General features: G+C 65.7%; 205 protein-coding genes, 2 tRNA genes, 1 pseudogene and 3 riboswitches. Of the genes and pseudogenes, 85 read left to right on the top strand and 123 right to left on the bottom strand.

Going from position 1 to position 226,015, the window contains the following annotated elements; translation table 11 throughout:
• Positions 1 to 20 precede the first annotated feature (20 nt).
• Together ASE00_RS21735 and ASE00_RS21730 are read left to right on the top strand one after the other, a co-directional pair.
• A tRNA-Met gene (locus ASE00_RS21735) sits at positions 21 to 97 on the top strand.
• 110 nt (positions 98 to 207) lie between these two features.
• Entirely contained in the window at positions 208 to 561 is a 354-nt protein-coding gene (locus tag ASE00_RS21730; protein WP_056383822.1) for a hypothetical protein, read from the top strand.
• On the opposite strand, the gene cobA is transcribed toward ASE00_RS21730, so the two are convergent.
• The 11 genes from cobA to ASE00_RS21675 form a co-directional block, all read right to left on the bottom strand.
• Positions 524 to 1,324 carry a uroporphyrinogen-III C-methyltransferase gene (gene cobA / locus ASE00_RS21725; RefSeq protein ID WP_056383821.1) on the bottom strand — a complete coding sequence of 267 codons (801 nt, stop codon included), beginning with the start codon at positions 1,322 to 1,324 and terminating at the stop codon, positions 524 to 526. The two genes, ASE00_RS21730 and cobA, sit on opposite strands and share 38 nt — an antisense overlap.
• Complete coding sequence (locus ASE00_RS21720) at positions 1,311 to 3,932, bottom strand: nitrate reductase (protein ID WP_056383820.1); 2,622 nt, start codon at positions 3,930 to 3,932, stop codon at positions 1,311 to 1,313. The genes cobA and ASE00_RS21720 overlap by 14 nt, the downstream gene beginning before the upstream one ends.
• Before the next feature lie 139 nt (positions 3,933 to 4,071).
• Positions 4,072 to 4,425, bottom strand: coding sequence for a nitrite reductase small subunit NirD (gene nirD, locus ASE00_RS21715; RefSeq protein ID WP_200957986.1), 354 nt, complete (start codon positions 4,423 to 4,425; stop codon positions 4,072 to 4,074).
• Entirely contained in the window at positions 4,422 to 6,890 is a 2,469-nt protein-coding gene (nirB, locus tag ASE00_RS21710; protein ID WP_056383864.1) for a nitrite reductase large subunit NirB, read from the bottom strand. The genes nirD and nirB overlap by 4 nt, the downstream gene beginning before the upstream one ends.
• 49 nt (positions 6,891 to 6,939) lie before the next feature.
• A complete protein-coding gene (locus ASE00_RS21705) occupies positions 6,940 to 8,148 on the bottom strand; it encodes an MFS transporter (protein WP_056383819.1) in 1,209 nt (402 codons plus the stop codon).
• A gap of 350 nt (positions 8,149 to 8,498) precedes the next feature.
• Positions 8,499 to 9,764: an alginate export family protein gene (locus tag ASE00_RS21700; RefSeq protein WP_056383818.1), complete on the bottom strand. Its 1,266-nt coding sequence runs from the start codon at positions 9,762 to 9,764 to the stop codon at positions 8,499 to 8,501.
• 103 nt (positions 9,765 to 9,867) lie between these two features.
• Positions 9,868 to 10,671, bottom strand: a complete 804-nt coding sequence (locus ASE00_RS21695) for an ABC transporter ATP-binding protein (protein ID WP_056383817.1) — start codon at positions 10,669 to 10,671, stop codon at positions 9,868 to 9,870.
• 163 nt (positions 10,672 to 10,834) lie between these two features.
• The gene (gene ntrB / locus ASE00_RS21690; protein WP_056383816.1) at positions 10,835 to 11,788 is read right to left on the bottom strand and encodes a nitrate ABC transporter permease; all 954 of its coding nucleotides are present in this window, start codon (positions 11,786 to 11,788) and stop codon (positions 10,835 to 10,837) included.
• A gap of 24 nt (positions 11,789 to 11,812) precedes the next feature.
• Positions 11,813 to 13,117: a CmpA/NrtA family ABC transporter substrate-binding protein gene (locus ASE00_RS21685; RefSeq protein WP_082594895.1), complete on the bottom strand. Its 1,305-nt coding sequence runs from the start codon at positions 13,115 to 13,117 to the stop codon at positions 11,813 to 11,815.
• Between the two features lie 227 nt (positions 13,118 to 13,344).
• Positions 13,345 to 14,547 carry a CmpA/NrtA family ABC transporter substrate-binding protein gene (locus ASE00_RS21680; protein WP_056383815.1) on the bottom strand — a complete coding sequence of 401 codons (1,203 nt, stop codon included), beginning with the start codon at positions 14,545 to 14,547 and terminating at the stop codon, positions 13,345 to 13,347.
• Positions 14,544 to 15,125: an ANTAR domain-containing response regulator gene (locus ASE00_RS21675; protein WP_056383860.1), complete on the bottom strand. Its 582-nt coding sequence runs from the start codon at positions 15,123 to 15,125 to the stop codon at positions 14,544 to 14,546. The genes ASE00_RS21680 and ASE00_RS21675 overlap by 4 nt, the downstream gene beginning before the upstream one ends.
• A 149-nt stretch (positions 15,126 to 15,274) precedes the next feature.
• Between ASE00_RS21675 and ASE00_RS21670 the strand changes: the two genes are divergently transcribed.
• Positions 15,275 to 16,783, top strand: coding sequence for a malonate--CoA ligase (locus ASE00_RS21670; protein WP_056383814.1), 1,509 nt, complete (start codon positions 15,275 to 15,277; stop codon positions 16,781 to 16,783).
• A gap of 16 nt (positions 16,784 to 16,799) precedes the next feature.
• On the opposite strand, the gene ASE00_RS21665 is transcribed toward ASE00_RS21670, so the two are convergent.
• Genes ASE00_RS21665 through ASE00_RS21650 form a run of 4 tightly spaced genes read right to left on the bottom strand, consistent with a single transcriptional unit; the run spans position 16,800 to position 19,789 of the window.
• Positions 16,800 to 17,159 (bottom strand): ribonuclease E inhibitor RraB, encoded by a 360-nt coding sequence (locus ASE00_RS21665; RefSeq protein WP_056383813.1) that lies wholly within the window; start codon positions 17,157 to 17,159, stop codon positions 16,800 to 16,802.
• 38 nt (positions 17,160 to 17,197) lie between these two features.
• A complete protein-coding gene (locus ASE00_RS21660; RefSeq protein WP_056383812.1) occupies positions 17,198 to 17,863 on the bottom strand; it encodes a peptidylprolyl isomerase in 666 nt (221 codons plus the stop codon).
• Between the two features lie 28 nt (positions 17,864 to 17,891).
• Positions 17,892 to 18,338: a hypothetical protein gene (locus tag ASE00_RS21655; protein WP_056383811.1), complete on the bottom strand. Its 447-nt coding sequence runs from the start codon at positions 18,336 to 18,338 to the stop codon at positions 17,892 to 17,894.
• 14 nt (positions 18,339 to 18,352) lie between these two features.
• Positions 18,353 to 19,789 (bottom strand): GMC oxidoreductase, encoded by a 1,437-nt coding sequence (locus tag ASE00_RS21650; protein WP_056383810.1) that lies wholly within the window; start codon positions 19,787 to 19,789, stop codon positions 18,353 to 18,355.
• Positions 19,790 to 19,957: 168 nt separating this feature from the next.
• Here ASE00_RS21650 and ASE00_RS21645 point away from each other — a divergent pair, with 168 nt between their 5' ends.
• A complete protein-coding gene (locus ASE00_RS21645; protein ID WP_082594894.1) occupies positions 19,958 to 21,112 on the top strand; it encodes an acyltransferase family protein in 1,155 nt (384 codons plus the stop codon).
• On the opposite strand, the gene ASE00_RS21640 is transcribed toward ASE00_RS21645, so the two are convergent.
• The gene (locus ASE00_RS21640) at positions 21,113 to 21,625 is read right to left on the bottom strand and encodes a phosphoribosyltransferase (RefSeq protein ID WP_056383808.1); all 513 of its coding nucleotides are present in this window, start codon (positions 21,623 to 21,625) and stop codon (positions 21,113 to 21,115) included.
• A 10-nt stretch (positions 21,626 to 21,635) separates the two neighbouring features.
• Positions 21,636 to 22,655 (bottom strand): adenosine deaminase, encoded by a 1,020-nt coding sequence (locus tag ASE00_RS21635; RefSeq protein WP_056383807.1) that lies wholly within the window; start codon positions 22,653 to 22,655, stop codon positions 21,636 to 21,638.
• 222 nt (positions 22,656 to 22,877) lie between these two features.
• Between ASE00_RS21635 and ASE00_RS21630 the strand changes: the two genes are divergently transcribed.
• Positions 22,878 to 23,225, top strand: a complete 348-nt coding sequence (locus ASE00_RS21630; RefSeq protein ID WP_056383858.1) for a response regulator — start codon at positions 22,878 to 22,880, stop codon at positions 23,223 to 23,225.
• Positions 23,226 to 23,457: 232 nt separating this feature from the next.
• On the top strand, positions 23,458 to 24,324 hold the full coding sequence (locus tag ASE00_RS21625; protein ID WP_056383806.1) for an alpha/beta fold hydrolase: 867 nt from the start codon (positions 23,458 to 23,460) through the stop codon (positions 24,322 to 24,324).
• On the opposite strand, the gene ASE00_RS21620 is transcribed toward ASE00_RS21625, so the two are convergent.
• The 5 genes from ASE00_RS21620 to ftsE all read right to left on the bottom strand — a co-directional run bounded on the left by ASE00_RS21620 (position 24,321) and on the right by ftsE (position 27,578).
• Entirely contained in the window at positions 24,321 to 24,635 is a 315-nt protein-coding gene (locus tag ASE00_RS21620) for a DUF1905 domain-containing protein (RefSeq protein WP_056383805.1), read from the bottom strand. The two genes, ASE00_RS21625 and ASE00_RS21620, sit on opposite strands and share 4 nt — an antisense overlap.
• Before the next feature lie 99 nt (positions 24,636 to 24,734).
• The gene (locus ASE00_RS21615; protein ID WP_056383856.1) at positions 24,735 to 25,427 is read right to left on the bottom strand and encodes a lysophospholipid acyltransferase family protein; all 693 of its coding nucleotides are present in this window, start codon (positions 25,425 to 25,427) and stop codon (positions 24,735 to 24,737) included.
• Complete coding sequence (locus tag ASE00_RS21610) at positions 25,427 to 25,960, bottom strand: YdcF family protein (RefSeq protein ID WP_056383804.1); 534 nt, start codon at positions 25,958 to 25,960, stop codon at positions 25,427 to 25,429. Before ASE00_RS21610 ends, ASE00_RS21615 begins: the two co-directional genes overlap by 1 nt.
• Positions 25,957 to 26,868, bottom strand: a complete 912-nt coding sequence (locus ASE00_RS21605) for a cell division protein FtsX (RefSeq protein WP_056383803.1) — start codon at positions 26,866 to 26,868, stop codon at positions 25,957 to 25,959. Before ASE00_RS21605 ends, ASE00_RS21610 begins: the two co-directional genes overlap by 4 nt.
• Positions 26,868 to 27,578, bottom strand: coding sequence for a cell division ATP-binding protein FtsE (gene ftsE / locus ASE00_RS21600; protein ID WP_056383802.1), 711 nt, complete (start codon positions 27,576 to 27,578; stop codon positions 26,868 to 26,870). Before ftsE ends, ASE00_RS21605 begins: the two co-directional genes overlap by 1 nt.
• Before the next feature lie 137 nt (positions 27,579 to 27,715).
• Between ftsE and ASE00_RS21595 the strand changes: the two genes are divergently transcribed.
• The 3 genes from ASE00_RS21595 (at position 27,716) to ASE00_RS21585 (ending at position 29,800) form a co-directional block, all read left to right on the top strand.
• Positions 27,716 to 28,450, top strand: a complete 735-nt coding sequence (locus ASE00_RS21595) for a zinc-ribbon domain-containing protein (protein WP_056383801.1) — start codon at positions 27,716 to 27,718, stop codon at positions 28,448 to 28,450.
• A gap of 46 nt (positions 28,451 to 28,496) precedes the next feature.
• Complete coding sequence (locus ASE00_RS21590; RefSeq protein ID WP_056383800.1) at positions 28,497 to 29,597, top strand: 6-phosphofructokinase; 1,101 nt, start codon at positions 28,497 to 28,499, stop codon at positions 29,595 to 29,597.
• Between the two features lie 116 nt (positions 29,598 to 29,713).
• Positions 29,714 to 29,800 (top strand) — tRNA-Leu (locus ASE00_RS21585).
• Positions 29,801 to 30,159: 359 nt separating this feature from the next.
• Here the strand turns inward: ASE00_RS21585 and ASE00_RS21580 are convergent.
• The 4 genes from ASE00_RS21580 to ASE00_RS21565 form a co-directional block, all read right to left on the bottom strand.
• Positions 30,160 to 31,527, bottom strand: a complete 1,368-nt coding sequence (locus tag ASE00_RS21580; RefSeq protein WP_056383799.1) for an MFS transporter — start codon at positions 31,525 to 31,527, stop codon at positions 30,160 to 30,162.
• Between the two features lie 136 nt (positions 31,528 to 31,663).
• Positions 31,664 to 33,916 carry a TonB-dependent receptor gene (locus tag ASE00_RS21575; RefSeq protein WP_056383798.1) on the bottom strand — a complete coding sequence of 751 codons (2,253 nt, stop codon included), beginning with the start codon at positions 33,914 to 33,916 and terminating at the stop codon, positions 31,664 to 31,666.
• 299 nt (positions 33,917 to 34,215) lie between these two features.
• On the bottom strand, positions 34,216 to 35,022 hold the full coding sequence (locus ASE00_RS21570; RefSeq protein WP_056383797.1) for an alpha/beta fold hydrolase: 807 nt from the start codon (positions 35,020 to 35,022) through the stop codon (positions 34,216 to 34,218).
• A 32-nt stretch (positions 35,023 to 35,054) separates the two neighbouring features.
• On the bottom strand, positions 35,055 to 36,683 hold the full coding sequence (locus ASE00_RS21565) for an FAD-dependent monooxygenase (protein ID WP_056383796.1): 1,629 nt from the start codon (positions 36,681 to 36,683) through the stop codon (positions 35,055 to 35,057).
• A 248-nt stretch (positions 36,684 to 36,931) separates the two neighbouring features.
• Between ASE00_RS21565 and ASE00_RS21560 the strand changes: the two genes are divergently transcribed.
• From ASE00_RS21560 to ASE00_RS21550, 3 genes are all read left to right on the top strand, one after another.
• A complete protein-coding gene (locus tag ASE00_RS21560) occupies positions 36,932 to 37,834 on the top strand; it encodes a LysR family transcriptional regulator (RefSeq protein ID WP_156405537.1) in 903 nt (300 codons plus the stop codon).
• A 427-nt stretch (positions 37,835 to 38,261) separates the two neighbouring features.
• Complete coding sequence (locus tag ASE00_RS21555) at positions 38,262 to 40,598, top strand: TonB-dependent receptor (protein WP_082594893.1); 2,337 nt, start codon at positions 38,262 to 38,264, stop codon at positions 40,596 to 40,598.
• 247 nt (positions 40,599 to 40,845) lie between these two features.
• Entirely contained in the window at positions 40,846 to 41,706 is an 861-nt protein-coding gene (locus tag ASE00_RS21550) for an SDR family oxidoreductase (protein ID WP_056383793.1), read from the top strand.
• A gap of 44 nt (positions 41,707 to 41,750) precedes the next feature.
• Here ASE00_RS21550 and ASE00_RS21545 read toward each other — a convergent pair whose 3' ends face one another.
• Positions 41,751 to 42,533 (bottom strand): glutathione S-transferase family protein, encoded by a 783-nt coding sequence (locus ASE00_RS21545; protein ID WP_056383792.1) that lies wholly within the window; start codon positions 42,531 to 42,533, stop codon positions 41,751 to 41,753.
• A 246-nt stretch (positions 42,534 to 42,779) separates the two neighbouring features.
• Here ASE00_RS21545 and ASE00_RS21540 point away from each other — a divergent pair, with 246 nt between their 5' ends.
• Positions 42,780 to 43,547, top strand: coding sequence for an SDR family oxidoreductase (locus tag ASE00_RS21540; protein WP_056383791.1), 768 nt, complete (start codon positions 42,780 to 42,782; stop codon positions 43,545 to 43,547).
• Between the two features lie 78 nt (positions 43,548 to 43,625).
• Here ASE00_RS21540 and ASE00_RS21535 read toward each other — a convergent pair whose 3' ends face one another.
• Positions 43,626 to 44,903: an MFS transporter gene (locus ASE00_RS21535; protein WP_056383790.1), complete on the bottom strand. Its 1,278-nt coding sequence runs from the start codon at positions 44,901 to 44,903 to the stop codon at positions 43,626 to 43,628.
• A gap of 85 nt (positions 44,904 to 44,988) precedes the next feature.
• On the opposite strand from ASE00_RS21535, the gene ASE00_RS21530 reads away from it, so the two are divergent.
• From ASE00_RS21530 to ASE00_RS21520, 3 genes are all read left to right on the top strand, one after another.
• On the top strand, positions 44,989 to 46,359 hold the full coding sequence (locus ASE00_RS21530; protein WP_200957985.1) for an amidohydrolase family protein: 1,371 nt from the start codon (positions 44,989 to 44,991) through the stop codon (positions 46,357 to 46,359).
• 2 nt (positions 46,360 to 46,361) lie between these two features.
• Positions 46,362 to 47,354: a CobW family GTP-binding protein gene (locus ASE00_RS21525; protein ID WP_056383788.1), complete on the top strand. Its 993-nt coding sequence runs from the start codon at positions 46,362 to 46,364 to the stop codon at positions 47,352 to 47,354.
• Positions 47,355 to 47,532: 178 nt separating this feature from the next.
• Entirely contained in the window at positions 47,533 to 48,363 is an 831-nt protein-coding gene (locus ASE00_RS21520; protein ID WP_162256512.1) for an MBL fold metallo-hydrolase, read from the top strand.
• 125 nt (positions 48,364 to 48,488) lie between these two features.
• Here the strand turns inward: ASE00_RS21520 and ASE00_RS21515 are convergent, their stop codons facing one another.
• Positions 48,489 to 50,120: an FAD-dependent monooxygenase gene (locus ASE00_RS21515; protein WP_056383786.1), complete on the bottom strand. Its 1,632-nt coding sequence runs from the start codon at positions 50,118 to 50,120 to the stop codon at positions 48,489 to 48,491.
• Positions 50,121 to 50,353: 233 nt separating this feature from the next.
• Between ASE00_RS21515 and ASE00_RS21510 the strand changes: the two genes are divergently transcribed.
• From ASE00_RS21510 to ASE00_RS21485, 6 genes are all read left to right on the top strand, one after another.
• Complete coding sequence (locus tag ASE00_RS21510; protein ID WP_156405536.1) at positions 50,354 to 51,271, top strand: LysR substrate-binding domain-containing protein; 918 nt, start codon at positions 50,354 to 50,356, stop codon at positions 51,269 to 51,271.
• Positions 51,272 to 51,432: 161 nt separating this feature from the next.
• A complete protein-coding gene (locus ASE00_RS21505; RefSeq protein WP_082594890.1) occupies positions 51,433 to 52,356 on the top strand; it encodes a fumarylacetoacetate hydrolase family protein in 924 nt (307 codons plus the stop codon).
• Positions 52,357 to 52,398: 42 nt separating this feature from the next.
• Positions 52,399 to 53,358 carry a fumarylacetoacetate hydrolase family protein gene (locus ASE00_RS21500; RefSeq protein ID WP_056383784.1) on the top strand — a complete coding sequence of 320 codons (960 nt, stop codon included), beginning with the start codon at positions 52,399 to 52,401 and terminating at the stop codon, positions 53,356 to 53,358.
• Positions 53,359 to 53,378: 20 nt separating this feature from the next.
• Positions 53,379 to 54,311 carry a VOC family protein gene (locus tag ASE00_RS21495; protein ID WP_056383783.1) on the top strand — a complete coding sequence of 311 codons (933 nt, stop codon included), beginning with the start codon at positions 53,379 to 53,381 and terminating at the stop codon, positions 54,309 to 54,311.
• A 135-nt stretch (positions 54,312 to 54,446) separates the two neighbouring features.
• Positions 54,447 to 54,899 (top strand): carboxymuconolactone decarboxylase family protein, encoded by a 453-nt coding sequence (locus ASE00_RS21490; protein ID WP_162256511.1) that lies wholly within the window; start codon positions 54,447 to 54,449, stop codon positions 54,897 to 54,899.
• A gap of 2 nt (positions 54,900 to 54,901) precedes the next feature.
• Positions 54,902 to 55,819: a LysR substrate-binding domain-containing protein gene (locus ASE00_RS21485; protein WP_056383781.1), complete on the top strand. Its 918-nt coding sequence runs from the start codon at positions 54,902 to 54,904 to the stop codon at positions 55,817 to 55,819.
• 5 nt (positions 55,820 to 55,824) lie between these two features.
• Here ASE00_RS21485 and ASE00_RS21480 read toward each other — a convergent pair whose 3' ends face one another.
• The gene (locus ASE00_RS21480) at positions 55,825 to 57,498 is read right to left on the bottom strand and encodes an FAD-dependent monooxygenase (RefSeq protein ID WP_056383780.1); all 1,674 of its coding nucleotides are present in this window, start codon (positions 57,496 to 57,498) and stop codon (positions 55,825 to 55,827) included.
• Between the two features lie 205 nt (positions 57,499 to 57,703).
• On the opposite strand from ASE00_RS21480, the gene ASE00_RS21475 reads away from it, so the two are divergent.
• Together ASE00_RS21475 and ASE00_RS21470 are read left to right on the top strand one after the other, a co-directional pair.
• The gene (locus tag ASE00_RS21475; protein WP_200957984.1) at positions 57,704 to 58,723 is read left to right on the top strand and encodes a zinc-dependent alcohol dehydrogenase family protein; all 1,020 of its coding nucleotides are present in this window, start codon (positions 57,704 to 57,706) and stop codon (positions 58,721 to 58,723) included.
• 110 nt (positions 58,724 to 58,833) lie between these two features.
• A complete protein-coding gene (locus tag ASE00_RS21470; protein WP_056383779.1) occupies positions 58,834 to 59,127 on the top strand; it encodes a putative quinol monooxygenase in 294 nt (97 codons plus the stop codon).
• A gap of 101 nt (positions 59,128 to 59,228) precedes the next feature.
• On the opposite strand, the gene ASE00_RS21465 is transcribed toward ASE00_RS21470, so the two are convergent.
• The gene (locus ASE00_RS21465; RefSeq protein WP_056383778.1) at positions 59,229 to 60,983 is read right to left on the bottom strand and encodes a sigma-54-dependent Fis family transcriptional regulator; all 1,755 of its coding nucleotides are present in this window, start codon (positions 60,981 to 60,983) and stop codon (positions 59,229 to 59,231) included.
• 177 nt (positions 60,984 to 61,160) lie between these two features.
• Here ASE00_RS21465 and ASE00_RS21460 point away from each other — a divergent pair, with 177 nt between their 5' ends.
• From ASE00_RS21460 to ASE00_RS21445, 4 genes are read left to right on the top strand one after another with little or no spacing between them, the layout of a single operon-like run.
• Positions 61,161 to 63,752 carry a TonB-dependent receptor gene (locus ASE00_RS21460; protein ID WP_056383777.1) on the top strand — a complete coding sequence of 864 codons (2,592 nt, stop codon included), beginning with the start codon at positions 61,161 to 61,163 and terminating at the stop codon, positions 63,750 to 63,752.
• A gap of 17 nt (positions 63,753 to 63,769) precedes the next feature.
• Complete coding sequence (locus tag ASE00_RS21455; protein WP_056383776.1) at positions 63,770 to 64,840, top strand: aromatic ring-hydroxylating dioxygenase subunit alpha; 1,071 nt, start codon at positions 63,770 to 63,772, stop codon at positions 64,838 to 64,840.
• Positions 64,837 to 65,796 (top strand): PDR/VanB family oxidoreductase, encoded by a 960-nt coding sequence (locus tag ASE00_RS21450; protein WP_056383775.1) that lies wholly within the window; start codon positions 64,837 to 64,839, stop codon positions 65,794 to 65,796. The genes ASE00_RS21455 and ASE00_RS21450 overlap by 4 nt, the downstream gene beginning before the upstream one ends.
• A 19-nt stretch (positions 65,797 to 65,815) precedes the next feature.
• Positions 65,816 to 66,856 (top strand): aromatic ring-hydroxylating dioxygenase subunit alpha, encoded by a 1,041-nt coding sequence (locus ASE00_RS21445; protein WP_056383774.1) that lies wholly within the window; start codon positions 65,816 to 65,818, stop codon positions 66,854 to 66,856.
• 150 nt (positions 66,857 to 67,006) lie between these two features.
• Here ASE00_RS21445 and ASE00_RS21440 read toward each other — a convergent pair whose 3' ends face one another.
• Positions 67,007 to 67,780, bottom strand: coding sequence for a sulfotransferase (locus tag ASE00_RS21440; RefSeq protein WP_056383773.1), 774 nt, complete (start codon positions 67,778 to 67,780; stop codon positions 67,007 to 67,009).
• Between the two features lie 230 nt (positions 67,781 to 68,010).
• On the bottom strand, positions 68,011 to 68,946 hold the full coding sequence (locus tag ASE00_RS21435; protein ID WP_056383772.1) for an SH3 domain-containing protein: 936 nt from the start codon (positions 68,944 to 68,946) through the stop codon (positions 68,011 to 68,013).
• 324 nt (positions 68,947 to 69,270) lie between these two features.
• Here ASE00_RS21435 and lepA point away from each other — a divergent pair, with 324 nt between their 5' ends.
• Positions 69,271 to 71,094: a translation elongation factor 4 gene (lepA, locus tag ASE00_RS21430; protein WP_056383771.1), complete on the top strand. Its 1,824-nt coding sequence runs from the start codon at positions 69,271 to 69,273 to the stop codon at positions 71,092 to 71,094.
• A 4-nt stretch (positions 71,095 to 71,098) separates the two neighbouring features.
• On the opposite strand, the gene ASE00_RS21425 is transcribed toward lepA, so the two are convergent.
• The 6 genes from ASE00_RS21425 to ASE00_RS21395 form a co-directional block, all read right to left on the bottom strand.
• Complete coding sequence (locus ASE00_RS21425; RefSeq protein WP_056383770.1) at positions 71,099 to 72,094, bottom strand: glycosyl transferase family 90; 996 nt, start codon at positions 72,092 to 72,094, stop codon at positions 71,099 to 71,101.
• Positions 72,095 to 72,367: 273 nt separating this feature from the next.
• Entirely contained in the window at positions 72,368 to 72,556 is a 189-nt protein-coding gene (locus ASE00_RS21420) for a DUF6961 family protein (RefSeq protein WP_156405535.1), read from the bottom strand.
• A 51-nt stretch (positions 72,557 to 72,607) separates the two neighbouring features.
• On the bottom strand, positions 72,608 to 73,300 hold the full coding sequence (locus ASE00_RS23155; RefSeq protein WP_082594888.1) for a JAB domain-containing protein: 693 nt from the start codon (positions 73,298 to 73,300) through the stop codon (positions 72,608 to 72,610).
• Positions 73,189 to 73,635, bottom strand: coding sequence for a hypothetical protein (locus ASE00_RS21405; protein WP_056383766.1), 447 nt, complete (start codon positions 73,633 to 73,635; stop codon positions 73,189 to 73,191). The genes ASE00_RS23155 and ASE00_RS21405 overlap by 112 nt, the downstream gene beginning before the upstream one ends.
• 71 nt (positions 73,636 to 73,706) lie before the next feature.
• Positions 73,707 to 74,051 (bottom strand): hypothetical protein, encoded by a 345-nt coding sequence (locus ASE00_RS21400; protein ID WP_056383765.1) that lies wholly within the window; start codon positions 74,049 to 74,051, stop codon positions 73,707 to 73,709.
• 78 nt (positions 74,052 to 74,129) lie between these two features.
• Positions 74,130 to 74,672, bottom strand: a complete 543-nt coding sequence (locus ASE00_RS21395; protein ID WP_235538783.1) for a helix-turn-helix domain-containing protein — start codon at positions 74,670 to 74,672, stop codon at positions 74,130 to 74,132.
• 206 nt (positions 74,673 to 74,878) lie between these two features.
• Between ASE00_RS21395 and ASE00_RS21390 the strand changes: the two genes are divergently transcribed.
• From ASE00_RS21390 to ASE00_RS21380, 3 genes are read left to right on the top strand one after another with little or no spacing between them, the layout of a single operon-like run.
• On the top strand, positions 74,879 to 76,015 hold the full coding sequence (locus tag ASE00_RS21390) for a Gfo/Idh/MocA family protein (RefSeq protein WP_056383763.1): 1,137 nt from the start codon (positions 74,879 to 74,881) through the stop codon (positions 76,013 to 76,015).
• On the top strand, positions 76,012 to 76,917 hold the full coding sequence (locus tag ASE00_RS21385) for a Gfo/Idh/MocA family protein (RefSeq protein WP_056383762.1): 906 nt from the start codon (positions 76,012 to 76,014) through the stop codon (positions 76,915 to 76,917). The genes ASE00_RS21390 and ASE00_RS21385 overlap by 4 nt, the downstream gene beginning before the upstream one ends.
• The gene (locus ASE00_RS21380) at positions 76,914 to 78,110 is read left to right on the top strand and encodes a glycosyltransferase family 4 protein (RefSeq protein ID WP_056383761.1); all 1,197 of its coding nucleotides are present in this window, start codon (positions 76,914 to 76,916) and stop codon (positions 78,108 to 78,110) included. Before ASE00_RS21385 ends, ASE00_RS21380 begins: the two co-directional genes overlap by 4 nt.
• Positions 78,111 to 78,113: 3 nt before the next feature.
• Here ASE00_RS21380 and ASE00_RS21375 read toward each other — a convergent pair whose 3' ends face one another.
• From ASE00_RS21375 to ffh, 14 genes are all read right to left on the bottom strand, one after another.
• Positions 78,114 to 79,283, bottom strand: a complete 1,170-nt coding sequence (locus ASE00_RS21375) for a sensor domain-containing diguanylate cyclase (protein WP_056383760.1) — start codon at positions 79,281 to 79,283, stop codon at positions 78,114 to 78,116.
• A 301-nt stretch (positions 79,284 to 79,584) separates the two neighbouring features.
• A complete protein-coding gene (locus ASE00_RS21370; protein ID WP_082594886.1) occupies positions 79,585 to 81,432 on the bottom strand; it encodes a M2 family metallopeptidase in 1,848 nt (615 codons plus the stop codon).
• A 91-nt stretch (positions 81,433 to 81,523) separates the two neighbouring features.
• Positions 81,524 to 82,297 (bottom strand): alpha/beta fold hydrolase, encoded by a 774-nt coding sequence (locus ASE00_RS21365; RefSeq protein WP_056383759.1) that lies wholly within the window; start codon positions 82,295 to 82,297, stop codon positions 81,524 to 81,526.
• Positions 82,278 to 82,724, bottom strand: a complete 447-nt coding sequence (locus ASE00_RS21360; protein ID WP_056383849.1) for a GFA family protein — start codon at positions 82,722 to 82,724, stop codon at positions 82,278 to 82,280. Before ASE00_RS21360 ends, ASE00_RS21365 begins: the two co-directional genes overlap by 20 nt.
• A 59-nt stretch (positions 82,725 to 82,783) precedes the next feature.
• Entirely contained in the window at positions 82,784 to 83,410 is a 627-nt protein-coding gene (locus ASE00_RS21355; protein WP_056383758.1) for a DUF2238 domain-containing protein, read from the bottom strand.
• A 104-nt stretch (positions 83,411 to 83,514) separates the two neighbouring features.
• Complete coding sequence (locus ASE00_RS21350; RefSeq protein WP_056383757.1) at positions 83,515 to 84,540, bottom strand: aspartate-semialdehyde dehydrogenase; 1,026 nt, start codon at positions 84,538 to 84,540, stop codon at positions 83,515 to 83,517.
• A gap of 138 nt (positions 84,541 to 84,678) precedes the next feature.
• Positions 84,679 to 85,068 carry a 50S ribosomal protein L19 gene (gene rplS / locus ASE00_RS21345; RefSeq protein ID WP_056383756.1) on the bottom strand — a complete coding sequence of 130 codons (390 nt, stop codon included), beginning with the start codon at positions 85,066 to 85,068 and terminating at the stop codon, positions 84,679 to 84,681.
• Between the two features lie 4 nt (positions 85,069 to 85,072).
• On the bottom strand, positions 85,073 to 85,810 hold the full coding sequence (trmD, locus tag ASE00_RS21340; RefSeq protein WP_056383755.1) for a tRNA (guanosine(37)-N1)-methyltransferase TrmD: 738 nt from the start codon (positions 85,808 to 85,810) through the stop codon (positions 85,073 to 85,075).
• A complete protein-coding gene (locus ASE00_RS21335; RefSeq protein ID WP_056383754.1) occupies positions 85,807 to 86,196 on the bottom strand; it encodes a type II toxin-antitoxin system VapC family toxin in 390 nt (129 codons plus the stop codon). Before ASE00_RS21335 ends, trmD begins: the two co-directional genes overlap by 4 nt.
• On the bottom strand, positions 86,189 to 86,461 hold the full coding sequence (locus tag ASE00_RS21330; RefSeq protein ID WP_056383753.1) for an AbrB/MazE/SpoVT family DNA-binding domain-containing protein: 273 nt from the start codon (positions 86,459 to 86,461) through the stop codon (positions 86,189 to 86,191). Before ASE00_RS21330 ends, ASE00_RS21335 begins: the two co-directional genes overlap by 8 nt.
• Before the next feature lie 45 nt (positions 86,462 to 86,506).
• Positions 86,507 to 86,782 carry a hypothetical protein gene (locus ASE00_RS21325; protein WP_056383752.1) on the bottom strand — a complete coding sequence of 92 codons (276 nt, stop codon included), beginning with the start codon at positions 86,780 to 86,782 and terminating at the stop codon, positions 86,507 to 86,509.
• Positions 86,779 to 87,252, bottom strand: coding sequence for a ribosome maturation factor RimM (rimM, locus tag ASE00_RS21320; protein ID WP_056383751.1), 474 nt, complete (start codon positions 87,250 to 87,252; stop codon positions 86,779 to 86,781). The genes ASE00_RS21325 and rimM overlap by 4 nt, the downstream gene beginning before the upstream one ends.
• A gap of 8 nt (positions 87,253 to 87,260) precedes the next feature.
• Positions 87,261 to 87,770 carry a 30S ribosomal protein S16 gene (rpsP, locus tag ASE00_RS21315; protein WP_056383750.1) on the bottom strand — a complete coding sequence of 170 codons (510 nt, stop codon included), beginning with the start codon at positions 87,768 to 87,770 and terminating at the stop codon, positions 87,261 to 87,263.
• 45 nt (positions 87,771 to 87,815) lie between these two features.
• Positions 87,816 to 89,294, bottom strand: a complete 1,479-nt coding sequence (gene ffh, locus ASE00_RS21310; protein WP_056383749.1) for a signal recognition particle protein — start codon at positions 89,292 to 89,294, stop codon at positions 87,816 to 87,818.
• A gap of 304 nt (positions 89,295 to 89,598) precedes the next feature.
• Between ffh and ASE00_RS21305 the strand changes: the two genes are divergently transcribed.
• The gene (locus ASE00_RS21305; RefSeq protein ID WP_056383748.1) at positions 89,599 to 92,364 is read left to right on the top strand and encodes a bifunctional aconitate hydratase 2/2-methylisocitrate dehydratase; all 2,766 of its coding nucleotides are present in this window, start codon (positions 89,599 to 89,601) and stop codon (positions 92,362 to 92,364) included.
• 106 nt (positions 92,365 to 92,470) lie between these two features.
• Here ASE00_RS21305 and ASE00_RS21300 read toward each other — a convergent pair whose 3' ends face one another.
• From ASE00_RS21300 to ASE00_RS21265, 8 genes are all read right to left on the bottom strand, one after another.
• A complete protein-coding gene (locus ASE00_RS21300; protein ID WP_056383747.1) occupies positions 92,471 to 94,222 on the bottom strand; it encodes an HAD-IIIC family phosphatase in 1,752 nt (583 codons plus the stop codon).
• Between the two features lie 122 nt (positions 94,223 to 94,344).
• Positions 94,345 to 97,029, bottom strand: a complete 2,685-nt coding sequence (gene acnA, locus ASE00_RS21295; RefSeq protein ID WP_056383746.1) for an aconitate hydratase AcnA — start codon at positions 97,027 to 97,029, stop codon at positions 94,345 to 94,347.
• A 161-nt stretch (positions 97,030 to 97,190) separates the two neighbouring features.
• Positions 97,191 to 97,625: a DUF6628 family protein gene (locus tag ASE00_RS21290; protein ID WP_056383745.1), complete on the bottom strand. Its 435-nt coding sequence runs from the start codon at positions 97,623 to 97,625 to the stop codon at positions 97,191 to 97,193.
• Between the two features lie 492 nt (positions 97,626 to 98,117).
• Positions 98,118 to 99,443 (bottom strand): bifunctional folylpolyglutamate synthase/dihydrofolate synthase, encoded by a 1,326-nt coding sequence (locus tag ASE00_RS21285; protein ID WP_056383744.1) that lies wholly within the window; start codon positions 99,441 to 99,443, stop codon positions 98,118 to 98,120.
• A gap of 187 nt (positions 99,444 to 99,630) precedes the next feature.
• Entirely contained in the window at positions 99,631 to 100,485 is an 855-nt protein-coding gene (accD, locus tag ASE00_RS21280) for an acetyl-CoA carboxylase, carboxyltransferase subunit beta (RefSeq protein ID WP_056383743.1), read from the bottom strand.
• Positions 100,482 to 101,297, bottom strand: coding sequence for a tryptophan synthase subunit alpha (gene trpA, locus ASE00_RS21275; protein ID WP_056383742.1), 816 nt, complete (start codon positions 101,295 to 101,297; stop codon positions 100,482 to 100,484). The genes accD and trpA overlap by 4 nt, the downstream gene beginning before the upstream one ends.
• The gene (gene trpB / locus ASE00_RS21270; protein ID WP_056383741.1) at positions 101,294 to 102,511 is read right to left on the bottom strand and encodes a tryptophan synthase subunit beta; all 1,218 of its coding nucleotides are present in this window, start codon (positions 102,509 to 102,511) and stop codon (positions 101,294 to 101,296) included. The genes trpA and trpB overlap by 4 nt, the downstream gene beginning before the upstream one ends.
• Complete coding sequence (locus tag ASE00_RS21265; RefSeq protein ID WP_056383740.1) at positions 102,508 to 103,152, bottom strand: phosphoribosylanthranilate isomerase; 645 nt, start codon at positions 103,150 to 103,152, stop codon at positions 102,508 to 102,510. Before ASE00_RS21265 ends, trpB begins: the two co-directional genes overlap by 4 nt.
• Positions 103,153 to 103,308: 156 nt before the next feature.
• Here ASE00_RS21265 and gor point away from each other — a divergent pair, with 156 nt between their 5' ends.
• Complete coding sequence (gene gor, locus ASE00_RS21260; RefSeq protein WP_056383739.1) at positions 103,309 to 104,655, top strand: glutathione-disulfide reductase; 1,347 nt, start codon at positions 103,309 to 103,311, stop codon at positions 104,653 to 104,655.
• Between the two features lie 31 nt (positions 104,656 to 104,686).
• Here the strand turns inward: gor and hisF are convergent, their stop codons facing one another.
• Genes hisF through hisB form a run of 4 tightly spaced genes read right to left on the bottom strand, consistent with a single transcriptional unit; the run spans position 104,687 to position 107,380 of the window.
• Entirely contained in the window at positions 104,687 to 105,448 is a 762-nt protein-coding gene (gene hisF, locus ASE00_RS21255; RefSeq protein ID WP_056383738.1) for an imidazole glycerol phosphate synthase subunit HisF, read from the bottom strand.
• Entirely contained in the window at positions 105,445 to 106,176 is a 732-nt protein-coding gene (gene hisA, locus ASE00_RS21250) for a 1-(5-phosphoribosyl)-5-[(5-phosphoribosylamino)methylideneamino]imidazole-4-carboxamide isomerase (protein WP_056383737.1), read from the bottom strand. The genes hisF and hisA overlap by 4 nt, the downstream gene beginning before the upstream one ends.
• Positions 106,177 to 106,791 (bottom strand): imidazole glycerol phosphate synthase subunit HisH, encoded by a 615-nt coding sequence (gene hisH / locus ASE00_RS21245; protein ID WP_056383736.1) that lies wholly within the window; start codon positions 106,789 to 106,791, stop codon positions 106,177 to 106,179.
• On the bottom strand, positions 106,784 to 107,380 hold the full coding sequence (gene hisB, locus ASE00_RS21240) for an imidazoleglycerol-phosphate dehydratase HisB (protein ID WP_056383735.1): 597 nt from the start codon (positions 107,378 to 107,380) through the stop codon (positions 106,784 to 106,786). Before hisB ends, hisH begins: the two co-directional genes overlap by 8 nt.
• Positions 107,381 to 107,501: 121 nt before the next feature.
• Between hisB and ASE00_RS21235 the strand changes: the two genes are divergently transcribed.
• From ASE00_RS21235 to ASE00_RS21215, 5 genes are all read left to right on the top strand, one after another.
• The gene (locus ASE00_RS21235) at positions 107,502 to 107,996 is read left to right on the top strand and encodes an SspB family protein (RefSeq protein WP_056383734.1); all 495 of its coding nucleotides are present in this window, start codon (positions 107,502 to 107,504) and stop codon (positions 107,994 to 107,996) included.
• 172 nt (positions 107,997 to 108,168) lie between these two features.
• Positions 108,169 to 109,560, top strand: a complete 1,392-nt coding sequence (fumC, locus tag ASE00_RS21230; protein WP_056383733.1) for a class II fumarate hydratase — start codon at positions 108,169 to 108,171, stop codon at positions 109,558 to 109,560.
• Between the two features lie 58 nt (positions 109,561 to 109,618).
• Positions 109,619 to 109,852: a hypothetical protein gene (locus ASE00_RS21225; protein WP_056383732.1), complete on the top strand. Its 234-nt coding sequence runs from the start codon at positions 109,619 to 109,621 to the stop codon at positions 109,850 to 109,852.
• 85 nt (positions 109,853 to 109,937) lie between these two features.
• A complete protein-coding gene (gmk, locus tag ASE00_RS21220; RefSeq protein ID WP_056383731.1) occupies positions 109,938 to 110,579 on the top strand; it encodes a guanylate kinase in 642 nt (213 codons plus the stop codon).
• A gap of 113 nt (positions 110,580 to 110,692) precedes the next feature.
• The gene (locus ASE00_RS21215) at positions 110,693 to 111,256 is read left to right on the top strand and encodes a hypothetical protein (RefSeq protein ID WP_056383730.1); all 564 of its coding nucleotides are present in this window, start codon (positions 110,693 to 110,695) and stop codon (positions 111,254 to 111,256) included.
• A 115-nt stretch (positions 111,257 to 111,371) separates the two neighbouring features.
• Here ASE00_RS21215 and ASE00_RS21210 read toward each other — a convergent pair whose 3' ends face one another.
• The 5 genes from ASE00_RS21210 to ASE00_RS21190 form a co-directional block, all read right to left on the bottom strand.
• The gene (locus ASE00_RS21210; protein WP_056383729.1) at positions 111,372 to 112,064 is read right to left on the bottom strand and encodes an ATP12 family chaperone protein; all 693 of its coding nucleotides are present in this window, start codon (positions 112,062 to 112,064) and stop codon (positions 111,372 to 111,374) included.
• A gap of 135 nt (positions 112,065 to 112,199) precedes the next feature.
• Positions 112,200 to 112,871, bottom strand: a complete 672-nt coding sequence (locus ASE00_RS21205) for an HAD-IA family hydrolase (protein WP_056383728.1) — start codon at positions 112,869 to 112,871, stop codon at positions 112,200 to 112,202.
• Positions 112,868 to 114,004, bottom strand: a complete 1,137-nt coding sequence (locus ASE00_RS21200) for an RluA family pseudouridine synthase (RefSeq protein ID WP_056383727.1) — start codon at positions 114,002 to 114,004, stop codon at positions 112,868 to 112,870. Before ASE00_RS21200 ends, ASE00_RS21205 begins: the two co-directional genes overlap by 4 nt.
• On the bottom strand, positions 114,001 to 114,378 hold the full coding sequence (gene crcB / locus ASE00_RS21195; RefSeq protein ID WP_056383726.1) for a fluoride efflux transporter CrcB: 378 nt from the start codon (positions 114,376 to 114,378) through the stop codon (positions 114,001 to 114,003). Before crcB ends, ASE00_RS21200 begins: the two co-directional genes overlap by 4 nt.
• A gap of 50 nt (positions 114,379 to 114,428) precedes the next feature.
• On the bottom strand, positions 114,429 to 114,968 hold the full coding sequence (locus tag ASE00_RS21190; RefSeq protein WP_056383725.1) for a hypothetical protein: 540 nt from the start codon (positions 114,966 to 114,968) through the stop codon (positions 114,429 to 114,431).
• An 87-nt stretch (positions 114,969 to 115,055) separates the two neighbouring features.
• On the opposite strand from ASE00_RS21190, the gene ASE00_RS21185 reads away from it, so the two are divergent.
• The 3 genes from ASE00_RS21185 to ASE00_RS21175 all read left to right on the top strand — a co-directional run bounded on the left by ASE00_RS21185 (position 115,056) and on the right by ASE00_RS21175 (position 116,485).
• Positions 115,056 to 115,277 carry a hypothetical protein gene (locus tag ASE00_RS21185; protein WP_056383724.1) on the top strand — a complete coding sequence of 74 codons (222 nt, stop codon included), beginning with the start codon at positions 115,056 to 115,058 and terminating at the stop codon, positions 115,275 to 115,277.
• The gene (locus ASE00_RS21180; protein ID WP_056383723.1) at positions 115,274 to 115,696 is read left to right on the top strand and encodes a cupin domain-containing protein; all 423 of its coding nucleotides are present in this window, start codon (positions 115,274 to 115,276) and stop codon (positions 115,694 to 115,696) included. The genes ASE00_RS21185 and ASE00_RS21180 overlap by 4 nt, the downstream gene beginning before the upstream one ends.
• A gap of 102 nt (positions 115,697 to 115,798) precedes the next feature.
• Entirely contained in the window at positions 115,799 to 116,485 is a 687-nt protein-coding gene (locus ASE00_RS21175) for a Crp/Fnr family transcriptional regulator (protein ID WP_056383722.1), read from the top strand.
• Between the two features lie 133 nt (positions 116,486 to 116,618).
• Here ASE00_RS21175 and msrB read toward each other — a convergent pair whose 3' ends face one another.
• Positions 116,619 to 117,104 carry a peptide-methionine (R)-S-oxide reductase MsrB gene (gene msrB / locus ASE00_RS21170; protein ID WP_200957983.1) on the bottom strand — a complete coding sequence of 162 codons (486 nt, stop codon included), beginning with the start codon at positions 117,102 to 117,104 and terminating at the stop codon, positions 116,619 to 116,621.
• 127 nt (positions 117,105 to 117,231) lie between these two features.
• On the opposite strand from msrB, the gene queG reads away from it, so the two are divergent.
• Together queG and ASE00_RS21160 are read left to right on the top strand one after the other, a co-directional pair.
• Positions 117,232 to 118,380: a tRNA epoxyqueuosine(34) reductase QueG gene (gene queG / locus ASE00_RS21165; protein WP_056383721.1), complete on the top strand. Its 1,149-nt coding sequence runs from the start codon at positions 117,232 to 117,234 to the stop codon at positions 118,378 to 118,380.
• Between the two features lie 32 nt (positions 118,381 to 118,412).
• Positions 118,413 to 119,282, top strand: coding sequence for a 3-hydroxyacyl-CoA dehydrogenase family protein (locus ASE00_RS21160; protein WP_056383720.1), 870 nt, complete (start codon positions 118,413 to 118,415; stop codon positions 119,280 to 119,282).
• Positions 119,283 to 119,287: 5 nt separating this feature from the next.
• Here the strand turns inward: ASE00_RS21160 and ASE00_RS21155 are convergent, their stop codons facing one another.
• Positions 119,288 to 120,706, bottom strand: coding sequence for a helix-turn-helix domain-containing protein (locus ASE00_RS21155; protein ID WP_056383719.1), 1,419 nt, complete (start codon positions 120,704 to 120,706; stop codon positions 119,288 to 119,290).
• 257 nt (positions 120,707 to 120,963) lie between these two features.
• On the opposite strand from ASE00_RS21155, the gene ASE00_RS21150 reads away from it, so the two are divergent.
• From ASE00_RS21150 to ASE00_RS21115, 8 genes are all read left to right on the top strand, one after another.
• Entirely contained in the window at positions 120,964 to 122,496 is a 1,533-nt protein-coding gene (locus tag ASE00_RS21150) for an acyl-CoA carboxylase subunit beta (RefSeq protein ID WP_056383718.1), read from the top strand.
• Between the two features lie 102 nt (positions 122,497 to 122,598).
• Complete coding sequence (gene bktB, locus ASE00_RS21145) at positions 122,599 to 123,777, top strand: beta-ketothiolase BktB (RefSeq protein ID WP_056383717.1); 1,179 nt, start codon at positions 122,599 to 122,601, stop codon at positions 123,775 to 123,777.
• Positions 123,778 to 123,779: 2 nt separating this feature from the next.
• Positions 123,780 to 124,205, top strand: coding sequence for a methylmalonyl-CoA epimerase (gene mce / locus ASE00_RS21140; protein ID WP_056383716.1), 426 nt, complete (start codon positions 123,780 to 123,782; stop codon positions 124,203 to 124,205).
• Entirely contained in the window at positions 124,202 to 124,987 is a 786-nt protein-coding gene (locus tag ASE00_RS21135) for an enoyl-CoA hydratase-related protein (RefSeq protein ID WP_056383715.1), read from the top strand. The genes mce and ASE00_RS21135 overlap by 4 nt, the downstream gene beginning before the upstream one ends.
• Before the next feature lies 1 nt (position 124,988).
• On the top strand, positions 124,989 to 127,130 hold the full coding sequence (gene scpA / locus ASE00_RS21130) for a methylmalonyl-CoA mutase (RefSeq protein ID WP_056383714.1): 2,142 nt from the start codon (positions 124,989 to 124,991) through the stop codon (positions 127,128 to 127,130).
• A complete protein-coding gene (gene bioB / locus ASE00_RS21125; protein ID WP_056383713.1) occupies positions 127,127 to 128,143 on the top strand; it encodes a biotin synthase BioB in 1,017 nt (338 codons plus the stop codon). The genes scpA and bioB overlap by 4 nt, the downstream gene beginning before the upstream one ends.
• Complete coding sequence (locus ASE00_RS21120; protein WP_056383712.1) at positions 128,140 to 128,703, top strand: hypothetical protein; 564 nt, start codon at positions 128,140 to 128,142, stop codon at positions 128,701 to 128,703. The genes bioB and ASE00_RS21120 overlap by 4 nt, the downstream gene beginning before the upstream one ends.
• A gap of 1 nt (position 128,704) precedes the next feature.
• Positions 128,705 to 130,693 (top strand): acetyl/propionyl/methylcrotonyl-CoA carboxylase subunit alpha, encoded by a 1,989-nt coding sequence (locus tag ASE00_RS21115; protein WP_056383711.1) that lies wholly within the window; start codon positions 128,705 to 128,707, stop codon positions 130,691 to 130,693.
• 170 nt (positions 130,694 to 130,863) lie between these two features.
• On the opposite strand, the gene ASE00_RS21110 is transcribed toward ASE00_RS21115, so the two are convergent.
• Positions 130,864 to 131,454 carry an EF-hand domain-containing protein gene (locus tag ASE00_RS21110; protein ID WP_056383845.1) on the bottom strand — a complete coding sequence of 197 codons (591 nt, stop codon included), beginning with the start codon at positions 131,452 to 131,454 and terminating at the stop codon, positions 130,864 to 130,866.
• Between the two features lie 144 nt (positions 131,455 to 131,598).
• Positions 131,599 to 132,075, bottom strand: a complete 477-nt coding sequence (locus ASE00_RS21105) for a hypothetical protein (protein WP_056383710.1) — start codon at positions 132,073 to 132,075, stop codon at positions 131,599 to 131,601.
• 95 nt (positions 132,076 to 132,170) lie between these two features.
• Between ASE00_RS21105 and ASE00_RS21100 the strand changes: the two genes are divergently transcribed.
• Positions 132,171 to 133,388, top strand: coding sequence for an argininosuccinate synthase (locus ASE00_RS21100; RefSeq protein ID WP_056383842.1), 1,218 nt, complete (start codon positions 132,171 to 132,173; stop codon positions 133,386 to 133,388).
• A gap of 70 nt (positions 133,389 to 133,458) precedes the next feature.
• Here ASE00_RS21100 and ASE00_RS21095 read toward each other — a convergent pair whose 3' ends face one another.
• Positions 133,459 to 135,057, bottom strand: coding sequence for a glycosyltransferase family 39 protein (locus ASE00_RS21095; RefSeq protein ID WP_056383709.1), 1,599 nt, complete (start codon positions 135,055 to 135,057; stop codon positions 133,459 to 133,461).
• Positions 135,058 to 135,297: 240 nt separating this feature from the next.
• Between ASE00_RS21095 and ASE00_RS21090 the strand changes: the two genes are divergently transcribed.
• The 4 genes from ASE00_RS21090 (at position 135,298) to ASE00_RS21075 (ending at position 141,742) form a co-directional block, all read left to right on the top strand.
• Complete coding sequence (locus ASE00_RS21090) at positions 135,298 to 136,656, top strand: PAS domain-containing sensor histidine kinase (protein WP_056383708.1); 1,359 nt, start codon at positions 135,298 to 135,300, stop codon at positions 136,654 to 136,656.
• Between the two features lie 74 nt (positions 136,657 to 136,730).
• Positions 136,731 to 138,266 (top strand): NAD(P)/FAD-dependent oxidoreductase, encoded by a 1,536-nt coding sequence (locus tag ASE00_RS21085; protein ID WP_056383707.1) that lies wholly within the window; start codon positions 136,731 to 136,733, stop codon positions 138,264 to 138,266.
• Between the two features lie 19 nt (positions 138,267 to 138,285).
• Positions 138,286 to 140,046 (top strand): hypothetical protein, encoded by a 1,761-nt coding sequence (locus tag ASE00_RS21080; RefSeq protein ID WP_056383706.1) that lies wholly within the window; start codon positions 138,286 to 138,288, stop codon positions 140,044 to 140,046.
• A gap of 79 nt (positions 140,047 to 140,125) precedes the next feature.
• Positions 140,126 to 141,742, top strand: coding sequence for a hypothetical protein (locus ASE00_RS21075; protein WP_056383840.1), 1,617 nt, complete (start codon positions 140,126 to 140,128; stop codon positions 141,740 to 141,742).
• On the opposite strand, the gene ASE00_RS21070 is transcribed toward ASE00_RS21075, so the two are convergent.
• The 4 genes from ASE00_RS21070 to ASE00_RS21055 form a co-directional block, all read right to left on the bottom strand.
• Entirely contained in the window at positions 141,670 to 142,401 is a 732-nt protein-coding gene (locus ASE00_RS21070; RefSeq protein ID WP_056383705.1) for a class I SAM-dependent methyltransferase, read from the bottom strand. The genes ASE00_RS21075 and ASE00_RS21070 overlap by 73 nt on opposite strands.
• Positions 142,401 to 143,369: a glycosyltransferase family 2 protein gene (locus ASE00_RS21065; protein ID WP_056383704.1), complete on the bottom strand. Its 969-nt coding sequence runs from the start codon at positions 143,367 to 143,369 to the stop codon at positions 142,401 to 142,403. Before ASE00_RS21065 ends, ASE00_RS21070 begins: the two co-directional genes overlap by 1 nt.
• Positions 143,366 to 143,773 carry a GtrA family protein gene (locus tag ASE00_RS21060; protein WP_235538782.1) on the bottom strand — a complete coding sequence of 136 codons (408 nt, stop codon included), beginning with the start codon at positions 143,771 to 143,773 and terminating at the stop codon, positions 143,366 to 143,368. Before ASE00_RS21060 ends, ASE00_RS21065 begins: the two co-directional genes overlap by 4 nt.
• Before the next feature lie 120 nt (positions 143,774 to 143,893).
• A complete protein-coding gene (locus tag ASE00_RS21055) occupies positions 143,894 to 144,181 on the bottom strand; it encodes an endonuclease domain-containing protein (protein ID WP_235538781.1) in 288 nt (95 codons plus the stop codon).
• 336 nt (positions 144,182 to 144,517) lie between these two features.
• Here ASE00_RS21055 and ASE00_RS21050 point away from each other — a divergent pair, with 336 nt between their 5' ends.
• The 3 genes from ASE00_RS21050 to ybaL all read left to right on the top strand — a co-directional run bounded on the left by ASE00_RS21050 (position 144,518) and on the right by ybaL (position 148,731).
• A complete protein-coding gene (locus ASE00_RS21050; protein ID WP_056383701.1) occupies positions 144,518 to 146,338 on the top strand; it encodes a hypothetical protein in 1,821 nt (606 codons plus the stop codon).
• A 103-nt stretch (positions 146,339 to 146,441) separates the two neighbouring features.
• Complete coding sequence (locus ASE00_RS21045) at positions 146,442 to 146,843, top strand: hypothetical protein (RefSeq protein WP_082594885.1); 402 nt, start codon at positions 146,442 to 146,444, stop codon at positions 146,841 to 146,843.
• A 232-nt stretch (positions 146,844 to 147,075) separates the two neighbouring features.
• The gene (ybaL, locus tag ASE00_RS21040) at positions 147,076 to 148,731 is read left to right on the top strand and encodes a YbaL family putative K(+) efflux transporter (RefSeq protein ID WP_056383700.1); all 1,656 of its coding nucleotides are present in this window, start codon (positions 147,076 to 147,078) and stop codon (positions 148,729 to 148,731) included.
• On the opposite strand, the gene ASE00_RS21035 is transcribed toward ybaL, so the two are convergent.
• The 7 genes from ASE00_RS21035 to ASE00_RS21005 all read right to left on the bottom strand — a co-directional run bounded on the left by ASE00_RS21035 (position 148,718) and on the right by ASE00_RS21005 (position 153,438).
• The gene (locus ASE00_RS21035) at positions 148,718 to 149,359 is read right to left on the bottom strand and encodes a MarC family protein (RefSeq protein WP_056383699.1); all 642 of its coding nucleotides are present in this window, start codon (positions 149,357 to 149,359) and stop codon (positions 148,718 to 148,720) included. The two genes, ybaL and ASE00_RS21035, sit on opposite strands and share 14 nt — an antisense overlap.
• A complete protein-coding gene (locus ASE00_RS21030) occupies positions 149,356 to 150,075 on the bottom strand; it encodes a hypothetical protein (RefSeq protein ID WP_056383698.1) in 720 nt (239 codons plus the stop codon). Before ASE00_RS21030 ends, ASE00_RS21035 begins: the two co-directional genes overlap by 4 nt.
• Positions 150,075 to 150,968, bottom strand: coding sequence for a bifunctional methylenetetrahydrofolate dehydrogenase/methenyltetrahydrofolate cyclohydrolase FolD (gene folD, locus ASE00_RS21025; RefSeq protein ID WP_056383697.1), 894 nt, complete (start codon positions 150,966 to 150,968; stop codon positions 150,075 to 150,077). Before folD ends, ASE00_RS21030 begins: the two co-directional genes overlap by 1 nt.
• Entirely contained in the window at positions 150,965 to 151,282 is a 318-nt protein-coding gene (locus tag ASE00_RS21020; RefSeq protein WP_056383836.1) for a DUF167 family protein, read from the bottom strand. The genes folD and ASE00_RS21020 overlap by 4 nt, the downstream gene beginning before the upstream one ends.
• Positions 151,279 to 151,581: a YggT family protein gene (locus tag ASE00_RS21015; protein WP_056383696.1), complete on the bottom strand. Its 303-nt coding sequence runs from the start codon at positions 151,579 to 151,581 to the stop codon at positions 151,279 to 151,281. Before ASE00_RS21015 ends, ASE00_RS21020 begins: the two co-directional genes overlap by 4 nt.
• Positions 151,582 to 151,813: 232 nt before the next feature.
• A complete protein-coding gene (gene argB, locus ASE00_RS21010) occupies positions 151,814 to 152,719 on the bottom strand; it encodes an acetylglutamate kinase (RefSeq protein ID WP_056383695.1) in 906 nt (301 codons plus the stop codon).
• Positions 152,720 to 152,775: 56 nt separating this feature from the next.
• The gene (locus ASE00_RS21005) at positions 152,776 to 153,438 is read right to left on the bottom strand and encodes a queuosine precursor transporter (protein WP_056383694.1); all 663 of its coding nucleotides are present in this window, start codon (positions 153,436 to 153,438) and stop codon (positions 152,776 to 152,778) included.
• A 104-nt stretch (positions 153,439 to 153,542) separates the two neighbouring features.
• On the opposite strand from ASE00_RS21005, the gene ASE00_RS21000 reads away from it, so the two are divergent.
• The 3 genes from ASE00_RS21000 to ASE00_RS20990 all read left to right on the top strand — a co-directional run bounded on the left by ASE00_RS21000 (position 153,543) and on the right by ASE00_RS20990 (position 155,571).
• Positions 153,543 to 154,808, top strand: a complete 1,266-nt coding sequence (locus ASE00_RS21000) for a NupC/NupG family nucleoside CNT transporter (protein ID WP_056383693.1) — start codon at positions 153,543 to 153,545, stop codon at positions 154,806 to 154,808.
• Between the two features lie 64 nt (positions 154,809 to 154,872).
• Positions 154,873 to 155,337 (top strand): hypothetical protein, encoded by a 465-nt coding sequence (locus ASE00_RS20995; protein WP_056383692.1) that lies wholly within the window; start codon positions 154,873 to 154,875, stop codon positions 155,335 to 155,337.
• Positions 155,338 to 155,358: 21 nt separating this feature from the next.
• Positions 155,359 to 155,571 carry a hypothetical protein gene (locus ASE00_RS20990; RefSeq protein ID WP_056383691.1) on the top strand — a complete coding sequence of 71 codons (213 nt, stop codon included), beginning with the start codon at positions 155,359 to 155,361 and terminating at the stop codon, positions 155,569 to 155,571.
• Here ASE00_RS20990 and rpoN read toward each other — a convergent pair.
• The gene (gene rpoN, locus ASE00_RS20985) at positions 155,568 to 157,082 is read right to left on the bottom strand and encodes an RNA polymerase factor sigma-54 (RefSeq protein WP_056383690.1); all 1,515 of its coding nucleotides are present in this window, start codon (positions 157,080 to 157,082) and stop codon (positions 155,568 to 155,570) included. The genes ASE00_RS20990 and rpoN overlap by 4 nt on opposite strands.
• A gap of 32 nt (positions 157,083 to 157,114) precedes the next feature.
• On the opposite strand from rpoN, the gene ASE00_RS24285 reads away from it, so the two are divergent.
• The gene (locus ASE00_RS24285) at positions 157,115 to 157,246 is read left to right on the top strand and encodes a hypothetical protein (RefSeq protein ID WP_268801368.1); all 132 of its coding nucleotides are present in this window, start codon (positions 157,115 to 157,117) and stop codon (positions 157,244 to 157,246) included.
• 20 nt (positions 157,247 to 157,266) lie between these two features.
• On the opposite strand, the gene lptB is transcribed toward ASE00_RS24285, so the two are convergent.
• From lptB to ASE00_RS20960, 5 genes are all read right to left on the bottom strand, one after another.
• Positions 157,267 to 158,043 (bottom strand): LPS export ABC transporter ATP-binding protein, encoded by a 777-nt coding sequence (gene lptB / locus ASE00_RS20980; RefSeq protein ID WP_056383689.1) that lies wholly within the window; start codon positions 158,041 to 158,043, stop codon positions 157,267 to 157,269.
• Between the two features lie 148 nt (positions 158,044 to 158,191).
• On the bottom strand, positions 158,192 to 158,740 hold the full coding sequence (locus tag ASE00_RS20975) for an LptA/OstA family protein (protein ID WP_056383688.1): 549 nt from the start codon (positions 158,738 to 158,740) through the stop codon (positions 158,192 to 158,194).
• A 1-nt stretch (position 158,741) separates the two neighbouring features.
• Positions 158,742 to 159,410: an LPS export ABC transporter periplasmic protein LptC gene (lptC, locus tag ASE00_RS20970; RefSeq protein WP_056383687.1), complete on the bottom strand. Its 669-nt coding sequence runs from the start codon at positions 159,408 to 159,410 to the stop codon at positions 158,742 to 158,744.
• A 128-nt stretch (positions 159,411 to 159,538) separates the two neighbouring features.
• Entirely contained in the window at positions 159,539 to 160,156 is a 618-nt protein-coding gene (locus ASE00_RS20965) for a ribonuclease D (RefSeq protein WP_056383686.1), read from the bottom strand.
• 70 nt (positions 160,157 to 160,226) lie between these two features.
• Complete coding sequence (locus tag ASE00_RS20960; protein ID WP_056383685.1) at positions 160,227 to 160,967, bottom strand: TerC family protein; 741 nt, start codon at positions 160,965 to 160,967, stop codon at positions 160,227 to 160,229.
• Between the two features lie 322 nt (positions 160,968 to 161,289).
• Here ASE00_RS20960 and ASE00_RS24345 point away from each other — a divergent pair, with 322 nt between their 5' ends.
• Entirely contained in the window at positions 161,290 to 162,093 is an 804-nt protein-coding gene (locus tag ASE00_RS24345; RefSeq protein WP_056383684.1) for a cold-shock protein, read from the top strand.
• An 86-nt stretch (positions 162,094 to 162,179) separates the two neighbouring features.
• Here the strand turns inward: ASE00_RS24345 and pgi are convergent, their stop codons facing one another.
• On the bottom strand, positions 162,180 to 163,682 hold the full coding sequence (gene pgi, locus ASE00_RS20950; protein ID WP_056383833.1) for a glucose-6-phosphate isomerase: 1,503 nt from the start codon (positions 163,680 to 163,682) through the stop codon (positions 162,180 to 162,182).
• A 172-nt stretch (positions 163,683 to 163,854) separates the two neighbouring features.
• Between pgi and ASE00_RS24280 the strand changes: the two genes are divergently transcribed.
• From ASE00_RS24280 to rsmD, 3 genes are all read left to right on the top strand, one after another.
• A complete protein-coding gene (locus ASE00_RS24280) occupies positions 163,855 to 164,880 on the top strand; it encodes a cache domain-containing protein (RefSeq protein ID WP_056383683.1) in 1,026 nt (341 codons plus the stop codon).
• Positions 164,881 to 165,058: 178 nt separating this feature from the next.
• Positions 165,059 to 165,877, top strand: a complete 819-nt coding sequence (locus ASE00_RS20940) for a pseudouridine synthase (protein WP_414819871.1) — start codon at positions 165,059 to 165,061, stop codon at positions 165,875 to 165,877.
• A 1-nt stretch (position 165,878) separates the two neighbouring features.
• Positions 165,879 to 166,403, top strand: a complete 525-nt coding sequence (gene rsmD / locus ASE00_RS20935) for a 16S rRNA (guanine(966)-N(2))-methyltransferase RsmD (RefSeq protein ID WP_056383681.1) — start codon at positions 165,879 to 165,881, stop codon at positions 166,401 to 166,403.
• Here rsmD and ASE00_RS20930 read toward each other — a convergent pair.
• From ASE00_RS20930 to ASE00_RS20900, 7 genes are all read right to left on the bottom strand, one after another.
• Entirely contained in the window at positions 166,400 to 166,951 is a 552-nt protein-coding gene (locus ASE00_RS20930; protein WP_056383680.1) for a TetR family transcriptional regulator, read from the bottom strand. The genes rsmD and ASE00_RS20930 overlap by 4 nt on opposite strands.
• 80 nt (positions 166,952 to 167,031) lie before the next feature.
• Entirely contained in the window at positions 167,032 to 167,658 is a 627-nt protein-coding gene (locus tag ASE00_RS20925; protein ID WP_056383679.1) for a DUF938 domain-containing protein, read from the bottom strand.
• 102 nt (positions 167,659 to 167,760) lie between these two features.
• Positions 167,761 to 169,329, bottom strand: a complete 1,569-nt coding sequence (gene gcvPB / locus ASE00_RS20920) for an aminomethyl-transferring glycine dehydrogenase subunit GcvPB (RefSeq protein WP_056383678.1) — start codon at positions 169,327 to 169,329, stop codon at positions 167,761 to 167,763.
• Positions 169,326 to 170,696: an aminomethyl-transferring glycine dehydrogenase subunit GcvPA gene (gcvPA, locus tag ASE00_RS20915; protein ID WP_056383677.1), complete on the bottom strand. Its 1,371-nt coding sequence runs from the start codon at positions 170,694 to 170,696 to the stop codon at positions 169,326 to 169,328. Before gcvPA ends, gcvPB begins: the two co-directional genes overlap by 4 nt.
• A 121-nt stretch (positions 170,697 to 170,817) precedes the next feature.
• The gene (gene gcvH / locus ASE00_RS20910; RefSeq protein ID WP_056383676.1) at positions 170,818 to 171,189 is read right to left on the bottom strand and encodes a glycine cleavage system protein GcvH; all 372 of its coding nucleotides are present in this window, start codon (positions 171,187 to 171,189) and stop codon (positions 170,818 to 170,820) included.
• 3 nt (positions 171,190 to 171,192) lie between these two features.
• A complete protein-coding gene (gene gcvT / locus ASE00_RS20905) occupies positions 171,193 to 172,323 on the bottom strand; it encodes a glycine cleavage system aminomethyltransferase GcvT (protein WP_056383675.1) in 1,131 nt (376 codons plus the stop codon).
• 51 nt (positions 172,324 to 172,374) lie between these two features.
• Positions 172,375 to 172,494: riboswitch (glycine riboswitch) on the bottom strand.
• A 2-nt stretch (positions 172,495 to 172,496) separates the two neighbouring features.
• A riboswitch (glycine riboswitch) is annotated at positions 172,497 to 172,592 on the bottom strand.
• A 234-nt stretch (positions 172,593 to 172,826) separates the two neighbouring features.
• On the bottom strand, positions 172,827 to 173,468 hold the full coding sequence (locus ASE00_RS20900; RefSeq protein ID WP_235538780.1) for a hypothetical protein: 642 nt from the start codon (positions 173,466 to 173,468) through the stop codon (positions 172,827 to 172,829).
• A gap of 111 nt (positions 173,469 to 173,579) precedes the next feature.
• On the opposite strand from ASE00_RS20900, the gene ispH reads away from it, so the two are divergent.
• The 3 genes from ispH to rnhA are packed head-to-tail and all read left to right on the top strand — an operon-like array spanning position 173,580 to position 175,926.
• The gene (ispH, locus tag ASE00_RS20895; RefSeq protein ID WP_056383674.1) at positions 173,580 to 174,530 is read left to right on the top strand and encodes a 4-hydroxy-3-methylbut-2-enyl diphosphate reductase; all 951 of its coding nucleotides are present in this window, start codon (positions 173,580 to 173,582) and stop codon (positions 174,528 to 174,530) included.
• Positions 174,530 to 175,489, top strand: a complete 960-nt coding sequence (gene thrB, locus ASE00_RS20890) for a homoserine kinase (RefSeq protein ID WP_056383673.1) — start codon at positions 174,530 to 174,532, stop codon at positions 175,487 to 175,489. The genes ispH and thrB overlap by 1 nt, the downstream gene beginning before the upstream one ends.
• A complete protein-coding gene (gene rnhA / locus ASE00_RS20885) occupies positions 175,486 to 175,926 on the top strand; it encodes a ribonuclease HI (RefSeq protein ID WP_056383672.1) in 441 nt (146 codons plus the stop codon). Before thrB ends, rnhA begins: the two co-directional genes overlap by 4 nt.
• Positions 175,927 to 176,060: 134 nt before the next feature.
• On the opposite strand, the gene ASE00_RS20880 is transcribed toward rnhA, so the two are convergent.
• Together ASE00_RS20880 and ASE00_RS20875 are read right to left on the bottom strand one after the other, a co-directional pair.
• Positions 176,061 to 177,899 (bottom strand): PAS domain-containing hybrid sensor histidine kinase/response regulator, encoded by a 1,839-nt coding sequence (locus ASE00_RS20880; RefSeq protein ID WP_268801369.1) that lies wholly within the window; start codon positions 177,897 to 177,899, stop codon positions 176,061 to 176,063.
• Positions 177,900 to 178,204: 305 nt separating this feature from the next.
• Positions 178,205 to 178,570: a winged helix-turn-helix transcriptional regulator gene (locus tag ASE00_RS20875; RefSeq protein WP_056383670.1), complete on the bottom strand. Its 366-nt coding sequence runs from the start codon at positions 178,568 to 178,570 to the stop codon at positions 178,205 to 178,207.
• Positions 178,571 to 178,668: 98 nt separating this feature from the next.
• On the opposite strand from ASE00_RS20875, the gene ASE00_RS20870 reads away from it, so the two are divergent.
• Positions 178,669 to 179,784, top strand: a complete 1,116-nt coding sequence (locus ASE00_RS20870) for an NADH:flavin oxidoreductase (protein WP_056383669.1) — start codon at positions 178,669 to 178,671, stop codon at positions 179,782 to 179,784.
• A gap of 38 nt (positions 179,785 to 179,822) precedes the next feature.
• Here ASE00_RS20870 and ASE00_RS20865 read toward each other — a convergent pair whose 3' ends face one another.
• Together ASE00_RS20865 and secA are read right to left on the bottom strand one after the other, a co-directional pair.
• The gene (locus tag ASE00_RS20865; RefSeq protein ID WP_056383668.1) at positions 179,823 to 180,194 is read right to left on the bottom strand and encodes a YbaN family protein; all 372 of its coding nucleotides are present in this window, start codon (positions 180,192 to 180,194) and stop codon (positions 179,823 to 179,825) included.
• A gap of 96 nt (positions 180,195 to 180,290) precedes the next feature.
• Positions 180,291 to 183,026: a preprotein translocase subunit SecA gene (gene secA, locus ASE00_RS20860; protein ID WP_056383667.1), complete on the bottom strand. Its 2,736-nt coding sequence runs from the start codon at positions 183,024 to 183,026 to the stop codon at positions 180,291 to 180,293.
• 205 nt (positions 183,027 to 183,231) lie between these two features.
• On the opposite strand from secA, the gene argJ reads away from it, so the two are divergent.
• The 3 genes from argJ to ASE00_RS20845 are packed head-to-tail and all read left to right on the top strand — an operon-like array spanning position 183,232 to position 185,888.
• Positions 183,232 to 184,455: a bifunctional glutamate N-acetyltransferase/amino-acid acetyltransferase ArgJ gene (gene argJ / locus ASE00_RS20855; protein WP_056383666.1), complete on the top strand. Its 1,224-nt coding sequence runs from the start codon at positions 183,232 to 183,234 to the stop codon at positions 184,453 to 184,455.
• Between the two features lie 27 nt (positions 184,456 to 184,482).
• Positions 184,483 to 185,094, top strand: coding sequence for a glutathione S-transferase family protein (locus tag ASE00_RS20850; RefSeq protein ID WP_056383665.1), 612 nt, complete (start codon positions 184,483 to 184,485; stop codon positions 185,092 to 185,094).
• Positions 185,091 to 185,888 carry an inositol monophosphatase family protein gene (locus tag ASE00_RS20845; protein WP_056383664.1) on the top strand — a complete coding sequence of 266 codons (798 nt, stop codon included), beginning with the start codon at positions 185,091 to 185,093 and terminating at the stop codon, positions 185,886 to 185,888. Before ASE00_RS20850 ends, ASE00_RS20845 begins: the two co-directional genes overlap by 4 nt.
• Positions 185,889 to 185,927: 39 nt before the next feature.
• On the opposite strand, the gene trxA is transcribed toward ASE00_RS20845, so the two are convergent.
• The 10 genes from trxA to ASE00_RS20795 form a co-directional block, all read right to left on the bottom strand.
• Positions 185,928 to 186,248, bottom strand: a complete 321-nt coding sequence (gene trxA / locus ASE00_RS20840; protein ID WP_056383663.1) for a thioredoxin TrxA — start codon at positions 186,246 to 186,248, stop codon at positions 185,928 to 185,930.
• 51 nt (positions 186,249 to 186,299) lie between these two features.
• Positions 186,300 to 189,731 carry a double-strand break repair helicase AddA gene (addA, locus tag ASE00_RS20835; RefSeq protein WP_056383662.1) on the bottom strand — a complete coding sequence of 1,144 codons (3,432 nt, stop codon included), beginning with the start codon at positions 189,729 to 189,731 and terminating at the stop codon, positions 186,300 to 186,302.
• Positions 189,728 to 192,700: a double-strand break repair protein AddB gene (gene addB, locus ASE00_RS20830; RefSeq protein WP_056383661.1), complete on the bottom strand. Its 2,973-nt coding sequence runs from the start codon at positions 192,698 to 192,700 to the stop codon at positions 189,728 to 189,730. Before addB ends, addA begins: the two co-directional genes overlap by 4 nt.
• A gap of 46 nt (positions 192,701 to 192,746) precedes the next feature.
• Positions 192,747 to 193,463 (bottom strand): nucleotidyltransferase family protein, encoded by a 717-nt coding sequence (locus tag ASE00_RS20825; protein WP_056383660.1) that lies wholly within the window; start codon positions 193,461 to 193,463, stop codon positions 192,747 to 192,749.
• Entirely contained in the window at positions 193,460 to 194,413 is a 954-nt protein-coding gene (locus ASE00_RS20820; protein ID WP_056383830.1) for an aminoglycoside phosphotransferase family protein, read from the bottom strand. Before ASE00_RS20820 ends, ASE00_RS20825 begins: the two co-directional genes overlap by 4 nt.
• Entirely contained in the window at positions 194,410 to 194,856 is a 447-nt protein-coding gene (gene tsaE, locus ASE00_RS20815) for a tRNA (adenosine(37)-N6)-threonylcarbamoyltransferase complex ATPase subunit type 1 TsaE (RefSeq protein ID WP_056383659.1), read from the bottom strand. The genes ASE00_RS20820 and tsaE overlap by 4 nt, the downstream gene beginning before the upstream one ends.
• Before the next feature lie 165 nt (positions 194,857 to 195,021).
• On the bottom strand, positions 195,022 to 197,400 hold the full coding sequence (locus ASE00_RS20810) for a sensor histidine kinase (protein WP_056383658.1): 2,379 nt from the start codon (positions 197,398 to 197,400) through the stop codon (positions 195,022 to 195,024).
• A 239-nt stretch (positions 197,401 to 197,639) separates the two neighbouring features.
• On the bottom strand, positions 197,640 to 199,061 hold the full coding sequence (gene ahcY, locus ASE00_RS20805; RefSeq protein ID WP_056383657.1) for an adenosylhomocysteinase: 1,422 nt from the start codon (positions 199,059 to 199,061) through the stop codon (positions 197,640 to 197,642).
• 141 nt (positions 199,062 to 199,202) lie between these two features.
• The gene (locus tag ASE00_RS20800; RefSeq protein ID WP_156405533.1) at positions 199,203 to 199,691 is read right to left on the bottom strand and encodes a hypothetical protein; all 489 of its coding nucleotides are present in this window, start codon (positions 199,689 to 199,691) and stop codon (positions 199,203 to 199,205) included.
• A 175-nt stretch (positions 199,692 to 199,866) separates the two neighbouring features.
• On the bottom strand, positions 199,867 to 200,427 hold the full coding sequence (locus ASE00_RS20795) for a YqgE/AlgH family protein (protein ID WP_056383655.1): 561 nt from the start codon (positions 200,425 to 200,427) through the stop codon (positions 199,867 to 199,869).
• Positions 200,428 to 200,451: 24 nt separating this feature from the next.
• Between ASE00_RS20795 and ASE00_RS20790 the strand changes: the two genes are divergently transcribed.
• From ASE00_RS20790 to ASE00_RS20780, 3 genes are all read left to right on the top strand, one after another.
• Positions 200,452 to 201,426, top strand: coding sequence for a glycosyltransferase family 2 protein (locus ASE00_RS20790; protein WP_056383654.1), 975 nt, complete (start codon positions 200,452 to 200,454; stop codon positions 201,424 to 201,426).
• Positions 201,427 to 201,534: 108 nt separating this feature from the next.
• Complete coding sequence (locus tag ASE00_RS20785; protein ID WP_056383653.1) at positions 201,535 to 202,017, top strand: peroxiredoxin; 483 nt, start codon at positions 201,535 to 201,537, stop codon at positions 202,015 to 202,017.
• Between the two features lie 20 nt (positions 202,018 to 202,037).
• On the top strand, positions 202,038 to 203,486 hold the full coding sequence (locus ASE00_RS20780; RefSeq protein ID WP_056383652.1) for an AMP nucleosidase: 1,449 nt from the start codon (positions 202,038 to 202,040) through the stop codon (positions 203,484 to 203,486).
• Positions 203,487 to 203,603: 117 nt separating this feature from the next.
• Here the strand turns inward: ASE00_RS20780 and ASE00_RS20775 are convergent, their stop codons facing one another.
• The 3 genes from ASE00_RS20775 to ASE00_RS20765 are packed head-to-tail and all read right to left on the bottom strand — an operon-like array spanning position 203,604 to position 205,366.
• The gene (locus ASE00_RS20775; RefSeq protein ID WP_056383828.1) at positions 203,604 to 203,879 is read right to left on the bottom strand and encodes a hypothetical protein; all 276 of its coding nucleotides are present in this window, start codon (positions 203,877 to 203,879) and stop codon (positions 203,604 to 203,606) included.
• A gap of 28 nt (positions 203,880 to 203,907) precedes the next feature.
• Complete coding sequence (cheB, locus tag ASE00_RS20770; protein ID WP_235538779.1) at positions 203,908 to 204,975, bottom strand: chemotaxis-specific protein-glutamate methyltransferase CheB; 1,068 nt, start codon at positions 204,973 to 204,975, stop codon at positions 203,908 to 203,910.
• A gap of 13 nt (positions 204,976 to 204,988) precedes the next feature.
• Complete coding sequence (locus tag ASE00_RS20765) at positions 204,989 to 205,366, bottom strand: response regulator (RefSeq protein WP_082594882.1); 378 nt, start codon at positions 205,364 to 205,366, stop codon at positions 204,989 to 204,991.
• A gap of 617 nt (positions 205,367 to 205,983) precedes the next feature.
• Between ASE00_RS20765 and ASE00_RS20760 the strand changes: the two genes are divergently transcribed.
• Positions 205,984 to 206,619, top strand: coding sequence for a response regulator transcription factor (locus ASE00_RS20760; protein ID WP_056383650.1), 636 nt, complete (start codon positions 205,984 to 205,986; stop codon positions 206,617 to 206,619).
• Positions 206,620 to 206,871: 252 nt separating this feature from the next.
• Here the strand turns inward: ASE00_RS20760 and ASE00_RS20755 are convergent, their stop codons facing one another.
• Complete coding sequence (locus ASE00_RS20755) at positions 206,872 to 208,776, bottom strand: TonB-dependent receptor plug domain-containing protein (protein ID WP_056383649.1); 1,905 nt, start codon at positions 208,774 to 208,776, stop codon at positions 206,872 to 206,874.
• 126 nt (positions 208,777 to 208,902) lie between these two features.
• Positions 208,903 to 209,104: riboswitch (cobalamin riboswitch) on the bottom strand.
• Between the two features lie 292 nt (positions 209,105 to 209,396).
• On the opposite strand from ASE00_RS20755, the gene ASE00_RS20750 reads away from it, so the two are divergent.
• The 5 genes from ASE00_RS20750 (at position 209,397) to ASE00_RS20730 (ending at position 222,159) form a co-directional block, all read left to right on the top strand.
• Positions 209,397 to 211,127, top strand: coding sequence for a ShlB/FhaC/HecB family hemolysin secretion/activation protein (locus tag ASE00_RS20750; RefSeq protein ID WP_235538778.1), 1,731 nt, complete (start codon positions 209,397 to 209,399; stop codon positions 211,125 to 211,127).
• Between the two features lies 1 nt (position 211,128).
• Positions 211,129 to 216,297 (top strand): beta strand repeat-containing protein, encoded by a 5,169-nt coding sequence (locus ASE00_RS20745; RefSeq protein ID WP_056383647.1) that lies wholly within the window; start codon positions 211,129 to 211,131, stop codon positions 216,295 to 216,297.
• Positions 216,297 to 219,407: a CHAT domain-containing protein gene (locus ASE00_RS20740; RefSeq protein WP_082594880.1), complete on the top strand. Its 3,111-nt coding sequence runs from the start codon at positions 216,297 to 216,299 to the stop codon at positions 219,405 to 219,407. The genes ASE00_RS20745 and ASE00_RS20740 overlap by 1 nt, the downstream gene beginning before the upstream one ends.
• A 122-nt stretch (positions 219,408 to 219,529) precedes the next feature.
• Positions 219,530 to 220,765, top strand: coding sequence for a putative DNA modification/repair radical SAM protein (locus ASE00_RS20735; RefSeq protein ID WP_056383646.1), 1,236 nt, complete (start codon positions 219,530 to 219,532; stop codon positions 220,763 to 220,765).
• A gap of 17 nt (positions 220,766 to 220,782) precedes the next feature.
• Positions 220,783 to 222,159, top strand: coding sequence for a UdgX family uracil-DNA binding protein (locus ASE00_RS20730; RefSeq protein ID WP_056383645.1), 1,377 nt, complete (start codon positions 220,783 to 220,785; stop codon positions 222,157 to 222,159).
• Positions 222,160 to 222,226: 67 nt separating this feature from the next.
• Here the strand turns inward: ASE00_RS20730 and ASE00_RS23920 are convergent, their stop codons facing one another.
• Positions 222,227 to 222,400, bottom strand: coding sequence for a Thivi_2564 family membrane protein (locus ASE00_RS23920; RefSeq protein ID WP_200957981.1), 174 nt, complete (start codon positions 222,398 to 222,400; stop codon positions 222,227 to 222,229).
• Positions 222,401 to 222,546: 146 nt separating this feature from the next.
• Here ASE00_RS23920 and ASE00_RS20725 point away from each other — a divergent pair, with 146 nt between their 5' ends.
• Positions 222,547 to 223,725, top strand: a complete 1,179-nt coding sequence (locus ASE00_RS20725; protein WP_056383644.1) for an FAD-dependent oxidoreductase — start codon at positions 222,547 to 222,549, stop codon at positions 223,723 to 223,725.
• Positions 223,726 to 223,729: 4 nt separating this feature from the next.
• On the opposite strand, the gene ASE00_RS20720 is transcribed toward ASE00_RS20725, so the two are convergent.
• The 4 genes and pseudogenes from ASE00_RS20720 to ASE00_RS20710 form a co-directional block, all read right to left on the bottom strand.
• Positions 223,730 to 224,221 carry a GAF domain-containing protein gene (locus ASE00_RS20720; protein WP_056383643.1) on the bottom strand — a complete coding sequence of 164 codons (492 nt, stop codon included), beginning with the start codon at positions 224,219 to 224,221 and terminating at the stop codon, positions 223,730 to 223,732.
• 144 nt (positions 224,222 to 224,365) lie between these two features.
• Positions 224,366 to 224,752: pseudogene (locus ASE00_RS24530) on the bottom strand (electron transfer flavoprotein subunit alpha/FixB family protein); the annotation flags it as partial.
• A gap of 1 nt (position 224,753) precedes the next feature.
• On the bottom strand, positions 224,754 to 225,439 hold a 686-nt coding region (locus ASE00_RS23645; RefSeq protein WP_156405538.1), incomplete at its 3' end, for an electron transfer flavoprotein subunit alpha/FixB family protein.
• Positions 225,436 to 226,015, bottom strand: a 580-nt coding sequence (locus ASE00_RS20710; RefSeq protein ID WP_056383641.1) for an electron transfer flavoprotein subunit beta/FixA family protein, incomplete at its 5' end; no start/stop codon positions are given. The genes ASE00_RS20710 and ASE00_RS23645, both read right to left, overlap by 4 nt.

The following is a 226,015-nucleotide window of genomic DNA, read 5'->3' as shown; positions in this document are numbered from 1 at the left end:
GCCTGAGGCAACAATCTCATCGCGGGGTGGAGCAGCCCGGTAGCTCGTCAGGCTCATAACCTGAAGGTCACAGGTTCAAATCCTGTCCCCGCAACCAACACCAAAAAAACACATATTCGCACAGCCTCGTCGCATCCGCGCCGGGGCTTTCTGTCGTTCAATCCGCGATGTCCTTTCCTCTGCCGCGCATCGCGGTAAAGAAGGATCATGAGCCGCCGCACCCCTGACCGCCCGACGCCTCGGCTGCGGCCCTGGACGATCCATCAGCTGGCGGGCGCGGGCAGCATCGCCGGGCTGGCCGCCTTGCTGCTGTGGCCGGCCTTCGTCGCCTGGCCCGATCAGCTCCGGCTGCCCTTCGTCCTGCTTCTGGCTGTCGCAGGTTTCTGCGGGGTGGCGATGCTGCTGATCACGCTGCGCGACATTGCGCGGCGGCCGGTGCGCGGCAGCCGCCTGCGACCGATCCGCGCTTTCGATGTCTTGCTAGGGCTGGCGCTGACCGTTCCGGCGCTGATCGAGCTGCGCGCTATCGTGCCCGACAGCTTGGCGCAGCTCGGTCTGTGATGCTTGCTTCGGCCACCTGAACCGCCGCCGCGCGGGTCGCCTCCCCGATCAGCAACAGCGTCGGATCATCGTCGCTGATCGCGGCGGTCAGGAAGGGCAGCGCTGATAGCTGGCCGCGGATCAGCCTTTCGGTCGGCAGCGAGACATTAACCGCGATCATCACCGGCGTGTCGGGCGCACGGCCTGCCGCTAGCAGGTTGCGGACGATCTCGGGCGCGGCGGCGCGGCCCATATAGACCGCCAGCGTCGTGTTGTGCGCGGCGAGCGCGTCCCAGTCGAGATCGATCGCCTCACCGGCGCGGGCGTGGGCGGTGACGAAGGTCAGCCGCCGGGCGAGCCCGCGCAGAGTGAGCGAGGCGAGCCCGCTGGCGGCGGCGGCGCTCGCGGCAGTGATGCCGGGGCAGATCCGTACCGGCACCCCGGCGGCGGCGAGATGGTCGAGTTCCTCGGTCGAACGGCCGAAGATCGAGGGATCGCCGCCCTTCAGCCGGACGACGCGCTTCCCCGCCCGCGCGGCGGCGAGCAGCAGGTCGTTGATCGAGCCCTGATCCTTAGAATGGCGGCCCGACCGCTTGCCGACGCTGACCAGCTCGACGCCCGGCGCGGCGAGATCGAGGATATCGAGGCCGACCAGCGCGTCATGGAAGATGATCTCGGCGGCGGCGATCAGCCGTTCGGCCTTGCGGGTCAACAGGTCGGGATCGCCCGGCCCCGCGCCGACCAGCCAGACGATCCCCGGCGGGATAAGCTCATTCGGCTGCATGGACGGTCTCCTTGGGGGCGAGGGTTTCGGCGAGGATCCGGGCGAGCGCCGGGCGGCACGATCCGCAATTGGTGCCCGCGCCCAGCGCCTTGCCGATCGCGGCGACATCGGTGAGCCGCTGCTCGCCGATCGCCGAGACGATCGTCTTCAGCCCGACATCGAAACAGGAGCAGATCAGCGCGCCGCGATCGGGCTGCGCCCCCGGTGCGCGCCCGGCGAGCAGGGTCGGCGCGACCTGTGGCGCGGAGAGCTGCGTGATCAGCCAGTCGCGGCTCGGCAGCTCGCCGGTGCGGGTGACGAACAGCACCGCCGACAACCGGTCGTCGTCGAGGATCGCGACCCGGCGCGATCCGCGCGCGGCATCGGCGGCCTCGATCCGCGAACCGGAAGGCAGGCAGGCGTCGAGCATGGCGTCGGCGCCGGTTCCGGCCAGTTCGAACAGCGCCCCGCCGGGCACGGTGATCCGCGTGGCCCACAGCGCCTGCGGCCAGTGTTTCGGCTCGCCGCGGACGATCAGGAAGCCGCGCCATTCGATCGCGACCTTGTCCACCTTCGCGGGTGTGGACTTGAATCCAGGCTGGCCCGAGTGCGGATCGGTCAGCGGGCGGGGCAGCAGACCGGTGCGCCCGCCGGTCGACTGGCGATCGGTCCAGTGGATCGGCGTGAAGATCTCGCCGCGGCGCTGTCCTGCGCTGGCGAGGACGCGGAACAGGCTGCTCCCCTGCGGGGTCGCGACCCGGGCGATTCCGCCATCTTCGAGACCGAGGCGGTCGATATCCTCGGGGTTCATCTCGACCAGCGGTTCTTCGCGATGGCGCGCGAGCCTGGGCGACAGGCCGGTGCGAGTCATCGTGTGCCACTGGTCGCGGTAGCGGCCGGTGTTGAGGGTCAGCGGCCAGTCGCGCAGCGGTTCGGCGAGATTGGCCTGGACGGTGGTGATCAACCGGGCCTTGCCGTCGGGCGTGGAAAAGCGCCCGTTCGCGAAGGGGAGTTCACCCCAGCGCCACGGCTCCATCGCGTCATAGGCAGGGTTGCCGATCGCGGCGTCGCGGCGCAGGTCGAACAGCCGCGCGCCGCGATTGTCATAGGCCGACAGCCTGGCATGCTCGCGATAGATGTCGGCGGGGCTTTCATAGCTGAAGGCGCTGCCCCAGCCCATGCGGCGCGCCACTTCGGTGATGATCCACCAGTCGGGCTGCGCTTCACCGGCATAGGGCAGCACCTGCCGCTGGCGGCTGATCCGCCGCTCGCTGTTGGTGACGGTGCCGTCCTTTTCGGCCCAGCCGGCCGCGGGCAGGCGGACATGGGCGAAGCGCCCCGTGTCGGTATCCGCGATACAATCGGAGACGACGACAAACGGGCAGGCGGCCAGCGCGTCGCGGACACGGTTCGCGTCGGGCATGCTGACCGCCGGATTGGTAGCCATCACCCAGATCGCCTTGATCCGGCCCTCTTCGACCGCGCGGAACATGTCGACCGCCTTGAGGCCGGGCTTGGTGGCCATGTTCGGTGCGGCCCAGAAGCGGCCGACCCGTGCGACATTCTCCGGCGCGAAATCCATATGCGCGGCGAGCGTCGAGGCGAGTCCGCCGACCTCGCGGCCGCCCATCGCATTGGGCTGGCCGGTGATCGAGAAGGGCGCCGATCCCGGCTTGCCGATCCGCCCGGTGGCGAGGTGGACGTTGATGATCGCGTTGACCTGATCGGTGCCGCGCAGCGCCTGGTTGATACCCTGGCTGAACATCGTGACGGTGCGCTTGTTGGCGGCGAACATTTCGAAGAAGCGGTGCAGCTGGTCGGGCGCGACGTCGCAGGTTTTCGCGACGCTCCACAGATCGCTGTCGTGCTCGATATTCGTCCAGAAGTCCGCCGACGCCGTAACGTTCTCGGCCAGATAATTGTCGTCGAGCAACCCTTCGCGCGCCATATAAGCGAGTAGGCCGTTCATCAGCGCGACGTCGCTGCCGGGGCGGATGGCGAGGTGGAGATCGGCATCCTCGCAGGTCTCGGTGCGGCGCGGATCGATCACGACCAGCTTCGCGCCGCGCACCGCACGAGTCGCCTGGATGCGCTGATAGACGATCGGGTGGCACCAGGCGGTGTTCGACCCGACCAGCACGAACAGGTCGGCCTCGTCGAGATCGTCATAGCTGGCGGAGACGATGTCTTCGCCGAAGGCGCGGACATGACCCGCCACCGCGCTCGACATGCACAGCCGCGAATTGGTGTCGATGTTCGACGTGCCGATGAAACCCTTCATCAGCTTGTTGGCGACATAATAATCTTCGGTCAGCAGCTGGCCCGAGACATAGAAGGCGACGCTGTCGGGACCATGTCTGGCGATCGTCTCCTGGAAGCGGCGTGCGACGAGGTCGAGCGCCTTGTCCCAGCTGGCCCGCTTCGCGCCGATCATCGGGTGGAGCAGCCGCCCTTCCATCCCGACCGTCTCGCCGAGATGCGTGCCCTTCGAGCAGAGCCGGCCCCGGTTGGCGGGATGATCCGGGTCGCCCGCGATCCGCAGTGCGCGGCCGCCGAGCGGGGTGGCGAGCACCCCGCAGCCGACCCCGCAATAGGCGCAGGTCGTACGGATCGGCGCGCCCTCAGTCATCCAGCGAACGCCATTGCGGCAAATATATCGTCATCCCGCACTTGATCCGGGATCCCGCTTTTCCGGGCCGAGCTGGAAGAAGAAGCGGGATCCCGGGTCAAGCCCGGGATGACGGGTTTTATATACGATCCGTAACGCATCATGCCGCCGCCGCGGTTGCCAGCAGCGCCACGCGCGAGATCAGGATGCGCCCCGCGTCGACCCGCACCGGGATGGTCGGCACGCAACCCTTGTCCTCGCCCAGCGCCTCGCCGGTCGCCAGCGATATCCGCCAGTTGTGCAGCGGGCAGGCGACCGCGTCGCCATGGACGATGCCCTGGCTGAGCGGGCCATGTTTGTGCGGGCAGCGGTTGACCAGCGCGAAGACCTTCTCGCTGCTCGTGCGAAACAGGGCGACCTCCTCGCCATCGGCCCGCTTGATCGTCCGCGCCCCGCGCAGCGGGATTTCGGTGATCGAGCCGACGTCGATCCAGTCTCCGATGAAAGCGTTCATTCGGCGGCCTCCAGCACGAGCGGGCGGAACTCCCCGAGATGGGCATGCTGCTCGCGTTCGGCGCCCGCCGCGCGCGCGGCCCAGGGATCGTCCTGCGAGAAGCTCTGCGAATAGAGGAAACGGCCGGTCAGCGCTTCACGGCCGACCTCGTCGTCGACGATCCGCTGACGGATATAATCGATGCCGACCCGCTCGACCCAGGGCGCGGTGCGTTCGAGATACCAGGCTTCCTCGCGGTAGAGCTGAGTGAAGGCCGCGCAATAGTCCTTGGCCTGCTGCTCGGTCGCGACCTTGCAGAGCAGGTCGGTGCCGCGCAGCTTGATGCCGCCATTGCCCGCGACATGCAGCTCATAGCCCGAATCGACGCAGATCACGCCGAAGTCCTTGATCGTCGCCTCGGCGCAGTTGCGCGGACAGCCCGATACCGCGATCTTGAACTTGTGCGGCATCCACGAGCCCCAGGTCATCTGCTCGAGCTGGACGCCGAGGCCGGTCGAATCCTGGGTGCCGAAGCGGCACCATTCGGAACCGACGCAGGTCTTCACCGTGCGTAGCGACTTGCCATAGGCGTGACCCGAGACCATTCCCGCCGCGTTGAGATCGGCCCAGACCGCGGGCAGATCCTCCTTCTTGATCCCGAAGATGTCGAGCCGCTGGCCGCCGGTCACCTTGACCATCGGCGCGTTATACTTCTCGACGACGTCGGCAATCGCGCGCAACTCGCGCGGATTGGTGAGGCCGCCCCACATCCGCGGCACCACCGAATAGGTGCCGTCCTTCTGGATGTTGGCGTGGAGGCGCTCGTTGACGAAGCGGCTCTGCTGATCGTCGATATAGACGCCGGGCTGGGCGCAGAGCAGATAATAGTTGAGCGCCGGGCGGCAGGAGGAGCAGCCGTCGGGCGTCGACCAGCTGAGCTTCTGCATTACCTCGGGGATCGAGGTCATATCCTGGGCGACGATTTCGCGGCGGACATCGTCATGGGTGAAGCTGCTGCATTTGCAGATCGTCTTGGCGACCCGTTCGCCGTCATAATCGTCGAGCGTCAGCGCGAGCAGCTGTTCGACGATGTTGGTGCACGATCCACACGACGCCGACGCCTTGCAGGTCGCGCGGACCGCGTCGAGCGTGCACGCGCCCCCCTCGATCGTGGCGACCACCTTGCCCTTCGACACGCCGTTGCAGCCGCAGATCTCGGCATCGTCCGAGAGCGCCGCAACGGCCGCCTTAGGGTCCGCCTGCCCACCTCCGGAGGCGAAGGCCTGGCCGAAGATCAGCACGTCGCGGATCGGGGCGATATCCTCGCCCTTCTTGAGCAGGTCGAAATACCAGCTCCCGTCAGCGGTATCGCCGTAGAGCACCGCGCCGACGATCCGGTCGTCGCGGACCACGACGCGCTTGTAGACCCCGCGTGAGGCGTCGCGCAGGACGATGTCCTCCGCGCCGTCGCCGCCCGAGAAGTCGCCCGCCGAGAAGACGTCGATCCCCGATACCTTGAGCTTGGTCGAGGTGACCGAGCCGCGATAGCCGGTCGGCTGTTCGACGAGTCCGTCGGCCAGCGCGCGGCACATGTCCCACAGCGGCGCGACCAGACCATAGACGTTGCCGTCATGCTCGACGCATTCGCCGACCGCGAGGATGGCGGGATCGCTGGTCACCATATGGTCGTCGACCTGGATGCCACGGCCGACGGCGAGGCCGGCGTCACGGGCCAGCGACACCGACGGCTTGATGCCGACCGCCATGACGACCAAGCTGGCCGGAATCTCGCGGCCATCCTTCAGGCGGACGGCCTCGACCTTGCCGTCGCCGACGATCTCGGCGGTGTCGGCGCCGGTCAGGATCGTCTGGCCGCGGCTCTCGAGTTCGGTCTTGAGCAGCCAGCCCGCGGCCTCGTCGAGCTGGCGCTCCATCAGCGTCGACATCAGGTGGAGCACGGTCACCTTCATGCCGCGCAGCGACAGGCCATGCGCGGCTTCGAGGCCGAGCAGGCCGCCGCCGATCACCACTGCATCGCCGCCCTGATCCGCCGCGGCGAGCATCGCGTCGACATCCTTCATGTCGCGGAAGCTGATGACGCCGGGCAGGTCCTTGCCGGGCACCGGGATGATGAAGGGATCCGAGCCGGTCGCGATCAGCAGCCGGTCGTAGCCGACCGAACGGCCGCTCTGCGCGGTCACCGTCTTTGCCATGCGGTCGATCGCCGTCACCGGATCGCCGCTGATCAGTTCGATGCCATTGTCCCGATACCAGGCGGCGTCGTTGATGATGATGTCGTCGAAGCTCTTCTCGCCCGCCAGCACCGGCGACAGCATGATCCGGTTGTAGTTCACATAGGGCTCGGCGCCGAAGATGGTGACGCGGAAGCGGGCGGGATCGCGGGCGAGCAGTTCTTCGACGGCGCGGCAGCCGGCCATGCCGTTGCCGATGACCACCAGATGTTCGCGGGGCGTGGGGGAGAGCATGATGCTGTCCTTCAATTGGCTATAGCGGAGAGGGCGGGGTGGACACGCATCAGATGCGCGCGCCGGCGAGCGCGGTCGCCCAGGTCGCCCGCCAGCGGCCCTTGACCAGGGTGATGCCGCCCAGCGCCAGCATGGCGAGCCCGGCGAAGATCAGGAAGCCGAGCTGCGGCGAACCGGTGAGCTGCTTGGCGACGCCCAGCGACGAGGCGAGGTAGAAGCCGCCGACCCCGCCCGCGAAACCGACCAGGCCGGTCATCACGCCGATCTCGGCCTGGAAGCGCTGCGGGACCAGCTGGAACACCGCGCCGTTGCCGAAGCCGAGCGCCAGCATCGCGACGAGGAACAGGCCGAGGGCGAGAAAGACGTGCGATGGGCCGGTGCTGATCGCGCTGAGCGTGATCGCGGCGAGCAGATAGGCGACGGTCAGCGCCTTGGTGCCGCCGATCCGGTCGGCCACCGCGCCGCCGAACGGGCGGATCATCGATCCCGCGAAGACGCAGGCGGCGGTGAAATAGCCGGCCATCACCGGGGTCACGTGGAACTGATCGGTGAAGTAGATCGACAGCGAGGAGCTGAGGCCGACGAAGCCGCCGAAGCTGACCCCGTAAAAGGCCATGAACCACCAGGCGTCGGCCTTCTTGAGCGGCTCGAGATAGGCGGTGACCGGCTTGGGCGCGGGCGGGTTCGGCGCGTTCTGCGCGAAGATCATGTAGATGACGAAGACGATGCTAAGCGGGATCACCGCGAGCCCCAGCACCGCATTCCAGCCGAACAGCTTGGCGAGCGTCGGCGCGAACAGCGCGGCGAAGACGGTACCGCTGTTGCCCATGCCGGCGATGCCGAGCGCGGTGCCCTGATGCTCCGCCGGATACCAGCGGCTGGCGAGCGGCAGCGCGACCGCGAAGCTCGCGCCCGCGAAACCAAGGATGATGCCGACCGCGACGGTGCCGGTGAAGCTGTGGACGCCGCTGGCCCAGGCGATGAGCAGGCCGGCCATGACGATGATCTGGCCGATCGCGCCGGTCAGCTTGGGACCGATCCGGTCGACCAGCACGCCGTTGACGAGGCGCAGGACCGCGCCGGCGAGGGTCGGCACCGCGACCATGAAGCCCTTTTGCGCGGGGCTGAGGCCGAGGTCCGCCGAGATCGCCGGCGCCAGCGGGCCGAGCAGCACCCATACCATGAAGGCGAGGTCGAAATAGAGGAAGGCGGCGATCAGCGTGGGCCGGTGGCCCGCTGCCCAGAAACCCTTGTTCATCGCGCACCCTCATTCACAACCAGCGACATTTCAATCCTTTCGGGCATGAAAAAAGCCGCCTCGAAGCACGATCTTTCGATCGGTTCGGGCGGCGTCATTGCCTGTGCCTCGGCCCTATGGGCCTCAGCCGCATTCCGGGTCCAGCGTCGGACCGGTCTGCTATGGAATCGAGGCGACCTTGCCTCGTGATCCGGAATTCTCATGTCTCGCGCGTCAAGGCAAGAGCCTATTTTGCGCGGTGCAGCATTTTTCCCGGCATATGCGGACACCCCGCCCGGAAAGCTCCGGACGGGGCGCCATCCTCTACCCTTCAGATCCTCTCCGCCGTGCAGTGACGGGAGAATCGCTCCTCAGAACACCCAGTCGACCGACAGCCAGAACTTCTTGCTGTCGGCGTCGCCCGCAAAACTGGCGATGCCCTTGCGCTGATAATCGGCATATTTGGCGGTGAAGGTGTATTTCTTGACCTTGGCCACCAGCTGAAGATTGATCTCGTCGCCATAGACGATGCTGCCGACGTCGCTGGTGTAGCGATGATAGACGGCGGTCGCCGTGATCGTGTCGAACGGACCGACCTTCTTCAGCCCATAGCCCGCCGATCCATAATAATCGGTGATGCCGGCCGCCGGGGTGGTCAGAAACTTGTCCGCCCAACCCTGGAATTTGTGCAGCGTCGCGAAGGGCGTCTGGAAGGCAAAGCCGCCCGCGAAGGCCGCGCCGGTGGCCTTGGTGGTGACCGATGCGTCGCCGCCCAGCTGTTCGACGCCCGCGCCCAACTTGAACGCCGCGATATCGAGCCCGCCTTCGGCGAGGAAATAGTCGGCGCTATAGTCGAGCGGGTTGGTGCCGTTGTCCTGCTGGCGCGCATAGCTGAGCGTATAGCTCCACTTGATCGCCTTGCTGAGCGCCCGGCTGCCCGCGAAGCGCGCGCCGAAGCTGTTCGAGCTGTTGCGCTGGAGCGCCACCACTGCCTCGTCCTCGTCGATGCGGTAGAAGAAGCCGGTCAGCGTGCCATAGGGCGTCTTGTAGCTGGCATTGGCGAAGATATTGTCGCCGTTGATCGCCTGCGGGCGATTGACGAAGCCGCGCTTGCCGCCGTCGACGCCCCAGATGGTGCGGTCTGACCAGCTATAGGCGAGGTCGATCTTGAGGTTCTTCACCCCGCTATATTCGATCCGCACCGCATCGAAGGTCTGTTCGTTCTGGCGCCAGCCGACCGAGCCGACGAAGCGCTGGTCGTCGAGGTTGATGCGCTGGCGGCCAGCGGTGACGACCGTGCCGGGGATGCCCTTATATTGGACCTGGATGCGGTTTAGCTCGACATTCTCCGGATCGGCGACGGTCGGATAGGTCGTCTTGCGGTTGACCCCGCTGAAATAGGACTCCTTGATCGCGAAGCTACTCTCGGCCTCGACGAGGAAAGAGAAGGGCCCCTGCACCGCTTCGACGCCGAGCCGCGCTCGCGCGGTGATCGCGTCGGCATCCTTGGCGAAGCCGGCCTGGTCGACGCTCTCGTAGCGCAGGCGGGTATCGATGAGCGGTTTCAGTTTCACCGCCTGTGCGGTGGCCGGAATCAACGCTGCCGTGGACATGAGGCAGCACGTCAGGAATCGCATGGATTTCCCCCCAACTATCTAATTGAATGGTACGCTCGTTACCGATGCCGGGTCGGCATCCTCTCCCTGCCGGGTCGTTGCCCGGCCCCCTTTGACGATATGTTCAGGCGGCCTTGTCGACCGGATTCGAAAAGCGCTGGTGCAGGAAATGCAGGATTTCGTGCCGGGCATGGTTATAGTCGGGCGTGTCAGCCATTTCGATCCGGTTGCGCGGACGCGGCAACCTGACCGCCAGATCCTCGCCGATCGTCGCCGCCGGCCCGTTTGTCATCATCACCACGCGATCGGCGAGCAGCACGGCTTCGTCGACATCATGGGTGATCATCACCACGGTGTTGTTGAGCTTGGCCTGGATCGCCATGACGGCGTCCTGCAGGCTGGCGCGGGTCAGCGCATCGAGCGCGCCGAAGGGCTCGTCCATCAGCAGCACGCGCGGGCTCATCGCGATCGCGCGGGCGATACCGACGCGCTGTTTCATGCCGCCCGACAATTCGCCCGGGCGCTTCGCGGCGGCGTGCGCCATCTGCACGAGGTCGAGATTGTGCATCACCCAGTCGCGTCGCTCGGCGCGCGGCTTGCCGGACATCACCTTGTCGACCGCGAGCCGGACATTTTCCTCGACGGTCATCCAGGGGAGCAGCGAATGATCCTGGAAGATCACCGCGCGGTCGGGCCCCGGCTGGTCGATCACGTCGCCGTCGAGGAAGACAACGCCTCGGCTCGGGCGGGTCAGCCCGGCGATGATGTTGAGCAGGGTCGACTTGCCGCAGCCCGAATGGCCGATCAGCGCGACGAACTCACCCTTCTCGATCGACAGGTCGATGTCGCGGAGTGCGGTGAACGGACCCTTACGCGTGGGAAAGGTGACCCCGATGCCTTCGAGGGCGAGATAGCTGCGATGCTTCATGGTTGGTCCTCTGAGTAGGAGGAGATCAATTTTATCCGCTCTTCCTGAGGAGGGGCTGAGCGAAGACGACGACCCGTCTCGAAGGATCCTTCGAGACGCCACTTCGCCAAGCTCAGTGGCTCCTCAGGATGAGCGGTTATGGGTTTTGGCAACGGCACGATGCTTAAGCCTGGCGGGCGACGCGGCGGCCGATCCAGCCGACGATGCGATCGAGGGTAAAGCCGATCAGACCGATCCAGACGAGGGCGACGATCGTGTCGGTGAGCAGCGAGCTGTTGTAGCTGTCCCAGATGAAGAAGCCGATGCCGGTGCCGCCCTGCACCATTTCCGCCGCGACGATCGCCAGCCAGCTCATGCCGACGCCGATCCGCAGGCCGGTGAACATGTGCGGCACGGTCGCCGGCAGCATGATCTTGGTGAAATATTCAAATGGGTTGAGCGACAGGACGCGGCCGACATTGCGATAGGTGGCCGGGATGTTCTGCACGCCCGCGGCGGTGTTCAGGATCACCGGCCAGATCGCGGTGATGAAGATCAGGAAGATCGCCGATGGCTGGGCCTGCTGGAAGATGGCAAGACTGATCGGCAGCCAGGCGAGCGGCGGCACCGTGCGCAGAATCTGGAACAGCGGATCGAGCGCGCGATAGGCGAACTTGCTCTGGCCGATCAGGATGCCCAGCGCGATGCCGAAGATCGCCGACAGGCTGAAGCCCACGCCGACCCGGGTGAGGCTGGTCAGGATATGCCCCGCGATGCCGACATCGCCGCCGTCCTGGATCTTGAAGCCCATCCCGTCGCGCTCGACGCCCTTGAGCGGGTGCATGATCACGTCATGGCTTTCGCTCCACACCTTCGACGGGGCGGGCAAGGAGGACCCCTCGCCGCTACAGGCGATTTCCCACACCATCAGCAGCGCGATGACCATCAGGACCATCGGCAGGATGGCGATTGCCGCCGCCCGGAGACGATCGGCGATCGGGCTGAAATCGAAACCCTTTTTCGGCATCTCCGACGCGGCGGGATGCGCGCCGGGATAGGGAATGATCTCCGCCTGGGGCCGCTCGCCGGGTTCGGGCGACGGCTGGTCGGGAGACGCTAAGCGAACCGAGGAGGACATGGGTTAAGCTCCCTTGGCGAAGGATCAGACCTTTTTGATCTTCAGGCTGGCGAGATAGGCAGCGGGATTGGCCGGGTCGAAGACCTTGCCGTCGAAGAAGCGCTCGACGCCGCGGCTGTCCGACTTGGGGATCTGCGCGGCGGGCACCTTCGCCAGCGCCGCGGCCTTGCGCCAGATGTCCGCGCGGTTGACCTTGGCGATCACCGCCTTGGTGTTGAGATTGGCGGGCAGCTTGCCCCAGCGCTGGTCCTCGGTGAGGAACCAGAGGTCGTGGCTCTTGTAGGGGAAGGAGGCGTTCGACGCCCAGAACTTCATCTTGAACGGCGCGTTCTTGAACACGCGGCCGTCGCCCATGTTGAAATTGCCGAGCAGCCGGTCCTGGATGTCGGTGACGGGCACCTTGAGCCAGTCGCGCCCACCGACGATCTCGGCCAGCTTGGCGTTGTTCGCGGGCACGTCGCACCAGCGCTGCGCCTCGATCACAGCCGCGGTCAGCGCGATCGCGGCGTTGGGATGGGCCGCAACCCAGTCGGAGCGCATCGCGAAGGCTTTTTCGGGGTGGTTCATCCACAGCTGGCCGGTCGACACCGCTGTATAACCGAGCTTCTGTGCGACCAGCTGGTCGTTCCACGGTTCGCCGACGCAGAAGGCCTCCATCGTGTTCGCCTTCATGTTGGCGACCATCTGGGCGGGCGGGATGGTGATCAGTTCGACGTCGACATCAGGGTTGATGCCCTGCGCGGCGAGCCAGTAGCGGATCCACAGGTCATGGGTGCCGCCAGGGAAGGTCATCGCCATTGTGATCTTGCGGCCGGCGGCCTTGCGTTGCGCGATCAGCGGCTTCATCCGCGCCGAATTGATGTCGGCGCGCGCGCCGAGATACTCTTTTTCGACCGAAATGCCCTGACCGTTGACGTTGAGCCGGGCGAGAATGCTCATCGGCGTCGCCTTGCCGATCGTGCCGAGCGTCAGCAGATAGGGCATGGGCGACAGGATATGCGCACCGTCGATGCCGCCTGCGGCCGCGCCGAGGACCAGATTGTCGCGGGTGCCGGCCCAGCTCGCCTGCTTGGCGACGACGACGTCGGGCATGCCATATTTGGCGAACAGGCCGAGTTCCTTCGCGACGATCAGCGGCGCGGCGTCGGTCAGCGCAATGAAGCCGAGCTTCGCGCCCGTAACCTCGGGCTTGCCGCCAGCGGCAAGGGCAGGACTGCTGCCGAGCCCTGCGGCGGCGAGCCCCGCCGCTGCGGTCGCGCCGGTCTTCAGGAAGGCGCGGCGACCCATGGTGGTGATCAAGCCGCCTTCATCGTCGATTCTGTCCGTCATCTTTCCCCCGAGAGCCAAAAACGAAAAAAAGCCGCGATCGAGCCCTCGACAGATCGAGGCCCGACAGCGGCTTTGCTGTTAAACGAAGGCGCCTCATCCCCATCGTTGGGGAGGCAACCGGATGTGCGCTACGTCATTGTGCGCTGCACACATAACGCGCGAATCGGCAGGAACGAGCAAGTTAAATTTTTGCAATCGCACCCCGTTCGAGTGCAATCGTCTACCAACTATTTGAATCCGGCTAGATATTCGTCAATCCGCGAGGGGTCGAAAACGCGGCCATCGAAGAAACGGTCGGGTCCGAGGGTCAGCGTCCCGCTGCTCGAACCGACCGGCAGCGGAGTCGAAAGCGATCCTTCGACCTTCATGCTGGCGCCGGGCATCGGCAGACCGCTGGCGCCGAGCGCGCGGCGGTATACGTCCGGGCGGAAGACGTTGCCGGCCCGTTGCTCATCGTCGGGACTGGCCTTGATGAAGCCCCAGCGGACGAACTGCGAATAGATCCACAGCGCCTGGCTCCGCCACGGGAATGCGGCCGCTTCGCGATGGAAGATCATGGCGTCGGGCACATCGGCCATCGGCATGCCGGCGCGCACCGGGAAGTGGCCGCTCAGGCTGGGGAGAATGATCCTGGGATCGAGATTGATATATTCGGGTGCGGACAACAGCGTGGCCAGTTCTTCACGATTCGCGGGTTCATCGCACCAGGCGGCGGCGGCGGTCAGCGCCACCAGCAGGCGATCCACCGTGTCCGGATTAGCCTCCATCCACTCTTCGCGGAAGGCCAGCACCTTTTCGACGCCGCGCTGCCAGATGCGGGCGCTCACCATCACCGTCTCGGCGAGACCCTGGTCGACGGCGACCAGTCCCCAGGGCGAACCGGCGATATAGCCGTCGATTTCGCCCGCGCGCAGCGCATCCGCCATGAAGGAGGGCGGCAGAACCGGCATGGCGATGTCGCGATCGGGGTCGATCCCCGCCGAGGCGAGCCAGTAACGCAGGGCGAGCGCGTGGCTCGACAGGCGATGGACCATGCCGATGATCGGCTTGCGGCGATACAGCCCGATCGCGGCGGCGAAATCATGCGCGGTGGCCAGCGGATCGTCGAGCCGCCGTGCCGGATCCGGGTCGAGCGCCTGGGCGAACTCGGTGCCCATCACGAAGATGTTGCCGTTGACGTTGAGCTTGAACGGCGCCGCCAGCGCGCAGCGATGCTGGCTGATCCCCAGCGAAACGCCTACCGTCAACGGTGCGAGCAGATGTGCCGCCTCCGTTTGCCCATAAACGAGCCGGTCGCGCGTCTCCGCCCAGGATGTCGTGCGGATCAGGCGCAGGTCGAAGCCGGCTTCGGCGGCGAAGCCCTTTTCGCGTGCGGCGACGAGCACCGCGCAATCGGTCAGCGGCAGGAAGGCGATCGAGATCGGGGTCAAGCTTTTCCTCCCAACAGGTCGCTGGCGGTGATCAGGGCCTCGGCGACCTCGATGATGCGGCGGCTCTGGTTCATTGCCGTGCTGCGGAGCAGCGCATAGGCATCGGCTTCGGAAAGATTGCGGCTTTCCATCAATATCGCCTTGGCGCGGTCGATGGTCTTGCGGTCGGCCAGTTCCGAACGCGCCGCATCGAGCTCGCTCTGCATCCTGGCGAAGGCGCTGAAGCGGCGGATGGCGAGGTCGAGGATCGGCTTCACCCGCTCCTTGCGCAGCCCGTCGACGACATAGGCCGACACGCCGGCGTCGATCGCCGCGCCGATCATCTGGTCGTCCGACTGATCGACGAACATCGCGATCGGGCGGGCGAGCGCGCGGCTGACCGCGAGCATCTCCTCAAGCGTGTCGCGGCTCGGGCTGCCCAGGTCCATCAGCACGACGTCGGGCGCCATCCGCTCGAGCTTGGCGACCCAGGCCCCGTGCGGCGGCACGACATGGATGTCGTCATAGCCGGCCTCCCGCAGCCCGTCCTCTAGGACGGTCGCGCGCAGGCCGCTGTCGTCGACAATCACGATTCGCAAGGCGGTCGCCCCCATTTTACGAGCCAACGCGAAACCAAGGCGCGTGCCTATGCGGCAATGCAGCGGTACAATGCAACCGTCCGCCGTCCGTCATCGCTCGAAGTGCGGCTGATTGATGGCGCGGCCCCGCGCTTGTAGGGAGGCGTTCCATGACCAATCTCTATACGCGCCTCGCCGAACGCTTCCCGACCGGCGACACCGTCTTCGCCCATCTGACCGATGGCAGCGTCGTTCGCTATGCCGATGTCGAGGCGCGCTCGGCGCGGTTCGCCAATGTGTTGCGCGATCTGGGCGTGCAGACCGGCGATCGGGTCGCGGTGCAGGCCGAGAAGAGCATCGACATGCTGATGGCCTATCTGGGCTGTCTGCGCGCGGGGGCGGTCTTCCTGCCGCTCAACACCGCCTATACCGCAGGCGAACTCGACTATTTCATGCGCGATGCCGAACCCGCGCTGTTCCTGTGCGATCCGAAAGCGCTGGCGGCGGTCGCGCCGCTCGCCGCGGCGGCTGGCGTGCCGCGGGTCGAGACGCTGGGTGCGCAAGGCGAGGGCAGCCTGTCCAAACTCGCCGATGCTGCACCCTCCAGCTTCGAAAATGTCGCGCGCGATGACGATGATCTTGCAGCAATTCTCTACACGTCGGGTACCACCGGCCGCTCCAAGGGGGCGATGCTCAGCCATGACAATCTCGCCTCCAATGCCTTCATGCTGAAGGACTTCTGGCGCTTTACCGCGGACGACATACTGCTCCATGCACTGCCGATCTTCCACACCCATGGCCTCTTCGTCGCGACCAACATCGTCCTCGCGGCGGGCGCGTCGATGATCTTCCTGCCGCGCTTCGATGCTGCGGAAATGCTGCGGCAGTTGCCGCGCGCGACGACGATGATGGGGGTGCCGACCTTCTATATCAGGCTGCTCGACGAGCCCGCATTCACCCGCGATCTGGTGCAGCATATGCGTCTGTTCGTATCGGGCAGCGCGCCGCTCTCCGCCGACATCCATCGCGAGTTCCGCGCGCGCACCGGCCATGCCATCCTCGAACGCTACGGCATGACCGAGACCAATATGAACACGTCCAACCCCTATGACGGCGACCGCATCGCCGGGACGGTGGGGCAGCCTTTGCCGGGGGTGTCGATCCGTATCGCCGATCCCGAGAGCGGGCGCGAACTGCCGCAGGGTGAGGTGGGGGTGATCGAGATCGCGGGCCCGAATGTCTTCAAGGGCTATTGGCGGATGCCCGAAAAGACCGCGGCCGAGGTCCGCGACGGCTGGTTCATCTCGGGCGATCTCGGCTTCATCGACCCGCAAGGCTATGTGTCGATCGTCGGACGCGCCAAGGACCTGATCATCTCGGGCGGCTACAATGTCTATCCCGCCGAGGTCGAGACCGCGATCGACGAACTGCCGGAGGTGCACGAGTCGGCGGTGATCGGCGTACCGCACCGCGATCTGGGCGAAGGCGTGGTTGCCGTGATCGTGCCGCGCGAACCGGGTTTCGCGGACGCGGATGCCATCCAGGCCGGGCTTGCCGACAAGCTTGCCCGCTTCAAGCAGCCCAAGGCGATCCTGTTCGTCGATGCGTTGCCCAAAAATGCTATGGGCAAGGTGCAGAAGGCCGCGCTGCGCGAGGTGCACAAGGGCTTGCTGGGGTAGGCCGGCCTTGGCGCCGTCAGGTGGCGCTGCTTACCGCGACGGTGCCCCAGCCATCATAGCTGACGCCATAGGCCGCCTCGACCCGGAGCGCGTCTTCGGTCAGGGTGCGCAGCGCTGCGTCGGTGGTGGTCTGTTCGCGCTGTACCGAAAGGGTGACATAGCCGTCGTCGTCGAGTTCGACCTCGACGACCGTCCAGCCTAGCGCTTCGATCTCGCCCTCCAGCCGCGCGATCGTCGCTGCTTCGCCGACGAAATGGACATCGACGGGCCGAACGATGTCGGGCGCGTCGCCGCTGTCGCGTAGGTCGCGTACGACGTCGGCGTCGGCGGCGAGTTCTTCCGCCAGGCGGTCGGGATCGAAGGGGAGATCGGACATGGTCTTCCCATGCCATGTAATCGCGCCGGTGGCGCGCCCTATTTGGGCTTCGGCGCGGGCGTGGCGCGACGGACGGTGATGATCTTCACCGGCGCAGCGATCATCTGGCCCTTCATCACGCCTTCGCCGAGGGTGGGCGAGCGCGGCGCGGCGAGGATCTTCTTCACGACGTCCATCCCCTCGACGACATGGCCGAAGGCGGCGTAGCCCGCATTGTCGCCCGGCGCGGACGGATCGGCGTTCATATAGTCCATCTTGCCGATAGTGATGAAGAAGTCGCCCGCAGCGGTCCCGGGTGCGTTGCGGCCCATCGATATCGTGCCGTCGGTATGGAGCACGCCGGTCTTGCTGGTCGGTTCATGCGCAATGGCGGGAAACATCTTGCGCGGATCGAACTTCACACCGCCCTGAACCAGCCCGAGCTCGGGCATGCCGGGCACGTTCACCCCGCGATAAAAGGTCGTGTTGTCGAAGCGCTTCGCATCGACATAGCGCAGGAAATTATTGGTCGTGACCGGCGCGCGCTCTTTCTCCAGCTCGATCAGGATCGGGCCTTCGCTCGTCATCATGTTGACCATCACGGTCGCGGGTTTTGGCGCGGGCGCGGCGGCGGGCGCCGCGGGCAGTGGCGGGGCGGCTTCCTGCGCAGTGGCGGGGACCGCTGACAGCAACAGGGCGGCAAGGGCGAGTCGAAGGATCATCATGCCGTCAGCCTAGCGCAAATCACGCGCCTCATGTCATCTCGAAGTTCGCGAAGGGGCTCGAACAGGGGTGGCGGCCCAGATAGAGGATCTGGTCGTGCGCCTTGTCCTGAACGTCCAGATAATTGGTCTGGATGACGAATTCGGTGAGCGCGGCGCGTTCGATCATCTCGCGGCGATCGCGGATCGATCGGGGTGCGCGGTCGAGCAGATCGGCCGACCAGCCCGACTTCTCGAGCGTCGCCATCATGCGCAGCTTGGGGCCCCTGGGCAGCCCTGCCCTGTGGTCGATCGCCTTGACCATCTTGTCGAAATCCTCCTGCGTCATGGCGAAGGGCCCCACCAGCCGGTTGAGGATCGAACGGATCAGGCCATCGGTATCGGATCCGGCGACGAGGAGCGCGCCGCCGGTCGCGGCGATCGCCGCGCCCGCGCCGGCGCCAGCGAGCATGGTGCGGCGGGTGATGTTGAACGCCATCGTGGCCCCTCCTTCTACAGCAGCGATGCCGCGCGCAGCGACAGCGCGGCCACGGTCAGGCTCGGGTTGGAGGCCGAACAGGTGGTGAAGGCCGAACTGCCCACCACCGCCAGATTGCGCCAGCGATGGTGGATCATCTTCGAATCGATCACCGAACTGGCCGGGTCGTCGCCCATGCGCAGCGTGCCCTGCAGATGCGATTCGGTGTCGCGGTCCGAACGGAAGATGATGTCCTCGACGGGCAGCGGCGACAGCAGCTTGGGCAGCTTGGCGAAGGCCTCCTTCTGCCCGCGCCGGGCATAATCCGATGGCCCGATCCAGCTGACGACGGGCATGCCATGCTCATCAATGGTGACGTTGTTGCCGTCCTGCGGCAGATCCTCGGTCATGATGATCAGCGGCAGCGTCTGCTTCCACCGGCCGGGCTCGGTGCGCAGGCCGTGGACCCAGCGATTCTCGAAGCTGACCAGCGCGGCGGCATAGTCCTTGCGGAACGGGCCATCGTACAGGCCATAGTTGAGGCCGGTGGTGATCGTGCTGCCGTCGAGCGAATCGAGCCCGTCGAGCAGGACTTCGACATGGGTGCCGAGGCTTTCGTGGAGGCCCTTGCCGGTCAACCCGCCACCCATCGACGAACGCTGCAATATGGCCGGGCTCTGGATGGCGTTCGCGCCGAGCACGAACAGGTCGCTGGTGACGCGATATTGCTTGCCCGCGCTCTCGATCACCAACGCGCTGACGCTGTCGCCCGCGCTGTCGAAGCGGATCGCCTTGGTGCTGAGCGCCACCGTGACCCGCGGGTGCTCGAGCACCGATTTCATGCCGTTGAGCGCGGTGAACTTGGCGTCGGCGGGGCAGCGGTGGCAGGTGAAGGAGGCGCAGCAGGCCGCCCGCTGTTCGGTCGCGACGCGCGCCCGCGCGGTCGGGATGGCGAAGTGCCAGTCCCGCTGCGCCTTCTTCAGAAGGTGCTCCGGCGTCGTCATGCGATGCGCGGGCTGCGGGAAGGGGGTCGATCGCGGCAGGACCTTCGCCATGTCCGGGTCGCCCGAAATCGACATGATCGTCTCGGCCTGGCCGTAAAAGGGCTCGAGCGCGTCATAATCGATCGGCCAATCCGCGCCGACGCCATAGAGGCTCTTCAACCGGAAGTCGGTGGGGTGCAGCCGAGGGGTCTGACCGTACCAGCAATTCGTGCCGCCGCCGAGCGCGACGGTATAGTGCCAGGGCTTGTCGCTTTCGGACCTATAGGTGGTCGCGCCGTCGATCGCCGAATTCTTCCACTTCTCGATCTGCCAGCCATGCGGATGATGCTCGCCCCATTCGACGATCAGCACCCTGCCGGGACGCGTCTCCAGCAATTTATGAACGAAGAAGGTCGAACCGAAGCCCGAGCCGATCACGACATAATCGAAATGTTCGTCGGCCAGCGCGGCCGGGTCTGCGAGATTCATCGGGCCTTTTACTCCCCGCCCCCGCAAGATCGAAAGCTAACCGCTTTGCGGAGTGAAGAGAACTGCTGCGCTGCGGCATTCACGGCTTTTTCCGCCCGGTTCGTCGGGTGACGGTGGCGCGCCCCACCCCGCACTGCGAGCAGAGCGCATCACGATGATGGAGCGGACATGGCCGCAAGCCCCCCGTCCAAATTGCGCGACGTCGATGCGTTGCGCGGCTATGCCGCGCTCGCGGTGGCGCTCTACCATTTCCTCCTGGCCTATGTTCCGGCGGCGTCGGCGCCCCGCGCCCTGACGGCGCTGGGCCTCGTCGCCCAGCGTCCTTTCCTGGTCGCGCCGCTCAACGGTCATTTCATGGTCACGGTCTTCTTCGTGCTGTCGAGCTTCGTGCTGACCCGCGGGCTGGTGAGCGGCGGAGAGCGAAGCCGGGGCATCGCCGCGATCGCCAAGCGCTTCCCCCGGTTGCTGCCGCTGACGCTGGTCGGGGTGCTGCTGCCCGCCACGCTCTACCTGTCCGGCTGGCTGCCGACGCGCGCGGTGGCGGCGATAACCCATTCGGAGTGGCTCGATCGCAGCGGCGGGATCAAATATTGGGCGCCCTGGCCCGCCGTCTCGCTGTGGAGCGCCGCGCGCGACGGCGTGCTGCTGTTCGCGCATGGCGTCAGCCAGTTCAACTCGGCGCTGTGGACGATGAAATATGAACTGTTCGGCAGTATGCTGGCGCTGGCCGGCGCGACGCTGATCGGATCGCGGCCACGCCCGATCGTCGATGCGCTGCTCCTCACCCTGATCGCCATCGCCGCGCTGCGCATCCACCCGCTTTGCGCGATCTGCGTCGCCACCGTCTATATCGCCAAATATGTGCTGGCGCGGCCGGTGGACCTGAAGCTGCCGGTGGCGCTGGGCCTGATCGGGATCGGTCTCGTCCTGGGGTCGGCCTATAAGGCGACTCAGGTCATGCGGATCGACTGGCTGCTGCTCGGCGCGGGGGCGACCGCGCTGCTGGTGGGGATGCGCGGTATCGCCAGGCTGCGCGAGATCGATAGCCGGGTCGGCCGCCAGCTCGGCCGCCTGTCCTTCGCGGTCTATGTGATCCACATCCCGATCCAGTCGGCGGTGGCGGGGGCAATCATCCTGACTTTCGGCTATTGCCCGATCGCCGTGGCCGGCGCGCTGATCCTGTCGACGACGCTTATCTTCCTGCTCGCCTGGCCGCTGTCGCGGCTCGACGAGCAATGGATGGCGCAGCTCAGCCGCTGGCTCGGTGGCCCGAAGGCGCCGACATCGGGCGAGCGCGCGGCGCGCCGCAATCCGGCGCCCTGATCAGGCCAATCTTTCCGGCACCACCACGGAATCCTCGAGCAGTTTCTCGGTCGGCGCGACCTGCTCCCACGGGAAGACGAACCAGTCCTTGTTGGAACTGCGGTCGATCGTGCGGAAGCGATAATGGACGCGCTCGGTCGAGACGACATTGTCGATCAGCGTCGCGAAGCGGACATTGTCGAGATTGCCGCCCGCGGCGGTCAGCGCCGCCTTCACATGGGCGATGGTGCCGCCGCTGTCGTTGATGTCGTCGACGAACAACAGCCGGTCGGTCATGCTGTGCACCGCCAGCTTGACGAGCAATTCTGCCGCGAAGTCGGGCAGGTGCGAGCTATGGTCGACCGACAGCATCGGTACCCCGGTCGCATGGCTCAGATAGACCGCCGGGGTGAGCCCGCCCCGCCCGAGGCCGATGATGAAGGCGGGCGACCAGCCGCTCTCCTTCACCCGCGCCGCGACATATTGAACCGCCATCAGGAACTCGGGATGGTCGACATTGGTCAGGGTCGGCATGGGCGGTTCCTTATGACAGCGAGGCGTCGACATAGGCGTCGAGCGCGGCGAGATGCCGGGCGACATCCTCATCGTCGAGGAAGGAGCCCAGGAAGCTGTTGCGCGCCAGCGTGGCGAAATCCCCCGCGTCGAGCATGCCGCCGGGGATCAGCGCGCGATAATTGTCGTTCACATAGCCGCCGAAATAGGCGGGATCGTCCGAATTGACTGTCGCGCGCAGCCCCAGGCGCAGCATGCGGGCGATCGGATGCGCGTCGATATCGTCGACGACGCACAGTTTCAGGTTCGACAGCGGGCAGACGGTGAGGGTCATCCCGGACCGCGCCAGCCGGGTGGTCAGCGCCGCATCCTCGAGCGAGCGGTTGCCATGGTCGAGCCGGTCGATGTGGAGCAGGTTGAGCGCCTCGTGGACATAGGCGGGAGGGCCTTCCTCCCCGGCATGCGCGACGCGCCGCAGCCCCATCTCTCCCGCGCGGGCGAAGACACGCGCGAATTTGGCGGGCGGATGGCCGAGCTCGGACGAATCGAGGCCGACCCCGGCGATCCGGTCGAGCCAGGGTTCGGCGGCGGCGAGCGTCGCGAAGGCGGCGTCCTCGTCGAGATGGCGCAGGAAGCAGAGGATCAGTTTCGAGGTCAGTCCATGTTTCGCCCGCGCTCCGGCCATACCCGCGAGCAATCCGTCGACGACGACCTGGAACGGGATGCCGCGATCGGTGTGGGTCTGGGGATCGAAGAAGATCTCGGCATGGCGGACATGGTCGGCGGCGGCGCGATCGAAATAGGCGGCGGCGAGGTCGTGGAAATCCTCTTCGGTCCGCAGAACGTCGGCGCCCTGATAATAGATGTCGAGAAAGTCCTGCAGCCGCGAGAAGCTATAGGCCCCGCGCAATTCCTCCACGCTCCGAAAGGGGATGGCGATGCGGTTGCGCGCGGCGAGCGCAAACATCTGCTCGGGCTCCAGACTGCCTTCGATGTGCAGATGAAGCTCGGCCTTGGGCAGGCCGGCGACGAAGGTTGCGAGATCGGTCATGCGGATATCTTCCCCATCGCATCGACATCCTCTCACCGCCGATCCTAACAGGCGATCGCCGGGGCGCAAGCGGCCCGGATGCAATGACGGTGTGATGATGTTTTTGTGACGGCTGCGGCCAATGCCATTGTTTTCATGCCGAAAATCTTGGTGCGATTACGTAACGACGGGAACGATCGAAGCCGCGGGCCGATTATTCGTGCGATGCCGATGGAGCGCGAAATGAGCCAAGCCTCGGGCCGTGCGCTGATTGTCGAGGACAATGTCCTGCTCAACTGCCTATTGCAGGAGATGGTGCGCGCGCTGGGATTTTCGGTGGCGGGCGCCGCCACCTCCGCCGAGGCGCGCGATGCGATAAGCCGTGGCGGCTTCGACCTCATGGTCGCCGATCTCAACCTCGACCATGGGAGCTCGGGCCTTTCGTTGGCGCGAGAGGCGATGCTGACCAATCGCGCGATGCGGGTGGTGATCGCCTCGGGGCTTCCGGCGCCTGCGGAACTCGAAGCGAGCATAGCCTTCCTGCAGAAACCGTTCACTGTAGGCCAGCTCCAGAGCGCGATCCGGATCTGAGGTTGCCCGACTGCTATTGCCGCATTGTCGACGAAGCGTGCCATCGCTTCGACCGGAGGGTTATACTGACGGAACCTTGCCGCGCGGCGGCTGTTCCGATGCGGGAGTCGGCACAACACCCCCCGTGGGTCGGCTTGCAAACGGGGGACCCATCAGTCTCTCCCCCCTGGCTGATGGGTCCTTATCCCCCTCGGACCTCGACTCGCGCCGGCATCATGCCTAGGCAGCCGTCATGTCGCCGCGCACCCGCACCATCATGTCTGCCCGTCTCCCGCTCAACATCTTCGAATGGGGCGATCCCGCCGCGCCACCGCTGATCCTCCAGCATGGCGGGCGCGACCACGCCCGCAGCTGGGATGCGGTCGCCGCCGCCTTCGCCGATGATCATCGTGTGATTGTCCCCGATCTGCGCGGTCATGGCGATAGCGGCTGGGCCAATGATGGCCATTATGTCCTGATGGACATGGTTGCCGACTTCGACATCGTGATCCGTGCGCTCGATCTGCCGCCCTGCGCTATCGTCGGCCATTCGCTTGGCGGCAACATCGTCACGCGCTTTGCCGGGCTCTATCCCGAACGCGTCACGCGCCTGGTCAATGTCGAGGGGCTGGGCGATGCGCCGGCGGTGGTCGCCCAGCAACGCGAGCGTGACCCAGTCGAGCAGTGGCGCAACTGGTTGGACCGCCGCCCCGAGGCACTGGCGCGCACGCCGCGGCGTTACCCCGATCTCGCTACCCTCGCCGCCCGGATGGAAAAGGTCGACCATCGCCTCGCGCCGGGCCAGGCGGAGCACCTCGCCCGCCACGCCGCCCGCGACAATCCCGATGGGACGGTCAGCGTGAAACATGACCCGGCGCTATCGCTGTTGTCGGTGTTCGACATCAGCGACGCCACCAAGCGGCGGCTGTGGGAAAAGATCAGCTGCCCGGTGCTGTTGATCTATGGCGCGCAGAGCTGGGCATCGGACCCGGTTGCGGACGGTCGCGCCGCGCATTTCCAGGATGCCCGGCTCGAGATGTTCGAGAATGCCGGCCATTGGGTCCATCACGACCGGCGCGACGATTTCATCGCCGTCGTGCGCGATTTCCTTGAATCCTAGACGCCCAGCTCGACGGTCACCTCGTCGCCTTCGCCGATACCCTCGGCCTTGCGCACCTCAGCCTTGATCGGGAGGATGAAGCCTCCGCTGTCGCGCTGCGGGAAAATCGACGTCGTCCAGCGCGTGTCGCCGATGCGCGCCGCGACCTTGATCGATCCGAAGCCCCCGGTCCGTCCCAACGCGGCGAAGCGGATCTCGGCGGCGGTCTGGCCGTCGATGGTCAGGAAATGCCAGCCCGACGCCTGGGGCTTCGCCGCCGGTTTCCATAGCCAGATGCGCGCGGTCAGTTCGAAATATTCGCGATGGTCCATGCGGCACCATGCTGCGCGTCTTCGCGCCCCGTCAATGGCCGGAGCGTCCGCTCAAGCCCGGGGAGAATGAGCGGGTCGCCTGCCTGACCAGAAGGCTGGTTAGCGGGGCCGGTCGAGCGCGTTGATCGCCGCGTGGACGCGCGCCTCTATCTCCTCGCGCGGCAGGCCGGGGGGGATCGGTTCCCCGAAGCGCATCGTGACGACGCCGGGCCGCTTGCGGAAGCTGTTGCGCGGCCACAACCGCCCGCTGTCGAGGGCGATCGGCACGACCGGGATCTTGAGCTGTTTGTAGAGCCCGGCGAAGCCCGGCTGGAGCGGCGGCTGGTCGCCCGGGGCGACGCGCGTGCCCTCTGGGAAGATCAGGATAGAGCGGCCGTCCTCGCGCGCGGCGATCGCGGCGCGCATCATCCGGCGCAACGCGCTGGCCGATCCCGAGCGGTCGACCGGGATCACCCCGGCGCGGCGCGCGACCTGACCGAACAGCGGCATGTCGGCCAGCTCGCGTTTCAGCACCACCGCCGGATCGTCGATGATCACCAGCACGTCGAGCGTCTCGTACATCGACTGATGCTTGCCCGCGAACAGATAGGGGCCCGAGGGGACATGGCCTTCGACCCGGGTCCGGATGCCGAGGATGTAGCGACAGCACAGTCGGTGGAAGCCCGCCCACAGCATCGCATGGCGGCGCAGCACCCGGGGCCCCGCGGGGACCAGCGGAAAGGCGCTGAGTACCGCAAGCACCGTGCCCGCATAAAAGACCAGCGCGAACAGCGTCGACCGTAACAGGGTCATCATATTCCGATCAGCCCCGCGATCCGCCGCAGCAGATATTTGTTATATTCACGCACCAGATCGACCAGCCCAGGCTCGGTAGGCACCGCGTCGGCGACGATGGTCAGGTCGTCCGGCGTCATCGCCTCGAGGTCGTAGCGGCCCCGTACCATGTGCCAGTCGGAGGTGACGAGGCGGATCGACCTGTAGCGGTTGCGCGCGATCCAGCCCGCCGCTTCCTCGGCATTGGAGCGGGTGTCGACCGACTCATGGCCGAGGTCGACGCAGCAGTCGATCAGCTTGCGGTCGGCTTTGAACTGGGCGGCCAGTTCGTGCGGTTTCACCCGGCGGTCGGCCCCCGAGATCAGCAGCCGCTTCGCGCGCTTGTCGGCGAGCATCGCCAGGCCCCGTTCGACACGCCCGCGGCCGCCGGTCATCACGACGATGCCGTCGGTGGTGATGCCGTCGGCGGCGGGTTGTGGCAGGAACAGCGCGAAGGCCATGAAGCCCGCGATCCACAGCAGCAGCGCGGCGGCAATGGTGCGGATGATCATAGCCGTCTCCGCAGCGCGAGGATGATCGTCAGCCGGGCGGCGAGCATCGCCAGCAGCGTGCCTGCGAGCGGCAGCAGTGCGAGCATGGCCCAGGCGAGCGGGGGCAGGTCGACCGAACCCAGCAGGTCCGAGCCGACGTCGGCGATCCGGTCGCCGACCGCGAAAATGACGAGGCTGGCGAGGAGCAGGCCGACCAGCCCGCCGAACAGCGCGTCAGTGGCGATGCGGCGCTGGAACAGCCGGGCGATCTGTGCGTCGCTCGAGCCGAGATGGTGCATCACGTCGATCGTCGCCTGATGGGTGTTGAGCGCCGCGCGGGCCGCGAGGACGACGGTGAAGGCCGCCGCCGCCGCCATCAGCAGGACGAGCACCGCCGCCAGCCAGCGCAGCGAGCCGATCAGCCCCGCGAGCGGGGTGAGCCACTGGCCATGGGCGTCGACCCGGGCGCGCGGGCTGATCGCGCGCACCGTCGCCTCGGCCGCCTTGATCCCGCTTTCTGCCCCGGGCGCGAAGGCGACGTCGATCATCGCGGGCACCGGCAGGTCGTTGTCGGCGAGGCCCGCGCCCAGCCAGGGCTGGAGGAGCTGGGTGATCTCGGCGTCGCCGATCCGCCGCACGCTTTCGACCCCGGACAGCTTGCCCATCGCCGTCGCGATCCGGCGTGCGGCGTCGTCACGCCGGACCTGGTTGGCATCGACGATCTGAATGGTGATCTGGCCCGACATATGCGCGTCGAGCCCGCGCGCCGCGAAGCCGAGGGCGAGCCCCGCGGCGGCGGCGAGCACCATCAGGAACATCATGATCGCGATGACCCAGGGCATCGGCCCGGACAGCCAACCTTCGGGCAGCAGGCGGCGTCCTGCCGCGCTGGTCAGCCAAGTGCCCGATCCGCGTCCGAACAGCGCCATCAGCTCAGCCTCAGCACTTCGGCGCGGGGCGCGGGGTTCGACAGGCGGCCATTGTCGAGCCGGATGATCTGCGCATTGGGGACGCGCGGCACGAGCTGGAGATCGTGGGTGGCGACGAGGATCGTCGTGCCCAACTTGTTGAGCGCGACGAACAGGTAGAGCAGCCGCTCGGCCATTTCGGCATCGACGTTGCCGGTCGGTTCGTCGGCGACGAGGATTTCGGGCCGGCCGATCACGGCCCGCGCGATTGCGACGCGCTGCTGCTCGCCGCCCGACAAGGTCGCGGGCTTGGCATAGGCGCGGCCCGACAGCCCGACCCAGTCGAGCATCTCGCGCACCGGGGTGTCGATGTCCGCTTCCGCTACCCCGTTCACGCGCAACGGCAGCGCGATATTTTCATAGGCGGAGAGGTGCGGGATCAGGCGGAAGTCCTGGAACACTGTGCCGATCCGGCGGCGGAAGCCCGGCATGCGGGCCCGCGGCAGGGTGACGACATCCTCGCCGAACATGCGGATCAGGCCGCGGCTCGGCCGCTGGGCAAGATAGATCAGCCGCAGCAGCGAACTCTTGCCCGCGCCGGAGGGGCCGGTGAGGAAGTAGAAGGCGCCCGCCTCCAGCCCGAAGCTGATGTCGCTCAGCGTCTCCGGCCCGCCGCCGTAGCGCAGCCCGACATTCTCGAACTGGACGATGTTGGCGGCCCCCGGCCTCATCGGAACCCCGTATTGAGCATGGCCCCGCCATGGCACAGCCGGTCCGCCGCCGCAAATGGCGGATGGACGGTTAACGACCCAGAAGGCCACCGCAAATGCTTGCAGCGCGAGTCCGGTCGTGGTTAGTGATGGGGCCCATGATTTTATCCTGCCCCGCCTGCAATACCCGCTATCTCGTCCCGGACACCGCAGTCGGGCCTTCGGGCCGGCAGGTGCGCTGCGCCAGCTGCGGGCATAGCTGGTTCCAGGCGCCGCCGCCGTCCGATCCGGCCCAGGCCCAGGTTGCGCCCAATCCAATTCCGCCTGCCGCTCCGGCCCCGCCGCCCGAACCTGCGCCGCCGCCCGCAGCCGCGGCAGGCGAGGTGCCCGAGGACGAGGTGCAGTCGCGCTATGACGGCCCGGACGAGGCCGCGCCGATCCACGACATCGTCGTCGCGCGCCCGCGCCGCAATATCGGCAAGCTTCTGACCATCACGGCGGTGATCGTAGCGCTGCTGCTGCTCGCCGCGATCGGCGCGGTCGTCGCGGTGGGGCCCGACAAGCTGGCGGAGCGGCTGGGCGTCGTGCCCGCGCCGGTGCCGCTGGTGATCGAGATGACCAGCAAGCCCGACCGGCGCGAGACGGCGAGCGGCAACGAGCTGCTCGCGGTGACCGGCAAGATCGTCAACCCGACCGACCGACCGCAGAGCGTCCGTGACATCCGCGCCGAGCTGCGCGACACCCAGGGGCGCACCGTCTACAGCTGGACAATCACCCGCCCGGTGCCCCAGCTGGCCCCCGGCGCGTCGGCCGAGTTCGACAGCGCCGCCGTGGACATTCCGCGTGGTGCGAAGAATCTTCACCTGAGCTTCATCGGCCCGACGGGCAACTGATCCGTTTCTCGAGCGTCATTCCGGTAACGGAGGTGAGGAGAAGCACATGCGCATAGGCGTGTTGACGGGCGGCGGCGACGTGCCGGGGCTGAACCCCTGCATCCGGTCGATCACGCTCTCGGCGATAGACCGCGGCTGGGAGGCGATCGGCTTTCGCCGGGGCTGGCAGGGGTTTCTGGAGATCGATCCGGCCGATCCCGGCAGCGTCGCCGCGCACAGCATCGCGCTCGATCGCGAGGTGGTGCGCGGCATCGACCGGATCGGGGGCACGATGCTCCATACCTCGCGCACCGATCCGCGCACGGTGGATGGCGGCGATCGCACGGCGCATGTCCTTCATGTCCTCGACAAACTCGGCGTCGACGCGCTGATCACGCTGGGCGGCGACGGGACGCTGCGCTTCTCGGCGCATCTGTCGGCGCAGGGCTTTCCGGTGGTGTCCATTCCCAAGACGATGGACAACGACGTCTTCGGCACCGACTATTGCATCGGCTTTTCGACCGCCATCACCCGGTCGGTCGACGCGATCAACGCGCTGCGCACGACCGCCGAGAGCCATGAGCGCATCGCGATCGTCGAACTGTTCGGCCGGCGAAGCGGCGAAACAGCCTTGCTCGCGGGCTTTCTGGCGCAGGTCGACCGCACCGTCATCGCCGAGGTGCCCGCCGATCCGGATATCCTGCTGCCGCTGCTCGCCGCCGACCGGCGCAGCCGCCCCGGTGGCTATGCGATGTGCGTGATCTCCGAAGGGGCAACGCTCAGCGGCGATGCGGCGGGCGATGCCCAGCGCAAGCTGTCGGCCACCCAGCGCAGCGAACAGGCGGTCAGCCGGCGGCTGGCGCTGCTGATCGAGGAGCAGGCGAAGCAGGGCACGATCGTCCAGCAACTCGCCTATCTGATGCGCTCGGGTGATCCCGATGCGCTCGATCGGATGGTGGGGTTCGCCTTTGGCGGCCTCGCGGTCCGCAAGATCGAAACCGGGCAGACCGGCTGCATGCTGGCGCTGCGTGACGGCAATTATTGCAGCGTGCCGATCGATACGCTGCTCGGCGGGACCAAGACCGTAGACGTTGCCGCGCTCTATGACGCGACCACCTACCGGCCGAAACTCACGCATGTCGAAGGCATGCCGATGTTCCTGTATTGAAAGCTCGAGCCGCTGAAACGACGAAGCGTGCGCGAATCCCCATTGCGCCCCCTCTAGGGCTTTGCTAGGGGCACGCGCCTACCAGCATCCCGGCCCGCCGGGATCCTACTCGGTGTGCGGTCGTGGCGGAACTGGTAGACGCGCAACGTTGAGGTCGTTGTGGCCGAAAGGCCGTGGAAGTTCGAGTCTTCTCGACCGCACCAATATCCTTTGAAAACAAAGGATAATTTCGGGGGCTGGCACAATCGTGCACAGTGCCGCTCCCGACACGCTGTAAAGCGTTCGACTACGGGATGGATGAGGCCGCTTCCTGCTTGATCGATGCCCGGATGACGCGGGAGCGGGCACTGGCGCTCACCGGCCAATTGATGCTGGTTCCCGCCCCTCTCGAGCGCCTTCAAGAAGCCATCTGGAGCCGGGGCCGCGACGCGAGGCGGCGTATTTATTCCCCTCCTGTCAGCCGATGTTCGGGCTGACCCGGCAGAAATCGGCTCCAGGCCCCTAATTTTGAAGGCCCTGGGTCAACCGCCTTTTGGAGCGCCCGCATCTACGGGCAGCCGCATCATCTGCGATGACTCCGCTCTTTTGCGGGAACGTGCCGATCTGCCAGCATCGCACTGGTGATGATCAGGAGAATGCTTCCCGACAGAATGGCGAAAAACGCGGAGGGCGACGCGAGCGACAGGATCGCACCGCCACCGAAGCTGCTCGCAATGCCGCCCATCCGGCCCACCGCCGAGCTGGCGCCGACGCCTGTCGAGCGGCATTCAAGCGGATAGCTGTTCGCGGCGAGCACGAACAGCAGCGCCTGGATGCCACCGATCAGCCCGCCCGCCATAACATAGAGGGTGGCCATCCCAATGAGTGACGGTGCGCCGCCCGCGCCAAGAGCAGCGCTCGACGCTAGAACCACCGCGGTGGCGGCTGCGAGCGCCGTCATGACAGCCCGCGTACCGTGACGCGCGGCGACGACCGACGCGCCTATGGTGCATATGAGCGAGGCGATATTATACGGCACGGCAAGGCCGATCGCGACGGCCAGCGGAACGCCCATCGACGTCAGCGCGGTCGTTCCCCATGCCAGCAGGGCGGTGGCGACGAACGTATTGACGAAGAAGCCGAGCCAGACGGCGATATTGGTTCGCGCATGGTCCGGCGTGAGAATAATCGTCTTCTCGGCGGGGGGAGGCGACGTGGCGTCACTTCGGACAGGTCGCCAGATCGGTTTTTCCTCGGGCCATGCCCGGGCCAACAGCGCGTCAAGCCTGGCGCTGCCGCCCCGGCGTGACAGCCATCCGGGCGACTCCGGCATCCACAAGGCGATCGCTGCTGCGAGCCCCAGCGACAGCAGACCGCCAACGATGAAGCTGCCTTCCCAGCCCCATCGATCGAGAACGAGCACAGCGACGACCGCTCCCACCATCCCACCGACCGGGATACCCACCGTCATGATGCCGACCGCCTGGCTGATCGCGCGGCGCGGTGTCCATTCCGCCACAAGGGCGGCCGCATTGGGAAAGCAGGCCCCGAAGCCCAGGCCGCTGATGAAGCGCATCACCGTAAGGGTCTGAACATTGTCCGCGGCGGCACAGCCTATATCGGCGAGCCCGAAGAGGAGCACGGTCCCGACCAGCACGGGCTTGCGTCCCCAGCGGTCGCCCAACTTACCGCCCGCCAGGGTGCCGATCGCCATGCCGATCGCCGTGATTCCGACGGCGGGCGAAAGCTGGAGCTTGGTGACGTTCCAGTCGGCCAATATGCTGGGCGTGGCATAGCCCAGGATCTGCAGGCTCAGCCCGTCGAACACCATGATCGCGGTGACCAGTCCGACGACGACAAGCTGCAGAGCCGAAAGACGACGCGCATCAATGAGGCCGGCGATCGTGCCGTCGTCAGGAGGCGATATACCGGCAAGGGTTTGATGGGACATTGCGCTCTCACAGGGAATCGGCTGGCACCGCCAGAAAGGAAACAAGGCGGGCGGCGCAGTAGCGATCCGCTGCGTGATGTGGCCGGAGGCGCTGGGCCTCCGGCCAGGGAAGAGCGCTGCCCGATGGCTCGATGCTCTAGAATTTCGCGCCGAGCGTCAGCGTATATTCGCGCGGCGCCGTGCCATAGGACACCAACCGCCCGAGGCCATGGTTTCCGCCATTCGCCGATGCTGCGGTGGAGCCTGCGGGAGCATTGGCGCCAATCGTCGCGTTTCGGGAGAGGATAGCGGTGTCGAGCGCATTGGTGACGCCGAACCGTAGGCTGACGCGATCACCTTCGCTCGCCCATTTCACGCTGGCGTTCAGCATGGTGTAGGCCGGCTGGGACACCACGCTATCCGGTTCGAAGGTATAGCTTCCACCCCGAGTGGCCGTAACGTTGAACCCCAGGGTGCCCCCGAACGCCGGAACCGCGTAATCCACAGCGCCTGTCACCATATAATCGCGTGCATAAGGCAAGCGGGTGTCCGATGCGTCGAAACCGCCCGCAGGGATAAGCACGCCTCCCGCCGTCCGATCGATGCCCAGCTGAGCGCCCGGAAATTTCGTGAAATAAGGGTGGAGCAGTTCCAGCCCGCCGGAGAAGGTCAGGCCCGCCACGGGTTTCACCGTCAGATCGATATCGACGCCGTAGATTTCGGCCGCGGCGCCGTTGGTGACGGTTTGCGCCGGGGGGTTGCCGCCGAACTGCGTGACCTGCACATTCTTGTATCGGTAATAGAAGCCGGTCGCGTTGAACGTGATCTTGCGGTCCCACAGCTGGCTCTTCAGGCCAATTTCCCAATCATCCAGTTTTTCAGGCAAATAGCCGGCAGCCGCCGGATTGGCGATGTTGTATCCGCCGCTCTTGAAGCCTCTGCTGTAAGACGCGAAAACCATCACGTCATCGGCCAGTTTCTGGTTGATTGCTGCGCGCCAGGTCAGCACCTTGGCGGTGAGTGAGGGCATGGAAACGGGTGTGACGGGCCCGACCACGCCTGCGACCGTCGTGCGTTGCGTGGCCCCGGTAAGCGACCGCTTTTCGTAGGTATAGCGAAGACCGCCAGTGAGCGTTGTCCCTGTCGACAGCTCCAGGTCGGCCTGGGCGAATGGCGCGATCGATTCCGACTTCTCGAACGTGTTCAAGGTCGCATTGCGGCTCAGCGCCGCGTTGAAGCGGTAGGGTGTCACGCCGTCCGGTGCAATACCCGTCCCGAAATCGCGGTTGAAGTAATCATATCCTTGGCGAAAGTTGAAATAATAGGCCCCCAGGACCCATTTCAATGGCCCCGGCCCGCTGGAGATCAGCTGGAGTTCCTGCGAATACATCCGGCTGCGCCCTTCGGCGTCGCTGATCAACAGCGGCAACAGCACGCTCGAAAGATCATATTTGAAGGCGAAGCTGGTTTTCCGATACGCGCTGATCGAAACCAGATCGGCAAAGCCCAGGTCGCTGTTGACGGTCGCGGCAACACCGCCCCCCTCAAATGCGGTACGGCCAGCTGTTCCGTTATAGCTGTCATAGCGATTGTCGAGTGGACCAAAGCCGCTATAGGCCAGCGTCGTGCCCTTATATGGCTGAAACGTCGCGCCGCTATCCCGCCGGTTGAGATAGTCGCCCGCGATCAGCACGGACGATCTTTCTCCCAGCTCGAACAGCATTTTGCCGCGCAGGGAATAGGAATGATCGACCTTGTTCTCTTCGCGGCCGGTGGACAGGCTTTTACCCCACCCGTCGCCCTGCGTGTGATAGGCGGCCGAGAGGCTGACGGCTATTTTGCCGGATAGGCCGGTGGTCAAAAAGCTGTTGGCGCGGATCGTGTCATAGCTGCCATAGCTCAGGTTGAACTGGCCACTGGTATCGAATGACGGCCCGAGCGTCTCGATCTGCAGAACGCCCGCTGTCGCGTTGCGGCCGAACAAAGTCCCTTGCGGTCCCTTGAGGACCGTAATCTGCTTGGTATCGGCAAGATCGCGCAGCCCCTCCTGCTGCTGGGGCAGATACACACCGTCTATGTACAGAGAGACCGGATTCTCGACGATGTTGCTGGCCGTGGCGACCCCGCGCATCGACAACTGGAACGAACCGTTGGCGACGCTGACATTCAGGCCGGGAATGATCGACTGGAGCTGCGGCAGATCCTTCACGCCCGCGCTTTCCAGCTGCCCTGCGTCCGCGACGCTTACGGAGATCGGCACATCCTGCAGCCGCTCGGCCCGCTTCTGCGCGGTAACGACGATATCTCCTGCGCCAGCTTCGCTGTCCGCACCGACCTGCGCCTGCGCCTGCGCCAACGGGATCGACAGCGCGCCCAGCGAAATGCCGATCAAGTAAAGCCTCATGTTCATCCATCACTCCCCTGCTTGCCAGCCCGACATCACCCCGACCATGCGGCGCGTTCGAGCTTGTGTTGTTTCCGTCTGCCAGGGCTGTGCGATCCGCAGTGCGCCATGGCACAGCCCGGCGCACCTGTGTTAGTCCGCGGCAGAACGGCGCAGAGATGCGAACTTTCCCCCACTGATACCTAGAAAGGAGCACCCGCCCCGGCCCGGAGTCAGCCGGGCCGACGGACAGATCCTGCCCATCGGCCCCTGATTTGCCGACCAGCGCCCAAGTGGCCGCCGCTCAGGCCGGAAGCTGGATGTGCTCAGGCAAGCGAAGTCGCGAACGTCCTGATCGCGGCGGATGTCTCGGCCGGGGCGTCGACGTTCACATGATGGCCGGCATTTGCAATGGTCACCAATTGAGCGCCCGGTATGGCGGCTGCCAATTGCCCGCCCAGCGCGGGCCTGCTGTCAAAAGGGGCCCAGACGATCAGTGTCGGACAGTGTATATCGCCCAGGCTCGGGCTGATGTCGACGTAGCTTTTCGGGACGTCGAACAGCATCTGGATGGTTTCGCGCGGGTGCGAGAGCAACACGTCAATCTCCGTCTCGAAGCGCTGCGGCTCACGGTCTGGAAAATCCGGTGCGTGGAGATAGCCCTTTGAGAAATCGATGGCCGCCCGGCGGCGCTCTTCGTCGGTGCCCTTCGCCATCACCGACGTGAACTTATCGAGTTTTTCCAGCGCCGCCGGCGCAGGGCCGCCAGGCCCGCCGCACATATTGATCAGCGCCCGCACCCGATCGGAATATTTGAGCGCCACGCGCATTCCGATGGCGCCGCCCTGCGACACGCCGGCCAGGATGGCGCGTTCCTCGCCTAGGGCGGCAATGATCGCCACGACATCCTCGACGAGGTCGTCTGCGGTCCAGCCGGCGGGATCGTGGCCCGACTCCGCGTGTCCCGGCCAGTCGAACGCTACGCAGCGGAAGGAGTCCGACAGCGCCTCGAGTTGGGGCAGCATCAGCTGCTTGCCGCCCGTCGTGCCGTGCATCAGCATCAGCAGCGGCCCCTCCCCATCCTCGACACAGGCATAGGAGGTGCCATGCACATCCAGCATATATTTTTTCATTTCACTCCTCCTATGTAAGGATGATCGTCAGGCTATTGGTAGGAAGCGGCCCCGCGCACGACGTCGAGCAGCCAGCGGCAATCCTCGGGCGGCATATCCCCGCGCCACGCTACATGCTGGTCCGGGCGGATCAGCGCGAGTTTGCGCTCGTAAAGTGCGCGGGCGGGATCGCTGTCGAGCGGGAAGACCGTCAGCGGCATGCCGACCTCTGTGGCCGCCGCCTCGAGCGCGCTGGTATCCACCGTTGGGTCGAGTTTCAGCAGGCAGAAGCCGGTGCCGAAATGGTCGTAGATCGATACGCCTTCACCCAGCCACAGATGGGGCGCGCGGCAACCCGCCACCGATGACGGCGTATATTCTCCATATTGAAGCGGCGGCAGGTCGGTCCCGTCGCCCACCACGATGGGCGAGGACGTATAGCGATAGCCGAATTGCGCGCCGAAGCTGCGGGATTGTTGAGTTTTCTCGCGGATGATGAATTCCCGGACTTCCCTCCGCGCCTGTTCACCTCTTTCGGAATCCTCTTCCATGAAGGGGCGCGTCAGCGCCTTGCCGGACATCTTGTTGTTATGCGCCGCACCCTCGATGATGTACTTGCATACGTCCCGCCGCTCGAGGGTATAGGTTTCGAGCAGCCTTGGGCCGCCCCAACCCTGCAGGATCGCCGCGATCTTCCATCCGACGTCGACTGCGTCTCCGATGCCCATGTTCATGCCGAAGCCGCCAAAGGGCGACGTCAGATGCGCCGCGTCGCCGACCAGCACCGCACGCCCGAAGTTGAAGGTGGCGGCAAGCCGGACCTGACTGCCGAAATAGCGGCCTTCCGGCTCGAAAATGTCGAACTCGGCGCCGATGCTGCGGTAGAGCATGGCGCGAAAAGCGGGCCAGTCGTCTGCCTCGACTCCCTCGGGCATCGGTGTGACGTGATAGAGCCAGTGCCCCTCGGCACTTTGCGGAATGAGGATGTCGCCATAACCGTCTTCGTTCAGGAAGAAGGTCATCGAAGAAAGCTGCGTCCCGGCAAATAGCTTGGCCAGATCCGGCGCGCGAAAATACCACGCCTGATTGTAGAATAAGGTTTCTCCCTCCATCCGGAGGTTGAGCTTTCTACGGAACTCGGACTGGGCTCCATCGGCGATGACGATATAGTCGGCGCGTATCGTGTTTGTGCCGGCCGGGTCCTCGTACGTTACGGTCACCCCGCCGTCATCTTGAGTGAAATCGCCGACGGTTGCGAACGGGGCGAAGGTCGCAGCGGGAAGGGACAGCAGCTTTTCGCGCAACGTCCGCTCGATCGCCTGGTGCGGCGCCCACTCGGGAACCTCCGCCGCAAAGGATGGCTGCTCGCGCCATTCATAGGCTCCCTCGACATTGAGGATGATCCGGCCGTTGGCGCGGGTGACATAGGTCAGGTCGCGAACCACATCCGGCGGCACGGGATCGTTGGCGCGAAGCCGGTTCGCTATGCCCCAACGCCGGAAATGCTCCATCGAGCGGGCGTTGGTCAGGTTGATACGGGCGACATTATAGTCGTCGGCCGCGCGCGGATCGCAGATCAGGGTCCGAATACCGCGTGACACCAGTTCGATCGCGGTCGCCATGCCCACCGGCCCCGCCCCAGCGACGACGACCTGATGATCCTTGCGATTTTCACTGGCCATGAAACACCCCTCCCTGCGCACGTTCAGAAGTCTTGAGCCGTCGCGAGCTGCGTTTTTCGGATTCACGCATGGTCGGCCGGTTCCAAAAGGATCAGCCGTCCGGGACTATGTTCCAAACTGTTTATTGCGATCCAGAGCACAAACCGCAATTGTGACGAAGAGCAGGAAGGGCTATCGACGATGGAGTCCAGGGATCGGAGACGCCGTCCGTGCGAACTTATGATATCGGCAGGTTCGACTTTAACCTCTTGCGCGCGCTCGATGCGCTTCTGCGGGAGCGCAATGTGACGCGTGCCGCGGATGAACTGAACGTCACCCAACAGGCGATGAGCGGATCGCTGAAGCGACTGCGGGAATATTTTGACGATCCGATTTTCGTACGGGTTGGCCAGCATCTGGAGCCGACCCCGATGGCTCTCGCCCTGGTAGAGCCGGTGCGCGATACGATGCAGCAGATCGCACTGACGCTGGAAACCACGCCCACCTTCGCTCCGGAGATAACGAAGCGCCATTTTCGCATCGCGATGTCCGATCACGCTTCGCTGACGTTGCTCCCCCATCTGGTCGCGCATCTGACCAATGTCGCGCCCGGCATCAGCTACGAAATCCAGCCCGTGACGAAAGACACGCTGTACGACCTCGATTTGGGCGAACTCGACTTCTCGATCATGCCGCAGAACCTGCGAGTCCACCAATCGAACCTGTCGAGCCTGTCGAACAAGATTCGCACGATGCCGCTATTCACCGACAATTTCGTGTGCGTCATCGATGAAAACAACCCGCAGGTCGGCGAGACCCTGACTCTGGAACAATATGTGCGCATGGATCATGCCGCGCTGAAAATGGGCGACGGTTCGCAGACGTTGGTGGAAGTTTCCTGGATCAATGCCGGCATATCTCCCCATGTGACGGCGACGGCCAGCAACTTCACGACATTGATCTGCATGGTACCCGGCACGCCGCTGATCGCAACGGTGCACGGCCGCCTCGCTATAAAGTTCAAGGCGATGGCTTCAGTGCGCGTTGTCGCCTGCCCGGTGCGGACCGACGTCACGCACCAGCAGCTCAATTGGCATTATCGGCACGATAGCGACCCTACGCACAGCTTTGTCCGCGACGCCTTCCTGGCGGCGAGCGAGATTATGCGGTGATCGAGCGGCCAAAATAGCGGGTGGGGCAGTCGGGCTGAAACCGCTACAAATTAGATTTGTGACGATCATCCATCTAAACAGTTTGCGTAAAATGCCTGCCTCCGTTCATCCTTCGGTCCATGTCGCGCACAAGAGCGACCGAAGAGGAGGGACTGCATAAAGCCAGGCGCTTCGCCGAATGGCGTCGTTGTGGCGGGCCGGCTGGTACTCACGGCAATCCGAACGACTTACGATAATTGCATTCGGCGTTGCCTCACTAATCAGCTTCGCCGTCAACATTCGCGTGCTGCGATCACAGGTATCATACTTCAAGAAATCACATCTGCTCATCCTTAACGAGGAGAGACAGAGGATTGTGAAGCCACCACCAATGCTGAGCGCGATATGGCTGATCATCATGACAAATCGAACATAAGGGGAGAGAACAATGAGACGCTTTCTGTTATCGACGGCAGGATTTATTTGCATCATGCCATTTTCGGCGATGGTGCAGGCTCAGTCGGCAGATCCTGCCGCGACCAACATGGCGTCGGACGACACGCAGACGGGCATCGCCGATATCGTCGTAACGGCCGAACGCCGCGCCACTTCGGCCCAGTCAACGCCAATCGCCCTTTCTGCTGTCAGCGGTGAGGCGATGCGCGAAAAGAACATCGTCGACGTCGAGAGCCTCGCAACGAACATTCCCAACCTCAATTTCAGCCGCATCGCGGCCGACGCGAAAATCTCCATTCGCGGCATCGGCTACAATGCGCTCGGCCCGGGCGGCGAAACGCGCGTGGCGCTGTACCTGGATGGCATATATCAATCGCGTAACCAGGCAGGATTGCTGGGTTTTTACGACGTCGATCGTGTGGAGGTCCTGCGCGGTCCGCAGGGTACGCTCTATGGACGGAACGCCATTGCGGGCACGATCAACCTGCTTACCCGCGAGCCGGGTGACGTCCTTAATGGCTATTTTACCGGAACCGTCGGCGATTATGGCCTGATCGGCACCGAAGGAGCCATCGGCGGCCCCCTCTCCTCTACGGTGGAGGCGCGATTGTCGTTTCGCACCGTGGACCGCAAGGGTTACGGCACGAACATCTCGAACGGCGAAGACGTGAACGACGAGCATTCCCGAAGCGTCCGCGGCAAATTGAGGTTCGAACCGAGTTCCTCCTTGGCCGTCAGCCTGTCCGGCGACTATTCCAATGTGGACGACCATTCGAGCGGCTATCGCCCTGCTGGGCGGGGGAACAACGCAATCCCTACGCTGGTGGAAACCGGCGGGTTCACCGTCCCGACGGATCCGCAGGACACCGCCGGGTTCGGGCCGCGCCGCTTTATCAAAACCTACGGATTTTCCGGGCAGGCGGATTTCGATATCTCATCCGAGACCAAGCTCACTTTCCTCACAGGCTATCGGCATTTCGTGTCCCGGCAGCGCGGAAACCTGGACGGGTCCACGGCGGAGTTGAGCAAGCAGTATATCGACGAGACATCGGACGTATATTCGACCGAACTTCGTCTATCCCAGAAATTGGGTAGCATCGGCGAGATCATCGTCGGGGGATATTATTTCCACGAGAATAACAGCGCCAGCAACCAGCTCGGCTTCAAGGGTCTCGTGTTTTCCGACTTCTTCGCCAATAGCCCCTTCTCGCCATATAATAATCCTGCACTGGCGGGCATCCCCGGCATCGGCGCCGCGCGGGCGGCCATCGCGGCGAACGACCCCAATGCGATGTACGAGTTCTATGCGGCCTTTGGGCGGGTAAAGACCAATGCCTATGCGGTATTCGCGCAGGCGCATTTCGATCTTTCGGATCAGTTGGCGCTCGATCTCGGCGCCCGTTACAGCCATGAAAAGAAGGCGATCTTCGAGCAGCATCAGACCGACCTGCTCTCTCCCTTCGTGCCGTTCGATGCGCTTCATATCGGCTTCTTTCCCGCCCAAGGCCTGATCGGTCTCGGCCAGAGGTCGGACGATAAGACGTGGAACTCCTTCGATCCGAAGATAACGGTCAGCTACAAGCCGGCATCCGGCATATATCTCTATGCCACCTATTCGCGCGGATTTAAGGCGGGCGGCTACAATGTCGGCGGTCTGCAGGCGCCATTCCGGCCAGAAAAGCTCACCAACTACGAAGTTGGCATCAAGAGCGACCTTTTCGATCGCCGGCTGCGCGTAAACCTCACTGCCTTCAACTATGATTATAAGGATTTGCAGGAAAGCAAGATCGTCGGAAACACGCTGGTCGTGGTGAACGCCGACAAGGCCCGTATACGCGGCCTGGAAGCGGAGATCACGGCGCGGCCTACCGAGGCGCTGATGATCCAGCTCAACGCGGCTCACCTCGACGGGAAGTTCAAGACGTTCCTGGACAGTGACCAATCCTTTCCGGCCCTCGGCGTCCAGAATCTCGCGGGTAACCAAGTCCCCGACGCGCCGAAATACACCGTTGGTGGTGAAGTGGGCTACACGATATCCACCGGCTTCGGCGACATCACGCCCCGCGTCAACGTCACATGGATGGACAGGGTATATTTCAACCATTTCAATACGATCGAGCGGTCGCAGCCCTCGCGCACCATGGTCAATCTGTTCCTGGGCTGGACGTCTCTGGACAAAAGCCTGACGGCGTCCGCCTATATCAAGAACCTGACGAACGACACTTACTTCGTCGGCACCAATACCAACGCCCCGTTGCTCGGTTCGCAAAGGACCGCCTCTTTGGGGGCGCCCCGAACCGTCGGTCTGAGCGTCACCAAGACGTTCTGATCGTTCAACGCACCTAGTCTGGCCGGCCGGAGCAAATTCTGGTCGGCCAGCTTGTCGTCAGACACATATTGCGGTCCGTATCGCGCGGAGCATGATTTTGCGGAGGGCGCGCGTAATCCTTCGACCAGGATAATGCAGTGAAACCCGGCATCGCTCGCCGAGGTCACGAATGCCCATGTCGACGGCTTGCTCGCACTGCCTGACGGCGAGCCGGCTCCGCCGGCGTCATTAACAAGGAGACCCTGTCATGAAGAATTGGCTGATCACGGGCATCAGCAGCGGCTTCGGGCGTATCATGGCAGAAAAGCTGCTGGAGGCCGGCGAACGTGTCGCCGGCACGCTGCGCACGCTTTCCGCCGTCGATGATCTCAAGGCGCAATATGGCGACCGGCTCTGGCTCGCCACGCTCGACCTCACCGATACCGCAGCCATCCGGCCGGCGGTCGACGCCGCCTGGAATGCGCTCGGCCGGATCGATGTCCTGGTCAGCAATGCGGGCTACGGATTGATGGGCGCGGCCGAGGAAGCCACCGACGAACAGGTCGAGCATCAGCTCGACACCAATTTGCTGGGTTCGATCCAGATCATCAGGGCGAACTTGCCCCATATGCGCGCGCAGGGAAGCGGCCGGATCCTGCAGATATCGAGCGCCGGCGGACAGGCGGCGGTACCGGGCAGCTCGCTCTATGTCGCGACCAAATGGGGAATCGAAGGCTTTGTGGAGACGGTCGCTCAGGAGATAGCGGTGTTCGGCATCGGCTGCACGATCATCGAGCCGGGAAGCGCGCGCACCGGCTTCCGCCACGGCAGCGCGATCGTCGCCCCACGCATCGATGCCTATGATGCGTCGCCGTCCCGCCGCATCAACCACATCGTGGAGGACAAGTCCGCGCTCGCGACCGGCGATCCGGTAAAGATGGTCGACGCCATGATCGCCTGCGCGGGCGAGAATCCGGGCCCTCTCCGGCTGGCGCTCGGCAGCGACACATATCGACTGATCTCCAGCTCGCTGTCTGCCCGCCTCGCGCATATCGAGGGGCAGCGTGACCTGGCGCTCTCGACCGATTGCGCGGACGCGGACCCGAGCCACGGGGTTTTGCAGCACTGAGATATTCACGCGATCATGGCGGCAGGCGATTCCCGCCGCTATGATCATTCCACCATGATGGCGTCCAGCGCCTCTCCCACCCGATCGCGCGACCGGCCATAGGACGCCAGTTCTTCCGGCGACTGCCAATCCAGTATCGCCGATTTGAAACTGGGCCGATCCTGCATATGCGCATACCAATCGGCAAGCCGGGGCTTATCGGCCCACAAGGCTGCCATGCCCAGGTTGGTCAGTCTGTTGATATAAGCCGTATAATCGGCATCCGCGAGACTATAGTGCTTTCCGGCGAGAGCAGCGGATCCGGCCAGCCCTGCTTCCATATCGTCCGCCAGACGGCGGAACCGCTTCACCGCCATGCCCATCCATGGCGAGGCAAATCCCTGTTCGAGCAGATCGCTCGATATCTGCCGCTTGATCGGATCGCGCAGGCCCGGCAACATTGCCCCGCGCACGTCGGCGGGCATGGCCAGATATATGTCTCGGCCCACGGCCGCGAATGTCAGGATGAAGACATTGAGATGCAGGCCATCGTCGATCTGCTTCGACCAGAGGCGCGCACGGTGCCGGTCCGCCGGATCGGACGGCATGAGCGCGGGGCCGTCGAACGCCTCTTCGATATATTCGCTGATGATCCGGCTTTCGGTCAGCACGGTCCGGTCATGAACGAGCGTGGGCACGACGCCGCTCGGGTTGAGGCGGAGATAGTCGGGATCGCGTAGCGCTTCGCCGGCACATTCCCGGCTCTCCCATTCCACCCCCTTCTCGGCCAGGGCCAGCCGGACCTTCTGCGCGCAGATGGCGCCGCCAAAATGGAAGAGTGTCAGCATGTCGTGTCCCTCCTCCAGCGGCCTTACCCGGCAGCGTTCTTGGCGAGGCGATGTGAAATAGCGCCGCGCGATACCCGTGCGCGGGTTCACGGAGCCGTGCCCGCGCTATCGCCACTCCGGCGCTCACAGGTATCGCCGGCGCCGTCTTTTCATCTGACGGGCCTGTGGCCGCCGATTAGGGTTGCGGCGTGACCAGGCCGTCGAAGGCCAGACCGCCGGAAGCCAGACCGCCGTAGGAGAGTGCCCATGAAGTTTCTCGATAACAGCATCGCGCTCGTCACCGGCGCCCAGCGTGGCATCGGCGCCGCCACCGTCACAGCGCTTCGTGAGGCCGGCGCATATGTCATCGCGACGGACCTTACCGCACCGACCTGCGGCGACGATAACCGCGTGCAGGACGTTACGGACGAGGCCGGCTGGTCCACCCTTGCCGCCTCCATCGCCGAGACGCACGGCCGCCTCGACATTCTGGTGAACTGCGCCGGGATCGCCGTCATCGCCCCGATCGAACAGGAGACGCTGGAAAGCTGGCGAAGGCTGCAGGCCGTCAACGTGGAGAGCCTTTTGCTAAGTCACAAGATATTGCTGCCGTTGCTGAAAAAGGGCGGGGAGGCGCGGTCGAGCGGCGCTTCGGTTATAAACCTCTCATCGATCGGCGGCCTTGTCGGCTTGCCGCTCAACGCGAGCTATTGCGCCAGCAAGGGTGCCGTGACCCTGTTCAGCAAGAGCGCGGCATGCGAGTTTTCCGCTTTGAAATATAATATCCGGGTCAACTCCGTGCATCCCGGAGCTATCGAAACGCCGATGATGGAGATGATCACGCATAAATTCGCCGAATTCGGCGTTGCGCCCGACGCAGCGTCGGCGCGCGCGAGCATCGAAGCTCAGAATCTGGCCGGCCGGTGGGGCAAGCCGGAAGAAATAGCGAATGGCATAGTCTATCTTGCCTCGCCCGCCGCCAGCTTCATGACCGGGAGCGAACTGGTGATCGATGGGGGATTTACGGCGCACTGAGGCGCATCTCGCCGACGCCTGACCCAGGTCTGTCCGCTGCCGGTCGCTCGAAAATATCCGCGGCCATCGCGCCTTTGTTTACCGGGTGATTGCGCCGTGGTGGCCTCGCTCTGCCAATGCTGCCAGGAATACCAGCAGCCCGCTTCCCATTCCGATGAGCGCGACGGCGGACCACCCGGCGCCGTAATAGACGGACACGCCGAGAACCGATCCAACCGCGCCGGACAAGAATATCGACGTCATGTAGGAAGCATTGATCCTGCCGCGCACGTCTGCCGGGACATCCAGCACCACGATCCGGCTCAGCACCTGCGATACCTGAATCGAGCCATCGATGACGAAGGAAGCTAGGACGAGCCCGATCGGCGCCGCCCAGTGATAGGACAGGAACGAGCATATGAAGGCCCCGGCGACGAACAGGCTTGCGATGACCGTGCCGGTTCGAACCGCTCCCCGGTCTGCCAATCGGCCGGCCAGCGGTGCCGCCAGGACACCCCCCGCACCGACTAGGGCGAACAAGCCAACTTCCCGCATGCCAAAGCCGAAATGCTCCTCGAGCAGAATAGGCATGGCGGCCCAGAACATCGTGAAGCAGCCAAATAAGACGGCCTGATATATCGTCCGCCGCCTGACATGCGCAGCCGACGCGAACAGGCGGAACATCGAACGGATGGCGCGCCAATATCCTATGCGCTCCGGCGGCCGGCGCGGAAGCATCATTTGCCAAAGCGCCAGGCCGAGCGACGCCGTCGCAGCAGCGGAAAGAATATAGACGGAGCGCCAACCCCATTCCGCCGCAATGAAAAGTGCGAAAGGCCTCGCGAGCATCACGGACGTCAATATCCCGGCCATGATGCCGCCCAGGGCCCGGCCGCGCCGCTCGTCCGGGATCATATGGGAAAGATAGGGGATAAGGATCTGTGCACCGCTCGAAAAGATTCCGATCATGAGGGCGAAGCACAAAAAGGCGGCGGCGGATTGCGCGAGCACCATACCCACTATGCCGACAAGCGTCAGAGCGCTGCATGTCAACACGAGCCGTCTGTTCTCGACGATGTCGGACAAGGGCACGAGCAGGAACAGTCCCAGCCCATAGCCAAGCTGGCTCACGCTCACCACGCTGCCCGCGAATTGGTGGGCAAGACCCAGGTCTTTGGCGATCGTCGTCAGCAAAGGCTGGGCATAGTAAAGATTGGCGACGAACAACGCCGCACTCGCACCCGCGACGACCAGCAGCATCGGCGAGGCTGTCGGGTCCTGCTTACTGGTGGTGACCTCCGTCATCGACTGCTGGTTCACTCCCGCGCCTGCTCGATTGCGATCCTTAGGCGCACGGGCCATGGCGAGGGCGATCATAAATCGTCGCCGGGGATACCCGGGACACGCAGCGAATCTCATATGGCGCCGTGATGAGGAACTTCGGCGCTCACAATTCAGAATTGTGAGCGTCATCGTCAAATGCGATTACCGCTCGTCCGCTCCGCAACCTAAATCGCCAGAAGCTGTCAGCCGGTCATCGCCATGTGCCGGGTCCGTTTCCTTGAAGCGCCATAGGGGAGTGTTTATGAGCTTCGAACCCGCGATTACCAAAGCAGAAGCGGGTGATCCCAGCCGTTACGATCTTGTCATCCGGCGCGCCCACATCTTCGACGGTCATAAGGCGCTCGAAGGTCTTCATGACATCGCGGTCAAGGGCGGCGAGATCGCCGCCGTCTCAGCCGAGCCTTTGGGCGGCGAACATAAGCAGATGGTCGACGCGTCTGGAAAATGGATCATGCCGGGTCTGATCGACGCGCATATCCACTTCTACAATGTCTTCGCGGTTTCCGATCCTGCATCGATGGACGCGTTCGAGGAACATGAGCTGCCGGGAAGGCTCGACTCGTTCCTTCAATATGGCGTGACGACGATTAAGTCGGTCGGCGATCCCACCAGCGGCATTCTGCGCACCCGCGCCCGGATTGCTTCGGGCGAGCTGCGCGGCCCAAGGCTGCTGGCGACCGGATGCGGCGTCACCGGCCGCGAGGGGCACCCAGCGTCCACCATTTTCAGCAAGAACCCATGGGCTCGTGCGCGCTTCGCGGGCGAAGTAGGCACTGTGCAGGAAATGCGTGACCTCATCCACTATCTGGCGGATATGAAGGTGGACGCCATCAAGATCCTGTCCGAAGGCGCGTGCGCCTGCCACAGCGACGAGAAATATGTTTGGCAGATCCCTGGTTTTCTCGGACCAATCGAGCTGATGCGACTGCCCCTCGACATGCTTCGGGCGGGTATCGAGACATCGCACGAACGCGGCCTGCGCGCCACGGTGCATACGACTCAGCAGACGGTCGCACGCGAGGCGGTCGAAGCCGGTGCAGACGCTTTGGAGCACGGCGTGATGAACGAGCTCATCACCGATGAGGCCCTGGTCCAGCTCATGATCGATCGCGATGTGATGTTCGTTCCCACGCTTTGGGCGCATGGTGCGGCGCACCCCGAACTTGCGGCCAACGTCAAGAAAGTGTCCGACGCGGGTGTGGGTATTGCGCTGGGCACGGATACATTCTCAGGCAAGGGCACCTATGGCGAAAACACGCTGGAGGAGGCCGAACTCATGGTGGCGGCTGGCATGAGCCCGCTCCAGTCGCTCGTCGCCGGCACCAGCGCCGCCGCCAGGCAATGCGTCCGCCCGGATATCGGCATGGTGGCGCCAGGCAAACGGGCCGATTTGCTGCTGCTCGGCGCGGATCCCATCGCCGACATCAGCAATATCCGCGCACTCAAGAAGGTGATCCTGAATGGCGAGATCGTCGTCGAGAGGGACTGATCATGATTGATGCACGTCTGCCCGTCACGGTTCTTACCGGTTATCTAGGGGCCGGCAAGACGACACTTCTCAACCACATCCTGTCGGAAGATCACGGCCGGCGCTATGCCGTTATAGTGAATGAGTTCGGTGCGCTGGGGATCGATGGCGATCTGGTGGTCAACGGCGAAGATCAGATAGTGACCATGAACAATGGTTGCCTGTGCTGCACTGTTCGCGGCGATCTGATCGCTATCATCAACGATATTCTGGATCGCGCGCCGGGGCTCGATGGTATCCTGATTGAGACCACTGGCCTCGCCCATCCCGCGCCTATCGCACAGACCTTCTTCATGGACCCGGGCATCGTAAGCCGCACGCGCCTCGATGCATTCGTGACCGTCGTCGATGCGCGGCATATCGAGCAGCAACTTGCGAAGACCGCGGAGGCGCAGGCACAGATCGCCTGCGCTGATCTCATCCTGCTCAACAAGATCGACTTGGTGGAACCGGACAGGCTCGCTGCCTGCGAAGGACATATCCGGGCGATCAATCCAGAAGCAGAGATCCGACGCAGCATCCGTTCCGCCATTCCGGTCTCCGCAGTGATGGACCGGCACGCGTTCGACTTCGCGCGCGGCAATGCCGATCCCGAACGACTGCTGGATCACGGGAATGGAGATCATCACGGACATCATCACAGCAATGACGTCACGAGCGTCAGCATGGAGCTCGACCAGCCACTAGACCTCGAACGCTTCCTCCCCTGGATCGAGAAGCTGATCGCCAAGGATGGAGACGACCTCTTCCGCATAAAAGGCGTCCTCGCTTTCGCGGGCGAGGACCACCGCTTCGTGTTCCAGGCCGTTCACCGCGTGGCGGAAGGCGATTTCGCAGGACCATGGCCCTCCTATGTACGCCGTTCGAAACTGGTGTTCATCGGCCGTAATCTCGATCGTGACAGCCTGCGCCGCAATTTCGAGGCATGCCGGATCAAGGTTGCGGCAGACGCCTGACACAGGGAGCAGGATCAGCATGAAGATTGCGCTTATCAGCGCATTGGCGGCCGCTAATCTGGCGCTGTCCCCCGCCGCCGCCGGAGCCGAACGGGCGAAACCAGTGTGGGTAACGCTCGGCACCGGCGGAGGGCCGGTCGTACAGGCCCGACGGTCGCAGCCGGCCAATGCCCTGATCGTGGGCGACGACATCTATGTGTTCGATATCGGGGAAGGCTTCCAACGGCAGCTGAAGGCGGCGGGCCTCTCCCCATCCAATGTCCGCGCGATATTCCTGTCGCATCACCACATTGATCATGTGGGTGGCTTGATGCCGTTCATAGTCTCGCGCTGGGCCATCGGAATTCACAAGAATATCCCGGTAATCGGGCCCCCGGGCACCAATGCCATGGTGGACGGTATTCTTGCCGGCTCCGTACCGATCGAGCAGGCACCCCTGGCGGCGGGGAACGGCCCCGGCCGGACCATCGCATCCACGGTCACAAGGTCGGAGCTGCCCGCCGGGCCGTCTGCTCCCGTCGAAATCTATGCTGATGAAAATATCAGGGTGACGACGATCGGGGTCGACCACTTCCACGATACCGATGGCAAACTGTCATCCACCGTGTTTTCCTATGCCTTCCGCGCCCAGATTGGCACCCATTCGGTCGTCTACAGCGGGGATACCGGCCCATCGGCTAACCTGGCGACCTTGGCGAAAGGCTCCGATCTTCTCGTCAGCGAGGTCATGGATCGCGGCGCGACCAAGCAGGCGCTCGAACACATGCCCCTGCCTGCTGCGTATCGCGAAGGTCTGATGCGGCATATGGATATAGAGCATATGACGCCGCAGCACGTCGCGCGCATCGCCCGCGCGGCGGGCGTGAAGCAGCTGGTTCTTACCCATCTCGTACCCGGCCGCGACGATGAACAAGGCGGCCAGGGCTATATCGACGATATCCAGACGAATTATCGAGGGCCGGTGGTCGTCGCGCGTGACGGGCAACGCTTCGCGATACCAGCCGACTGAGCATGGATTGGCTGGCGATGGCGGCCTCGGTTTTGACCGCCTCCAGCACCTGCGCATGGTCGTAGCGGGCGGCCGCATCGGCAGATAATGAGATACTCCGCATCGTGGCACGGCGGCCGCCACCGCTATTGGCGATATTGAGCGGCCCCGCGCACCACATCGACAAGATGCCGGCAATCCTCCGGCAGCGTATCGCCGCGCCACGCGACATGCTGATCGGGTCGGATCAGGGTAAGGGCGCGGTCGTAGTGCGCACGCACATCGGCATGATCGAGCCGCCAGATTTTGAGCGGCAATCCGACCGCCGACGCCGCGGCTTCCAGCCGCCCGGTGTCGGCATCCGCATCCAGGACCAGCAGGCAGAAACCCGTCCCGAAATGGTCATAAAGCGAGTCGCCTTCGCTGAGCCACACATGCGGTGCCCGGTAACCGGGGATCGAGGTCGGCGTATACTCGCCATAATGGAGCGGAGGCAGTTCGGTCTCGTCACCGACGATGATCGGCGAACCGGTATAGCGATAGCCGAACTGCGCCCCCAGGCTTTTGAACTGCTGGGTCTTTTCCTTGACGATGAAGTCCCGCACCTCCGCGCGAACGCGTTCGCCGCGTTCCGAATCCTCCTCCATATGCTCGCGAACCAGCGCCTTGCCCCACAGCTTGTTATTGTGGACGGACCCCTCGATGATGAACTTGCACACGTCGCGGCGCTCAAGCGTATAGGTGTCCGGGAGCCGCGGGCCGCCCCATCCGGCCAACATCGCCGCGATTTTCCATCCCAGGTCGGCGGCATCGCCGACACCCATGTTCATTCCAAAACCGCCAAAGGGCGGCGTGAGATGGGCGGCGTCGCCCGCAAGAAACGCCCGCCCAAAGTTGAAGGTGCGCGTCATCCGGGAATGGCTGCCCCACTCCCAGCCCTGCTCCTCCGACGTTTCGAACTCCTGGCCCACCGCTCGAAAAAGCATCGAGCGCACTGTGCTCCAGTCCTTCGGATCGACCCCCTCGGGGGTTGGCGACACCATGTAGATCCAGTGATCATTCTCGCTCTGGGGCGCGAGAAGATCGCCATAGCCGTCTTCGTTGAGGAAGAAGGTGTGGGAGGACAACTGAGTCTTCGCGAACAGCTTGGCGAGGTCCGGCGCACGGAAATACCAGGAGAAATTCCGAAAGATCGTCTCGCCCTCAAGCCGCAGGTTTATCTTCCGGCGCAGCGCGGAATAGGGCCCGTCGGCGATGATCAGATAGCGCCCGCCAACCGTCACGGTTTGGCCGCCGCTCTCATAGCTGAGCTCGACGCCCTGATCATCCTGAACGAAATCGACGGCGGAGGCGAAAGGGACGAACGTCACGTTCGGAAGCTCGAGCAGGCGCTCGCGAAGGGTCTTCTCGATGGCCTGGAACGGCGCCCATTCCGGTCGCTCCGAGGCGATGGGAAGGGGCTCGCGCCACTCGTTTCCGCCTACCGCGTTGAAAATGATGTGGCCATTCGCGCGCGTGGACATCGTCAGGTCGCGAATGACGGTGGATGGGATAGGATCATTTTCCCGCAAACGGTCCGCGATACCCCACCGGCGAAAATGCTCCATCGAGCGGGCGTTGGTCAGGTTTACCTTTCCGATGCCATATTCGTCCGGTGCCCGGCGCTCGCATATGAACACGCGCACGCCCCGCAAGGCAAGGTCGATCGCCGCGCACATGCCGACCGGCCCGGCCCCCGCCACCAGGACCTGATATTCGTCAATTCCAACCGAACCCATCGTCGATCCTTCACAATTTCCGTCTGCCCGGCTTAGCGCCCGCGGCACTGGCCGCCGGTGACCCCAACCCACGGGGCCCGGTCCGGTCAGGGATAGCGGCGAGACGCTAGTGCCGAGGTCCTCAAGCAGCCAGATGACAAGGCGATGCCATAGATACCTGAAATGACGATAATTGCCTGTGAATATCGCCCTGCTACTATATTACGGTATCATTCCCGCCCTTGGATCAGACGATGAAACTCACGCATTTCAGAGACCTGCTCGCGGTCGTCCGCACGGGCAGCCTACGCTCTGCCAGCCGGCATCTGGGCATCGCGCAGCCGGTCATCACCCGCAGCATCCGGGAGTTGGAGCGCGAGCTGGGGCAGACCCTGCTCGAACGGCATTCGAAGGGCGTGACGCTGACCCCGGTGGGCGAGCGCTTCGTGCGCCGCATCCAGGGCATCGAGGCGGAGGTCAGGCGCGCGAAGGAAGAGGTCGAGCAATGGAGCGGCGAGCACAGCGGGGAGGTCGCTGTCGGACTGTCGCCGGCCTGCGTCATGACGCTGCTTCCCTCTGCGATCGCGACCTTCAGCAAACGCTATCCGAAGGTGGTGACCAAGGTCACGCAGGCGCTTTTCCAACCGATCGAGACGAAACTGGCCGCCGGGCTTCTCGATTTCTGGATCGGCCCTCTGTCGAAGAAGCATGCATCGCAGCGGTTCGCGATCGAGCAGTTCATGCCCAATAGCCGTCGGATAGCGGCTCGGCCCAATCACCCGCTGCTGCGCGCGCAAAGTCTCGAAGAACTCGCGGGAGCGCGCTGGGTTCGTCCGCCGCTGAGCGACAGATATGCAGATAGCGACCTGGAGGCGATCTTCGAACGGCGGGCCTTGCCGACGCCCGAGATGACGGTCGAATCCTCCTCCATGCTCATCACCCTGGTGACCGTGGCCAACACCGACATGCTGACGGTGCTTCCCGAACAGATGTTCAAACTCATGCCGGTGACGCGCTTTTGCGCGCCGTTGGAAAATATCCCGGCGCTGACGTCCGATCCCATCTGCATGGTAACGAGACAGGGACTTCCTCTCACGCCCCTGGCGGAGAAGCTCAGCGACCTGATGCGAAAGGCGGCGCACAATCACGCGCGGGCCGAACTCACGGCGTAAGGCTCTTTTTCCTGACTGCAATCTTGCGTTCGAGCTCCAGCCGGACGTCCGCGCTACCCATGCGGGTATCGCAGATCGAATTTTCTGATCGCCTCAGCATCGCTGATCGCTTGCTACGATCCGGCATCAGCGACAGCACCTGCCCGATCGGGAGATAAAAGATGAAGCTCGTACGTTACGAAGTCGATGGCAAGCCGGTGATCGGCGTCGTGTCCGGAGACGGGATCATCCGGATCGCGGATCTTCTGCCCGAGTTCACCGAAATGCGTCAGTTGGCCGCCGCCGGTCCGGAAGCGCTCGACCGGCTCCGCGACAAGATGGAGTCGGCGCAGCCCAGCGTGGCGCTCGAAGGCGTCAAGCTCCTTGCTCCGATCGAGCGGCCGCGCAATTTCCTTGCGATCGGCATGAACTATCGCGAGCATTGCAAGGAGGGCGTTCGCCTGGGCGTCATCCCACCTGCGCACCAGGTCTGGTTCAACAAGGCGACGATCAGCCTTTCAGGCCCCTATGACGATATCGATCCGGGCGTGACGAAGCAGCTCGACTATGAGGTCGAACTGGGCGTCGCGATCGGGCGGACGGCGCGGTATGTTTCACGCGAAGAAGCGCCTGCGCACGTCTTCGGCTATTTCGTCGCGAACGATGTGTCTGCACGCGACTGGCAGAATTACGCCCAGACGTGGACGATCGGGAAGTCGTTCGAGACGCATGGTCCCATCGGTCCCTGGATCGTAACGCCGGACGAGGTCGGCGATCCGCACGCGCTGAACCTGCGCACCTATGTGAACGGCGAACTGCGTCAGGAATCGAACACCGAACAGCTGATCTACAGCATCTGGGAACAGATCGAATATGTATCGACCGCGTTCCGGCTGGAACCGGGCGATCTCCTGCTGACCGGCACGCCCGAGGGTGTCGGCCATGCCATGGTGCCGCAAAAGCATCTGCAAGTGGGCGATGTCGTCCGCTGCGAAGTGGACAAGCTCGGGGCCACCGAGAACAGGGTGATCGCGAGCTCTGCCCAGCGCTTCCCGGAATTGGAGTTCAACAAGATCGCCCGCGTGCTGGCGGAAGCCGATGCCTGACCCATTCGGGACGTCGCCGCTTCGGAACGAGGATAGACCAGCATGAGATTCGTCACGTTCAAAGGCGTCAAAGGACCTACGCTCGGAGCGATCGTGGGGGAAGCGGTTCTGGATCTTCCTCTAGCCGCCACCATGGCCGGGGTAGGCGATTTTCCGGACAGCATGCAGTCCCTTATCGAAGCGGGCGAACCGGCGGTCGCCATCGCTCGATCGCTTGCCGAGACAGCAGAAGGGGGGGCGCTGGTGCGTTCGCCCCGACTGCTCGCGCCCTTGCCCCGCCCCGTCCGGTTCCGCGACTGCTGCCTCTTCCTGGAGCATATGGAAGTATCCGCCGGCAAAATCGCGAAAGCGCAGGCGAAGGCGGCTGGAAAACCCGAGCCCACGCCGGAAGGCCCCAACGGGAACTGGCTAAACGCGCAGTTCTACAATCAGGTGATCTACTACAATGCCGATCATCTGCATGTATATGGCCCGGAAGACGATATTCCCTGGCCGGTGCAGCCTGGATGGGCTGATTATGAGCTGGAATGGGCGTGCGTTGTCGGCAAGACGGCCAGCAACATAGAGCGGTCCGTCGCCCATGAGCATATCTTCGGGTTCACCATCTTCAATGACTGGTCTGCGCGCGATCTGCAGTTCCCGTTCATGGAAGCCAAGCTCGGTCCAGGGGAAGCGAAGGACTTCGCCAACAGCTTCGGTCCCTGCATCGCCACGCCAGACGAGTTCGCCGATCCGTACGACCTCCAGATGACCGCCAGGATCAATGGGGAAATCTGGTCTTCGGGTTCGACCGGCACGATGCATCATCGTTGGGAGGACGCGCTGGTTCAGTTCAGCCGGGGCAAGGCGCTCTTCGCCGGTGAGGTGATCGGCTCGGGGACGGTGCTCGGCGGCTGCGGGTTGGAGCTGGATAAACAGCTGAATCATGGCGACGTCGTCGAATTGGAGATCGAAGGCATCGGCGTGCTGCGCAACCGCGTGCTGTTCCCGCACAGCGCATGACACAGGATGGAGCGACGAAAATGACAGGTGTGACCGGCATCCGCTACGTTCGCTACGAGGCGCCCGATCTTGATCTGATGGAGCGTTTTCTGACCGACTTCGGTCTGATCCGATCCGTCAGGACCGAGACGGCGCTGTACATGCGCGGCACGGGGAGCGAGCATCATATCCATGTCACGGAATGGGGCGAGAATGCGCGGGCCGTGGGTGTGGGCCTGAGGCTCGACGATCGGGAGGATCTCGAGAGGATTGCAGCTCGAGCCGGGGCGGCCGTCGAGCCATCGAACGAACCGGGCGGCGGCATGCGTGCCGTTCTGACGGATCCTAATGGCATCCGCGTGGACTTGTTGTGGGGACAGGCGACGCTGGAGCCGCTGCCGGTGCGCGAACCTTTGATACTCAATGATTCGAAAAAGGCCCGCCGGCTTGGTTCGCTCCAAAGGCCCGCGCGCGGCCCTTCGCATGTCGCCAGAATCGAGCATGCCGTGCTGGAAGGACCCGAGTTCTCAGCAGCGGTCGGCTTTTACTGCGACCTGCTCGGCATGCAGGTGTCGGATCGGATGTATGCCGACGATCCCGCGGAGTCCGTGGTCGCGTTTCTTCACTGCAACAGCGGCGCTGCCTATACCGATCACCATACCATCGCGGTCGCGAAGGGTGGCACGTCCGGAATCCATCACAGCGCGTTCGTCACGCTCGACTGGGATGACCTGATGCTGGGGCATTACCACCTCAAGAGCTGCGGCCACACCCACGACTGGGGCATCGGCCGTCATATCCTCGGCAGCGAAGTGTTCGACTATTGGCGCGATCCATTCGGCAATCAGCTGGAGCATTGCATCGACGGTGACATGGTCAACGACCAACACCGACCCGGCAACATCGCACTCGTGGACGAGACGCTTTCGATCTGGTCTCCGCCGCCAAATCCCGCTCAGGCACCGACCGCCTGATTGCCAAGCCCAAACGGACCGGCCGGATTTACGGAGCAAGAGATGAGCAGGATTGCGCTGCGCACGGAAAACGAGCTGGCGCTCGATCCCTTGGCATCGGCAGTCCGGCAAAGGCGTGGCGGGCATCTGCTCCGGATGGACCGGCTGATGCTGCACAGTCCGATTTTCACCAGGGGGTGGAATGATTTCAGCCGGATGCTGACGGGCGGCCTTTCCCTCCCCGACAGGCTCAGCCAGTTCGTCATGTGCGTCGTCGGGGCGGCGAATGGCGTTGATTACCAGTTGTTGAGCCACGCGCCTCGCTTTCTCGCGGCCGGCGGATCCCGGGCGCAACTCGACGCGCTGGCGGATATGCCGGCGGTGCTGGAAGACCAGCGCCTGTTCGATCGACAGGAGCGCGCGGCGGCTAGGCTGGCGTTGGAGATGACCCACGACATCCATGTGTCGGACGGCGTCTTCGCTGCGGCACATGATGCTTTCCCCAGCGCGGAAACCCTGGTCGACCTCGTCGGGCTCATCGCCGCCTATAACATGGTGTCGCGCTTCGTGGCTGCGTTCGGAATCAGCGCCGAAAATGGGCGGCTGTAGACGTGAAGCTCCATCATTTCCGCGACCTCCTCGCCGTCGTCGAAACGGGGAGCCTCAGGGCAGCTGCGCGGCATCTTGGCCTGGCCCAACCCGTTATTACGCGCAGCATACAGCAGCTCGAGCATGAACTCGGCGTCGCCTTGTTCGAGCGGCATGCCAAGGGCGTGGTCCTCACGGAGAAAGGTGCGCTCTTCACCCAGCGGGTCGAGGCTATCCAGGCCGAACTCCAACGGGCTCAGGACGAGATTGCGCAAAGCAAGCAGGAGTTGACCGGCGAAATCGCGGTCGTTTTTTCCCCCGTCATCTGCATGACGCTCATGCCGCGCATCCTGTCAGCATTCAACCGGCGCTATCCGAACGTCGTCCTGCGCATTTCCGAAGGCTTGTTCCAGACGGCCGAACCTCATCTGGAAAATGGGGTGGTCGACTTCTGGGTTGGGCCGCTGGAACTCTCGATCGCGCATCCACGCTTCTCGGTCGAGCGGCTTTTTGACGCCAGCCGGAGAGTGGTGGGGCGGACCGGGCACCCCCTTGCCGGCGCGACCAGCCTCGCCGATCTAGCCCGCTGCGGGTGGGTCAGGCCGGCCACCGCGAAGTCGACGACCGAAACCGACTTCACCCCCTTGTTCGCGGAGGCCGGTCTGCCGCCGCCGAAGGTGCTGATCCACTCCGGATCCCCTCTGATAACGATATTGTCGGTCGCGAGTTCGGACTTCCTCACCATGCTGCCCGAGCATGTCTTCGGATTTTCATCCTTGTCGAAACTCGTGACGAAATTCGAAGGGGTGGGCCCCTTCCACTCGCCACCGATCTGCAGCGCCCGTCGGCACGGTCTCCGCCTCACGCCCGCGGCGGAGCATCTGTGCGATCTTATCCGCAAGGCGGCCCATAATTTCCTCCTGGAGGAAGCGCTGGTTTAGCGAGGTCAGATTTCACCGCTTCCGCCCGACGCTGGACATTCGCCGCCGCCTCGAGACAGATGGTGCCCTGTCACTCGTGTCAGGAGATCGGCGGGTGGGGCACTGCCACGCCACGCCACATGCTGATCGGGGCGGATCAACGCCAACGGCGTTTCATAAAGATCGAGCAGTGCGGGCTCGTTCAACTCGACGATATCGAGCGGAATGCCCATTGCGTCCGCCTTGGCCTTCATCTCGCCGGCCTGCGCTTTGCTCCGTGTGTCGAGCAGGAGCAGCGTGAAGCCCTGGCCGAATCGGTCGTACAGTGAACATCCATCGTCAAGCCAGCGGTGCGGGGCCAGGTTGCCCGGCCGTGCCGACGGAATATAATCGGGCGTGGGCAACCATCGGTCGACGCCGTCTTCCTCATTCTTGATCAGCGGCGAACCGGCATAGCTGTACCCAAGTACGATGTTCAGGCTGTGGAACTCCCTGCCCTTGGTCTGATGGATGAATTCCGCCACCTGTCTGCGCACCTCTTCACCCTTTGCCGACAAATCCTCTATTCCGTCCCGGGCCAGCTTGTTGGCCGCGGTGCTGTGATTGATCTCGGTTTCCTCCAGCACGCGCTCGTGCACGGGCCTTCGCTCGATCTCATAGCTCTTCAACAGAGAAGCATGGCCCCACCCTTGCAGCACGGCTGCCAGCTTCCAGCCGAGATCCACGGCATCGCCGATCCCCATGTTCATGCCATGACCTCCGAAGGGCGGGTGGAGGTGGCAGGCGTCTCCGATCAGGAAGACCCGGCCCGAGGAATAGCGTTCGGCCAGCAGCCGGCTGGCCACCCATGAGTCCGAGCTCAATATCCTGTACGGAAGATCCAGGCCGGTCGCGCGGCGAAGAATGTCGGGCATGTCGTGATCCGAAAAGCGCTCCCCTTCCCTCAGTCCCATCGGGATGAAGTACCAACGGTCTCCCACGTCCATCGGCCCGATCGTGCTCGGGACGTCCGCGTTGAGTTGCCAATAGTGGATGCCGGGACCGTGGCCGTGCGCCTGGGCGATCCCCGGCGCCTCGAAGATGGTGTTGTAGTTGTACGACAGTCCGTAGCGTCCCCGCATCTCGATGCCGCACCGTTCTCGAACGGTGCTGCGCGCTCCGTCGGCGCCGACCAGATATGGGCCGCGTACGGTCCGTTCGACGCCGGTGGCGGCATCGCGGATGCGCGCGCGGACCCGATCGCCTTCCTGCTCGAAGTCGACAAGTTCGTGACCCATCGCCACCTGCACCGAAGGCAGCTTGGCGACGTGATCCAACAGTGCCGCCTCGAGCTTATATTGCGGGATCCATTGCGCATGCTCCGAATAGCGGTGGTCACGCTCGGGCTTGCAAGCAAAGGCGTCTTCGATCCGGGTCACGAGCGGACCAGCAAGCCTGGTCACGAACACGATGTGCGATGGATAGTCCACCCCGAGTGGCGCCGCCTTGGCGAGCGCGTCGGCGATACCCCAGCGCCGCAGATGCTCTCGTGTTCTAACGTTCGTCAGCTTGGCGCGCGGCGCGGCGCCGGTGCGATCGTTCCGTTCGACGATAAGGCACGGCACCGAGCGGTTGCCCAGTTCGATCGCCAGCGCAAGCCCCGCCGGACCGGCGCCCGTGATGATGACAGGGTCGGCCTGCGGCCGGATCTCGATTGCCATTGCTGCTCTCCCTATGGTCGCGCAGGGCTAGCAAAGGCGTTGATGTGGAGAAGGATGGAGGAATTGACCGTCCGATACCTGGAGCACATCGGCAAGGATCGTCGCGGTTGCACTCGCCCAGGTATCAGGGAGATATTGCTGGCATCCCCCATCCCGCGCTCGGAGCGCTAATGTCTCGCTTCAAGGACCTGCGGAGGTGGAAGACATGTCGATGCGCGCGCTGACGGTATCGGCACCATGGGGCATCGACAGCATCCGGCTTGCCGACGCTCCCATCCCGGTTCCCGGACCCGGCGAAATCCTCCTTCGCATGAGGGCGATCTCACTCAATTTTCGCGACCTGCTGATCGCCAATGGACGCCACGTGCGCGGCAGCCTCTCGGAATCGGCCGTCATTCCGTTCGGCGACGGCTGTGGAATTGTCGAAAGCGTCGGCGAGGGCGTGAGCCGTGCGGCCGTGGGCGATCGGGTCATTCCCACCCTGATCCCCGGATGGATCACGGGTCCGCCAACGCCGGGACGGGTCGCGCGTGCGCTAGGGATGAACATGCCCGGGCTGGGCCGCGAATATGTCGTGATCAGCGAAGAGGCGGCCGTCCGTGCACCGGACTTCCTGACTGACGCAGAAGCCGCCTGCCTGGCGTGCGCCGGACTCACCGCATGGGCAGCGCTGTTCGACGGGCCGCCGCTGCTGCCGGGCGACGTCGCGCTTCTGCAAGGAACCGGCAGCGTCTCGCTCTTCGCCCTGCAATTCGCCAAGGCCGCCGGACTGGAAACGGTCATCACCTCATCATCGGATGAAAAGATCGATCGCGCCCGCCGGCACGGCGCGGACCATGCGATCAATTACCGCACCGACAGCGAATGGGCGGGGGCGGCGCGTCGGCTGACCAGTGACCGCGGCTGCGATTTCATCCTCGATATGGGAGCCCGGGGCACGCTGGCGGAAAGCCTTCGGGCGGTGAGGATGAACGGGTGGATCTCGGTCGTCGGCATGCTGGAAGCAGGTTCTCCCCTCGATCCCGCGACGCTTCTGGCGAGCGCCGCCACGGTGAAAGCTGTTCTCGTCGGCTCCCGCGACATGTTCGAAGCGATGTGCCGGGCAATCGATCACCATCGCATACGACCCATTATAAGCGAGGTCATGCCCTGGACCGAAGCATGCCGCGCATTGGCTTGTCTCCAGTCGGGGTCCCCTTTTGGCAAGGTCGTGCTCGAGCTTTGAACCGGCAGAATACGCCCGCTTCGCCCGGCCACCGCTATGGATATCGGGATGTGCCGCAGGATCGATCGAAAGAAATTCGTTGCCGCAAGGCTGTATCGGGAGAGTGAACCATGATCTTCGAAGTCGCGGAATTTCGGGTAAAGGAAGGCATGGAGGAGAGCTTCATCAGAGGGACCGAAGCCTCAAAGCTGCTTTTTCGACAAGTGCCCGGCTTCAAGGGACTGGAATTGCATCAGGAAGTCGATGACCCGCGCAATTTCATGGTCATCGCGAGCTGGGAAACCGCGGACCATCGCCTGGATATGCGGAAGACGGAGCTATATCCTCAGATCCGCGCACAGGTCGAGCATTGCTTTTCCGTCCCCCCCACGGCTCGTCACACACATAAACTGGTGGGATATTGAGCAGACAGACGTGCGCTCGACCTGCTCGATGCCCACGCGAGACCGCCGGAACCAATCGCAGGCGAAAACCGCTACGCATCGTTTACGCTGCCTGCCAAAGGTCAGCCGGTCTGGCGGAGGCCGAGTTTCTTGATTCGATAGGCAATCTGGTTGCGGGTCATGCCGATCATGCGTCCGGCCTCGATTTGATTGCCGCCGCACTGGTCCAGCGCGCTGCGGACCATCTGATCGATCACCTCGTCGTGGGACAGGCCGCTTTCGACGAGCGTCGTCCCGATCCGCAACGGCTGCGGGCGCTTGGACGTCTCGATGATGAAGTCGGCGAGCGGATCGTGCGACAGGCCGTCATCGGGGCGCAGGGCGTCGCCTGACATCATCAGGTGATGGACGCCGATCAGCTCTCCATCGGCCGCCAGGATCACGCCGCGCTCGATGGTATTCTCCATCTCGCGGATGTTGCCCGGCCAGGGATAGTCGTGGAATAGGCGAATGACCCGGTCATCGAAACCGATGCCGCGCTTATGGTGGCGGGTGGCGAATTTGCGAAGGAAATAGTTGGCGAGAAGCGGTATGTCCGCGCGCCGGTCCCGCAACGGCGGGATCCAGATCGGGAACGTGTTGAGCCGATAAAACAGGTCGGCGCGGAACCGCCCGGCCTCGACGTCGCCGCGCAGATTCGCATTGGTCGCGGCGACGGTCCGCACGTCGCACCGGATCGAACGGGTGCCGCCGACCCGCTCATATTCGCCCTCCTGCAGGACGCGCAGCAGCTTGCCCTGCGCAGCGAGCGACAAGGTGCCGATCTCGTCCAGGAACAGCGTGCCGCCGCTGGCCCGTTCGAAACGGCCGGGGCGGGAGGCATCGGCGCCGGTATAGGCGCCCTTCTCGACGCCGAACAGTTCGGCCTCGATCAGCGTATCGGGAATGGCGGCGCAGTTGACGGCGACGAGGTCCTTGTCGGCGCGGCGGCTTCGACGGTGGAGTTCGCGGGCGAATACCTCCTTGCCGACGCCGCTTTCGCCCAGGAACAGCACGGGGGCTTCCGACCCGGCGACCTTGTCGACCAGATGCAGCGTCACGTTGAAGCCGGGCGATGCCCCGACCATCGGTCGGGTGGCAAGCGCATCGTCGTCGACGTTCTTGACCGCGACGCTGGTCTTGCGGGGTCTGGCCGGGCGATCCGGATAGCCTTCCGCGCGGAACCAGCGCAGTTCGCCGTCAGGATCGTCCCAGTCCTCCGCCGGCTTGCCGACGAGAAAGCAGTGCTTGTGGCCCATCGCCACGCAGTTCAGTTCGCGGAAGATGATAGGCCGGCCGAAAAAGGCGGACGAATAGCCGGATGCATAGCCCACCTGCTGCCAGCCGCCGGGATGCGGGCCGACCCCGATCTCCTTTAGATGGGCATGGCATTCGGCGGAATTGTGCCATTCATATTCGCTGTAGAAATAGCCGGTCTTGCGGTCGGCCTCGAATATCTTGGGAACGACGCGAACCGATCCCTTCAGCGAGTGGAGCTGGGGCCCGACGGTGAAGCCTTCGAACAGCGTGCCGTCCTTGCGCAGCTCCAGCGCCAGCGTGGCGTCGCCGGATCCGATGCTGTAGCCGATACGGGACATCACCCCGCGGGCGCGATCGTAGCCGAGCGCGGAAATCAGCTCACGCCGCATGATGGCGAGGCCTGCATTGTCGGTCAGCACCATACGTTGACCGTTCAGGAATATCTCCGCCCGATCAGGATCGAAATGAAAGGTTTCGAGCAAGTCGGCAAGCGACGGATCGGCGGCCTGACGGAAACGGTCCGCCAGCGAGGGCCGTTCCGACCGCGTGCTCTGATCCCCAATAGCCTTGGTGCCCATCGGCCTCTCCCTGGGAAATCTGAATTTTCAGTTGTTATGCGTTAGAGGCTGCTGACTTTTCCGCAAAAACACAAGGGGAGGTTAGGCCGCTCACGAACGGTTCGGCGGATTTGCGCCATTTCGCCGGGTTGGCACGCTTCCTGCTCCTAACGTCGGCAGAACCAGAGGAGGGGAAATATGTCGTACCGTGAGATTCTCGCTGTCTCCAGCTCACTGCTCGCGCTGATGCCGGCGGCGTCGTGGGCCCAGACCGCAACGCCGGCGGAAAATGTCTCCGACGGTGCCAGCGGAATCGAGGAGATCGTCGTCACCGCGCAGAAGCGCGCCCAGAATGTCCAGGATGTGCCGATCGCCATTTCGGCGTTCACGGCCAACGCGCTGAAGGAGCGCGCGGTCGCCGACGTGGCCAGCCTGTCGAACATCGCGCCGAACGTGACGCTGGACGCCGGCACGCCCTTTTCGGGATCGAGTTCGGTGCTGTCGGCCTATATTCGCGGCATCGGCCAGAACGACTTCGCAGCGAACCTCGATCCCGGTGTCGGGGTCTATCTGGACGGCATCTATCTGGCCCGCACCGTCGGTGCCAATCTGGACCTGCCCGATGTCGAGCGGATCGAGGTGCTGAAGGGGCCGCAGGGCACGCTGTTCGGCCGCAACACGATCGGCGGTGCCATCTCGGTCGTCACCCGCGATCCGGGCAAGGAATTCTCCTTCCGGGGCGACATCACCACCGGCCGCTTCAACCGGCTGGACATCAACGCCAGCGTCGACCTGCCGATCACCGACACGCTGGGCGTCTCGCTGACGGGATCGTCGCGCAAGCGCGACGGCTATCTGAAGCGGATCGAATATCCGGGATCGGGCAATTTCGCGACCGACCCCGACGCCGCCTTCCGCGCCAATGGCTATGACAGCTCCTCCACGGAGGGCGGGCAGATCGAATGGTCGCTGCGCGGCAAGCTGAAATGGGAAGCGACCGACCGGCTGACCGTCCGCATCTCGGGCGACTATCTGCATCAGAACCAGCAGGGCACCGCCAACAAGCTGCTGGCGACGACCGAGAGCCAGCCCTTCGTCTTCGCGCCGACCGCCGACCGCGCACTGGTGATCCCGGGATTGGGCGCGACGGCGCTGTACGACGGAGCGTCGGGCCTGGCACCGAACGGCTTCAACTTCGCCGGCCTCTATAATTTCTGCATCGGATCGACCACGGCGGAGATCGCGGCGCGCAACGCGACGGCGCTGTGCGGCGCGCGGGGCACCCCGCTCAATCCCGGGCAGGTGATCGGCGGGCTCGCCAGCGTCAATGTCGACGCCGATCCCAGCAACGACCGGCTGCCCTATGACAGCCGTTACATCCTTGCCGACAAGGACAAGAGCTATGCGACCGGGCTGAACTTCTCGCGCATGCGGGTCTGGGGCCTGTCGATGACGCTCGACTATACGCTGTCGGACGCGTTGGCCGTCAAGTCGATCACCGGTTACCGCCGGTTGAAATGGGCGACCGGTCTCGACGCCGACGGATCGCCGCTCCGCGCGCTCGAATTCTCCTTCTCGCTGAGGAACTGGCAGTTCAGCCAGGAACTGCAGCTGACGGGCCATGCGCTCAACGACAAGCTCAAATATGTCGTGGGCGGCTATTACTTCAAGGAACGCAGCTTCCTGAACGATTATGTGACCTTCGATCAGGGCCTGCTCCAGATCTTCGGTCCGAACCTGCTCCACACCGAGAACTACGCCTTTTTCGGGCAGGCCGATTACGAGCTGTCGGAGCTGATCAGCCTCACCGCCGGCGCGCGCTACACAAAGGAGAAGAAGGATTTCAACGGCGGGCAGAGCGACCTGAACGGCTTCAATTACAAGCTGTTCAACTGCCCGGTCTATGGTGATCCCTGCACCACCGCGCTGGGCTTCCCGTCACCGACCGAGCCGTTGCGTTATTATGTGCCCGACACCCAGCATGCGACGTTCGACAATTTCGCGCCGAAGCTGGGCGTGCAGGTGCATCCCAGCCGCGACATCATGGTCTATGGCTCCTGGTCGCGCGGCTACAAGACCGGCGGTTGGACGACGCGCCTGTCGAACCCGCTGCCCAATGCCGCGAGCTTTACGCCTGAAAAGGCCGAGAGCTTCGAACTGGGTGTGAAGTCGGAATTCTTTTCCCGCCGGCTGCTAGTCAACGCGGCGGTGTTCACCACCAAATATGACGGCATTCAGCTGAACTTCCAGCAGGGCGTCTCCCCGACCATCCAGAATGCGGGCGATGCGCGCATCAAGGGCTTCGAGATCGAGCTGGTCGCCGCACCCGCCGACGGCCTGACCCTCAACGCCTCGGTCGGTTATAGCGATGCCTATTACACCAGCGTGCTGCCGCAGGCGCAGGTCGCGCCCAACGCGTTGCAGGCGGGCGTCTTCCCCGGCGCGCCGCTGCCCAAGACACCCAAGTGGAAGTTCAACGTCAGCCCGCGCTACGAATATGTGCTGCCGAACGACGGGGCGCTGGTTGCGCTGATAGATTATACCCGCACCAGCAAGGTCTGGAACGACAGCGAGCGCGCCTACGCTCTGCTGCGCCCTGCCACCGACCAGCTCAACGCCAGCCTCAGCTATCGTGCGCCGGATGGTCACTGGACGCTCACCGTGGGCGGCGTGAACCTTACCAACGACCGCTATCTGGTCAGCGGCGGCAATCAGACCGCGGCCGGCCTGCTGTTCGGAACCTATAACCGCCCGACCGAGTGGTACGCTCGGCTCGGCGTCAAGTTCTGAGCCGGGAGGGTCGGGCGATGTTCGTCAGGAACGCCTGGTACTGCGCCGGCTGGGACGAGGATGTCGGGATCGGCGCCACCGATCTGGTGGTGCGCAAGATCGCGGGGCGCTCGATCCTCCTCTACCGGACCGGTGAGGGGCGGCTGGTGGCGATGGAGGATCGCTGCCCGCACCGGTCGGCCCCGCTGTCGCTCGGGCGCAAGGAAGGCGATGCGATCCGCTGCATGTACCACGGCATGTTGTTCGGTCCCGACGGCGCCTGCCGTCAGGTGCCGGGCATGGACCGCATCCCCGATGGCGCAGTCGCCCAGACCCTGCCGGTGGTCGAGAAGGACAACTGGATCTGGGTGTGGATGGGCGATCCGGCGCGGGCCGATCTGGAGCTGATCTGCTTCGCGATCGGCCCGTCCGATCCGAACTGGGTGCTCAAGACGTCGCATCTGCGGGTCGGCACCGGCTATCGCGAGGAGATCGCCAACCTCGCCGACCTCAGCCATGTCTCCTGGGTCCATGGCCTGACCTTCGCGGGCAGCGACCATTGGGGCTTCATCAAGCCCCGCCATCGCCTTGAGCCGCGCGGGATCGAGACGCGCTACTGTGTGCGCGGGGTGCCGGCGCCCGCCTTCGGCAAACATCTGTTTCCCGAGGATGCCCGCTTCGACATCAACGTCCATGTGCGGATGACCGTGCCGTGCAACTTCATCCTCAGCTTCGCGGTGCACGAGGCCGAAGAGGGCGGATCACCCAGCGAGCCGTCGAAGGGCAAGCTGCTGCTCGACACCTTTTCCAGCCAGGCGGTGACGCCGCGCGACGAGGGGTCGATCGACTATTATTTCTCCTGGGGAACGAGCCGGGAGACCGCCTTCCCCGGCATCGTCGACCTGATGCACCGGACCAACATGGACGCTTTTCTGGAGGATAAGCGCATCCTGGAGGGGCAGCGCGAGCGGCTGGTGCAATATCCCGACGCACCGCAGGTCGATATCGTCCATGACGCCGGGCCCGGACGGATGCTGTGGGTGCTCGATCGGCTGCTCGAGGAGGAAGGCGCCGAGCGTGCCGCCGCCGATCGGGAGCGGGCGTCGTGAGCGACGACTGGATCACCGTCCGGATCGCCGCGCGAAGGCGGCTGGCGGAGGATGTCGTCGGCCTGTCGCTGGCGCCGGTCGACGGCGCGGTGCTGCCGCCGTTCACCGCAGGCGCGCATGTCGATCTCGAACTGCCGGGCGGCGTGGTGCGGCAATATTCGCTGTGCAACGCACCGGGTGCGCCGGACCGCTATGAGCTCGGCGTCCTGCTCGACCGGCAGGGGCGGGGCGGATCGCGTGCGGTGCATGAGGCGCTGGCGGAGGGCCAGGCGGTGCGGATCAGCGCGCCGCGCAACCTGTTCGCGCTGCAACAGGCCGAACATATCGTGCTGATGGCGGGCGGGATCGGGATTACCCCGATACTGGCGATGGCCGAACAGCTCTCCTGTGAGGGAGCCAGCTTCGAGCTGCATTATTTCGTGCGCTCAGCCGAGCGCGCGGCCTTTGTCGACCGGCTCGGCGAGGCCCGCTTCGCGGGGCGCTGGCAGCTGCATGTCGGCGAGCGTATCCCGCCGAGTTTCGATGCCGCGCCCACGCTCGGCACGCCGCAGCCAGGGCATCGCCTCTATATCTGCGGCCCCAACGGCTTCATGGATTTCGTGCTCGACAGGGCGCGGGCGGGGGGCTGGGCCGAGGATCGGCTGCATTCCGAACGCTTCGCCGCGCCGCCGCCATCGGCCGAAGGGGATCGCCCGTTCGAGCTCGAGATCGAAGGACGCGGCCTGATCGTCCCCGTCGCCGCCGGGCAGAGCGCGGCTGCCGCGCTCGCCGCCGCGGGCATCAGCATCCCGCTCTCCTGCGAACAGGGGATTTGCGGCACCTGTCTCACCACCGTCGCCGCCGGTATCCCCGATCATCGCGACGCCTATCTGTCGGATCAGGAAAAGGCGGCGAACGACTGTTTCACGCCCTGTTGTTCCCGCGCGGCGACGCCGCGCCTCGTCATCCAGCTCTAGCATCGGGAGAAGAAAGGCCATGGCCTCCGCGTTCGAATATCTCAAACGGGCCTGGTATGTCGCCGCCATGTCATCCGAAGTGGCAGGAGAGGCGCTGTTCCACCGCCGTATCCTGGGTACCTCCGTGATGATCTACCGGCTGGCAGACGGATCGCCGGTCGCGCTGCACGACCGCTGCCCGCACCGTTTCGCGCCGCTGCACATGGGCAAGCGCGAGGGCGACGAGGTCGCCTGCCCCTATCATGCGCTGCGCTTCAACGCCGAAGGGCAGTGCGTCCATAACCCGCACGGCAATGGCCGCATCCCTGCCGCGGCCCAGGTGCGGCGTTTCCCGCTGATCGAGAAATATGGCTTCCTATGGATATGGATGGACGAGAGCGACGCCGATCCCGCGCTGCTGCCCGATTTCTCGCCGCTGGACGAGGGGCATCCGAACGCCGTCGCCCAGACCTATATGCACATGGACGTCAATTACGAGCTGATCATCGATAACGTAATGGACTTGAGTCATATCGACCATGTCCATGGCGAGATCATCACGACGCGCGGCCAGCTGTCCCCGATCGTGCCGAAGGTGCGTGAGCGCGAGACGCACATCTCGGCCCGCTGGGAATGGTCGCAGACCCCGGCGATGATGATCTTCGCCAATTTCCTGCCGCGTCCTGCGGAAGAGGCACGCCATTATTTCGACATCACCTGGACTGCCCCCGCCAACATCCAGCTATCGGTAGGCGCGGTGCAGGACAGCGAGGATTTTGCCGAGGCGACGAGCCAGTATGATCTCCACACCTGCACGCCCGAGGACGCCTTCAAGACCCATTATTTCTTCGCGACCCGGCGCAACCATGTCGAGAGCGATGCCGACTATAACACGATGAAGATCCAGGCGATGCATCAGGCATTCGAGGCCGAAGATGGCCCGATCATCACCGCCGTCCAGCAGGAGATGGGGGAGGCCGAGTTCTTCTCGCTAGACCCGGTGCTGATGTCGAACGACGTGGCGCCAGTGAAGGTGCGGCGGCTGTTACAGAAGATGATCGCGGCGGAGAAGCTGCGCTGATCTTTCGCCGCTGCTCGATGGTTGCGGTCGAGGATCGGGACGCGTTAGAACCTCCTCGCCAGCACCATTCTGCGTGGAGAGGCGCGATGAAAGGCCTCCGCTTCGGCGGGGCTCTTCAGGCGCGCGGGGCCTTCGGCCCAGCGGCCATAGTCAGGCGGGCAGAGTTCTTGCTTCGAGTTTCCTGATGAGGTGGCCGCAATGGGCTGCGATCCGGTCTTCCAGCAGGGCCGGATCGATCTTGGATACCAGATCGAACCGGGCGGCCGCCTTGAAGGCGTGGGTCTTTCGCTCAGCGAGCCGCTGGGGATCGACGCCCAGATACTCGGCCATCCGGGCCGCGTTGGCCGCGATGTCGGGGGTGCGCACGATCATCAGCTGCCCGGGCGGCACGATCCGCAGGACACGCTCATTATGCCACGCCCAATAGGCCAGATAGCTGTCGAGGGGATATAGGCCGTTATCGCGCAGTATCTCGGCCCCGGGGAAATGTCCGTAAAGCGAGCGCCCGAAGCGGTAGTCGCGAAAGCGCTTCCACTCGGCATGGACCGGCGTCCCCAGCTGCTGATTGAAGAACGAGTCTAGCCACGACCTTGGATCGCGCACCGTCAGCAGGAAGCGGGCCTTGGGAAAGCAGGCCAGCAGCTCTTCAAGGAAGAAGACCAGCATGTGGGTGCTTTCGAGTTGCAACCGCAGCTTGTCGTGGCGGTTCCAAAAATAGGCCCTGCGCTCCTTGAGGGTGGGGCGGGGATTGGCGAGGATGAGCCGGATCATCCCGAGTGCATGCGGCTCATGCGCGGTGCGCATCGCGCCGCCGAAGAGTTCGGCGATCGAATGGGTGCCCGACTTGGGCGCCCCGACACAAAAGGCGGGATTCTCGACCCGCTCCGGTGCAGCCATCGAAACTTCGCCGCCCTGGTCATGCATAGCGCCATCAGTCCCTTTGCTTCCTGTCGTCCGGTACCAGGGGCCCTATAAAATTATGGATGGCCCGCACAAGCGCCGGGTGCGCATGAGCGCCTGCCCGCGGCTGTCGGGCCTTCCGCCGCGTCGTGGGAATGCCCGGTCGCAGCCGATGGTAAACGAGATCCAGGACCACGCCGATAAAAAGGGCGCCGGTTTCCCGGCGCCCGATTTGAGCCGATCTGGCAGCAGGCCTATTTCAGGTCTTCGACCGAAACCCAGCCCTTGGTGCCATAGGCATCGCTGACTTCGACGAACAGGCCCTCGCGGACTCCGCTCGGGGTCAGCACCGTGCCGGCGCGCAGCGCGCGGACCACTTCGCCCTTGGCCGCCTGGGCATAGAGCTTGGTGTCGATCGCGGTGGTGTAGCCGGGCGTGGTGGCGACCGTCGTCGCCTTGGCGGCGCCGGCGGCGGGCTTGACCGCGACCAGCGCGGCCTGCTGCGCCACGACGTTGTTGAAGGCGAGGATGAAGGCGGTGGCGAGCATCTGCCCGTCCTTCGACGCGCCATAGCCGCCCGAACCGCCAGCATAGGGATCGCCATAGCCCATCGCCGCCATCTGCGCGCGCGCGGCGTCGCCCCACGGATTGCTGGCGACGAGGCCGCTGGGACCGAAGGAGACCTGGGTCTTGGTCTGCTGGCCGTTGCCGGTGACGACGGTCTGGCCGGTCGCCGGGCTGATCACGCGCAGGCCCGCGGCGATCGTCTTCTTCTTGCCGCCGAAGCCGCCGAACATACTCAGCGCCTGGCCACCGAACGGCACGCTGCCCATCATCTTGCTGGCCATGCCCGAACGGACGAGACCTTCGGTCAGCGCGGTCTTGGCCAGGCTGGTGCCCTGATCGACCTCTTCTTTGTCGCCGGCGATCGCGTTGAGCAGGAAGTCGGCGGGGACACCGCTGCTACCCGCCTGAAGCGTGAAGCAGCCGCTCTGCACCGCCATGGCCGCGATCAGGTCGCGTGGGCTGTTGAGACCATATTTGGTCCAGCCCTGGGTGTCGCCATCGACCACGGCGATGCTACCGATCGGCTTGTCGCACTTCGACAGTGCGACCGCCTCGTCGGCGGCGAAAGCGGGTTGCGCGGAAAGCATAGTGGCAGCGGTCGCCGCCATAAGGACGTATTTCATCGTGAGAACCCCCGTTCATATCAGGACGAAGCGGAAGCCCCCCAACGCGAATCACGCCCCGTCACGGCACCGAAGATTCCCGAAACCGGGTCGGGTTACTATGATTAAAAGCACATTCGGCCTTATTGTCCGCTGACGCGGAAGTGCGGTGCCAGCCCGCTCCCCCACCCAACATCCCGATATCATATCCTGGATCGGGAGGTTGGGTGGGGGGGAGCGGGCTAGCACCGCATGTTTCAGCAAAGCTGAAACCCACAACTTTGCGTCCTGACGCGTGCGTTGCTATGGGCGCGCAACTCTCCTCTCAGCCTGATTGAGATATTCGTGACCGTTCCGATCGACCGTATCCGCAATTTTTCGATCATCGCCCATATCGACCATGGCAAGTCGACCCTTGCCGACCGGCTGATCCAGCGCACCGGCGGGCTGACCGATCGCGAGATGTCGGCGCAGGTGCTCGACAATATGGACATCGAGAAGGAGCGCGGAATCACCATCAAGGCGCAGACCGTGCGTCTCGATTACACCGCCAAGGACGGCAATACCTATGTCCTCAACCTGATGGACACGCCGGGGCATGTCGACTTCGCCTATGAGGTGTCGCGCAGCCTGGCAGCGTGCGAGGGCGCGCTGCTCGTGGTCGACGCGGCGCAGGGCGTCGAGGCGCAGACGCTGGCGAACGTCTATCAGTCGATCGAGCATGATCATGAGATCGTGCCGGTGATCAACAAGATCGACCTGCCCGCCGCCGAGCCCGACAAGGTGAAGAAGGAGATCGAGGACATTATCGGCCTGCCTGCCGACGATGCCGTACTCGCTTCGGCCAAATCGGGGATCGGCATCGACGAGGTGCTGGAGGCTGTCGTCACCCGCATCCCCCCGCCCAAGGGCGACCGGACCGCGCCGCTGAAGGCGATGCTCGTCGATAGCTGGTACGACCCTTATCTCGGCGTCGTCATCCTCGTCCGGGTGGTCGAAGGGGTCCTGAAAAAGGGCCAGCAGATCAAGTTCATGCAGAACGGCACGCTGCATCTGGTCGACCGGGTCGCCTGCATGCGGCCCAAGCTCGAACAGCTCACCGAGCTGGCAGCGGGAGAGATCGGCATCATCACGGCACAGATCAAGGAGGTCAGCCAGACCGCGGTCGGCGACACGATCACCGACGCCAAGAAGCCGACCGCCGAGCCGCTGCCGGGCTTCAAGGAAGTCCAGCCGGTGGTGTTCTGCGGCCTGTTCCCGGTCGACGCCGCCGATTTCGAGAAGCTGCGCGACAGCCTCTACAAGCTGCGGCTCAACGACGCCTCGTTCAGCTTCGAGGCCGAGAGTTCGGCGGCGCTGGGCTTCGGCTTCCGCTGCGGCTTTCTGGGGCTCCTCCATCTGGAGATCATCCAAGAGCGGCTGACCCGCGAATATGATCTCGACCTGATCACCACCGCGCCGTCGGTGGTCTATCGCCTGCACCTCAGCCATTCGAAGACCGAGGACGCCAAGACGATCGAGCTGCACAACCCTGCCGACATGCCCGATCCCAACCGGATCGACATGATCGAGGAGCCGTGGATCGAAGCGACGATCTACGTCCCCGACGAATATCTCGGCTCGCTGCTCAAGCTGTGCCAGGACCGGCGCGGCATCCAGAAGAACCTGACCTATGTCGGGGGCCGCGCGCAGATCACCTATGAGCTGCCGCTCAACGAGGTGGTGTTCGACTTCTACGATCGGCTCAAGTCGATCAGCCGCGGCTATGCGAGCTTCGATTATCATCAGATCGGCTATCGCGAGGGCGACCTCGTCAAGATGAGCATCATGGTCAATGCCGAGCCTGTCGATGCGCTGAGCATGATCGTCCACCGCGCCGCCGCCGAGGCGCGCGGGCGGCACATGTGCGAGCGGCTCAAGGACCTGATCCCCCGCCACCTGTTCAAGATTCCCGTCCAGGCCGCGATCGGCGGCAAGGTGATCGCACGCGAGACGATCGCGGCGATGCGCAAGGACGTTACCGCCAAATGCTATGGCGGCGACGCCAGCCGCAAGCGCAAGCTCCTCGACAAGCAAAAGGAGGGGAAAAAGCGCATGCGCGAATATGGCAATGTGAACATCCCGCAGGAGGCATTCATCGCTGCGCTGCGGATGGGCGACGAGAGCTGATCGGCTATCGCGGCGCCACGGCGCCGGCATAGCCGCGCAGCAGCGCCGCCATATAGCCCGTCACCGCCTCGCGGCTGAAATGGCGCGCCGCGAAGGCGCGTCCCGCTGCGGCGATCGCGGCATCCCGCTCGAAGGTGCGATCGGCATGGGCGACGATGTCGAGCACATCCGCGTCGCGCCGCACCGGCAGGAAATGCACCCATGGTTCGAGCCCGTGCATATAGTAGAGCAGCGACGCCGAGGCATATTTGACGAGCACGCTGTTGCTGGCGAGCGCGACCGCGGTGCGCGACCATGTCGCGCCGTTGCCATCCATCGAGAGGATATAGCGATAGCCGAACTGGTCATGCCAGTCGCGCCAGCCGGCCGCCATCGGAACCATCGTCTCGACAATGCGCCTGGTCTCGTCGCTGTCGCATTGCACGACCGCCGAGATCTCGAACCTGACGTCGGGCTCGTCGCGGAAGAAGCGTGCTGCCCTGATCCGTTCATGCGCGTCGGCCTCGACCCGCTTCATGCTGACGATGCCGCCGGTGGTGGCCCCGATAAAGCAGGCTTCGGGCGCCTTGTCTGCGAAGCTGCGGCCATCCTGGAACGCCGCACCGGCATAATAGGCCGAGATGATGAAATCGAGATCGGGCAGCAGGATGGTGCGTTCGAAGCGTATCTTGTGGAAGCAGAACAGCGGCACGTCGCGCTCTTCGGGGCCCCGGTCGCCCAGGCGTATCGCCAGCGGCACCTGGCAATCGATGCCATGCTCGGCGACCACGGCCTGAATGAAATCGCGGTAGAGCGGCGCGCGCGAGGCAATGAGATCGGCCAGCGCCGGCGACGGGGCTGCGGTTAGCGGCTCGTCTATCGCGACATGACCGTCGCGGATATGGAAGATGCGGATGCTGGGGTCACGCGCGGCGGCTTCGTTCAGTCCGGCGAGCAGCGTGTCGCGGCGAAGGCCTGTGCCGCGCCAGGGCGCGATCTCAAGCGATGCCCATTCGTCCAATCCCACCTCCCGGCCATGCGAACCGGATGCTGGTACCCGCTTGCCCCCGCGCTGTCACCCGCCAGGCCCGCACGGCGGATGCATATCAACGGCTGATATAGCGATGAATGACAGCCCGAGTGGGCGGCGAACCCCAATGCCCCTTGTTGGTCCGCCGCCCTGTGGGGGCTGGAAGTCCTCCCTGTGTGTCCCCAGCCGGCCGGATCGGGGGGAGGACGGCCGGCTGGGTACCCGTTTGGCGCGCGCCAGGCTCGTGCCTGCGTCGGCGCCGGTTCAGTGGCGGCTGCGCGGGATGTGCGTCTCGGGCAGACGGATACGTTCGATCTCGGTCGCGACGGCCTTCCACAGACCCACGCCATAGCTGTCGCCGTCGCGGATCAGGACGCCGATGCGGCTGGCGACATAGCTGTCGGTCTGATCGCCGAAATCGTCGATCACCCTCCTCGCAAAGTCCCGGATCATACTGGTCTCCATCGCTACGTAACTCTTCTTCCCCGACGATTGGGACATGCCCTAGATCAATCCTTCCGCGCGCAGGCTGCGCCAGCCGGTGCGCGCGACGATGAGGTGGTCGTGAACGGCAATCTCCAGCGGCCGGGCGGCTGCGACCAGATGCGCGGTCGCCTTGACATCGGCCTGGCACGGCGTCGGATCGCCCGACGGATGATTGTGCACGATGATCAGTGCGGTCGCGCCGATCTCCAGCGCACGCTTCAATATCTCGCGCGGATAGAGCGGCGCCTGGTTGACCGTGCCGCGCGCCATCACCTCGTCGCGCAGCAGCCGGTTCGTCGAATTGAGGAACAGCACGCGCAGGTGCTCGACCGTGTTGTACGCCATGCTGGCGAACAGATAGTTGGTCAGCGCTTCCGACGTCGACAGGATCGGGCTCTGCCCCAGCTCTGTGCGCAGCGAATGGAGCATGGTCATCCGCACCGCGACGAGGAAGGTGGCGATGCCGCCATCCTCGGGCAGGCAGGCGTGCAGCGCGGCGGGGTCGGCGGCCAGGATCGCGGGGACGCTGCCGAACTCGTCGAGCAGTTCATCGATGATCGCGCCGGTGTGCGGGTTGCCGAGCGGGGCCAGCAGCCCTTCTAATATCTGACGGCATTCCCCCTGGGGATCATGGCCTGCCGGTGAATATGGTTCCGCGTACCGACCGCTATGCCCAGCAGCATCGGATAGGCCCAGACCTCCGCTGCCCATGAATAGGCTCGCGCCGCCACCGAAGGATCGACGAGCGTGGCCACGTGGATGGTCACCGCGATCAAATGGAAGGATGTTACCCATATTGGCCAAAATCGATCGCTATACAGTGCGAGATTGCCGAAGGCCGCGAGGACGAGCAGGTCTACGATGAAGATCCCTGCCTCGGGCGTTCGCCATCCCGGGAAGAATGACGTCGCGGCTATCACGGTCAGGATCGAACCCACGACCATGATCGCCGCACCGGCCCGTTCGGGCCATCCTCCGAGCCGTCCCGCATAGGAACTGACGAGGATGAGCGCGAACAGGTAGGCGAACTGGTTCCACTGAGGCATGCCGGGACCGGATCACAACGCTATGCTCCGGTCAAGCGCGGCCATGTCGGCGAACCAGTTCGCGGCGGCGATCAGGCCACCTCTTGGAGGTGGCGGACTTCCGCCTTGCCGACCAGACCGCCCAGCGCATAGGTCTTCAGGCCGACCTGATCCTTGGTCGCCGCCAGTTCGCGGTGGCTGGCGATCATCTGGGCGCGGGCCTTGACCAGTGCCGAGAAGCTCTCGGCGGCATATTCGAGCGCTTCCTGGCCGACTTCGCAGGCCAGATCGGCTTCGGCGCGGGCGGCGGGGATGAAGCCGGTCAGCTCGGCGGTGCGGGCAATGGCCTGATCGATCGCATGCTCGGCCGCCATCAGACGGTCGGCGACACCCTGGGCAACTTCACGGCGCTTGAGAATGGTGAGGCGATTGAACATGTGATTCTCCCTTCGCGCGGCCACCCATGGGGCCAGCGCGTCCCTGTTGGACGATGCTGTGGAAATCAGATGAGGCGCTTAGACGTTGAAAAGGCGTTTCAGCGCGTCGAGTCCGGCAAGAAGCCCGCCGAAGGCAATGGCCGAGCCGATGGAGATCGAAACGATCCAGCCCAGCCGCTGCAACAGATTTAGGTCATTACGCTCCCTTCCCGGCGTCGGGAAAGGCAGATTGATGAAGCTGCCACTGGTGGCGAAGGCGGGTGTTCGGAACGCTATCTGTTCCTCCCTCACCGCCGAGCCGTGGAAGCCGGTGTCGCTCTGCCGGACCCCATGAATGTCGGACAGGCCAACAGTGGCATGGACGGGCTCAGGAGCAACATGCGGCGTTTGATATACGGCTGATTGATATGGGTTCGGGCTCTCATATTTCGCCAGGATTCGCGCCGCTTCGAAGCGGTTGGCGACACCCAGCGCCTGGATCGCCATGCGCAGCCGCTGGTCCACCGTATGCGGCGAAATTCCCAGTTCCCGGGCGATATCCTTGGACGAGAGATGCATCAGCACCATGCGCAGGCAAACGCGCTGCGCCTCGGTTAGCTTATGGATGCGATCCGATTCCATGGGGGTCATCATATCGTTAAACCGCCACCGTGTAAAACCCGACACAGCTAGTGCTTTGACGAAAGCCTGAAAGCGACGCGCGACTGGAACTTCATTGCTATTACGGAACGATATCATCGATAGGCATTGATATAGGTTGATATGTCAATTGATACCTTACCGGCGGCCATTGCGATGGGCCCCGGCGCCTTTTAGGCTGCCATTCCATGGCAGCGGGGGAATATCGCGCGACGGCGCGAATCGGAATCGTGGGGGCGGGCTATGTCGCCGACCTCTACATGCCCTCGATTCGAACCTTTGCCGGGCTGGACGTCATCGGCGTCTGGGACTCCGATCCGGACCGGCTTGCCGCCTTCGCCGGCCATTGGCGGCTCGACGCGGCGGCGGGGCTCGACGCGCTGCTCGCCCGCCGCCCCGGCATGATACTCAACCTCACGAGCCCTGAGGCCCATGCATCAGTCAGCCGCGCGGCGCTGGAGGCGGGCGTGCATGTCTGGTCGGAAAAGCCGCTGGCGATGACGATGGCGGATGCCGGGGCGCTGGCGGCGCTGGCCGCGGATCGGGGCCTGCACCTTGCCTCTGCGCCGTGCAGCCTGCTCGGCCGGGCGGCGCAGACGGCGTGGCGGGCGCTGCGCGAGGGGCGGATCGGCAGGCCTCGCCTCGCCTATGCCGAGCTCGACGACGATTTCCTGCCCGCCGCGCCCCATGGCCGCTGGCGCTCGGCCAGCGGCGCGGCCTGGCCCGCCGCCAACGAATATCGCACCGGCTGTACCCTCGAGCATGCCGGATATTATCTCTCCTGGCTGATGATGATGTTCGGGCCGGTGCGCCGGGTGGCGGGCGGCGCGGCGCGGGTGCTCGACGCCGCGCAGACCGGGGCGGGGCACGACACACCCGATTATGCGTCGGCCACGCTGTTCTTCGACGACATGACCGCGCGGCTGACCTGCTCGATCGTCGCGCCCCACGACCACGGCCTGCGCATCTTCGGCGACGACGGCGTGCTGGAGGTGGACGAGGCCTGGGCCAATGCCGCCCCGGTGCGGATCCGCAAGCGCCATGTCGTGCGGCGCCGGCTGATCAACAGCCCCTTTGCGGCACGCGTGCGCCCGATCGGCCCCAGCCATCCGATGATGGGCCGCCGGGGCGCGGCGTCGATGAACTTCGCGCTGGGCGTGGCGGAGATGGCGCAGGCGATCGGCGAGGGAAGGACGCCGCGGCTGGCCGGGGATTTTGCCCTGCATCTGACCGAGGTGTCGCTGGCGATGCAGGCGGGCGGGGATCACCGCATGACCACCAGCTTCGACCATGGCTGCATGACTCCGATGGACTGGGGCGGATGACCCCGCTGCGCTTCGCCGTCATCGGGCGTGGACGGATGGCGGCGGCGATGCGCGCGCTGATCGGCGATGCGCCGCTCGACCACGCCGAGGCGGTCTATATCGCCAGCCGCAATCGCGACCATGCCGGGGATGTCCGCGCGTCGTTGGCTTCGGGGAAGGCGGTGCTGTGCGAGAAACCCTTCGCGATGAGTGCCGCGGAAACCGCCGATCTCCTGTCGCAGGCGCAGCGGTCGGGCCTGCTGTGCATGGAAGCGGTGGCGACGCCCTTCCTGCCCGCGGTGGCCGCCGCGCTCGAAGCGGCCCATGGCGGGCGGCTGGGCACGGTGCGGCGGCTGGAGGCGAGCTTCGGTTATCCGGTGGACGCCGGCAGCCATCCCCGCCTGTTCGATGCCGACGGTGGTGTGTTGGCCGATCGCGCGATCTACCCCCTGATGCTGGCGCTGATCGCCCTCGGGCCCATCGCTGACGCCGAGGCGGAGGTCGAACGTGACGCGGACGGCGTCGACATCGCCGCGCGCTTCCGTGTCGCCCATCGGGGCGGGGCGCGGTCGGACCTGTCGGTCTCCTTCGTCGAACGGCTCGACAATGATCTGTGGATCGAAGGCGACGCAGCCGCTGTGGACGTCGCGCCACCGCTGCTGTCGGCGCAACGGGTTCGTTTCACCCGCCCCGGCGCGGGACGGCGCAGGTGGGGATCTCGCCAGCATCCGTTGATCCGGCACCTCGCCGACATGGGCAGCCGCGCCACGGGCGGCTGGTATGGCCATGGCGGCTCGCCCTATGTTCATGAGATCGCGCATTTCACTGCGCTGTTCCGCGACGGGGCGGTCGAAAGCCCGGTGATCAGCCACGACCGCATGCTCGCCGCCGCCCGGCTGATCGAGGAGGCGCGCAAGGCATGAGGCTCGCCTATCTGCTCAACAGCTATCCGATGACGAGCACCACCTTCATCCGGCGGGAGATCGCCGCGATCGAGCGGGCCGGGGTGCCGGTCAAGCGCTTCGCGGTGCGCCACTGGGCCGAACGGCTGGTGGACCCGCAGGATATGAGCGAGCGCAACCGCACGGAATATCTCCTTACGGGGCAAGGCGGGCGGCTGATCGGCGGCCTCGCGCGCCACGCGCTCTTCCATCCGCGCGGCTTTGCCGAGGCGCTGGAGGCGACCGGAGAGATGCACCGGGCGGCGGGCGGCGGCTTCGTCCGCCATAGCGCCTATCTGACCCAGGCAGTGCGGCTGAAGCGGCGCTGCGTCCAATTGGGCATCGACCATGTCCATGCGCATTTCTCGACCAATGCGGCGGCGGTGGCGATGTTGTGTCGAAGGCTCGGCGGCCCGCGGTACAGCTTCACCGTTCACGGGCCGAACGAGCTCGAGCAGCTGGCGGAGAACAGCGTCGCCGACAAGGTCCGCGATGCCGCCTTCGTCGTCGCGATCAGCGACTATTGCCGAAACCGGCTGATTGCCGAGTTGCCCGCAGATCTGGCCGATCGCGTCAAGGTGGTGCCCTGCGGCATCGAGCTGTCGGATTATCCGGTCACCCCGAACCCGATGAGCGGGAGGTTCCTGTCGGTCGGGCGGCTCTGCCCGGAAAAGGGGCAGGCCGAGATTCCGGCGGCGATCGCAGCGGTGGCGCGCGACCATCCGGGGCTGTCGATCGTGCTGATCGGCGACGGCGAAAGCCGCGCGGCGGTGGAGCGCGAGATCGGCGCCACCGGCACCGGCGGGCGCGTCAAGCTGATCGGCTGGCGCAGCAATGCCGAAGTGCGCCGCCGCATCGGCGAAACCCGCGCGCTCGTGCTACCCAGCCATGCCGAAGGGCTGCCGATTGCGATCATGGAGGCCTTCGCGATGGGCCGCCCGGTGATCACCACGCCGGTCGCCGGCATTCCCGAACTAGTCGACCAGAGCTGCGGATGGCTGGTTCCGCCCGGCGATGCCGATGCATTGGCGGCCGCCATCGGGGCGGCGATGACGGCGACTAAGGGCATGCTGGGCAAGATGGGCCGCGAAGGGCGCAAGCGCGTGGCCGCGCGCCACGATCTCGCAGGCATCGCACCGCGGCTGATCGCGTTGTTCGAAAGCGCGGCGGACTGACCTTCAGACCCGCTCGTCGAGATCCTCGGCGCTGGTCACCCGGTCGCGGCCTTCCAGCTTGGAACGGTAGAGTGCCCGATCGGCCCGCGCGAGCAGCGCGGTCAGCGAGATGTCGCCGGGCCGCAGGCCAGTGACGCCGAAGCTCGCGGTCATGACGACCTGGTTCCGGCCCTCGACGGGCATCGCGGCGATGTCGCGGCGGATCCGCTCGACCACCTCCAGTGCATCCTGGGCCCGGGTGTTGACCAGCAGCAGGGCGAATTCCTCGCCGCCGATCCGGCCGACCAGATCGCCCCGGCGAATCATGCGTTCGATCCTGCTGGCGAAATGCCTGAGCGCGCGATCTCCCGTCGAATGGCCATAACGGTCGTTGACCGCCTTGAAATTGTCGATGTCGGCGACGACCACGGCGAGCGGCTGGCGCTGGCGCTGGGCGTTGCGGATCGCCCGCTCGGCCGACTCCTCGAAGCCGCGCCGGTTGTAGATGCCGGTGAGCTCGTCCGACGTCGCCAGCCGGCGCATGGTCTCGGCCAGGTCGGCGGCCACCAGGAAGACCGAAAACAACCCCACGCCGATGAAGGCAAGCGGATAGAGCAGCACCAGCACGGTACGGAAAAGCTGATAGCGGTCGCTCTCGCCGCTCGCGCCCTGGCCGAGGGCCAGGGTGCCGAGCCCGGCGTCGATCGCGGCGAACAGGATCAGCATCACGATGGTCGCCCGCTCGGGCAGCGATGCGGTGCGCAGCGACCGCGTCACGCTGGCCGCGCCGATCACCAGCATCGAAGCGGCGAAATACAGCCAGAGCGGATCGCGTACGTCGCGTTGCGGGAACAGATAGGTGATCGTGGTGACCATTATCGTCGCCACGCATGCTGCCGCGACCAGCGGCGCCATGTTTGCCTGCGGCCGCCCACGCTGAACGAAGCCGACCGCGAGCAGCGCGTTGGACAGACAGCACAGGCCGACGAGCGACGCGAACAGAAGCGGGTCGTCGCGTTCGTAAAGGCGGAAGAGCAAATTGCCGACCCACTCGATCGTAGCGACGGAAAAGGCCGCCGCCCAGAACATCGCATAGCGCGGCCTGCCGAAGCTGCGCCACGCGATGAGCATCACCGCCGCCAGCATGGCTGCGATGAAAGTCAGCGTGAACACATTTGCGAGCGCTGCGGTCATTGCCCCCCGGAAACAACTGAACCACTCGGGATGAGCAAATCACCCGATAATCATTATCAAATCTGTCTCGATTGGGCCGGTGCCCTGCGGCCAAGCGGCCGAAAATGCAACAGTAAAGCGATGCCGTCTGTACCGTTCTTGGCCAGTTTCCACCATTTTGGATGGGTAAACGGGCGAGTCATGTCGCTTTGCGCACATATCGATCGCCTTTTAGCCATCTCTTCTATGGCCTGCTTGGTTATTAGCGTGGCGAAATGAAGGACGCCGATTCTCCTTCGATCGGCGTCCCTCGATCTCATCGTCACCAGCCGCAGCGCTGACCTTTGTTCTGCGTCTTGAGCCAGCCGATCAGCGGCTTGAAATAGGCGATCATCGCCCTGCCATCGATTTCGCGGCTGCCGGTGAACGCTTGGAGCGCATCGGGCCAGGGCTTCGATTGTCCCATGGCGAGCATCGCATTGAGCTTCTCGCCGACCTTCTTGTCGCCGTAGAAGGAACAACGATGGAGCGGTCCCTTCCAACCCGCCTGGTCGCACGCCGCCTTGTAGAACTGGAATTGCAGGATACGGGCGAGGAAATAGCGCGCATAGGGCGTGTTGCCCGGGATATGATATTTCGCGCCCGGATCGAAATCGCTCTCGTCGCGCGCGACCGGCGGGACGATCCCCTGATATTGCAGGCGCAGGTCGGTCCAGGCCTTGTTGTAGTTTGCCGGCTGAATCTGGCCGCTGAACACGCCCCACCGCCATTTGTCCATCAGCAGGCCGAAGGGCAGGAAGGCGACCTTGTCCATCGCCTGCCGCAGCAGCAGGCCGATATCCTTGTCGGCGCTCGGCACCTTGGCGGGATCGAGCAGGCCGATCTTCACCAGATAGTCGGGCGTGATCGACAGCGCGACGAAATCGCCGATCGCCTCGTGGAAGCCGTCGTTCGCGCCGTCCATGTAGAGCTGCGGCTGCTTGTTGTAGGCGCGTTGGTAATAATTATGGCCGAGCTCATGATGGATGGTGACGAAGTCGTCGGCATTGACCTTGGTGCACATCTTGATGCGCAGATCATCCTTGTTGTCGACGTCCCAGGCCGATGCGTGGCAGACGACCTCGCGGTCGCGCGGCTTGGTGATCTGCGATCGGGTCCAGAAGGTGTCGGGCAGCGGCGCGAAGCCGAGCGAACTGTAGAAGCCCTCGCCCGTCTTCACCATCTTGACCGGGTCATAGCCCTTGGCGACGAGCAGTTCGCCGACGTCATAGCCGACGTCGCCAGCCCCCGGCGGGGCGACGATGTCATAGATATTGCCCCATTCCTGCGCCCACATGTTGCCGAGCAGGTCGGCGCGGATCGGCCCGGTCTTCGCCTGGACGGCGTCGCCATATTTGGCGTTGAGCCTGGCGCGGGTATAGCAGTGGAGCGCGTCGTAGAGCGGCTTCACCTGAACCCACAGCTTGTCCATCATCTTCGCGAAATCGTCGGCGGGCATGTCATAGCCCGCGCGCCACATCGCGCCGAGATCGGCATAGCCCAGGTCGACCGCGCCCTTGTTGGCGATCTCGACCAGCTTGGCATAATCGCCGCGCATCGGCTTGCCGACATTGTCGTGCCAGCTCGTCCACATCTCCTGCAGCTCGGCGGGATTGCGGTTGGTGCCCATCTCGGCTTCGATGTCGGAGCCGTTGATTTCCTGGCCGCGCAGCGTGCCGCGGCCCTTGCCATAGGTCGACTGGAGGCGGGTCGCGAGGTCGTTGAGCTCGCGCGCCGCGCCGGGCGTGTCGGGCGCGGGCAGGACGATGCGCTGCTTGAGCTTGCCCAGCTTGCGCGCGGTGTCATAGCTGAGGCCCTTCACCCCGTCGAAGCGTGCGGCCTCCTTGGCGTAGCGGACCTGCATCTCGGTATCCTGCGCGCCGACGCGCGCGGCCACCGCGTCGGTGTCGTCGGTCAGATAGGTGCTGTTGATCCATTGGACCTGCGCGGCGAAGGTCAGGAAGTCGAGATACTCCTTCTCCGCCGCGGCGACGAACGCGTCGGCTTCGGCGGCGGTGGGGGTGGCGGCCGTCGAGGTGGCGGGCGCTGCGGCCTGGGCCGAGGCAGGCGCCGTCGAGAGCAGCGCGGCCAGCGCCAGCCCCGAGGCGGCGGCCTTGATGATCGTCTTCATGGAAATGTCCCTTGGCAATTTCATGCTGACAGCAGTGTCATCATGCCGCCGGGACGCGGTCAACCCCGTGTATTACGAAGATGAGACGGTTTCAGAACCACGCGGCGATCGCATCGCCCAGATCGGGCAGCGTCACGGCGCTCATATGATTGCCGGGCACCTCGGCGAAGGCGGCATTAGGCAGCGCCGCGGCGAGCGCCCTTGCTGAGCCGTTGTCCTGATCCTCGCTGCCGGTCAGCACGAGGATCGGCAGGTCGAGATCGGCCAGCGCGGCGCGGGGGATGACGGGGAAGCTGTCGAGCAGCAGGAGCAGCGCCTTCGGATCGCCTCTGGTGGTCTTGAGGAAGCCCTCCGCCATCCATTCGGGCGAGAATTTCTGGTGGGTGCCGATGCCTTCGAGCACGCGGCGGAAGAAGCTGACCCGCCCGCCCAGATCGAGCAGACCTTCGAGGCCCATGCCCGCGAGCATCGCCTTGCCGGGCCGCGCACCGCGCACCAGCATCCGTGCGGTGGTGCGCCCGCCCAGCGAATAGCCGCCAAGGTCGTAGCCGCCGGGCGTGAGGCACAACTGATCGATCAGCGCGAGATTGTCGTCGGCGAGGATATCGGGACTGTAGCCGGCCGGATCATGCGGCTTCGCGCTGTCGCCATGCGCGCGCAGGTCGGGCATGATCACCCGCCGCCCTTTCGCCGCCAGCTTTGCGGCGTGGCCATAGCGGACCCAGTTGGTGAAGGCGTTCGAGAACAGCCCATGGATCAGGATGACGGGGCGTCCTTCGGCATCGCCTATCTCGTGCCAGGCCATCTCCGCGCCATTGGCGCCCCGGAAATGGTGGAGGGTGGTTTCAGTCGGGGAGTTTGCCAACGGTGTTCATCCAGCGATCGACGAGCGGCTTGTGCTCGTCGGTCCGGTAGCGCGGCAGGGCGCGGGTGTCGATCCACGCTTCATGCAGGCTTTCCGCGCCGAAATGCGATGTCGGCACGAAGCGCGGCGGATCGTCGAAGCTGCCGACGGTCAGGTCGATATTCTCGCTGTCGGGATAGGCGAAGCCGAGCGGCGTGCCGCAGGCCGAACAGAAAGGCCGCCGCGCGATCGGCGAACTGGAATACCAGTCGGGCTCGCGCTCCCAGCGCAGCGCCGCCTTCTTGAGGTTGACGAAGGCGATCGACACCCCGCCGGTCGCGCGCTGGCACATGCGGCAATGGCAGAGATAGGCCTCGTCCGAGGTGATCGTTGCGCTGTAGCGGATGCGGCCGCACTGGCAGCCGCCGGTCATTGTCGTTTCGTCCATCCGTCCCTTCTGCGTGAGCCCAGCGCAGGCTGGGTCCATCTTTCTTATCTCCGCGACGATCACCGGCAAGCGTGACGCAGGCCGATCCACGCCGTCGACAGCAGGCCGCCGACCGCCGCGATCGCCATGTCCTTCTGCGCGTCGAACATGTCACCTTGCTGGCCATTATAAGCTTCAGCAGAGGCGGGATCCATGAACACCGCTAGCAGCCATTCGAAGATTTCATAGACGCCGCCGACCGCTAGGACGAACATCAGGGCGAAGCTCAGCGCTGCCCGTCTTCCCAATCCGGCATAGCGGCGGACAGCTTCGCTGGTCGGCAGGATCGCGAGCACGCCGAACATGCCATGGACGAGCCGGTCGAACTGGTTGCGCGTGAAGCCGCAAAGCTGGTCGATCGAGGCGCCAGTCAGAGTTCGGCCCCAGGCATCATAGGGTACGTCGCTATAGGTCCAACGCGCAGCGAGATCGTGCAGCAACAGGAAGGCGGCGATGGCGACAACCGATGCGGTCGACAGCGGCCAGCGGCGGAGCAGCGCCGGGGCGAGCAGCATAAGCAGGACGACAGGGCCTAGCTGCAGCCAAGTATTGGGAGGGTAGGTGGCGCCCCAGCCACTAAGCGGCACCGACAAGGCGACGACGGCGATCAGCCCGTATTGAATGGTGGGCAGGCGTGATCCGATCAAATCTCTTCCCCGTCCCTCCCGCGGCGGCGGGAACCTCGTCGCCCCTTGTAAGAGGACGGCGGCGAGATTCCAGCGTCTACCGGAAGGACGGGGAGAGTGTCCGCTTACGCCTTCTTCAGGTGCCGGCGGCCGAGCAGTTCGGCGATCTGGACCGCGTTGAGCGCCGCGCCCTTGCGGAGATTGTCCGAGACGCACCACAGCACCAGACCGTTCTCGACGGTCGGGTCCTCGCGGACGCGGCTGACATAGGTGGCGAACTCGCCGACACACTCGACCGGGGTGACGTATCCGCCGTCCTCGCGCTTGTCGACGAGCATGACGCCCGGGGCCTCGCGCAGGATCTTCTGCGCGTCCTCGGCCGACAGCTCGTTCTCGAGCTCGATGTTGATCGCTTCGGAATGGCCGACGAAGACGGGCACACGGACGCAGGTCGCGGTGACCTTCACCTTCGGGTCCATGATCTTCTTGGTCTCGACGACCATCTTCCACTCTTCCTTGGTGTAGCCGTCGTCGAGGAACTTATCGATGTGCGGGATCACGTTGAAGGCGATCTGCTTGGTGAACTTCTTGGGCTCGGCGGGGTCGCCGACGAAGATGTTGCGGCTCTGTTCGAACAGCTCGTCCATGCCCGCCTTGCCCGCGCCGGAAACCGACTGATAGGTCGAGACGACGACGCGCTTGATCGTCGCCGCGTCGTGCAGCGGCTTCAGCGCGACGACCATCTGCGCTGTCGAGCAGTTCGGGTTGGCGATGATGTTGCGCTTCTTATAGCCGTCGATCGCCTCGGGGTTCACCTCTGGCACGATCAGCGGCACGTCCGGATCCATCCGGTAGAGCGACGAATTGTCGATCACGGTGCAGCCCGCCGCCGCCGCCTTGGGCGCGTAGATCTTGGTCGCGTCGGAGCCGATCGCGAACAGCGCGATGTCCCAGCCCGACCAGTCGAAATGCTCGATATTCTGGACCTTGTACTGCTTTCCGGTCTCGCCAAAGTCGATCATGTCGCCCTGGCTGCGCGCGGAGGCGACGACCGCCAGATCGTCGAGCGGGAATTCGCGCTCGGCCAGGATGTTCAGCATTTCGCGGCCCACATTGCCGGTGGCACCCGCGACGACGACACGATAGCCCATCTTTGTTTTCCTTAAACTTGGGCGTCGGCCCGGCAAGCGCGCCGGTTCCGACAAGGATGTGAATAGGTCCAGATATGCAAACGGCCGGTCTCCCTGGGGAGCCGGCCGCCTGCGAGGTTTGGTAGGGAGAGCCTGTCCTTAGGCTTCCTGGGCCTCGGCGGCCGGCTTATGGTCGCGACGCTCTGCAATACGCGCCGATTTACCGGTGCGGCCACGCAGATAGTAGAGCTTCGCGCGACGCACGACACCCTTGCGGACGACCTCGATCGAGTCGACGTTCGGCGAGTAGAGCGGGAAGACGCGCTCGACGCCTTCGCCGAACGAGATCTTGCGGACGGTGAAGGACGAACCCATGCCCTTGTTCGAGCGCGCGATGCAGACGCCTTCATAGGCCTGGACGCGGGTACGCTCGCCTTCGACGACCTTCACGCCGACGCGCAGGGTGTCACCGGGGCGGAATTCGGGAATCTTCTTCGATTCGTTGAACTTGGCAATCTGCTCGGCTTCGAGCGTCTGGATGAGGTTCATCTCATCATTCCTTCTTCTGTCGCCGCGCGCCAGAGGGAGACTTGACCCGAGCGCCCTCATGGCGCTCCCAAAGGTCCGGCCTCCTTAGCCTTGTATCCTTCTCCGCCATCGCTTTACGCCAGGCGTCGATCTTCGCATGATCCCCAGATCGCAGCACCTCGGGGATCGTGCGCCCTTCCCACTCAGCAGGTCGGGTATAATGCGGATATTCGAGCAGCCCCGCTTCGAAGCTCTCGTCATCCCCGCTATCGGGGGCGCCCATTACGCCGGGAAGCAAGCGAATGCAAGCATCGAGCAGCACCAGAGCGCCCATTTCACCGCCCGAAAGGATATAGTCGCCGATCGAGACCGGTTCGATCGGCCGCCCCTCGAACAGCCGCTCGTCGATTCCCTCGAACCGGCCGCAGAGAATCGTGACCCCCGGCCCCGCCGCAAGGCTGCGCACGCGCGCCTGCGTCAGGGGCGCACCGCGTGGCGTCATCGCCAGTACCGGCGCGGCGGGATTGGTCTCCAGCGCATGATCGACCGCGCGCCCCAGCACGTCCGCACGCATCACCATCCCCGCGCCACCCCCTGCGGGCGTGTCGTCGACCGAGCGGTGTTTGTCGGTCGCGAAATCGCGAATCTGCATCGGATTGCAGGACCATTTCCCCTCCGCCATCGCGCGGCCCGCCAGCGATATGCCGAGTGGGCCAGGGAACATCTCCGGATAGAGAGTCAGGATGGTGGCTCTGAACATCATTCAGACCTGTTCCAGTTCTCGATGCGCAATCCCGGAATGTCTTGGAAGTCTCGTTCGTTGTTCGTGACGAGCGTCAGTCCCAGAGACAAAGCGTGGGCGGCAATCAGTCGATCATAGCGCGCACGTCGAAAGGGCAGGCCGGCATAGACGTCCGCTGCCGCTCTATCGAAGGGCAGGGGTGGAACAAGATCAAATAGCTTGATCGCCGCCGCGCGTTTTGGCCCATCGGGCGCGGGAATGCCGTGGATGACTTCGGCGTAGCTGATCATCGAAGTGACAACGCTCCCGCGCACGCAGCGAGATAGCCGCCCTGCGGGCACGCTTTGCGCGTCCGCCAACACGTAGATGCAGATGTTGGAATCGAGTAAGAAGAGAGCGTCAGTCACGCCGGAGCAGCTTCCCCTCCCAGTCGAGTTCCCGCTCCTCAAACTCTCGCTCTTCAGGTGTGAAGGGCCTGAAGCCCGGAATTGAACCTGCGATACCGGTCAAGTCGATAAGCTTGGGGGATTGGTCGGCGGGCCTGAAGCTATATTCGCCCCGCTCTTCGCGAACGACCACCTCTGTCCCCTCCTTCAAGCCCAACGCCTTCGGCAGACGCAGCGCAACCGAATTACCGGATTTGAAGATTTTGGCGCGATATTCCTCGCTCATCACGACCTCCGTATATACATCATGTATATACTTCGTCCGTGAGATTTACAACACCCGCCGTGCGACGAGATCGGTGCAGATCGCCAGCAGCCCGCCCGCCACCACGAGCAACCCGAACATCAAGCTCCACCCGGCGATCCTGGCATCGCCGGTCGCCAGCAAGGCGATTGCGAGTGCGATGGGCGGCAGCACTACTTGCGCCGAGGCGGCAACAAAGCGGACATGCGCCGGCAGGCCCTTCTTGCGGGTGCGCACCACGCCATAGGCGATGATCAGCAGATAGACGCTGCCGATCAGCAGGAAGAGGGTGGGCGCATTCATTCGACGAACTCCGGATCGATCAGCAGGCGATCGGCCTCGACCGTCACCGCCTTGGCGACGGGGACCATGAAGCGCTTGCCGTCGGGTTTCTCGATCTCGAGCACGTCGCCCGCGCCGAAATCCTCGACCAGCACGGCGGTGCCGATCGGCTCGCCATCGGCGAGGCAGGGCAGGCCGATCAGGTCGATATGATAATATTCGCCCTCGCCCAGCGGCGGCAGCGCCGATCGTGGCACGCTCAGCTGGGTGCCGCGCAGCGCCTCGGCGTCGTTGCGGTCGCGGATCTCGGCGAAGCGCGCGACCGCGCCGTTCGGGCCGGGCCGGATCGACTTCAGGGTGAAGGTCCGCCCGCCGCCGGTAAGCGACGGGTAGACGCTCAGGTCATCGCTGAACAATTTGAGTCGCACTTCGCCCGTCACGCCATGCGCGCCGATGATGGCGGCGAGCGTGACGGTGCGATCGTCGGTCATGCCGGGGCTCAGCCCTGGGCTTCTTCCTCGGCGGCCGCTTCGGCCGGAGCTTCCTCGGCCGGGGCTTCGGCGGCGGCTTCCTCAGCGGCGGGCGCTTCGGCGGCGACGTCCTCGGTCACTTCCTCAGCGGCCTCCTCGACGGCCGGGGCGGCAGCGGCTTCGGCGGCAGCCTCATTGGCGGCGTCGATCTTGGCCTGACGCTCCTCGGCGCGCTCGACGGCCTTCTCGCCCGGCTTGCCCTTGTTGGGGTTGTTGCGGACGGCGCGCTCCTTGATGCCGGCAGCATCGAGGAAACGGGCGACGCGATCGGTCGGCTGCGCGCCGACGGACAGCCAATGCTTGGCGCGATCGGCGTCGATCTGAACGCGGTTTGCGTCATCCTTGGCGAGGAGCGGGTTGTACGAACCAATCTTCTCGATGAAGGCGCCGTCGCGCGGGCTGCGCGAGTTGGCGACGACGATGCGGTAATAAGGACGCTTCTTGGCGCCGCCACGGGCGAGACGGATGGAAACGGACATTGGGAACTTCCTTTCTGATAATCTGATCTAAATCGAGCTAAGTGCTTATTTCTTCTTCATGAAATTCTGAAAGCCGGGGGGCAGGCCCGGGGGCGTGCCGGGAAGGCCCGGAAGCCCGCCGCCGCCCGGCATCGGGGGCAGGCCGCCCGCGCCACCGCCGCCGAGCAGACCGCCAAGGCCCCCCCCGCCGCCGCCGAGCAGCGCACCGAGGCCCTTGAGGCCGCCCATCTTCTTCATCTTCTTCATCACGGTCGACATCTCCTGATGCATCTTCAGGAGCTTGTTGACGTCCTGCACCGTGGTGCCGGAGCCCTTGGCGACGCGGATCTTGCGCTTGGCGTTGAGCAGTTCGGGCTTGGCGCGCTCCTTGGGCGTCATCGATCCGATGATCGCGTCCATCCGCACCAGCACCTTGTCGTCGGCGGCGCCGGAGGCCATCGCCTGCTTCACCTGCTTGATCCCGGGCAGCATCGCGGCGAGGCCCGACAGGCCGCCCATCCGCGACATCTGGCGGAGCTGGTTGCGCAGGTCGTTCATGTCGAACAGGCCCTTGGCCATCCGCGCGGCAAGCGCCTCGGCCTCCTCGACCTTGATCGTCTCGGCGGCCTTCTCGACGAGGCTGACGACGTCGCCCATGCCGAGGATGCGGCCCGCGACGCGCTGCGGCTGGAACAGCTCGATGCCGTCCAGCTTCTCGCCGGTGCCGACGAACTTGATCGGCTTGCCGGTGACGGCGCGCATCGACAGTGCGGCGCCACCGCGCGCGTCGCCGTCCATCCGGGTCAGCACCACGCCGGTCAGCGACACCTGTTCGGAGAAGCTTTTGGCGACATTGACCGCGTCCTGGCCGGTCAGCGCGTCGACGACGAGCAGGATTTCTTCCGGATCGGCGACCGACGCGACCGCCTTCATCTCCTCCATCAGCGCCTGATCGACGTGGAGGCGGCCGGCAGTGTCGAGCAGCAGCACATCGAAGCCCTGGAGCTTCGCGGCCTGGAGCGCGCGCCGGGCGATGTCGACCGGCTGCTGGCCCGCGACGATCGGCAGTGTGGCCACCGACGCCTGGGTGCCGAGGACGGCGAGCTGCTCCTGGGCGGCCGGGCGGTTGACGTCGAGCGACGCCATCATGACCTTCTTGCGGCCCTTCTCGGTCAGCCGCTTGGCGATCTTGGCCGTGGTCGTCGTCTTGCCCGAGCCTTGCAGACCGACCATCATGACGATCGCGGGCGGGGTGACATCGACGTTCAGGTCCGCCGCTTCGGACCCGAGCATCTCGACCAGCGCGTCATGAACGATCTTGACGACCTGCTGCCCCGGGGTGACCGAGCGCAGGACGTTCTGGCCCACCGCCTGTTCGGTCGCCTTCTCGACGAACTCGCGGACGACGGGCAGGGCGACATCGGCTTCGAGCAGCGCGATGCGGACTTCGCGCATCGCCTCGCGCACGTCCGATTCGGTAAGCGCGCCACGGCCGCGCAGGCGGTCGAAGACCCCACCCAGCCTTTCGCTCAGACTCTCGAACATGCGTTCACTCCTATGCGCCGAAGCGCCGAAATTGCTGACTTACAGGTGCAAAACGCAAACGACGCCGGCGGGCGAAACCTCGCCGGCCAGCGTGCATCCGTGGACGCGTCCAATGCTGTGCTGTCTGTAAGACGAGGCGGGCCTTAATCCGGAAGTGGCCGGAAAGCAAGATTTGTCGCAATGCAGCACCTTGCCAGTCCAACCATGTTGGCGTACCGGGACCCGCGTCAGCCCAAGGCCGATATGACGCCATTTCTGGCGAGGCCGCACCGGGCTCCGGGCACTTCATGGGGATGGGAATATTATGAGCGTCTACCTGGATTATCTCGCCGAAATCGAAAGCCGGAGAATTCAGGGGCTCTCGCCCAAGCCGATCGACGATGGCGGCCTGGTCTTCGAGATCATCGCGATCATCAAGGAAGCCGGCAACGAGCATCGCGCCGACGCGCTGAAGTTCTTCATCTACAACACCCTGCCGGGCACGACGAGCGCCGCCGCCGTCAAGGCTGGCTTCCTCAAGCAGATCATCCTGGGCGACGTGACCGTCCCCGAGATCACGCCCGCCTTCGCGCTCGAGCTGCTGTCGCACATGAAGGGCGGCCCCTCGATCGAGGTGCTGCTCGACATCGCGCTGGGCGACGCGCCCGCGATCGCCGAGGCGGCGGGCGAGGTGCTGAAGACCCAGGTCTTCCTCTACGACGCCGACATGCACCGGCTGAGCGAGGCCCATGCCGCGGGCAACGCGATCGCCACGGCCGTGCTGGAAAGCTATGCCAAGGCGGAGTTCTTCACCAAGCTTCCCGATGTCGAGGACGAGATCAAGGTCGTCACCTTCATCGCGGGCGAGGGCGACATCTCGACCGACCTGCTCTCCCCCGGCAACCAGGCGCATTCGCGCTCGGACCGCGAACTCCATGGCCAGTGCATGATCTCGCCCGAGGCTCAAGCGGCGATCGTCGCGCTCAAGGCGCAGCACCCCGACAAGCGCGTGATGCTGATCGCCGAGAAGGGCACGATGGGCGTGGGTTCGTCGCGCATGTCGGGCGTGAACAACGTCGCGCTGTGGACCGGCAAGCAGCAGAGCCCCTATGTCCCCTTCGTCAACTATGCGCCGGTCGTCGCGGGCACCAACGGCATCTCGCCGATCTTCGCAACCACGGTCGACGTGACCGGGGGCATCGGCGTCAATCTCAAGAACTGGGTCAAGAAGACCGGTCCCGATGGCAAGCCGATCATCAACAATGACGGCAACCCGGTTCTCGAGGAGAAATTCTCGGTCGAGACCGGCACCGTCCTGAAGATCGACGTCAAGAACAAGAAGCTGTGCGACGAGGACGGCAAGGAACTGGTCGACGTCGCCGCCGCGTTCACGCCGCAGAAGATGGAGTTCATGAAGGCCGGTAGCTCCTATGCCATCGTCTTCGGCAAGAAGCTCCAGACCTTCGCCGCGCGCACCCTGGGCGTCGAACCGACCCCCGTCTTCGCACCGAACAAGGAAATCACCGTTGATGGCGTGGGCCTGACCGCGGTCGAGAAGATCTTCAACCGCAACGCCGTCGGCGTCACCCCGGGCAAGGTGCTGCACGCGGGATCGGACGTGCGGGTCAAGGTGAACATCGTCGGTTCGCAGGATACCACTGGCCTGATGACCGCGCAGGAACTGGAAGCAATGGCGGCGACCGTCATCTCGCCGCTCGTCGACGGCGCCTATCAGTCGGGCTGCCACACCGCGTCGGTGTGGGACAAGAAAGCCCAGGTGAATATCCCGAAGCTGATGTCCTTCATGAACAATTTCGGCCTGATCACCGCGCGTGACCCGAAGGGCGTCTATCATGCGATGACCGACGTGATCCACAAGGTGCTCAACGACATCACGGTCGACGACTGGGCGATCATCATCGGCGGCGACAGCCACACGCGCATGTCGAAGGGCGTCGCCTTCGGTGCGGACTCGGGCACCGTGGCGCTGGCGCTGGCGACCGGCGAGGCGACCATGCCGATCCCGCAGTCGGTCAAGGTCACCTTCAAGGGCAAGATGAAGCCGTGGATGGATTTCCGCGACGTCGTCCATGCCACCCAGGCGCAGATGCTGGCCCAGACCGGCGGCGAAAACGTCTTCCAGGGCCGGGTCATCGAAGTCCATATCGGTACGCTGCTGGCCGATCAGGCCTTCACCTTCACCGACTGGACCGCCGAGATGAAGGCCAAGGCCTCGATCTGCATCTCGAATGACGAGACATTGATCGGATCTCTGGAAATCGCCAAGGCGCGCATCCAGATCATGATCGACAAGGGCATGGATAATGCCGCCGGCACGCTGGCGAATCTGATCGCCAAGGCCGACACCCGCATCGCCGAAATCCGCATGGGTGAGAAGCCCGCACTGTCGCCCGACGACAATGCGCAATATTTCGCCGAGATCGTTGTCGATCTCGACGTGATCGACGAGCCGATGATCGCCGATCCGGACGTCAACAACGTCGATGTGTCGAAGCGCTACACCCACGATACGATCCGCCCGGTGTCCTATTATGGCGGCACCAAGAAGGTCGATCTGGGCTTCATTGGTTCGTGCATGGTGCACAAGGGCGACATGAAGATCCTCGCGCAGATGCTCAAGAACATCGAGGCGACCGACGGCAAGGTCGAGTTCAAGGCGCCGCTCGTCGTCGCGCCGCCGACCTACAACATCGTCGACGAGCTCAAGGCCGAGGGCGACTGGGAGATCCTCCAGAAATATTCGGGCTTCGAGTTCGACGACGCGAACCCGAAGACGGCGAACCGCACCGAATATGAGAATATCCTCTATCTTGAGCGTCCGGGCTGCAACCTGTGCATGGGCAATCAGGAGAAGGCCGCGAAGGGCGACACCGTCCTCGCTACCTCGACCCGCCTCTTCCAAGGCCGCGTCGTCGAGGACAGCGCCAACAAGAAGGGCGAATCGCTGCTGGCGTCGACCCCGGTCGTGGTGCTGTCGACCATCCTCGGCCGCACCCCGAGCGCCGACGAGTATAAGGCGGCCGTCGATGGGATCGACCTGACCAAGTTCGCTCCGCCGGTAGCGGCGTAAGGAAAAAATTCCTCCCTCCTCGGGGGAGAAGGATTGAAGAAAAAGGGGCCGGCCCGCTCATGCGGACCGGCCCCTTTTTGCGTCCCTGGCGCAGCGTAGCGGGCGGTCAGACTATCCGAGCATGGACATGCGGCGGTTTCGGGGTCGAGCCGGGTGAGCACCAGACCTCCTCGCGCACTGTCCAGCCGGCCTGAGCATAGACGTGGCGGCACGGCCCGTTGCGCTCGGTGGTGAGAAGGGTCGCGCTCAGTGGCGCGGACTGCGCCGCCTCGATCATCGCCAATGCGGCCTGCTCGATGCCGAGGCCGAACACCCGGCAGCTCATGACGAACTGCGGAATGTGGCCTTGGTCGATGACGATGACGCCCACCAGCCCGTAGATGGTGAAGCGGTCGCGAGCCGTGAAGGTCCACCAATGGCCGCCGGTCGCGAAATGCGCGCGCGCTTCCTCGTGGGTCCAGCGGCCGCCATTGGTGTTGAACTGGTTGGTCTTGTTGAGCAGTTCGAAAGCCCGCTCGAACTGGGGGTGGTCGTCGCCGTCGATCCGCCGCAGCTCCACATCGATGCCGAGATCGGCGAGGAATGAGTCGTCGCCCATCTCGCGGCGAGCCTCTTCGCGCGCAACCTGTCCTTGCACCATCTCGGTGCGCGTCGCGGATTCGGCGCTGATCGTCGCTACCTGGCTCTCAGGGCTCCACAGCAGGATACGCCGCCAATCCTGGTGCGGAGCCTCGAGGACCCGCACTTCGGGCAGCGCCCGCTTCACGGCCGCACGCTCGACCGGGTTGTCGTCGATATAGACCACCGAGTCCGGCAGGACGTTGGCCTCGCGGATCGCATCGGCGAGATTCTGGCTCTTCGGCTGCCAGTTGATCTTGCGGATCGCGAAATCGGCCATCGACAGGCGGCCGCCGAACAGGTGCGCCATGATCTCTTCGGCGCGGGCCGCGTCGTTCTTGCTGATGATCCCCAGCAGGATTCCCCGCTGCTTGAGGACCAGCAGCGACTCGGCGAAGCCCAGCGGCCAGCCCTCGATACGGTCCTGGTCGAGGGCCATCAGGTCGGATTCCGCCGGTATGCCGCGCCAAAGCGTATCGTCCAGGTCGACGCAGACCATCTTGACCCGGTCGGTGCCGCGCAAGGTGCGCAGCATGGCGAAGGCCTCGTCCCAAACCTCGTCGATGAAGCCCTCGACGTCGAAGCGATGGAGCTCGGACAGCGGCTTGGTGGGATCGAGCCGCCCGACGTCGCAGACCGAATCGAAATCGCTGATCAGCCCGCCATGGGCATAGAGCCAGAAGGCGTCGTCCTGCACATAGCGCCGCCCGAACGCTGCGGCGCATTGCTCCATGTCGAGTATGTGCCCGCCAGGATAATCGTCGACCAGGTCGCTGAGCTGGCGATTGAGCCGCTGGAGGAAATAGGCGGGATTGCGCGAATCGTAGCGCGGCATCAATCGGCCGAGCGCGCCGCGCTGGGGTAAGGGATAGTTGAGGAAGAAGGTCGGCCGGTCCTCGCTGGCGCCGCCGAGTTTGCCCAGCACGCGCTTCAGGCGCTGGCGTGAGCTGATAAGGGTCGCTTCGGACCCGTCCGCCTGCTCCTCGAAGCGGGCCTGCATCACGATCACTTCCGGATATAGATAGCGCAGCGGCACCTGGACGATCCGGAAATCGCCGCGATCGGCCTCCTCGATAAGCTGACCATTATAGTCGAAGGGTAGAAGATCGACCGCGATCCCCGGCGCCTTGCGCGCGAGCACGTCCCGCCACCGGTCGAAGACGCATCCGCCGAGGAGCGACACGCGCTCGATCCGGTCGGGGGTAACGCGCAGGTCTGAGGGGACATAGAAGCTGCTCATTGCACGCCCCTAGCTGTGGAGCGCGCGCATTTGCAAGGCGGGCTCCCGAGCAAGTATTTCCGGTCAAAGGAAAGAGCCGGCCCGCAGTGGCGGACCGGCCCCCGTCCCTGGTGTGGCGTCGGTTATGCCGCCAGCTTGCGCAGCACGTACTGGAGGATGCCGCCGTTGAGGAAATATTCGAGTTCGTTGACGGTATCGATCCGGCAGCGGGTCTCGAAGGTCTCGGTCGAGCCGTCGGCGCGGGTCAGCTTCACCGATACGGTCTGGCGCGGGCGGAGGCCTGCGACATTCTCGATCGTGAAGGTCTCGGTGCCATCGAGCTTGAGGGTGTTGCGGTCGGTGCCTTCCGCGAACTGCAGCGGCAGCACGCCCATGCCGACCAGATTCGAACGGTGGATGCGCTCGAAGCTTTCGGTGATCACCGCGCGGACGCCGAGCAGGTTGGTGCCCTTCGCCGCCCAGTCGCGCGACGAGCCGGTGCCATATTCCTTGCCGGCGATGACGACCAGCGGGGTGCCCTCGGCCTTGTATCTCATCGCGGCGTCGTAGATCGCCATCACCTCGCCCGACGGTATGTGCCGGGTCATGCCCCCCTCGACGCCGGGGATCATCTGGTTCTTGATGCGGATATTGGCGAAGGTACCGCGCATCATGATCTCATGATTGCCGCGGCGCGCGCCATAGCTGTTGAAGTCGGCCTTCGACACCTGATGCTCGGTCAGGAAACGGCCTGCCGGGCTGTCGAGCTTGATCGAACCCGCCGGGCTGATGTGATCGGTGGTGATCGAATCGGCGAAGATCGCCAGAGGCCGCGCCTCGATGATGTCCTGCACCGGGGCCGGGGTCATCGACATGCCCTCGAAATAGGGCGGGTTGGCGACATAGGTCGAACCGGCGCGCCACGTGTAGGTGTCGGAGCCCTCGACCTCGATCGCCTGCCAGTTCTTGTCGCCCTGGAAGACGTTGGCATAGCGGCTCTTGAACATCTCGCTGTCGATCGCGGCGGCGACGGTGTTCGCGACCTCCGCGGTCGTCGGCCAGATGTCCTTCAGGTAGACCGGCTTGCCGTCTTCGGTCGTACCGATCGGCTCCTTGGTGATGTCGCGCGCGGTGGTGCCGAAGATCGAATAGGCGACGACCAGCGGCGGCGAGGCCAGATAGTTGGCGCGCACGTCGGGCGACACCCGGCCCTCGAAGTTGCGGTTGCCCGACAGCACCGCCGAAGCGACGAGGTCGTTGCCGTTGATCGCCTTGGAGATCGGATCGGGCAAGGGGCCCGAATTGCCGATGCAGGTGGTGCAGCCATAGCCGACCAGGTTGAAACCGATCGCATCGAGATCCTTGGTCAGGCCGGCCTTGTCGAGATAGTCGCTGACGACCTGCGATCCGGGCGCGAGGCTGGTCTTCACCCAGGGCTGTGCCTTGAGGCCGTAGGCGTGGGCCTTGCGCGCCACCAGGCCGGCCGCGACCATTACCGATGGGTTGGACGTATTGGTGCAGCTGGTGATCGCGGCGATCACGACGTCGCCATGGCCGATCGTGAAATCCTCGCCTTCGACGTCGACGCGCTTGTCGCCCTCGTCGCCCTTCTTATAGCCCGAGGCGAGTTCATTGTTGAAACCCTCGTCGACAGAGCTCAGCAGCACACGATCCTGCGGGCGCTTCGGTCCGGCGAGCGACGGCTGGACGGTCGACATGTCGAGTTCGAGGCTGTCGGTGAACACGGGGTCCTTGGCGGTCGCATCGCGCCAGAAGCCCTGCTCCTTCGCATAGGCCTCGACCAGCGCGATATTCTCCTCCGAACGGCCGGTGAGGCGCATATAGACGAGGGTCGCGTCGTCGATCGGGAAGAAGCCGCAGGTCGCGCCATATTCGGGCGCCATATTGGCGATCGTCGCGCGGTCGGCGAGTGAAAGCGAATCGAGGCCGGGGCCGTAAAATTCGACGAAGCGGCCGACCACGCCCTTGGCGCGGAGCATCTGAGTGACCGTCAGCACCAGATCGGTGGCGGTGATGCCTTCGACCAGCGTGCCCGACAGCTTGAAGCCGACGACCTCGGGGATCAGCATTGATACCGGCTGGCCAAGCATCGCGGCCTCGGCCTCGATGCCGCCGACGCCCCAGCCGAGCACGCCGAGACCGTTGACCATCGTGGTATGGCTGTCGGTGCCGACACAGGTGTCCGGATAGGCGACTTCGACGCCCGATCCGTCTGCCGAGGACCACACCGCCCGGGCGATATTCTCCAGGTTCACCTGGTGGCAGATGCCGGTGCCGGGGGGCACCACCTTGAAATTGTTCAGCGCCTTGGAGCCCCAGCGCAGGAACTCGTACCGCTCGCCGTTGCGGGCATATTCGAGCGCGACATTCTCCTCGAACGCCTTGGGGGTGCCGAAGCTGTCGACCATCACCGAATGATCGATGACGAGGTGGACGGGAACCAGCGGATTGATCTTGTGGGCATCGCCGCCGAGCTTGGTCATCGCATCGCGCATCGCCGCGAGATCGACGACGCAGGGGACGCCGGTGAAATCCTGCATCAGCACGCGGGCGGGGCGATACTGGATCTCGCGCTCGGATTTGCGCTCCTTCACCCAGTCGACGATCGCCTGGACGTCTTCGACGGTGACGGTGGTGCCATCCTCGAAGCGCAGGAGATTTTCCAGCAGCACCTTCATCGAGAAGGGCAAGCGCGAGATGTCGCCGAGTTTCTCCGCCGCCTTGGCGAGCGAATAATAGGCATAATGCTTGCCATCGACGTTGAGGGTGGAGCGGGTTTTGAGCGTGTCCTGACCGACGGCCGTCATTGCTATCGCCTTATGCTGCAGATGCGAGAGTCGTCGGGGATATAGTAAGCGGTTCGGCTCAGGGAAAGGGCTGGAGCGGTCGTTTCGGATACATGCGCACGATCGCCGCGGCGGGGCGTGCAGTTCCCGCCGCGGCGGCGATCGAGATGAAGCCGGTCCGGTTAGCTTCGCTCGATCGGTCTCCCCAGGTCGGCAAAAGCCTGCGACACCGCCTGTGCGCTCGACAGCACCCCGATCCCGCTGTCGATCCCGCAAAGATTGCACAGGATCTCATGGCCGAGCCGGGGCTGGTCGCGCGACAGCGATACCGCCCGCAGCAGCATCGATTCGGCGACCGTCATCCGGCAGCAGCAGGACGGCGCGATCATGATCGACTGGTGTGAGGCGCGGGCCAGTTCGGCCATCAGCGCGCGCAGCAGCACCAGCGGGCGGCGGAAGGACAGGCCGAAGGCGCCGATCAGCATGCTCGCGGCCTGCGCGTCGCCCAGCCCGCCGACCCCCATGCGCCGGACACCGTGCAGAAACAGCCGTGCGCCGCTGTCGTCAGGGGCGCTGTGGGGCAGCAGGCGGGCGGTCGGCTCGGCATGCTCGGACATGATCTCTCCTCTCGGTTCAGCAGGAGAACAGCATATTTGATATTGCGAGTCAATCGCAATAAAGGGTCATGGGGGGTTATTTGTGGTTGTTCGGTCGTTCAGGGAGCCGAGCGCTTTTATTCGTCATCCTGAACTTGGGCGTGTCCACCAGTTGACATTTGAATGCGTGAGAAATCCCGAATTTTAGCCGTCATGCTGAACTTGTTTCAGCATCCACTCCTCCACGGGAGCACCGGAGCAGGTGGCATGGTGGACCCTGAAACAAGTTCAGGGTGACGGTAACCTGTTAGAAGTCGTACCAATCTTCAACCAGCGGCGCATTCTTCACGGCCAAGTGATGACACGCCCTGATTTCAGGATCCACCGTGAGGCTGGAGTGAAGGGAAGGACTCTTGCGGCAAAGCTGAACAAAGTTCCCCAAAATTGCTCGGGCGGCTGAGTGGATGCTGAAACAAGTTCAGCATGGCGGCGTGAGGGCGCGAGTTCTTCGCCTCAGTCGACCACCGTCCCATTCGCTTCGAGTACCCGTCCGGCCAGATAGAGCGAGCCGCCGACCAGCACCACCGGGGGGGCTTCGTCCCTCGTGGCGGCGATGGCGGCGATCGCCTCGGCGACATCCGCGGCCGGGGTCGCGCGCAGCCCCGCCAGTCCCGCGATCTCGGCGAGCCGCGCGGGCGTGTGATGGGGATGGCCGGGAACCGGCACCATCTGGAAGCGGGCGTGGACCTGTCCCATCGCCGCAAGGAAGCCGGAGGCATCCTTGTTTTCCAGCAGGCCGAGGATGATGTGAAGCGGCCGGCCGGCCGCGACGTGGCCGCGCAGGAAGTCGCCGATCACGCGCCCCGCCGATGGGTTGTGGCCGCCATCGATCCACAGTTCGGACCCGGGCGGCAGTTGCGCGACGATATGCCCGTTACGCAGATGCTGGAGCCGCGCGGGCCAATTGGCCCAGCCCATCGCCGCGCGCAGCGCCGAGGCCGGGATGGCCAGCGCAGACTGATGCCGCAGCATCGCCACGGCCAGCCCGGCATTCTGGGCCTGATGGTGGCCGGCGAGCCCCGGCAGCGGCAGATCGAGCTTGCCCTGCGCATCGCGATAATGGAGCCGGTTCTGATAGGCGGCGGCGTCCCACGAGCCGCCCTTGACGTGCCAGGTCGCGCCTGCCGCGCCGATCGCCTGACCGATGCGGTTGGCGACCGTTTCCGGATAATGGAGGGTGACGATCGGCACGCCGGGCTTGGCGATACCGGCTTTCTCGCCCGCGATCGCCTCGATCGTGTCGCCGAGGAAGCTCTGATGGTCGAGCCCGAGCTGGGCAATGCCGCAGATCAGTGGTTCCGGGATGATGTTGGTGGCGTCGAGCCGCCCGCCGAGCCCGACCTCGATGATGCACGCATCGGCGGGTGCACGCGAGAAGGCGAGCAGCGCCGCGGCGGTGGTCACCTCGAAGAAGCTCGCGCCGATATCCCCGCCCACTTCGAGCACCTCCGCGAGCAGCGGCGCCAGTTCCTCATCGGTGATCAGCTCGCCCGCGATGCGGATCCGCTCGTTGAAGCGGACGAGGTGCGGGCTGGTGAAGACATGCGCCGACATTCCCGCCGCCTCGATCGCGGCTCGCAGATAGGCGCAGGTCGATCCCTTGCCGTTGGTCCCGGCGACATGGAAGACCGGCGGAAGGCTGCGCTCGGGATGGCCCAGCCGCTCCATCAGCCGCGCGATCCGGTCGAGCCCGAGGATGTCGGCGCCCGGCGAGAGCAGGCTCAGGCGATCGAGCTGGGCCTGAACGGCGGGATCGGTCGAGGTGGCGTGGTCGGGCATCTTTACTCCCCTCCCTGCCCAGGAGTTTCAGGTCGGTCATGCCCCCGGCATGACCTAAACAGTCCGGGGGACTGTCTACCTGAAACTGGCAGGGGGTGAATTACGCTGGCTGGAGTGGCAAACGGGCTCGTTGATCCATCCGGACCGACCCACCCCCAGCCCCTCCCTTGGCAGGGAGGGGAGCTTTTCACGCCGCCTTCTTCCCAGGGCAGAGATAGTCGATCAGCCGCGCCAGTTCGGCGCGCAGGTTCGCGCGCTCGACAACCATGTCGAGCATGCCGTGTTCGAGCAGATATTCGGCGCGCTGGAATCCCTCGGGCAGCTTCTCGCGGATCGTCTGCTCAATCACGCGCTGGCCGGCGAAACCGATCAGCGCACCCGGTTCGGCGATCTGAACGTCGCCGAGCATCGCATAGGAGGCGGTGACGCCGCCCGTCGTGGGGTCGGTCATCACGACGATATAAGGCAGGCCTGCCTCGCGCAGCTGCGCGATCGCGACGGTGGTCTTGGGCATCTGCATCAGCGAGAGGATGCCCTCCTGCATGCGCGCGCCGCCTGCCGCGGTGAAGATGACATAGGGGCACTGGTCGGCGATCGCCGCCTCGACCCCGGCGACGAAGGCGGAGCCGACTGCCAGGCCCATCGAACCGCCCATGAAGGCGAAATCCTGGACGCCGACGACCGCCTTGAAACCCTCTATCGTGCCGCGCGCGTTGATCAGCGCATCCTGTTCGCCGGTCTTGGAGCGCGCCTCCTTCATCCGGTCGGTGTAGCGCTTGGAGTCGCGAAACTTCAGCGGATCTTCACGCACCGCAGGCGCGGGCAACAGCGTGTAGACGCCGTTGTCGAACAGCTGGTCGAAGCGCGCGTCGGGCCCGATCCGGCCATGATGGCCGCATTTCGGGCAGACCGACAGATTTTCCTCATATTCCTTGGCGAAGATCATCTGCTGGCAGGACGGACATTTGTGCCACAGATTGTCCGGCGACTCGCGCTTGGCGATGAAGGATATCTTCTTGCGGACGCTATCGAGCCAGCTCATGCGGCCTTCTCCTTTGCCGCGCGGCGAACCGCGGCGCTCAGGGTGGATATGAATTCGCGGACCGACCCGGCGGCATTCGCGCCATATTCGCCGATCAGGTCGACGATCGCCGAACCGACGACGACGCCGTCGGCGACCCGGCCGATCGCCTCGGCCTGTTCGGGGCCGCGCACCCCGAAGCCGACCGCGACGGGCAGGTCGGTCGCCGCCTTGAACCGTGCGACCGCCGCTTCGATACTGGCCTGCCCGGCCTGCTGCATGCCAGTGATGCCTGCCACCGATACATAATAGAGAAAGCCCGAAGCCCCAGACAAGACCGTCGGCAGGCGCGTCGCGTCGGTGGTGGGGGTAGCGAGACGGATCAGGTCGACGCCCGCCGCGCGCAGCGCCGGGCCCAGCGCAGCGTCGGCCTCGGGCGGAATGTCGACGCAAATGACGCCGTCGACGCCGGCCTTGCTGGCGGCAGCGGCGAACCATTCGGGCCCGCGCCGCACCATCGGGTTGGCATAGCCCATCAGCACCAGCGGGACTTCGGGATGGCGCCGGCGGAAGTCGGCGGCGATCCTGAGCAGGTCGGCGGTGGTCGTCCCGGCCGCCAGCGCACGCAGATTGGCGCGCTGGATCGCGGGGCCGTCAGCCATCGGATCGGTGAAGGGCATGCCGAGCTCGATCACGTCGGCGCCGCCCTCGACCAGCGCGTCGAGGATGCTCGCGGTATCCGCCGGGGTCGGATCGCCGCCGGTGACGAAGGCAACCAGCGCGGCGCGGCCTTCGGCGCGGGTGCCGGCGAAGGTCGCGGCGAGGCGGCTCATATCGATACCCCTTTGGCCTTGGCGATGGTTGGAATGTCCTTGTCGCCCCGGCCCGACAGGTTGATCACGATGATCTGGTCGCGCGCCATGGTCGGAGCGAGCTTCTCGACCAGCGCAAGACCGTGGGCGGTCTCCAGCGCGGGAATGATGCCCTCCAGCTTGGCGAGCAGTTCAAAGCTCGCGACCGCCTCGTCGTCGGTGACCGGCATATAGTCGATCCGGCCGATATCGTGGAGCCAGCTATGCTCGGGCCCGATCCCCGGATAGTCGAGTCCAGCCGAGATCGAGTGCGCCTCGGTGATCTGGCCGTCCTCGTCCTGGAGCAGATAGGTGCGGTTGCCATGGAGCACGCCGGGCACGCCACCGGCCAGGCTGGAGGCGTGCTTGCCGCTGTCGATGCCGTGGCCCGCCGCTTCGGCTCCGATCATCTTCACGTCGGGATCGTCGAGAAAGGGGTGAAACAGACCGATCGCGTTCGATCCGCCGCCGACCGCAGCGACCAGCAGGTCGGGCAGGCGGCCTTCGGCGGCCATGATCTGCTCGCGGGTTTCGTGGCCGATGATCGACTGGAAGTCGCGGACCAGCTCGGGATAGGGATGCGGGCCAGCTGCGGTGCCGATGATGTAGAAGGTGTCATGGACGTTCGCGACCCAGTCGCGCAGCGCCTCGTTCATCGCGTCCTTCAGCGTCTGCGCACCCGAGGTCACCGGGCGGACTTCCGCGCCGAGCAGCTTCATCCGGAAGACGTTGGGCTGCTGCCGCTCGACATCGACCGCGCCCATGAAGATCGTGCAGGGCAAGCCGAAGCGCGCCGCGACGGTGGCGGTGGCGACGCCGTGCGACCCCGCGCCGGTCTCGGCGATGATCCGGGTCTTGCCCATCCGCCTGGCGAGCAGGATCTGGCCGATGCAGTTGTTGATCTTGTGCGCGCCGGTGTGGTTCAGCTCCTCGCGCTTCAGATAGACTTTCGCGCCGCCGAGATGCTCGGTCAGCCGCTCGGCGAAATAGAGCGGGCTGGGGCGGCCGACATAATGCGTCATCAGCGCGTCGAACTCGGCCTTGAAGGCAGGGTCTGCCTTGGCCGCGCGATATTCGCGCTCGAGGTCGAGGATCAGCGGCATCAGCGTCTCGCTGACATAGCGGCCGCCATATTCGCCGAACTGGCCGTTCTCGTCAGGGCCGCCGCGCAGCGTGTTGGGGATGGATCCGGTCATAATGAGGCGACCCGTTGAAGGAAGGCGGCGATCTTGTCCACATTCTTGATGCCCGGCGCACTTTCGACGCCCGACGACGCGTCGATCAGCCGCGCGCCGGTGATCGCCGCCGCGCGCTCGACATTGCCTTCGTCGATCCCCCCCGACAGCGCCCAGCGTTGGGGGTGCTGGAAGCCATCGAGCAGCGTCCAGTCGAAGCGCAGGCCCATTCCGCCGGGCAGCGTTCCCTCGGGAGTCTTGGCGTCGTAGAGGATCAGGTCGGCGACGCTGCGAAAGGCCCGCGCCGCGTCGACATCGGCGCGGGCGCGAACCGGGACCGCTTTCCACAACGCGATCTTAGGATGTCGCGCGCGAATCGCGGCGAGGCGCTCGGGCGCTTCCTTGCCATGCAGTTGGAGCGTGTCGACGCTGCCCACGCGGATCACCTCGTCGATCAACGCGTCGTCGGGGTCGACGAGCACTGCGACCTTGCCGATATGCGGCGGCGCGAGAGCGGCCAGCGCTCCGGCCTGTGCGGGATCTACGTTGCGCGGGCTCTTCGGGAAGAAGACGAAGCCGATATGCGCCGCACCATGGCGTATAGCAGCACCCACCGTCTCCGGCGTGGAAAGCCCGCATATCTTGGCGTTGACCCGGTTCATCGAGCGCGCATGTCGGCGTGTCGCGCGCGAAGGTCAAGCATGACCGGCGATACTCGCTGACCAACTTTATCTATCACTCTGATTATGAGGATCGGTTTGCGCAGCAGCCGCGCCGCCGCCATATCAACGCCCGTAGCTTGGAAGGAATGGGCGTCGATGGCCGAGTATGATTTTGACCTGTTCGTGATCGGTGCGGGATCGGGCGGGGTGCGCGCGGCGCGGGTGGCGGCGGCCTATGGCGCGAAGGTTGCGGTGGCGGAGGAGCATCGCATCGGCGGGACCTGCGTGATTCGCGGCTGCGTGCCCAAGAAGATGCTCGTCTACGGCTCCCACTTCGCCGAGGATCTGCACGATGCGGCGCGCTATGGCTGGGAACTGGGCGACATCAAGTTCGACTGGAAGGTGCTGCGTGACAACGTCAATGCCGACGTCGACCGGCTCGAAGGGCTCTACACCAACACCCTCGACAATAATAAGGTCGAGATATTCCGCGAGCGCGCGACCGTATCCGGTGCGAACGAGATTACCTTGGCCAGCGGCCGCAAGGTCACGGCGAAGTTCATCCTGATCGCAACCGGCGCCTGGCCGGTGGTGCCGAAGGTGCCCGGCGCCGAGCTCGGCATCACGTCGAACGAGGTTTTCTATCTCGACGATCTGCCCAAGCGGGTCGTGATCGCGGGCGCGGGCTATATCGCCAACGAATTCGCGGGCATCTTCCACGCGTTCGGCAGCAAGGTGACCGTGGTCAACCGCTCGGACCAGATCCTGCGCGGCTATGACGAGCAGATCCGCGATCGGCTGTTTCAGATCTCGACCCAGAAGGGCATCGAGTTCGTCTTCAACGCCGCCTTCGAGAAGATCGAAAAACAGGACGACGGTTCGCTCTGCGTCCATTTCGAAGGCCATGAGAAAGTCGACGCCGATCTGCTGCTTTACGCGATCGGCCGTTCGCCGAAGATCGAAGGCCTGGGCCTCGACCATGCCGGGGTCGAGATCGACGAGAAGGGCGCGATCGTCGTCGACGAGGACAACCGCACCAATGTCCCGTCGATCTATGCGGTCGGCGACGTCACCAACCGGGTGCAACTCACCCCGGTCGCGATCCGCGAGGGGCAGGCTTTCGCCGACACGGTTTTCGGCAACAAGCCGCATCGCGTCGACTATGCCAATATCCCTAGCGCAGTGTTCAGCAATCCGCCGATGGCGGGCGTCGGCCTGACCGAGAAGCAGGCGCGCGAGCAGTTCGGCGCGCCGAAGATCTTCACGTCGGACTTCCGCCCGATGCGCAACGTGCTCGCGGGGAAGGCGGAGCGTTCGCTGTACAAGCTGATCGTCCACCCCGACAGCGATGTCGTTCTCGGCATCCACATGATCAGCCCCGATGCCCCCGAAATCCTCCAGGCCGCGGCGATCGCGGTGAAGGCGGGGCTCACCAAGGCGCAGTTCGACGACACCGTCGCGCTGCATCCGTCGATGGCCGAAGAACTGGTGCTGATGAAGTGACCTTCTAATTCCTCCCCGGGACGGGAAGGATTTAAGAGCGGACCGGCAGCCCCGCTGCCCTGAGCGCGGCATGAGCTTCCGCGACGCTGTGCTGGCCGAAGTGGAAGATCGACGCGGCGAGCACCGCGCTGGCGCCGCCGATGGTCACGCCTTCGACGAGATGCTGGAGATTGCCGACCCCACCGCTGGCGATCACCGGAACGGACACCGCGTCGGACACCGCCCGCGTCAGCGCCAGGTCATAGCCCTTGCGGGTGCCGTCGCCGTCCATCGAGGTGAGCAGTATCTCGCCCGCGCCCAGCGAGGCGAGGCGCTTGGCATGTTCGACCGCGTCGATCCCGGTCGGCGTGCGGCCGCCATGGGTGAAGATTTCCCATTTGCCTGGGCCGACATTGCGGGCATCGACCGCGCCGACCACGCATTGCGCGCCGAAGCGCTCGGCCATCTCGGCGCAGAGTTCGGGCCGCGCCACCGCGGCCGAATTGACCGCGACCTTGTCCGCGCCCGCCAGCAGCAGCGCGCGGGCGTCGTCGGCAGTGCGGACCCCGCCGCCGACGGTCAGCGGCATGAAGCAGACCGATGCGGTGCGCGCGACCACGTCGAGGATCGTGCCGCGCCCTTCATGGCTGGCGGTGATGTCGAGGAAGCACAGCTCGTCCGCGCCTGCCGCGTCATAGACCTTGGCCTGTTCGACCGGATCGCCGGCATCGGCGAGGTCGACGAAGTTGACGCCCTTCACCACGCGGCCGCCCGCGACGTCGAGGCAGGGAATGACGCGGACGCGGACGGTCATCCGCGCGCAACCTTCAATGCTTCGGCCAGATCGAGCCGACCGTCATAAAGCGCGCGACCGCTGATCACGCCCTCGATACCGTCCTCGGCATGGGGCACGAGCGCATGGATGTCGGCAATGCTCGCGACGCCGCCGCTCGCGATCACCGGGATGCTGGCATGGCGGGCGAGCGCCACCGTCGCCTCGACATTGCAGCCCTTGAGCAGACCGTCGCGGCCGACATCGGTGAACAGCAGCGATGCTACTCCGGCATCGGCGAAGCGGTCGGCCAGTTCGTTGATACTGACGTCCGAGACGTCAGCCCAGCCATCGGTAGCGACATAGCCGTCGCGCGCGTCGACACCGACGACGATCTTGCCCGGCAGCGCCTTCGCCGCTGCCTTGACCAGTTCGGGGTCCTTGAGCGCGGCGGTGCCGATGATCACCCGCTCGACGCCAAGGTCCAGCCAGCGGTCGATACCGGCGCGGTCGCGGATGCCGCCGCCCAGTTCGACCTTGCCAGGAAAGGCCTTGATGATCGCTTCCACCGCGTCGGCGTTGACCGCCTTGCCCGCAAAGGCACCGTCGAGGTCGACGACGTGCAGCCATTCGGCCCCCGCCTCGGCGAAGCGGCGCGCCTGTTCGGCGGGGTCGTCGCCATAGACGGTGGCGCGATCCATGTCGCCCTCGGCGAGGCGGACGACCTGGCCGCCCTTCAGGTCGATGGCGGGGAAGACAATGATGCTCATTCAGGGTTTCCAGGCGAGGAAGCGGGCGAGGAACGCAAGGCCATAGGCCTGGCTCTTCTCGGGATGGAATTGCGCGCCGACGATATTGCCGCGGCCGACTGCGGCGGTTATCGGGCCGCCATGGTCGGTGGTCGCCAGCCGGTCGGCGGGATCGGCGATGTCGAAGACATAGCTGTGCAGATAATAGGCTTCGCCCGGCACGATCAGCGAGTGATCGCGGGTGGGCACGACATCGTTCCAACCCATATGCGGAACCTTGTGGTCCGCGCCCGGCGTCATCAGCCGCACGTCGCCGCCGATCCAGCCGAGGCCGGGCGTACGGCCATGCTCGAGCCCTGCATCGGCGAGGAGTTGCATGCCGACGCATACGCCCAGGAAGGGCGCGCCGCGCGTCCGCACCGCTTCGTTCATCGCCTCGACCATGCCGTCGATCGCGGTCAGCCCGCCCATGCAGGCGGCGAAGGCGCCGACGCCGGGCAAGACGATGCGATCGGCGTGGGCGACCTGATCGGGATCGGCGGTCACGGTGGGGTTGGCCCCGGCTGCCTTCAGCGCATTTTCGACCGACCTCAGATTCCCCGCGCCATAATCGATGAGCGCGATCGACTCAGGCACCGCCGAGCGTTCCCTTCGTCGAGGGGATCGCGTCCGCCTTGCGCGGATCGATCTCGGTGGCGACGCGCAGCGCGCGGGCGAGACCCTTGAAGCAGCTCTCGACGATATGGTGCATGTTCGCGCCATAGAGATTCTCGACGTGCAGGGTGATCCCCGCCGCCTGCGCGAAGCTGTGGAACCAGTGCTCGATCAGCTCGGTGTCCCATTCGCCGAGCTTCGGCCCTGACAAGGCGACCTTCCACACCAGATAGGGACGGCCCGAAATGTCGAGCGCGACGCGGGTCAGCGTCTCGTCCATCGGCGCATAGGCATGGCCGTAGCGGGTGATGCCGCGCTTGTCGGCCAGCGCCTTCGCCAGCGCCTCGCCGATCGCGATTCCCGAATCCTCGGTGGTGTGGTGCTGGTCGATGTGCAGGTCGCCGTCTATCTTCACCTTCAGGTCGATCAGCGAATGGCGCGACAACTGCTCGAGCATATGGTCGAGGAATCCGATGCCGGTCGACACCGTATAAGCGCCGCTGCCGTCCAGATTCATCTCGACCGAAATGTCGGTCTCGCTCGTCTTGCGCGTGATCGATGCGGTCCGCATTGTCCCATCCCCGAAACAGTGTGGCAAATCCTCCACACCCGAACGGCGCCGCTATAGCGAGGTTGCGCCGCGCTGCAACGGACGACTTGACCAGAGGGGGGACTGCGTCCATCCCCACCGCATGAGCGATCAGACGCCCGACAGCCTGATTCCCTATGACGAGATCGTCCAGGAGGCGCTCCGCGCCGTGGTCGGCCGCGTGCTGGGGGAAGTCGAGAAGGCCGGGGGACTTCCCGGCGAGCATCATTTCTACATCACCTTCAAGACACAGGGTCAGGGGGTCGACATCCCCAAGCATCTGGTCGAGCGATTCCCCGACGAGATGACGATCGTCATCCAGAATCGCTTCTGGGACCTGAAGGTGAAGCCTGACGGATTCGAAGTCGGCCTTTCGTTCAACCAGGTTCCCGCCAAGCTGATCATCCCCTTCGCGGCGGTGACCGGCTTTGTCGATCCTGCGGTCAACTTCGCACTGCAGTTCCAGGCGCAAATCGACGACGATGGCGAAGACACCGGCCACAGCTCGGCCGGCAACGACGCCCCCGCGCCGGTCCCAGCAGCCCCGGTCGAGGACGGATCGAACGTCGTCTCGGTCGATTTCACGCGGAAGAAATAAGTTTCCGTTTCGGGCGGAACTCCACCCGCCACATGATCGTCCTTCTCTTGGTTCGGCCCCGTATCCGGTGGATTCCCGCCTTCGCGGGAATGACGGCTTGGGGTTGGAAGCCGCTCGCCCTATCTCTTGCTCTGTCAGCCGTCGCTGGCATGACGGATGAAAGGTGAAAGCCATGCCCGACACCCGCACCGAAACCGACAGCTTCGGCCCGATCGAGGTTCCCGCCGCCAGCTATTGGGGTGCGCAGACCCAGCGGTCGATCGAGAATTTCCCCTTCGGTCCCGAAGAGCGGATGCCGATCGGCATCGTTCACGCGCTGGCGCTGGTGAAGCAGGCGGCGGCGCAGGTGAATCGTGATCACGGCCTCGACGCGAAGCTCGCCGACGCGATCGAGGCCGCCGCCGCCGAGGTGGCCGCGGGCAAGCTCGACGATCACTTCCCGCTGGTCATCTGGCAGACCGGCTCGGGCACCCAGTCGAACATGAACGTCAACGAGGTGATTGCGGGCCGCGCCAACGAGATGCTGACCGGCCAGCGCGGCGGCAAGAGCCCGGTCCATCCGAACGACCATGTGAACATGGGCCAGTCGTCGAACGACAGCTTCCCGACCGCGCTGCACGTCGCCGCGGCGCTCGCGGTCCACCGGCGTCTCTATCCGGCGCTCGACGCGATGCTGGAGGAGTTGATCGCCAAGGCACAGGACTGGGACGATATCGTCAAGATCGGCCGCACCCATCTCCAGGATGCGACGCCGCTGACGCTGGGGCAGGAATTCTCGGGCTATGCCGCGCAGTTGATCGCCTGCCGCAAGCGGCTGGAGGGCGCGGTCAACGGCGGGATGATGAAGCTCGCCCAGGGCGGCACCGCGGTCGGCACCGGGCTTAACGCCGCCCCGGGCTTCGCCGAGGATGTCGCGGCGCGGATAGCGGCGCTGACCGGGCTCGACTTCATCACCGCGCCGAACAAGTTCGAGGCGCTGGCGAGCAACGATCCGCTCGTCCATCTCTCCGGCACGCTGTCGACGGTCGCAGTGGCGCTGACCAAGATTGCCAACGATATCCGTCTGCTCGGCTCGGGGCCGCGCTCGGGTCTTGGCGAACTGATCCTGCCCGAGAACGAGCCCGGCAGCTCGATCATGCCCGGCAAGGTCAACCCGACCCAGTGCGAGATGCTGACGATGGTCGCGGCGCAGGTGATCGGCAACCATCAGGCGGTGACGGTCGGCGGGCTGCAGGGCCATCTCGAACTCAACGTCTTCAAGCCGCTGATCGGCGCGGCGGTGCTGCGATCGATTGCATTGCTCAGCGTGGGCATGGCGAGCTTCACCCAGCGCGCGCTCAAGGGCATGGAGCCGGACCGGCAGCGTATCGCCGATCTGGTCGGCCGTTCGCTGATGCTCGTCACCGCGCTCGCGCCCGAGATCGGCTATGACAATGCAGCGAAGATCGCCAAGCACGCCCATCATGAGGGGCTGACCCTGAAGGAGGCTGGGCTTGCCCTCGGCCTGATCGACGAAGCGACTTTCGATCGGGTGGTGCGGCCCGAGACGATGGTCGGGCGCTGAGATCGGAACTTCCCGCGATCCCGCGCGCTTCCCGATTCCAGAACGGGAGACAGTGACGATGATCGGCAAACTCTTGGGCGCATTTATCGGACGCCGGATCGACCGCCGCGACGGCGAAGGCGGCATGAAGGGTGCGCTGATGGGCGCGGCTGCGGCCGGACTGATCCGGCGCGCGGGGCCGCTGGGCCTGCTCGCCGGCGGCGCCTGGGTCGCCAAGAAAGCGTTCGACAAGCGCAAGGCCGACCGCCGGCTGGCCGGCGCGCGGGCGGCGGATTACCCGCCGACGATCTGATCGGCCCGGATTTCGGCACGAAAGTATCGGGAAAGAGTGGCGATCGAACATTGACGCGGGCGGCCTGTCCGATGCAAGTGCCGCCATGGCCCATATCTCGCTCAAGCGCCGCGGCGTACTGTTCGTCCTGTCCTCGCCGTCCGGCGCGGGTAAATCCACAATTGCCCGCCGATTGCTCGCCTCCGACGATAACCTGCGCATGTCGGTGTCGGCGACGACTCGTCCGCCCCGGCCCGGCGAGGTCGACGGAGTCGATTATCATTTCGTCGATCTCGAGCAGTTCCGTGAGAAGGTATCGAACCACGAGTTTCTCGAATGGGCGCATGTCTTCAACCATCGCTATGGCAGCCCGAAGCAGCCGATCGACGAGATGCTCGACGCCGGTCTGGACGTGCTGTTCGACATCGACTGGCAAGGCGCGCAGCAGCTGTACCAGACCTGCGGAGGCGACGTTGTCCGTGTCTTCATTTTGCCGCCGTCGATGGAGGAACTGGAAGACCGGCTGCGCAAGCGTGCCACCGACACCGAAGAGGTGATCACCGGCCGGATGCAGCGCGCCGCCGCCGAGGTCAGCCATTGGGACGGCTATGACTATGTCCTGATCAACGACGATATCGAGCGCTGTTTCACCGACGTCCGCCATATCCTCGAGGCCGAGCGGTTGAAGCGCAGCCGTCAGACCGGCCTGATCGGCTTCATCCGCAAGCTGACGACCCCTGGGCATTGATACGGCGGGGAGGGGAGGCGCCCCGCTTCCCCCACATCCCACCGCACTATCGCTTGCACGCAATCCATTTCGGTCTAGCCTGCCCGTAACATTTGTTCCGGGAGGGGCCCGCATTGGCCAAGACATTGCTCGGGGGCGTCATCGCTGGCGTCGCGCTCTATCTGGTGGGCTTCTTCTTCTGGGGAACGCCGCTCAGCCAGCTCGCTTTCAAGAAGCTTCCCGATCCGCAGGTCGCGGCGGCGCATCAGGCGCTAGCGGAAACATTGTCGCCCACCGGCACTGGTGCCTATCTGATTCCCGCGCCCGACACGGCGAGCGGCTCGGTGCTCTATGGCAAGGGCCCGGTCGCGATGGTGCATTTCAACACGTCAGGCTTTCCGGCGATGGACTCGGGAGCGCTAGGCAGCGGCTTCCTGCTCGCGCTCGTCACCGGCCTGCTGTTGGCCATCGCGCTCGGCACGATCGCGACGCGGGTCACCGATTTCTTCAGCCGTGCCCGCATCGCCATCCTCTTCGCGCTGGCGATCACGCTCTACATCGAGATCGGGCAGCCGATCTTCAACCATTTCGGCTTCGGCTACTGGGTCTATCTGTTCGTCAGCGACTTCGTCGGGCTGAGCATCGCAGGCCTTATCATCGCGCGCTGGTTCCTGCCGAGAGGCGGTATCCAGAGCTAGGCTGACGGACGTCGAGTTGGTCGTCGGAGCCCGTCAGGGCTCCGCAAGCGCGAACGCGCGTCCGAGCTTATGCGAGGAGAGCCAAATGCGCGGATGCGCATGTCGGCGCTTGAGGCTAAACCAATAACGCCAAAAACCTCGCCGCTGCCCGGAAGTCCTCGGCCCTGTGCACGCGCGCCTGGGTCGCGAGCTCATCCTCGCCCCATTGCTCGACCTGCCACAGCTCGTCGAGATGCGCGGCGTCGAAGGCGGCGCGGCCATCGATCTCGCCCTCGGCGAGCGCGAGGGTGATCACCAGCGACCCAGAGATGGTGACGAGGGGCTGGAGCGCCGCAAGCTGGAAGGCGTTATAGCCGTGCACCGCCGCCGCGAGCCGGGCGACCGTCGCGGGCGGCTGGGGCTGGTGCATGATGCCATGGATCAGTTCGAATTCGACATCGTAGCGCTGCTGCGCCCAGTCGATCAGCGGATCCCAGCATTCGGCCTGGCGGCCGACCAGCTCGGCAGGGTGATCGGCGCGGTAGCAGACCAGATCGGTCTCGCCATAGGCGGCGAGCGCCTGCGCGAAGGCCTCTGGGTCGGGCGCGACCCGGTCGATCGCGGCGTTGGCAAGGCCGGTCAGCGGCATCGACCGGGGATTGATATCAATCTCCTGCGCGTCCCATTCGGCGGCGACCGACAGGCCGAGCGCCGAGGTGGGAAGGACCAGCTCGGCGCGCGCCGGTGTCTTCACCGCGCGCCCGTCGAGCCGGATCGCATGACCGCCCTCGACCTTTTCGGTGGTTACCGTCTTGTAGAAACGCTTCATCGGTAGATCTCAACTAACCGCTCATCCTGAGGAGCCACTGAGCTTGTCGAAGTGGCGTCTCGAAGGATCCTTCGAGACGGGTCTTCGCCTTCGCTCGGCCCCCTCCTCAGGATGAGCGGGTGGAAGGGTGGATTTTCACGCCCGCGCCTCGATCGCGAGGCGCAGGATATCTGGCAATTGGCCAGGATGATCCGCGACGAAATGTGCGCCTTCGTCGAACAGCTCCTCGGGCGCATGATAGCCCCAGGCAACCCCGACGGTGGTGCAACCGGCGTTGATGCCCATGCCGATGTCGAAGCTGGTGTCGCCGATCATCACGCTCGTCTCGGGCTGCGCTCCGGCATCGGCCATCGCTTCGATGATCATCGAGGGATGCGGCTTCGAAGGGTGACGGTCGGCGGTCTGAAGCGAGATGAACATCTTCTCCAACCCATGATATTCAAGGCAATGGGCGAGGCCGCGATCGGAATTGCCGGTCGCGACCGCGAGCAGCCATCCTTCGGCTTCCAGCGCGGCGAGCGTCTCGGCAATTCCCGGGAAAAGCGGCTCCTCGACCCGTCCCTCTGCGCGAAGCGCCCTGAAGATGGTCTTGTAGGTTTCGGCAAGCCGGACATGGAGGTCATGGGCCGCATGCGGGAGCAGCACATGCATCGCTTCGGTCAGGCTCAGGCCCACGACGCGCCGGACCGCCGCATCGGCAGGCGGCGGCAGCTTCTCGGCCGTGAAGGTTTCGGCCATGGCACGGCAGATATTGGCCTGGCTGTCGACCAGCGTGCCGTCGCAATCGAAAATGGCGAGGCGATTCACGGGCGGCTCCGGCCCCGGCGTTCGCCGCGCCGCGCCTTGCGCGCGTCCTTGGCCTTTGCGGCGATCGCCCGGCGCTTGCCCTCGGGGGTCTCGCCGAACTTGACCTCGTCGATCGGCAGCGCGTCGCCGCGCGCCTCCTCGAAGCCCAGGTTACGCAGCGTGTCGGCGAAATGCTCGGGCAGCTCGGCCTTCACGTCGATCGCGCCGCCATCGGGATGATCGACCTTCAGCCGCCGCGCATGAAGGTGCATCTTGCGGCTGATCGTGCCCGACAGGAAGGCCTCGGCCCCGCCATATTTGCCATCGCCGACGATCGGATGGCCGATCGCCGCCATATGGACGCGCAGCTGGTGGGTGCGGCCGGTATAGGGTTGCAGCTCGACCCAGCAGGCGCGATTCCCGGCGCGCTCGATCACCCGGTAGCGGGTGCGCGCGGGGCTGCCTTCCTTCTCGTCGACATACATCTTCTCGCCGCCGGTGCCCGGCTGCTTGCCGATCGGCAGTTCGACCATCCCGTCCTCGATCGAGGGGACGCCGGTGACGATCGCCCAATAGACCTTACGCGCGGTGCGGCTGCTGAACGCCTTGGCGAAATGCTGGGCGGCGCGCGAGGTGCGCGCGAGCAGCAATACGCCCGACGTGTCCTTGTCGAGCCGGTGGACGAGTTTGGGGCGGTTGTCCGCCTCGAACTGGATGCCGTCGAGCAGCCGGTCGACATGATGGTCGGTCTTGGTGCCGCCCTGGGTGGCGAGGCCCGGCGGCTTGTTGATCACGATCGCCTGGCGGTCGCGATGGATCACCAGGGCCTGGATCAGCTCGGCTTCCTCGGCCGACAGCGGTTCGCGCGGAGCGCGGGGCTTCGGGGCCTTGGCGGCGGTGGTGGCTGCCGCGGCCACCTCGGGCGGGGGCAGGCGGATGATCTGGCCCGCTTCGATCCGGTCGCCCGGGCCCACACGCTTGCCGTTCAGGCGCAGCTGTCCGGTGCGCGCCCAGCGCGAGACGATGTTGAAGCTGGTGTCGGGCATATGCCGCTTGAACCAGCGGTCGAGCCGGATGCCGTCATCGTCGTCGGCGACGGTGAACTGGCGCATTTCGGCCTGGGTGGCGGCGTTGTCCTTCGGCGTATCGCTCATGCGAGCCCCCGCGCGAGCAGCACGCCCAGGAACAGGAACATGATCGACCCCGCGACCGACGACACCGCATAGGCGCCCGCCATCATATAATCGCCCCGCGACAGCATGTTGAAACTCTCCAGGCTGAACGCCGAAAAGGTGGTGAAGCCGCCGAGCACGCCGACGCCTAGGAACAGGCGGAGCGGCTCGCCTTCGATCGGGGCCCTGGCGACGACGCCCGCGAGCACCCCCATCAGCAACCCGCCGAGCAGGTTGACGATCCAGGTGCCGAACGGGAAGCCGGGGCCGAGATTGCGCAGCGCGACCGTACCGATATGGTAGCGGAAGCCTGCGCCGATCGCGCCGCCGAGCATGACGAGGAAAAGCGGGGGCATGGCGGCCCTTTAGCCGCAAGGGCGGCCATGCGCCAGTGGCGGCGCTTCCGCTACTCCTTGCCGCCGCCGTCGCGGATCAGGATGCGGCCCTCGCTGCCCGCCTTGCCGGGGGTCATGCTGATCGTCATAGGGTCGCCGTCGGGGTTGATCGCGGTCAGCGTCGCGCCGCCCCCGGCATTGGCCACCTTGATCGCTGTGAAACCATTCTCGCGCGCCGCGGCGGCATAATAAGCGGCCAGCTTGGCGGGCGCGGCGGGGCTGGTGAAGCGCATGTCGACCAGACCGTTGTCCGGCCCCGCGCGGTCGGTGACGTTGATGCCGTGGAGGGTCGTGCCCGGATAGAGCTTGATCCCGTCGATATCCATGTTGTCGCCGCCCAGCTCGATGCCGGGGATGTTCATCTTGCCTTCGAAGCCGGGCACCTTGATCGACAGGCCTTCGCCACCCTCCTCGGTTGCGATGGCGACATTGCCGTCCTCGCCGACCTTTACCGAAGCGGCGTCCTTGTCGTCCTTGTCCTTGCCGATCTCGAACTCGCAACCCGCGAGCAGGATCAGCGGTATCGCAAGTATGGCCAAGGTCCTGCGCATCACCGGTCTCCCTTATAAATCCCAAAGTGTATTATATCTACAGTACAGCGGTTGCAATCCCGCGCAGCATGGTGGAAGCTGGTGCCCATGTTCAATCTCCTTTCCCTGATCATCGGCGGTTTCGCGCTGTGCGGTGCGATCCTCGCCTTCTTTCCCTTCCTCGGCTGGATGAACTGGGCGATCGTGCCGCTGGCGCTGATGGGGGCCGGCTTCGGCATATTGTCCAAGGCCGACAGCGGGCGGCGGCTCAACACCTTCGTGCTGGTCGTCGGCATCGTCCGGCTGATCATCGGCGGCGGCCTGTTTTGACGACGCCCGCTGCGCTGATCGATCGGCTTGGGCTGAAACCGCATCCCGAAGGCGGCTGGTATCGCGAGACATGGCGCGAGGGCACGGAAGGCCGGGGCCATGCCACCGCGATCTATTTCCTGCTGGAAGCGGGACAGCGGTCGCACTGGCACCGTGTCGATGCCGGCGAAATGTGGCTGTTCCATGCGGGAACGCCGCTCCGCATCGGCATTGCGGCGAACGAGGCAGGGCCGGTCGAGTGGATCGATGTTGGGCCCGACGTGCTGGCAGGCGCGCGGCCGCAGGCGCTGGTGCCGGCGGGATGGTGGCAGGCGGCCGAGGCGGCCGACGGCTGGGCGCTGGTGAGCTGCGTGGTGGCGCCGGGGTTCGATTTCGACGGCTTCACGCTCGCCCCGCCCGGTTGGAGCCCGGGACCGTAACGGCAGTGACACGGTCTCAAACCACGGATTGCTTGCAGAATCGCGGGTGAGTCGGCACCTTCTCCATGCCGGGCGAAGGGGATCGCCCATGGGGGAGCTCCAATGACACCCGAAGAGCTTGCCGCGCACCTGCCAAAGGGGAGCGTGTTCGCCGAATGCGACGCGGACCAGCTGGCCGATTTGCTGGCGGCCGGGACCCTGCAGACGACGCGGAGCAATGACGAGATCTTACGCCAGGGCGACGAGGGCACCTCGCTGGTGATCGTGCTCGACGGCGTCGTGCGCATTTCGATGGTCACCCCCAATGGCCGCGAGATCATCCTCGATTACGCCGAAGCCGGCGCGGTGCTCGGCGAGATCGCGGTGCTCGATGGCCAGCCGCGCACCGCTTCGGCGATCGCGATGTGGCCGGGGCGGGTTCTGCGCCTGTCGCGCACCGCCTTCGAAGGCTTCATCGAACGCCATCCCAAGGTCGCCATCCGGCTATTGCGCGAAATGGCGCGCCGCCTGCGTGAGACCGACAGCACGATCGAGAGCGACCGCGCCTTCACCACCGCGCCGCGCCTCGCCCGCTATCTCAAGCGGCTGACCGACCAGAAGGTCCACGGCACCCGCCTGACGCGCGATCTCAGCCAGTCCGAACTCGGCAGCTTCGTCGGCATCAGCCGCGAGAACATCAATCGCCAGCTCGCCGCCTGGGCGAGCGAAGGGGTGATCGAGCTGACCCAGGGCAAGATCCGGATCATCGATCCCGATTATCTGACGCAGATCGCAGAAGCGGCTGAATGAGGTTTCAGCTTCGCTGAAACGTGCGGTGCCGGCCCGCTCCCCCGCCCAACCTCCCGATATATTACGCTGGATCGGGAGGTTGGCGGGGGAGCGGGCCGGCACCGCACATCGGCGTGAGCCGATCAAAAGGAAGCTAAGCCTTCGCCACGAACGCCAGCGCCGCGCCGTTCATGCAGTAGCGCAAACCCGTCGGCGGCGGGCCATCGTCGAAGACGTGGCCGAGATGGCCGCCGCAGCGGCTGCAATGGACTTCGGTCCGCGACATCCCGAGCGTCCGGTCGGTGCTGGTGCCCACCGCGCGGGGCAGCGGCTGGTAGAAGCTCGGCCAGCCGGTGCCGCTGTCGAACTTGGTCTTCGACGAAAACAGCGGCAGGGCGCAGCCCCCGCAGGTGAAGGTCCCGGTGCGATGCTCCTTGTTGAGCGGGCTGGTGAAGGCGCGCTCGGTCGCTTCCTGGCGGAGCACCTGATAAGCGAGCGGGCTCAGCTTCTTGCGCCATTCGGCGTCGCTCAGCGTATAGGCAAATGTCTCCTTGGGGGCCGAGAAGGCCCGCCCGCCGATGATCGCGGCGACTGCAGCGGTCATGCCCGCGCCCAGCAAGGTCCTGCGATCGATCATCATCCCGCTCCTCTTCCTTCGATGTGGGGACGGAGGAGATACGCATCAACCTTGGCGAAGGTTACGCCATAAATAACCCTCTCACGAAGAGCGGTTTGGTTTTCGTCATTCTCCCATTACTTCTGTCGCGATGACCGACGATCCGACCGCATTGCGCGAAGCCGTCAGGGCCGAGGCGCTGGCGCTGGGCTTCGCCGCTTGCGGTTTCGCGCGCGCCGATGCCGCGCCGGAGAGCGCCGCACGGCTCGACGACTGGCTAGAATCGGGCGCGCATGGATCGATGGAGTGGATGGAGGCGCGCAAGCATCATCGCGCCCGGCCACAGGGGCTGTGGCCCGAAGCGCGCAGCCTGATCATGCTGGGCATGAGCTATGCCCCGCGCGAGGACCCGCTGCGGCTGGCGGCGGAGCCGGGGATCGGGCGGATTTCCGTCTATGCGCAGGGAGCGGACTATCATGACGTCGTCAAGAAGGCGCTGAAGGCGCTCGCGCGCTGGCTGGTCGACCGCGCCGGCGGCGAGCTCAAGGTCTTCGTCGACACCGCGCCGGTGATGGAGAAACCGCTTTCGGCGGCGGCGGGGATCGGCTGGCAGGGCAAACACAGCAATCTCGTCTCGCGCGAGCATGGCAGCTGGCTATTCCTCGGCGCGATCATGACCTCGCTCGATCTGCCCCCCGACGATGCCCATGACGACCGCTGCGGCAGCTGTGACGCTTGCCAGTTCGCCTGTCCGACCAGCGCCTTCCCGCGCCCCTATGTCGTCGATGCGCGGCGCTGCATCTCCTATCTGACGATCGAGCATCATGGGCCGATCCCGCTGGAGTTCCGGCAAGCGATCGGCAACCGCATCTATGGCTGCGATGATTGTCTGGCGGTCTGTCCCTGGAACAAGTTCGCCGAGGACGCCGCCGCCAACCGCGCCTTTGCCGCGCGTGCCGAGCTGGCAGCGCCCGAACTCATCGATCTGCTGGGCCTCGACGATGCCGGCTTTCGCGCGGTGTTCGCCGGATCGCCGATCAAGCGGATCGGCCGCGACCGCATGATTCGCAACGCGCTGATCGCGGCGGGCAATAGCGGCCGCGGCGATTTGATTCCACCGGTCCGCGCGCTGCTCGACGATCCAGCGGCGGTGGTGCGCGGCGCGGCGGTCTGGGCGCTCGCCCGGCTCGATCCTCTTGCCTTCGAGGCCGAGCGCCCGGAGCGCGAAGCGGAAGAACCCGATCCCGAAACCCGCTCGGAATGGAATGTTGCGGTTGCGAAGGCGGCAGCAGGAGGATAAGGGCCACCAAACAGGTGTTTGGGAGCTTGGTCATGGACGTCATCGGGGTAGTCGGCGCGGGACAGATGGGTGCGGGCATCGCGCAGATCGCGGCCCAGGCAGGGATCCAGGTCCTGCTTTCCGATGTTTCGCTCGAAGTCGCACAGAAGGGCAAGGCCGGGATCGTCAAGATGCTCGACAAGGCGGTCGAGCGCGGCAAGCTCGAAGCCGACAAGCGCGACCGCGCGGCGGATCTGCTGGTTCCCGTCGCCGATCTCGAGCCGATGCGGGCCGCCGACATCATCATCGAGGCGGCGACCGAACGTGAGCCGATCAAGCGCCAGATCTTCGAGAATATCGGCAAGGTGCTCGCCCCCAATGCGATCCTCGCCACCAACACCTCGTCGATCTCGATCACCCGGCTGGCGCAGGCGGCGCCCGATCCGCAGCGCTTCATCGGCATGCATTTCTTCAATCCGGTGCCGCTGATGCCGCTGCTCGAACTGATCAAGGGGCTGGCCACCGGCGAGGCGGCGGTGACCGCTGCCGAGGAATTCGGCCGCCGCACCGGCAAGACCACGATCCTGGCGACCGACAGTCCGGGCTTCGTCGTCAACCGCATCCTGCTGCCGCTGCTCAACGAAGCTGCCTTCGCGGCGGGCGAGCGGCTGGCGTCGATTCCCGATATCGACGCCGGCATGAAGCTGGGCTGCGGCCATCCGATGGGCCCGCTGACCCTCGCGGACATGGTGGGCCTCGACACGATCGTAGAGGTGCTCAAGGTGTTCCAGGCGGACTTCGGCGATCCGAAATATCGCCCGGCGCCGATCCTGACCAAGATGGTCGAGGCGGGCTGGCTCGGCCGGAAGACGGGCAAGGGCTTCTACGATTATTCGGGCGAGGCGCCGGTTCCGTCCTTCTGAGCTTTCTAGGCCACGCGATAGGGCACCACGTCGCGCCGGTCGGCATCGACGTCGATCGGACGGCCCGCCGGGGGGAAAGCGCGCTGGTCGCAATATTGGCGCGGGCAGAGACGGCATGAGACCCCGATCGGGGTCGCCGCCTCGATATTGGCCGTGTCGAGCGCGTCGGCGTAGATGAAGTCGCGGGCATGCTCGACCTCGCAGCCGAGCGCGACGGCGAAGCGGCGCGGCGCGCGGGTGAAGCTGCCCGAGGGTTTCACCAGCCCCTTGGCCATCGAGACATAGCGGACGCCATCGGGCATTTCGGCGAGCTGCACGAGGATGCGGTCGGGGATCGCCACCGCCTCATGGACGATCCACAATGGACAGGCCCCGCCGAAGCGGGCGAATTGCAGCCGCGTCGCCGAATGGCGTTTGGTGATGTTGCCCGCCATGTCGACCCGGCAGAAGAAGAAGGGTACGCCGCGTTCGGCGGGGCGCTGCAGGGTCGACAGCCGGTGGCAGGCCTGTTCGAAGCTCACCCCGAAGCGCTGGCATAGGCGGTCGATGTCGTGGCGCATCGCCCGTGCGGTGTCGCGAAAGCGGCCATAGGGCATCAGCAGCGCCCCCGCCGCATAATTGGCGAGGCCGACCGAGAGCAGCGGATAGGATTCCGCTGCGCGCAGCCGCGCCTCCCCCGCGACTGCGGCGATCGGATCGCGGAACTCGAGCTGGGCGAGCTGATGCGCCATCATGAAGCGGCGCGTCTCCGCCGGCTGGGCCGCGCCGATCGCCAGCAGCCCGCGTGCCCGGTCGAAGCGGCGCAGCAGGCCGCCATCGTCGCTGGCGATGACGACATCGACTCCATGGCGAGCCTTGAGCACATGCGCGATCAGCGCCTCGGACAGCGGCTCCGCATCGAGTTCCTGCGCCAGACCCTCGGCGGCGCGGTCGATGCTGTCGACATAGTTGCCCGCCTCGTGGAACCAGTCGCGGACCTCCTCCCAGGGCAGGCGGTCGTCACCCGGCACGCCGCTGTCGATCCGGTCGTCGACCATTTGCAGCCGTTCCTCGGCGCGGCGATAGGCGTCGTGCAGGCGGATGAAATGGTCGGCGAACAGCGGCTGCTGCTCGACCGCGCGGTGCAGCGCCTGCGGGCTGAACGGGTCCGCCGCGAACAGCGGGTTGGCGAAGGCGTCACGCAATGATGCCAGGCGCCGCTCGGCATCGTCGGCCTGCGCGGCGTTCCAATCGATCGGAAAGGCGCGGGCAAAGGCCTCGGTGACGGCGGCGGTCACGGGACGGTCGTCATTCTCCAGCTGCGACAGATAGGACACCGACAGCCCGACCCGCGCCGCCATCGCCGCCTGCCCGAGTCCGGCCCGCTGGCGCAGCGTGCGCAGTTCATGCCCGGCGAACAGGCGTGTTCCGGTGCGTCTGGCCATATTGTGTCTCCACCCAGCTCTCACCGCTCATCCTGAGGAGTCACTGAGCTTGTCGAAGTGACATCTCGAAGGAGCCGTCCTTCGATGCGGTCTTCGCCTTCGCTCAGCCCTTACTCAGGATGAGCGGGGAGAGGTCGTTGAACCAAGTCTATTCCGCAAATAGAGACTTCGCAATTCCGCAAGTTCACATTTGCCTTATCCGCCAAAGCTTGGAAAGGCGGCCCGCGACGAATCCAACAAGGGAGCAGAGTGCCCAGATGCTGGCGATCCTGCAGAAGCTCGAAGAAAAACGCGCAGCGGCCCGGCTGGGCGGCGGCGAGAAGCGCATCGAGGCGCAGCACAAGAAGGGCAAGCTCACCGCGCGCGAGCGGATCGAGGTGCTGGTCGACAACGGCTCGTTCGAGGAGCTCGACATGTATGTCGAGCATAATTGCACCGACTTCGGCATGGAGCAGGAGCATATCCCGGGTGACGGCGTCGTCACCGGATCGGGCACGATCAACGGCCGTCTTGTCTTCGTCTTCAGCCAGGACTTCACCGTCTATGGCGGTGCGCTCAGCGAGCGGCACGCCCAGAAGATCTGCAAGATCATGGATATGGCGATGAAGGTCGGCGCGCCCGTGATCGGCCTCAACGACTCCGGCGGCGCGCGCATCCAGGAGGGCGTCGCGTCGCTCGGCGGCTATGCCGAGGTGTTCCAGCGCAACATCCTGGCGTCGGGCGTGGTGCCCCAGATCAGCGTGATCATGGGGCCCTGCGCGGGCGGGGCGGTCTATTCGCCGGCAATGACGGACTTCATCTTCATGGTGAAGGATTCGTCCTTCATGTTCGTCACCGGCCCGGACGTGGTGAAGACCGTCACCAACGAGGTGGTGACGCAGGAGGAACTGGGCGGCGCGGTCACCCACACCACCAAGACCTCGGTCGCCGACAACGCCTTCGAGAACGACATCGAGGCGCTGCTCAGCGTCCGCGAGTTCGTCGACTTCCTGCCGCTGTCCAACCGGCACGAGCTGCCGACCCGGCCGACCGACGATCCTTGGGACCGGACCGAGGCGAGCCTCGACACGCTGATCCCGGACAGCGCGACCAAGCCCTATGACATGAAGGAGCTGATCGCGAAGGTCGTCGACGAAGGCGACTTCTTCGAGGTCCAGCCCAACCATGCCGGCAACATCATCATCGGCTTCGGCCGGATCGAGGGCCGCCCGGTCGGCATCGTCGCCAACCAGCCGCTGGTGCTCGCGGGTTGCCTCGACATCGCCTCGTCGAAGAAGGCGGCGCGCTTCGTCCGCTTCTGCGACGCGTTCGACATTCCGATCGTCACCTTCGTCGACGTCCCCGGCTTCCTGCCCGGCACCGCGCAGGAACATAACGGCATCATCAAGCATGGCGCGAAGCTGCTCTTCGCCTATGGCGAGGCGACCGTGCCGAAGATCACCGTCATCACCCGCAAGGCCTATGGCGGCGCCTATGACGTGATGGCCTCCAAGCATCTGCGCGGCGACCTCAACTATGCCTGGCCGACCGCCGAGATCGCGGTGATGGGCGCGAAGGGCGCGGTCGAGATCATCTTCCGCAAGGACATGAACGACCCCGAGAAGATCGCGCAGCGCACCAAGGAATATGAGGACCGTTTCGCCAACCCGTTCGTGGCGGCGTCGAAGGGTTTCATCGACGAGGTGATCATGCCGCATTCGACGCGGCGGCGGATCGCGCTCGGCCTGCGCAAGCTCAAGAACAAGAGCCTCGAAAATCCCTGGAAGAAGCACGACAACATTCCGCTCTGAACCTTCCCTCCCCAGTCACCCCCGGGATCGCGAGGGGTGAAGAAGGAAAGACGATCATTGTCGCAGCATCCGCCTTTGCGGCGGGACATGGAGTGATAGGGAATGGAAGACATCTACATCGTCGGCGCCGCACGGACCGCAATCGGCGACTTCGGTGGCGCGCTCAAGGACGTGCCGCCGGCCGACCTCGGCGTGACGGTTGCCGCCGCGGCGATCGAGCGCGCCGGTATCCAGCCCGGCGATGTGCAGAACATCGTGATGGGCCAGGTGATGCCGACCGAGCCGCGCGATGCCTATCTTGCGCGCGTTGTCGGGGTAAAGGCGGGCCTGCCGATCGAAGCGCCCGCGCTGACCCTCAACCGGTTGTGCGGATCGGGCGTAGAAGCGATCGTCACTGGGGCGAAGATGCTGGCGCTGGGCGAAGCCGATATCGTGATCGCTGGCGGCGCGGAAAATATGAGCCGGGTGCCCCATGTCGTGAAGGGCGCGCGCTGGGGCACCAAGATGGGCAATGTCGAAATGACCGACGGCCTGATCGAGGCGCTGAGCGACCCGTTCGACAAGGTCCATATGGGCATTACTGCGGAGAATGTCGCCGAACGCTACCAGATCACGCGCGAGGCGCAGGACGCGCTGGCCGTGCAGGGGCACCAGCGCGCGGCAAAGGCGATCGCCGAGGGCCGCTTCAAGGCGCAGATCGTTCCCGTCGAGGTCAAGACGCGCAAGGGCGTGGTGGCCTTCGATACCGACGAACATGTGCGCGGTGATGTTTCTTTGGAGGACATGGCCAAGCTCCGCCCGGTGTTCAAGAAGGATGGCAGCGTCACAGCAGCCAATGCCAGCGGCATCAACGACGGCGCGGCGATGGTCGTGCTGGCAAGCAGGAAGGCCGTTGACGAGAAGGGGCTCAAGCCGCTTGCCCGTGTTCTGGGCTGGGGGCATGCCGGGGTCGAACCGCTCTATATGGGAATCGGGCCGGTCAAGGCTGTGCCGATCGCCCTCGATCGCGCCGGACTGAACCTGGCCGATATCGACGTGATCGAATCGAACGAAGCCTTCGCGGCGCAGGCCTGCGCGGTGGCGCAGGAGCTTGGTTTCGATCCGGAGAAGCTCAATCCAAACGGCTCAGGCGTCGCGCTTGGCCATCCCGTTGGCGCGACTGGAGCGATCCTGACCGTCAAGGCGGTCTATGAATTGGCGCGCACCGGCGGACGCTATGGCCTGATCACCATGTGCATCGGCGGCGGCCAGGGCATCGCCATGGTCATCGAAAGGGTCTGATCATGAAGCTCGGCCGCCTGAACCATGTCGGGGTCGCGACCCCGTCGATCGAAAAGAGTATCGCCTTCTACCGCGAGGTGATGGGCGCGGAGGTGATCCGCGAACCCTTCGACCTGCCCGCGCAGGGGGTGAAAGTCTGTTTCGTCGACACGCCCAACAGCCAGATCGAACTGATCGAGCCGCTGGGCGAGGCATCCCCGATCCATGGGTTCCTCGCCAAGAACCCGGCGGGCGGCCAGCATCATCTCTGCTATGAAGTGCCTGACATCCATGCCGCCAAGGCCTGGTTCGAAAGCAAGGGCGCCAAGGTGCTCGGCGAACCGCGCATTGGCGCACACGGCACGTTGATCTTCTTCGTCCACCCCAAGGATATGGGCGGGGTGCTGACCGAGATCATGGAAACCCCCAAGGAGGGGGCGGAACATTGACGTACAAGACGATCCGCCTCGATCTGAACGACAAGGTCGCGACGATCACGATCGACCGTCCCCACCGGATGAACGCGCTGACGCCGCAACTCTTCGAGGAAGCGAGCGCCGCAATCGACGCCGCGCGGGCGAATGGCGCGCGCGCGCTGATCCTGACCGGCGAGGGCCGGGCCTTCTGCGCGGGGGCCGACCTGGTCGCCGACGAGGGCTATGATGGTCTGCCCGATGATCTGGGGGAGTTGCTCGACAACTATTACAACCCCTTCGTCCGCAAGCTCGCCGATCTGGACATTCCGGTGATCAGTGCGATCAACGGGCCGGCGGTCGGCGCAGGCATGGGTCTGGCACTCACCGCTGACATCACGGTGATGGCACGGTCGGCCTATCTTCTGCTCGCCTTCGTCAATATCGGCCTGGTGCCCGATGCCGGCGTGACGTGGCTGATCGCCAAGGGCGCGGGCCGGACAAAGGCGCTCGAATTGGCGCTGCTTGGGGAAAAATTATCCGCCGAGGAGGCGCTCGACGCCGGACTGGTGACGCGCGTCGCCGACGACGAAGCGGTGCTGGACGAGGCGCGGGCGATCGCGACGAAGCTCGCGCACGGACCGAGCGTAGCGATCGGTTATATCCGCAAGCAGGTCGCGATGGCGCTGAACCAGACCCTCGCCGAGACGCTGGAGACCGAGCGCAAGCATCAGAGCAAGGCAGGCTTCACCGAGGACTTCCGCGAAGCGGTCGCGGCCTTCGGCGAGAAGCGCAAGCCGATTTTCAAGGGACGCTGAGATGACCGACAAGACCCTCGCGGACTGGCAGGCTGCCGCCGACAAAGAGGTCAAGGGAAAGAACCTGACCTGGGCCACGCCCGAGGGCATCGCCGTCAAGCCGCTCTACACCGCCGAGGATGTCGCCGGGATCGATCCCGGCCTGCCGGGTTTCGCGCCCTTCACGCGCGGGGTGCGCGCCACCATGTATACCGGGCGGCCCTGGACGATCCGTCAATATGCGGGCTTTTCGACCGCCGAGGCGTCGAACGCCTTCTATCATCGCAACCTGAAGGCGGGACAGAAGGGCCTGTCGGTCGCCTTCGACCTCGCCACCCATCGCGGTTACGACAGCGATCATCCGCGCGTGACCGGCGACGTCGGCAAGGCGGGCGTGGCGATCGACACGATCGACGACATGAAGATTCTGTTCGACGGCATCCCGCTCGATCAGATGTCGGTCAGCATGACGATGAACGGCGCGGTGATCCCGATCCTCGCCTTCTTCATCGTCGCGGGCGAGGAGCAGGGCGTACCCCAGGCCCAGCTCGACGGGACCATCCAGAACGACATTCTCAAGGAGTTCATGGTCCGCAACACCTATATCTACCCGCCCGAGCCGAGCATGCGGATCATCTCGGACATCTTCGCCTTCACTTCGGCGAACATGCCCAAATTCAACTCGATCTCGATCTCGGGCTATCACATGCAGGAAGCCGGGGCGACGCAGGTCCAGGAGCTCGCCTTCACCATCGCCGACGGCATGGAATATGTGAAATATGGCGTCGCCTCGGGCCTCGATATCGACAAGTTCGCCGGGCGGCTCAGCTTCTTCTTCGCGATCGGCATGAACTTCTTCATGGAGATCGCCAAGCTGCGCGCCGCGCGCGTGCTGTGGCACCGGGTGATGACCCAGCTCGGCGCGAAGGACGAGCGCTCGAAAATGCTGCGCACCCATTGCCAGACCTCGGGCGTCTCGCTGACCGAGCAAGACCCGTACAACAACGTCATGCGCACCACGATCGAGGCGATGGCGGCAATGCTGGGCGGCACCCAGTCGCTCCACACCAACGCGCTCGACGAGGCGATCGCGCTGCCGACCGACTTCTCGGCCCGCATCGCGCGCAACACCCAGATCGTCATCCAGGAAGAGACCGGGATGACCAAGGTCGTCGATCCGCTCGGCGGCTCCTATTATGTCGAGAGTCTGACTCAGGAGCTGGTCGACAAGGCCTGGGCGATCATCGAGAAGGTCGAGGCCGACGGCGGTATGGCGAAGGCCGTGGCGGCGGGCTGGCCAAAGGCGATGATCGAGGAGGCTTCGGCGGCCAAGGCGGCGCGGATCGACCGCGTCGAAGAGGTGATCGTCGGCGTCAACAAGTACAAGCTGGCGCAGGAAGATCCGATCGACATTCTCGACGTCGACAATGTCGCGGTGCGCGAGGCGCAGATCGCCCGCATCGCCAAGGTCAAGGCCGGGCGCGACGAAGCGAAGTGCCAGGCAGCGCTCAAGGCGTTGACCGAGGGCGCGCGCGGCAAGGAGAACCTCCTCGCCCTCGCGGTAGACTGCGCCCGCGCCCGCGCCACGCTGGGTGAAATCTCGGCGGCGATGGAAGAGGTGTTCGGCCGCTTCGGCACCAACCCGACCCCCGTCAAGGGCATCTATGGCGGCGCCTATGGCGACGACGCGCGCTGGACCGGCCTGATCGAAGGCGTCAATGCGATCGAGCGGCGCAAGGGCCGCAAGCCGCGCATGCTCGTCGCCAAGATGGGCCAGGACGGCCACGACCGCGGCGCGAACCTCGTTTCCTCGGCGTTCGGCGATCTTGGTTTCGAAGTGGTCGCCGGGCCGCTGTTCCAGACGCCGAAGGAAGCCGCCGATCTCGCCATCAAGGCCGATGTCGACGTGGTCGGCGCGTCGAGCCTCGCGGCGGGTCACAAGACGCTGATCCCCGAACTGATCGGCCATCTGCGCGAGGCGGGCCGCAGCGACATCAAGGTGATCGCGGGCGGCGTCATCCCCGCGCAGGACTATCAGTTCCTCCGCGACGCGGGCGTGCAGGGCATTTTCGGCCCCGGCACCAACCTCGTCAGCGCGGCGACCGAGGTGCTGCGCCTGCTCGGCCACAACCAGCCGCCCGAGGGCGTGGAGGCGGCCGAATGAACGCCCATAGCCAGACCCGCCCGGCCGTCCGGTCAGACTGGAGCCGCGCCGAGATCGCGGCACTGTTCGACCTGCCGTTCAACGATCTGCTGTGGCAGGCGCAGGCCAGCCACCGCGCGCATCACGAGGCGAACGCTGTCCAGTTGTCGACCCTGCTTTCGATCAAGACCGGCGGCTGCCCCGAGGATTGCGGCTATTGCAACCAGTCGGTCCACGCCGAGACGGGCCTCAAGGCGACCAAGCTGATGGACGTGCGCGCGGTGCTGCAGTCGGCGGCGCAGGCCAAGGACAATGGCTCGACCCGCTTCTGCATGGGGGCTGCCTGGCGCAACCCGAAGGACCGCGACATGCCCGCCATCGTCGAAATGGTGAAGGGCGTTCGCCAGATGGGCATGGAAACCTGCATGACGCTGGGCATGCTCACCGGCGATCAGGCGAAGACGCTCGCCGATGCCGGGCTCGACTATTACAACCACAATATCGATACCGCGCCCGAGCGTTATCAGGAAGTGATCACCACCCGGACGTTTGAGGACCGTATTGAGACGCTCGAACATGTCCGCGAGGCGGGGATCAACGTGTGTTGCGGCGGCATCGTCGGCATGGGCGAGACCCGCGCCGACCGGGTCGGCTTCATCCACGCGCTGGCGACCTTGCCGATTCACCCCGAAAGCGTGCCGGTCAACGCGCTGGTCCCGGTCAAGGGCACGGTGCTGGGCGACATGCTCGCCGATACCCCCCTGGCCAAGATCGACGAGATCGAGTTCGTCCGAACCGTCGCGGTCGCGCGGATCACCATGCCGGGCTCGATGGTCCGCCTGTCGGCGGGCCGCGAGAGCATGTCCGACGCGGCGCAGGCGCTGTGCTTCATGGCGGGCGCAAACTCGATCTTCACCGGCGACAAGCTGCTGACCACGGGCAATGCCGGCGACGACAAGGACGCCGCGCTGTTTGCGAAGCTGGGTGTCACGCCGATGGCGGCGCCGTGCAAGGTGGAGCTTGTGGCCGAATGATCCGCTCGGCCATCGTTCCTGTCGTCGCATCGCTTGCGATGCTCGGTGTCGCGGCATGTTCTCCGGCCTCGCCGGGCAAGCTGCCGGCGCTGTCCGCGACCAACACCTCTGCGAATGCGCCGATCATCGCCGACTTCATCGAACGGCTGTGCATCGACAGCGTGGCCAGCCCCGAACGCTTCTCCGACGAGCTGAAACAATCGGGCTGGGCGTATAGGCAGACCCAGCAGAGCGATGCCGGCACGGAGCTGGATGTGTGGAAGTTGCCCCATATCGAACTCGTCCATTCGGGAAGGCCGACCCCGGCGCGCGATGCCAATGTCTGGACGTGCATGGCCGCGATCGATGCCGCGGCCGCACCCTCGGCCGTCGAACTTCAGGCCGCGCTGCGCCGAAAAGCCGGGCAAGAAATATTCAACGCGCGGGGGGCGGATTGGCAATGGAAGCCGTCGCCTTTCACGCAGGCACATATCACTATTTCGACCAATATGGCGGGCGGGCAATCGATCTTCGTGGAATTCGCCGACCAAAAAATCTTCAACGCCCTTTTCGGAAGCTGAGATGTTCAAAAAAATCCTGATCGCCAATCGTGGTGAAATCGCCTGCCGCGTGATCAAGACCGCCCGGCGGATGGGCATCAAGACCGTTGCGGTCTATTCGGATGCCGACGCGCGCGCGCCGCATGTCGAGATGGCCGACGAGGCCGTCCATATCGGACCGCCGCCCGCGTCGGAATCCTATCTGATCGCCGACAAGATCATCGCCGCCTGCAAGGCGACTGGCGCCGAGGCGGTGCACCCCGGCTATGGCTTCCTGTCGGAGCGGACGAGCTTCGCCGAGGCGCTCGACGCCGCCGGCATCGCCTTCATCGGCCCGCCGGTCGGCGCGATCGCGGCGATGGGCGACAAGATCGAGTCCAAGAAACTCGCCAAGCAGGCGGGCGTCAACGTCGTCCCCGGCTATGTCGGCGAGATCGATTCGACCGATCACGCCGTCGAGATCGCCAACGGCATCGGCTATCCGGTGATGATGAAGGCGTCGGCGGGCGGCGGCGGCAAGGGCATGCGGCTCGCCTATTCCGAGAAGGACGTCCGCGAGAATTTCGAGAGCGTGAAGCGCGAGGGGCTCGCCAGCTTCGGCGACGACCGCGTCTTCATCGAAAAATTCATCGAGAGCCCGCGCCACATCGAGATCCAGATCCTCGGCGATAAGCATGGCAACATTCTCTACCTGAACGAGCGCGAATGCTCGATCCAGCGCCGCCACCAGAAGGTGGTCGAGGAAGCCCCGTCGCCCTTCGTCACCCCGAAGATGCGCAAGGCGATGGGCGAGCAGTGCGTCGCGCTCGCCCGCGCAGTCGGCTATTACAGCGCGGGCACGGTCGAGCTGATCGTCTCGGGCGCCGACACGACCGGTGAAGGCTTCTACTTCCTTGAGATGAACACCCGTCTCCAGGTCGAGCATCCCGTCACCGAATGCATCACCGGTCTCGACCTCGTCGAGCAGATGATCCGTGTCGCCTATGGCGAGAGGCTCGCGCTCACCCAGGATGACGTGAAGATCAATGGCTGGGCGGTCGAGAACCGCGTCTATGCCGAGGACCCCTATCGCGGCTTCCTGCCGTCGACCGGCCGTCTGGTGCGCTACCGGCCGCCGGCGGAGGTGGATGAGGTCCGCGTCGACGACGGGGTCTATGAAGGCTCCGAAATCTCGATGTTCTACGATCCGATGATCGCCAAGCTGATCACCCATGGTGCGACGCGCGAACAGGCGATCGACAAGCAGATCGCCGCGCTCGACCGGTTCGAGATCGACGGCATCGGCCACAACATCGATTTCCTGTCGGCGCTGATGCAGCATCCGCGTTTCCGCTCGGGCAACATCACCACCGGCTTCATCGCCGAGGAATATCCCGAGGGCTTCACCGGCGCCGCGGGCAGCGAGACGCTGAGCCTGCGCCTTGCCGCGATCGCGGGTGTCCTCGCCAGCGTCGACGCCGCCCGCGCCGGGCTGATCGACGGCCGGCTGAACGGGCCTGCCGATCCCGCGACCAGCTGGGTCGTCACCCTCGACGGTGTCGAGCGCACGATCGAACTGGCGGGTGATGCGGTGACGGTCGACGGCGTTTCGGTCGTGGTCGACGCGCCCTATGTGCCGGGCCAGCGGCTGGTCGAGGCGGTGGTCGACGGCGAGGCGCTGTCGCTGCGTGTCGAGCGCAAGCGCACCGGCTGGCGTTTCACGACGCGCGGCGCGAGCCACAATCTGCGCGTGTTGAGCCCGACGGTCGCGGCGCTGTCACATCACATGATCGAAAAGATCCCGCCGGACATGTCGCGCTTCCTGCTGTGCCCGATGCCGGGCCTGGTCACCGCGATCCATGTCGAGGCGGGCGCGAAGGTCGAGGCGGGTCAGCCGCTCGCCGTCGTCGAAGCGATGAAGATGGAGAATATCCTGCGTGCGGAGAAGGCGGGCGTGGTCAAGACCGTCGCCGCCAAGCCGGGCGACAGCCTCGCGGTGGATGCGGTGATCCTCGAGTTCGAAGCGAACTGAGCATGATTTAAACAAATCCGCTCATCCTGAGTATGGGCTGAGCTTGGCGAAGACCCGTATCGAAGGAGGTCCTTCGATACGCCATTTCGACTTCGCTCAATGGCTACTCAGGATGAGCGGAGTGCTCATTGGTTTAGAGCCGCCCTCTTTCGAAGGGAGAGGGATAAGGCTCAGCCTTCCTTGCCGGCGCGGCGTTCCTGCCACTTGGCGCGCATCGCGTCGCGGGCGGCCTTGTGCTCTTCGGGGCTGATCGTGCCGTCCTTGTTGGTGTCGACCCGGTCGAACATCGCCAGCGCGCCGGCCGAGGCTTCGGCCAGGCTTACCTTACCGTCTTTATTGGCGTCGGCGCGGTCGAACCACATGCCGCCCATGCCGAAATGGCCGCCGCCCATGCCGCCACGATGCATGCCGTGACGGCCATGGCCGCGATGCTCGCCATCGCCGCCTCCCGGGCGCTGGCGGACGGAGAATTCTTCTTTCGACAGCGCGCCGTTCTTGTCGGTGTCGAGCGCGGCAAAGCGCTCGTCGCGGCGTTCGGCGCGGCGCTCGGCGAATTTCGCCTTCATCGCCGCCCGTGCGGCGTCGGCTTCGGCCTTGGTGACGAAGCCATCGCCATTGGTGTCGGCCTTCTTGAACTGCTCGGCGACGCGCGCCTGCACTTCGGCGCGGGTGTTCGGTGGGCCATCGGGGGCGGCGGCATAGGCGGCGACGCCGAGCGTGGCGGCAAGCGCGGCTCCGGCGATCCAGGTGGTCTTCTTCATCAGCGGCATCCTTCAGATAAGCGAACAGGTGGGCGGACCGGGCACAACAGGGAAAGGCCGATCCGCCCTGAGATGGGGTCTAGAACGCGAATCTTGCGGCGATAGTTCGACGCTGAAATCGTTATTTCCAAGTTGAAATGTCGATCAGCCTCCGAAGACCTTGCTCAGCAGCCCGATCTTCTTCTTTGCCGCTTCGCGCTCCTGATCGTCCAATATCCCGTCATGGTCGCGGTCGGCGAGGTCGAACGCCTCGCGCCCGGCGGCGCGAACCTCGGCCAGCGAAAGCGCGCCGTCGCCATCGGCGTCGGTTCGCCGGTAGAGCATGTCGGCCATGCCACCCTGGCTCAGCGGACCATTTTCGTTGAGCGATAGCCGGGGGCGGCCATCGGGTCCCGTGTCGAGAATGAAAGGCTCCGCGTCGCGCCGCGCCGTCAGCATCGAGCGGGCGAAGCCGAGGATCGCGGCGGTCTCCTCGCGGTCGAGCCGGCCGTCGCCATTGCGGTCAGCCCCGGCGAAATATTGGCCGATCGCGCTGTCGAGCCCCTCGCGGGTCATCGGCAGCTCCTGCGCCGAGGCGGCGGCCGACAGGGCCAACGCGGCAAGGGCCAGCAGGACACGCATGCAACTCTCCGGACTTCGAACGGCGCTAGAGCTTGAATGCCGCGCCCCCGCATGGCAAGGGCCGCGCGCCGATATGGGGCGGGTTGGAGACGATAATGAGCGACGTGAAGAAGGTGGTGCTGGCCTTTTCGGGGGGGCTCGACACGAGCGTGATCCTCAAATGGCTGCAGCAGACCTATCAGTGCGAGGTCGTCACCTTCACCGCCGATCTCGGCCAGGGTGAGGAGCTGGAGCCCGCCCGCGCCAAGGCGAAGCTGATGGGCGTGCCCGACAAGCACATCTTCATCGACGATCTCCGCGAGGAGTTCGTGAAGGATTATGTCTTCCCGATGATGCGCGCCAACGCGCTCTATGAAGGCCTTTATCTGCTCGGCACCTCGATCGCCCGCCCGCTGATCGCCAAGCGCCAGATCGAGATCGCCCGGATGGTCGGGGCCGATGCGGTCAGCCATGGCGCGACCGGCAAGGGCAATGACCAGGTCCGCTTCGAGCTTGGCTATTATGGCCTCGCCCCCGACATCCGCGTGATCGCGCCATGGCGCGAATGGGACCTGACCAGCCGCACCGCGCTGATCGCCTTCGCCGAGGCCCACCAGATTCCGGTGCCCAAGGACAAGCGCGGCGAATCGCCCTTCTCGACCGACGCGAACATGCTCCACACTTCGTCCGAGGGTAAGGTGCTCGAGGATCCGTGGGAGGAGGTGCCCGACTATGTCTATTCGCGCACCGTCAACCCCGAGGACGCCCCCGACGCGCCCGAGTTCATCACGATCGATTTCGAGCGCGGTGACGGCGTCGCGATCAATGGCGTGGGAATGAGCCCGGCGACCCTGCTCGAAACGCTCAACGAATATGGCCGCAAGCACGGCATCGGCCGGCTCGATCTGGTCGAGAACCGCTTCGTCGGCATGAAGTCGCGCGGCATGTACGAGACCCCGGGCGGCACCATCTATCACCTCGCCCATCGCGGCATCGAGCAGATCACGCTGGATCGCGGCGCGGCGCATCTGAAGGACGAGCTGGCCCCGCGCTATGCCGAGCTGATCTACAACGGCTTCTGGTTCAGCCCCGAGCGCGAGATGCTCCAGGCCGCGATCGACCATAGCCAGGAGAAGGTCACCGGCACCGTCCGGCTCAAGCTCTACAAAGGCGGCGTCTATGTCGTCGGCCGCAAGTCGCCGAACACGCTCTATTCGGAAAAGGTCGTCACTTTCGAAGACGACGCCGGCGCCTATGACCAGCGCGACGCCGCGGGCTTCATCAAGCTCAACGCGCTCCGCCTGCGGTTGTTGGGGCGTCGGGACGGGCGGTGATTTCTGATTCCTCCCCGATACGGGGAGGGGGACCGCGCGAAGTGTGGTGGAGGGGGCGCCGGTAACGGCGCTACCGCGCCGCCTCTCCGCCGTCCTGCGGACGGTCCCCCTCTCCTGCTATGACAGGGGAGGAACTTTGCTTTCGCAACCCGACAATATCGATCGCGCCATCCTTGAACCGCCCCACCTCGACGCGGCCTTTCGACAGTTCGTCCAGGAACACGTCACCCTTGTCATAGGCCCAGGGGCCGAGGCGCAGCAGCCAGATCGTCGGCACCGCGCGGGTCGCGTGTTCGTTGGCGATCAGACGGAGATGCGCCCGGTCTAGCGAGGGCACGCCGCGCGATCCGCTGACATACCAGCTTCCCGGCGGCGGGTTCAGGCTGGGAATCGCGGTCGGGATCGGGCGGCTCGGTATCGTCAGGCCATAGTCGCGCACCGCGCGATCGAAGGGCAGCGCGCCTTCATTAGGATAGGCGAAGACCACGTCGCCGGGGCGGAAGCGGGGGGCGAGCCATTCCATCGTCCGGTACCAGTCGCGCTTTGGCCGCTCGCGCGCGGCGAGGTCCATGCGCGCCTGTTCGACCGTGATCCAGGCGAGCGCCGCGACCGGAATCACCCAGCCGAAGCGCCAGCGATGCCAATGCGCGCCGCACGCCATCAACAGGATCGCGGGGATGGCGAGCGGGGTCATCGTGCGGATGATGAAGATCGGCGCGATCGTCGCCGAGACGATCAGCGAGACTGCCAGCGGCAGGCCTCCGAGCAGCAGCAGCGCCGCGAGCAACCGCCATCCGCCGCGCGCGGCGAGCAGCACCGCACCGCCGAGCAGCGCCAGGACCAGTGCCGCGATCCGCATGTCGTCGCGCGGCCCCGCGAACATCACCGTCGCGCGCCGCCACAGGTCGACCGTCGACCATTTCAGCCAGGTCGCCTTCACCCACATCGGCGCCTGATCGAGCAGGATGAACAGGGCGGGCGACCAGATGACGAGGACGATGAGATGGCCGCCGGCCAGCCACAGCCAGTCGGCCTTGGACATCGTCTCGACCCGCACGACGCACAGCAAGGCAAGACCAAGCGCGGCGGCGTAGAGCGGCCCGAGATTGTGGAGCCACAGCATCAGCGCGGCGCAGGCCAGATAACCGGCAAAGGCGCGCCCGGCGAGCGGCAGCCCCGCGGCGCGGCGCTCTGCGATCGCCAGCAGCGCCAGCGTTGCCGAGGCATAAACGAGGATCATCAACGGATAAGGCCGGATCTCGCGGGTCATCTCGACCAGCATCGGCGAGACGGCGGCCAGCAAGAGCGCCGCGAGCGTCACCGGCACCGGATTTGCTCCGCTGAGCCGCGCCAGCCGCCGGGCGGCCAAGGCCAGGACCGGCAACGTCGCGAGTCCGCAAACCAGCCCCAGCATCCGGTGCGCGACCAGCCCGTCACCCGCAACCAGCGTCCACGCCCGGAGCAGAGAATAATAGAAGGGCGGGTGCGTCTCGTAGCGGGGTACGACCTGCCACAGGAAAGCCCAGCCCTTCGAAGCGGCATAGGCGCTATAGCCTTCGTCGAGCCACATCGGCTCCGCCCAGATGGCCCAGCCGCGCGCCGCCAGCGCGATCACCCCGATCAGCGCGGCGGCGATGGCGAAGCGGGTTCGGGCGGGTAGCGCGATCATGCTCTCGCGCTTAGGCAAAGCGCGCGCCGCCGTGAACAGCTAATTCGCGGATTGCGGCCTCACCCGTATAACACCCGGCTCGACTTTTGGTTAACGCCGCTCTTGATAGGGACGACTCGTTGGGGAGGGTGGCGTGCCGATGTATGGCGATGGGCAGGCGTGCGGTGCGGTGGCGGATACGCCGCCGACGCGGCATGGCATGGAGACATTGTGACTCCGCCGATTTCGCTTTTTGCGTATGTGCCGATACCCGTCATCTTCATCGCCGCCGATCGGCGGACGGCCTTCGCCAATGAACGCGGACGTGCCCTGCTGGGCGTCGCCGCCGATGCGGGATCGGAGGAGATCATCGCCGCGCTGGCCGCGCAGACCGGCAATGATGCCGCGGATGACGACGAGCCGATGATCGCCGAGACGCAGATCGGGCCAGGCCTTTACCGGATCGAGGCCGTGCGCGTCGACGAGCCCGGGCTGGCCGGCCGCATGTGGCTATTCCACGAGTCGGCCGCCCCTGCGGGCCGCCGCGGTCTCCCGCCGCATGTGAAGGCCGCGCTCGACAATCTCGACGAAGGCATGATGCTGATCGACCGGGATCAGCATATCTGCTTGTGGAACGACGCCTTCCTGCGGATGCTCGACCTGCCGCCCGCGCTGTTCGCGCGTGGCGCCGAGCTGATGCCGCTGATCCGCGCGCTCGCCGATCGCGGCGACTATGGCCCCGGCGATCCGGCGGCGCTGGCCGAGCAGATCGCCAGCGGCATCCGCAGCCGCACCCCGGCGAAGGGAGAGCGGCAGATGGTCAACGGCACGATCATCGCCGCCGAATGGATCCGCATTCCCGACGAGTATTTCCTGTTCCGCCTGCGCAACGTCACCACCGAGCGCAACGCCTCGCGCTTCAAGGACGAACTGATCGCTACGGTCAGTCATGAATTGCGCACCCCGCTGACGGTGATCAGCGGCGCGCTCGGCTTGCTGCGCGCGGGCGCGGGCGGCCAGACCGAGCCGCGCGCGATCGAGCTGATCGACGTGGCCCACAAGAATAGCGAGCGGCTGACCCGGCTGGTGAACGACCTGCTCGACGTCGACAAGCTCCAGTCGGGGACGATCGATTTCCGCTTCGAGCGCGCCGATCTCGCCTTGCTGCTCGCCTCGGCGGTCGAGCAGAACCTGCCCTATTCGCAGAGCCTGGGCATCTCGATCGATCTCGATGTGCCCGGCGAAGCGGTGATCATCGAGGTCGACCGCGACCGGCTGTTGCAGGTGATGAGCAACCTCCTGGCCAACGCCTCGAAATTCTCGAAGCGGGGAAGCCGGGTGCGCGTCCGGCTGCGGACGAGTGCGGCCGGCGTCCGGATCAGCGTCATCGACCATGGGCGGGGCATGTCCGACGAATTCCGCCGCCGCCTGTTCACCCGTTTCGCGCAGGAGAATCGCGGTTCGGAAAACGGTCAGGCGGGAACGGGCCTCGGCCTCGCCATCTGCAAGAGCATCGTCGAGAAGCATCATGGCCGGATCATCGTCGACACGCGCGAGGCGATCGGGACGACCTTCCACATCGACCTGCCCTACGCTCAGGACGCGGCGCTGATCCTTTAGTCGGCGTTAACCATGTTTTAGCGCCTCTTCGCCCATGGTCCGACCACATCCGGATTTCAGAGGTTCGCAAGTAGATGCCCCGCGCCGCCACCCATGTTGACGTTGCGATTATCGGTGCTGGCCCGGCGGGGCTGACCGCCGGCTATATGCTCGGCAAGGAAGGCTTTTCGGTCAAGCTGATCGAAAAGGATCCGCATCAGGTCGGCGGGATCAGCCGGACCGTCGAGCATGAAGGCTTCCGCTTCGACATCGGCGGCCACCGCTTCTTCTCCAAGTCGCGCGAGGTGGTCGACCTGTGGAACGAGTTGCTGCCCGACGACTTCATCGAACGGCCGCGGATGAGCCGCATCTATTATCGCGGCAAATTCTACAGCTACCCGCTTCGCGCCTTCGAGGCGCTGCGCAATCTCGGCCTGTGGCAGTCGACCCTGTGCATGGCCAGCTTCTTCCGCTGGAAGCTCTTCCCCCACAAGCATGTGAAGAGCTTCGAACAATGGGTGGTCAACCAGTTCGGCGCGCGTCTCTTCGGTATCTTCTTCAAGACCTATACCGAGAAGGTGTGGGGCATGCCGTGCGACGAAATGTCGGCCGACTGGGCGGCGCAGCGCATCAAGGGTTTGAGTCTAGGCAAGGCGGTGTGGGACGGCGTGCGGCGCTCGCTGGGTCTCAACAAGCGTCCCAATGACGGGATGGAGACCAAGACGCTGCTCGAGAATTTCCGCTACCCGCGCAAGGGCCCCGGCATGATGTGGGACGCCGCGCGCGACCGGATCATCGAACAGGGCAACAGCCTGCTGATGGGGCACAAGCTCCATCAGCTGTCATGGGACGCGACCGGCGGCTATTGGCGCTTCGCCGCGATCGGCGAGGACGGAAGGCTGACGATGCTGACCGCCGACCATGTCATCAGCTCCGCGCCGATGCGCGAGCTGGCGGCGCGCGTCCATCCGGTGCCCGCGTCCCTGCCGCAGGCGATGGACCTCGGCTATCGCGATTTCCTGACCGTCGCGCTGATGATCCGCTCGGAGGACCTGTTCCCCGACAACTGGATCTACATCCACGACGACAAGGTGCAGGTCGGCCGCATCCAGAATTTCCGCAGCTGGTCGCCCGAAATGGTGCCCGACGACAGCCTTGCCTGCGTCGGCCTCGAATATTTCTGCTTCGAAGGCGACGGCCTGTGGTCCTCGTCGAACGAGGATCTGATCGCGCTGGCGACGAAGGAACTGGCGCAGCTCGGCCTGTGCGATCCGGACGATGTCGTCGGCGGCGCGGTGGTGCGCCAGGAAAAGGCCTATCCGGTCTATGACGACGCCTATGCCGCCAATGTCGCGGCGGTGCGCGAGGAACTGGAGACCCGCTACCCGACGCTGCACTTCGTCGGGCGAAACGGGATGCATCGCTACAATAATCAGGATCATGCGATGATGACCGCGATGCTCACTGCGCGGAACATCGCGGCGGGCACGCGCCGCCATGACGTGTGGCAGGTCAACGAGGATGCCGAATATCATGAGGCCGGTGCCGAAGGCGACGATGCGGGCGTCGCGGCGGCGCTGACGTCCGAACGGCTGGTCCCGACGCGGATCGCGGACAAGCGCGCGGCGTGATTTTGGGGTTGGCCTTGGCATGACCCCCGCCCGATTTCGCCTCGGCGTGCTGGCCGCCTGGCTGCTCGCCTGCGCGATCCTGCTGTTCGTGTCGCGCGACGCCATCGCCAATCTCGCGATGCTCGACGCCGATGATTATCTGCGGCTGCAGGAGGTGCGCGACTGGCTGGGCGGGCAGAGTTTTTTCGATGTCCACCAATATCGCATCGATCCGCCCGGCGGCGTCGCGATGCACTGGTCGCGGATCGTCGATCTGCCGCTGGCAGCTTTCATTCTGCTTTTCCAGCCGTTGCTCGGTACAGCCGACGCCGAGCGGGTGACGGCCAGTCTGGTGCCGCTGATCACGCTCGGCGGATCGATGGTCGCGATCGCCACCGCCACCGTGCGGCTGGCCGATCGCCGCGCCGCGCTGATCGCCACCCTGCTCGCCGCGACCACGCCGCTATTGTTGTTCCACGTGATGCCGCTGCGCATCGATCATCATGGCTGGCAGACGATGCTGGGCCTCAGCACCATCGCCGCCTGCTTCGATCCCCGCGCCCGGCGCGGCGGCATCGTCGCCGGAATTTGCGCGGCGCTGTGGCTTGCCATCTCGCTCGAAGGGCTGCCGATGGCGGCGGCGATCGGCCTGTTGCTGGCAGTGCGATTCGTGATCGAGGGTGGGGACCGCGACGCGGCGCAGCGCTTCCGGGCGTTCGCGGGCGCGCTGGCCCTGGCGGGCATAATGTTGTTCGCCGCCTTCCATGGCCGTGCGGCTTATTCTCAACCCTATTGCGACGCGGTCAGCCCGGCCTGGTTCGGGCCGATGATCGCGTCGCCCGCGCTGGCGGCGTTGCTGATGCCGCTCGTCGCGACGCGGGGGCCGGTCGCACGTATCGGGCTGCTGGCGTTCGCCGCCATTACCGGGGTCGGCATGCTGGCCGTCACCGCGCCCGATTGCCTGCATGGGCCCTTCGCGGCGCTTGATCCGGTGGTGCGCCATTATTGGTACCAGAACGTGCCCGAGGGGATGCCGGTGTGGCGGCAGCCCAACGCCAATGCCGCCATGCTGATCGGTTTCCCGCTGATCGGGATCGCAGGGGCGCTGCTCGGCTGGCGGCGGGCCACGACGGCAAGCGGCGCGCGCAACTGGCTGGCGATGCTCATGCTGATGCTCGCCGCTTATGCGGTGTCGCTCCTCGTCCAGCGCGCGGGCGGTTTCGCCCATGGCTGTGCGCTGCCGGGCGCGGGCTATCTTCTCGCCCGGCTGCTCGACGCGATCGGGCGCTGGCGCCATGTCGTGCCGCGCATCCTGGCCTCGGCCGCGGCGATCATGGCGCTGTCGCCGATCGGCGCGCTATTGGCGGCCAACCTCGTTGTGCTCGAGGATCCGAATCCGGAGCCGCCCCGCAGCCTGCCGATATGCCGGGCACCGTGCGACCGTTTCGCGGCGCTGGCAGCGATGAAGCCCACCTATATCCTGACCGGGCTCGACCTCACCCCGAACCTGCTGGTGAAGACCCCGCACAGCTATGCGGGGAGCGGCCATCATCGCGATCAGGCCGCGATTCGCCGCGTGCTCGATTCCTTCATGGGCGATCCCGAGGTCGCGCACCGGATCATGCGCGCGCGCGGCATGAGCCATGTGCTGATCGAACCGCAGGGCATCGAAGCCAGCATCTACATCGCCGCCGCGCCGCACGGGCTGATGGCGCGGCTCGTTACGGGCAGGCCGCCCGCCTGGCTGAAACCGGTGCCGCTGCCCGGCAGCCAGCTCAAGCTGTGGCGGCGAATTCCCTGATTCGATGCTCTTCGCTTCGGAAGGAGCGAATGAAGCAGGCCTTGCCCCGGCTTTCGCGCCGACATAAGGGCCAATGCCGATGTTCCGCTCGACTCCACCTGTGACTCCGCCGTCCGGCTGGTGGACGAGCAACTGGTATGTCGCCTTCCTCGCACTGATCTCGATCATTCCGCTGCTGCGCCCCGAAGTGCCGCCGCTGATCGACCTGATGGGGCATATGGGGCGCTACCGGGTCGAGATCGCCGATCCCACCTCGCCGCTGCTCACCCGCTATTTCAGTTTCCAATGGGCGCTGATGGGCAATCTGGGCGTCGACCTGCTGATCGTGCCGATGGCGAAGATCTTCGGGCTCGAGCTCGGCGTGAAGCTCATCGTCATGACGGTGCCGCCGCTGACCGTCACCGGCCTGCTGCTGATCGCGCGCGAAGTGCATGGCCSCCTGCCGGTGACCGCCGGGCTGGTCGCGCCCTTCGCCTATTGCTGGCCGTTCCAGTGGGGCTTCATCAACTATGTGCTGGCGATGGCGCTGGCGCTCAACGCTTTCGCGCTGTGGCTCTATCTCGCGCGGATGGGGCGCATCCGCCTGCGCGCGATGCTGTTCGTACCGATCGGCGCGCTGATCTGGCTGGCGCATGGCTTCGCCTGGGGCGTGCTCGGCCTGCTCGCCTTCTCGGCGGAGATCGTGCGGATGCGCGATGTCGAGGGGCGCGGCTATTGGGAATCGCTGTGGCGCGGCGCGCTCCACTGCCTGCCGCTCAGCCCCCCGATGCTGCTGATGATCGCGTGGCGGTCGGGCAATGTCGACGGCAAGACGACCGACTGGTTCAACTGGATCGCCAAATATGTCTATCTGGTCTCGTCGCTCCGCAATCACTGGATGGAGTTCGACATCGGGTTGGTGGGCGCGCTGATCCTGCTCGTCCTGTTCGGGATGAGCTCGATCGGCTGGCGGCAGTACAGCTTCCGGATGAACCGCACGCTGGGCGTCGCCCTGCTGGTGCTGATCATCGCCTATATACTGATGCCGCGCATCGTGATCGGCTCGGCCTATGCCGATATGCGCCTCGCCCCCTATGTCGTCGCCATCGGCGTGATCGGGGTGGTGCCGCTGTTCCGGAACCGGATCGCGCTCAGCACGATCGCCGCGCTCGCGGTGATCATCTTCGGTTTCCGCATCTACCAGTCGACCGAGCGTTTCGCCGCCTTCGCCGGCTGGCACGAGAAGCAGCTCGCCGCGCTCGACCATATCAAGCCGCAAAGCCGCGTCTTCGCGCTGGTCGAGCTGCCCTGCCTGTCGCGCTGGGAATCACCGCGGCTCGAACATCTCGGCGCGATGGCGATCGTGCGGCGCGAAGCCTTCGTCAACGGCCAGTGGACGATGCCGGGCGCGCAGCTGCTCAGCATAAAATATGCGCCCGCCAAGGGCTATGCCGAGGATCCGACTCAGGTGATGCGGCCGAAGCGTTGCCGCGCGCGCAACGCGCGGACGATCGAAAGCTCGGTGACGCTCTTCCCGCGCCATGCCTTCGATTATCTCTGGCTGATCAACGCCTCGCAGGACCATTGGCCGGGCAATGATCCGTCGCTGGAAATGGTGTGGAACGGCGGCGAGCGCGGCGCGCTCTACCGGATCGTCGGCTCGGCGACGCTCGCCATGGACACGCCGAAGGGAATGCTCAACGTCGCCACCCAGTGACGTTCGGCGCCGAAGATCGCGGTCAGCGCCGCGTTGACCGGCTTCGACGGCATCGCATCGTCGCCGCCGCCCTTGCCGGTCAGCCGACCGGCGATCCGCACCGCGGCGATCAGCGGGAAGAGCAGACTGTTGAAATGGGTGGTGAAGCGCGGGCGCAGCCCCGCCTCACGGAAGGTACGCTTCAGGCTGGCGGTGGTGTAGCGGCGCTGGTGATGATGGGCGACGTCATGCGCGCTCCACATCCACGGACTGCCCGGCACGGTGACGATGATCCGCCCGCCCGGCGCGAGCTTGGTCTTGAGATAGGTCAGCGCCTCGACGTCGCCGGGGATATGCTCGAGCACGTCGAGCAGGACGATCAGGTCATAGGCCCCATCGTCGAGCGGAACATGCGGCAGATAGCCGCCCTTGATCTTCAGCCCGCTGCGCTGCTCGGCATAGGCGCGCGCGCCGTCGTCGGGCTCGATCGCATCGACCGTGCCGAAGCCTTTCAGCAGTTCGAGATTGGAGCCGGTGCCCGCGCCGACCTCAAGGATCCTGAGCGGACCGGCTTTGGGGCGGTGGCGCTCGATGAGCCGGGCGATGATCCGCCGCCGGGCGACGAACCACCAATGATCCTTGTCGATCTCGGCCATCCGGTCATAGGTCGCGCGGTCCATCAGGCTTGCCCATCCTCTTCGGGGCAGCCGACCCTCTGGCGGATGATGTAGATCGGCCGGTGCTTGGTCTCGACCAGGATGCGGCCGACATATTCGCCGAGCACGCCGAGCGAGAGCAGCTGCACCCCGCCCAGGAAGAGCGTCGCCACCATCAGCGACGGATAGCCCGCGACGTCGGCGCCGTAGATGATCGTGCGCAGGCCGATGAACACCGCATAGACCAGCGCGATCAGCGCGATCACCGCGCCGATATAGGACCAGACCCGCAAGGGGGCGGTCGACGCCGAGGTGATCCCGTCGATCGCCAGCGTCCACAGCTTCCAGTAGTTGAACTTCGTTGTGCCGACCGCGCGTTCGACCCGGTCGTAATCGACCGCGGTCTGGCGGAAGCCCGACCAGGCGAACAGGCCCTTCATGAAGCGGTTGCGCTCGGGCATCCGCTTGATCACCTCGACCACCTTGCGGTCGAGCAGACGGAAGTCGCCGGCATGCTCGGGGATCTTGTCCATCGAGAGCCAGTTGTGCGCGCGATAGTAAAGGTCGGCGGTCAGCCGCTTGGGCAGGCTGTCGGTCATGCGGTTGCGGCGCACGCCATAGACGACTTCATAGCCTTCGCGCCATTTGGCGATCATCTCGCCGATCACCTCGGGAGGGTCCTGCATGTCGACGTCGATCGGCACGACGACCTGGCCGCGCGCATTGTCGAGCCCTGCCGACAGTGCCGCCTCCTTGCCGAAATTGCGCGACAGCGACAGCGCGCCGATCCGGGCATCGGCGTCGTGCGCGGTCAGGATCGCGGCCATCGTCATATCGGTGCTGCCGTCGTCGACGAACAATATCTCCCAGCCGATCGGTCGGCCGTCGGGATCGTGCAGCGCGTCGAGCACGCGCGTCATCCGGGCGACGAAGGGCGGGATCGCCTCTTCCTCGTCCTTGACCGGCACGATGATCGACAACAGCGGATTCATTCGAACACCCAGACGCGGTTGAGCCAGAACACCAGCAGGGGCGTGACGCCCAGCACCAGCGGATAGGGCGACCAGATCGGCAGGTCCAGATGCTGGACGAGCAGCCAGACCCAAAGACTGTTGAGCGCGAAGCTGATCAGCGAGACGATCGCGAAGCGCGTGATCCGGACTGCCTGCCGGTCGCGGCTGCCATGGCCCTTGAAGCTCCACTGGCCATGAATGATATAGCCCGTCGTCGCCGCGCCGACGAAGCCGATCGTCCAGGCGAGATTGGGATCGAGCCCGCCCATCTTCACGCTGGAGTGATAGATGCCGATGTTGACGAAGGACGCCAGCAGCCCGGTGATCCCGTAGCGCACGAGCTGACCGAGCAACGCCATCCGCTCGCTGTTCATGGTGGGCATTTCGGACATCCTGTCCGCGCTCTTCCATAAAAGCGGCGACGCCTCAAGCGGGGTTCGACCGACGCTGATTACCCTCTCCCGTTTTCACGGGAGAGGGTGGGGTGAGGGTCTTCTTCTTTTTCAGTTGGTGAGCGCTTCCAGGATGGAGGACAACACACCCTCGAAGCTTTCGTTGACTTCGTTGTTCCAAAACCGAACCAACCGATAACCTCTCGCCTCGAGAAAGGCAGTTCGGTTTGCATCGGCCTGTTCATTATGCTGTCCGCCATCCAGCTCGACGATCAGTCTTTTTTCGACGCACAAGAAATCAACGACGAATGGCCCGATGGTCGTCTGTCGGCGAAATTTGAAACCAGCAAGGCGGCGGTCGCGGATCGCAAACCAGAGTTTTTGTTCGACATCGGTCATATCGCGACGAAGCCGGGAAGCATGTGGGCTGATCTGTCGGCGAACCGGGTACATTGCGACAAGATAGAAGAAGAAAGACCCTCACCCAACCCTCTCCCGTGAAAACGGGAGAGGGCATTATGCCGATCTCTTTTTTCAGGGAGAAAGCGCTCCCCGGGGCAAGGGAACCCCGAAGGAGCGTCTCCCGTGGGGTGGAAATTGCCAGTCCGATCCCCGCGTATCCGTATCCCGGATGTGCACATTCAAACCTTTCATTCCTGAACGCCAGCCGAACGAGCCGGATGGCCCCGCCTTTCCCCCGTTGCGACAAGGCGGCTTGGCCCCTAAGCGGGACATATGCACGACGGGGACATCGCGATCGAGGAACGGATGCTGACCTGGATCGAGCGCCGCTGGCGCACGGTCTTCTGGCTGCTTTTCCTGGGGGTCTGCACCTATTTCCTCGTCTATAAATGGGGCCAGATACGCTGGCTGGCGCTGAGCGACACCGACGACAATATGCGCCTTGCCGAGGTGAAGGCCTGGCTGGGGGGGCAGGGCTGGTTCGACCTGCGGCAGCACAAGCTCGCCCCGCCCGACGGTCTCAACATCCACTGGTCGAGGCTGGTCGACCTGCCGATCGCCGGGCTGATCCTGATATTCCGGCCGTTCGTCGGCGATTTCACCGCCTATCGCATCGCCTGCGCGGTCGCGCCGATGCTGGCGTTGATTCCCGCGCTGTGGGCGATGATCGTCACGGTCCGGCGGATCGTCCATCCGCGCGCCTATCCGGTCGCCTTCGCGATCCTGATGTGCGCGCAGACCACCCTTTTCATGTGGATGCCGTTGCGCATCGACCATCATGGCTGGCAGCTCGCGATGCTGCTGCTCGTCATTGCCGGGCTGGCCGATCCGCAGGCGCGGCGCGGCGGCGCGATGGCCGGCATCGCCACCGCCTTCTCCTTTGGCATCGGGCTGGAGCTGATCCCGGTGATGGCCATCGCGGGCGCGTCGATCGCGCTGCGCTGGGCCTGGGCCAGCGCGGAGGACGCCCGCGCCGATGCGGGCCGGCTGGCGGCCTATGCGATCGCGCTGGGAGGCGGCTGTGCGCTGGCCTTCGGCGGCTTCGCTTCCTACGACAACCGCGCCATGGTCTGCGACGTATTGTCGCCGGTCTATCTGTCGACGCTGCTGCTCGCCGCTGCGCTGCTGCTGGGGCTGAGCTTCGTCCGCGCCGGCGGGCGGGGCGTCCGGCTGGCGTTGCTGGTGCTGGCGGGCGGCATCATCGCGGCCTTCTTCCTGATCAGCTTCCCGCAGTGCATCGGCCGCCCCGAAGCGATCTCACCCGAGCTCGAACGGCTGTGGTTCACCAACATTCGTGAGGTGAAGCCGCTCTACACCAAGCCGTGGCGCGACGCACTCGACACGGCCTATCTGCCCGTGATCGGGACGATCGGCGCGATGATCGCCGCCTGGCGCGCGCGGGAACAAGCGACCGCGCCTGTCTGGATGTCGATCGCTCTGCTCAGCCTGTTCGCGACCGCGGGGCTCCTCTGGCAATCGCGGTTCGGGCCGCAGGCGCAATTGCTCGGTACGTTCGGCGCGACCGCGCTTGCCTGGCTGATCCTGCCCCGGCTGCTCGATTCGGGGTCGGCACTGGTCCGCGTCGGCGGCACGCTGCTCGCCTTTTTCGCGCTGTCCGGACAGCTGGCCCAGTTCGCGACGATGATCCCGAAGAGCGAAAAGGAAGTGAAGCGGGCGAGCCGCGAGGCGAATGCGGCGGGGAAGCCGGGCCGCTGCATGACCATACCCGCGCTGGCGCAGCTCGACCGGCTGCCCGCCGCGACGATGCTGACCTTCGTCGACATGGGGCCGCGGCTGATCACCATGACGCGCCATAGCGCGATCACTGGCCCCTATCACCGCAACGGCGATGCGATCCTCGACGTGATCCATAGCTTCCGGGCCACATCGCCCGAGGTCGCCCATGCGGTGATGAAGCGGCGGGGGGCGACGATGGTGCTGCTGTGTCCCGGCATGGCCGAATCGACCATCTACAAGGCGCGCGCGCCGCAAGGCTTCTACACGCAGCTGATCGACGGAAATGTGCCGGCCTGGCTCGAGCCGGTCGAGCTGCCGGATAATTCGCCATTCCAATTATGGCGGATGGTGGGTTAGCTGCGGCTCCAATATATCGACGGAGCATGGTGGACGGCTGCGCGGGAACGGTCTCCAGCGGCCCTTCGTGGCAATTTCGCCCCTTTCATGCTATAGCGGCCTCGTGCTTGCCCATGATCGTCTTGACCGCCATCCGCTCGTCCGGCTGAGCTTCATCCTGTCGCTATGGATGTCGCTGGCGACCGCGCTGGTCTGCGCGATCGTGCCGGCGGGCTTACCCGCGACCCGTTCGATCGGCTCGGCATTCGACCCGTCGACCACGATCGTCGCGCTCCGCTCGCGCCCGCCGGTGGCCAGGCCGCCGCTGCTGCGCGCCGATGATGACGATGCCGGAAAGGGGCTGACCCATCAGGCCGTTCCGGCCGCGCTGCCGCCCGTCGCGCCGGCTGCCGTGATCGCCGGGTACATCATGACGGCGGGTGCGGCCTTGGCGGCGCGATCGGTGCCGCCTCGTCCGCGCGCATTCCACAGCCTCCTTTACGCCCGGCCACCGCCGGCCGCCTGATCCCTCTCAGCCGCGATCCGCTCGCGGCGATTCTCCCTCCGGGCCCTGCGCCCGTTTCGAGAGGATCAGACATGAACGAACGCAAGCGGCCGCCCTGGTGGTTCATATCCGCCGTCTGGGCGGGTCTGGCCGGCGCGACGATGGTCATCGTCGGCGTCCTCACCCTGGCCGCTCCATGATGGCTGCGGGGCGGATCGCCGGTCCGTCCCGCAGCCATTGCCGAAGGAGTTATATGCCCCATCACACACCGCTCATCGCGACCATCGTAGCTGCGCTCGTGGTCGCCTTCTTCATGGGGGCGCTCGCCCATCGCCTGCGGATATCTCCGATCGCCGGCTATCTGGTCGCGGGCATCATCGTCGGGCCCTTCACCCCCGGCATCGTCGCACATAGCGGTCTCGCCAACGAACTGGCAGAAATCGGCGTCATCCTGCTGATGTTCGGGGTCGGCCTCCATTTCTCGCTGCGCGACCTGCTGGCGGTGAAGCGGATCGCGGTGCCGGGCGCGATCGTCCAGATCGCGGTCGCGACCCTGCTCGGCATGGCGATGGCCTGGTCGATGGGGTGGAACATCCTGGCGGGCTTTGTCTTCGGCCTCGCCTTGTCGGTGGCCAGCACCGTGGTGCTGCTCCGCGCGCTGCAGGGCCGCGACCTCGTCGATACCGAGCGCGGCCGCATCGCGGTCGGCTGGCTCATCGTCGAGGATCTGGCGATGGTGCTGGCGCTCGTGCTGCTGCCCGCGCTCGACCATGCCTTCAACGATGCGGGCACGGGCGGCGTCGGGGAGATCATGACCGCGCTCGGCGGGACCGGGCTCAAGGTCGCGGGTTTCGTCGCGGTGATGCTGATCGTCGGACGGCGGGTGATCCCCTGGGCGCTGCACTGGGTGGTTCATACCGGCTCGCGCGAACTGTTCCGCCTCGCGGTCCTCGCCATCGCGCTCGGCGTCGCCTTCGGTGCGGCGGCGGTGTTCGACGTGTCGTTCGCGTTGGGCGCCTTCTTCGCGGGCATGATCCTCGGCGAAACCCCGCTCAGCCGCCGCGCGACCGAGGAGACGCTGCCGCTGCGCGACGCCTTTGCGGTGCTGTTCTTCGTGTCGGTCGGCATGTTGTTCGACCCGCGCGTGCTGGTCGATCAGCCGCTGCAGCTGCTCGGCGTGGTGCTGATCATCATCGTCGGCAAGTCGGTCGCGGCCTTCGCGATCGTCCGGGCCTTCCGCTATTCGCGCGAGACCGCGCTGACCGTCGCGGCCAGCCTCGCCCAGATCGGCGAATTCTCCTTCATCCTCGCTTCGCTGGGAACGGGGCTCGGCGTCCTGCCGTCGGAGGGCCGCGATCTGATCCTGGCAGGTGCGATAATCTCGATCTTCCTCAACCCGTTCATCTTCTCCTGGGTCACGGCGAAGCGCGCGAAGAAGGAGCCCGCCGCCCCCGTTCAGGTGGTGGAAGGCGAGGCCCCGGCGAACGGCCATATCGTGCTGGTCGGCTTTGGGCGGGTCGGCACCCGGCTGTACGATGCGCTGCACGGCGCGGGGCGCTGGGTAGTGCTGATCGAGGACGATGCCGAGCGCGCCCGGCTGGCGGTGGCGAAGGGGATCGAGGTCGTGCAGGGCAATGCCGTCGAGGACGACGTCCTCGAAGCCGCCGGCCTGCCGAGCGCGGCGGTGCTGATCATCGCCATCCCCGAAGGCTTCGAGGCGGGCGCGGTGCTCGAACGCGCGCGGCGCTTCAATCCCAGGCTACGGGTAATCGCCCGGGCGCATAGCGATGCGGAGGCCGAGCATCTCCAGAATCTCGGTGCTTGCGAGGTGGTGATGGGTGAAAGCGCGATCGCCAGCCACATGCTGGCTATGCTCAAGGATGGTGCGCCGAAAGCTAGCCCAGCCTGAACGCCGCCGTGATGCCGTCGATCACGAACTGCGCCGCCAGCGCGGCAAGGAGGACGCCGAGGACGCGGGTGATCATCGCCTCCAGCTTGGGGCCGAGGACGCGCATGATCGGCCCGGCGGCGATCAGCGCGGCGAGGGTGAGCGCCAGCACCGCGAGCAGTGCGCCGAGGACGATCAGGGTCTGGTCGATGCCATGGCTGCGCGAGACGAGCAGCATCACCGTGGCGATCGATCCCGGACCGGCGATCATCGGGATCGCCATCGGGAAGACCGAGATGTCCTCGACGGGGCGATGCTCCTCCGCGGCCTTGCGGCTGATCTCGTCGGCGCGGCCTTCACGCCGCTCGGTGCGCTTCTCGAACACCATTTCGAGCGCGATCAGGAACAGCATGATCCCGCCCGCGATGCGGAAGGCGTCGAGGCTGATGCCGAGCGTATCGAGCAGCTTCTCGCCCACCAGCGCGAAGAGGAGGAGCAGGACCGAGGCAATCAGCGTCGACCGGATCGCCATCGTCCGGCGTTGCCGGTCCGACGCCCCATTGGTCAGGCTGGCGAAGATGGGCGCGCAGCCGGGCGGGTCGATCACCACGAACAGGGTGACGAAGGCGGAGAGGAAGAGCGCCATCATGGGATAGGAACCCCCACGACGTCGATCAGTGCCACCGGCCAGCCACGCCCGTCGAAACGGTGGACGATCAGCAGATGCGCGCCCTTGTCGGCGCCATGGATAGCATGGACCACCCAGCGCAGCGTACCGTCGACCGAAGCCCCGCCGTCGAGGCGCTCGCCGACGGCGAGGGTGATATCGGGCGCGTCGCGTCCCGCGGGCATCCGTCCGTCGAACTGGACGATCGGGTCGCCCTTGTCGATCAGCACCGCGAGGGGCGTCGGCCCCGAAGCGATGTCGGGCGCGGCCGGACGGACGATACGCGCGCAGGAGGCGCGTACGGCCTCGACCGGATCATGGGCGCGAACCGCGCGCGGGGTCTCACGGCCATGGTCGAGCCGCCATTTCCAGGCGCCGTCGGCCTGCCGCTGCCAGACGGTGGTGAAGGTGCCGGTCTGCCGGCCGCCCTTGCGGACCCACGGCCCGGTCGAAATCGCGCTGCTCCCGTCGCACGACAATATTGTCCGCGACGGCCACCACATCACCGCGACGGGTGGATCCTTCAATGTGCCGAACAATTTCCCGGCGGACGCGATCTCGGGAGCGAAGCTCACCGCATCAGGCGCGGCGAAGGCGCGGAAGGCGGTCCACTGGCCATCGGTCTGCGCCTTGGACGCGAACGCCCGTTCGGCCGCCTCCACCGGCGTCGCCGCCAGCAGCAGCGCGGCCAGCAGCATCAGATCGCGTCCGCGGCCAGCGCGACCCCCGCGCGATGATGCGCGGCGACCAGCGTGTTGCGGAGCAGCACCGCGATCGTCATCGGGCCGACGCCGCCGGGTACCGGGGTGATCGCGCCAGCGATCTCCGCCGCCCCGGCATAGTCGACATCGCCGACCAGCTTCGTCTTGCCGGGCTCCGCGCCCGGAACGCGGTTGATGCCGACGTCGATCACGGTCGCGCCGGGCTTGATCCAGTCGGCCTTCACCATCTCCGCCCGGCCGACCGCCGCGACGACGATATCGGCGCGCCGTACCACGGCAGGCAGGTCCTTCGTCCGGCTGTGCGCGATGGTGACGGTGCAGCTTTCGGCGAGCAGCAGTTGCGCCATCGGCTTGCCGACGATGTTCGAGCGGCCGATCACCACCGCGTCGAGCCCGCTGAGGTTGCCCAGCCGGTCCCTGAGCAGCATCAGGCAGCCGAGCGGAGTGCACGGTACATAGCCGTGCTGGCCGACCGCGAGACGCCCGGCATTGGTGACGTGGAAGCCATCGACATCCTTGTCGGGATCGATCGTCGAAATCACCAGATTCTCGTCGATCCCGTTGGGCAGCGGCAGCTGGACGAGGATGCCGTCGACGCTGTCGTCGGCATTGAGCTGGCGGACCAGCGCGAGCAGCTCGTCTTGGGTCGCGGTCTCGGGCAGACGGTGCTCGAAGCTTTCCATGCCCGCCTCGATCGTCGCCTTGTGCTTCGAACGGACATAGACCTGGCTCGCCGGATCTTCACCGACCAGTACCACCGCGAGGCCCGGCGCGCGGCCCGCTGCGGCGCGGAAAGCGGGAACCAGATCCGCCACCCGGCTGCGAAGATTCGCTGCGAAAGCTTTTCCGTCGATGATGTCCGCGCTCATGCCTTGTCCCTGATGATGTGGTTTAAGGCGTCCGCCAGGACGGCGGGATCGCCCGATATGTGGAGCCTCTTTAGCCGCGCGGCCGCGCCGCTGACCAGTGTGACGTCGCGTTTCGCCACGCCCATCGCCTTGGCGAGCAGCCGGACCAGCGCCTCGTTCGCCGCGCCGTCGCTGGGCGCGGCGGCCAGCTTCACCGCCAGCCAGTCGCGTCCGTCATCGCCGGTGACGATCCCCTCGATTGCATCGCGCCCGGCCTTGGGGCTGGCGCGGACGGCGAGGGTGACGCCATCGGCAGCGGCGGTCCAGGCGGTCAGACGCCCGCCGCCATCACCTGCGCCATGGCGTGACCCAGCACCATCTGCAGGATGATGATCAGCAGCAGCGCGACCAGCGGCGACAGGTCGAGCTGCCCGAAATCGGGCATCACCTTGCGGATCGGCCGGTAGATCGGCTCGGTGATCTTGTCGAGCGCATAGAGGACCTGGCGGACGAAGTCGTTGTAGGTGTTGATCACGTTGAACGCGACCAGCCACGACATGATCGCCTGGATGATGATGATCCAGCGCAGCACGCCCAGCAGCAGGTCGGCGATCTGCAGAAGAAGGAGAAGCATCAGGAGCCCTTCGAGAGTGAGAGCGCCGATGTAGTAGCCCGACGCGCTACGAGCAATGACGTGACCGTATCAATTGCGCCGTCCGGCCGTATCGACTCTCCGCTCGTCCTGAGGAGCCATTGAGCTTGGCGAAATGGCGTCTCGAAGGATCCGTAGGCCCTTCGAGACGAGGCTTCGACAAGCGCAGCCTCTCCCCAGGGTGAGCGGGAACAGGGAAAGTCGCGTTTATCCCTTAATCCGCCCAGACCAGCGTGCCGGCGCCACGCTTGGTGAAGGCCTCGATCAGCATCGCGTGCGGCACCTGGCCGTCGAGGATGACCGCTGCGTCGACACCGCCTTCGACAGCGTGGACGCAGGTCTCGAGCTTGGGGATCATGCCGCCCTGGATCGTGCCGTCCTCGCGCAGCGTGGCGATCTGGCTCGGGGTCAGGTCGCGGATCAGCTGCTTTTCCTTGTTGAGCACGCCGGCAACGTCGGTCAGCAGGAACAGGCGCGCCGCCCCTAGCGCGATCGCGATCGCGCCCGCCATGGTGTCGGCGTTGACATTGTAGGTGTGGCCGTCCTCGCCGATCGCGATCGGCGCGATCACCGGGATCATGCCCGATTTGGAGATGGTGTCGATCACCCGCCGGTCGATGTCGGCGGGTTCGCCGACGAAGCCCAGGTCGACGACCTGCTCGATATTGCTGTCGGGATCGCGGCGGGTGCGGCGGACCTTCTCTGCCACGACCATCCGGCCGTCCTTGCCCGACACGCCGACCGCGCGGCCGCCGGCCTGCGCGATCCAGGAGACGATCTCCTTGTTGATCGATCCGCACAGGACCATTTCGGCGACCTTCGCCGTCTCGGCGTCGGTGACGCGCAGGCCGTCGACGAAGCTGCTCTCGACGCCCAGCGTCTTCAGCATCCGGCCGATCTGCGGACCGCCGCCATGGACGACGACCGGATTGATTCCCACCGCTTTCAGCAGGACGATATCCTCGGCGAAATCGCGGGCAAGCTCGGGATCGCCCATCGCATGACCGCCATATTTCACGACGAAGGTCTCGCCCGCATAGCGCTGCATATAGGGCAGCGCTTCGGTGAGGGTCTCCGCCTTGGCGAGCAGGACGGGATCGAGGTTGTGATCGGTCGACATGCGCGGCCCCTTAGCGATTCGCGAGACCCGCGACAACCAGTGGATCGGGCGATGGATCAGGGGCGCGGCGCGTCCAGCTTTCTGCCGACCGCGACGAAGGCGGTGATCAGCGGCGGTACCAGGACCACCGACAGGACGATTTTCGTCATCATCTGGCCCGTCATCAGGCCGATGATCTCGCGTTCGCCGTAGAAGCTGATGGTGATGAACAACAGCGTATCGAGTATTTGGCTCACCACGCTGGCGACCATGCCGCGCAGCCACACGAAGCGGCCCGCGCCGCTGCCGCGCAGCCGGTCGAAGATCAGAACGTTGAGCGTCTGCGACAGGCCGTAGGAGATCAGTCCGGCGACCATCATCCGCGCACCTTGCCCGACGACGATCGGAAAGGCGTCGACCGCGGGCGGATACATTCCCGGATCGGTAGGCAGCGCCAGCACCAGCTGGATCAGCAGCGCCGACGCGATCAGCGGCAGGAAGCCCCAGCGGACCAGCGCGTCCGCCGTCGCGCGGCCATGGAGTTCGGCGATCGCGCTCGCCATCACGACGAGCAGCAGGAAGGCGAAGATCCCTGCTTCGACCGCGAGCGGACCCAGCGCGACCTGCTTCACGCCCAGAACCCCCGCGACGCAGACCATGCCACCATAGAAGAGCGAGAAGATGAACAGCGAGCGGCTGGCTATCGGGTTCGCTGGCGGGCGGGCGGGCGGTGTCTGCATGGCCTGTTGCTATCGGCTTTCGAAGCGGCGCGAAAGAGGCGCTTGACCGCCCCCCGGCGCGCTGCAAGCTATGGCTTTGGGCCGCCGCCGAGGATTGCTTCCCGATGACGAAATTGCTGACCGGCCTCGCCGGCATAGCGCTGATCCTGCTCGTGGCGGTGGCGTTGTCGTCCGATCGCAAGGCGATCCGGCTGCGCGTCGTCGGGGCGGCCTTCGGCCTGCAGGCCGGGATAGCGCTGCTGGTCCTCTACGTGCCCTGGGGCCGCGCTGCGCTGGCGGGGGCGTCGGCAGGGGTTTCGAGCCTGCTCGGCTATGCCCAGGCGGGCACCGATTTCCTGTTCGGACCGCTGGTCAGGCCCGAGATCGGGGGCACGAGCTTCGCGCTGGCGGCGCTGCCGGTGATCATCTTCTTCGCCTCGCTCGTCTCGATCCTCTATTATCTGGGCATCATGCAGTTCGTGATCCGCTGGGTCGGCGGCGCGATCGAGAAGGTGACCGGAGTCTCCAAGGTCGAATCGCTGTGCGCGGCGGCGAACATCTTCGTCGGGCAAAGCGAATCTCCGCTGGTGATCCGCCCCTATCTGGCCGGGCTCAAGCCGCACCAGCTGTTCGCGGTGATGACGTCGGGCATGGCGGGCGTCGCGGGGACGATCCTCGCGGCTTATGCGGCGATGGGGATCAGCATCGATCTGCTGCTCGCCGCCAGCTTCATGTCGGCGCCGGGCGCGCTGCTGATGGCCAAGATCATCATGCCCGATCCGCGCGCCGCCGATGGCGAACTGCCCTTGGGCGACGCGCCCGGCGGCGACGGGGTGATCGCGGTGGCGGAGGCGCATGAAGCCGGAGAGCGCCCCGACAACATCATCATGGCCGCTGCGATGGGCGCGCAGACCGGGGTCAAGATCGCGGTCGCGGTCGGCGCGATGGTGCTCGCCTTCGTCGGCCTGGTCGCGCTCGCCAACGGGCTGCTCGGCGGGGTCGGCGGCTGGTTCGGCTATCCGTCGCTCAGCTTCCAGCAATTGCTGGGTTTCGTCTTCGCGCCGGTGATGTTCCTGCTCAACATCCCCTGGGATCAGGCGCAGGTGGCGGGCGGACTATTCGGCGAGAAGGTCGCGCTCAACGAGTTCGTCGCCTATATCCACCTCGGCCAGATCAAGGACACGCTCAACGCCCACAGTGTCGCGGTGATCACCTTCGCGCTGTGTGGCTTCGCCAATTTCTCGTCGATCGCGATCCAGATGGCGGCGGCGGGCAGCCTTGCGCCCAACCAGCGCCCGATGATCGCCCGGCTGGGCATCAAGGCGCTGATCGCGGGAAGCCTTGCCAACCTGATGTCGGCGGCGCTGGCGGGGCTGATGATCCCGCTCTGATTCTTCGGGACACCAAATCGCTTTCCGTGCGTTCAGGGGTCATGATCACTCTGAGAGCGAAACGATGAAAGCGGCTTGGGCTGTTCTGGCCGCGGTGGTGGTATCGGTGCCGATAATGGCGCTGCCGACCCGCTGGTCGGCAGATCCCGACCCCGGAATAACACGCTACACCGTCGGCACGATCGGCGGCGCTGGCACCAATATGATCATTGCCTGCCCAGATGGCCGGGGCGCCGACGTCTCGGTCACGGTCAAGGGCGTGATCGCGCCATCCGACAGCCCGATCGGCTTCCGCGCCGCCAACCGCACGATCGTGATGCGCAGCAATGGCAATGGGCTGATGGAGACCAAAAGCAAGGCGAATGCGCAGGCGTTCGCCGAATTGTGGCAAGCGGTCCGTGCCGGCAACCGGCTCGACATCAGTTTCACCAACGGCGTGTCGGCCTCTCTGCCGCTCGCCGGCTCCGCCCGGGCGTTGCCCGTGTCGCCCTGTCCGGTCGATTACCGGCCGGGGAAGCTCAATCTCTGAAGCACGGCGCACGGACGAACGGTGGCGCGCTATTTCGTGTTCCTGATGGACGGCGACAGCATCATCGACCGCCTCGATTTCGAGGCGGACGACGATGCCGAAGCCTTGGCGCTATTGGCGCTTCGCCGCGAGCAGGTCGACTGCGACATGTGGTGCGGCGATCGATTTGTCGCGACGATTCCGAAAGGGACCAATCCCTCGCTGGTCACACGCGAACGGCCTGGCAAATCCTAAGCTGCCTTCATCGCCCGTTGCCGCCGCCGCTGCACCGATGATCCAAGCCCGATCGCCTCGCGATATTTGGCGACGGTGCGCCGGGCGAGATCGAAACCCTTCTCCTTGAGCAGGTCGACCAGCTTGTCGTCGGACAAGATGTCGTCGCCTTCGGCGGCGATCAGCTTGGCGATCTGGCTCTTCACCGTCTCGGCCGAAACCGCGTCACCGCCATCGGTCCCCGCGACCCCGCTGGTGAAGAAATATTTGAGCTCGTGGAGGCCGCGCTCGCACATCAGATATTTGTTCGACGTCACCCGGCTGATCGTCGATTCGTGCATCCCGATCGCGTCGGCGACGGCCTTCAGCGTCAGCGGCCTGAGATGTTCGACGCCATGGAGGAAGAACGCCTCCTGCTGCTTGACGATCTCGCGCGCGACCTTGACGATCGTTCGCGCGCGCTGGTCGAGCGCCTTGATCAGCCAGTTGGCGGAAGCGAGGCATTCGCTGAGCCATGCCTTGCTGCTCTTGTCCTGCGGGCCGCTCGACAGTTCGGCATAATAGGCCCGGTTGACCAGCAGGCGCGGCAGCGTCGCCGAATTGAGCTCGATCGCCCAGCCATTGGCGGTGCGCGCGATGAATATGTCGGGGACCACCGGGGCGGGCGGCTCGCCGCCGAAGCGCAGGCCCGGCTTTGGATCATAGCCGCGCAGCTCCTGGATCATGTCGGCCATGTCTTCCTCGTCGACCCCGCACAGGCGGCGGAGCTGCGGGATGGCGCCGCGCGCGAGCAGGTCGAGATTGCCGATCAGCGTGGCCATCGCCGGATCGTAGCGGTCGGCCTCCTTCGCCTGGATCGCGATGCACTCGGCCAGGTTGCGCGCGCCCACCCCGCTCGGATCCATCCCTTGGATCACGCCCAGCACGCGTTCGACATGGAACAACGGCACGTCGAGCCGCTGGGCGACGTCGAAGGTCTCGCCCTCGAAATAGCCGGCCTCGTCGATCATATCGATCAGCTGTGCCGCGATGACGAGATCCGCGCCCGACAGAAGTTCGCCCGCCTGCGCGGTCAGGTGCTCGTGCAGCGAGATTGATGCGGCGGCGAAGGCGTCGAGATCCGGCGCTTCCTCCGATCCGCCGCCGGGCCCGTCAAGGCCCAGCCCGCCATCCATGCCCCGCGCGCTGTCGGCGGCGCTGTCATGGTGAAAGGTCTCGGCATCATAATCGGCGTCGAGCGGGGCGTCGGCCTGTGCGTCGCCCGCCTCGATCAGCCGGTCCGCCGTGGGCTCGGCGTCGAAATCGTCGAAGCCATCGGCATCGAGACCGTCATCGTCGCCGCCGTCGCGCGGCTCGCTGTCGGTCGCTTCGGTGCCCGTGCCTTCAAGCAACGGGTTTTTCTCGATCTCCTCGGCAATGAAGGCTTCCACCTCGAGGTTGGAGAGCGCCAGCAGCTTGATCGCCTGCTGGAGCTGCGGCGTCATGACGAGCGACTGGCTTTGCCTGAGGTCGAGGCGAGGGCCCAGCGCCATCGCGGTCAGGCGGCCGCGCTTGTCACGGCGTCATGCTGAACGTGTTTCAGCATCCACCGGCCGGCAAATCCGATGCTGGACGCTCCAGCGGCGAGTTCGCCCATCTCTCTTGCTTCGCCCGCTCGGCTGAGTGGATGCTGAAACACGTTCAGCATGACGGCTGAGAGGGGGCGTCGCATAAGGTTCAGAGCGAGAAGCCCTCGCCCAGATAGAGGCGGCGGACGTTCGGGTCGGCGACCAGCGCCTCGGGACTGCCCTGGAACAGCACCTTGCCGTCATAGATGATGCAGGCGCGATCGACGATGTCGAGCGTCTCCCGGACATTATGGTCGGTGATCAGCACGCCGATGTCGCGGCTTTTGAGGTCGCGGACCAGATCGCGGATGTCGGCGATCGAGATGGGGTCGATGCCCGCGAAGGGCTCGTCGAGCAGCATGATCGACGGATCGGCGGCCAGCGCGCGGGCGATCTCGCAGCGGCGGCGCTCGCCGCCCGACAGCGACATCGCCGCCGAGTCGCGCAGATGGGTCAGGTGGAATTCGGCGAGCAGCGCGTCGAGCCGCTCGGCGCGCTGCGCCTTGTCGGGTTCGACCAGTTCGAGCACCGCCAGGATATTCTGGCTGACGGTGAGGCCGCGGAAGATCGAGGTCTCCTGCGGCAGATAGCCGAGGCCCAGGATCGCGCGCCGATACATCGGCAAGGTGGTGATGTCGTCGCCGTCGAGCAGGATGCGGCCGGCGTCGGGACGGACCAGCCCCATCACCGAATAGAAGCAGGTCGTCTTGCCCGCGCCGTTGGGGCCGAGCAGTCCGACGACCTCGCCGCGCGCAACGTCGAGCGAGATGTCGCTCAGCACCTGCCGCTTGTCATAGGTCTTGGCGATCGACACGACCGACAGACCGCGCACCGCCACGGGGCCGTCCGGACCGCTCGGGCGCTGAAGAGTTGCGGTGTCGTTCATGCGGTATCGTCCAAGGCTTGCGATGCGTCCTGATTAGCGAAGGCACGCCGCCATGGAAACTGGCAAGCTTCGTGCATGGCGATTTTTGCTGTAGCAAGTCGCTGAAAAGCGACAGTCCGCCGGATCGATTCGCGACGGCGACGCGCGTTCAGTTCTTGGATGGGCCCTGCGCGCGGGGTGGCGGCGTGAAGCGGCCGGTGACGCGCCCGCCGCCGCTGCCGCTGCCGCCGACCGAGCCGCCGTCCAGCGTCGCGAAGCCGGTGTTCATGTTGAGCACCAGGCGGTTGCCGCGCGTTTCGCCCTTGCCGCCGCGCGACAGCACGACGCCGCCGATCAGGGTGACGAGGCGGCTGCGCAGGTCGTAGATGCCGAACTGCGCGCGCGCGGTCTCGGTGGCGCTGGTCAGCGTGACCCCGCCCGAGGCATCGAGCCGGGTGACTTCGGTCTGCCCCGCCGAGCTGTAGGCGACGGTGACGCGGCTGGCGCGCAGCGTCATATTGCCCTGCTTCACCTCGACATTGCCGGTCAGCACCGCGCGGTCGGCACGGTCCTGCAGCTCGATCCGGTCGGCAGCGAAATCGACCGGGGCGTTCGAATTGTGATTCTTGAGCGAGGAGACCGCCTGCGCGCCCGCGGCGCAGGCCGACCCGGCGATGATCGCACCCAGCAGCGATTTCGCCAGCACCGCACGCCGCATCTTACCGTCCTCCAACGCTCTTCGTCCGCGCCGCTCTGGCCTGTCGCTGATCGATATGCAAGCGCGCGCGGCCTTCGAGCACGACAACGCGCGTGTTGAGATCGGCGGTGAAGCGGTCGCCCGCGAAGGTGCCGATGTTCATCCGGCCGTCGACCCGGCCCTGGCTCGCCACCTGCCGGGTTTTCAGATCGATGCCGACATCGCGGGTTTCGATATGATAGCCGTCGGCGGAGTGGAACAGCACCTTGCCGTCGACCGCCACCTTCTCGCTGTCCATGTCGTAACGGCCCTGGCCGGCGTCGATCTGCGCGGGGCCGTCCTCCAGCTGGATCTTGGCGGCGAGCGATTTGAGGCGGACCACCGGATCGCGCGACGAGACCTGGACGGCCGAGCCCGCGCTCAGCTCGAAAGGCTGGCCCTTGCTGTCCTCGCCCCGATAGGTCGCCGAGGTGACGCGCATCCGCTCGCGCGCCACCTCGACGCTGTCCTTCGACAGGACGAAGCTGATGTCGCGGCCGACGGTGAGCGGGGCGAGCGCAAGGAGGATCACCAGCGCGACGATCGCGGCGGGCAGGACGAGCCGCAGGATCGCGATCAGCCGATCATGGCTGCTTCCGCTCGCGGCCCAGAGCTGGCGCTCGGTCCGAGCGCGATCGGCTAGTTCAGACATGCCGCCCCTCCACGTCATTCCCGCGAAAGCGGGAATCCACGGACGGCGGGCGGTCAAACCTTATGCGGGTCGTGACCATGGATTCCCGCTTTCGCGGGAATGACGATGTGGTGGTTTGCGCCCGCGCCTCAAACATGCGCGAAGATGTCTATTTCCGGCCAGCCGGCGAGATCGAGTTCGGCGCGCGCGGGCAGGAAGTCGAAACAGGCCTGGGCGAGCTCCATCCGGCCTTCGCGGACCAGCCGCTCGTCGAGGATCTTTCGCATCGCGTGGAGGAAGCGCACGTCGGACGCGGCATAATCCTTCTGCGCCTCGGAGAGGTCTGACGCGCCCCAGTCGGACGACTGCTGCTGCTTCGACACTTCCTGGCCGAGGAGTTCGCGGACCAGCTCCTTCAGGCCGTGGCGGTCGGTATAGGTGCGGATCAGCCGCGACGCGGTCTTGGTGCAGTAGACCGGGGCGGCGACGACGCCGAGATAATGCTTGATCGCGGCAAGATCGAAGCGCGCGAAATGGTAGAGTTTCAACCGGGCGGGGTCGGCGAGCACGGCACGCAGGTTGGGCGCTGCATAGTCGCTGCCCGCGGCGAAGCGGACGAGATGCTCGTCGCCGCGGCCGTCGGAAATCTGGACGAGGCATAGCCGGTCGCGTGGGGTGATCAGCCCCATGGTCTCGGTGTCGACCGCGACCGGCCCTTCGGCGAGGACGCCCTCGGGCAGGTCTTCCTGATGCAAATATACTGTCATCCGCCCGCCTTACGGCGCGCGCGGGGGGAGGGCAACCATGCTTGACCCGCCCCCGCCCGCGAAAACGGGGCTATTGCGCTTTGCGCTGCCGCGCGCGGCGCTGGACCATGTTCAGCCCTTCGACCAGCGCGGAGAAGGCCATGGCGGCGTAGATATAGCCCTTGGGCACATGGACCCCGAAGCCTTCGGCGATCAGCGTCATGCCGATCATGAACAGGAAGGCTAGCGCCAGCATCACGATCGTCGGATTCTTCTCGATGAAACGCGACAGCGGGCCCGCGGCGGTCATCATCGTCGCCACCGCGGCAATCACCGCGATGAACATGATCGGGACATGGTCGGTCATGCCGACCGCGGTGATGATCGAATCGATCGAGAAGACGAGGTCGAGCAGGATGATCTGAACGATCGCCGCGCCGAAGCCGAGCCCGGCCTTCTTCGCGTCGAACATGTCGCCCTCGTCGTGCTGGTCGACATTGTGGTGGATCTCCTTGGTCGCCTTCCACACCAGAAACAGACCGCCGGCGACCAGGATGATGTCGCGCCATGACAGCGGATGGCCGATTATCTCGAACACCGGCCGCGTCAGCGTGACGATGAAGGCGATCAGACTGAGCAGGACGAGGCGCATGCCGAGCGCCAGGCCGATGCCGATCATCCGGGCGCGGGCGCGATACGCCTCGGGCAGCTTGTTCGTCAGGATCGAGATGAAGATCAGATTGTCGATGCCGAGCACCACCTCCATCGTCACGAGGGCGGCCAGCGCGGCCCAGTTGGCCGGGTCGGCGAAAATGACGGCGATGTCGGTCATGATGTCCTTCGATGCTGCGGCGTCGCCCCGCGACTCGGAGCCTCCGAAGCGTTGTCTAGGGGCGAATCGCCTGTGAAACGATGGCCCCAACCGTGAGAAAACACGGTAACATTTGATCGAGAGGTTCGGTTCGACCGCGCTTTTACCCGCGTCGCCGCCCCCGTTCCGTGGGGAACATAGCAAAACCGCTCGCAGGCGGAGCGTATTTGCTTTATGTCTTTTTTTGGCGTGGCTGATTTTGCGCGCCGGAAGGCGGCTGCGCCAACGCCCGGCGCAGCAACCTTTCGATGCTTGGGGCGAGATTCGGGAAGAACTGCAAGGCATGGGTTTCGATAGAGGTAAGCGCGGTCCGCGCGGCGGCAGGGACAAGCGCGACGGCTTCGGTGACGACAGTTACGGTGGCTATGCAGGCGGTGGCGGCGGCTTCGGCGGCGGCGATCGTTTCGGTGGTGGCGGCGGTTACGGTGGCGGTGGTGACCGCTTCGGTGGCGGCGGCGGTGACCGCTTTGGCGGCGGCGGCGGCGGCGGTGGATTCCGCGGCGGCGGCGGCGGTTTCGGCGGCGGTGGCGGCGGTGGCCGTGGCGGCATGCCGGCCCAGGTCATCGGCGAAGGCAAAGGCGTCGTCAAATTCTTCAATGGACAGAAGGGCTTCGGCTTCATCGTCCGCGACGATGGCGGCGAAGATGTGTTCGTTCACATCTCCGCGGTCGAGCAGGCCGGGCTGACTGGTCTGGCCGATGGCCAGCCGCTCGAGTTCACCCTCGTCGATCGCGGCGGGCGCGTTTCGGCCACTGATCTGAAGATCGATGGCGAGCCGATGCCGGTCGAAGAGCGCGCTCCGCGTGAGCCGCGTGAGGGCGGTTTTGGCGCTCCGCGCGCCGGCGCTGGCGGCCCTGCTCGTCAGCTGACTGGCGAGAAGGCCACGGGCACGGTGAAGTTCTTCAACGCGATGAAGGGCTTCGGCTTCATCCAGCGCGATGACGGCCAGCCGGATGCCTTCGTCCACATCTCGGCGGTGGAACGCGCCGGCATGACCAACCTCAACGAAGGTGACCGACTCGAGTTCGAACTCGAGGTTGATCGCCGTGGCAAATATGCCGCGGTGAACCTCACCCCGATGAGCTGATCTTTCCGGTCAGCGGTCGAAAAAAGACCCGGCTTCCGCAAGGAGGCCGGGTTTTTCATGAGTTCCTCCCCTCGATGGGAGAGGAACTACGGGAGCGCCCGCGCGATTAGCGCTCGGGTCGAGGCATCGAACCGGTCGGTTCCCTCGCTCTCGATCGAACGCGCGATCTCCTTGCCCAGCTCGACGCCGAACTGGTCGAACGGATTGATTCCCATCAGCACTGCATTGGCGAAGGTACGGTGCTCGTAGAAGGCGAGCAGCGCGCCGAGCCGGGCCGGATCGACCCGGTCGAGCAGGATCGTCGTCGACGGGCGGTCGCCTGCATAGGCGCGGGCGGGGTCGTCATTGGGCTTGCCGGCCATCAGCGCCGCGCCTTGCGCGAAGCAGTTGATCAGCAGCGCGCGGTGGTGCGCGTCGTCGAGGACGTGGCCAGGCTCGACCGCGGCGATGAATTCGACGGGGACGAGGCGTGTCCCCTGATGGAGCAACTGGAACACCGCATGCTGCGCGTCGGTGCCGACCCCGCCCCAGGTGATCGCCGCAGTGGGGCCGTCGACCGGCGAACCATCAGCCTTCACGCTCTTGCCGTTCGATTCCATCTCGAGCTGCTGGAGGTAGGACGGCAGCAGCCGCAGCCGCTCGTCATAAGCAAAGACCGCGCGCGTCTCGGCGCCCCGCGCCACCGAATAATATTGGTCGACAAAGGCGGCGAGCAGCGGGATGTTCTTCTCGAGCGGGGCCGAGCGGAAATGCCGGTCCATCGCCGCCGCGCCCTCCAGCAGGGTCTCGAAGGCATCCCAGCCGAGGCCGAGCGCGGCCGGAAAACCGATCGACGACCATAGCGAATAGCGTCCGCCGACGCTTTCGGAGAAGGGCAGGATGCGGGTTTCGTCGACGCCCCATTCGACTGCCTTCTCGGGGGCGGCCGTCAGCGCGATGACGCGCGAATAGGGATCCTCGACATTGTCCTCTTCCATCCAGGTGAGGACGCTGCGCGCGTTCATCATCGTCTCGGTGGTGGTGAAGGTCTTCGACGCCACGACGAGCAGGGTCGCCTGCGGATCGAAGCGCTTGAACACCTCGTCGAGCGCCGCGCCGTCGACATTGGAGACGACCGCCACCTCATAACGGTCGGCGTCGCGGCCGAGCGCGTCGACCAGCAGGTCGGGCCCTAGCGCCGATCCGCCGATGCCGACATGGAGGATATGGCGCACCGGGCCCAGCACCTCGGCCTCGATCGCGTCGATCATCGCACGCATCCGTGATTGGAAACCGCGTGCGCGGGCGACGCTGTCGGGGGCGCCCTGGCCGCGTTCGGCGGGATGCTCGGCGGCGCGGCCCTCGGTGACGTTGACCGCTTCGCCCGCGAACAGCGCGTCACGCTTCGCCGCGAAATCGCTGGCCTCGGCGAGCGCGCGGAAATGGCCGATCAGTGCAGCCGACAAATGGGTCTTCGAGAAATCGAACAGGATTCCCGATTCTTCGATCGACAGGCGCGAAAGCCGGTCGGGTTCGGCGGTGAAGAGCTCCGAAAGGGGGCTCGGGGACGTCCCGGTGATGGCGGTCCAGGCGTCCTTGGCGGCGGTCATGCGTGGCTTCTCCATAGTGCAGTGCAGCGAATGGCGGTTTTTCGAGGTTTCCGCTGTGGATGGTTACGGCTTGTTTACCAATTCGTCCCATCATGATTCCCGAAAGAGCAACCAAATGCCATCAGCTTGATGCCGAGGGTGCCGCAAACGAGGTCGGATTGGGAGACCACGAATGCAGGACGACATTCTGCGCCTGGCCTATGAGGTCTCGCGCATAACAGAGGAAAAGGTCGACCGGATCGACCGGGTGATGAAGCAGACCGGCATGCTTGCGATCAATGCGCGGCTCGAAGCCGCGCGTGCGGGCGAGGCGGGGCGCGCCTTTTCGGTCGTCGCGCAGGAGCTCGGCGCGCTGGCGGCCTCGATTTCGGGGATCGGCGGCGAATTGCGCTCGGCGATCGCGTCGAACATCGCCTCGCTGCGCACTGCGGGCAGCCAGATGCTCGTCGATTTCAAGGGCACCCGGCACACCGATCTGGCGCGTTCGGCGGTCGAGATCATCGATCGCAACCTCTACGAACGCTCGTGCGACGTGCGCTGGTGGGCGACCGACAGCTCGGTCACCGACGTGCTCGAATCGCCGGGCGACGCCAATGTCGCGCACGCGACCGAGCGGCTCGCGACGATCCTGCGCTCCTACACCGTCTATCTCGACCTGTGGATCGCCGACAGCCAGGGCCGGGTGATCGCGACCGGACGGCCGGACCGCTATCCGCACGCCATCGGCCAGGACGTCTCGCGTGAGGACTGGTTCCGCGCGGCGATGGGCACGCAGACCGGCGACGACTTCCGGGTGTGCGACATTTCGGTCAATCCGACGCTGGGCAACGCCCAGGTCGCGACCTATTCGACCGCGGTCCGCAGCGGCGGCCACACCCGCGGCGCACCGATCGGCGCGCTCGGCATCTTCTTCGACTGGGCGCCGCAGGCCGCCGCGATTCTCGACGGCATCGGCCTGTCCCCGGCAGAGCGGCAGAGTTCGCGGCTGATGCTGCTCGATGCCGGTCACCGCATCATCGCCTCGTCGGACGGCGAAGGCATCTGCACCGAACACTATCCGCTCCAGACCGAACGGCGGGAGAGCGGCTATTATCAACGCGACGGCAAGCTGATCGCCTTCGCGGTAACCCCCGGCTACGAAACCTATCGGGGCCTCGGCTGGCTCGGCTGCATCGAAAGCCAGATGCAGGACGATTGAGGGCGGTCGCCGTCACCTCCACGCAAAACTGGTGCTGACGGCGTTACGGCGCTAGAGCCCCCTCATGCGTCCTCCCAGAACCCCAGGCGGCCGGCCTCCCGGCCGATCGTCCTCCGGCAGAGCCGGCAGCGGCGCGCCGATCCCGCCGCCCAAGCTCGGCCGCCGTCAGGCGCGTGGCTTGGCGCGGCCGATCAAGCCGTCGGTCCCGCATCCCGCCCGCGAAGGCGCGAAGCCCGGCAAGGAACCGCAGCGCATCGCCAAGCTGCTCGCCCGCGCTGGCGTCGCCTCGCGCCGCGAGATCGAGCGGATGATCGAGGACCGCCGCGTCGCGATCGACGGGGTCGCGATCGAGACCCCCGCGACGCTGCTGACCTCGCTCAAAGGCGTAACCGTCGACGGCAAGCCCGTCGCCGCGCCCGAGCCCACCCGCCTGTTTCTCTACCACAAGCCCAAGGGCCTGCTGACCACCGAGCGCGACCCGAAGGGGCGGCCGACCATTTACGACAAGCTGCCCCCCGGCCTGCCGCGGGTGATGCCGATCGGCCGGCTCGATCTCAACACCGAAGGGCTGCTGCTGCTCACCACCGATGGCGAGTTCAAGCGCCAGCTCGAACTGCCCGCGACGGGGGTCGAGCGCATCTACCGCGCCCGCGCCTATGGCAATGTCACCCAGGAACAGCTCGAGGACCTGATCGAGGGCGTCGAGATCGATGGTGTCCGCTACGGTTCGATCGACGCCAATATGGAGCGTCGCACCGGGGCGAATGTCTGGATCGAAATGAAGCTTCGTGAGGGCAAGAACCGCGAAGTGCGCCGCGTTCTCGAATATCTTGGGCTGGAAGTGTCGCGGCTGATACGTGTCGCCTATGGCGCGTTCGAGCTGGGCGAACTCCAGCCGGGCGAGGTCGGTGAGATCCTGCAGCACCAGCTCGTCGCTTTCCGCAAGACGCTCAAGTCCGTGAAGGGGCCGAAGGCGCCCCAGCCTCCGGAAGCATAGGGTGCGGATCATCGCGGGTCTCTGGCGCGGCCGTCCGCTCATCGCGCCAGCCGGTGACGCGACCCGCCCGACCGCGGACCGGACACGCGAGGCGCTGTTCTCGATGCTGACCAGCAGGCTCGGCAGTTTCGAAGGCTTGAAGGTTGCCGATGTCTGCGCGGGTACGGGGGCGCTGGGGCTAGAAGCGCTGTCGCGCGGCGCCGCGCACTGCACCTTCGTCGAGCGCGACCGCGCGGCGGTCGATGCATTGCGCGCCAACATCGCCAAGCTGGGCGCGCACGCCGAGGTGCGCGCGATCGCCGCCGAGAGCTTTAGTGGCGGACCGTTCGACCTGGTGCTGATCGATCCGCCCTACGGCACCGGCCTTGGCCAGAAGATCCTCCCGCAGATCGCGCTCGCCCCCGGCGGATGGGCGAGCATCGAGACCGCGAAGAACGAGGATGTCAGCGTACCGGGCTTCACCGTCGAGGCCGAGCGGGTTCACGGCAAGGCGCGGATCACCCTGTTACGGCGCGAAACGGTTTAGGCACCAGCCTGCACGCGCGAGCGTGCGGCCTCGGCAACGCGGGGCGCGGCGCGGTCGAGCAGGGCGATGCCGTTGACGATCGCCAGCATCATCGCCGCGGCGTTGCGTGACTGGGTGCCTGCCGGAAAATGGACGCTGTTGACGATCCAGTCGGTCCACAATTCGGCGATGGCAGCGGCCGCCTCGCTATATTGTTCGTCGCCGCGCGCGGCACGGGCGGCGATCTCCAGCCACAGCTGGGCAAAGGCGCGGCCTTCGGGCTCGGCGAGCAGATTGGCGGCGTGTCCGACCATATTCTGCGGCGGAAGCCGGCGGCCATAGGTGGTCTGGGCAAGATGCCGTGCGAAGCGGTCCGACACGCAGGCGAGGACGTCGCCCACCAGTGCGGTCTTGGTCCCGAAATAATAGAGCAGCATCCGATCGCTGGTGCCCAATCGCGCTGCTGCCGGGCGCAACGACAGTGCATCGAGCCCTTCAGCCAGCATGATATCGGCCAGCGCCTCGGTCAGCAGAACGCGCTTTGCGCTCCGCGTTTCCATCATATTCATGTCGCGATCCCCCCGGATTCGGAGGCTCTGTAGCATATGCTACAGGTGCGAGTCCTAGCGAAAACCCGTGGAATTGTGAACTATTGTGCCGGAGCGAGACCGTCCGCACGCCGCCGCAGCAGCAGCGAGAGGTTGTTGGCGGGCATCTCGACGACCCTATCGAGGGCTAATCCATGCTCGCCTGCCAGCGCGACTACGGTGTCCAGATCGCGCAAGCCCCATCGCGGATCGCGCGTCTTCAGGCTCTCGTCAAAGGCTTCGTTGCTGGGCGCGGTCGGTATACCGGCGCGGCGATAGGGCCCATAGAGAAACAGCGGCGCGCCCTCATCCAGGAGTCGCGCTGCGCCCTGCATCAAACCGATCGTCGCCTCCCACGGGCTGATATGCAGCATGTTGATGCACAGGATTGCGTCCGCTTTCGGGACTGGCCAGCGGGGCGCGGCGGCGTCGAGCAGCAAAGGCGGACGCAGATTCGGCAGTTTCGCCCCCTCGGCCCAGGCGCGAATCGAAGCGAGCGCCGAGGGATCGGGGTCACTCGGCTGCCAGACCAGACCGGGCAGCGCCGCCGCGAAGTGGATCGCATGTTCGCCGGTGCCGCTCGCGACTTCGAGGATGGTGCCGCTCGCGGGCAGCGCATCGCGCAGGATTGCGAGGATCGGCTCGCGATTGCGCTCGGTGGCGGGGGCATAGCGGCGGGCGTTGGTCATAGTCCGCTTTACCGCCATTCCGGCAAAGCTGGAATCTCTCTTCTTCTCATGTTCCGAGAAAGGCAGGGAGATTCCAGCTTTCGCTGGGATGACGGGTAGCGGCTACTCCGCCGCCTGCGCCAGCATCTCGTCCTTCCACACCAGCACCGGCTTGCGCGCCGCGGCGGTCTCGTCGAGGCGGCGGCGCGGGGCCAGCGCCGGGGCGGCCTTGAGCGCGGCGTCGCCCGCCTTCGCCCGCCCGGCGACCGAGCGGAGCGCGCCGATGAACTGGTCGAGCGTCGCCTTGCCCTCGGTCTCGGTCGGCTCGACCAGCATCGCGCCATGGACGACGAGCGGGAAATACATCGTCATCGGGTGGAAACCCTCGTCGATCAGCCCCTTGGCGATGTCGAGCGTGGTGAAGCCCTGCGCCAGCCCTTCGTCGCTGAACAGCGCCTCGTGCATGCAGGGGCCGCTGCCGCCGAATGGCGCGTCGAGCAGATCGTCGAGGCTGCGCAGCACATAGTTGGCGTTGAGCACCGCATCCTCGGCGACCTGGCGCAGGCCGTCCGCGCCATGGCTGAGGATATAGGTCAGCGCGCGGGTGAACATGCCCATCTGGCCGTGGAAGGCGGCCATGCGGCCGAAGCTCGACCCATGATGCTCGCCCGCCGTCTCTTCCTCGACGACGACGAACCTGTCGCCCTGCCTGTCGACGAAGGGCAGCGGCGCATAGGGTGCGAGCGCCTTCGACAGCACCACCGGGCCTGAGCCCGGCCCGCCGCCGCCATGGGGCGTGGAGAAGGTCTTGTGCAGGTTGATGTGCATCGCGTCGATGCCGAGATCGCCGGGGCGCACGCGCCCGACGATCGCGTTGAAGTTTGCGCCGTCGCAATAGACATAGCCGCCCGCGGCATGGACCGCGTCGGATATGCGCTTCATGTCGCGCTCGAACAGGCCGCAGGTGTTGGGGTTGGTGATCATCACCCCCGCGACGTCGGGCCCCAGCCGCGCGGTCAGCGCGTCGAGGTCGACGCGGCCATCGGCGGTCGCGGGAATATTTTCGACCGCATAGCCGCAGAAGGCCGCCGTCGCCGGATTGGTGCCGTGCGCCGATTCGGGGACGAGGATCACCGAACGGTCGCTGCCCGCCGCATCATGCGCGGCGCGGATCGCCAGCAGTCCGCACAGCTCGCCATGCGCACCCGCCTTGGGGCTCATCGCCACCGCCTGCATGCCGGTCAGCGTGATCAGCCAGTCGGCGAGTTCGTGGATCACCGCCAGCGCGCCCTGCACCGTATCGACCGGCGCAAGCGGGTGGACATCGGCGAAGCCGGGCATCCGCGCGACCTTCTCGTTCAGGCGCGGATTATGCTTCATCGTGCAGCTGCCCAGCGGGAAGAGGCCGAGGTCGATCGCATAATTCTGGCGGCTGAGCCGGGTATAGTGGCGCACCGCCTCCGGCTCGGGCAGGCCGGGCAGGCCGATCGGCCGGTTGCGCTCCAAGCCGCCGAGGCGGCTCGCCACCTTGGGGACGGCGGGCAGGTCGACCCCGGTGCGGGCATAATCGTCCTGCTCGAAGATCAGCTTCTCCTCGAGCATCAGCGCGCGGTTGCCGGTGAAGGTCGCTGGGGCAGCAGCTTCGGTCGAGGTTTCCGGGCGCGTGACGCGGCCTTCGCTGTTCATGCTCATGCCGCCAACTCCGCTTCGAGGGTCCGGGCCAATGTTTCGACATCCTCACCCGACGTGGTCTCGGTGACCGCGACGACAAGGCCGTTGGCGAGCGCGGGCGCGTCCGGATAGAGCCGGCCCAGCGACACCCCGCCCAATATCCCCTGGTCCGCCAGCGCGCGGACGATGGGCCGCGCCTCCTTCGCCAGCTTCAGGGTGAACTCGTTGAAGAAGGCGCCGTTGATCAGCTCGACCCCGGGGACCTGGCTGAGCCGCTCGGCCGCCGCGACCGCGCCGGCATGGTTGAGCGCGGCGAGGTTACGCAGGCCGGTCTCCCCCAGCAGCGTCAGATGCGCCGAGAAGGCGAGCGCACACAGCCCGGCGTTGGTGCAGATGTTCGAGGTAGCCTTCTCGCGGCGGATATGCTGCTCGCGGGTCGACAGCGTCAGCACGAAGCCGCGTTGGCCGTCGGCATCGCTGGTGACGCCGCACAGGCGGCCCGGCATCTGGCGGACATATTTCTCGGCACAGGCGAACAGGCCGACATAGGGGCCGCCGAAGTTGAGGCCGACGCCGATCGACTGGCCTTCGCCGACGACGATGTCCGCGCCCATCTCTCCGGGGCTGCGAATCGCGCCGAGCGAGACCGGCTCGGTGACGACCGCGATCAGCAGCGCGCCCTTTTCATGGCAGCGCGCGGCGAGCTCGCTGAGGTCGGCGACATGGCCGAGGATGTTGGGGTTCTGGACGACGACACAGCTGGTGTCGCCATCGATCGCGGCAAGCAGCCGCGCCATGTCGTCGCCGGGCGCACCGGGGGTGAGGTCGGGCAGCGCGATGTCGAGCGCGTCGCCGGTGAAGCGCGCCATCGTCTTCGCCAGCGAGACGTAATGGGGATGCAGCCCCGCCGAGAGGATCGCCCTGCCCCGCCTGGTGACGCGGCGGGCCATGGTGATCGCTTCCCAGCAGGCGGTCGAGCCGTCATACATCGAGGCGTTGGCGACGTCGCAGCCGAACAGGCGGGCGACCTGGGTCTGGAATTCGAACAGCGCCTGCAGCGTACCCTGCGCGATTTCGGGCTGATAGGGCGTGTAGCTGGTCAGGAACTCGCCGCGCTGGATCAGATGATCGACGCTGGCGGGGACATGATGCTTGTATGCGCCGCAGCCGAGGAAGAACGGCGCTTCCCCCGCCGACAGGTTGCGCTTCGCCAGCCGCGCCATATGCCGCTCGACCGCCAGTTCGGACGCGTGGTTTGGCAGGCCCGCGATCGGGCCGGACAGGCGGGCTTCGGCGGGAACGTCGACGAAGAGGTCATCGACCGACGACGCGCCGATCGTGGCGAGCATTGAAGCCCGGTCGGCATCGGTGAGGGGCAGGTAGCGCATTTGTTGCTCCTAGCCCCTCCCCTTCAGGGGAGGGGTTGGGGTGGGGCCTCTGATCCTGAAGTGGCGCCTGTGGAAAGGCCCCACCCCCGGCCCCTCCCCTGAAGGGGAGGGGTGAGAGGCTTTACAGTCCTTCGCAGAACGCCTTGTAGGCGGCGGCGTCCATCAGACCCTCCAGCTGAGAAGGATCGGCGAGCGCCAGCTTGAAGAACCAGCCGCCGGTCTCGGGCGCGCTGTTGACCAGCGACGGGTCCTCCTCCAGCGCGGCGTTGATCTCGCTGACGGTGCCGGTGACGGGGGCGAACACGTCGGACGCGGCCTTGACCGACTCGACTACCGCGGCCTCGCCGCCCTTGGTGACGTTGCCGCCGAGCGCAGGCAGCTCGACGAAGACGATGTCCCCCAGCTGGGCCTGCGCATAATCGGTGATGCCGACGGTGGCGGTGCCGCCCTCGACCGAAATCCATTCATGTTCATCGGTATAATAGGTCGTCATGGGTCAGCTCCCTTGGCGGACGTAACGGTGGGGGACGAAAGGCAGCGGCGCGACGACGGCGTCGAGCCGCTTGCCGCGCACTTCGATCTGCAGCTTGTGGCCGTTGGCGGCGCTGGCGGCGGCGACATAGCCCATCGCGATCGGCGCCTGCAGCGTCGGGCTGAACCCGCCCGAGGTGATGACCCCGACTTCCGTGCCGCCGTCGAAGATCAATGCCCCCTCGCGCGCGGGCAGACGGCCCTCGACGGTCAGGCCGATCCGCTTGCGTGGCGGCCCTTCGGCGAAATGGCGGCAGATGGTGGTGGCGCCGGGAAAGCCGCCTTCGGCGCGGCGGCGCTTGGGCACCGCGAAGCCAAGGCCCGCGACCGCCGGATCGGTGCCGGTGTCGAGGTCGTGCCCATAGAGCGGCAGCCCCGCCTCGAGCCGCAGCGAATCGCGCGCGCCCAGGCCGATCGGCTTCACCTCGGGTTGCGCGGCGATCAGCGAGGCGACTTCCTCCGCCTTGTCGGCGGGAAGCGAAATCTCGTAACCGTCTTCGCCGGTATAGCCCGAGCGGCTGACCCAGACAGGCACCTTGCCGATCTCGAAGGCGCCCGCGGTCATGAACACCAGCGCCTCGACCCCTGGACAGATCCGCGCCAATGCGTCGACCGCCTTCGGGCCCTGAAGCGCCAGCAGCGCCTGTTCGTCGAGATGGTTGAGGACCAATTCCTCGGGCAGATATTCGTGGAGATGGGCGATGTCGTCGGCCTTGGTCGCGCCGTTGACGACGAGGTAGAAGTCGCCCGCGCGGCGCGTCACCATCAGGTCGTCGAGGATGCCGCCCACGTCGTCGAGCAGCAGCGAATAGCGCATCCTGTCGACGCCGAGATTGATGATGTCGCCGGGCAGCAGAGCCTCCAGCGCGACGTCTACGCCTTCGGCGCCCTTGTCGCCGCTGATCAGCAGCTGGCCCATATGCGACACATCGAACAGCCCGGCCGATTCGCGGGTCCACAGATGCTCGGCGATGATGCCTTCATATTGGATCGGCATCTGATAGCCGGCGAAAGGCACCATCCGCGCGTCGCGGGCGCGATGCCAGCGGTCGAGCGGCAAGGTCTGGATGATGTCGTCTGGTTCTGCTTCGCTCACATCGGGTCTCCGTGACAGGCAACGACACCGACGGACTTTCGTCCGCAGGCCATTGCCCCCTCTGTCACGGAACCTGAGAGCTTTCGCCGCACCTGAGCCGGTCCGGCTTACCCCTTCGGTGGGACGACCCCGCCAGTTTCCCGACGCGGCCATCCGCTTTCCAGAGTGTCGATCCTGTCCACGCGGTCCTTTGACCTGAGAGATTCCGGGGCGGTTGCTCCTTCGGCGGCTTCGGCCTTTCGGCGTCGGCGCTCTCCCGCATGGTCAGCCCCCGGTTGCCCAGGGACGACGGTTCAGCGCTAGGCGCGAAAATAGGGGTGAGTCAATCGCCGATGTGGCAGTGCAGCGAAACGATCCACAAGATTTGAGGACGCCACGCTCCAACAATCGTCATCCCCGCGGACGCGGGGATCCATAACCTCCGAACTGCAAGAGGTTCGGGTTTCAGAGAATATGGATTCCCGCCTTCGCGGGAATGACGGATGAGCGTGTGAGCGGGGAGCTTACCGCGCCGCGTTGTAGGCGAGCTGGCTCTCGCTGAGCTGGAAGCCGACGAGCAGCTCGAAATTGGCCTTGTTGACCGCGTCGCGCACGGCGGGTTCGTTCATCGGGTCGAGCGCGGCGTCGGCGTCGCCCGACTTGCGCTTGCGGTTGATGCGCTGGAGGATTTCGGGGGGCAGGGTCGCCGCGGCGCGTGAGACCAGCGCGGTCGCTGATGCCTGGGCGCTGCCGCGCAACTGGCCTTCGGGGAAGGTGATCACGACCTGGCCGACCTGCTTCGATTCGAGCTGGGTCCCGGCGCGCAGCACCGTCGCGAAGTAGGGCAGGGTGATCTGGCGCGCGGGGCCGGCGACGGCGCGGCGGGCCTGGACGTCGAAACTGGCGGTGACCTGCACCTGCGCGCCGCCCTCGTTGCAGCTGGCGCGCAGATTGGTGATCGCGGCGGTCACGTCGATCGCCTCGGCGCGGCGCTCGGCGGGCGGATCGAACAAGGTGATGTCGCCGGTATAGGTCGCGATCGCTGCCGCCGGGCAGGACGAGCGCGCGATCTTGAAGCCGCCGCGCTCGTCGAACTCCATGTCGTTGGCGCAGCCGGCGAGGGTCAGCGCGGCGAGGAGGATCGCGGTCGTTTTCGGAAACTGCACGGGTACGGGCATCCTTGTCTCTGGGTCCAGGGCATGCGCGCATACCCGGCCGGTCGCGCTGATCATAGGAACCGGCTTTCGCGCAGGCAAGCAATCGCTTAAGGCCGGGCCATGAACGCAGCCGCCCCGCCTCCTCTCGACCTGCTGATCGCTGCGCCGCGCGGCTTCTGCGCCGGGGTCGACCGCGCGATCCAGATCGTCGAACTGACGATCGAGAAATATGGCGCGCCGGTCTATGTCCGGCACGAGATCGTCCACAACAAATTCGTGGTCGACGACCTGAAGGCCAAGGGTGCGATCTTCGTCGAGGAGCTGGACGAGGTGCCGGACGACGTCCCCGTCGTCTTTTCGGCGCATGGCGTGCCCAAGGCGGTGCCCGCCAAGGCCAGCGAACGCGGCCTCAATTTCTTCGATGCGACCTGTCCGCTGGTGTCCAAGGTCCATCGCCAGGCCGAGCGGCTCGTCCAGAACGGGCATCACATATTGTTCATCGGCCACAAGGGGCACCCGGAGGTGATCGGCACCTTCGGCCAGGTGCCCGATGGCGTGATGACGCTGGTCGAGACGGCCGAGAATGCCGAGACCGTCCAGCCGCCAGAAGGTGTTCCGCTCGCCTTCCTCAGCCAGACGACCCTGTCGGTCGACGACACGGCCGAGATCATCGGCGTGCTCCAGCGCCGCTTTCCGGCGATCGCGGCGCCCCGCAGCGAGGACATCTGCTACGCGACCTCGAACCGTCAGGCGGCGGTCAAGGCGATCGCTGCGCAATGCGATGCGATGCTGGTGATCGGCGCGCCGAACAGCTCCAATTCGCTGCGTCTCGTCGAGGTCGCCGAGCGCAACGGGGTCAAGGCGCGGCTTATCCAGCGCGCCGGCGAGATCGATTTCGCGTGGCTCGACGGCGTTCGCACGCTGGGCATCACCGCGGGCGCGTCGGCACCCGAGGTTCTGGTCCGCGAACTGGTGGACCTGCTCGCCACCCGCTTCACCATCATCGAGCGCGAGGTCGAATCGGTGACCGAGAACATGCTGTTCAAACTGCCTCGAACACTGGTTGCCTGATGGCCGTTTACACCCAGGTCTCCGCCGAGGAGATGAACGCCTTCCTGAACCGCTATGACCACGGCACGCTGGTATCGGCCAAGGGCATCGCCGAGGGGGTGGAGAACAGCAACTATCTGATCGAGACGACCGGCGGGCGCTTCATCCTGACTCTCTACGAGAAGCGGGTGAACGCGGCGGAGCTGCCCTTCTTCTGCGCGCTGACCGATCATCTCGCCGCCAAGGGCCTCAACATCCCGCGCATGCTGCGCGACCGGCGCGGCGAGCAGTTGCAGACGCTGGCCGGGCGGCCCGCCTGCCTCATCGAATTCCTCACCGGGGTGTCGGTGACCCATCCGACCCCGGCGCAGGCGCGCGCGGCGGGCGGCGCACTGGGTGACATGCACCGGGCGCTCGCCGATTTCCGCCAGAGCCGCCCGAACAGCCTCGATCTTGCCGGCTGGCACGCGCTGGCCGAGCGTTGCGGCGACCTGGACCGGATACAGCCGGGGCTTGGCGATCGTGTCCGGCGCGAACTCGACTTTCTCGACGCGCACTGGCCTCGCCATCTGCCGACCTCGGTGATCCACGCCGATCTTTTCCCCGACAATGTGCTGATGCTCGGCGATGAGGTGAGCGGGGTGATCGACTTCTACTTCGCCTGCACCGACATCCGCGCCTGGGACGTCGCGGTGACGCACACCGCCTGGTGCTTTGAAAATGACGGCACCGGCTATCATGCCGAGCTCGGCCGGTCGCTGATCGCGGGCTATGACAAGCAGTTCAGCCTGTCGACCGAAGAGCGGCTGGCCTTCCCGATCCTCGCGCGCGGTGCCTGCCTGCGCTTCCTGCTCACCCGCGCCTATGACTGGATCAACACCCCCGCCGACGCGATGGTGACGCGCAAGGATCCGATCGCCTTCCTCCGCCGCCTCGATTTCTACGCTGAGGCCGATCCCGAAACGCTCGTCAGCATATGAGCGAGCTCCCCCTGGTCGAGATCGCGACCGATGGCGCCTGCAAGGGCAATCCCGGCCCGGGCGGCTGGGGCGCGGTGCTGCGCTTCGGGACGACCGAGAAGGATATGTCGGGCGCGGAGAATCCCTCGACCAACAACCGCATGGAGCTGATGGCGGCGATCCGCGCGCTGGAGGCGCTCAAGCGGCCATGCCGGGTTAAGCTCTCGACCGACAGCCGCTATGTCATGGACGGCCTGACCAAATGGATTCACGGCTGGCGCAAGAACGGCTGGAAGACCGCCGACAAGAAGCCGGTCAAGAATGCGGACCTGTGGCAGCAGCTGCTGGCTGCGGCGGAGCCGCACCGGATCGAGTGGAAATGGGTGAAGGGCCATGCGGGGCACCCCGACAACGAACGCGCGGATAAGTTGGCGAGCGACGCGGCGCTGGGGTTGTAGGCTCTCTCTCCACGCGTCATCCTGAACTTGTTTCAGGATACACCAGCAAGCTGGAAGCGAACCAGGAGAGTCTGGGGGCTTTGTCCCAAAAGCCTTCAGGTTTGGAGCTCGCGGCCCGGTGGATGGCGTGGGAGTTATCCCCTCGTCCCCCGCAGGAAATCCGGTTCCACCACATTGTCGATCGCCTGGGCGATCGGGGCGGGGACCGCGCCGAATTCCTTGTTGAGCACGTCCGCCAGCGCACGGGCCTGTTCGAACAGCTCGTCGAGCACCGCGGGCTGGCATTCGTGGCGCACGCATTGGCGGACGATCGCGGCGAGCAGGCGCGACAGGCTGAAGCTGCCGAAGCTGTCGAGCAGGGTGCGCAGCGCCTCCGCTTCCGCAGCGGCGAGCTCCCACGCCTGCGCGCGCACCGCGGCGGCGATGCGCTGCGGCCGGTCGCTGACGTCGAACAGCAGCATCTTCATCAGGATCGCCGCATCGTCATAGCCGCCCTGCTCGACGAGCAGGTTGAGGCGTTCGCGGTTGAACTGGTCGCCGCCGCTATCGGTAGCAGCGCGCCGGGTTCGCCGCATCTTGGCAATCATGTCGAGCAGCTGGCCCGAGACGATCGGCTTGGCGAGGAAGCTGTCGATCCCCGCCTCGAAATAGATACGTCGCCGGTCGGGCTGTGAATCGGCGCTGATCGCCAGGATCGGCGTGTCGCAGGCGGGCGGATCGAGCGCGCGGATCGCACGCGTCGCGGAAATGCCGTCCAGTTCGGGCATCTGCATGTCCATCAGCACCAGATCGAACGGTTGGGCCGCGATCGCGCCGAGCGCCTTGCGCCCGTCCTCGACCGCGACGACCTGATGGCCCTCGCGGGTCAGCAGTCCTGCCATGAGCCGCCGGTTGATCGGATTATCCTCGGCCAGCAGGATGTTGAGCGGCCCGGTCGCGGCTTCTTCGACGATGGCGGGCCCGTCGGCGCGCTTGAACGGGATTTCGACCGAGAAGGTCGTGCCCTTCGCCGGGTCGCTCGACACCGCGATCGATCCGCCCATCGCTTCGGCAAGCTGCTGGCTGATCGCCAGGCCGAGGCCCGTGCCGCCCTGGAGGCGCATGCGCGCCGCATCGACCTGCTCCCCGCGGGAGAAGATGCGGCCCAGCGTTTCCTGGCCGATGCCGCGCCCGCTGTCACGGATGATGATCATCCAGTAATCGGCCTCGTCGTCCGACCGGGTCGGCGAAAGGCCGATCGTGACGCTGCCAGCCTCGGTGAATTTGATCGCGTTGGAGACCAGGTTGGACAACAATTGCTGGAGCCGCGCCGAATCGCCGCGCACCGGCACCGGTTCCCCGTCCAGGCCGTGCATCTCCAGCGCCAGCCCCTTCGCGCCGGCCATGCCTTCGAACAGGTCGGCCATTGTCCGGATCGCGGCCTTGAGGTCGAAATTGACGCTCTCGATCACCACACGGCCCGATTCGACGCGCGAATAGTCGAGCATGTCGTCGACGACGCTCATTACCGACGACACCGACTGGTTGAGCGCGTCGAGCAGCGGCCGACGCTGGGCCTCGTCGGGATTGCGGCGCAGCGCATCGACAGAATTGAGCAGGCCGTTCATCGGGGTGCGGATCTCGTGGCTCATTACCGCCAGCAACTCGGCCTTGGCGCGCTCGGCGGCGCGCGCCTGGTCGCGCGCGGCGATCAGCGAGCGTTCGGTCTCCACCTCTTCCGTGACGTCGCGCATGATGCCGATCATCGTTGTCGGGCCGTCCATCTGCCCGGCGACGAGCAGGTGGACCGTCTTGCCGTCGGGCCGGTTCCAGCGGATGCGGGTCTGCGCCAGATTGCCGCTCGTCATGGCGTCCTGCATCGCGACGTCGATCTTGTCGAGATCGTCCGCATGGACCATCCCGCGAATCATGTCCCGCGTCGGCGTTACGTCGGGCGCGATGCCGAGCATATGGTAGATGTGCGGCGACCAGATATAGCTGAACGTACTGCGGTCCGAACGCCAGTGGCCGAACCCCGCGAGCGATTCCGCGAGGAGCAGAAGGCGATCGGCCTCGGCTGAACTGTCAAGCGTGATTGCTCGCCCCCTTGCGACGACCTTGAAGAAACGCCCCGCCCCTAAAGCCTTTTAGTGTCAGATTCGGGGTTAAGGAAAGTGATTGATGCACGATGGAGCAAATCCTTCCACTCAGATCGAGAGCGGGACGACCCGATTTCTATCTCATCTTGGATGAACCCGGTGGGAAGGGTGGGCGGAGACGAGGCCGACGGCGGGTCGGGTCACGCGGCGGCGCGTTCGTCAAACGCTTGGCGCGCTTGCCCTACTTCATCCAGATGCTCCATGGTCCAGGCGTGGAGCGCCTGAAAAGGACCTAGCAGCGAGCAGCCGAGCGGCGTGATGGCATATTCGACCCCGATCGGCGAGGCCATGATGATCCGCCGGGATATGAGGCCGTTGCGTTCAAGCCGGCGCAGACACTGCGTAAGAGCTTTCTGCGTCACGCCCTCCAGATGCCGCCTGATGCTATTGAAGCGCATGGGCCCGGCATCGAGGACGCTCAGGACCATCATCGACCATTTGTCGGCAATCTGGTCGAACAGTGAGCGGCTGGGACAATCTGCGTTGAAATGCTGGCACAGGGACATCCGGTTTCCTCCAAGATACCTAGGCGATTGCAGGTGCGTTCTTGCGACTTGGTAGCTCAGGTATATCTGTAGCGGCAATTCACGAGAAAGGCTACGCCATGACGTCGACCGACATTCTGTTCCGACCCTTCCGCATCGGCTCGATGGAGCTGGCGAACCGCATCGTCATGGCGCCGATGACACGCAGCTTCGCACCCGCCGGCATCCCCGGGCCGGCGCACGCCGCCTATTACCAGCGGCGGGCCGAAGGCGGCGTCGGCCTGATCCTTTCGGAGGGCACGGTGATAGACCGGCCCGCCTCCCGTAACGATCCCGGCATCCCGTTCTTTCACGGGGAGGCGGCGCTGGCGGGTTGGAAAGGCGTGATCGACGCGGTGCATGCAAGCGGCGGCAGGATGGGCCCGCAGCTCTGGCACACCGGCGCGGTCAAGAGCTTCCTGGTCGAGTGGGAGGCGGACGCGCCCGTCGAGAGCCCGTCCGGCCTCGATGCACCCGGCGTCGAGCGTGGTCGGGTCATGAGCGACGGTGATATCGCCGATACCGTCGCCGCCTTCGTCAAGGCCGCCGCCGATGCGAAACGCCTGGGCTTCGACACGATCGAGCTGCATGGCGCCCATGGCTATCTGATCGACCAATTCTTCTGGTCCGGGAGCAACCGTCGCACCGACCGTTACGGCGGACCGACGATCCGTGAGCGCTCCCGCTTCGCGGCCGAGGTCGTGGCGGCGATCCGGGCGGAGGTCGGCCCGGACTTTCCGATCATCCTGCGGGTCAGCCAGTGGAAGCAGCAGGATTTTGCCGCGCGGCTGGCGGAGACACCCGAGCTGATGAGCGATTGGCTCGTGCCGCTGGTGGAAGCGGGGGTGGACGTATTGCACTGTTCCCAGCGGCGCTTCTGGGAGCCGGAGTTCCCCGAGATCGACGGCGAGAATGGGTTGAACTTCGCCGGCTGGGCCAAGAAGCTGACCGGAGCGGCCACGATCAGCGTCGGTTCGGTTGGTTTGACGGGCGATTTCATGGCCGCCTTCGGAGGCGAGAGTTCGTCTGCCGCCAGGCTCGACGGGCTGGTGGAGAGGATGGAGCGCGACGAGTTCGACCTGATCGCCGTCGGCCGCGCTTTGATCAGCGATCCAGCGTGGGTAGCGAAGGTCCGGTCAGGCGACTTGGCGGAGCTGAAGGGTTTCGACGCCGCCGCGCTTGCCGAACTGGTGTAGGGGAAGCTTGCTTTGGCGGTGCGGACTGGGCCTCGGCCCTATCCGTCGGGGCGGGTGGCGACGTAGAGCGCGCAAGCGATCAGCGCGAGCGCCACCAAAAGATCCACCCACCAGACCGGGCGTACGGTGTAGAGCATCACCCCATAGCCGCCTGCCATGCTGACGATCGCAACGATCTTCGCCTTGCGCGGTATCGCGCCGCGCTCGCGCCAGCGGCGGATCGACGGTCCGAACCAGCGATGATCCAGCAGCCAGGCCTCCAAACGCGGGCTCGAATGGCTGAAACAGGCGGCGGCGAGTATCAGGAAGATCGTGGTCGGCATGACCGGCAGAACCGCGCCGATGAAGCCCAGCGCGACCATCAGCCACCCCAGTGCGAACCAGCCCCAGCGTTTTATAGGGCTGTGCATCAGGGAAAGATCCTCACTTCACCCGTTGGTCGGGAGCGAAGGGACGCACCGGCGTGGCGAAGGTTCCGCTCGCGCCAAAAAGGTCGTTCGCCCGTCTCAAAGCGCGCCGTGGCAGTGCTTGTATTTGCGGCCCGAGCCGCAGGGGCATTGCGAGTTGCGGCCCAGTGTCGCGGCGACTTCGGGCGGGACCTGATAATCGTCGCCTGCCACGCCCAGCGCCGCTTGTGGCGCGCGGGTAGTGATCAGGCCCAGCGAACCGGCGTCCCGGTCGGCCGAATCATCCTCGCCGGTGAACGGATCGATATGGCTCGTCACGAAGTCGGGCATCGGCGGCAGTTCGGCATATTGCGGCTGCATCTCGAAGCGGGCGTTGCCGAGGATGCGGGTCACCTCCTCACGGATCGCGATCAGCATGCGTTCGAACAGCGCGAAGGCTTCCGACTTATATTCGTTGATCGGCGTCTTCTGCGCATAGGCGCGCAGATGGATCACCTGGCGGAGCGCGTCGAGCGTCGCCAGATGTTCCTTCCAGTGATGGTCGAGCGTCTGCAGCAGGACGCTCTTTTCCAGCGAGTGCCAATGCTCGTCCTCGATCGGCGCGCGTTTGGCAGCGATCGCGGCGTCGGCCTCGGCCAGCACCTTTTCGGCGAGCAGTTCGGGATCGATGCCGTCCTGCGCGAGCCACTCGTCGAACGGCGGCTCGATACCCAACGTTTCGGCGGCGCGCGTCTTCAGCGTCTCCATGTCCCACTGCTCGGGATAGCTGTTGGGCGGACAGGCTTCGCCGACGATTGAGTTCGCCGTCTCGGCGCGCATGTCGGTGACGACGTCGTCGACCGTCTCGGCGTCCATGATGTCGGCGCGCTGCTCATAGATCACCTTGCGCTGATCGTTCATCACGTCGTCATATTCGACGACCTGCTTGCGGATGTCGTAGTTGCGCGCCTCGACCTTCTTCTGGGCGGTCTCGATCGCCTTGGAGATCCATGGGGAGACGATCGCTTCGCCATCCGCCAGATTCTTGTTCATCATCCGCGCGAACATCGTCTGGGGGCCGAAGATGCGCAGCAGATCGTCGTCGAGCGACAGGTAGAAGCGGCTGAGGCCGGGATCGCCCTGACGGCCCGAACGGCCGCGCAACTGGTTGTCGATGCGGCGGCTTTCATGCCGTTCGGTGCCCAGCACGAACAGGCCGCCGGCGGCGAGCACAGCCTCCTTCTCGGCGATGATCTCGGCGCGGATGCGCTCGGCGGCGGCGTCGAATTCGGGGCTGCCGATCTCCAGGTCGGGATGCTCGTCGAGCATGCGGAATTCGAGGTTGCCGCCCAGCTGGATGTCGGTGCCGCGGCCCGCCATGTTGGTGGCGATCGTTACCGCGCGCAGGCGGCCCGCCTGGGCGACGATATGCGCTTCCTGTTCATGGTAGCGGGCGTTGAGCACCTTGTGCTCGACGCCTTCCTTGACGAGGAACTCGGACAGAAGCTCGGACTTCTCGATCGACACCGTGCCGACCAAGACTGGCTGGCCGCGCTCCTTGGCCTCGCGGATCGCCTGGGTGATCGCGGCGAATTTATCCTGGATGTTCTTGTAGAATTCGTCGTCCTGGTCGATCCGCTGCACCGGCAGGTTGGTCGGGATCGTGACCACGTTCATCTTGTAGATCTGGTAGAATTCCTGGGCCTCGGTCGCGGCGGTGCCGGTCATGCCGCCCAGCTTGGGATACATGCGGAAATAATTCTGGAAGGTGATCGAAGCGAGAGTCTGATTCTCGGGCTCGATCTGGACGCCTTCCTTGGCCTCGACCGCCTGGTGCAGGCCATCCGACCAGCGGCGCCCGTCCATCATGCGGCCGGTGAACTCGTCGATGATGACGACCTTGTCGTCCTTGACGATATAATCGGTGTCGCGCTTGAAGGCGACATTGGCGCGCATCGCCTGATTCAGGTGGTGGACGACCTGGGTATTCTCGAAATCATAGAGGTTGCCCCCCTCGAGCAGGCCCGCGGCCTCGAGCAGCCGCTCGATCCGCTCGGTGCCGTCCTCGGTCAGCACCACCGAACGCTGCTTCTCGTCGAACTCGTAGTCCGCTGGGGTGACCTGCTTCACGATCGCGTCGACCTGCTTGTACAGCTCTGACTTGTCGTCGGTCGGACCCGAGATGATCAGCGGGGTGCGCGCCTCGTCGATCAGCACCGAATCGACCTCGTCGACAACAGCATATTTGAACGGGCGCTGCACCATCAGCGCCCGGTCATATTTCATGTTGTCGCGCAGATAGTCGAAGCCGAACTCGTTGTTGGTGCCGTAGGTGATGTCGCAGGCATAGGCGTCGCGCCGTTCCTGGTCGGACAGGTTGGGCACGATCACGCCGACGGTCAGGCCGAGGAATTTGTACACCCGGCCCATCCATTCGGAGTCGCGGCTGGCCAGATAGTCGTTGACGGTGACGACATGGACGCCTTCGCCCGACAGCGCGTTCAGATAGACCGCAAGGGTCGCGACCAGCGTCTTGCCCTCACCGGTCCGCATCTCGGCGATCTCGCCGCGGTGGAGGACGATGCCGCCGATCATCTGGACGTCGTAATGGCGTTGGCCGAGCACCCGGCGCGCCGCTTCGCGTACCGTGGCAAAGGCTTCGGGCAGCAGCGAATCGAGCGTTTCGCCGTCATCGAGACGCTTGCGGAAGGCGACGGTCTGACCCGCCAGTTCCTCGTCCGTCATCGCCTGGAGCGTGGGCTCGAACGACGCGATCCGCTGGATGATGGGGCGCAGCGACTTCACATAGCGGTCGTTCGACGAACCGAAGATGGCTTTGGCGAGGCCGCCGAGCATGGGCATTCCTTGAAATATGGGCGCGGCGGAGGCCTTTCGACCACCGTGCGTCAGACCCGGTGCAGATAGGTGTCGGCGTGGATTACGTCAATTCGGGCACGGTAACGGTATTGGGACAGACTCGTTCCGTGCCTGACATAAAATCCTCGTGCTTCAAATATGGGGAAGGGGTGCCTATAGCCGCGCGACATCAGCGGAGTTGCCCATGGACCGTTCGCCCCTCGCCCCTGACAGCTTTCCCGCGTTGCCCGCCATTGCCGGCGTCCGCGCGGCGGTGACGCGCGCGGGGTACAAGAATTGGGAGCGCAGCGACCTGACCTACGTCGCCTTCACGAAGGGGACGGCGGTCGCTGGCGTGACGACGAAGAGCAAATGCCCTTCGCCCGAGGTCGAGTGGTGCCGCGCCGCGCTGCCGCTGGGCCGGGCGAGGGCGCTGGTCGTCAATGCCGGCAATTCGAACGCCTTCACCGGCAATCGCGGCCGCGCCGCGGTCGAGGCGATCACTGCCCGGGTGGCGGGGGCGATCGGCTGCAAGCCGTCCGACGTCTTCGTCGCCTCTACCGGGGTGATCGGCGTGCCGCTGCCGATCGACAAGGCCGAGGCCGGGATCGATGCGGTGCTCGCCGCGCCGCAGGCGAGCTGGGAAGAGGCCGCCGCGACGATCATGACCACCGACACCTTCGCCAAGGCCGCCACCGCCTCGGCGATCGTCGGCGGGCAGCGGGTCGAGCTGGTCGGGATCGTCAAGGGTTCGGGGATGATCGCCCCCGACATGGCGACGATGCTCGGCTTCATCTTCACCGATGCGGCGATCGCGCCTGGATTGCTTCAGGCGATGCTCGACCGGGCCAATGGCAAGAGCTTTTCCTGCATCACGGTAGACGGTGACACCTCCACCAGCGACACCGTGCTCGCCTTTGCGACGGGCAAGGCGGGCAACCCCCCGCTCGAAACGATCGACGATGCCGGTGCGGACGCTTTCCAGGCGGCGCTGACCGAGATCTGCCTCCAGCTCGCCCATCTCGTCGTGCGCGATGGTGAGGGCGCGTCGAAGTTCATCAGCATCACCGTCGAGGGCGCGGAGAGCGACGAAAGCGCGCATCGCATCGGTCTCTCGATCGCCAATTCGCCGCTGGTGAAGACCGCGATCGCGGGCGAGGACGCCAATTGGGGCCGGGTGGTGATGGCGGTTGGCAAGGCGGGCGAGCCGGCCGAGCGCGACAAGTTGTCGATTCGCTTCGGCGCGACCCAGGTCGCGGCGGGCGGCCTCGCGGTCGAAGGCTATGACGAGACCCCGGTCGCCGCGCACCTCAAGGGGCAGGAGATCGACATCGGCGTCGACCTGGGCCTGGGCAATGGCCGCGCCACGGTTTGGACCTGCGACCTCACCCATGGCTATATCGCGATCAACGCCGATTATCGAAGCTGACACAGGCTGACCGCGAAAGAGGACATCATGACATTCATCATCTGGGGCCGCCTCAACTCGCACAACGTCAAGAAGGTCGCCTGGCTCGCGCTCGAGGCGGGGATCGCGCATGAACGGCGCGACATCGGCGGCCCGTTCGGCTTCACCGACGACTATCTGGCGATGAATCCCAACCGGCTGATCCCGACGATCGAGGATCATGGCTTCGTGTTGTGGGAGTCGAACGCGATCCTGCGCTACATGGCCAGCCAATATGCGGGCGAACTGTGGCCGACCGACCTGCAGCTTCGCGCCTCGGCCGATCGCTGGATGGACTGGCAGATGTCCTATGCGGACGCGCAGCGCGATGCTTTCGTCAACCTGGTCCGGAAGGCACCGGCCGATCGCGACATGGCAGCGGTGGCGAAGTCGGCGAAGCTGGCGGGGGAGATGACCGCGATCCTCGACGATGCGCTGTCGCGGCAGCCCTGGCTGTCGGGTGGCGACTTCGGCATCGGCGACATCCCGATGGGGGTGTCGATCCACAGCTGGTTCACGCTCGACATCGAACGGCCCGAGCGGCCGCATGTCAGGGCCTGGTATGAAAAGCTCAAGGCGCGTCCCGCCTATGCCGCGACGGTGATGATCCCGCTGACATGATGCATAGCCTCTATCAGCCCGTCCTCGACCTGATGCATCGGGTTGCGCGGGACATCATGATGCCGCGCTACCGCAAGCTCGGGGCGCACGAATATGCCGAGAAGACGCCCGGCGATTTCGTGACCGTCGTCGACCGGGAGTCCGAGGAACTGCTGAGCGCGGAACTCGCCCGGCTGGTTCCCGGCGCCCGGATCATCGGCGAGGAGGCCGCCGCCGCCGATCCCTCGATCGTCGATGCGGTCGGCGAAGGCCCGGCGTGGATCATCGATCCGCTCGACGGCACCAATAATTTCACCGAGGGGAAGAGCCCCTTCTGCATCATGATCGGGCTGAGCATCGACGGCGAGCGTGAAGCCGGCTGGATTCTCGATCCGGTCACCGGCCGGGTCTTCCATGGCGTGCGCCGCGGCGGCTGCTTCGTCGATGGCGAACGGGTGTTGGCGCGCCGGTCGACGGGTGCGCTGCCCAAGGCGGCCATCGCGACCTATTTCATGCCCGAAGAACGGCAGGCCGACGTCCGCCGCCGCGCCGAAGGGAAGATCGAGATCGTCGACATCCCGCGCTGCGCGGGCGAGCAATATCCCCGGCTGATCCTGGGCCAGAACGACATCGCCCTCTTCGAGCGGACAATGGTCTGGGATCACGCGCCGGGTGCGCTGATGCTGGAAGAAGCAGGCGGCAAAGTGGCGCGGCACGATGGTGCGCCTTACCGGCTGGCGGTGCCCGGCGTCGGGGCGATCGCCGCGAACTCACCGGAGATGTGGGATCTCGCGAAAAGCGTGTTGTTCGACTGATTCGTCCGCCCCGGCCGAGACCGGGGCGGTCATAACCTCTTACAGCTCGCTTTCCAGCCAGCCCTTCAGCTGGCTCTTCGGCGCGGCGCCGACCTTGGTGGCGGCAGGCTGGCCGTTCTTGAACAGGATCATCGTCGGGATGCCGCGCACGCCATAGCGGCCCGGGGCGTCGGGATTTTCGTCGATGTTGATCTTGGCGATCGTCACCTGCTCGCCCAGTTCGTCGGCGATCTCTTCCAGCGACGGCCCGATCATCTTGCACGGCCCGCACCATTCCGCCCAGAAGTCGACCAGCACCGGCTTGTCGGCGTTGATGACGTCATCATGGAAGGACGAGTCGGTGATGGCTTTGGTCGGCATGCTAAAAAACTCCTTAGGTTGCCTGAGATGTAGGACGGCGTTCGGCCATGCTCAACGGCCTGCGCCCTGCTTTTGCTCCTCCCCCCTAAAGCCCGGCTTGTGCGTTTCCAGCAGGGTCGTGGGGATATCGATCAGGATCGGCCCCGCGGTGTACAGCAGCGCCACTTCGACCCTGCGGCCTGGGAAAATGACGCTTAGGGCCGCCGCATAGGCCGCCATCTGCTTGATATGGTGGAGCGGGGCGGCATCCAGATCGGCGGGCGCGCGGCGGCCGGTCTTGAAATCGACGACGAGGATGCGGTCCTCGCGGACCAGCAGACGGTCGACCGTGCCTGCGATCACCTCGCCATCGACGACCGCGGCGATCGGCGCCTCGGCCAGCGCGTCGGGTCCGAAGATCGCGGAGAAGCGCGGATCGGCGATCACCCGGCAGGCATCTTCGGCCAGCGCTCTCGCATAGCCCGCATCCTCGACGCCCGTCGAGCGGAGCAGCCAGCGTTCGGCGGCGGTTCGGCGGTCGCCGGGGGCGATGGCGGGCAGGCGCTCGAACAGCGCGTGGAGCAGCGTGCCGCGCCGCGCCGCCTCGCGCATCGCGGTGGACGGCGGCGGATCGGCGACATCGTCCGCGCCGATCGACGAGGGGGCGAGCGGACGCGGCGGGCGCGCCTCCAGCGGCGCGGGCGCGCGGAGCCAGGCCGGTTCGGCGAGGACCGGCGTTTCTCCGCGCGGGCGGGCCGGGACGCTGGCCGCGCCAGGCTTCACCGTGCCTCGATAATGGCGCGCACTGCCCCACAGCGCATCGTCCTCGGGCTCGCTGCCCAGGCCCGCCATCGCCTGCTCGATCGCCTGATACCAGCTTGAAGGCGGCGGGACGCCCCGCGCGCGGATGCCCAGCGCGCCACCGATCACCAGATGCTCCTGCGCTCGGGTCAGCGCGACGTAGAGCAGCCGCCAATGTTCCTGACGCTCGCGCGCGGCGAGATGTTCGGCCTCCTCGCGCAGCGCGTCGACCATCTCGGTCTTACGCGGGCGCAGCACCGGCACCGGGATCGGCGCGGCCTCGTCGATCGCCCAGTCGAGCCGCCGGTCAGGGCTCAGATCGGGATCGGCGGTGGCGTCGGCAAGGATGACGACCGGCGCTTCGAGACCCTTCGAACCATGGACGGTCATCACCCGCACCGCGTCGAGCGGAGCGGAGGGGTCGCGGGTGATCTCGACATCGCCGCGATCGAACCAGTCGAGGAAGCGCTGGAGCGAGGCGGTCGCGGTGGCTTCGAACTGCAACGCCGCGCCAAGCAGCTCCTCGATCGGGTCGCGCGCTTCCGCGCCCAGCCGGCGGATCAGCTTGCGCCGGCCATCGAGCGGCCCGGTCAGCAGATGTTCGAGGAAGCGATAGGGGGTGGTGAAGTCGGCGCGGCCGAGAATGTCGTCGAGCGCCTGGTTGACCTCGGCCCCGCCCTTTGCCCGCACCGCGTCGATCAGCGCGCCCTTGCGCCCGAAGCCGACCGCATGGAGCCGGTCATGGTCCCAGCCGAACAAAGGTGAGACGAGCAGCGCGGCGAGGCTCAGATCATCCTCGCGCTGGACCGCGAAGCGCACCGCGGCGAGCAGATCCTTGACCGCCAGCGGCGCGGTCAGGCGCAGCCGGTCGACGCCCGCCACCGGCACTTTCTCGGCATGGAGACGCGCGACGATCAGCGAGGCGAGGTCGGCGCGGCGGCGGACGAGGATGAGGATGTCCTCGGGGCGGATCGGCCGTTTTTTGCTGGCGAGCCAGACGCGGTCGTCGAGCCACTGCCGCACCTGCTTTGCGAGGCGGCTGGCATAGCTGCGCGTGACATTGTCGGCGAAGCCCTCCTCACCGTCCTCGTCGATCGCCTCGTCATGGGCGAGCGGCTTCCACAGCGTCACCCGGCCCGGCATCGGGCTATGGGCGGCATGGGCTTCGGTCGCCGTGAACAGTCCCAGCTGTTCGTGGCCAAGGTCGGTGATCAGACGGTCGACGACTTCGAGTACCGCAGGCGCCGACCGGAAGCTGCGATCCAGCGAAAGGCCGCGGAACTCCCGATCGACCTGCAAGGCCTTGAGCGCGAAGGTTAGGCGGGCGCGTTCGAATTCGCGCGGATCGGTGCCCTGGAAGCCGAAGATCGCCTGCTTGAAGTCGCCCACGGTGAACAAGGTGCGCAGCGCATCGCCGCGCGCGCCGGCCCCGGCGAAGAACTCCTCGGCGAGCCGGTCGACGATCGACCATTGCGCGGCATTGGTGTCCTGCGCCTCGTCGACGAGGATATGATCGGTCGTCTGGTCGAGTTTGAAGCGGACCCAGTCGCCCATACCCGGCGTGTCGAGCAGGCGGACGGCGGCGCGGATCAGGTCGTCGAAGTCGACCAGCCCGGCGGCGCGCTTGGCCTGGGCATAGGCCAGCGCATAGCTCTGCCCCGCGCGCAGCCCCGCGCCGATCACCGCGGCCAGCGCGGCGCGGGTGCGCAGCGACAGCAGATAGCCGATCTGTTCGGCAAGGCCTGCGCAATGCTCGGCATAGGCAGGCTCTGCCTTGATCAGCCCCGCCTGATATTTGCGCGGCTCGAAGCTCTTGGTTAGCGCGACGAACAGCACTTCTTCGAGCATCGCCGCGCGCGCTTTCGGATCGGCGCTGAGGAAGCGGGCGAGGATATCGGCGTCGCGCAACCCGCTCGCCGTGTTCCACGCGGCATTGGCGGCGGCGATGGCGCGGAAGCAGCCGAGGTCGAGCTCGGCGCAACCGCGCTCGATCGCCTCCTCGACATCGCCGAGCGGTGCACCGAACGCCCGGCGCAGCCGAGGCTCGATCGTCTCGCGCGCGCCCAGCGCCGCAAAGGCGTCCGACGCGCGGGAACAGTCGATCAGATAATCCTCGGCACCGCCTTCGCCCAGCCGGAGGCTGAGGGCCTGGATATCGGCGATCAGCCCCAGGTCGCCGCCCCGCGCCGCCGCGTCGAGCATGTCGGCGAGCGTCCGCCGTGCCAGCGCCGCCTCCTCGCGCCCTTCGATCGGGCGGAAGCCCGGGGTCAGCCCCGCCTCCGCTGGAAAGCCGGTCAGCAGCGTCTGGCAGAAGGCGTGGATCGTCTGGATGCGCAGGCCGCCGCCCGGCGCGTCGAGGACGCGGGCGAAGAGCTGGCGCGCGCGCTTCAGCGCCTCGGGCCCGCTGTCCTCGCCGAGGCGGGTCAGCTCCTGCACCAGCTTGCTATCGTCCTTCAGGCCCGCCCAATGGGCCAGGCGGCGGTGGATGCGTTCGGCCATCTCGGCCGCGCCCGCCTTGGTGAAGGTCAGGCAGAGGATCGCCTCGGGCGCGGCCCCGCCGAGCAGCAGGCGCAGCACCCGCGCGGTCAGCACATGGGTCTTGCCGGTGCCCGCCGACGCCGACAGCCAGACCAGCTCGCGCGGATCGGACGCGGCGCGCTGCGACGGCAGCAGCGGATCGAGCGGCTTCATCCGCGCGCTCATGCGCCGGGCTCCCCATCGCCGCGCCCATACCATTCATCGAAGCGCATCAGCTGGTCATAATCGGCGTAGGGCGAATATTCGGGCGCGATCTTCGCGGTGAAGGGTTCGTCGCCGGTGAGCCAGCGCTTCACCGCCTGGGTCAATATCCCAGCGGCGTGGGTGGTGAAGTCGTCGGGCAAAATCTCGCTGCGCCCGCCGACCGGCGAGCGGATCTGCCCGAAGGCGTCCCGGTCCTTGGCGAGCGACCAATATTCGAAGACCAGCGGCCGGCCGGTCACGTCCTTGAAGCCGCCTTCCTCGGCGATCAGCCCGAGCAGGCCGAGCTGCATCGAGAAGCCCGCCTTGACCTGTGCCGCGCTCGGAGGCTTGCCGGTCTTATAATCGACGATCGCTAGCGTGCCATCGGCCAGCCGGTCGATCCGGTCGACCTTGCCCTTCAGCGTGATCCCGGCGACCTCGATCCGCCCGTCGACCTCGGCGGCGATCGGGCGGCGGCCCTCGGCGGCAGCCGCGCGCATCCGCTCGGCGACCCAGCGCAGCGCTTCGATCAGCCGGGGCTCCCACAGCGCCTGCATCACCGGATGCGCCGCCATGTCGCGCAGCATCGTTTCCGCGCGTGGAATCAGCCGGTCGGGGTCGCAGCCGTCCACCTTCATCCATGTCTCGAACACGTTGTGGACGGCGGTGCCGCGCCACGCTGGGGTCGGGTCGGCGTCGACCGCGTCGAGTGGGCGCAGCTGCATCATCGCGTCGGCGTAGAAGGCGAAGGGATCGGCCTGGAGCCGGTCGAGCTTGGTGACGGCGATGACGGTCGGGCGGTCCGCGACCGGCGGAGCGGGGGCGGGCCGGTCGAAGCGGACGCGCTCCCCAGCGGGCCGGTCGATCGCCGCCGCCCAGTTGGGCAGGCGATGCTCGCGGGTCATGCCGCCGGTCATTGCCTCCAGCCGCAGCCAGAAGCGCGACGCGATCGTCGGTGCGCGCGCGTCGCGCCGGGCGCGGGTGATGATCACCTCGGGCGCGCCCAGCGCCATTGCGAAGTCATGCGCCGACAGCCCGATGCGCGCATCGAGCCCGCCCAGCCCGAGTTCGGCGCGGATGCGCGGCGCGAGCCAGGGGTCGGGGCTGGGCAAGGCGGGCCAGACGCCCTCGTTGAGCCCGCCCAGCACCATAAGGTCGGCGTGCTGGAGCCGCGCTTCGAGCAGACCCCAGATCGACAGGCGGGGGTGGCCGCCCTGCGGCGGGCGGATCGCGATGCCGTCCATCATCAGGCGCAGCGTCGGGCCGAGGCTGGCGGGCTGGAATTCGGCTGGCCCGAGCGGCGCTGTAGCCTCCAGTTCGGCGATCAGATCGGCGGCGGCGCGGCCATCGGGCCCCGACCAGCCCGCGTCGTCGGACAGGATCGTGACGGCTTCGCGCAGCGCGGGGAGGAGCGCGGCCAGGCTGGGCCGGGTGAAGGCCGCTTCCAGCGGTTCGAGCAGGGGCCGCACCTCGTCCCACCAGCTCTGTGCAGGTGCGCGCACGCGGGCGGTATAGCGGTCGCCATCGGCGAGAAAGCGGGTGACGCCATCGAGTCCGCCCGGCGGCCTTGGCCCCCGCAAGGCGATGTCCAGCTTGCGCGCGCCATCGAGCCAGGGCCCGCGCGCGTCGCCGCGCCGGACCAGCGGATGCTTGAGCAAGGCGAGCAGCGGCACCGGTGCGAAGCCCTCCGCCGCCGCTTCGGCGATCGCGAGCAGCAGCGTCCCCGCCGGGGTCAGCGACAGCGGGCTGCCCGCCGAATCATCGGCGGTGATCCCCCAGCGCGCGAGATGCGCGGTGACGCGGCGGGCGAGGACGCGGTCGGGGGTGACGAGCGCGGCGGTCCGCCCCGGCGTCTCGATCGCCTCGCGCAGCGCCAGCGCGATCACCTGCGCCTCCTCGGACGGGTTGGCGAGCTCGATGGCGCGGACCCCGGTCAGCCGCCGCTCCTCGGGGGGCAGGCTGTGCCATTTGTCGGTGAAGATCGCAGGCGCCATCGCGTTTGCGATCGCGGTGGCGCGCACCGATCGCGCGTCGCGCCCGCTCGCCCAGCGCCAGCTCTCCACCTCGTCGCGCCCCACGCCCATCTGGTCGAGCAGCCGCTTCAAGGCGAATTGCGGATGGCTCTCAATCGGCCGTGGCGGCCGCGCTCCCTCTTCGTCCGCTTTGTGCGGGCCCAGCGCGTCCCACTCGTTCCGGCGTTTCGGTTCGATATCGACGCCGGGCAACACGACCATGCCACGCGGCAGCCGCGCAACGACACCGAGCAATTTCGCCACCGCTGGGGTCGTGCTGCTGATGCCTGCCGCGATCACCGGCCCCGGCGGCGGAGTCTCGCGCCAGCTGCGCCGCACCCGGTCGAGCAGCAGATTGCGGCGCTCGGCGAGGTCGATCCGCCCGCGCGCGGCGCGTTCGGCGGGCCAGCGGGTCAGGATCGCGTCGAGCATGTCGAGCGACCGCTGCCAATGTTCGGAGAGATCGGGCAGGTCGATCAGTTCGCGCAGCCGCGCAGGCGGCACCTGCTCGATCAGCAACTGGTCGAGGGTGCGGCCCAGCTCGCCCGCCAGGCGGATCGCCTCGCCGCCGTCGATCGGGTCGCCCGCCGCCGCACGCGCCTCGCCGGTCAACCGGGCGAGGATCATCTGCCGTTCGAGCGGGTCGATCGCAGGCGGGATAGGGTCGGAATCGTCGCTGCCGATCGGATCGAGCAGGCCGCCGAGCCGCTCGTCGAGCTCGGGATCGCCGATCGCGACGAGGCGGGGCAGCAGGAGCCCGCCCTCGGCGCGGCGCACAAAGGCGTCGTTGATCGCGCGCGCGGCGCGGTTGTTGGGCACGAGGATCGCGGCGCGCGCGAGGCCCAGCGGTTCGCCCCCGAACATCGCGATCAGCCCGCCCGCGAGCGCATCGGCAAAGGCGCGATGCGCGGGGATCGTAAAGACGGCGGGGCGGGTCATCCAGAGCTACTCTAACGCCTCCCCCCTCGCTGCCAAGGGAGTGGAGTCAGGCCAGTCCTAGTAATGCCTCGGTCTTGCCGATCGCGGGCGGAGTGCCGACGTCGAACCAGAGGCCCTGATGAACAAAACCATAGGCGCGGCCCGCCGCAATCGCGCGTTCCCACAGCAGCATGAAGCCGAACGGCCCTTCGGGGATATCGGTGAACATCCGCTTCGAGACGATCTGGATGCCGGTGTAAACGAACGGGGCGACCTTGGATGGGCGACGGCGGATGATCCTTCCGGCCGGGTCCATATGGAAATCGCCGAGCCCGCTATGGCAATTGGCGCGGGCGAGGGGCACGAGCAGCAGCAGCGCGTCCATCCTCTCCTCATCCCAATGCTCGGTGAGCAGGGTGATCGCGTCGCGCGGCCCGTCGATCCACAGATTGTCGCTGTTGGCGATCAGGAAGCTGTCCTCACCGATGAGCGGCAGCGCCTTGGCGATCCCGCCCCCCGTTTCGAGCAGAAGGCTGCGTTCGTCCGACACCTTGATGTCGAGATCGGCTGCACGGCGCCTGAGATGCGCTTCGAGCGCATCGGCGAGATAATGGACGTTGACCACGACCTTGCCGATCCCCGCCGCGCGGATGCGATCGAGGACATGGTCGAGCAACGGCTTGCCCGCCACTTCGACCAGCGGCTTGGGCCGCGTCGCGGTCAGCGGCCGCATCCGCTTGCCGAGGCCTGCGGCGAGGACCATCGCGGTGTTGATCTCGCTCATGCGGCGTTCCAGTGCGCAGCGCGCTTCTCGGTCGGTACATATGCGTCGAACCATGCCTTGACCGGAGCCAGCGCAGGATGCGCCAGATCGCGTTCCAGATAGCCCCAGACGCGCGGCTGGAAGGCGAGGTAGCGTGGCTTGCCGTCGCGCTTCCACAGCCGGGTGAAGATGCCGAGGATCTTGGCGTTGCGCTGCGCGCCGAGCAGGGCATAGGCGGCGGCGTCGAACGGGCGGCGTTCGGCGTAGCGCGCGATCATCGCGGCTTCGACCGCTTCCGGTACGTCGCGGCGCGCGTCCTGCAGCAGCGAAACGAGGTCATAGGCGGGGTGGCCGGCCAGCGCGTCCTGGAAGTCGAGCAGGCCGAGGCTGCCGTCGCCGAGCAGCATGATATTCTCGGCATGATAGTCGCGCAGCACGGTGATCGACTGGTCGCGCGCGATCGGGGCGAGCGCCTCGTCCCACGCCGCGGCATAGTTGGCGGCATCGGCCTCAAGTCCGACCGCGGGCATGTACCACTCCGGGAACAGCCCCGCCTCGCGCTGGTAAACCGCCATGTCATAGGGCGGCAGCCCGCCGTTCGCCGCGCCATGGAGATCGGCGAGCAGGTCGATCGCCTGGGCATAGATGCGGGTCTCGGCGACGGGATCGGCCTCGATCACCTCTTTCATCCGCGCATCGCCGAAATCCTCGAGCAGGATCAGCCCCTGCTCCAGATCCTCGGCCAGGATACGTGGCGCGCGGAAACCGATTTTTTCGAGGTGGCGCGCAACCGCGAGGAAGGGGCGGCTGTCCTCATGTTCGGGCGGCGCATCCATCAATACCGCGCTGTCCGCACCGCGCACGACGCGGAAATAGCGGCGAAAGCTGGCGTCCCCGGCGAGAGGCAGGATCGCTCCCCCGCCCCATCCGGCGCGGTCGAGAAAGGCGGGTGCGTGGGCAGGGGGAATCATCGAAGCGGCCATCGGCCCTCCCATGCCGCGGGCGCCTGCCAAGTCAAGCGGCGTGCATCGTCGCCGTCCCTTTCGATGGTGAGGCGCAAAGCATCGGGCCACAGCATCGAGCCCATCCGCTCGGGCCATTCGATCAGCAGCGCGCTGTCGCCGCGCGCCTCGTCGAGGCCGAGTTCCTCGATCTCCTCAGGATCGTCGATCCGGTAGAGGTCGACATGCCAGAGCGGCAGGCTGAGCTCGGGCGGTGCATAGGGGATGACGATCGGGAAGCTGGGCGAGGGTACTTCGCCGCTGAAACCCAGGGCTTCGATCAAGCCGCGTGCGAAGCTGGTCTTCCCCGCGCCCAGGTCGCCCGCCAGCGCGACGACGTCGCCGGGGCGCAGGACCCTGGCGAGGGATGCGCCGGCGGCGGCGGTTGTGTCGGGTCCGATGAGGCGTATCACGACGCCCGGAACTCGTCCTGCTGAACTTGTTTCAGCACCCACCGGGAGGCAGAGACGATCCTGGCGGTGACACGGATGATGGTCGCATGAGCCTCAGGGCTTTCTCCAGGGCTCGGAGTGGATCCTGAAACAAGTGCAGGATGACGATTCCAAAAGCCGTGCACCTTATTCGAACGCCTCGCCATGCCGCCGGGGCAGGTGGATGGTCACCGTCGTCCCCCGGCCCGGCTCGCTTTCAAGCGCGATCGAGCCGCCATGCGCTTCGACCAGCTGGCGGGTCAACGGCAGGCCGATGCCGATCAGCTGCTTGCCCTCCTCATTATTCGCGTCGATGCGCGGATAGCTGTCGAACACGCGGGCGCGCTGGGCGGCGTCCATGCCCTGTCCGGTGTCGGACACCGTCCAGATGATCATGTCGTCGTCGCCATGCGCACGGATCGTGACGCGGCCCTTGGGGGGCGTATAGCTGATCGCATTGTTGAGGAGGTGATCGGCGATCTGGCGCAGGCGGCGCGGGTCGCCGCGCATCAGCCCCAGTTCGGCTTCGATGTCGACGACCAGCGACACCGGCTTGGCGGCTGCGGGGCGTTCTGCGGCCTCGATCGCCTCGCCCAGCAGCCCGCCGATGTCGACATGTTCCTCCGCCAGCGGCAGGTTGCCGGCCGCCCCCTGGGTCAGGTCGAGCACGTCCTCGACCAGCGAACCGAGCCGGCCGACCGAGGCGAGGATCGCCTTAACATATTCGCTGGCGACGGCGGGGAGCTCCCCGGCATAACCCGCATCGAGCAGTTCGGCGAACCCGGCGATCGAGGTCAGCGGCACGCGCAGTTCGTAGCTCATGTTCGCGACGAAGGCGGTCTTGAGCTTGTCGGCTTCCTCCAGCGCGTCGGCGCGGCCGCGCAACGCCTCCTCGATCCCGCGCGAGGCGGTGATGTCGAGCAGGGTGAACAGCGCGTTGCCGTCGGGCAGCGGCACCACTGCGAAGTCGAAATAGCGGCCATCGGCAAGCGCCATCCGCCCGGTGCGCGCCTGGCGGTCGACAGTCGCGATGCGGACAAGTTCGCGCAGCAGCTGCGCGCGCGACGGATCGGCGAGCTTGGCGGCGACCAGCTCGACCATCGCGTCGACGCGGAGATTCTGCGCGACGTCGGCGTCGGACAGGCCCCAGATGTCGCGGAAGCCCTGGTTCCAGATGTGGAGCCGCCCGTCCGAGGCGAACACGCCGATCGCCTCGAACAGATTGTCGAAGGTCGCGGCGCGGACGCGGAGCAGCGTGTCGCGGTCGCTCGAAAGCTTCACCTGCTCGGTGCGGTCCTCGAAGAACAGCAGCAGCCCGCCATTGGGCAGCGGCTGCGCCACGACGCGCAGATGCTGGCCGCCGGGCACGGTCCAGGTCTCCTCGATGGCGTCGACCGCGTTGAACCAGGCGCGTCGCTCGGTCTTCCAGCCGGGGAAATCGCGCGCCTCGGGCAGGCGCTGGGTCTCGCGCATCCGCTCCAGCACCCGATCGAACTCGGGCCGGTCGGCCAGCCATTCGGGCGCCAGTCCGAAGAATTGCAGGAAGGGCTGGTTGTAGAAGACGAGGCTGCGGTCGGGCGCGAACTGGGCGACGCCCGCCGACAGACGGTCGAACAGCTCGCGCTGCGCCTCCTGGAAACTGCCCAGCTCGGCGCGGGTCTGCTCGAGGTCCTGGATGTCGAAGGCATAGCCCGCGACGCCATGCTCGCCCATCGGCACGTCGACGATCCGCATCGTCCGGCGCTGGCCCGACAGGGTGACGGGGACGACATTGGTGTTGATCCGGCCGGTGTCGCGCGCCGCGAGCGCGGTGGCGCGGGGGGCGCGGCCCTCGGCGGCGTCGATCAGCTCGACCCCGCGGGTGACCACATCCTCCGCGCTGTTCCCTTCGACCGCCGCGACATAGGCCGAATTGACCAGCGCGAGCTTCAGGTCGGGGCCGCGATGCCACATCGGGAAGGGCGCGGCCTCGATCAGCGCGAGGCAGCTGTCGAGCGCATCGCTGATCGCGGCGGCCTCGTCCGACAGGCGGGTGATGATCCGCTCGCTGTCGCTGTGATCGAACAGCCAGATGATCACCCCGTCGCCAATCGGTGCAGGGGCGGGCCGGCCGCGCGCCATCAGCACCCGGTCGGTACCGCTGAGGTGGAGCACGCGTTCGAACGGACGTCCCGCCTGATTGGCGGCAGCGACGTCGGCGGCCAGCCCCTCGGCGTCGACCACCGATATGCCGCCGCCATCGTACGTGGCCATGGCGTCGATGCTGAGGGGGACGGCGGGCAGTCCCAGCCAATGAGCCAGGCGGCTATCAGCGGCGACGCGGCCGTCGAGGCCGACGCGGAAGGGCAAAGCGGGGGCGGTCCCGATCAAGGCGGCCTGCCGCTCGATATCGCGCGCGCGCGCCTTGGCGACCGCGTCGCGCCGCAACCCCATGATGATCGCCGCGACCGCCGCCGCCACCCACAGCGCGACGATGATCGCAAGCATCAGCGCGGCGATCGGATCGAGCTGGATCATGTCGGACATGGCACGCTTCTAGGGTCGCAGTCGGCGCGCCGCAATGGCGTGGCACGATGCGCGTACAAGCCCATCGTCATTCCCGCGCAGGCGGGAATCCATATTCTCAAAGGCTCGAACCTCTTGCGGTTCGGAGGTTATGGATCCCCGCCTTCAGCCTTTGGCTGAAGTTTATCCTGAGCGCCTGTAAGGCAGCCGAAGGGCGGGGAGGACGAGGAGGTGCGCGAACCGGCCCCTCCTCGTATCAATCAATAACGATAGTGGTCCGGCTTGAACGGCCCTTCGGTGCTCACGCCGATATAGCCCGCCTGCTTCGGGGTCAGCTTGGTCAGCTGGACGCCGAGCTTCTCGAGGTGGAGCGCCGCCACCTTCTCGTCGAGATGCTTGGGCAGGACATAGACCTCGTTCTTATACTGGTCACCACGCGTCCACAGCTCGATCTGCGCGAGCGTCTGGTTGGTGAAGCTCGCCGACATCACGAAGCTCGGATGGCCGGTCGCGCAACCGAGGTTCACCAGGCGGCCCTTGGCGAGCACGATGATCTGCTTGCCGTCGGGGAACTGCACCAGGTCGGTGCCCGGCTTCACTTCGGTCCACTTGTAGTTCGACAGCGCGGCGATCTGAATCTCGCTGTCGAAATGGCCGATGTTGCAGACGATCGACATCGGCTTCATCGCGGCCATGTGGTCGGCGGTGATCACGTCGGCATTGCCGGTCGCGGTGACGAAGATGTCGGCGCGCTTGACGGCCTCTTCCATCGTCACGACCTCGAAGCCTTCCATCGCCGCCTGGAGCGCGCAGATCGGATCGATCTCGGTCACCATCACGCGGGCGCCGCCGTTGCGCAGCGACTGGGCCGATCCCTTGCCGACATCGCCGAAGCCAGCGACGCAGGCGATCTTGCCGGCGAGCATGACGTCGGTGGCGCGGCGGATCGCGTCGACCAGCGATTCCTTGCAGCCATAGAGATTGTCGAACTTCGACTTGGTGACGCTGTCGTTGACGTTGATCGCGGGGAAGGGCAGCTCGCCCTTCTTGGCGATCTCGTACAGGCGGTGAACGCCGGTGGTGGTCTCTTCGGACACGCCCTTCAGATTCTTGACGGTCCGGGTCAGGTAGCCCGGATATTTGGCGATGAACGCCTTCAGCGCGCGCTGAAACTCGACTTCCTCTTCATTCTCGGGCTCGCCCAGCGTCGCGCCGGCTTCGAGCTTCGCGCCCCACAGCGCGAACATCGTGGCGTCGCCGCCATCGTCGAGGATGATGTTGGCGGTCTGGCCGTCGCCGTCGGCACCCCAGTTGAAGATGTCGCCGACATAGTCCCAATAATCGGCCAGGCTCTCGCCCTTGACCGCGAATACCGGCACGCCCGACGCGGCGATGGCGGCGGCGGCATGGTCCTGGGTCGAGAAGATGTTGCAGGTCGCCCAGCGGACCTCGGCGCCGAGCGCGGTCAGCGTTTCGATCAGCACCGCGGTCTGGATCGTCATGTGCAGCGAACCGGTGATGCGCGCGCCCTTCAGCGGCTGCGACGCGCCGAATTCGGCGCGCAGCGCCATTAGGCCCGGCATCTCGGTTTCGGCGATGTTGATCTCGGCGCGGCCGAAGTCGGCGAGACCGATATCGGCAATGACATAATCGTTCGTCTTGGTCGCAACGGCGGTAGCCACCGGGCTTCTCCTTGGGGCTGGGGCAGCCGGGGACACCGGCGGCAATGCCGGGCGCAATAGCGACAGAGCTGCTGCGATGCAAATATAAAGATTTCTTTATATGCGACATACTCCCCTCCCGCACGCGGGAGGGGGCTCGGGCTAGCGCCCCACCACCGCCATCGTCTCCTGCCCGCATCGTCCGCCCGGCAGCGCCGGGTTCAGCCCCTGGCGGTCGGCAATCATTTCCAGCCCTTCGCGCGAATTGGCCATCAGCGCGGCCTCGGCGGCGACGCTGCGCGCGCCCTCGCAGCTGTCGGCATTGGTCTTGCCCGCGCCATAGGCGTTGGCGAGCGAGGTGGTGAAGCGGTCATAGGCGGTCTGGCCGTAGACCGGTCCCGCCGAGCCGATGAAGAAGGCCTTGATCCGGTCGTTGGCCGCGCCGATCGCGCCACGGTTGCCGCGCACGAAGGCGTTATAATCGGCGGAGATGTTGAACCCCATTGCCTGGCACCGCAGCGTCTCGACCATCAGGAAGGTCTGGAGATCGCGCACCCGCGCCGCGCTCGCATGGTCCGTCGACCAGCAGCCGGCATTCGCCGGCGACACCGCCGACAGCACGGCCGCAGCCGCGCACAAAAATCTCCGCATCGGAAAGTCCCTGCCCCTGAAGGCGGCTCCCACCGAGCCGCTACCCCGCCGGAAGATTGACGCGAAGCCTTGAGCAAGTCTTGCGGAAGGTGGTTAAGGGCCGGTCTGAAAGTATAACTAATTCAGTGCGATACCGTAATGAGATGCCTAGTGCACGGCCAGGGTGTCGCCTTGTCTACGCCTGGCCGCTGGTCGATGCGAGCAGGCGTGGATCGATACCGGCCGATCGCATTGCGGCATCCCATCGCCGCGGAGCGTCATGCTCGAATAACAGGCTGTCCTCGCCCCGAGTCGCGAGCCAGCCATGGCGGCGCATCTCGCCATCGAGCTGGCCTTCGCCCCAGCCCGCATAGCCGAGCGCGACCAGCCAGTGCTTCGGCCCTTCGCCCGCGCTGATCGCGCGCAGTATGTCGAGGGTGGAGGTCAGCCCCCAGCGGCCATCGACGAGCAGGGTGTCGCCGCCGGTCCAGTCGGTGCTGTGCAGGACGAAACCGCGCTGCGGCTCGACCGGCCCGCCCGCATGGATAGGGCAGTCGGGGGCCACCCCCGGTTCGATCTCGAGCTGTTCGAGCAGCTGGTGGAGGGTGATGCCGGGCATGACCCGGTCGACCCCGACGCCGAGTGCGCCCTCGTCGTCATGCGCGCACATCGCGATCACCGCCTTCTCGAACCGCGGATCGCCGATGCCGGGCATGGCGAGTAGATATTGTCCGCGGAGAGAGGCTGGCGCATCCATCGCCAGCTTTTATAGTCCTCCTCCATGGCGACGAAAAGCGGGGAAGCGGGGAGCGAAGATGCAGGCGGGGGCGTCCCCGCCGCGATCACCATCGTCATCCCCGCCTATGGGGTCACCACCATGCTTGCCGATGCGCTCGATTCGGTGCTCGCGCAGGATCGTGGCGACTGGCGTGCCATCGTCGTCGACGATGGCGACGCGCGGGTCGCACCCTATGTCGAACCCTATCTCGCCGATCCGCGCATCCGCTTCCTGCGAACCGACAATGGCGGGCTGCCCACCGCGCGCAACCGGGCGATCGCCGTCTCGGACACCCCCTATGTCGCGCTGCTCGACGGCGACGACATGTTGGAGCCCGACTTCGTCTCGTCGATGATCGCCGCGATCGAGGCCAGCCCGCGGATCGGCTTTGCCACCGGTGACGCCACCTTCTTCGGCGCGGACCGCGTCGGCGAACGCTTCTCCTCCTATTGTGCCCAGGCCCTGCCCGCGACGCTGGAGCGCGTCATTCGGCGCGAGTTCAATATCTTCGGTCTGACCGCGATGCGGCGGGAGGCGATCGAGGGGATTGGCGGTTTCGACACCGGACTGAAATCGTCCGAGGACCTCGACGCGTGGATCCGCCTGCTCGCGGCCGGGTGGGAACTGGCCTATGTGCCGCGCCCGCTGGCGCGCTATCGCCGCCGCGAGGGGCAGATGTCGGGTAACACGCCGGTGATGCTGCGCACCGCCCATGCGGTGATGGACAAGGCGCGCCGCGAACTGGCCGGGCGGCCCGAAGCGGCGGCGGCCGGCGAGATGTGCGCGCGGATCGAACGTGACATGGCGGTGGAGGACGCCTTCGCCCGCATCGCCGCCGGGGACAGCCGGGCCGGGGTGGCCGAGCTCGTCCGGCTCGGCGTGGACAACCGCAGTCCGCGCTGGCGGCGCGCGATGCGGCTGATGCGGATCGCGCCGTTCCTCGCGCCGCTGCTGCTGAAGATACGCGAACGCGTATGACCGCGGCCCAGGGTGCGCGCGGTCGGATTAAGGCTCGCAATCGCGCCGCATAAACTGCAACATGGCGGTGCTACCACCGCCATGGGGCGGAAAAGACAGGAGAAACAGATGGCGATCGGCACCGGCGACCCTATCCCCGCGACGACCTTCAAGGTGATGACCGACGACGGCCCCGCCGACGTGACCAGCGACGCGCTATTCTCCGGCCGCACCGTCGCGCTCTTCTCGGTGCCCGGGGCCTTCACGCCCACCTGTTCGGCCAAGCACCTGCCCGGCTTCATCGAGAAAGCCGATGAACTCCGCGCCAAGGGTATCGACGAAATCGTCTGCACCGCGGTCAACGACGCCTTCGTGATGGGCGCCTGGGGCAAGGCAGCGGGCGCCGACGGCAAGGTGTCGATGCTCGCCGACGGCAATGCCGATTTCGTCAAGGCGATCGGCCTGACGATGGACGCGAGCGGCGCGGGCCTCGGCCTGCGCGGGCAGCGCTTCTCGATGATCGTCAAGGACGGCGTCGTCACCACCCTGAATGTCGAAGCGCCGCGCGACTATAATGTGAGCAGCGCCGAGCACATGCTCGGGCAGCTATGAAAATGCATGAGGAGTCCTAATTGCCATCCACCCAAAGTCTTGAAATCGTCGGTCAGCTCGACGCGATCTATCAGCAATCGGTTTCCCGGCTGCGCGCCGCGCTGACCCATTATATCCGAACCGGCGAACGCCCCGATCCCGCGATGCGCGGCAATGGCGCCTTCGCCTATCCCGAAATCCGGCTGCGCTATGACGGCGCGCGCAACCCCGGCCCGCTCGGCCGCGCCTATGGACGGCTCCAGGCGGCGGGCGATTATGCGATCGCGGTTACCCAGCCCGCGCTGTTCGCCGGATATCTCGCGCAGCAGATCGACCTGCTCGTCGATGATTTCGGGGTGACGGTCGAGGCTGGCGTCAGCAAGACCGAGATTCCCTATAATTATGTCCTCGATGCGGGCGACGACCTCGACCTCACCGGGGCCGCGCCGGTGGACCTGGCGCGGATCTTCCCGTCGACCGAATTATCCCACATTGGCGACGAACTGGCCGACGGCCTGTGGGTGCAAGAGGAGAATATACCCCGCCCGCTCGCGCTGTTCGATGCGCCGCGCGTCGATTTCAGCCTCGCGCGGTTGCGCCATTACACCGGCACGCCGCCGGCCCATGTCCAGAACTATATCCTGTTCACCAACTATCACCGCTATGTCGACGAGTTCGTCCATTGGGCGATCGAACAACTCGACGGCGACAGCCGCTATACGATGCTCAGCGGCGCGGGCGGCGTGGAGATCCGTCCCGGCGATCCCGACCCGAAGCAGGCGATTGCCGACAGTGCATGGCGCAAGCATCAGATGCCCGCCTATCATCTCGTCGCCCCCGACGGGTCGGGGATCAGCCTGGTCAATATCGGCGTCGGCCCGTCCAACGCGAAGACGATCACCGACCATCTGGCGGTGACGCGGCCCGCGGCGTGGCTGATGATCGGCCATTGCGGCGGCCTGCGCCCCAGCCAGCGGATCGGCGACTATGTGCTGGCGCACGCCTATCTGCGCGACGATCATGTGCTCGACAGCGTCCTGCCCCCTGAGATCCCGATCCCAGCGATCGCCGAGGTGCAACAGGCGCTGACCCACGCCGCCGAGATCGTCTCGGGCGAAAGCCGCGAGCAGCTGAAGCTGCGGATGCGCACCGGAACGGTGGTGACCTCGGACGACCGCAACTGGGAGCTGCGCTACACCGCCTCGGCGCTACGCTTCAGCCAGAGCCGCGCGGTCGCGATCGACATGGAATCGGCGACGTTGGCGGCGCAGGGCTATCGCTTTCGCGTGCCCTATGGAACGCTGCTGTGCGTTTCCGACAAGCCGATCCATGGCGAGATCAAGCTGCCCGGCCAGGCCAACCGCTTCTACGAGCGCGCGATCGCCGAACATCTCCAGATCGGCATCGCCGCGGTCGGCCTGCTGCGCGGCGAAGGGGCGCGTCTACACAGCCGTAAGCTTCGCGCGTTCGACGAGCCGCCGTTCAGATAGGCGGCTTCTCTTCTGTCATCCTCGCGAATGCGGGATCCATAACCTCCGAAGCGCAAGAGGTTCGAGCCTTCGAGAATATGGATTCCCGCCTTCGCGGGAATGACGGTGGTGGATAGTTTAGTGTGTCTTCTGATTGAGCGTCGCCAGACGCGCCGGGATGCTCTCGAGCTTCGCGGCATGGCTTGCGGCGTGGAGGTCGTCCGCGCGCAGGATCGAGGCGATCGACGCGCAGCGCTGGCCGACATGGTCGAGCGACTGAAGCTCGGTCATGTGCCGCGTGGCGACATTGGCGTCTCCGATCAGCGTGACCCCGAGCGCCTCTAGCTGAGCGCGCGCCGCGTCGAGTTCATCGGCGAGCATCGCGAGAAGGTCTTCGTGGCTGATCGATGTCATTAGCGCCCCCCGGCCCAGCATCCATGCGTCAGGCCGCATCGGCGATGCGGCGGCAATTCTCCAGGATCGCGCCCGCGATCCGGTCGAGCGGCAGGTCGCGTTCGATCACCCCGGCTTCGCGCGCGGCGGCGGGGGCCTGGTCGACCAGGCAGGTCAGCGAATCCTGCGATATGGTGTGCGCACCGGTCGCGCGCAGCGCCTTGAGCCCTGCGACGCCGTCAGAGCCCATCCCGGTCAGGATGACCCCGACCGCATTGGCGCCGGCGGTCTTGGCCGCGGTGGCGAACAACAGGCTCGCCGAAGGGCGGATGCCATTGACCGGGTTCGACGCGATCAGCCGCACCGAAGGGTCGGGCCAGCGATCGAGCACCGCATGGGTCGCGGGATCGGTGACGATCTGGATTTCGCCGCGGCGCAACGGCCGGCCGTCCTCGGCAGGTACCACCTTGGCGTGGCACAGCGTCTTCAGCCGCTGGAACAAGGGCGGCACGAAGCCGGGCTCGATCTGCAGGTTGATCACCGTGGGCGGGCAATCGGCGGGGAAGGACGGCAGCAGCTGCAGCAGTGCGTCGACGCCGCCGGTCGACGTGCCCATCAGCACGACCTTGCCGTTCCAGTCATAGCCGACCGGCGCGGGCTGGACGGCGGTCGCCTGCGGCGGCGGTGCGTCCTTGGCATAGCGTGCGAAGCGGACATTGCCGTTGGCGGCGGCCTTCACCAGCGAGCAGAGCTTGGCGGCGAACTCATCGCGATTTTCCGAGCTGGGTTTCGGAAAGCAATCGACCGCGCCGCGCTCGAGCGCCTGGAAACTGGTCTCCGCGCCCTTCTGGGTCAGCGAAGAGAGCATGATCACCGGGGTTGGCCGGTCGCGCATGATCTCTTCGAGGAATTCGAGGCCGCCCATGCCGGGCATCTCGACGTCGAGGGTCACGACATTGGGCCGCTTCTCGATCATCAGCTGGCGGGCTTCGGCGGCGCTGGCCGCCGTGCCGACGACCAGGATGCCCGGGGCGCGCTCGAAGATCGCGCCGAAGAAGGCGCGCATCGTGACCGAGTCATCGACGACAAGAACACGGGCAGTGACGGGAGGCTTCAACGCGCGTTCTCCGTCACAAGGCGGCCTGGCGGACAGCGGACTCGAGCTGCGCCGGATTGAAGGGCTTGACGATCCAGCCATCGGCCCCGGCTTCGCGGGCGCGGGCCATTTTCTCGTCGGAGCTTTCGGTGGACAGGACAAGGATCGGCATGTCGCTGTACGGGCCCTGCGTGCGCACCGTCTCGACCAGCCCGTAACCGTCCATGTTCGGCATGTTGATGTCGGTGATCATCAGGTCGGGGCGCTGATTGGCGGCCAGCCACTCCAGCGCGGCTAGCCCGTCCTCGGCCTCGGCGACGTCATAGCCCTGTCGCGAAAGCGCACTGCGCAGCAGCATTCGCATGCTGGGCGAGTCATCGACCGTTAAAATCAGCTTGGGCACGCACGTCATCCCGTCAAGAGGCTCACCGGCCCATGGGTCACCCGTAGGGCAAACCCGTTAACAGCGCGTTTCCTTCGATGGTGCGCCGCGCAACCAAGCCGATTTTTCGCTGCTCGGGGCCGGCACAGCGGCACTGACCTGTCGGCGAATTGACGCCGTTTGCCGCAGCTTCGTCATAGGTAGAACTCCGGGGGCGCGGCGGTGTCGGTCTCATTTATAGCAGATTTTCGCTGGATTTCTTTTCTGCGCTTCATTGGGGTGGTCTCGCCCTGCTGGGCGCCGTTGCTGTTGGCATGAAGTGATATGGCATCTCATAATCGATATATTATAATATAATTTCCCATATCCTTAAAAATGCACTGCAATATTACAAGAAATTTGGATGAGCACGCTATGAGTGAACGATCTCGTCCAGATGATCGTCGCTGATAATTCGTTTTGGCCTCGTGGGGATGGCCAAAATATCTTGCTGGAATCATAATGAGCCCCTCACTGACTTTATTGTTTCTATTAGGTAATGAAGTTGATCATATTTTTTTGTTGCACATGCGGCGGCGCTGGGTAACTAACGAAAAAAGCACGCCTTTTGGGCAAGGGGGACGGGTAGGCATGGACGCGGGCAGGCCATGACGACCAAAGCTGTTCTATATGTCGTCGACGATGAGGCTATCGTCCGGGCGTCGATCATCAGCCTCGTTCAGGCGCATGGTGATTTCGAATGCCGCGAATATTCCAACGGCGACGATTTCCTGGCCGATCTCGATGGGTTGGCGCCGGGCTGCGTCGTGCTCGACCTTCAGCTCGATGGCGCCAGCGGTGAGACGGTGATGGAAGTTCTGGCGCAACGGATCAGCGTGTTTCGCACGATCGTCATCACCGGCTTCGGCGATTTCTCCGCGGCGATCGAGGCGTTTCGCGCCGGAGCGGTCGACTTTCTCTACAAGCCTTATGAGATGCGGCCGCTACTCAATGCGATCGACCGCGCCTTCCATCTCCTCGATCACGGCGTTGAACCGCCGGACCTGGTTGCCGATGCGAAGGCGCGGCTGGCGCGGCTGAGCCCGATCGAGCAAGAGGTGCTGGCGAGGCTGATCGGCGGGCAGACCAACCAGGATATCGCCAAGACGTTGCAGCTCGAGCCGCGCACCGTGCAGGTCCATCGCGCCCGCGCTCTCGCGGCGATCGAAGCGGCGTCGGTTCTGGCGGCGGTCCGCACCGCCGCCATCGCGGGGTGGACGGGCGCCGCTCCCGGGGCAGCCTGAAGGCTCGCAAGGCCTGCTGCGAATCTGCGGCGTTCAGCGCCCTAGGGTTAACCCGGATCGTATATTCACGCAGTGCGGGGTTGTGACGGCGCGTCCTATATAGCCGTGCCGCGGGCGAATGGCGCCGATTCCCGGCCGCTTTGTCCCCAATCCGAAGCCGTTGGGTGCGACACCTGCCGGCGCGATCCGCCTGAGCGGCCGACAGGACCGGCAACCTCCCCGGCCGCCGGTCCTGTCTCCCTTCCGCTTCCGTCAGTAACGCAGCCGGATTCCGGCGTAGGCCGCCCGGCCAGGCTGTCCGTAACCGGCGGCGGTCTGATAGCGCTCGTCGAACAGATTCTCGATCCGTCCATAGAGCTCGATCGCCCCGGTCACCGGGAAGGCTGCGCGCAGATCGACGAGCACATAATCGCCTAGCAGCGACGTGTTGCCCGCATTGTCGAAGCTTTTCGAGACATGGGTGATCGTTGCGCCGGTGCTTAGCCCGAACGCCCAGCGATAATCGCCGGTCACATTGACCACGTTGCGCGGGCGGCGGGCGAGATCATTGCCGAAATTGGGATCGGTCGGCTCGCGGTTGATCGCCTTGCTATAGGTGTAATTGGCGGTGAACAGCAGATCGCTCGTCGGCGTGATGCGTAGCTCCACCTCGGCGCCGCGCGCCCGGGCCCGGGCGATATTCGCATAGGTGAAGGTGCCGAGGTCGAAGTCGATCTGATTGACCGTCTTGCGCTGGAACCATGTCGCGCGCACTTCCACCGCGTCGCCGATCAGCTTCTGGGTTATGCCCGCGTCCCAGCCCTTCGCCTTTTCCGGCCGCAAGCCGTCAAAGCCGAAGCTGCCGTAGAGCTGATAGAGCGACGGCGCCTTGAAGCCTTCGCCATAGCTGGCGCGGATGACGGTCGACCCGGCATTCGGCGTATAAGCGAGGTCCGCGCTCAGAGTGGTCGCGTCGCCGAACTGATTATGGTCGTCATAGCGGACGCCCGCGCCGACGTTCAGTCCCTCGATCGGCTCGGCATGCGCATCGAGATAGACGCTGTCGAGATTGGCCTTTTCCTTCGACAGGAATGCCGGCGTGCCCGCAGGCAGGAAATAGGCGTCGAGGGTCCGCAGCTTTTCCTGCTGATGCTCCGCCCCGAAGGTCGCCCGGGCGATGCCGAGATCGGCGATTCCCTGATATTCGAAACGCAGATTGCTGCCGCGCGCGTCGAAATTCTTCACGATCGCGGCGGCCGGATCATAAGTGTCGCGGTCGATCCGAGTGAAAGATGCGGCGATGCGGTTCTTAAACCTGCCGTCGAACATCTCGGCATTCAGGCCCCCATAGCCGACGATCTGGTTCTGGCGCTGATATTCGCCGGTGTCTCCGAACGCAAAGGGGGGAGAGGAGGAGAAGCCGTCAAGGTCCACCTTGCTCCTGGTGTAGAAGCCGCGCATGTCGAGCGAGGCCCAGTCGCTCAGTTCGGTGTTGGTTTTGATATAGATGCCGAACAGGTGATATCCGTCCTTCTCGGTGCCGCCCTCGGCGACCGAGATGCCGTCGGTGGTCAGATAGCCCGCGCCCGCGCTGATCGCGGTGGGGCCCACCCGGCCGGTGACCGCGCCCGACAGGCGGCCGGTTTCGAAGCTGCCATATTCGCCGGTGGCGCGCAGCTCCAGGCTATCGGTCGGCGCGCGGGTGATGATGTTCACCACGCCGCCGATCGCCTGGCTGCCCCACAGCACCGACTGCGGCCCGCGCAGCACTTCGATCCGTTCGAGATTGTCGGTCAGCAGGTCTGCAAAACTGAAGCCGCCGCCGGGCGAGGATGGGTCGTTGAGCTTCACCCCGTCGATCAGGGCGACCGTCTGCTCGCTCTGCGCGCCGCGGATGAAGACGCTGGTGATCGTGCCGAGGCCGCCATTGCGCTGGATCGTCACGCCCGGCATCGTACGCAGGATGTCGGCGACCGACGCCGTCTGCCGCTGTTCGAGCGTCTCGATGCCGATCACGCTGATCGACTTGCCGACCTCGGACAATTTCTGCTCGGATCGGCCAGCCGTGACGACGATCGTCTCGCCATCGGCCGCGGCCTCGTCGGCCCAGGCAGGGGTGGACAGGATGGCGGGCAACAGCGCCAGCGCCGGTATCAGTGTCTTTGTAAACGTCCGCATGGATTCCTCCCATGGATCAAGCCATGGAGCCATGCGCGGAAGAGAATGCCTGCCCCGCGCACGACTCCCGTCGAACGTCGTCACGCGAGGATATGGCCTCGATCATGTGGTGCACCCCGCCCGCATGATGGAACGACCGCGACGGGCAGGTTTCCTGGCTCTCGGGTCGTCGCGGTTCGTCCGGTCTTCCCAGATGCCGGAGCACCCAGTGACATGGTGGACGATCGCTCTCCGATCACAGTTGCGGGGGCAGCTTCGGCCTGCGGGACCACCCGCTTCCGAATTCCCTTTTTTCCCGTTTCCGGGAACCTGTCGCGTCGGCGCCTCTAGACGCCGTCGCCGCGACGCGCAAGCCGTTCGTTGCGATGCAGCAACGATGGCCGGTCCGCGGCATTTGTGCGCTAGTGCGTTTTTCGGGGGTATTTTACGCTGTATCGAGGCAGCATGTGATCGGGGCGCCCGGGTCGATGTGTGACCGGCGACACAGCAATGCGTCGTGCAATAAGGCAATGACATTGCTGTCAAATCGGACTAGAGCGAAGCCAATGGCGGAGGGGTCCGTCGCATAGGGGCATTCGGGGGGAAATTTGCGCAGGACGCTTTTTTCGGCAGCTGCCGTTTTGGCGCTGTTTTTCGCAACCGCATCGAACAGCGTCTCAGCGCAGGTAGCGCCGCCGCCTGTAGCGAACGCGGCGCAGCTGGCCGCGCCGACTCGCGAGGAAATCGATCGGCGAACCCAGGAAGGCGCTCCCCGGTCGGCGCGGCTGACCGTCGATGGCGACATAGAGCGCGCGCCCTGCGCCCTGGACTCTCCCGCCTATGCCGACATCAAGGTCACCATCACCGAGGCGCAGTTCAACAATCTCCAGGGCGTGAGCGCCGAGGAGTTGAAGGCCAGCTATGCGTCTTTGCTTGGAGCCGACCGTCCGATCAGCACGATCTGCACGATCCGCGACGCCGCGGCGACTGCACTGCGCCGCAAGGGCTATCTCGCCGCGGTGCAGGTGCCCGTGCAGCGAATCGAGAATGGCGTCGTCAAATTCGAGGTGCTGTTCGCCAAGATCGTCGCGATCCGCGTGCGCGGCGATGCCGGTAAGGCGGAAGGACTGCTTGCCGGCTATCTGAAGCATCTGACTGAAGAAAAGGTGTTCAACCGCTTCGTAGCCGAACGCTATCTGCTGCTGTCGCGCGATCTGCCGGGTTACGAGGTACGTCTGGCGCTCAAGCCCGCCGGCACCGCGCCGGGCGAGCTGGTCGGTGAGGTCAGCGTCGTCCGCAGCCCGCTCGACATCAGCGCCAACCTTCAGAATTTCTCTTCGCACAGCTCGGGCCGCTGGACCGGGGCGCTCGCCGCCCAGGCCTATGGGCTGCTCGGCGGCGACCGGCTGACCGCATCGGTGTCGAGCACCGCCGATTTCAAGGAGCAGCAGGTCGTCCAGCTCGGCTATGACGCCAGGCTTGGCGGCGAGGGCCTGACCTGGAGCGGTAACTTCACCTATGCCTGGTCGAAGCCCGATATTGGCGCAGTGGCGGGCGCGGGTACCGAGCTGACGGCCCGGACGCTCTTTGCGACCGGCGAACTCCGCTATCCTGTAATTCGCAGCCAGTCTTTCAGCCTGCTGGGCGCCGCGGGTCTCGATTATCTAAACCAGACGGTGGAGCTGAAGCCCTTCGTTCCGTCGAAATTGTCGATCGATCATCTACGGGTCGCCTTTCTGCGCCTCGATATGGACGCCGCCGACATTTCAGAGCAGCACGCTCCGATGTGGCGCGCCTCGGGCTCGCTCGAGCTTCGCCAGGGGCTCGATATCCTCGGCACCGATACGGGCGCGCGGGGCCCCAGCCGGGCTGACGGCGATCAGACGTCGACGCTTATTCGGGGATCGGCGTCGATCGAGCTCAACATGGGTAAGGGCATGTGGCTGGTGGCCACCCCCCGTTTCCAATATGCTTTCGATCCGCTGTTCAGCTTCGAGGAAATCTCGGCTGGCAACTATTCCATCGGCCGCGGCTATGACCCTGGCGTGATAACTGGTGACAGCGGCATCGGCAGCGGTTTCGAATGGCGGCTGCCCCGCATCGTCCCCTTCCGTAACGCCAACCTCGCGCTCCTGCCGTTCACCTTCGTCGACGTTCTGTGGACGTGGAACAAGAACAACCCGCTTGACGGCGGACAGACCGACGGCGCCGTCGTCTCGGCAGGCGCGGGTGTTCGAGCCCAGCTCAACAACCGCTTCCGCATCGACGGCACCGTCGCGGTGCCGCTCCGCAAGGCCGGACTCCAGACCCGCAACCATGATCCCCGTTTCCTGCTATCCCTTTCCACCAAGCTCTGGCCCTGGGACAACTGATATGCGTAGCGTTCCTTCCGACATCTTCGCCGCCGAGCGGCGCCGGGTTAAGTCCAAATCCCGGACGATGACCTCGATGGCCGTGCTCGCGACGTTGCTCGCGATGCCGATGAAGGAGTCGCTCGCGGCGAACGGGGCCTTTGCCGGCACGCATGATACGCCGAGCGGCGTCAGTTTTTCGCAAAGCGAAATGACCGACACGATCACCATCAACGCCCCGACGGCGACGATAACCTGGACGCCAACCGATGACGCGGCCGGCGCTGGAGCGATCAACTTCCTGCCGACGGGCAGCACGGTCAATTTTGTCGGTGATAGCGGGCTGCAATCCTACACGGTGCTTAACCGGATTGTCCCGGGTGGCGATGCCGCAGGCCGGTCGGTGGCGCTTAACGGCACCATAACGTCGGATACGCGCGGCAACATCTGGTTCTACAGCCCTAACGGCCTGCTCGTCGGGGCAAATGCGCATATCGACGTCGGCGGTCTGCTGCTGACGACCGTCGATGGCGGGATCGCAGGCGTCAACCAATTCACGTCCAATGAAAATCTGAGCCTGTCTGGGGCCAAGGTCCGCGTCGACTCCACCGACGTCAAGGCGGGGAATTATGTCGCCATTATCGCGCCGGTGATTGAGCAGGGTGGCTCGATCACCTCGGACGGCAGCGTCGCCTATGTCGCCGCGCGCGCGGCGGAAATGACGGTTTCGAACGGCCTGTTCGATATCACCGTTCCCTTTCAGGACACGATGCCCGGCGGCGAGTCCATCGACTTTCTCGGCCAGGGCCAGACGACCGTAAATGTCCTGGGCGAGGGGCAGACACGCCGAATTTACCTGGTCGGCGTGCCGAAGAACAACGCGATGACGATGTTGCTCGGCGGCGCGACCCTAGGCTTCGCCGTGGCGCAGGGCGTGGAAATAACCGACACGGGAATAGTCCTGTCCGGTGGCCGCAACGTCAATGGCGAGGCCATCGAAGGTCCGGGCCGTTTTGCTACGTCCGATGGTGCCGGAACGGGCACCGTGACGGTGGAAGGCACGACATTTAACGCTCCGGTTTTCATCGGATCGAGCCAGGATCTGACAATTTCCGGCGGTACGTTCAACGCCGATGTGTTTGTTGAAGCCGATGGGCACATCGTGACGTTGGCTACGAATAGCGGCAACCTCACCTTCAACGAAAACGTAATGGTAGACGTTTCGAATTTCGGCACGGACGGCGATGGGTTTGGCGGCGACGTTGCCCTCTCCGCAACATCGGGCGTGCTGACCTTCGCCAAGTCTCTCGACATCGACGCCAGCGGCTACAGCTCGGCGGGAACCGGTTTTGGCGGTAACATAACGGTCACAGCCGCGGGTCAGGGCAGCGAGGTCAAATTCGCTACGCTCGGCGGTACTACCCAATTGAGCGTGAACGGTGGCGGCGACCATGGCGTCGCTGGCGATATTTCGTTCAACGCGTCGGCGGGCGGCACGATAAGCTTCCTGGACACGCTCAGCGCTTCAGCGGCGGGCTCAGGCAATCTCTATGACGGCACCGGCGGCATTATCGACGTCAACGCTTCCGGCACGAACAGTGCGGTGACGTTCGCTGGCAATGCAACGCTGAGTGCGCTCGGCTCTGGCGGAGATTATGCAGGAACGGGGCAAGGCGGCCTGATAAGGATCGGTGCATCGTCCGGTGGATCGGTTAATTATAGCGGCGGCTTTTTGTTGGCCAGCGCCACCGGTATCGGCGGCATCGGTGTCGAGGGCGACGGTGGGAACGGCTCGGGCGGCGTGATCCGCGTCACCGCCACCAATGGCATCATTTCCGGAACGGGCCAGCTGATCTTGAGCGCCGATTCGATTGGCGGTGACGGGCTGGGGGCCGGTGGGACCGGACAGGCCACGGCGCCCGATCCCGATCAGGAGTTCGATGGCCATGGCGCGATTTATGTCGATGCTTTGAACGGTGGAAGCATCGTTTCCGCAGGGGGCGCCACCTTGCAGGCGTTCGGTGCCGGCGGCCGGGGAGCGAACGGAGGCAATTCCGGCGACGGGCGCGGCGGTCTGGTCGCGCTCTCTTCCAATGGCGGGGGTACGATCGAGCTTCGCGGCACTACCACTGCCTATGCGGACGGGCAGATCAGGGATGACGACAGCGGACCTTCGATCGACTTTACACCGGGTGTCAGTGGCGGGACCGGCGGTGGTAACGGCCAGGGCGGGACCATAAGCCTTCTCGCCGGTGGCGACGGATCCACCCTCGAGATTTATAGTCTGAGCGCTTACGCCCGTGGAACCGGCGGTGCGCGTGGCGACGGTAGCGGCGGCACGGGCACAGGCGGCTTTTTCGATACGAATGTCGTAAACGCCGGCGCGGTCAATTTCCTAAATTATGATCAGCAAAGCCAGACGGGAAGCGGCTCCCTGCTCATAAACCTGACGGGCCGGGGCGGGGATTCGGGTTCGGGCATGGGCGGCGAAGGAAAAGGCGGCGAAGCCTTCCTCGGCACCGCAGTGGGTGGCGGAGCACTGCGTTTTGATGCCGCGACCATCACTGCCGATGGTTTTGGCGGGAGCAATACCACGGCGACGACGAACGGCGGTACAGGCACCGGCGGTAAGGTGGTCATCGAGGCGCGGCGTTCCGGTGGCTCCGTGACCGGTTCCACGGTGACTCTCAATGCCAACGGCACCGGCGGTACGGGCGGTGACGATGCGCAGGGCGGCACGGGCGTGGGCGGCCTCGCCAGTTTCAGCACGGGATTGCCCGATCGATCCGTCGAGGGCGGTGAGCTGACGATTTCGAACAAGGCCACTGCCAACGCGAACGGTAAAGGCGGCGACGGCGGCTATGGCGGCGCCGGCTATGGCGGCGCTCCCGGCGAAACCGGAACCTTCGGCGCTCTGGCCGATGCGTTCACGGGTGCGGCCAACTTCAACGGCTTCGGCCTTGAGCTGAACGCCAATGGCGAAGGCGGACAGGGCATCGCCTCAGACGTTTTCGGCGGCACCGGGGGTGACGGCCATGGCGGCTATGCAGAGTTCTATGCTTACAGCATTTCGAACTTTGCCGATACCTCCAGCACGGTGGGTGCCACTAATCTCGCAATCCACGTCAACGGCCTCGGCGGTAGCGGCAACACCGATCGTGCGCAGACATCGGGAGTGGATGGAGGTCGCGGTGGGGACGGTTTTGGCGGCACCATCTTTGTCGGCGCCGATGCCGGCACAGGGCATTTTCAGGTATCTGGCGCTGCCGGTCTCCAAGCCTATGCCGTCGGCGGAACCGGCGGCATCGGCACCAACGATATCGAGGAAATAGGCGATATAGATGGTGGCGACGGCGGCCAGGGCGGCAGCGCCGAGGGCGGCTTCATTCAGGCGGGCCTGTTCAGCGGCGATGCGACGGCAGGCACATCGGGACAGGTTCAGTTCGGCATCCTCGATCTCGATGTTCATGCGCGAGGCGGGCTCGGCGGCGAGGCGGCGGGCGGCAGCGGCAGCGGCATCAACGGCGTCGCCGGTTCGGGCGGCAATGCAATCGGCGGCTATGCGCGCATGGTGGCAGCCGGAGCATCCGTCGGAGTCAATAACCTGCTCAATGTCAACGCGCGGGCCGAAGCCGGCGGCAGCGGACTTGATGCGGATGCGGTCGCATCGGGCAGCGCTGGCTTCGCCCGCGGCGGTGTACTGGAAATCATCTCGGCCTATCGCGTTAATGGTTCGACGCCTGTCGAGGGCACCTTCGGATCATTCGTGATCGGCGACGGCAATGTCAGTCCGACGCCGGGCAGTCTCACGCTCTCGGCTGACGTATCGGGGATCGGTGCAGCCGGCGTCGGCACGCCCAATGTGAAGGCCGGCCGCTTCGAGATCCGGACAAATGGCGGCGATATCACGATCAATAATGCCTCGATACAGGCGTTTGGCGATCCGGTCCCCCTTCAGATGAACAGCGATGGAGATCCCATCTTCGGCACCGGTCCGTCGATCGTCGCCGCCAACAATGGCGATATCGCGTTCGGCAATTTCTATCTGACGACCGATCCCAATCCAACGGCGACGAACCTGGTCGTTTTCAGTACCATGGGCGGGAACACGCTCACTGCGGTCAACTGTTCGGTCAATGGAGAGAATTGTGTCGGGGTCGACACGGGCAACCAGTCGCCACCCCCGCCGCCGCCGCCGCCGCCCGAAGGGCCGCCGCCGCTGGTGTTCGACAGCAACCCGCCGCCCTCTGGCACGGTCGGCACCTCCTATTCCAATTACGTACCGGTGTCGGGTGGAACGAGCCCCTATACCTACACGATCGCCAGCGGCAGCCTGCCGCCGGGGTTGACGCTCAACGAGACGACCGGCGAGGTCAGCGGAACGCCGACGCAAGAGGGCTCCTACACATTTTCGGTGATGGTGACCGACAGCGAAGGTATGATGGCCTCGCAGGGCTATAGCTTCTCCATCAACCCGTCGCAGGTGAATCCGTCACCGCCGCCGCCGGTGTCACCGCCGCCGCCGATCTCACCGCCGCCACCGCCTCCAGTGTCGCCGCCACCGCCGCCTCCGGTCGATCCGGTGTCGCCACCGCCGCCGCCGCCGGTCGATCCGGTGTCGCCGCCGCCGCCGCCGGTGGACCCCGTGTCCCCGCCGCCGCCGCCGCCGGTCGACCCCGTGTCGCCGCCGCCGGTGATCGAGGATCCGGAGGTGGTCGAGACCGTGACGATGGAAACGACCAAGATCACGTCGAGCATCCAGGCATCGCTGACCGGCACCCGCGTGGCGGGCGGTAGCGTCGGCGGCGGCGGCAACGCCGGTGGCGGCGGTTCCGGGGGCGGCGGATCTTCCGGCGGTTCCGGCTCGGGCGGATCCGGCTCCGGCTCCGGCTCCGGGGATTCGGGCGCGGGGCCGGCCGCAGCCAGCTCCGCTGGCGGTGCCGACGATGGCGCGGGCACCGGTGCCGATGAAGGCGGCGACGACGACGGCAGCAACGAGGAGAGCGGCGGCAGCAGCGGCGGCTCGGGCAACGCGGTCGGCGGCGCTAACGTGCTGATCGACACCAGCCGCGTGGGCACCGGCCCGCAGCAGATCGACACACCGATCGCGGGCGGCGGCAACAGCAGCCTGTGGAGCGGCGCCGATGGGCTTGGTGATACGGGCGGCGACGGGCCGGGAGGGAATCAGTGATGCGGGGCAATGGTTTCGGAATTGGCGCGGCGCTGGTCGCCGCCGCCATGCTCGGCGCGCCGGTGGGCGCGCCGGCCGCGCCGCAGCCTGGCGGACTGTCGCTGCGCAACAGCTTCCGGATCGGCACCAGCGGCGTGCTCTGCACCGCGCAGAACCGCGCGGTCAGCCCGAACCTGGTCGACATGTTCGATCGCGGCTATCGCGTCGTCTGCCGCGACGCAGCCGCGCCAATCGGACGCCTGTTTGCGCTGCGCGCCGGCGCTGACGATCCGGTTGCGCGGGTCGCCAAGAATTCCGAGACGCCCGTCGACTGCGAAGCGCCCAAATCGGTGACGATCGGCGCGCTCGCCAATGTCCAGGCGCGCGACTGCGTCGATCCGACCAACCAGCTTTCCTACAAGAGCTACGCCTATAGCAAGGGCCGTGTCGTCTACATCGCCGACGGCCTTGGCGGTTATGACAGCGCGCTTCAGCTCGGCTTGCAGACGATCGTTGCCAACAGCGTGGTCAAGGGCGAGGTACAGGTGGCCAGCACATCGGCGGGCGACCCGGCGGCCTTTGCGCGCGTCCAGGCGGGCGCGCTCGACAGCGACAGCGCGCTGGCCGAGGCCTATGCGCGCAACAGCGATGGCGCCTATGCCGAGGCGGCCGAGTTCTTCGAGGCGCTCGTGGAGCGCGACGCCACCGGCCCGCAGGCCGGATCGCGGCGGCCCGAATATCTCGCCAACCAGGCACTGCAGGATTCCAATCAGGAGAACTTCGCTTCTGCCGACGCTTTGTTCGCGCGGGCGGCGACGCCCGCCGCGCTCGCCGACCCGGTGCTCGGCCGCAAGCTGCGCAACTATTATGCGATGCATTACCTGAACCAGAAGAAGGTGAAGGAGGCGGTCGCGGAGCTGGCCAAGCCGGTCGCCGATATCGAACAGATCAGCGTCGCCGATGCGAAATTGCGCAGCGGCGAAATCGACACCGACATCGCCGACAACCTCAATCGCGAAAGCGGTCAGGATAATAGCATCAGCGGCCTCGATGGCGGTCTCCAGCCGGTCGAATATGCGCAGTTTCTCGACGCTCAGGCGCTGTATCTGCGCGGCGTCGCCTATCGCATCAACAAGGATTTCACCAGCGCGCGCAGCAGCTTCGATCAGTCGATCGCGGCGGCGCAGGCGATCCGCGACGGCAAGCTCAACAGCGCGGTCGGCCTTCGCTCACAGGTCCAGTCCGAACTGGCTTTGATTGCTCAGGCCGAGGGCAATCCCGCCGAAGCCGAGCGGCTGCTCGCCGAATCGCTGCAGGCGGTCGAAATCCAGAATCCGAACACGGCGACCTCGCTCGCCGCCAAGGCGCGCTTCGCCGGTTTCCTCAGCCGCAACGGCCAGGGCGACCGCGCGATGACGATGTTCGGCGAGGTCATTGCCGCGTCGGAAAACGTGCCGGGCTCGATGTCGTCGATCCGCACGCTGCTGCGTCCCTATTTCCGCCTGCTGGCGGACCGCGCCGCGACCGATCCGGCAGCGGTCGCCCGCCTGTTCGCGGCAAGCCAGGTGATGCTGCGTCCCGGCATCGCCGCGACCCAGGCGCTGCTCGCCCGCGAACTGTCGGGCGGCGACGACGAGGCCGCGAGCCTGTTCCGCCAGTCGGTGACCCTGACCCGCTATATCTCGAAGGCCGATGGCGACATCGCCAAGCTGACCGCGGGCGGCACGGTGGCCGATCGCGCTGCGCTGGAAGAAGCACGCGGCCGCAAGGCGCGCTATGTGCGCGACCAGGTCGTCCTGCAGGGCAAGCTCGGCAAATTCCCCCGCTACAACGTGATCTCGCGCCAGACGATCGATCTTCCCGAGTTGCAGAAGGCGCTCAAGCCGGGCGATGGCTATTACAAGGTCACGCTCGTCGGGCAGGACGCCTATGCGATGTTCGTCAGCCCCGACGTGGCGCGCGCGTACAAGCTCGACATGACGACGAAGCAGCTCGAAGAGATCGTCGCCCAGATTCGTGATTCGGTGGTGAAGATCGAGAATGGCCAGGTCGCGACCTATCCGTTCGACGTCGTGCTGGCGCGCAAGCTCTATGTCACCCTGCTCGGGCCGGTCGACGCCGAACTCCACAAGGTGACCAACTTCATCTTCGAGCCCGATGGCCCGCTGCTTCAGCTGCCCGCCAACCTCCTGCCGATCGAGCAGGCGGGCGTGGACGCCTATCTGGCGCGGCTGAAGAAGCCCAATGCCGATGATTTCGATTTCCGCGGCATCGCCTGGCTGGGCCGCGACCGCGACGTCTCGACCGTGGTGAGCGCGCGTTCGTTCGTCGATGGCCGCGGCGTGGCGGCCTCGAAGGCGCACAAGGGCTATATCGGGCTGGGCGAGAATGCCCGCCCCGGGCTTAATCCCTTCTTCGTGCCGCCGCCGGCGATGAACGACAGCTGCGCCTGGCCGCTCAGCAACTGGAACAATCCGATCTCGTCGTCGGAGCTTTTCCTGGCCAGCGGCATCATCGGCAAGGATCAGTCAGCGCTGATCACCGGCGGTGATTTCTCCGACTCGACGATCCAGGCCCGGTCGGACCTCGCCGATTACCGAATCATCCACTTCGCGACGCATGGCCTCGTCACCGCACCGCGCCCCGAATGCCCGGCGCGGCCGGCGCTGCTGACCTCCTTCGGGGGTGGCACGTCGGATGGCCTGCTCTCGTTCAAGGAGATTTTCGACCTCAAGCTCGATGCCGACGTCGTGATCCTCTCCGCCTGCGACACCGCGGGCATGGCGACGGTGGGCGCGACCCGCGAGGCAGGTGTCACCACGGGCGGCAACTTCGCGCTCGACGGCCTGGTCCGCGCCTTCGTCGGCGCGGGTGCGCGGACGGTGATCGCCAGCCACTGGCCGGTGCCGGACGACTTCAACGCCACCAAGCGGCTGATCACCGGCCTGTTCACCGCACCGCCGGGCACCCCGATGGCGACGGGCATGCGCAAGGCGCAGATCGGCCTGATGGACGATCCAAATACCTCGCATCCCTATTATTGGTCTGCTTTCGCCATCGTCGGCGACGGCGAGCGGCCGCTGCTTCCGCCGTCGAGCGCGCCGGGCAGCACCGTGCAGTCGACCCGATAACAGCGATACACCCTCCCGGTATCTTGCTGCCGGGGGGGTCGTTCTTCCCGCCCTGTCATATGTCGCCATCGGTTCGTCGCAGAAGCGTAGACAGCGTTCCACGTGGAACATAAATAGAACGAATGGCGCAGCTCGACACGCGACAGAAGCTCGAAATCCTGGCCGACGCGGCCAAATATGATGCTTCCTGTGCATCGTCGGGAACGGCGAAGCGCAGCTCAGCGGGGCAGGCGAAGGGGATCGGATCGACCGAGGGCATGGGCATCTGCCATGCCTATGCGCCTGATGGCCGGTGCATTTCGCTGCTGAAGATATTGCTGACCAACAGCTGCATCTTCGACTGCCACTATTGCATCAACCGCAAGAGCTCGAACGTCCGCCGCGCCCGCTTCACGGCCCGCGAAGTCGTCGATCTCACGCTCGCCTTCTATCGCCGCAACTATATCGAGGGGCTGTTCCTCTCCTCGGGGATCATCCGCTCGTCCAATTATACGATGGAGCAGATCGTCGAAGTCGCCCGTTCGCTGCGCGAGGACCATCAGTTCCGCGGCTATATCCACCTGAAGACGATCCCCGATGCGGACCCCGAACTGATCGAGCTGGCGGGGCGGCACGCCGACCGTATCTCGATCAATGTCGAGCTGCCGACCGACGCCGGGCTGACGCGGCTCGCGCCCGAGAAATCCTCCGCGACGATCCGCGATGCGATGGCCGGGATGAAGCGCTCGATCGACGATGGCGGCGATGCGCGCCGCCGCTACAAGTCGGCACCGCGCTTCGCCCCCGCGGGTCAATCGACCCAGATGATCGTCGGCGCCGACGCCGCCAACGACCGCGACATCATGCGCACCGCAAGCGGTCTGTACGATCGTTTTGCGCTGCGCCGGGTCTATTATTCGGCATTCAGCCCGATTCCCGACGCCTCGGCGATCCTGCCGCTCCGCCGCCCGCCGCTGATGCGCGAGCATCGGCTATACCAGTCCGACTGGATGATGCGCTTCTACGGCTACAAGCCGGCCGAGGTCGCGGCGGCGACCGACGAGCAGGGGATGCTGCCGCTCGACATCGATCCCAAGCTCGCCTGGGCGCTGCAGGCGCGCGCGAACTTCCCCGTCGATATCAATCATGCTCCGCGCGAATGGCTGCTCCGCGTTCCCGGGCTGGGGGTGAAGGCGGTCGATGCAATCCTCGTCTCGCGCCGCTGGCGCAAGCTCAGCCTGGCCGATGTCGGACGGCTGTCGCGCTCGATCGCGAAGCTCAGGCCTTTCATCGTCACCAGCGACTGGCGGCCGACCGGCCTGATCGACCGGATCGACCTGAAGGCGCGGGTCACCGAGCAGCTGGAATTGTTCGGCTAAGCTGCTGCCGCAAACGCATGTACCGCGTCCCCCTCTCTCGGCCCGATGACATCGAAGGATGGCGAGCTAGCGCCCGTGCCGCCGCGCTGGCGGCTGTCGCGCCGGACGATATCGTCTGGACGGTCGAGGGGGAGACGGATGACCTGTTCGGCGGGGTGGCGGGCGATCCGCTGCCCGGGGCGGTGACGCCGCCCTTCTCGGTGCCGCGGCGCTTTCTCGATCTCGCCGAAAGCGTCGTCCTGCATCGGGATCCGCAGCGCTTCGGTCTGCTTTATGCGATGCTGTTGCGGCTGCGCGATCATCCGGAGGCGATCGACGACGAGGCCGACCCGCTGCGCCGTCGGCTCGATCTGCTGGCGAAGGAGGTCCGGCGCGACATCCACAAGATGCGCGCCTTCGTCCGCTTCCGCGAGGTCGATGGCGCCTATGTCGCCTGGTTCGAGCCGGCGCATCATATCGTCCGCGCCAATGCCGGTTTCTTCGTGCGCCGCTTCGCCACGATGCGATGGTCTATCCTGACGCCGGACCTGTCGATCCACTGGGACGGTGAGGCGTTGCGCGAGGGGCTTGGCGCGACCCGCGCCGACGCGCCGGAGGGCGACCCGGTCGAGGACCTGTGGAAGGGCTATTATGCTTCGATCTTCAATCCGGCGCGGTTGAAGACGGGGACGATGCTCAAGGAAATGCCGCGGCGTTATTGGGCCAACATGCCCGAAACCGCGTTGATACCCGAATTGATCGCGGGCGCACGGGCGCGCGAGACACGGATGGTGGACAGGATCGTGCCGAGAGAAGTCGACGCCGGCAATATGGCGAAATCGCTAGAGGCCTTGCGCGAGGAGGCCCGGCACTGCACCCGCTGCGGCCTTTATAAATGCGCGACCCAGACGGTGTTCGGCGAGGGGCCCGCCAATGCCGATATCATGGTGGTCGGCGAACAGCCGGGCGATCAGGAGGATCTGGCGGGCAGGCCCTTTATCGGCCCGGCAGGCCAGGTCTTCGACCGCGCCATGGCGGCGGCGGGCATCGATCGCTCGCGCGTCTACGTCACCAATGCGGTCAAGCATTTCAAGTTCGAGCCGCGCGGCAAGCGGCGGATCCACAGCAAGCCCAATGCCGGCGAGATCAGCGCCTGCCGCTGGTGGATCGATCAGGAGCGGGCGCTGGTGACGCCGAAGCGCACGATCATGCTCGGCACCACCGCGATCCATTCACTGATGGGCAAATCGCTGACCCTGAGTTCGCAGCGTGGACGCGAACTCATCCTGCCCGATGGCGGCGCGGCGCGGGCGACGATCCACCCGAGCTTCCTGCTGCGCATGCCCGACAAGAGCCGCGCCGAAGAGGAGTTCGCGATGTTCGTTGCGGACCTGAAGGCTGGGGTGGAAAGCTGATCCGCCCGGAAATAGCCGAGGCCCTCTCCGGCAAAGGGAATCCGGAGAGGGCGCGCGGGTAAAGGGATCAGATGCCGATGCCGCTCAACAGGCCGAAGGCCTGGAGCAGCCAGAGGATCACGACGATCACGACCACGGCGTTGAGGATGCTTTTGATCTTCCCGTCCATCGGGATGTAGTTGTTGACCAGCCACAGCAGCACGCCGACGATGATCAGGACGACTAGAACCTGGATGAGCATGGCTTCCTCCCTGGTTTGAAATCATGTTGTTTCCGTATCGGTCCGAACCCGGAACGGCCACGAAGGTTCCGTGGCGGGCTTGCAGCGGGGGCGGCGCTGTGCTGGATTGGGGAACGGGAGAGGCGTCACTTTCTGGGGGATGCCGCATGGATCGCCGTCATTTCATTCGCCATGGCGCGCTCGGGCTCGCCGCCGCGGGTCTGGCCCGGCCGGCTGCGCTGATTGCCCAGGCGGCGCCGGTCTTCGATCCGATCGGCGCGATCCTGCCGGTGCGGGCGCTGCCCGATCGCATCTTCCGGATCACGGTTTGTCTGCGGCCATTCCGCGCCAGCGGCCCGCGTCTCGACTCCGAACAGGTGGGACGCAAGCTGGTCGTCCATAATTATGGGCATGGCGGCAGCGGCTGGTCGCTGAGCTGGGGCTCGGCGGCGGTCGTGGTCGGCAAGGCGATGGCCGGCAGCCCGAAGGAGATAGCGGTCATCGGCGCAGGCGCCCTGGGCCTGACCGCTGCGATCACCGCGCAGCGCGCCGGGGCCAGGGTGACGATCTATGCGAAGGAGCGCTTCCCCGACGTCCGATCGGCGCGGGCGACCGGCAGCTGGACGCCCGATTCCCGGGTGGCGATGGCCAATGCGGTGGGCTCCGAATTCGCGCAGCTGTGGAGCAGCATGGCGCATGACAGCTATGCGATGTGGCAGAGCTATGTCGGATTGCCCGGCGACCCGGTCGAATGGACCGATCGCTATACGCTGTCCGATCTGCCGCCCGACGAAATGCGCGCGGCCTACCATGCGACCGAGGTGATGGGTTTCGCCCATTATGCCGATCGGATCGCCGACATTACGCCACGATCGCAGGTCTTCGAACCCGGACGGCATCCCTTCGCGACACGCTATGCGCTGCGCAACAGCCAGATGATGTTCAACGTCGCGAACCTCGCGCATATGCTGACCAACGACTTCCTGGCGGCGGGCGGGCGGATCGAGACCGCCGAGTTCCACCAGCCGTCTGACCTCGGCCGGCTGAAGGAGAAGGTGATCATCAACTGCACCGGCTATGGCGCACGGGCGTTGTTCCGCGACGAGAGCGTCGTGCCGGTGCGCGGCCAGATCGCCTGGCTGCTGCCGCAGGCCGGGTTGAACTATGGCCTGCTGTACAAGACGGTCAGTGTGCTCGGACGGCGCGATGGGATCGTGGTGCAGGATCTTGGCGTCGACGACCGCTTCGGTTTCGGTGACGCCAATGAGACGCCGGACCGTCCCGCCGCCGAAGCCTCGGTCCGCACCATCGCCGAACTGTTCACGGGCCCGGTCGCTACGGGATGACCGGTCAGTGCCGCGTTCCGGCCACCGCGCGTTCGTCGGCGTCGAGCTGGAGCGCGATCAACTGGGCGAACAGGTTGAAGGTGGTCACCGCGCTGCTGTTGGCGAGCTTGGCCGGGGCCATGTCTATTGCGAACAGCGTGCCGAAGAAGTCGCCATCGGTGCGTATGATCGGTACCGAGATATAGCTCTGAAAGCCGTAGCGCCGCGGTGTAGGATGATCGTGGAACAGCGGATCCTCGGCGACATGTTCGATTACTGTGGCCCGGCGGTGACCGCGTACCTCGTCGCAGATGGTGGTGGAGATGGGCAGTTCGTCACCCGGCGACAGGCCATAAACGATCTCGTCACGCACCGCGCAGGCGATCCAGTCTTCCTCGGTCACGCGGGCGATCGCCGCCAGGCCCATGCCGGTCACACGGCAGACGACCTCGAGAAGCGAAGGCACGGCGGCCATGCGCTGGATGGCGGCGACATCTTCGGCAAGGCTGTCGGTCATGGCCCGCCCCTGGTGCTGATCGGAACAGGCAGCGTAAATGCCCATTTCCGTTACGGCAACAACTGCGGAGTCTAATGGCTAAGTGCATGAAAAAGGGCGGGAGCCTTGCGGCCCCCGCCCTCATGTCGCGTCTTTCCGATTCGATCAGAGTTTGCCGGTGAGCTCTGGCACGACCTTGAAGAGGTCGCCGACGAGGCCGAGGTCTGCGACCTGGAAGATGGGTGCTTCCTCGTCCTTGTTGATCGCGATGATCGTCTTGGAGTCCTTCATGCCGGCGAGGTGCTGGATCGCACCCGATATGCCGACGGCGATATAGACTTCGGGGGCGACGATCTTGCCGGTCTGGCCGACCTGATAGTCGTTSGGCACATAGCCCGCRTCGACCGCGGCCCGGCTCGCGCCGACCGCCGCGCCGAGCTTGTCGGCGAGCGGCTCGATGATCTCGTGGAAGTTCTCGCCATTCTGCAGCGCGCGTCCGCCCGAGACGATCACAAGGCCGAATAGCTCTTCGAGCCGACGAGGCTGACCGGGNTCGACCGCGGCCCGGCTCGCGCCGACCGCCGCGCCGAGCTTGTCGGCGAGCGGCTCGATGATCTCGTGGAAGTTCTCGCCATTCTGCAGCGCGCGTCCGCCCGAGACGATCACCTTGGCCGAGGTCAGCTCGGGACGTTCGGACTTGCTGATCTCCGCTCCGACGAAGCTGGAGAGACCCGCGTCSCCCTTGCCCGASACCGCCTCGACGCTGCCCGAGCCACCCTCACGCGCCGCCTTCTCGAARGCAGTGGCGCGCACCGTGATCACCTTCTTCGCGTCSGACGACTGGACGGTCGCGCCCGCATAGGTCGGGCGGGTGAAGCTGTCTTCGCTCTCGACCGACAGGATCTCGGAGATCTGCATCACGTCGAGCAGGGCTGCGACGCGCGGCGCGATRTTCTTGCCGTTGGCGGTCGCRGGCGCGAGGAAGGCGTCGTGATGGCCCATCAGCTCGACGACGAGCGGCGCGACATTTTCCGGTAGCGCGTTGGCATAGGCCGCGTCGTCGGCGACATGGACCTTGCCTACGCCCGCGATCTTGGCGGCGGCATCGGCGACGCCGCCGACGCCCTGGCCCGCGACAAGCAGATGGACTTCGCCCAGCTTCGCGGCGGCGGTGACGGTGGAGAGGGTCGCGTCCTTGACCGCGCCGCCCTCATGCTCAACCCAGACGAGCGTCTTCATGCCGCGACTCCCATCGCCTTGAGTTTCGCCACCAGTTCGTCGACATCGGCGACCTTGATGCCCGCCGACCGCTTCGGCGGCTCTTCGACCTTGAGGGTCTTGAGGCGCGGCGTGACGTCGACGCCGTAATCGGCAGGGGTCTTCTGCGCGAGCGGCTTCGACTTCGCCTTCATGATGTTCGGCAGCGACGCATAGCGCGGTTCGTTCAGCCGCAGGTCGGTGGTGACGATCGCCGGGGTCTTGAGACTCACCGTCTCGAGGCCGCCATCGACTTCGCGGGTCACCTTGACGCTGTCACCCTCGACCTCGACCTTCGAGGCGAAGGTGCCCTGCGGGCGGCCGGTCAACGCCGCGAGCATCTGGCCGGTCTGGTTGCTGTCGTCGTCGATCGCCTGCTTGCCGAGGATGACGAGGCCGGGGGCCTCCTCCTCGACGATCTTGGCCAGCAGCTTGGCGACGCCGAGCGGCTCGACCTCGGTCTCGCTGACGATCAGGATCGCGCGGTCCGCACCCATCGCCAGCGCCGTGCGCAGCGTCTCCTGCGCCTTCTGCTCGCCGATCGATACCGCGACGATC

This window comes from Sphingomonas sp. Root710, assembly GCF_001429065.1.
GTDB lineage: Bacteria > Pseudomonadota > Alphaproteobacteria > Sphingomonadales > Sphingomonadaceae > Rhizorhabdus.
The sequence above is the reverse complement of the archived record's forward strand: the minus strand, read 5'-3'. Positions and strand labels throughout refer to the sequence as shown.

Bases quoted from the DNA above. Each gene is read 5' to 3' on its own strand.
- ASE00_RS21655 (WP_056383811.1), bottom strand. From the start codon at position 18,338: ATGGCGTTCAACATCACCCGCCGCACCATGCTCGCTGGCGCCGGCGCG.
- ASE00_RS20720 (WP_056383643.1), bottom strand. From the start codon at position 224,221: ATGACCGACAGCCTTGCCGAAGATGTCGCCGCCATCCAGCGCATGGCC.
- ASE00_RS21095 (WP_056383709.1), bottom strand. From the start codon at position 135,057: ATGATCGCGCTACCCGCCCGAACCCGCTTCGCCATCGCCGCCGCGCTG.
- scpA (WP_056383714.1), top strand. From the start codon at position 124,989: ATGACCGACAAGACCCTCGCGGACTGGCAGGCTGCCGCCGACAAAGAG.
- ASE00_RS20965 (WP_056383686.1), bottom strand. From the start codon at position 160,156: ATGACAGTATATTTGCATCAGGAAGACCTGCCCGAGGGCGTCCTCGCC.
- ASE00_RS21670 (WP_056383814.1), top strand. From the start codon at position 15,275: ATGACCAATCTCTATACGCGCCTCGCCGAACGCTTCCCGACCGGCGAC.
- ASE00_RS21615 (WP_056383856.1), bottom strand. From the start codon at position 25,427: ATGACCCTGTTACGGTCGACGCTGTTCGCGCTGGTCTTTTATGCGGGC.
- trmD (WP_056383755.1), bottom strand. From the start codon at position 85,810: ATGATGTTCAGAGCCACCATCCTGACTCTCTATCCGGAGATGTTCCCT.
- ASE00_RS21635 (WP_056383807.1), bottom strand. From the start codon at position 22,655: ATGACCGATCTCGCAACCTTCGTCGCCGGCCTGCCCAAGGCCGAGCTT.
- ASE00_RS24345 (WP_056383684.1), top strand. From the start codon at position 161,290: ATGGGTTTCGATAGAGGTAAGCGCGGTCCGCGCGGCGGCAGGGACAAG.
- ASE00_RS21645 (WP_082594894.1), top strand. From the start codon at position 19,958: ATGGCCGCAAGCCCCCCGTCCAAATTGCGCGACGTCGATGCGTTGCGC.
- ASE00_RS21070 (WP_056383705.1), bottom strand. From the start codon at position 142,401: ATGGACCGCGCGACCTATGACCGGATGGCCGAGATCGACAAGGATCAT.
- argJ (WP_056383666.1), top strand. From the start codon at position 183,232: ATGGACCGTTCGCCCCTCGCCCCTGACAGCTTTCCCGCGTTGCCCGCC.
- ASE00_RS21210 (WP_056383729.1), bottom strand. From the start codon at position 112,064: ATGAAGCGTTTCTACAAGACGGTAACCACCGAAAAGGTCGAGGGCGGT.
- ASE00_RS21160 (WP_056383720.1), top strand. From the start codon at position 118,413: ATGGACGTCATCGGGGTAGTCGGCGCGGGACAGATGGGTGCGGGCATC.
- ASE00_RS21175 (WP_056383722.1), top strand. From the start codon at position 115,799: ATGACACCCGAAGAGCTTGCCGCGCACCTGCCAAAGGGGAGCGTGTTC.
- bktB (WP_056383717.1), top strand. From the start codon at position 122,599: ATGGAAGACATCTACATCGTCGGCGCCGCACGGACCGCAATCGGCGAC.
- ASE00_RS20870 (WP_056383669.1), top strand. From the start codon at position 178,669: ATGACGTCGACCGACATTCTGTTCCGACCCTTCCGCATCGGCTCGATG.
- ASE00_RS21445 (WP_056383774.1), top strand. From the start codon at position 65,816: ATGGCCTCCGCGTTCGAATATCTCAAACGGGCCTGGTATGTCGCCGCC.
- ASE00_RS21590 (WP_056383800.1), top strand. From the start codon at position 28,497: ATGCGCATAGGCGTGTTGACGGGCGGCGGCGACGTGCCGGGGCTGAAC.
- ASE00_RS21685 (WP_082594895.1), bottom strand. From the start codon at position 13,117: ATGACGGACAGAATCGACGATGAAGGCGGCTTGATCACCACCATGGGT.
- trpB (WP_056383741.1), bottom strand. From the start codon at position 102,511: ATGACCGGATCCATCCCCAACACGCTGCGCGGCGGCCCTGACGAGAAC.
- queG (WP_056383721.1), top strand. From the start codon at position 117,232: ATGACCGACGATCCGACCGCATTGCGCGAAGCCGTCAGGGCCGAGGCG.
- pgi (WP_056383833.1), bottom strand. From the start codon at position 163,682: ATGACCGCCGCCAAGGACGCCTGGACCGCCATCACCGGGACGTCCCCG.
- ASE00_RS20810 (WP_056383658.1), bottom strand. From the start codon at position 197,400: ATGTCCGACATGATCCAGCTCGATCCGATCGCCGCGCTGATGCTTGCG.
- argB (WP_056383695.1), bottom strand. From the start codon at position 152,719: ATGTCGACCGATCACAACCTCGATCCCGTCCTGCTCGCCAAGGCGGAG.
- ASE00_RS20735 (WP_056383646.1), top strand. From the start codon at position 219,530: ATGGCGCAGCTCGACACGCGACAGAAGCTCGAAATCCTGGCCGACGCG.
- ASE00_RS21555 (WP_082594893.1), top strand. From the start codon at position 38,262: ATGAGACGCTTTCTGTTATCGACGGCAGGATTTATTTGCATCATGCCA.
- ASE00_RS20875 (WP_056383670.1), bottom strand. From the start codon at position 178,570: ATGTCCCTGTGCCAGCATTTCAACGCAGATTGTCCCAGCCGCTCACTG.
- ASE00_RS21370 (WP_082594886.1), bottom strand. From the start codon at position 81,432: ATGAAGACGATCATCAAGGCCGCCGCCTCGGGGCTGGCGCTGGCCGCG.
- ASE00_RS21305 (WP_056383748.1), top strand. From the start codon at position 89,599: ATGAGCGTCTACCTGGATTATCTCGCCGAAATCGAAAGCCGGAGAATT.
- msrB (WP_200957983.1), bottom strand. From the start codon at position 117,104: ATGATGATCGATCGCAGGACCTTGCTGGGCGCGGGCATGACCGCTGCA.
- ASE00_RS21200 (WP_056383727.1), bottom strand. From the start codon at position 114,004: ATGAGCGATACGCCGAAGGACAACGCCGCCACCCAGGCCGAAATGCGC.
- ASE00_RS21440 (WP_056383773.1), bottom strand. From the start codon at position 67,780: ATGCATGACCAGGGCGGCGAAGTTTCGATGGCTGCACCGGAGCGGGTC.
- ASE00_RS21535 (WP_056383790.1), bottom strand. From the start codon at position 44,903: ATGATCGCCCTCGCCATGGCCCGTGCGCCTAAGGATCGCAATCGAGCA.
- ASE00_RS21480 (WP_056383780.1), bottom strand. From the start codon at position 57,498: ATGGCAATCGAGATCCGGCCGCAGGCCGACCCTGTCATCATCACGGGC.
- ASE00_RS21190 (WP_056383725.1), bottom strand. From the start codon at position 114,968: ATGCGCAGGACCTTGGCCATACTTGCGATACCGCTGATCCTGCTCGCG.
- rimM (WP_056383751.1), bottom strand. From the start codon at position 87,252: ATGACCGACGATCGCACCGTCACGCTCGCCGCCATCATCGGCGCGCAT.
- ASE00_RS21605 (WP_056383803.1), bottom strand. From the start codon at position 26,868: ATGGCGCTGTTCGGACGCGGATCGGGCACTTGGCTGACCAGCGCGGCA.
- rpoN (WP_056383690.1), bottom strand. From the start codon at position 157,082: ATGGCGCTGGGCCCTCGCCTCGACCTCAGGCAAAGCCAGTCGCTCGTC.
- nirD (WP_200957986.1), bottom strand. From the start codon at position 4,425: ATGAACGCTTTCATCGGAGACTGGATCGACGTCGGCTCGATCACCGAA.
- ASE00_RS21100 (WP_056383842.1), top strand. From the start codon at position 132,171: ATGAGCGACGTGAAGAAGGTGGTGCTGGCCTTTTCGGGGGGGCTCGAC.
- ASE00_RS21400 (WP_056383765.1), bottom strand. From the start codon at position 74,051: ATGTTCAATCGCCTCACCATTCTCAAGCGCCGTGAAGTTGCCCAGGGT.
- rnhA (WP_056383672.1), top strand. From the start codon at position 175,486: ATGAGCGAGCTCCCCCTGGTCGAGATCGCGACCGATGGCGCCTGCAAG.
- ASE00_RS21290 (WP_056383745.1), bottom strand. From the start codon at position 97,625: ATGTCCGAGCATGCCGAGCCGACCGCCCGCCTGCTGCCCCACAGCGCC.
- ASE00_RS21455 (WP_056383776.1), top strand. From the start codon at position 63,770: ATGTTCGTCAGGAACGCCTGGTACTGCGCCGGCTGGGACGAGGATGTC.
- bioB (WP_056383713.1), top strand. From the start codon at position 127,127: ATGAACGCCCATAGCCAGACCCGCCCGGCCGTCCGGTCAGACTGGAGC.
- gmk (WP_056383731.1), top strand. From the start codon at position 109,938: ATGGCCCATATCTCGCTCAAGCGCCGCGGCGTACTGTTCGTCCTGTCC.
- ASE00_RS24280 (WP_056383683.1), top strand. From the start codon at position 163,855: ATGCAGGACGACATTCTGCGCCTGGCCTATGAGGTCTCGCGCATAACA.
- ASE00_RS20820 (WP_056383830.1), bottom strand. From the start codon at position 194,413: ATGATTCCCCCTGCCCACGCACCCGCCTTTCTCGACCGCGCCGGATGG.
- gor (WP_056383739.1), top strand. From the start codon at position 103,309: ATGGCCGAGTATGATTTTGACCTGTTCGTGATCGGTGCGGGATCGGGC.
- ASE00_RS20775 (WP_056383828.1), bottom strand. From the start codon at position 203,879: ATGACATCGATCAGCCACGAAGACCTTCTCGCGATGCTCGCCGATGAA.
- ASE00_RS21665 (WP_056383813.1), bottom strand. From the start codon at position 17,159: ATGTCCGATCTCCCCTTCGATCCCGACCGCCTGGCGGAAGAACTCGCC.
- ASE00_RS20765 (WP_082594882.1), bottom strand. From the start codon at position 205,366: ATGACGTGCGTGCCCAAGCTGATTTTAACGGTCGATGACTCGCCCAGC.
- gcvPB (WP_056383678.1), bottom strand. From the start codon at position 169,329: ATGAGCATGAACAGCGAAGGCCGCGTCACGCGCCCGGAAACCTCGACC.
- ASE00_RS21405 (WP_056383766.1), bottom strand. From the start codon at position 73,635: ATGCCTCAGTGGAACCAGTTCGCCTACCTGTTCGCGCTCATCCTCGTC.
- lptB (WP_056383689.1), bottom strand. From the start codon at position 158,043: ATGAACGACACCGCAACTCTTCAGCGCCCGAGCGGTCCGGACGGCCCC.
- ASE00_RS21110 (WP_056383845.1), bottom strand. From the start codon at position 131,454: ATGAAGAAGACCACCTGGATCGCCGGAGCCGCGCTTGCCGCCACGCTC.
- ASE00_RS21620 (WP_056383805.1), bottom strand. From the start codon at position 24,635: ATGGACCATCGCGAATATTTCGAACTGACCGCGCGCATCTGGCTATGG.
- ASE00_RS21225 (WP_056383732.1), top strand. From the start codon at position 109,619: ATGATCGGCAAACTCTTGGGCGCATTTATCGGACGCCGGATCGACCGC.
- ASE00_RS21500 (WP_056383784.1), top strand. From the start codon at position 52,399: ATGAGATTCGTCACGTTCAAAGGCGTCAAAGGACCTACGCTCGGAGCG.
- ASE00_RS21385 (WP_056383762.1), top strand. From the start codon at position 76,012: ATGACCCCGCTGCGCTTCGCCGTCATCGGGCGTGGACGGATGGCGGCG.
- ffh (WP_056383749.1), bottom strand. From the start codon at position 89,294: ATGTTCGAGAGTCTGAGCGAAAGGCTGGGTGGGGTCTTCGACCGCCTG.
- ASE00_RS21470 (WP_056383779.1), top strand. From the start codon at position 58,834: ATGATCTTCGAAGTCGCGGAATTTCGGGTAAAGGAAGGCATGGAGGAG.
- ASE00_RS21630 (WP_056383858.1), top strand. From the start codon at position 22,878: ATGAGCCAAGCCTCGGGCCGTGCGCTGATTGTCGAGGACAATGTCCTG.
- rplS (WP_056383756.1), bottom strand. From the start codon at position 85,068: ATGAACCTCATCCAGACGCTCGAAGCCGAGCAGATTGCCAAGTTCAAC.
- nirB (WP_056383864.1), bottom strand. From the start codon at position 6,890: ATGCTCTCCCCCACGCCCCGCGAACATCTGGTGGTCATCGGCAACGGC.
- ASE00_RS21030 (WP_056383698.1), bottom strand. From the start codon at position 150,075: ATGCTGCTGGCCGCGCTGCTGCTGGCGGCGACGCCGGTGGAGGCGGCC.
- ASE00_RS20740 (WP_082594880.1), top strand. From the start codon at position 216,297: ATGCGGGGCAATGGTTTCGGAATTGGCGCGGCGCTGGTCGCCGCCGCC.
- ASE00_RS21035 (WP_056383699.1), bottom strand. From the start codon at position 149,359: ATGATGGCGCTCTTCCTCTCCGCCTTCGTCACCCTGTTCGTGGTGATC.
- ASE00_RS21235 (WP_056383734.1), top strand. From the start codon at position 107,502: ATGAGCGATCAGACGCCCGACAGCCTGATTCCCTATGACGAGATCGTC.
- ASE00_RS21155 (WP_056383719.1), bottom strand. From the start codon at position 120,706: ATGGCCAGACGCACCGGAACACGCCTGTTCGCCGGGCATGAACTGCGC.
- ASE00_RS21545 (WP_056383792.1), bottom strand. From the start codon at position 42,533: ATGCTGACACTCTTCCATTTTGGCGGCGCCATCTGCGCGCAGAAGGTC.
- ASE00_RS21265 (WP_056383740.1), bottom strand. From the start codon at position 103,152: ATGAACCGGGTCAACGCCAAGATATGCGGGCTTTCCACGCCGGAGACG.
- ASE00_RS21185 (WP_056383724.1), top strand. From the start codon at position 115,056: ATGTTCAATCTCCTTTCCCTGATCATCGGCGGTTTCGCGCTGTGCGGT.
- ASE00_RS21565 (WP_056383796.1), bottom strand. From the start codon at position 36,683: ATGGCCAGTGAAAATCGCAAGGATCATCAGGTCGTCGTCGCTGGGGCG.
- hisF (WP_056383738.1), bottom strand. From the start codon at position 105,448: ATGACCGTCCGCGTCCGCGTCATTCCCTGCCTCGACGTCGCGGGCGGC.
- ASE00_RS21550 (WP_056383793.1), top strand. From the start codon at position 40,846: ATGAAGAATTGGCTGATCACGGGCATCAGCAGCGGCTTCGGGCGTATC.
- ASE00_RS21015 (WP_056383696.1), bottom strand. From the start codon at position 151,581: ATGCTTCTCCTTCTTCTGCAGATCGCCGACCTGCTGCTGGGCGTGCTG.
- ASE00_RS20785 (WP_056383653.1), top strand. From the start codon at position 201,535: ATGGCGATCGGCACCGGCGACCCTATCCCCGCGACGACCTTCAAGGTG.
- gcvH (WP_056383676.1), bottom strand. From the start codon at position 171,189: ATGACGACCTATTATACCGATGAACATGAATGGATTTCGGTCGAGGGC.
- ASE00_RS20725 (WP_056383644.1), top strand. From the start codon at position 222,547: ATGGATCGCCGTCATTTCATTCGCCATGGCGCGCTCGGGCTCGCCGCC.
- ASE00_RS21475 (WP_200957984.1), top strand. From the start codon at position 57,704: ATGTCGATGCGCGCGCTGACGGTATCGGCACCATGGGGCATCGACAGC.
- trxA (WP_056383663.1), bottom strand. From the start codon at position 186,248: ATGCCGACCAAAGCCATCACCGACTCGTCCTTCCATGATGACGTCATC.
- ASE00_RS21465 (WP_056383778.1), bottom strand. From the start codon at position 60,983: ATGGGCACCAAGGCTATTGGGGATCAGAGCACGCGGTCGGAACGGCCC.
- ntrB (WP_056383816.1), bottom strand. From the start codon at position 11,788: ATGTCCTCCTCGGTTCGCTTAGCGTCTCCCGACCAGCCGTCGCCCGAA.
- fumC (WP_056383733.1), top strand. From the start codon at position 108,169: ATGCCCGACACCCGCACCGAAACCGACAGCTTCGGCCCGATCGAGGTT.
- ASE00_RS20845 (WP_056383664.1), top strand. From the start codon at position 185,091: ATGATGCATAGCCTCTATCAGCCCGTCCTCGACCTGATGCATCGGGTT.
- ASE00_RS21515 (WP_056383786.1), bottom strand. From the start codon at position 50,120: ATGGGTTCGGTTGGAATTGACGAATATCAGGTCCTGGTGGCGGGGGCC.
- ASE00_RS21490 (WP_162256511.1), top strand. From the start codon at position 54,447: ATGGACCGGCTGATGCTGCACAGTCCGATTTTCACCAGGGGGTGGAAT.
- ASE00_RS21050 (WP_056383701.1), top strand. From the start codon at position 144,518: ATGCACGACGGGGACATCGCGATCGAGGAACGGATGCTGACCTGGATC.
- ASE00_RS20755 (WP_056383649.1), bottom strand. From the start codon at position 208,776: ATGCGGACGTTTACAAAGACACTGATACCGGCGCTGGCGCTGTTGCCC.
- ASE00_RS20745 (WP_056383647.1), top strand. From the start codon at position 211,129: ATGCGTAGCGTTCCTTCCGACATCTTCGCCGCCGAGCGGCGCCGGGTT.
- ASE00_RS21700 (WP_056383818.1), bottom strand. From the start codon at position 9,764: ATGCGATTCCTGACGTGCTGCCTCATGTCCACGGCAGCGTTGATTCCG.
- ASE00_RS21650 (WP_056383810.1), bottom strand. From the start codon at position 19,789: ATGAATCTCGCAGACCCGGCCGCGCTGGCCGACGAACATTTCGATTAT.
- thrB (WP_056383673.1), top strand. From the start codon at position 174,530: ATGGCCGTTTACACCCAGGTCTCCGCCGAGGAGATGAACGCCTTCCTG.
- ASE00_RS20790 (WP_056383654.1), top strand. From the start codon at position 200,452: ATGGCGACGAAAAGCGGGGAAGCGGGGAGCGAAGATGCAGGCGGGGGC.
- ASE00_RS24285 (WP_268801368.1), top strand. From the start codon at position 157,115: ATGCTGAACGTGTTTCAGCATCCACCGGCCGGCAAATCCGATGCTGGA.
- addA (WP_056383662.1), bottom strand. From the start codon at position 189,731: ATGAGCGCGCGGATGAAGCCGCTCGATCCGCTGCTGCCGTCGCAGCGC.
- hisB (WP_056383735.1), bottom strand. From the start codon at position 107,380: ATGCGGACCGCATCGATCACGCGCAAGACGAGCGAGACCGACATTTCG.
- ASE00_RS21495 (WP_056383783.1), top strand. From the start codon at position 53,379: ATGACAGGTGTGACCGGCATCCGCTACGTTCGCTACGAGGCGCCCGAT.
- ASE00_RS21580 (WP_056383799.1), bottom strand. From the start codon at position 31,527: ATGTCCCATCAAACCCTTGCCGGTATATCGCCTCCTGACGACGGCACG.
- ASE00_RS20760 (WP_056383650.1), top strand. From the start codon at position 205,984: ATGACGACCAAAGCTGTTCTATATGTCGTCGACGATGAGGCTATCGTC.
- ASE00_RS21730 (WP_056383822.1), top strand. From the start codon at position 208: ATGAGCCGCCGCACCCCTGACCGCCCGACGCCTCGGCTGCGGCCCTGG.
- ybaL (WP_056383700.1), top strand. From the start codon at position 147,076: ATGCCCCATCACACACCGCTCATCGCGACCATCGTAGCTGCGCTCGTG.
- rpsP (WP_056383750.1), bottom strand. From the start codon at position 87,770: ATGTCCGTTTCCATCCGTCTCGCCCGTGGCGGCGCCAAGAAGCGTCCT.
- ASE00_RS23920 (WP_200957981.1), bottom strand. From the start codon at position 222,400: ATGCTCATCCAGGTTCTAGTCGTCCTGATCATCGTCGGCGTGCTGCTG.
- secA (WP_056383667.1), bottom strand. From the start codon at position 183,026: ATGCTCGGCGGCCTCGCCAAAGCCATCTTCGGTTCGTCGAACGACCGC.
- cobA (WP_056383821.1), bottom strand. From the start codon at position 1,324: ATGCAGCCGAATGAGCTTATCCCGCCGGGGATCGTCTGGCTGGTCGGC.
- ASE00_RS21375 (WP_056383760.1), bottom strand. From the start codon at position 79,283: ATGACCGCAGCGCTCGCAAATGTGTTCACGCTGACTTTCATCGCAGCC.
- ASE00_RS21380 (WP_056383761.1), top strand. From the start codon at position 76,914: ATGAGGCTCGCCTATCTGCTCAACAGCTATCCGATGACGAGCACCACC.
- ASE00_RS21640 (WP_056383808.1), bottom strand. From the start codon at position 21,625: ATGCCGACCCTGACCAATGTCGACCATCCCGAGTTCCTGATGGCGGTT.
- ispH (WP_056383674.1), top strand. From the start codon at position 173,580: ATGAACGCAGCCGCCCCGCCTCCTCTCGACCTGCTGATCGCTGCGCCG.
- ASE00_RS21005 (WP_056383694.1), bottom strand. From the start codon at position 153,438: ATGCAGACACCGCCCGCCCGCCCGCCAGCGAACCCGATAGCCAGCCGC.
- ASE00_RS21510 (WP_156405536.1), top strand. From the start codon at position 50,354: ATGAAACTCACGCATTTCAGAGACCTGCTCGCGGTCGTCCGCACGGGC.
- ASE00_RS21055 (WP_235538781.1), bottom strand. From the start codon at position 144,181: ATGACCGATGTCGAACAAAAACTCTGGTTTGCGATCCGCGACCGCCGC.
- ASE00_RS21505 (WP_082594890.1), top strand. From the start codon at position 51,433: ATGAAGCTCGTACGTTACGAAGTCGATGGCAAGCCGGTGATCGGCGTC.
- ASE00_RS20975 (WP_056383688.1), bottom strand. From the start codon at position 158,740: ATGCGGCGTGCGGTGCTGGCGAAATCGCTGCTGGGTGCGATCATCGCC.
- crcB (WP_056383726.1), bottom strand. From the start codon at position 114,378: ATGCCCCCGCTTTTCCTCGTCATGCTCGGCGGCGCGATCGGCGCAGGC.
- ASE00_RS21105 (WP_056383710.1), bottom strand. From the start codon at position 132,075: ATGCGTGTCCTGCTGGCCCTTGCCGCGTTGGCCCTGTCGGCCGCCGCC.
- ASE00_RS20850 (WP_056383665.1), top strand. From the start codon at position 184,483: ATGACATTCATCATCTGGGGCCGCCTCAACTCGCACAACGTCAAGAAG.
- ASE00_RS21120 (WP_056383712.1), top strand. From the start codon at position 128,140: ATGATCCGCTCGGCCATCGTTCCTGTCGTCGCATCGCTTGCGATGCTC.
- lptC (WP_056383687.1), bottom strand. From the start codon at position 159,410: ATGTCTGAACTAGCCGATCGCGCTCGGACCGAGCGCCAGCTCTGGGCC.
- ASE00_RS21115 (WP_056383711.1), top strand. From the start codon at position 128,705: ATGTTCAAAAAAATCCTGATCGCCAATCGTGGTGAAATCGCCTGCCGC.
- ASE00_RS21420 (WP_156405535.1), bottom strand. From the start codon at position 72,556: ATGATCCGGGACTTTGCGAGGAGGGTGATCGACGATTTCGGCGATCAG.
- ASE00_RS21610 (WP_056383804.1), bottom strand. From the start codon at position 25,960: ATGATCATCCGCACCATTGCCGCCGCGCTGCTGCTGTGGATCGCGGGC.
- ASE00_RS20730 (WP_056383645.1), top strand. From the start codon at position 220,783: ATGTACCGCGTCCCCCTCTCTCGGCCCGATGACATCGAAGGATGGCGA.
- ASE00_RS21080 (WP_056383706.1), top strand. From the start codon at position 138,286: ATGACCCCCGCCCGATTTCGCCTCGGCGTGCTGGCCGCCTGGCTGCTC.
- ASE00_RS21065 (WP_056383704.1), bottom strand. From the start codon at position 143,369: ATGAATCCGCTGTTGTCGATCATCGTGCCGGTCAAGGACGAGGAAGAG.
- hisA (WP_056383737.1), bottom strand. From the start codon at position 106,176: ATGAGCATCATTGTCTTCCCCGCCATCGACCTGAAGGGCGGCCAGGTC.
- ASE00_RS21000 (WP_056383693.1), top strand. From the start codon at position 153,543: ATGACGAAATTGCTGACCGGCCTCGCCGGCATAGCGCTGATCCTGCTC.
- ASE00_RS21595 (WP_056383801.1), top strand. From the start codon at position 27,716: ATGATTTTATCCTGCCCCGCCTGCAATACCCGCTATCTCGTCCCGGAC.
- ASE00_RS21150 (WP_056383718.1), top strand. From the start codon at position 120,964: ATGCTGGCGATCCTGCAGAAGCTCGAAGAAAAACGCGCAGCGGCCCGG.
- ASE00_RS21285 (WP_056383744.1), bottom strand. From the start codon at position 99,443: ATGCCCGACCACGCCACCTCGACCGATCCCGCCGTTCAGGCCCAGCTC.
- ftsE (WP_056383802.1), bottom strand. From the start codon at position 27,578: ATGAGGCCGGGGGCCGCCAACATCGTCCAGTTCGAGAATGTCGGGCTG.
- ASE00_RS21330 (WP_056383753.1), bottom strand. From the start codon at position 86,461: ATGAGCGAGGAATATCGCGCCAAAATCTTCAAATCCGGTAATTCGGTT.
- ASE00_RS21625 (WP_056383806.1), top strand. From the start codon at position 23,458: ATGTCGCCGCGCACCCGCACCATCATGTCTGCCCGTCTCCCGCTCAAC.
- ASE00_RS21720 (WP_056383820.1), bottom strand. From the start codon at position 3,932: ATGACTGAGGGCGCGCCGATCCGTACGACCTGCGCCTATTGCGGGGTC.
- accD (WP_056383743.1), bottom strand. From the start codon at position 100,485: ATGAGCTGGCTCGATAGCGTCCGCAAGAAGATATCCTTCATCGCCAAG.
- gcvPA (WP_056383677.1), bottom strand. From the start codon at position 170,696: ATGCGCTACCTGCCCCTCACCGATGCCGACCGGGCTTCAATGCTCGCC.
- ASE00_RS20800 (WP_156405533.1), bottom strand. From the start codon at position 199,691: ATGCGGAGATTTTTGTGCGCGGCTGCGGCCGTGCTGTCGGCGGTGTCG.
- ASE00_RS21060 (WP_235538782.1), bottom strand. From the start codon at position 143,773: ATGCCCACCATGAACAGCGAGCGGATGGCGTTGCTCGGTCAGCTCGTG.
- ASE00_RS21435 (WP_056383772.1), bottom strand. From the start codon at position 68,946: ATGAAATACGTCCTTATGGCGGCGACCGCTGCCACTATGCTTTCCGCG.
- ASE00_RS20825 (WP_056383660.1), bottom strand. From the start codon at position 193,463: ATGAGCGAGATCAACACCGCGATGGTCCTCGCCGCAGGCCTCGGCAAG.
- ASE00_RS21540 (WP_056383791.1), top strand. From the start codon at position 42,780: ATGAAGTTTCTCGATAACAGCATCGCGCTCGTCACCGGCGCCCAGCGT.
- ASE00_RS21575 (WP_056383798.1), bottom strand. From the start codon at position 33,916: ATGAACATGAGGCTTTACTTGATCGGCATTTCGCTGGGCGCGCTGTCG.
- mce (WP_056383716.1), top strand. From the start codon at position 123,780: ATGAAGCTCGGCCGCCTGAACCATGTCGGGGTCGCGACCCCGTCGATC.
- ASE00_RS20865 (WP_056383668.1), bottom strand. From the start codon at position 180,194: ATGCACAGCCCTATAAAACGCTGGGGCTGGTTCGCACTGGGGTGGCTG.
- folD (WP_056383697.1), bottom strand. From the start codon at position 150,968: ATGAGCGCGGACATCATCGACGGAAAAGCTTTCGCAGCGAATCTTCGC.
- ASE00_RS23155 (WP_082594888.1), bottom strand. From the start codon at position 73,300: ATGGGCAGCGGAGGTCTGGGCCTATCCGATGCTGCTGGGCATAGCGGT.
- ASE00_RS20995 (WP_056383692.1), top strand. From the start codon at position 154,873: ATGAAAGCGGCTTGGGCTGTTCTGGCCGCGGTGGTGGTATCGGTGCCG.
- ASE00_RS21395 (WP_235538783.1), bottom strand. From the start codon at position 74,672: ATGGAATCGGATCGCATCCATAAGCTAACCGAGGCGCAGCGCGTTTGC.
- ASE00_RS21570 (WP_056383797.1), bottom strand. From the start codon at position 35,022: ATGAAAAAATATATGCTGGATGTGCATGGCACCTCCTATGCCTGTGTC.
- ASE00_RS21325 (WP_056383752.1), bottom strand. From the start codon at position 86,782: ATGAATGCGCCCACCCTCTTCCTGCTGATCGGCAGCGTCTATCTGCTG.
- ASE00_RS20930 (WP_056383680.1), bottom strand. From the start codon at position 166,951: ATGAATATGATGGAAACGCGGAGCGCAAAGCGCGTTCTGCTGACCGAG.
- ASE00_RS21300 (WP_056383747.1), bottom strand. From the start codon at position 94,222: ATGAGCAGCTTCTATGTCCCCTCAGACCTGCGCGTTACCCCCGACCGG.
- ASE00_RS20795 (WP_056383655.1), bottom strand. From the start codon at position 200,427: ATGGATGCGCCAGCCTCTCTCCGCGGACAATATCTACTCGCCATGCCC.
- trpA (WP_056383742.1), bottom strand. From the start codon at position 101,297: ATGAGCCGCCTCGCCGCGACCTTCGCCGGCACCCGCGCCGAAGGCCGC.
- ASE00_RS20960 (WP_056383685.1), bottom strand. From the start codon at position 160,967: ATGACCGACATCGCCGTCATTTTCGCCGACCCGGCCAACTGGGCCGCG.
- ASE00_RS21360 (WP_056383849.1), bottom strand. From the start codon at position 82,724: ATGGACGAAACGACAATGACCGGCGGCTGCCAGTGCGGCCGCATCCGC.
- addB (WP_056383661.1), bottom strand. From the start codon at position 192,700: ATGACCCGCCCCGCCGTCTTTACGATCCCCGCGCATCGCGCCTTTGCC.
- ASE00_RS21525 (WP_056383788.1), top strand. From the start codon at position 46,362: ATGATTGATGCACGTCTGCCCGTCACGGTTCTTACCGGTTATCTAGGG.
- ASE00_RS21695 (WP_056383817.1), bottom strand. From the start codon at position 10,671: ATGAAGCATCGCAGCTATCTCGCCCTCGAAGGCATCGGGGTCACCTTT.
- ASE00_RS20925 (WP_056383679.1), bottom strand. From the start codon at position 167,658: ATGACCAACGCCCGCCGCTATGCCCCCGCCACCGAGCGCAATCGCGAG.
- acnA (WP_056383746.1), bottom strand. From the start codon at position 97,029: ATGACGGCCGTCGGTCAGGACACGCTCAAAACCCGCTCCACCCTCAAC.
- ASE00_RS21390 (WP_056383763.1), top strand. From the start codon at position 74,879: ATGGCAGCGGGGGAATATCGCGCGACGGCGCGAATCGGAATCGTGGGG.
- ASE00_RS21705 (WP_056383819.1), bottom strand. From the start codon at position 8,148: ATGAACAAGGGTTTCTGGGCAGCGGGCCACCGGCCCACGCTGATCGCC.
- ASE00_RS21085 (WP_056383707.1), top strand. From the start codon at position 136,731: ATGCCCCGCGCCGCCACCCATGTTGACGTTGCGATTATCGGTGCTGGC.
- ASE00_RS21350 (WP_056383757.1), bottom strand. From the start codon at position 84,540: ATGGGCTATCGTGTCGTCGTCGCGGGTGCCACCGGCAATGTGGGCCGC.
- ASE00_RS21460 (WP_056383777.1), top strand. From the start codon at position 61,161: ATGTCGTACCGTGAGATTCTCGCTGTCTCCAGCTCACTGCTCGCGCTG.
- ASE00_RS21660 (WP_056383812.1), bottom strand. From the start codon at position 17,863: ATGATGATCCTTCGACTCGCCCTTGCCGCCCTGTTGCTGTCAGCGGTC.